Source organism: Mucilaginibacter daejeonensis, from assembly GCF_020783335.1.
GTDB lineage: Bacteria > Bacteroidota > Bacteroidia > Sphingobacteriales > Sphingobacteriaceae > Mucilaginibacter > Mucilaginibacter daejeonensis.
On sequence record NZ_CP086068.1, the window covers coordinates 115,343 to 346,028 of the forward strand.

The 230,686-nt window shown below is 49.2% G+C and carries 190 protein-coding genes, 4 tRNA genes, 3 rRNA genes and 1 riboswitch (2 of these 198 cut by a window edge); of the genes, 116 read left to right on the top strand and 81 right to left on the bottom strand.

Features of this window, described 5'->3' with window-relative positions:
- On the bottom strand, positions 1 to 2,007 hold the 5' portion of the coding sequence (locus LLH06_RS00555) for a prolyl oligopeptidase family serine peptidase (protein ID WP_228171288.1). 114 nt of this gene lie to the left of the window's left edge; the window shows 2,007 of its 2,121 coding nt (coding positions 1-2,007); it begins with the start codon at positions 2,005 to 2,007; its stop codon lies beyond the left edge, outside the window.
- A gap of 197 nt (positions 2,008 to 2,204) precedes the next feature.
- On the opposite strand from LLH06_RS00555, the gene LLH06_RS00560 reads away from it, so the two are divergent.
- Entirely contained in the window at positions 2,205 to 3,455 is a 1,251-nt protein-coding gene (locus LLH06_RS00560) for a sensor histidine kinase (RefSeq protein ID WP_228171289.1), read from the top strand.
- Positions 3,433 to 3,957: a DinB family protein gene (locus tag LLH06_RS00565; protein ID WP_228171290.1), complete on the top strand. Its 525-nt coding sequence runs from the start codon at positions 3,433 to 3,435 to the stop codon at positions 3,955 to 3,957. The genes LLH06_RS00560 and LLH06_RS00565 overlap by 23 nt, the downstream gene beginning before the upstream one ends.
- 58 nt (positions 3,958 to 4,015) lie before the next feature.
- On the opposite strand, the gene LLH06_RS00570 is transcribed toward LLH06_RS00565, so the two are convergent.
- Positions 4,016 to 4,402 carry a DUF6249 domain-containing protein gene (locus tag LLH06_RS00570; RefSeq protein ID WP_228171291.1) on the bottom strand — a complete coding sequence of 129 codons (387 nt, stop codon included), beginning with the start codon at positions 4,400 to 4,402 and terminating at the stop codon, positions 4,016 to 4,018.
- A 276-nt stretch (positions 4,403 to 4,678) separates the two neighbouring features.
- On the opposite strand from LLH06_RS00570, the gene LLH06_RS00575 reads away from it, so the two are divergent.
- The 4 genes from LLH06_RS00575 (at position 4,679) to LLH06_RS00590 (ending at position 6,926) form a co-directional block, all read left to right on the top strand.
- Positions 4,679 to 5,257 (top strand): hypothetical protein, encoded by a 579-nt coding sequence (locus tag LLH06_RS00575; protein ID WP_228171292.1) that lies wholly within the window; start codon positions 4,679 to 4,681, stop codon positions 5,255 to 5,257.
- A gap of 108 nt (positions 5,258 to 5,365) precedes the next feature.
- Complete coding sequence (locus LLH06_RS00580; RefSeq protein ID WP_228171293.1) at positions 5,366 to 5,752, top strand: VOC family protein; 387 nt, start codon at positions 5,366 to 5,368, stop codon at positions 5,750 to 5,752.
- Positions 5,753 to 5,847: 95 nt separating this feature from the next.
- Positions 5,848 to 6,429: an RNA polymerase sigma factor gene (locus tag LLH06_RS00585; RefSeq protein WP_228171294.1), complete on the top strand. Its 582-nt coding sequence runs from the start codon at positions 5,848 to 5,850 to the stop codon at positions 6,427 to 6,429.
- Positions 6,426 to 6,926 carry a hypothetical protein gene (locus LLH06_RS00590; RefSeq protein WP_228171295.1) on the top strand — a complete coding sequence of 167 codons (501 nt, stop codon included), beginning with the start codon at positions 6,426 to 6,428 and terminating at the stop codon, positions 6,924 to 6,926. Before LLH06_RS00585 ends, LLH06_RS00590 begins: the two co-directional genes overlap by 4 nt.
- An 848-nt stretch (positions 6,927 to 7,774) precedes the next feature.
- Here LLH06_RS00590 and LLH06_RS00595 read toward each other — a convergent pair.
- Positions 7,775 to 9,967, bottom strand: coding sequence for a transglycosylase domain-containing protein (locus tag LLH06_RS00595; protein ID WP_228171296.1), 2,193 nt, complete (start codon positions 9,965 to 9,967; stop codon positions 7,775 to 7,777).
- Between the two features lie 118 nt (positions 9,968 to 10,085).
- Between LLH06_RS00595 and LLH06_RS00600 the strand changes: the two genes are divergently transcribed.
- The 3 genes from LLH06_RS00600 to LLH06_RS00610 all read left to right on the top strand — a co-directional run bounded on the left by LLH06_RS00600 (position 10,086) and on the right by LLH06_RS00610 (position 12,261).
- A complete protein-coding gene (locus LLH06_RS00600) occupies positions 10,086 to 11,174 on the top strand; it encodes an Mrp/NBP35 family ATP-binding protein (RefSeq protein WP_228171297.1) in 1,089 nt (362 codons plus the stop codon).
- 36 nt (positions 11,175 to 11,210) lie between these two features.
- Positions 11,211 to 11,489 (top strand): NifU family protein, encoded by a 279-nt coding sequence (locus LLH06_RS00605; RefSeq protein WP_228171298.1) that lies wholly within the window; start codon positions 11,211 to 11,213, stop codon positions 11,487 to 11,489.
- A gap of 118 nt (positions 11,490 to 11,607) precedes the next feature.
- Entirely contained in the window at positions 11,608 to 12,261 is a 654-nt protein-coding gene (locus LLH06_RS00610; protein WP_228171299.1) for a hypothetical protein, read from the top strand.
- A gap of 70 nt (positions 12,262 to 12,331) precedes the next feature.
- Here LLH06_RS00610 and LLH06_RS00615 read toward each other — a convergent pair whose 3' ends face one another.
- Entirely contained in the window at positions 12,332 to 13,009 is a 678-nt protein-coding gene (locus LLH06_RS00615) for a metal-dependent hydrolase (RefSeq protein ID WP_228171300.1), read from the bottom strand.
- A 347-nt stretch (positions 13,010 to 13,356) separates the two neighbouring features.
- Between LLH06_RS00615 and LLH06_RS00620 the strand changes: the two genes are divergently transcribed.
- A complete protein-coding gene (locus LLH06_RS00620; RefSeq protein WP_228171301.1) occupies positions 13,357 to 14,571 on the top strand; it encodes a glycoside hydrolase in 1,215 nt (404 codons plus the stop codon).
- A gap of 79 nt (positions 14,572 to 14,650) precedes the next feature.
- On the opposite strand, the gene LLH06_RS00625 is transcribed toward LLH06_RS00620, so the two are convergent.
- On the bottom strand, positions 14,651 to 14,956 hold the full coding sequence (locus LLH06_RS00625; RefSeq protein WP_228171302.1) for a YbaB/EbfC family nucleoid-associated protein: 306 nt from the start codon (positions 14,954 to 14,956) through the stop codon (positions 14,651 to 14,653).
- Positions 14,957 to 15,049: 93 nt separating this feature from the next.
- Entirely contained in the window at positions 15,050 to 16,087 is a 1,038-nt protein-coding gene (locus LLH06_RS00630) for a serine hydrolase domain-containing protein (protein WP_394800303.1), read from the bottom strand.
- Positions 16,088 to 16,419: 332 nt separating this feature from the next.
- Between LLH06_RS00630 and LLH06_RS00635 the strand changes: the two genes are divergently transcribed.
- The 7 genes from LLH06_RS00635 (at position 16,420) to LLH06_RS00665 (ending at position 26,922) form a co-directional block, all read left to right on the top strand.
- On the top strand, positions 16,420 to 17,052 hold the full coding sequence (locus tag LLH06_RS00635; RefSeq protein WP_228171303.1) for a DUF1919 domain-containing protein: 633 nt from the start codon (positions 16,420 to 16,422) through the stop codon (positions 17,050 to 17,052).
- Positions 17,053 to 17,183: 131 nt separating this feature from the next.
- Positions 17,184 to 17,750: an RNA polymerase sigma factor gene (locus LLH06_RS00640; RefSeq protein WP_228171304.1), complete on the top strand. Its 567-nt coding sequence runs from the start codon at positions 17,184 to 17,186 to the stop codon at positions 17,748 to 17,750.
- Between the two features lie 80 nt (positions 17,751 to 17,830).
- On the top strand, positions 17,831 to 18,838 hold the full coding sequence (locus LLH06_RS00645) for a FecR family protein (RefSeq protein WP_228171305.1): 1,008 nt from the start codon (positions 17,831 to 17,833) through the stop codon (positions 18,836 to 18,838).
- Between the two features lie 116 nt (positions 18,839 to 18,954).
- The gene (locus tag LLH06_RS00650) at positions 18,955 to 22,401 is read left to right on the top strand and encodes a SusC/RagA family TonB-linked outer membrane protein (protein WP_228171306.1); all 3,447 of its coding nucleotides are present in this window, start codon (positions 18,955 to 18,957) and stop codon (positions 22,399 to 22,401) included.
- A gap of 17 nt (positions 22,402 to 22,418) precedes the next feature.
- Complete coding sequence (locus tag LLH06_RS00655; RefSeq protein ID WP_228171307.1) at positions 22,419 to 23,909, top strand: SusD/RagB family nutrient-binding outer membrane lipoprotein; 1,491 nt, start codon at positions 22,419 to 22,421, stop codon at positions 23,907 to 23,909.
- A gap of 39 nt (positions 23,910 to 23,948) precedes the next feature.
- Positions 23,949 to 25,448 (top strand): DUF5689 domain-containing protein, encoded by a 1,500-nt coding sequence (locus tag LLH06_RS00660; protein ID WP_228171308.1) that lies wholly within the window; start codon positions 23,949 to 23,951, stop codon positions 25,446 to 25,448.
- Positions 25,449 to 25,515: 67 nt separating this feature from the next.
- Positions 25,516 to 26,922: a calcineurin-like phosphoesterase C-terminal domain-containing protein gene (locus LLH06_RS00665; protein WP_228171309.1), complete on the top strand. Its 1,407-nt coding sequence runs from the start codon at positions 25,516 to 25,518 to the stop codon at positions 26,920 to 26,922.
- Positions 26,923 to 27,011: 89 nt separating this feature from the next.
- Here LLH06_RS00665 and LLH06_RS00670 read toward each other — a convergent pair whose 3' ends face one another.
- Complete coding sequence (locus LLH06_RS00670) at positions 27,012 to 28,388, bottom strand: NHL repeat-containing protein (protein WP_228171310.1); 1,377 nt, start codon at positions 28,386 to 28,388, stop codon at positions 27,012 to 27,014.
- Between the two features lie 327 nt (positions 28,389 to 28,715).
- Here LLH06_RS00670 and LLH06_RS00675 point away from each other — a divergent pair, with 327 nt between their 5' ends.
- A complete protein-coding gene (locus LLH06_RS00675; RefSeq protein ID WP_228171311.1) occupies positions 28,716 to 29,147 on the top strand; it encodes a DUF4920 domain-containing protein in 432 nt (143 codons plus the stop codon).
- 80 nt (positions 29,148 to 29,227) lie between these two features.
- On the opposite strand, the gene LLH06_RS00680 is transcribed toward LLH06_RS00675, so the two are convergent.
- Entirely contained in the window at positions 29,228 to 29,959 is a 732-nt protein-coding gene (locus LLH06_RS00680; protein ID WP_228171312.1) for a TonB family protein, read from the bottom strand.
- A 297-nt stretch (positions 29,960 to 30,256) separates the two neighbouring features.
- Here LLH06_RS00680 and LLH06_RS00685 point away from each other — a divergent pair, with 297 nt between their 5' ends.
- Complete coding sequence (locus LLH06_RS00685; protein ID WP_228171313.1) at positions 30,257 to 30,697, top strand: Hsp20/alpha crystallin family protein; 441 nt, start codon at positions 30,257 to 30,259, stop codon at positions 30,695 to 30,697.
- Positions 30,698 to 30,820: 123 nt separating this feature from the next.
- Here LLH06_RS00685 and LLH06_RS00690 read toward each other — a convergent pair whose 3' ends face one another.
- From LLH06_RS00690 to LLH06_RS00700, 3 genes are read right to left on the bottom strand one after another with little or no spacing between them, the layout of a single operon-like run.
- Positions 30,821 to 32,035: a hypothetical protein gene (locus LLH06_RS00690; protein WP_228171314.1), complete on the bottom strand. Its 1,215-nt coding sequence runs from the start codon at positions 32,033 to 32,035 to the stop codon at positions 30,821 to 30,823.
- A gap of 1 nt (position 32,036) precedes the next feature.
- Entirely contained in the window at positions 32,037 to 32,492 is a 456-nt protein-coding gene (locus tag LLH06_RS00695; RefSeq protein ID WP_228171315.1) for a tetratricopeptide repeat protein, read from the bottom strand.
- Positions 32,492 to 33,478 (bottom strand): SPFH domain-containing protein, encoded by a 987-nt coding sequence (locus LLH06_RS00700; RefSeq protein ID WP_228171316.1) that lies wholly within the window; start codon positions 33,476 to 33,478, stop codon positions 32,492 to 32,494. The genes LLH06_RS00695 and LLH06_RS00700 overlap by 1 nt, the downstream gene beginning before the upstream one ends.
- 300 nt (positions 33,479 to 33,778) lie before the next feature.
- Between LLH06_RS00700 and LLH06_RS00705 the strand changes: the two genes are divergently transcribed.
- Positions 33,779 to 34,606 carry a hypothetical protein gene (locus LLH06_RS00705; RefSeq protein ID WP_228171317.1) on the top strand — a complete coding sequence of 276 codons (828 nt, stop codon included), beginning with the start codon at positions 33,779 to 33,781 and terminating at the stop codon, positions 34,604 to 34,606.
- Positions 34,607 to 34,777: 171 nt separating this feature from the next.
- On the opposite strand, the gene ffh is transcribed toward LLH06_RS00705, so the two are convergent.
- On the bottom strand, positions 34,778 to 36,106 hold the full coding sequence (ffh, locus tag LLH06_RS00710) for a signal recognition particle protein (protein WP_228171318.1): 1,329 nt from the start codon (positions 36,104 to 36,106) through the stop codon (positions 34,778 to 34,780).
- 1,053 nt (positions 36,107 to 37,159) lie between these two features.
- A complete protein-coding gene (locus tag LLH06_RS00715; RefSeq protein ID WP_228171319.1) occupies positions 37,160 to 38,152 on the bottom strand; it encodes a polysaccharide deacetylase family protein in 993 nt (330 codons plus the stop codon).
- A 74-nt stretch (positions 38,153 to 38,226) separates the two neighbouring features.
- Here LLH06_RS00715 and LLH06_RS00720 point away from each other — a divergent pair, with 74 nt between their 5' ends.
- The 4 genes from LLH06_RS00720 to LLH06_RS00735 all read left to right on the top strand — a co-directional run bounded on the left by LLH06_RS00720 (position 38,227) and on the right by LLH06_RS00735 (position 46,627).
- Positions 38,227 to 38,955, top strand: coding sequence for a pyridoxine 5'-phosphate synthase (locus LLH06_RS00720; RefSeq protein ID WP_228171320.1), 729 nt, complete (start codon positions 38,227 to 38,229; stop codon positions 38,953 to 38,955).
- An 88-nt stretch (positions 38,956 to 39,043) separates the two neighbouring features.
- Positions 39,044 to 40,285 carry a peptidase T gene (gene pepT / locus LLH06_RS00725; protein ID WP_228171321.1) on the top strand — a complete coding sequence of 414 codons (1,242 nt, stop codon included), beginning with the start codon at positions 39,044 to 39,046 and terminating at the stop codon, positions 40,283 to 40,285.
- 429 nt (positions 40,286 to 40,714) lie between these two features.
- The gene (locus LLH06_RS00730) at positions 40,715 to 43,054 is read left to right on the top strand and encodes a tetratricopeptide repeat protein (protein WP_228171322.1); all 2,340 of its coding nucleotides are present in this window, start codon (positions 40,715 to 40,717) and stop codon (positions 43,052 to 43,054) included.
- Between the two features lie 288 nt (positions 43,055 to 43,342).
- Positions 43,343 to 46,627: a PAS domain S-box protein gene (locus LLH06_RS00735; RefSeq protein WP_228171323.1), complete on the top strand. Its 3,285-nt coding sequence runs from the start codon at positions 43,343 to 43,345 to the stop codon at positions 46,625 to 46,627.
- A gap of 7 nt (positions 46,628 to 46,634) precedes the next feature.
- On the opposite strand, the gene LLH06_RS00740 is transcribed toward LLH06_RS00735, so the two are convergent.
- Together LLH06_RS00740 and mqnB are read right to left on the bottom strand one after the other, a co-directional pair.
- A complete protein-coding gene (locus LLH06_RS00740; protein ID WP_228171324.1) occupies positions 46,635 to 47,498 on the bottom strand; it encodes a menaquinone biosynthesis family protein in 864 nt (287 codons plus the stop codon).
- Positions 47,499 to 47,537: 39 nt separating this feature from the next.
- The gene (gene mqnB, locus LLH06_RS00745; protein ID WP_228171325.1) at positions 47,538 to 48,206 is read right to left on the bottom strand and encodes a futalosine hydrolase; all 669 of its coding nucleotides are present in this window, start codon (positions 48,204 to 48,206) and stop codon (positions 47,538 to 47,540) included.
- Positions 48,207 to 48,269: 63 nt separating this feature from the next.
- Between mqnB and LLH06_RS00750 the strand changes: the two genes are divergently transcribed.
- The 4 genes from LLH06_RS00750 (at position 48,270) to LLH06_RS00765 (ending at position 54,127) form a co-directional block, all read left to right on the top strand.
- A complete protein-coding gene (locus LLH06_RS00750; RefSeq protein ID WP_228173251.1) occupies positions 48,270 to 48,686 on the top strand; it encodes a 6-pyruvoyl trahydropterin synthase family protein in 417 nt (138 codons plus the stop codon).
- A gap of 8 nt (positions 48,687 to 48,694) precedes the next feature.
- On the top strand, positions 48,695 to 49,339 hold the full coding sequence (folE, locus tag LLH06_RS00755; protein ID WP_228171326.1) for a GTP cyclohydrolase I FolE: 645 nt from the start codon (positions 48,695 to 48,697) through the stop codon (positions 49,337 to 49,339).
- A 63-nt stretch (positions 49,340 to 49,402) separates the two neighbouring features.
- Positions 49,403 to 50,287, top strand: coding sequence for an ACP S-malonyltransferase (gene fabD, locus LLH06_RS00760; protein ID WP_228171327.1), 885 nt, complete (start codon positions 49,403 to 49,405; stop codon positions 50,285 to 50,287).
- Between the two features lie 78 nt (positions 50,288 to 50,365).
- Complete coding sequence (locus LLH06_RS00765; RefSeq protein WP_228171328.1) at positions 50,366 to 54,127, top strand: ATP-binding protein; 3,762 nt, start codon at positions 50,366 to 50,368, stop codon at positions 54,125 to 54,127.
- Here the strand turns inward: LLH06_RS00765 and LLH06_RS00770 are convergent.
- The 5 genes from LLH06_RS00770 to LLH06_RS00790 form a co-directional block, all read right to left on the bottom strand.
- A complete protein-coding gene (locus LLH06_RS00770) occupies positions 54,124 to 55,455 on the bottom strand; it encodes a carbohydrate porin (protein ID WP_228171329.1) in 1,332 nt (443 codons plus the stop codon). The genes LLH06_RS00765 and LLH06_RS00770 overlap by 4 nt on opposite strands.
- Before the next feature lie 85 nt (positions 55,456 to 55,540).
- Positions 55,541 to 56,194, bottom strand: coding sequence for an HD domain-containing protein (locus LLH06_RS00775; RefSeq protein ID WP_228171330.1), 654 nt, complete (start codon positions 56,192 to 56,194; stop codon positions 55,541 to 55,543).
- 46 nt (positions 56,195 to 56,240) lie between these two features.
- On the bottom strand, positions 56,241 to 56,519 hold the full coding sequence (locus LLH06_RS00780; RefSeq protein ID WP_228171331.1) for a helix-turn-helix domain-containing protein: 279 nt from the start codon (positions 56,517 to 56,519) through the stop codon (positions 56,241 to 56,243).
- A 124-nt stretch (positions 56,520 to 56,643) separates the two neighbouring features.
- Positions 56,644 to 57,129: a hypothetical protein gene (locus LLH06_RS00785; RefSeq protein ID WP_228171332.1), complete on the bottom strand. Its 486-nt coding sequence runs from the start codon at positions 57,127 to 57,129 to the stop codon at positions 56,644 to 56,646.
- Positions 57,130 to 58,308, bottom strand: coding sequence for a THUMP domain-containing class I SAM-dependent RNA methyltransferase (locus LLH06_RS00790; protein ID WP_228171333.1), 1,179 nt, complete (start codon positions 58,306 to 58,308; stop codon positions 57,130 to 57,132).
- Positions 58,309 to 58,387: 79 nt separating this feature from the next.
- On the opposite strand from LLH06_RS00790, the gene LLH06_RS00795 reads away from it, so the two are divergent.
- Positions 58,388 to 58,750 (top strand): DUF3127 domain-containing protein, encoded by a 363-nt coding sequence (locus LLH06_RS00795; RefSeq protein WP_228171334.1) that lies wholly within the window; start codon positions 58,388 to 58,390, stop codon positions 58,748 to 58,750.
- Between the two features lie 139 nt (positions 58,751 to 58,889).
- Here LLH06_RS00795 and gmk read toward each other — a convergent pair whose 3' ends face one another.
- Positions 58,890 to 59,453, bottom strand: coding sequence for a guanylate kinase (gene gmk / locus LLH06_RS00800; protein WP_228171335.1), 564 nt, complete (start codon positions 59,451 to 59,453; stop codon positions 58,890 to 58,892).
- Between the two features lie 106 nt (positions 59,454 to 59,559).
- Positions 59,560 to 60,435 carry a YicC/YloC family endoribonuclease gene (locus tag LLH06_RS00805; RefSeq protein ID WP_228171336.1) on the bottom strand — a complete coding sequence of 292 codons (876 nt, stop codon included), beginning with the start codon at positions 60,433 to 60,435 and terminating at the stop codon, positions 59,560 to 59,562.
- A gap of 101 nt (positions 60,436 to 60,536) precedes the next feature.
- Here LLH06_RS00805 and LLH06_RS00810 point away from each other — a divergent pair, with 101 nt between their 5' ends.
- Complete coding sequence (locus tag LLH06_RS00810; protein ID WP_228171337.1) at positions 60,537 to 61,313, top strand: hypothetical protein; 777 nt, start codon at positions 60,537 to 60,539, stop codon at positions 61,311 to 61,313.
- Here the strand turns inward: LLH06_RS00810 and LLH06_RS00815 are convergent.
- Positions 61,310 to 61,894 (bottom strand): hypothetical protein, encoded by a 585-nt coding sequence (locus LLH06_RS00815; protein ID WP_228171338.1) that lies wholly within the window; start codon positions 61,892 to 61,894, stop codon positions 61,310 to 61,312. The genes LLH06_RS00810 and LLH06_RS00815 overlap by 4 nt on opposite strands.
- 73 nt (positions 61,895 to 61,967) lie before the next feature.
- On the opposite strand from LLH06_RS00815, the gene LLH06_RS00820 reads away from it, so the two are divergent.
- A complete protein-coding gene (locus LLH06_RS00820) occupies positions 61,968 to 64,517 on the top strand; it encodes a ligase-associated DNA damage response DEXH box helicase (RefSeq protein ID WP_228171339.1) in 2,550 nt (849 codons plus the stop codon).
- 256 nt (positions 64,518 to 64,773) lie between these two features.
- On the opposite strand, the gene LLH06_RS00825 is transcribed toward LLH06_RS00820, so the two are convergent.
- Genes LLH06_RS00825 through LLH06_RS00835 form a run of 3 tightly spaced genes read right to left on the bottom strand, consistent with a single transcriptional unit; the run spans position 64,774 to position 66,756 of the window.
- Entirely contained in the window at positions 64,774 to 65,136 is a 363-nt protein-coding gene (locus LLH06_RS00825; protein ID WP_228171340.1) for an MmcQ/YjbR family DNA-binding protein, read from the bottom strand.
- Between the two features lie 13 nt (positions 65,137 to 65,149).
- Positions 65,150 to 65,623, bottom strand: a complete 474-nt coding sequence (locus tag LLH06_RS00830) for a DUF2059 domain-containing protein (protein ID WP_228171341.1) — start codon at positions 65,621 to 65,623, stop codon at positions 65,150 to 65,152.
- Positions 65,620 to 66,756, bottom strand: coding sequence for an acyltransferase family protein (locus LLH06_RS00835; protein ID WP_228171342.1), 1,137 nt, complete (start codon positions 66,754 to 66,756; stop codon positions 65,620 to 65,622). Before LLH06_RS00835 ends, LLH06_RS00830 begins: the two co-directional genes overlap by 4 nt.
- A gap of 60 nt (positions 66,757 to 66,816) precedes the next feature.
- Between LLH06_RS00835 and LLH06_RS00840 the strand changes: the two genes are divergently transcribed.
- Positions 66,817 to 67,998, top strand: coding sequence for an anhydro-N-acetylmuramic acid kinase (locus tag LLH06_RS00840; RefSeq protein ID WP_228171343.1), 1,182 nt, complete (start codon positions 66,817 to 66,819; stop codon positions 67,996 to 67,998).
- Positions 67,999 to 68,267: 269 nt separating this feature from the next.
- On the opposite strand, the gene LLH06_RS00845 is transcribed toward LLH06_RS00840, so the two are convergent.
- On the bottom strand, positions 68,268 to 68,837 hold the full coding sequence (locus LLH06_RS00845) for a thiamine diphosphokinase (protein WP_228171344.1): 570 nt from the start codon (positions 68,835 to 68,837) through the stop codon (positions 68,268 to 68,270).
- A gap of 76 nt (positions 68,838 to 68,913) precedes the next feature.
- Here LLH06_RS00845 and LLH06_RS00850 point away from each other — a divergent pair, with 76 nt between their 5' ends.
- On the top strand, positions 68,914 to 69,765 hold the full coding sequence (locus tag LLH06_RS00850; RefSeq protein ID WP_228171345.1) for a hypothetical protein: 852 nt from the start codon (positions 68,914 to 68,916) through the stop codon (positions 69,763 to 69,765).
- A 661-nt stretch (positions 69,766 to 70,426) separates the two neighbouring features.
- On the opposite strand, the gene LLH06_RS00855 is transcribed toward LLH06_RS00850, so the two are convergent.
- Positions 70,427 to 72,373, bottom strand: coding sequence for a vWA domain-containing protein (locus tag LLH06_RS00855; RefSeq protein WP_228171346.1), 1,947 nt, complete (start codon positions 72,371 to 72,373; stop codon positions 70,427 to 70,429).
- Positions 72,374 to 72,461: 88 nt separating this feature from the next.
- Here LLH06_RS00855 and LLH06_RS00860 point away from each other — a divergent pair, with 88 nt between their 5' ends.
- Together LLH06_RS00860 and LLH06_RS00865 are read left to right on the top strand one after the other, a co-directional pair.
- Positions 72,462 to 73,040 carry an RNA polymerase sigma factor gene (locus LLH06_RS00860; protein WP_228171347.1) on the top strand — a complete coding sequence of 193 codons (579 nt, stop codon included), beginning with the start codon at positions 72,462 to 72,464 and terminating at the stop codon, positions 73,038 to 73,040.
- Positions 73,030 to 74,391 carry a carboxypeptidase-like regulatory domain-containing protein gene (locus LLH06_RS00865; protein WP_228171348.1) on the top strand — a complete coding sequence of 454 codons (1,362 nt, stop codon included), beginning with the start codon at positions 73,030 to 73,032 and terminating at the stop codon, positions 74,389 to 74,391. The genes LLH06_RS00860 and LLH06_RS00865 overlap by 11 nt, the downstream gene beginning before the upstream one ends.
- Before the next feature lie 3 nt (positions 74,392 to 74,394).
- Here the strand turns inward: LLH06_RS00865 and LLH06_RS00870 are convergent, their stop codons facing one another.
- The 5 genes from LLH06_RS00870 to recJ all read right to left on the bottom strand — a co-directional run bounded on the left by LLH06_RS00870 (position 74,395) and on the right by recJ (position 79,044).
- On the bottom strand, positions 74,395 to 75,927 hold the full coding sequence (locus LLH06_RS00870) for a GH3 auxin-responsive promoter family protein (protein ID WP_228171349.1): 1,533 nt from the start codon (positions 75,925 to 75,927) through the stop codon (positions 74,395 to 74,397).
- A complete protein-coding gene (locus LLH06_RS00875) occupies positions 75,924 to 76,256 on the bottom strand; it encodes a type II toxin-antitoxin system RelE family toxin (RefSeq protein ID WP_228171350.1) in 333 nt (110 codons plus the stop codon). Before LLH06_RS00875 ends, LLH06_RS00870 begins: the two co-directional genes overlap by 4 nt.
- Positions 76,246 to 76,473, bottom strand: coding sequence for a hypothetical protein (locus tag LLH06_RS00880; RefSeq protein ID WP_228171351.1), 228 nt, complete (start codon positions 76,471 to 76,473; stop codon positions 76,246 to 76,248). Before LLH06_RS00880 ends, LLH06_RS00875 begins: the two co-directional genes overlap by 11 nt.
- Positions 76,474 to 76,545: 72 nt before the next feature.
- Positions 76,546 to 77,283 carry an LPS export ABC transporter ATP-binding protein gene (gene lptB / locus LLH06_RS00885; protein WP_228171352.1) on the bottom strand — a complete coding sequence of 246 codons (738 nt, stop codon included), beginning with the start codon at positions 77,281 to 77,283 and terminating at the stop codon, positions 76,546 to 76,548.
- A 63-nt stretch (positions 77,284 to 77,346) separates the two neighbouring features.
- The gene (gene recJ, locus LLH06_RS00890) at positions 77,347 to 79,044 is read right to left on the bottom strand and encodes a single-stranded-DNA-specific exonuclease RecJ (protein ID WP_228171353.1); all 1,698 of its coding nucleotides are present in this window, start codon (positions 79,042 to 79,044) and stop codon (positions 77,347 to 77,349) included.
- A gap of 76 nt (positions 79,045 to 79,120) precedes the next feature.
- On the opposite strand from recJ, the gene LLH06_RS00895 reads away from it, so the two are divergent.
- Complete coding sequence (locus LLH06_RS00895) at positions 79,121 to 79,894, top strand: MBL fold metallo-hydrolase (protein WP_228171354.1); 774 nt, start codon at positions 79,121 to 79,123, stop codon at positions 79,892 to 79,894.
- Here the strand turns inward: LLH06_RS00895 and LLH06_RS00900 are convergent.
- Together LLH06_RS00900 and LLH06_RS00905 are read right to left on the bottom strand one after the other, a co-directional pair.
- Positions 79,891 to 80,307, bottom strand: coding sequence for a response regulator (locus tag LLH06_RS00900; RefSeq protein ID WP_228171355.1), 417 nt, complete (start codon positions 80,305 to 80,307; stop codon positions 79,891 to 79,893). The two genes, LLH06_RS00895 and LLH06_RS00900, sit on opposite strands and share 4 nt — an antisense overlap.
- A gap of 112 nt (positions 80,308 to 80,419) precedes the next feature.
- The gene (locus LLH06_RS00905; protein WP_228171356.1) at positions 80,420 to 81,013 is read right to left on the bottom strand and encodes a YceI family protein; all 594 of its coding nucleotides are present in this window, start codon (positions 81,011 to 81,013) and stop codon (positions 80,420 to 80,422) included.
- Positions 81,014 to 81,120: 107 nt separating this feature from the next.
- Between LLH06_RS00905 and treA the strand changes: the two genes are divergently transcribed.
- Positions 81,121 to 82,692 (top strand): alpha,alpha-trehalase TreA, encoded by a 1,572-nt coding sequence (treA, locus tag LLH06_RS00910; RefSeq protein WP_228171357.1) that lies wholly within the window; start codon positions 81,121 to 81,123, stop codon positions 82,690 to 82,692.
- Between the two features lie 399 nt (positions 82,693 to 83,091).
- Here the strand turns inward: treA and gcvP are convergent, their stop codons facing one another.
- On the bottom strand, positions 83,092 to 86,001 hold the full coding sequence (gene gcvP / locus LLH06_RS00915; RefSeq protein WP_228171358.1) for an aminomethyl-transferring glycine dehydrogenase: 2,910 nt from the start codon (positions 85,999 to 86,001) through the stop codon (positions 83,092 to 83,094).
- A gap of 175 nt (positions 86,002 to 86,176) precedes the next feature.
- On the opposite strand from gcvP, the gene LLH06_RS00920 reads away from it, so the two are divergent.
- The gene (locus LLH06_RS00920; RefSeq protein WP_228171359.1) at positions 86,177 to 87,790 is read left to right on the top strand and encodes a DUF5672 family protein; all 1,614 of its coding nucleotides are present in this window, start codon (positions 86,177 to 86,179) and stop codon (positions 87,788 to 87,790) included.
- Between the two features lie 87 nt (positions 87,791 to 87,877).
- Complete coding sequence (locus tag LLH06_RS00925; protein ID WP_228171360.1) at positions 87,878 to 89,710, top strand: ABC transporter ATP-binding protein; 1,833 nt, start codon at positions 87,878 to 87,880, stop codon at positions 89,708 to 89,710.
- 9 nt (positions 89,711 to 89,719) lie between these two features.
- Here the strand turns inward: LLH06_RS00925 and LLH06_RS00930 are convergent, their stop codons facing one another.
- Positions 89,720 to 90,808, bottom strand: coding sequence for an acyltransferase family protein (locus LLH06_RS00930; RefSeq protein ID WP_228171361.1), 1,089 nt, complete (start codon positions 90,806 to 90,808; stop codon positions 89,720 to 89,722).
- Positions 90,809 to 90,964: 156 nt separating this feature from the next.
- On the opposite strand from LLH06_RS00930, the gene rlmD reads away from it, so the two are divergent.
- The 4 genes from rlmD to LLH06_RS00950 all read left to right on the top strand — a co-directional run bounded on the left by rlmD (position 90,965) and on the right by LLH06_RS00950 (position 94,302).
- Positions 90,965 to 92,377, top strand: a complete 1,413-nt coding sequence (gene rlmD, locus LLH06_RS00935) for a 23S rRNA (uracil(1939)-C(5))-methyltransferase RlmD (RefSeq protein ID WP_228171362.1) — start codon at positions 90,965 to 90,967, stop codon at positions 92,375 to 92,377.
- A 182-nt stretch (positions 92,378 to 92,559) separates the two neighbouring features.
- Positions 92,560 to 92,949, top strand: coding sequence for a hypothetical protein (locus tag LLH06_RS00940; RefSeq protein ID WP_228171363.1), 390 nt, complete (start codon positions 92,560 to 92,562; stop codon positions 92,947 to 92,949).
- Positions 92,950 to 93,032: 83 nt separating this feature from the next.
- The gene (locus LLH06_RS00945) at positions 93,033 to 93,539 is read left to right on the top strand and encodes a phosphoribosyltransferase family protein (protein ID WP_228171364.1); all 507 of its coding nucleotides are present in this window, start codon (positions 93,033 to 93,035) and stop codon (positions 93,537 to 93,539) included.
- A 121-nt stretch (positions 93,540 to 93,660) separates the two neighbouring features.
- The gene (locus tag LLH06_RS00950; protein ID WP_228171365.1) at positions 93,661 to 94,302 is read left to right on the top strand and encodes a porin family protein; all 642 of its coding nucleotides are present in this window, start codon (positions 93,661 to 93,663) and stop codon (positions 94,300 to 94,302) included.
- Positions 94,303 to 94,358: 56 nt separating this feature from the next.
- On the opposite strand, the gene LLH06_RS00955 is transcribed toward LLH06_RS00950, so the two are convergent.
- The 3 genes from LLH06_RS00955 to LLH06_RS00965 all read right to left on the bottom strand — a co-directional run bounded on the left by LLH06_RS00955 (position 94,359) and on the right by LLH06_RS00965 (position 97,558).
- A complete protein-coding gene (locus LLH06_RS00955) occupies positions 94,359 to 95,639 on the bottom strand; it encodes a replication-associated recombination protein A (RefSeq protein ID WP_228171367.1) in 1,281 nt (426 codons plus the stop codon).
- Positions 95,640 to 95,723: 84 nt separating this feature from the next.
- On the bottom strand, positions 95,724 to 96,476 hold the full coding sequence (locus tag LLH06_RS00960) for a LytR/AlgR family response regulator transcription factor (RefSeq protein ID WP_228171368.1): 753 nt from the start codon (positions 96,474 to 96,476) through the stop codon (positions 95,724 to 95,726).
- Between the two features lie 20 nt (positions 96,477 to 96,496).
- On the bottom strand, positions 96,497 to 97,558 hold the full coding sequence (locus LLH06_RS00965) for a sensor histidine kinase (RefSeq protein ID WP_228171369.1): 1,062 nt from the start codon (positions 97,556 to 97,558) through the stop codon (positions 96,497 to 96,499).
- A 353-nt stretch (positions 97,559 to 97,911) separates the two neighbouring features.
- Here LLH06_RS00965 and LLH06_RS00970 point away from each other — a divergent pair, with 353 nt between their 5' ends.
- From LLH06_RS00970 to LLH06_RS00985, 4 genes are all read left to right on the top strand, one after another.
- On the top strand, positions 97,912 to 100,842 hold the full coding sequence (locus LLH06_RS00970; RefSeq protein WP_228171370.1) for a SusC/RagA family TonB-linked outer membrane protein: 2,931 nt from the start codon (positions 97,912 to 97,914) through the stop codon (positions 100,840 to 100,842).
- 24 nt (positions 100,843 to 100,866) lie between these two features.
- Complete coding sequence (locus LLH06_RS00975) at positions 100,867 to 102,369, top strand: RagB/SusD family nutrient uptake outer membrane protein (protein ID WP_228171371.1); 1,503 nt, start codon at positions 100,867 to 100,869, stop codon at positions 102,367 to 102,369.
- 362 nt (positions 102,370 to 102,731) lie between these two features.
- A complete protein-coding gene (locus LLH06_RS00980; protein ID WP_228171372.1) occupies positions 102,732 to 105,875 on the top strand; it encodes a SusC/RagA family TonB-linked outer membrane protein in 3,144 nt (1,047 codons plus the stop codon).
- A 13-nt stretch (positions 105,876 to 105,888) separates the two neighbouring features.
- The gene (locus LLH06_RS00985) at positions 105,889 to 107,415 is read left to right on the top strand and encodes a RagB/SusD family nutrient uptake outer membrane protein (protein ID WP_228171373.1); all 1,527 of its coding nucleotides are present in this window, start codon (positions 105,889 to 105,891) and stop codon (positions 107,413 to 107,415) included.
- A 54-nt stretch (positions 107,416 to 107,469) separates the two neighbouring features.
- On the opposite strand, the gene LLH06_RS00990 is transcribed toward LLH06_RS00985, so the two are convergent.
- The gene (locus LLH06_RS00990) at positions 107,470 to 108,372 is read right to left on the bottom strand and encodes a S66 peptidase family protein (protein WP_228171374.1); all 903 of its coding nucleotides are present in this window, start codon (positions 108,370 to 108,372) and stop codon (positions 107,470 to 107,472) included.
- A gap of 39 nt (positions 108,373 to 108,411) precedes the next feature.
- On the opposite strand from LLH06_RS00990, the gene metG reads away from it, so the two are divergent.
- Positions 108,412 to 110,475, top strand: coding sequence for a methionine--tRNA ligase (gene metG, locus LLH06_RS00995; protein ID WP_228171375.1), 2,064 nt, complete (start codon positions 108,412 to 108,414; stop codon positions 110,473 to 110,475).
- A 62-nt stretch (positions 110,476 to 110,537) separates the two neighbouring features.
- Here metG and LLH06_RS01000 read toward each other — a convergent pair whose 3' ends face one another.
- Together LLH06_RS01000 and LLH06_RS01005 are read right to left on the bottom strand one after the other, a co-directional pair.
- Positions 110,538 to 112,808: a response regulator gene (locus LLH06_RS01000; protein ID WP_228171376.1), complete on the bottom strand. Its 2,271-nt coding sequence runs from the start codon at positions 112,806 to 112,808 to the stop codon at positions 110,538 to 110,540.
- Positions 112,809 to 112,834: 26 nt separating this feature from the next.
- On the bottom strand, positions 112,835 to 113,428 hold the full coding sequence (locus LLH06_RS01005; protein ID WP_228171377.1) for a DUF6436 domain-containing protein: 594 nt from the start codon (positions 113,426 to 113,428) through the stop codon (positions 112,835 to 112,837).
- A gap of 347 nt (positions 113,429 to 113,775) precedes the next feature.
- Between LLH06_RS01005 and LLH06_RS01010 the strand changes: the two genes are divergently transcribed.
- Both LLH06_RS01010 and LLH06_RS01015 read left to right on the top strand, forming a co-directional pair.
- Positions 113,776 to 113,847 (top strand) — tRNA-Arg (locus LLH06_RS01010).
- 126 nt (positions 113,848 to 113,973) lie between these two features.
- A complete protein-coding gene (locus tag LLH06_RS01015) occupies positions 113,974 to 115,002 on the top strand; it encodes a serine hydrolase domain-containing protein (protein WP_228171378.1) in 1,029 nt (342 codons plus the stop codon).
- Here LLH06_RS01015 and LLH06_RS01020 read toward each other — a convergent pair whose 3' ends face one another.
- The gene (locus tag LLH06_RS01020) at positions 115,003 to 115,350 is read right to left on the bottom strand and encodes a nuclear transport factor 2 family protein (protein WP_228171379.1); all 348 of its coding nucleotides are present in this window, start codon (positions 115,348 to 115,350) and stop codon (positions 115,003 to 115,005) included.
- 126 nt (positions 115,351 to 115,476) lie between these two features.
- Between LLH06_RS01020 and LLH06_RS01025 the strand changes: the two genes are divergently transcribed.
- The 4 genes from LLH06_RS01025 to map all read left to right on the top strand — a co-directional run bounded on the left by LLH06_RS01025 (position 115,477) and on the right by map (position 120,183).
- Complete coding sequence (locus LLH06_RS01025; RefSeq protein WP_228171380.1) at positions 115,477 to 116,715, top strand: ABC-three component system protein; 1,239 nt, start codon at positions 115,477 to 115,479, stop codon at positions 116,713 to 116,715.
- A gap of 2 nt (positions 116,716 to 116,717) precedes the next feature.
- Positions 116,718 to 117,221, top strand: coding sequence for an ABC-three component system middle component 4 (locus LLH06_RS01030; RefSeq protein ID WP_228171381.1), 504 nt, complete (start codon positions 116,718 to 116,720; stop codon positions 117,219 to 117,221).
- A complete protein-coding gene (locus tag LLH06_RS01035) occupies positions 117,211 to 119,205 on the top strand; it encodes an AAA family ATPase (RefSeq protein ID WP_228171382.1) in 1,995 nt (664 codons plus the stop codon). Before LLH06_RS01030 ends, LLH06_RS01035 begins: the two co-directional genes overlap by 11 nt.
- Positions 119,206 to 119,418: 213 nt before the next feature.
- Complete coding sequence (gene map / locus LLH06_RS01040) at positions 119,419 to 120,183, top strand: type I methionyl aminopeptidase (protein WP_228171383.1); 765 nt, start codon at positions 119,419 to 119,421, stop codon at positions 120,181 to 120,183.
- A gap of 112 nt (positions 120,184 to 120,295) precedes the next feature.
- Here map and LLH06_RS01045 read toward each other — a convergent pair whose 3' ends face one another.
- Complete coding sequence (locus tag LLH06_RS01045; RefSeq protein WP_228171384.1) at positions 120,296 to 121,726, bottom strand: DNA/RNA non-specific endonuclease; 1,431 nt, start codon at positions 121,724 to 121,726, stop codon at positions 120,296 to 120,298.
- Between the two features lie 249 nt (positions 121,727 to 121,975).
- Between LLH06_RS01045 and thiL the strand changes: the two genes are divergently transcribed.
- Positions 121,976 to 123,016: a thiamine-phosphate kinase gene (thiL, locus tag LLH06_RS01050; protein WP_228171385.1), complete on the top strand. Its 1,041-nt coding sequence runs from the start codon at positions 121,976 to 121,978 to the stop codon at positions 123,014 to 123,016.
- 8 nt (positions 123,017 to 123,024) lie between these two features.
- On the opposite strand, the gene LLH06_RS01055 is transcribed toward thiL, so the two are convergent.
- Together LLH06_RS01055 and LLH06_RS01060 are read right to left on the bottom strand one after the other, a co-directional pair.
- Positions 123,025 to 124,230: a S41 family peptidase gene (locus tag LLH06_RS01055; RefSeq protein ID WP_228171386.1), complete on the bottom strand. Its 1,206-nt coding sequence runs from the start codon at positions 124,228 to 124,230 to the stop codon at positions 123,025 to 123,027.
- A 72-nt stretch (positions 124,231 to 124,302) separates the two neighbouring features.
- A complete protein-coding gene (locus LLH06_RS01060) occupies positions 124,303 to 125,817 on the bottom strand; it encodes a serine hydrolase (RefSeq protein ID WP_228171387.1) in 1,515 nt (504 codons plus the stop codon).
- 100 nt (positions 125,818 to 125,917) lie between these two features.
- Between LLH06_RS01060 and LLH06_RS01065 the strand changes: the two genes are divergently transcribed.
- On the top strand, positions 125,918 to 128,092 hold the full coding sequence (locus tag LLH06_RS01065; RefSeq protein WP_228171388.1) for a S9 family peptidase: 2,175 nt from the start codon (positions 125,918 to 125,920) through the stop codon (positions 128,090 to 128,092).
- 231 nt (positions 128,093 to 128,323) lie between these two features.
- Here the strand turns inward: LLH06_RS01065 and LLH06_RS01070 are convergent, their stop codons facing one another.
- Together LLH06_RS01070 and mutY are read right to left on the bottom strand one after the other, a co-directional pair.
- On the bottom strand, positions 128,324 to 128,746 hold the full coding sequence (locus LLH06_RS01070) for a single-stranded DNA-binding protein (protein WP_228171389.1): 423 nt from the start codon (positions 128,744 to 128,746) through the stop codon (positions 128,324 to 128,326).
- Entirely contained in the window at positions 128,734 to 129,822 is a 1,089-nt protein-coding gene (mutY, locus tag LLH06_RS01075) for an A/G-specific adenine glycosylase (protein ID WP_228171390.1), read from the bottom strand. Before mutY ends, LLH06_RS01070 begins: the two co-directional genes overlap by 13 nt.
- Before the next feature lie 177 nt (positions 129,823 to 129,999).
- Here mutY and LLH06_RS01080 point away from each other — a divergent pair, with 177 nt between their 5' ends.
- The 3 genes from LLH06_RS01080 (at position 130,000) to LLH06_RS01095 (ending at position 132,987) form a co-directional block, all read left to right on the top strand.
- The gene (locus tag LLH06_RS01080) at positions 130,000 to 130,302 is read left to right on the top strand and encodes an HU family DNA-binding protein (RefSeq protein ID WP_228171391.1); all 303 of its coding nucleotides are present in this window, start codon (positions 130,000 to 130,002) and stop codon (positions 130,300 to 130,302) included.
- A 6-nt stretch (positions 130,303 to 130,308) separates the two neighbouring features.
- The gene (locus LLH06_RS01085) at positions 130,309 to 131,199 is read left to right on the top strand and encodes a tetratricopeptide repeat protein (RefSeq protein ID WP_228171392.1); all 891 of its coding nucleotides are present in this window, start codon (positions 130,309 to 130,311) and stop codon (positions 131,197 to 131,199) included.
- Positions 131,200 to 131,436: 237 nt separating this feature from the next.
- Positions 131,437 to 132,987, top strand: a complete 1,551-nt coding sequence (locus LLH06_RS01095; protein WP_228171393.1) for an Rne/Rng family ribonuclease — start codon at positions 131,437 to 131,439, stop codon at positions 132,985 to 132,987.
- Between the two features lie 358 nt (positions 132,988 to 133,345).
- Here the strand turns inward: LLH06_RS01095 and LLH06_RS01100 are convergent, their stop codons facing one another.
- Positions 133,346 to 133,645: a GIY-YIG nuclease family protein gene (locus LLH06_RS01100; RefSeq protein WP_228171394.1), complete on the bottom strand. Its 300-nt coding sequence runs from the start codon at positions 133,643 to 133,645 to the stop codon at positions 133,346 to 133,348.
- Between the two features lie 286 nt (positions 133,646 to 133,931).
- Positions 133,932 to 135,758, bottom strand: coding sequence for an FAD-dependent oxidoreductase (locus LLH06_RS01105; RefSeq protein ID WP_228171395.1), 1,827 nt, complete (start codon positions 135,756 to 135,758; stop codon positions 133,932 to 133,934).
- 60 nt (positions 135,759 to 135,818) lie between these two features.
- Between LLH06_RS01105 and LLH06_RS01110 the strand changes: the two genes are divergently transcribed.
- Together LLH06_RS01110 and LLH06_RS01115 are read left to right on the top strand one after the other, a co-directional pair.
- Complete coding sequence (locus LLH06_RS01110; protein ID WP_228171396.1) at positions 135,819 to 137,489, top strand: amidase; 1,671 nt, start codon at positions 135,819 to 135,821, stop codon at positions 137,487 to 137,489.
- 333 nt (positions 137,490 to 137,822) lie between these two features.
- Positions 137,823 to 138,371 carry a YfiT family bacillithiol transferase gene (locus LLH06_RS01115; RefSeq protein ID WP_228171397.1) on the top strand — a complete coding sequence of 183 codons (549 nt, stop codon included), beginning with the start codon at positions 137,823 to 137,825 and terminating at the stop codon, positions 138,369 to 138,371.
- Here the strand turns inward: LLH06_RS01115 and crtD are convergent.
- From crtD to LLH06_RS01135, 4 genes are all read right to left on the bottom strand, one after another.
- A complete protein-coding gene (crtD, locus tag LLH06_RS01120) occupies positions 138,368 to 139,840 on the bottom strand; it encodes a 1-hydroxycarotenoid 3,4-desaturase CrtD (protein WP_228171398.1) in 1,473 nt (490 codons plus the stop codon). The genes LLH06_RS01115 and crtD overlap by 4 nt on opposite strands.
- A gap of 90 nt (positions 139,841 to 139,930) precedes the next feature.
- Complete coding sequence (locus tag LLH06_RS01125) at positions 139,931 to 140,485, bottom strand: type 1 glutamine amidotransferase domain-containing protein (RefSeq protein ID WP_228171399.1); 555 nt, start codon at positions 140,483 to 140,485, stop codon at positions 139,931 to 139,933.
- Positions 140,486 to 140,561: 76 nt separating this feature from the next.
- A complete protein-coding gene (locus LLH06_RS01130) occupies positions 140,562 to 141,461 on the bottom strand; it encodes a LysR family transcriptional regulator (RefSeq protein WP_228171400.1) in 900 nt (299 codons plus the stop codon).
- A gap of 51 nt (positions 141,462 to 141,512) precedes the next feature.
- Positions 141,513 to 142,898 carry a methyltransferase RsmF C-terminal domain-like protein gene (locus tag LLH06_RS01135; RefSeq protein WP_228171401.1) on the bottom strand — a complete coding sequence of 462 codons (1,386 nt, stop codon included), beginning with the start codon at positions 142,896 to 142,898 and terminating at the stop codon, positions 141,513 to 141,515.
- A gap of 756 nt (positions 142,899 to 143,654) precedes the next feature.
- Between LLH06_RS01135 and LLH06_RS01140 the strand changes: the two genes are divergently transcribed.
- The 18 genes from LLH06_RS01140 (at position 143,655) to LLH06_RS01225 (ending at position 159,326) form a co-directional block, all read left to right on the top strand.
- A 16S ribosomal RNA gene (locus LLH06_RS01140) occupies positions 143,655 to 145,176 on the top strand.
- A gap of 159 nt (positions 145,177 to 145,335) precedes the next feature.
- Positions 145,336 to 145,410: transfer RNA gene (locus LLH06_RS01145), tRNA-Ile, on the top strand.
- Between the two features lie 27 nt (positions 145,411 to 145,437).
- A tRNA-Ala gene (locus LLH06_RS01150) sits at positions 145,438 to 145,511 on the top strand.
- Between the two features lie 241 nt (positions 145,512 to 145,752).
- Positions 145,753 to 148,636 (top strand): 23S ribosomal RNA (locus tag LLH06_RS01155).
- A gap of 210 nt (positions 148,637 to 148,846) precedes the next feature.
- Positions 148,847 to 148,958: ribosomal RNA gene (gene rrf / locus LLH06_RS01160) — 5S ribosomal RNA — on the top strand.
- Together the 16S, 23S and 5S rRNA genes with 2 tRNA genes alongside form the textbook arrangement of a ribosomal RNA operon.
- 139 nt (positions 148,959 to 149,097) lie before the next feature.
- Positions 149,098 to 149,604, top strand: coding sequence for a cyclic pyranopterin monophosphate synthase MoaC (moaC, locus tag LLH06_RS01165; protein ID WP_228171402.1), 507 nt, complete (start codon positions 149,098 to 149,100; stop codon positions 149,602 to 149,604).
- The gene (locus LLH06_RS01170) at positions 149,570 to 150,724 is read left to right on the top strand and encodes an NTP transferase domain-containing protein (protein ID WP_228171403.1); all 1,155 of its coding nucleotides are present in this window, start codon (positions 149,570 to 149,572) and stop codon (positions 150,722 to 150,724) included. The genes moaC and LLH06_RS01170 overlap by 35 nt, the downstream gene beginning before the upstream one ends.
- A gap of 42 nt (positions 150,725 to 150,766) precedes the next feature.
- Positions 150,767 to 151,252, top strand: coding sequence for a molybdopterin-dependent oxidoreductase (locus tag LLH06_RS01175; protein WP_228171404.1), 486 nt, complete (start codon positions 150,767 to 150,769; stop codon positions 151,250 to 151,252).
- Positions 151,249 to 151,986, top strand: coding sequence for a molybdate ABC transporter substrate-binding protein (gene modA / locus LLH06_RS01180; protein ID WP_228171405.1), 738 nt, complete (start codon positions 151,249 to 151,251; stop codon positions 151,984 to 151,986). Before LLH06_RS01175 ends, modA begins: the two co-directional genes overlap by 4 nt.
- A 30-nt stretch (positions 151,987 to 152,016) precedes the next feature.
- Entirely contained in the window at positions 152,017 to 152,697 is a 681-nt protein-coding gene (modB, locus tag LLH06_RS01185; protein ID WP_228171406.1) for a molybdate ABC transporter permease subunit, read from the top strand.
- Entirely contained in the window at positions 152,694 to 153,536 is an 843-nt protein-coding gene (locus LLH06_RS01190) for an ATP-binding cassette domain-containing protein (RefSeq protein ID WP_228171407.1), read from the top strand. The genes modB and LLH06_RS01190 overlap by 4 nt, the downstream gene beginning before the upstream one ends.
- Positions 153,537 to 153,582: 46 nt before the next feature.
- On the top strand, positions 153,583 to 153,822 hold the full coding sequence (locus LLH06_RS01195) for a MoaD/ThiS family protein (protein ID WP_228171409.1): 240 nt from the start codon (positions 153,583 to 153,585) through the stop codon (positions 153,820 to 153,822).
- Between the two features lie 4 nt (positions 153,823 to 153,826).
- A complete protein-coding gene (locus tag LLH06_RS01200) occupies positions 153,827 to 154,237 on the top strand; it encodes a molybdenum cofactor biosynthesis protein MoaE (RefSeq protein ID WP_228171410.1) in 411 nt (136 codons plus the stop codon).
- A gap of 7 nt (positions 154,238 to 154,244) precedes the next feature.
- Positions 154,245 to 155,240 (top strand): GTP 3',8-cyclase MoaA, encoded by a 996-nt coding sequence (gene moaA / locus LLH06_RS01205; RefSeq protein ID WP_228171411.1) that lies wholly within the window; start codon positions 154,245 to 154,247, stop codon positions 155,238 to 155,240.
- A gap of 21 nt (positions 155,241 to 155,261) precedes the next feature.
- Complete coding sequence (locus LLH06_RS01210) at positions 155,262 to 156,419, top strand: HesA/MoeB/ThiF family protein (RefSeq protein WP_228171412.1); 1,158 nt, start codon at positions 155,262 to 155,264, stop codon at positions 156,417 to 156,419.
- Positions 156,416 to 157,603 (top strand): molybdopterin molybdotransferase MoeA, encoded by a 1,188-nt coding sequence (locus LLH06_RS01215; protein WP_228171413.1) that lies wholly within the window; start codon positions 156,416 to 156,418, stop codon positions 157,601 to 157,603. Before LLH06_RS01210 ends, LLH06_RS01215 begins: the two co-directional genes overlap by 4 nt.
- Before the next feature lie 3 nt (positions 157,604 to 157,606).
- Positions 157,607 to 158,752 (top strand): XdhC family protein, encoded by a 1,146-nt coding sequence (locus tag LLH06_RS01220; protein ID WP_228171414.1) that lies wholly within the window; start codon positions 157,607 to 157,609, stop codon positions 158,750 to 158,752.
- Complete coding sequence (locus LLH06_RS01225; RefSeq protein ID WP_228171415.1) at positions 158,745 to 159,326, top strand: nucleotidyltransferase family protein; 582 nt, start codon at positions 158,745 to 158,747, stop codon at positions 159,324 to 159,326. Before LLH06_RS01220 ends, LLH06_RS01225 begins: the two co-directional genes overlap by 8 nt.
- A 5-nt stretch (positions 159,327 to 159,331) precedes the next feature.
- On the opposite strand, the gene LLH06_RS01230 is transcribed toward LLH06_RS01225, so the two are convergent.
- On the bottom strand, positions 159,332 to 160,312 hold the full coding sequence (locus LLH06_RS01230) for a 2-hydroxyacid dehydrogenase (protein WP_228171416.1): 981 nt from the start codon (positions 160,310 to 160,312) through the stop codon (positions 159,332 to 159,334).
- 213 nt (positions 160,313 to 160,525) lie between these two features.
- Here LLH06_RS01230 and LLH06_RS01235 point away from each other — a divergent pair, with 213 nt between their 5' ends.
- The 3 genes from LLH06_RS01235 to LLH06_RS01245 all read left to right on the top strand — a co-directional run bounded on the left by LLH06_RS01235 (position 160,526) and on the right by LLH06_RS01245 (position 163,543).
- The gene (locus tag LLH06_RS01235) at positions 160,526 to 162,262 is read left to right on the top strand and encodes a phospho-sugar mutase (RefSeq protein ID WP_228171417.1); all 1,737 of its coding nucleotides are present in this window, start codon (positions 160,526 to 160,528) and stop codon (positions 162,260 to 162,262) included.
- A 67-nt stretch (positions 162,263 to 162,329) separates the two neighbouring features.
- A complete protein-coding gene (locus tag LLH06_RS01240) occupies positions 162,330 to 162,806 on the top strand; it encodes an OsmC family protein (protein WP_228171418.1) in 477 nt (158 codons plus the stop codon).
- A 68-nt stretch (positions 162,807 to 162,874) separates the two neighbouring features.
- On the top strand, positions 162,875 to 163,543 hold the full coding sequence (locus LLH06_RS01245; protein WP_228171419.1) for a hypothetical protein: 669 nt from the start codon (positions 162,875 to 162,877) through the stop codon (positions 163,541 to 163,543).
- Here the strand turns inward: LLH06_RS01245 and LLH06_RS01250 are convergent.
- A complete protein-coding gene (locus LLH06_RS01250; RefSeq protein ID WP_228171420.1) occupies positions 163,540 to 164,103 on the bottom strand; it encodes a DinB family protein in 564 nt (187 codons plus the stop codon). The genes LLH06_RS01245 and LLH06_RS01250 overlap by 4 nt on opposite strands.
- A 191-nt stretch (positions 164,104 to 164,294) precedes the next feature.
- On the opposite strand from LLH06_RS01250, the gene recA reads away from it, so the two are divergent.
- The gene (gene recA / locus LLH06_RS01255) at positions 164,295 to 165,311 is read left to right on the top strand and encodes a recombinase RecA (RefSeq protein ID WP_228171421.1); all 1,017 of its coding nucleotides are present in this window, start codon (positions 164,295 to 164,297) and stop codon (positions 165,309 to 165,311) included.
- 130 nt (positions 165,312 to 165,441) lie between these two features.
- Here the strand turns inward: recA and LLH06_RS01260 are convergent, their stop codons facing one another.
- From LLH06_RS01260 to LLH06_RS01270, 3 genes are read right to left on the bottom strand one after another with little or no spacing between them, the layout of a single operon-like run.
- Positions 165,442 to 166,212, bottom strand: a complete 771-nt coding sequence (locus LLH06_RS01260) for an SDR family NAD(P)-dependent oxidoreductase (RefSeq protein ID WP_228171422.1) — start codon at positions 166,210 to 166,212, stop codon at positions 165,442 to 165,444.
- Positions 166,213 to 166,265: 53 nt separating this feature from the next.
- Positions 166,266 to 167,039: an MIP/aquaporin family protein gene (locus LLH06_RS01265; protein WP_228171423.1), complete on the bottom strand. Its 774-nt coding sequence runs from the start codon at positions 167,037 to 167,039 to the stop codon at positions 166,266 to 166,268.
- An 8-nt stretch (positions 167,040 to 167,047) separates the two neighbouring features.
- Positions 167,048 to 169,654: an MGH1-like glycoside hydrolase domain-containing protein gene (locus LLH06_RS01270; RefSeq protein WP_228171424.1), complete on the bottom strand. Its 2,607-nt coding sequence runs from the start codon at positions 169,652 to 169,654 to the stop codon at positions 167,048 to 167,050.
- Between the two features lie 135 nt (positions 169,655 to 169,789).
- Between LLH06_RS01270 and LLH06_RS01275 the strand changes: the two genes are divergently transcribed.
- Positions 169,790 to 170,335, top strand: a complete 546-nt coding sequence (locus LLH06_RS01275) for an RNA polymerase sigma factor (protein WP_228171425.1) — start codon at positions 169,790 to 169,792, stop codon at positions 170,333 to 170,335.
- Positions 170,316 to 170,585 carry a hypothetical protein gene (locus tag LLH06_RS01280; RefSeq protein ID WP_228171426.1) on the top strand — a complete coding sequence of 90 codons (270 nt, stop codon included), beginning with the start codon at positions 170,316 to 170,318 and terminating at the stop codon, positions 170,583 to 170,585. The genes LLH06_RS01275 and LLH06_RS01280 overlap by 20 nt, the downstream gene beginning before the upstream one ends.
- Positions 170,586 to 170,627: 42 nt before the next feature.
- Here LLH06_RS01280 and LLH06_RS01285 read toward each other — a convergent pair whose 3' ends face one another.
- Both LLH06_RS01285 and LLH06_RS01290 read right to left on the bottom strand, forming a co-directional pair.
- Positions 170,628 to 171,404, bottom strand: a complete 777-nt coding sequence (locus tag LLH06_RS01285) for a GLPGLI family protein (RefSeq protein WP_228171427.1) — start codon at positions 171,402 to 171,404, stop codon at positions 170,628 to 170,630.
- A gap of 4 nt (positions 171,405 to 171,408) precedes the next feature.
- Positions 171,409 to 174,264 carry an outer membrane beta-barrel family protein gene (locus tag LLH06_RS01290; protein ID WP_228171428.1) on the bottom strand — a complete coding sequence of 952 codons (2,856 nt, stop codon included), beginning with the start codon at positions 174,262 to 174,264 and terminating at the stop codon, positions 171,409 to 171,411.
- 228 nt (positions 174,265 to 174,492) lie between these two features.
- Here LLH06_RS01290 and LLH06_RS01295 point away from each other — a divergent pair, with 228 nt between their 5' ends.
- The 8 genes from LLH06_RS01295 to LLH06_RS01330 all read left to right on the top strand — a co-directional run bounded on the left by LLH06_RS01295 (position 174,493) and on the right by LLH06_RS01330 (position 184,453).
- Positions 174,493 to 175,437 (top strand): helix-turn-helix transcriptional regulator, encoded by a 945-nt coding sequence (locus LLH06_RS01295; RefSeq protein ID WP_228171429.1) that lies wholly within the window; start codon positions 174,493 to 174,495, stop codon positions 175,435 to 175,437.
- 68 nt (positions 175,438 to 175,505) lie between these two features.
- Positions 175,506 to 176,024 (top strand): DinB family protein, encoded by a 519-nt coding sequence (locus LLH06_RS01300; RefSeq protein ID WP_228171430.1) that lies wholly within the window; start codon positions 175,506 to 175,508, stop codon positions 176,022 to 176,024.
- A gap of 105 nt (positions 176,025 to 176,129) precedes the next feature.
- Positions 176,130 to 177,065, top strand: a complete 936-nt coding sequence (locus tag LLH06_RS01305) for a hydrogen peroxide-inducible genes activator (protein WP_228171431.1) — start codon at positions 176,130 to 176,132, stop codon at positions 177,063 to 177,065.
- 61 nt (positions 177,066 to 177,126) lie between these two features.
- On the top strand, positions 177,127 to 177,762 hold the full coding sequence (locus LLH06_RS01310) for an MBL fold metallo-hydrolase (protein ID WP_228171432.1): 636 nt from the start codon (positions 177,127 to 177,129) through the stop codon (positions 177,760 to 177,762).
- Between the two features lie 109 nt (positions 177,763 to 177,871).
- A riboswitch (SAM riboswitch) is annotated at positions 177,872 to 177,986 on the top strand.
- A 150-nt stretch (positions 177,987 to 178,136) separates the two neighbouring features.
- Positions 178,137 to 181,808 (top strand): methionine synthase, encoded by a 3,672-nt coding sequence (gene metH, locus LLH06_RS01315; protein WP_228171433.1) that lies wholly within the window; start codon positions 178,137 to 178,139, stop codon positions 181,806 to 181,808.
- Between the two features lie 35 nt (positions 181,809 to 181,843).
- On the top strand, positions 181,844 to 182,197 hold the full coding sequence (locus tag LLH06_RS01320; protein WP_228171435.1) for a four helix bundle protein: 354 nt from the start codon (positions 181,844 to 181,846) through the stop codon (positions 182,195 to 182,197).
- Positions 182,198 to 182,218: 21 nt separating this feature from the next.
- Positions 182,219 to 183,175: a methylenetetrahydrofolate reductase [NAD(P)H] gene (gene metF / locus LLH06_RS01325; protein ID WP_228171436.1), complete on the top strand. Its 957-nt coding sequence runs from the start codon at positions 182,219 to 182,221 to the stop codon at positions 183,173 to 183,175.
- Between the two features lie 48 nt (positions 183,176 to 183,223).
- Positions 183,224 to 184,453, top strand: a complete 1,230-nt coding sequence (locus LLH06_RS01330) for a hypothetical protein (protein WP_228171437.1) — start codon at positions 183,224 to 183,226, stop codon at positions 184,451 to 184,453.
- A gap of 2 nt (positions 184,454 to 184,455) precedes the next feature.
- On the opposite strand, the gene LLH06_RS01335 is transcribed toward LLH06_RS01330, so the two are convergent.
- The 6 genes from LLH06_RS01335 to LLH06_RS01360 form a co-directional block, all read right to left on the bottom strand.
- Positions 184,456 to 185,127: an energy transducer TonB family protein gene (locus tag LLH06_RS01335; protein WP_228171438.1), complete on the bottom strand. Its 672-nt coding sequence runs from the start codon at positions 185,125 to 185,127 to the stop codon at positions 184,456 to 184,458.
- Between the two features lie 38 nt (positions 185,128 to 185,165).
- The gene (locus LLH06_RS01340; RefSeq protein ID WP_228171439.1) at positions 185,166 to 185,873 is read right to left on the bottom strand and encodes a peptidoglycan DD-metalloendopeptidase family protein; all 708 of its coding nucleotides are present in this window, start codon (positions 185,871 to 185,873) and stop codon (positions 185,166 to 185,168) included.
- Between the two features lie 18 nt (positions 185,874 to 185,891).
- On the bottom strand, positions 185,892 to 186,263 hold the full coding sequence (rbfA, locus tag LLH06_RS01345; RefSeq protein WP_228171440.1) for a 30S ribosome-binding factor RbfA: 372 nt from the start codon (positions 186,261 to 186,263) through the stop codon (positions 185,892 to 185,894).
- Between the two features lie 131 nt (positions 186,264 to 186,394).
- Positions 186,395 to 186,754, bottom strand: a complete 360-nt coding sequence (locus LLH06_RS01350; protein WP_228171441.1) for a hypothetical protein — start codon at positions 186,752 to 186,754, stop codon at positions 186,395 to 186,397.
- 9 nt (positions 186,755 to 186,763) lie between these two features.
- Entirely contained in the window at positions 186,764 to 187,990 is a 1,227-nt protein-coding gene (locus LLH06_RS01355; RefSeq protein ID WP_228171442.1) for an ABC transporter permease, read from the bottom strand.
- An 88-nt stretch (positions 187,991 to 188,078) separates the two neighbouring features.
- On the bottom strand, positions 188,079 to 188,810 hold the full coding sequence (locus tag LLH06_RS01360) for a Bax inhibitor-1/YccA family protein (protein WP_228171443.1): 732 nt from the start codon (positions 188,808 to 188,810) through the stop codon (positions 188,079 to 188,081).
- 442 nt (positions 188,811 to 189,252) lie between these two features.
- On the opposite strand from LLH06_RS01360, the gene LLH06_RS01365 reads away from it, so the two are divergent.
- Complete coding sequence (locus LLH06_RS01365; protein ID WP_228171445.1) at positions 189,253 to 189,552, top strand: hypothetical protein; 300 nt, start codon at positions 189,253 to 189,255, stop codon at positions 189,550 to 189,552.
- Positions 189,553 to 189,728: 176 nt separating this feature from the next.
- Here the strand turns inward: LLH06_RS01365 and LLH06_RS01370 are convergent, their stop codons facing one another.
- The 4 genes from LLH06_RS01370 to LLH06_RS01385 all read right to left on the bottom strand — a co-directional run bounded on the left by LLH06_RS01370 (position 189,729) and on the right by LLH06_RS01385 (position 195,734).
- The gene (locus LLH06_RS01370; RefSeq protein WP_228171446.1) at positions 189,729 to 192,866 is read right to left on the bottom strand and encodes an efflux RND transporter permease subunit; all 3,138 of its coding nucleotides are present in this window, start codon (positions 192,864 to 192,866) and stop codon (positions 189,729 to 189,731) included.
- An 84-nt stretch (positions 192,867 to 192,950) separates the two neighbouring features.
- Positions 192,951 to 194,048 (bottom strand): efflux RND transporter periplasmic adaptor subunit, encoded by a 1,098-nt coding sequence (locus tag LLH06_RS01375; RefSeq protein WP_228171447.1) that lies wholly within the window; start codon positions 194,046 to 194,048, stop codon positions 192,951 to 192,953.
- Between the two features lie 43 nt (positions 194,049 to 194,091).
- On the bottom strand, positions 194,092 to 195,369 hold the full coding sequence (locus tag LLH06_RS01380) for a TolC family protein (RefSeq protein ID WP_228171448.1): 1,278 nt from the start codon (positions 195,367 to 195,369) through the stop codon (positions 194,092 to 194,094).
- 256 nt (positions 195,370 to 195,625) lie between these two features.
- Positions 195,626 to 195,734 (bottom strand) — tRNA-Asp (locus LLH06_RS01385).
- A 152-nt stretch (positions 195,735 to 195,886) separates the two neighbouring features.
- Between LLH06_RS01385 and LLH06_RS01390 the strand changes: the two genes are divergently transcribed.
- The gene (locus LLH06_RS01390) at positions 195,887 to 196,363 is read left to right on the top strand and encodes an Lrp/AsnC ligand binding domain-containing protein (protein ID WP_228171450.1); all 477 of its coding nucleotides are present in this window, start codon (positions 195,887 to 195,889) and stop codon (positions 196,361 to 196,363) included.
- Between the two features lie 95 nt (positions 196,364 to 196,458).
- On the opposite strand, the gene LLH06_RS01395 is transcribed toward LLH06_RS01390, so the two are convergent.
- Both LLH06_RS01395 and LLH06_RS01400 read right to left on the bottom strand, forming a co-directional pair.
- Positions 196,459 to 196,653: a DUF6358 family protein gene (locus tag LLH06_RS01395; protein WP_228171451.1), complete on the bottom strand. Its 195-nt coding sequence runs from the start codon at positions 196,651 to 196,653 to the stop codon at positions 196,459 to 196,461.
- A 4-nt stretch (positions 196,654 to 196,657) separates the two neighbouring features.
- Complete coding sequence (locus tag LLH06_RS01400; protein WP_228171452.1) at positions 196,658 to 196,972, bottom strand: rhodanese-like domain-containing protein; 315 nt, start codon at positions 196,970 to 196,972, stop codon at positions 196,658 to 196,660.
- A 137-nt stretch (positions 196,973 to 197,109) separates the two neighbouring features.
- Between LLH06_RS01400 and LLH06_RS01405 the strand changes: the two genes are divergently transcribed.
- The 4 genes from LLH06_RS01405 (at position 197,110) to LLH06_RS01420 (ending at position 199,569) form a co-directional block, all read left to right on the top strand.
- Complete coding sequence (locus LLH06_RS01405) at positions 197,110 to 198,228, top strand: DUF4407 domain-containing protein (protein WP_228171453.1); 1,119 nt, start codon at positions 197,110 to 197,112, stop codon at positions 198,226 to 198,228.
- A 61-nt stretch (positions 198,229 to 198,289) separates the two neighbouring features.
- Entirely contained in the window at positions 198,290 to 198,856 is a 567-nt protein-coding gene (locus tag LLH06_RS01410; RefSeq protein WP_228171455.1) for a hypothetical protein, read from the top strand.
- A 91-nt stretch (positions 198,857 to 198,947) separates the two neighbouring features.
- Positions 198,948 to 199,427: a DUF4385 domain-containing protein gene (locus LLH06_RS01415; RefSeq protein WP_228171457.1), complete on the top strand. Its 480-nt coding sequence runs from the start codon at positions 198,948 to 198,950 to the stop codon at positions 199,425 to 199,427.
- Positions 199,414 to 199,569 carry a DUF2256 domain-containing protein gene (locus tag LLH06_RS01420; protein ID WP_228171459.1) on the top strand — a complete coding sequence of 52 codons (156 nt, stop codon included), beginning with the start codon at positions 199,414 to 199,416 and terminating at the stop codon, positions 199,567 to 199,569. The genes LLH06_RS01415 and LLH06_RS01420 overlap by 14 nt, the downstream gene beginning before the upstream one ends.
- 453 nt (positions 199,570 to 200,022) lie before the next feature.
- Here LLH06_RS01420 and ku read toward each other — a convergent pair whose 3' ends face one another.
- On the bottom strand, positions 200,023 to 200,793 hold the full coding sequence (gene ku, locus LLH06_RS01425; RefSeq protein ID WP_228171460.1) for a non-homologous end joining protein Ku: 771 nt from the start codon (positions 200,791 to 200,793) through the stop codon (positions 200,023 to 200,025).
- Positions 200,794 to 200,935: 142 nt separating this feature from the next.
- Between ku and LLH06_RS01430 the strand changes: the two genes are divergently transcribed.
- On the top strand, positions 200,936 to 201,340 hold the full coding sequence (locus LLH06_RS01430; protein WP_228171461.1) for a hypothetical protein: 405 nt from the start codon (positions 200,936 to 200,938) through the stop codon (positions 201,338 to 201,340).
- Positions 201,341 to 201,372: 32 nt separating this feature from the next.
- Here LLH06_RS01430 and LLH06_RS01435 read toward each other — a convergent pair whose 3' ends face one another.
- The 3 genes from LLH06_RS01435 to LLH06_RS01445 form a co-directional block, all read right to left on the bottom strand.
- On the bottom strand, positions 201,373 to 203,511 hold the full coding sequence (locus LLH06_RS01435; RefSeq protein ID WP_228171462.1) for a hypothetical protein: 2,139 nt from the start codon (positions 203,509 to 203,511) through the stop codon (positions 201,373 to 201,375).
- 3 nt (positions 203,512 to 203,514) lie between these two features.
- Positions 203,515 to 207,219, bottom strand: a complete 3,705-nt coding sequence (locus LLH06_RS01440; protein ID WP_228171463.1) for a DUF4450 domain-containing protein — start codon at positions 207,217 to 207,219, stop codon at positions 203,515 to 203,517.
- 237 nt (positions 207,220 to 207,456) lie between these two features.
- Positions 207,457 to 208,203 carry a hypothetical protein gene (locus tag LLH06_RS01445; protein WP_228171464.1) on the bottom strand — a complete coding sequence of 249 codons (747 nt, stop codon included), beginning with the start codon at positions 208,201 to 208,203 and terminating at the stop codon, positions 207,457 to 207,459.
- Between the two features lie 222 nt (positions 208,204 to 208,425).
- On the opposite strand from LLH06_RS01445, the gene rplM reads away from it, so the two are divergent.
- From rplM to hemH, 11 genes are all read left to right on the top strand, one after another.
- The gene (gene rplM, locus LLH06_RS01450) at positions 208,426 to 208,869 is read left to right on the top strand and encodes a 50S ribosomal protein L13 (protein ID WP_228171465.1); all 444 of its coding nucleotides are present in this window, start codon (positions 208,426 to 208,428) and stop codon (positions 208,867 to 208,869) included.
- A 19-nt stretch (positions 208,870 to 208,888) separates the two neighbouring features.
- Positions 208,889 to 209,275, top strand: coding sequence for a 30S ribosomal protein S9 (rpsI, locus tag LLH06_RS01455; protein WP_228171466.1), 387 nt, complete (start codon positions 208,889 to 208,891; stop codon positions 209,273 to 209,275).
- 21 nt (positions 209,276 to 209,296) lie between these two features.
- On the top strand, positions 209,297 to 210,145 hold the full coding sequence (rpsB, locus tag LLH06_RS01460) for a 30S ribosomal protein S2 (RefSeq protein ID WP_228171468.1): 849 nt from the start codon (positions 209,297 to 209,299) through the stop codon (positions 210,143 to 210,145).
- 143 nt (positions 210,146 to 210,288) lie between these two features.
- On the top strand, positions 210,289 to 211,140 hold the full coding sequence (gene tsf, locus LLH06_RS01465) for a translation elongation factor Ts (RefSeq protein WP_228171469.1): 852 nt from the start codon (positions 210,289 to 210,291) through the stop codon (positions 211,138 to 211,140).
- Between the two features lie 63 nt (positions 211,141 to 211,203).
- On the top strand, positions 211,204 to 212,331 hold the full coding sequence (nagA, locus tag LLH06_RS01470) for an N-acetylglucosamine-6-phosphate deacetylase (RefSeq protein ID WP_228171470.1): 1,128 nt from the start codon (positions 211,204 to 211,206) through the stop codon (positions 212,329 to 212,331).
- A gap of 24 nt (positions 212,332 to 212,355) precedes the next feature.
- Positions 212,356 to 213,060 carry a UMP kinase gene (gene pyrH, locus LLH06_RS01475; protein WP_228171471.1) on the top strand — a complete coding sequence of 235 codons (705 nt, stop codon included), beginning with the start codon at positions 212,356 to 212,358 and terminating at the stop codon, positions 213,058 to 213,060.
- Between the two features lie 80 nt (positions 213,061 to 213,140).
- On the top strand, positions 213,141 to 213,704 hold the full coding sequence (gene frr / locus LLH06_RS01480; protein WP_228171473.1) for a ribosome recycling factor: 564 nt from the start codon (positions 213,141 to 213,143) through the stop codon (positions 213,702 to 213,704).
- Positions 213,705 to 213,875: 171 nt separating this feature from the next.
- Positions 213,876 to 215,642: an ABC transporter ATP-binding protein gene (locus LLH06_RS01485; RefSeq protein WP_228171474.1), complete on the top strand. Its 1,767-nt coding sequence runs from the start codon at positions 213,876 to 213,878 to the stop codon at positions 215,640 to 215,642.
- A gap of 214 nt (positions 215,643 to 215,856) precedes the next feature.
- A complete protein-coding gene (locus LLH06_RS01490; RefSeq protein ID WP_228171475.1) occupies positions 215,857 to 217,644 on the top strand; it encodes an ABC transporter ATP-binding protein in 1,788 nt (595 codons plus the stop codon).
- A gap of 99 nt (positions 217,645 to 217,743) precedes the next feature.
- Positions 217,744 to 218,418 carry a fatty acid desaturase gene (locus tag LLH06_RS01495; RefSeq protein ID WP_228171476.1) on the top strand — a complete coding sequence of 225 codons (675 nt, stop codon included), beginning with the start codon at positions 217,744 to 217,746 and terminating at the stop codon, positions 218,416 to 218,418.
- Between the two features lie 120 nt (positions 218,419 to 218,538).
- Positions 218,539 to 219,558 (top strand): ferrochelatase, encoded by a 1,020-nt coding sequence (gene hemH, locus LLH06_RS01500; protein ID WP_228171477.1) that lies wholly within the window; start codon positions 218,539 to 218,541, stop codon positions 219,556 to 219,558.
- A gap of 84 nt (positions 219,559 to 219,642) precedes the next feature.
- On the opposite strand, the gene LLH06_RS01505 is transcribed toward hemH, so the two are convergent.
- Positions 219,643 to 220,869 (bottom strand): 3-deoxy-D-manno-octulosonic acid transferase, encoded by a 1,227-nt coding sequence (locus tag LLH06_RS01505; protein ID WP_228171478.1) that lies wholly within the window; start codon positions 220,867 to 220,869, stop codon positions 219,643 to 219,645.
- A gap of 174 nt (positions 220,870 to 221,043) precedes the next feature.
- On the opposite strand from LLH06_RS01505, the gene galE reads away from it, so the two are divergent.
- Together galE and rfbB are read left to right on the top strand one after the other, a co-directional pair.
- Positions 221,044 to 222,069 (top strand): UDP-glucose 4-epimerase GalE, encoded by a 1,026-nt coding sequence (gene galE, locus LLH06_RS01510; protein WP_228171479.1) that lies wholly within the window; start codon positions 221,044 to 221,046, stop codon positions 222,067 to 222,069.
- A 25-nt stretch (positions 222,070 to 222,094) separates the two neighbouring features.
- Complete coding sequence (gene rfbB, locus LLH06_RS01515) at positions 222,095 to 223,147, top strand: dTDP-glucose 4,6-dehydratase (protein WP_228171480.1); 1,053 nt, start codon at positions 222,095 to 222,097, stop codon at positions 223,145 to 223,147.
- A 248-nt stretch (positions 223,148 to 223,395) separates the two neighbouring features.
- Here the strand turns inward: rfbB and LLH06_RS01520 are convergent, their stop codons facing one another.
- Together LLH06_RS01520 and LLH06_RS01525 are read right to left on the bottom strand one after the other, a co-directional pair.
- Positions 223,396 to 224,712: an amidohydrolase family protein gene (locus LLH06_RS01520; RefSeq protein WP_228171481.1), complete on the bottom strand. Its 1,317-nt coding sequence runs from the start codon at positions 224,710 to 224,712 to the stop codon at positions 223,396 to 223,398.
- A 16-nt stretch (positions 224,713 to 224,728) separates the two neighbouring features.
- The gene (locus tag LLH06_RS01525; protein WP_228171482.1) at positions 224,729 to 227,818 is read right to left on the bottom strand and encodes an amidohydrolase family protein; all 3,090 of its coding nucleotides are present in this window, start codon (positions 227,816 to 227,818) and stop codon (positions 224,729 to 224,731) included.
- Positions 227,819 to 228,097: 279 nt separating this feature from the next.
- Between LLH06_RS01525 and LLH06_RS01530 the strand changes: the two genes are divergently transcribed.
- The 3 genes from LLH06_RS01530 to LLH06_RS01540 form a co-directional block, all read left to right on the top strand.
- Positions 228,098 to 228,547: a cytochrome B gene (locus LLH06_RS01530; RefSeq protein ID WP_228171483.1), complete on the top strand. Its 450-nt coding sequence runs from the start codon at positions 228,098 to 228,100 to the stop codon at positions 228,545 to 228,547.
- Between the two features lie 277 nt (positions 228,548 to 228,824).
- Positions 228,825 to 230,234 carry an anthranilate synthase component I family protein gene (locus LLH06_RS01535; protein ID WP_228171484.1) on the top strand — a complete coding sequence of 470 codons (1,410 nt, stop codon included), beginning with the start codon at positions 228,825 to 228,827 and terminating at the stop codon, positions 230,232 to 230,234.
- A gap of 53 nt (positions 230,235 to 230,287) precedes the next feature.
- On the top strand, positions 230,288 to 230,686 hold the 5' portion of the coding sequence (locus LLH06_RS01540) for an anthranilate synthase component II (protein ID WP_228171485.1). 252 nt of this gene lie beyond the right edge of the window; only the first 399 of its 651 coding nucleotides appear in the window; its start codon is at positions 230,288 to 230,290; its stop codon lies beyond the right edge, outside the window.

Genomic DNA, 230,686 nt, shown 5'->3' on the forward strand with positions numbered 1-230,686 from the left:
GATCAGTGTAGGAGCAGGGCCTTTTTGGCACTCCTGCAAACGGGCAGCAAATTTAAAGGAGTGCGCCGGTACCACGCGATCATCATGATCGGCCGTGGTCACCATAGTGGCCGGGTAGCTGGCCGGTTTGAGCGCGTGGTAAGGCGAATAGCGGTATAGGTATTTGAACATGCCTTCGCTATCTTCGGCGGTACCATAGTCATAGGCCCAGCCCGCACCTGCGGTGAATTTGTTGTAACGCAGCATATCCATTACGCCTACTGCCGGGAACGCTACCTGGCAAAGATCAGGGCGCTGAGTGATCGTTGCGCCTACCAATAAGCCACCGTTAGAGCCGCCTGCAATAGCCAGGAATTCTTTAGAGGTATATTTGCTTTTGATCAGGTATTCGGCAGCCGCTATAAAATCGTCAAATACGTTCTGCTTGCGTAGCTTGGTACCTGCTTTATGCCAGGTCTCGCCGTACTCGCCGCCGCCACGCAGGTTGGCTACGGCATAAATGCCGCCCTGTTCTAACAAAATAATGTTCGAGGTGCTGAAGGCGGGGGTAAGGCTCACGCCAAAACCGCCATAAGCATATAACAAAGTAGGGTTGTGCTCATTCAGCACCGTGCCTTTTTTGTAGGTGATGATCATTGGAACCCGTGTGCCATCTTTCGACTTGTAAAATACCTGCTTCGATTCATATAATGACGGGTCGAACTTTACGCCCGAGCGCTTATAGACCTCCGAGCGGCCTGTTGCTATATCATATTTGAAGATGGTAGATGGGTAAGTATAAGAAGTGAAGGTGTAGTAAATGTCCTTATCTTCCTGCTTGGCGCTGAAACCGCTTGCCGTACCTACCGAGGGCAGGGCCACGGCATGTTCCAGCTTACCGTTCATATCGTACTGTTGTACAAAGGTGGTGGCATCCTTCAGGTAGTGTGCAAAGAGCTTGCCTCCGGCGGTAGATACCTCAAGTACGTTCTCGGTCTTGGCGATCAGGTTCTTCCAGTTGCGTGGTTGGGGGTCGGCCGCATCGGTAACCACTAACCGGTAGGTAGGCGCATACAAATTGGTATGGATGTACAGTTTACTGCCTACATTGGCAATAATGGTGTGCACATTGTCCATGTTGTCAACAATGTTGGTGATCTTGCTATCCGGCTTGCTCAGGTCCTGAAAGTAAAGTTCGTTACCAGTGGTAGAGTTGGCGGCAGTGATCACCAGGTAGCGTTCATCTTCGGTCAGGTAAGCGCCTATGTAACGGCGAGGCGTCTGCTCGCCGCCAAAGATCAGCTTATCCTCACTTTGCGGTGTGCCCAGTTTGTGGTAAAAAAGCTTATGGTATTGCGTCATGCCCGAAAGCAGACTGCCTTCTTTAGGTTTTTCGTATGTGCTGTAATAGAATCCTTCGTTGCCTTTCCATGCTAGCCCCGAGAATTTAATGTCCTTCAGCGTATCGCCAATAATTGATCTGTCGGTAGCTCTCATCACGACCGCATTGCTCCAGTCAGATCCGCCGGCCGATGTTTGGTAAGCCGCCAGGCTACCATCCTTGCTGAACGATATACCCGAAAGGGAGGTCGTTCCGTCTTTTGAGAACTTGTTGGGGTCTAAAAATATCTCTGGCTGTCCGCCCTCGGCCTGACGATACAGCACCGACTGGCTTTGCAAACCATCGTTCTTATAAAAGTATGTATAACTGCCTTCCTTAAAAGGTGCACTGTAACGCTCATAGTTCCATAGCTTTTCGAGCCGTTGGCGTATGGTGTTACGATAAGGGATCTGGCTCAGGTAGGCTTGGGTCACCTTGTTCTGTTCGGTCACCCAGGCTTTGGTGTCCTCGGAGCGGTCGTCCTCCAGCCAGCGGTAAGGGTCGGGCACGCTGGTATCGAAGTAAGTATCGGTCACTTCGCCTTTTTTGGTTTGAGGATAAGCAGTGGTCTTGATGTTCATACGCTGTGCATAGCTGTTGCCGCAAATTAACACGGCAAATAACATTAAGGGCTTAAAAATTTTCATATCAATAGTTATGTAGCTGATATTGAGTGCTTAAATATAAGGATAGCAGTCAATTATCAAAGCATGGCTTAAAATGCGGTAGCAATCCAACATTCATACAATGGTTACGTTATGGTAACGATGATGAACCAACACAAAGGCATTTCCATGCCGGTGCCTGCCTTAACACGGGTCAACTTATTATATTTGGGCAAGTTATGAGTAACCCGTATCAAAGCAAAAAAAGGTGGAAGTACCTGTTGCTGTTCTTTGCCGTGATCATTGCAGGCAGTTCGCTGCTATATACCAATTACCTGGTCAAGAACATTGCCCGCAGCGAACGCACCCGCGCACAGGTATGGGCACGTACCATGAAGCAGGTACTGAGCACCATAGATGAAGATCACCTGAACTTTGTTTTTTTGGTGCGCGATAGCTTGAGCGTGCCGGCCATCGTTACCGACGAGAGCGGCGAGATCAAGACCACCCGCGGGCTCGACTCTACCAAGACCTTTATTGATATACCACCCGAGCCTGAAAAGAACCCTGATCCCAAGAAAAAGAAACCACCTGTTTACGACCCGCAATATTTTGAGAACGAGCTGGCTACCATGAAGGCCCAGCACCAGCCTATCCGCATCAGCATACCGGGCTTTGGCGGCAGCTACTGGCTGGTGTATTATAAAGATTCGCAGCTGCTTACGCAACTGAAGGTGTTCCCTTATGTGCAGCTATCGATCATTGCGGTGTTCCTGATGGTGGCTTACTCGGCGTTCAGTTCTACCCGTAAATCGGAGCAGAACCAGGTTTGGGTAGGCTTGGCCAAAGAGACAGCCCACCAGTTGGGTACGCCGATCTCATCATTACTGGCTTGGATCGAGTTGTTAAAAGATAAGTTCAATGCCGAAGAGGACCCGCTCATTGCCGAGATGTCGAACGATGTGAAGCGTTTGGAAGTGGTGGCCGATCGCTTTTCCAAGATCGGTTCGCAGCCCGTGCTGGAGCAGCACTCGGTATATGATGTAGTAAAGGATTTTGTGGACTACTTTAGGGTGCGTGTTACCGATAAGATCACCTTTGAGGTGAACGGCGACCATTACCTTACGGCAGGGATCAATGTGCCGCTATTTGATTGGGTGATCGAGAACTTGCTTAAAAATGCCGTGAACGCCATAGAGGGTAAGGGCAGTATCAAGGTAGACATTGCCGCCAATAAGACCCGTAACCTGGTATATATCGATGTGACCGATACGGGCAAAGGTATCCCACGGTCCAAATTTGCTACCGTTTTCAGGCCAGGCTATACCACCCGAAAGCGTGGCTGGGGGCTTGGCCTATCGCTCACCAAACGTATGGTAGAAAATTACCACCGCGGACAGATCTTTGTGAAAGACTCGGAAGTTGGCAAAGGCACAACTTTCAGGATCATCCTTAAAAATACCAGCCATGACCAGGATACAACCGCCTAAAGCATATGAATACGCGCCCTTTTATGCTAACTACGTAAAGCTGGCCGCCGATAAGGGTGATGTTATGAGCACATTAACCGCCTTAAAGGATAGCACCTATAAACTGTTCATGTCCATCCCGGCCGAACGAGGCGACCATGCCTATGCGCCTGGTAAGTGGACCATAAAGCAGGTGCTGGCCCACCTAATCGATGTGGAGCGGGTGTTCGCTTACCGCTTGTTATGCTTTATGCGGAAGGATGCTACACCACTTCCTGGCTTTGATGAGAATGAATATGCTGATCATCACGATGTAGCAAAGCGGTCGTTGACCGATCTGGCGCAGGAGTTTAAAGATCTGCGCTCGGCGAACTTATACCTGTACCGTTCAGTAACGGCCGAAGCCTCGCTAATTCAGGGCAATGCCAATGGAAACGTGATGTCGGTAAGGGCACAGTTGCATGTGATCGCCGGGCATGAGCTGCATCACCTCAACATTTTGTACGAACGTTATTTATTATGACGAAAAAAGGCCACCCCTACGGATGGCCTTTGCTGTCGATAAGGCTTTTACTGGCCGGTTATACCAGGTCCTTTTCTTCGATGTGAGCTACTGGTCTTTCATGCTCTACCACTTCTTTCTTTTCGATGCGGTATGACAGGAATAGGCCGATGCCGCCAAATATAGCGATGAGACTGAAGTAGATCGCTTCGTTATCGCTCATGGTGTCGGCAAATACGGTGCGGTCAAGTATCGATGCCAGGAACAGGCCCAAGCCGGCGCCGATCAGCAGTAAACCCCATTTCAGATTTTGGTAAGGGGCCGATTGCGGCTTGTAACGGCGAGGGTCCATGCCACGCTCGATCATGGCCATCTTTTCACGTTTGTGCAGGTAAACTATTCCGAATATCATGGCAAATAAGCCAAGTGGAACCAGGATCGCGATGAGTTCTTTAGGGAATTCCATAGTATTAAAGTGTTAAAGTTATTGTATCTGTTTCAATTAGTTATCACCCTCGTGGTGCGTTTCTGTGTACTATGACCACACACTTTTTGATCAGGTTACACAGGTATCACAAAAATTTTTAAAAAAGATCGTTAACTGTAAAAAGTGCCTTGACGCGCTCAAATTCGAGGTTAAGAAAGTCTTAAATTTCAAATTTTCACAAACCATATGAATTTTCAGATGTAAGAGAGGGTAGCATTTCAGAATGTAACTGATCTGCTACAAATAACATATCTTATGAAAAAATTCAACTTATTAACACTCGTAGCGGCATTATTGCTAAGTGTATCGGCAAGTGCCCAGATCCAAAAAGGCAATGTATTAGTAGGCGGCGACCTGGCTAATTTGAACCTTGGTTTGGACAACTCAAAACGTGTAAGCTTTGACATTATGCCTAAAGCTGCCTGGTTCGTTCAGGATAACCTGGCTTTGGGTGGTTACGTACGTTTTGGTATCGACGGTGCTAAAAACTCTGCAACAACTACCCGTTACGGTATCGGTGCATTAGGCCGTTACTATGCTGGTCCCGAAATGGAAGTGGTTAAACACGGTCGTTTCTTTGGTGAGGTGAACGTAGGTGTAGGTGGCGTTAACGTAAGCGATGGTGGCGGCAAGACCAATGGTCTTGATCTTGGCTTCGGTCCTGGTTTCGCATACTTCATTACTCCTAACGTAGGTTTAGAGACCTTGTTGAAATACCAAGGTGTGATCGGCTTCGGCAGCGCTACTACTCAAAACGCGTTGAACCTGTCGTTCGGCTTCCAAATCTACCTGCCAGGTCAGGCAACAGCTAACCGTATCAAAAGCGGTCGCTAATAATTAACGTAGTACAGTTCGATCAAAGGCCATCGGTATCACACCGGTGGCTTTTTTATTTATGCACAGCTTTACTTATATTTATAAGCGACCAATCTTCTCGGCACTATGGAAGTTAAACCTGTATTTGCACCGGTGCTGGCCATACCTAACGGCACCACCGATATAACCTTTTATGTTAAGGCCTTTGATGCTATCGAAGTGATGCGCTACAGCAATGATGATGGTAGCATTCACGTATCGGAGCTATCTATAAATCGCGCTATATTTCACCTGCACGAGGCAATGCCTAATTCGGGCCGCAGCACACCTTTGCAAGTGCCTTCTACGGTATACATCGGTCTTTTTGTGAATGATGTACAGGCTGTGTTCGATCAGGCCATCGCTGCCGGCGCCAAAGTGCTTACGCCCGTCACCGATCATGATTACGGATATCGCCAGGGCGAATTCGAAGACCCGTTCGGGCACAGATGGGTCATTCAAAAAGTGATATGACCAGCGAGATAGCGCAGGTCGTAAATAATTAGGCCGATCTTTTTGAAAAAAAGCTGTAACCTCTTACTCACCCGTGTGGTCATAGCTGTTGTAAGATGCAAAGCAAGCTTTCGGATATTGAACTGATAGAACAGACCCTGGCGGGTGACCAATCGGCCTATGCCGACCTGGTGAAACGCCATCAGCGGTTCGTGTTCACGCTGGCTATGCGCTTTACCAAAACGCGCGAAGATGCGGAAGAGGTAGCGCAAGATAGCTTTATCAAGGCTTACCGCTCTTTACAAAATTTTGAAGGTCATAGCAAGTTCAGCACCTGGTTTTACAGTATCGTGTATACCACCGCCATGACCTTTTTGCGCAAAAAACGTTTAGATACCTCGTCATTAGATGATGAGAACAACTTTATACAAGTAGATAACCAGGGCGGCGGTATGGATAATGACCTGGCCGAGAACCGCTCCCGGTCATACTACCTGAACCAGGCCATTGGGCAGTTATTGCCCGATGATGCCCTGATAATCACCCTGTTCTATATGGGTGAACAGAGTTTAGAAGAAATAGCCGTAACTTTAGGCATTGAGCCTAACAACGTGAAGGTGAAACTATTCAGGGCGCGCCAGCGTTTGAAAGAAAAGCTGGAGCGTACGTTAAAACACGAAGTAAAGGAATTGATATGAGCAACATTGAAGAAAGGTTGTGGAATTATGTGGATGGTTCCTGTTCAAATGAGGAAAAAATTGCCATCGCACACCTGATCGCTACCGACGAGGCTTACCAGCAAGCGTATCAGGAGATCTTAGCTTTTGATCAGGAACTGCAAACCAGCATTGAGATAGAAATGCCGCCAATGGCCTTTACTTACAAGGTAATGGAGTCCATACGTGCCGAAGAGGCAGCTAAGCCCTTGAAAGCCAACATAGATACACGGATCATTAAAGTGATCGCTGGCTTTTTTATCGTGACCATTGCGGCATTGCTGATCTTTGCCCTGGCCAGCACCGATTGGTCGGCCGGCACTACTGCTAAGGTGAACATACCGGTCAAAGTGAGCCTGCCAGAAGTGAAGAATTACTTCAATGGTTCTATGCTGAAAGGCTTTTTATTCTTTGATGTGGTGTTCGGGTTGTTCCTGTTCGATGCCTATTTACGCAGGCGTAAACACCAGGAAGCGTAATTTTCCCGACACTAGTGTATAGAATTTTGAACAGTGATTTAGCGTCGTAAAACATCTTTTTTGGTTATAAGATAGATGAAGCGAGCAAAAGCATCAATCATAGCACAACATTAAAAAATTTAAAATTAGTTTCAAGGCTTGTGAGTTTGGTACGCTAATTGTTATAACATACACGAATTGGTAAACTTACCAATTTAATTGTGATAAGGTTTAGGTTGAAAGTCCCCCGGTGCAAGACTGGGGGGCTTTTTATTTTGTACCTACCTGTCAAGTGTTACATGCGTTTCATGCGCCGCACTCATCCTCAGCGATCCTGCTAAGTATTGTTATTTCTGGATATTTCTTGAAAAAGTCGGGTTTTTACAGATTTTGCAGTAACTGAACGCGGGGAAAGTTGGGGAATTTCGTTACAGGCGTGAAACAGCCCCACCCAGACCCTCCCCGGGAGGGAGGGCTTTAAATTTAAAGCGAACTACACCGTCATGGTGAGGTACGAAGCCGTCTCTGCAAAGGAAATGTATCCAGCCGACCAACCAACCCGTCGTAGCGAGGCACGAAGCCATCTTTGCCGAGGAAATGTATCCAGCCGACCAACTAACCACCCCGTCATGGCGAGGTACGAAGCCATCTCAGCGGAGGACGAGTTACCCAACCTATCATGTCAAGGTGGCTTGCTATCGCAGCGCTGCTTAATTGATATATGGTTCGTATGTTCAACCTTTCGCTTACAGAAACACACCCCTGCCCCTCTCAAGAGGGAAATTGAAGACGCCTCTTTGTTGCTGGCGCACGCGTGCCGCGTGTGCTGCATCGCAAACGCTATTAACCTAACTCACATGACCAAACGCCTACAATAGCCCCCGTTCCCGCAATTCTTTACGGCGTTCTTTGTCTAAACGTTTCTGTTCACGCTTGGCATCCCTTTCGCGTTTTTTGGCGGCATCGGCCGAGTCGGCAAGGGCTTCTTTCTTCCTGTCGGTGCTGTCCTTTTTACCGCCACCGAACAGACGTTTGAAAAAGCCGGGACGGTCTTCCTCTTTGGTTTGTTGTGCTTCGCCAGGTAGCATCATGCCACCGGCACCTTCGTCATCAGGATTGTTCTGTAACAGGCTGTCAACTGCTGCAGTATCGGTGATCGGCATCTTTGGCCTTAGTGACTCTTTTAACCTTACGCTATAAAAGCCATAAGCGCTGCTATCAGGTTGCGTCCAGCCTCGTTTGGCCATCAGGTTACCAATGAGTCTGAAATAGCCATGCAAGCGGTAACGTAATGATCCATCAGGCTCAAAGGCATACAGGCCATTCTTAGGGTTAGGAACGATGCTGGCTAAATAGATACTCTCACCCAGGGTTAGCTCAGCAGGCGATTTGGCAAAATAATAGCGCGACGCCTCACCGATACCGTAAATATTGCGGCCCCATTCAATGATATTGAAGTAAACCTCCAGCATGCGGTCCTTGGTCATGATGCGGCCATTTTGGATCAGCCACACGATGAGTATCTCCTCAAATTTGCGGGTGAGCGTTTTTTGGCGCACCAAAAAGGCGTTCTTCACCAACTGCATAGATATGGTACTACCACCACGTTTAAAGCGCTTTTCTTTAAAGTCCTCGGCAATGGATTTACGTAACGACTCCTGCACGAACCCATTATTGGTCAGGAACGATGGATCTTCGGCGGTCATGACCGCATAACGCAGGTTGGGCGATATTTCGGTGATCGGCGTGTAATTAGGGTTCGATGGACCGATAGTGCGCGGCGGCATAGGCTTACCCTTCTCGTAAGGGGTGTAAACGAACTCGCGGTTCAAACGACCCAGGTCCACCTTGCCAAATTTTAGTATCCTGAAGTCCTGCTTGGCCAGGCCCGATTCAAATTGAACATCATCAGGGTTAGAGGTGTCCAGGAACAAGTGGGCATTGTAACGCAGCTTACCGGCTACCTGTATACCCTCTAAAGATTCGAACAAGCCTTGTGGGAACGAATCAAAAAAGTCTTGCGCATCCTGCCAGTCGGTATGTACCTTAAGCGTGTACATTTTCACCGGCCTGATCTTGTATTTAAGGTAAGGGTGAATGTTCAGTTTCTTCAGGTGGATCACTGAGGAGCTGTCGAGCGCCACATACTTATCACCTACAAAAACGTTCGCATCTATGGAGCCATCGGGCACCACCACATCACGGGCCGATAGGGCAGGGTGGTTCACCAGCAGGTTCTTGACCGAACAGTAGGTGTACACCTGCGTTTCATTGCTGCCGTGCTCTACCTTGTTAAGGCGGGTGGTCAGCGTATCAAAGTTAAATTTAAGCTTGAATTTTTTCTCGATGAGGGGCAGCTCTACCTTTTTGCCATCGGCATAAAGCTTCACGTCGATCTCTTTATCGCTCGGGTGCATCTTGCCGGCAAAGTGCCAAACCGATTCGCGGTCATTCACCTCAATGGTCGAGGTCAGGTCACCATCGTAAATGCGGGCCTTGCGTGCCATCAGCTTTACCTGGTTGCTATCATCGGCAAAGGTGATCCTGAAGTTGCGGAGGTCAAGGTTGTCGGGGATCTTGTACAGTACCTCGTTAATGAGGTTGTCGGCAAATTCATTAAGTCCTGAAGTGCTTTTGGTGCTGGTGCTGTCCTTCTTTTTACGGAAAAGGAAATCGAAGTTGCGTACGCCGTTCTTGCTGATCAGGCTCAGGAAGCCATCTTTCAGGATCACGTCAGACAGTTTGACCTCGCCCAGTACAAGGGGCATCAGCTTCACACTTACCGAAAGGTCATTGATATGGAAGAGGGTATCGCGCTGAAAGGGCACCACCGTGATGTCATGAAAGGCCACGGTGCTGAGGCCGGTAAATTGGGCCGAGCCTATTTTGACATCTAAATTATGATCACGCTTAGCTTTAGCCGTAGCTTTGTAAATGGCTTTTTGCAGCAGTGCGCTCCGTTTGGTGTATGCCACGTAACCAGCTATAACGCCGATAAGAACGAGCACACCGAGTACGATCCCGGCAATGCGAAGGTATTTTTTGGAGGTGAGGCGATGCATCAGAAAAATTTATCAAAGCTATATCCTTATCGGCTATAAAACGATCTCGAATTGCAAATATTTCTTTAACAAAAGCATTGAGCCCCTGTTTTAGTATTTTTGCGGTAACCCTTTAATCATGCAATTGACCAAAGAACAAGTTTTACAGGCACTTAGTAATGTTGAAGAACCCGATCTGAAAAAGGATCTGGTAACGCTCAACATGATCCAGGATATTCAGATAGACGGTAACAAACTGGCCTTTTCGGTAGTGCTCACCACACCGGCATGCCCCCTCAAAGGGCTGATCGAGAATGCCTGCCGTAATGCCATCAGCCACTTCATCAGCCCCGAGGTGGACGTGACCGTTAACATGACCTCGCAGGTGACCACGCAAAAGAACACCGGTGTGCCGGGCGTTAAAAATATCATTGCCGTGGCCTCAGGTAAAGGCGGGGTAGGTAAGTCTACCGTGGCAGCTAACCTGGCGTTGGCCCTGGCCTCGACCGGTGCGCAGGTAGGTTTGATAGATGCCGACATATACGGTCCATCGGTGCCGATCATGTTCGGGCTTGAGGGCGCACGCCCCAAAGCCACTCAGCAGAATGGCAAGACCCGTATAGAACCGATCGAGAAATATGGCATCAAACTGTTGTCTATCGGCTTCTTTACTGATCCTAACCAGCCAGTGCCATGGCGCGGGCCAATGGTATCCACAGCGGTGAAACAACTGTTCAACGATGCCGAGTGGGGCGATCTGGATTACCTGGTAGTGGATCTGCCGCCGGGCACAGGCGATATTCATATCACCGTTACCCAAAGCTTTCCGATCACCGGTGCCGTGATCGTGACCACACCGCAGAACGTGGCCCTGGCCGATGCAAAAAAGGGTGTAGGTATGCTTATGATGGACAGCATTAACGTGCCTATACTGGGCGTGATCGAGAACATGAGCTACTTTACCCCGGCCGAACTGCCTGACAATAAGTATCACATATTTGGACAAGGCGGAGGCCTGGCCCTGGCCGAACTGGTAGGCGCACCATTTTTAGGTGAATTGCCATTAGTGCGCAGCGTGAGCGAAAGCGGCGATGCAGGCAAGCCGGTGGTACTTACCGATGAAGGTGTGATGCACAAGGCCTTTGTACATATTGCTGAGCGTGTTGCTCAGCAGATCGCGATCAACAACGCACGCGCCACCAATTACGCCGACGTGACGGATCGCTAAAAAATAGTATCTTTACATTTAATAAATCACATGACCATGGATCTGGTAGAAGAGGTAGAAAAAGCATTGAACACCATACGCCCATACCTGGAGGCCGATGGCGGCAATGTTTCGGTAGAAGAGATCACCCCTGAAAAGGTGGTGAGGTTAAAGTTACTGGGTTCATGCGGATCATGCCCGATGAGCATCACCACCTTTAAAGCCGGCATTGAGCAGGCCATTATGAAGGCCGTGCCCGAAATAACCGGTGTTGAAGCCATTAACCTTACTGATATAGACGACCCTAACGCGGTGTTGCCTTTCAACATGCGTTAATTGTTAAGTTATGTTAAATGCGCACTGTGGTATGATACCGGTGCGTATTTTTGTTTTACAACAAAACCAATTAGCCCTGCCTGCCGTAATAAAATAGGATAGCTGGTGTTGATATAGGATGAAACTACGTTCGCTTATTTTAATGGTGTGCCTGTTAGCAGGTATAGGTGCTTTTGCTCAAACCAATAAGGGCAATAGCAACAGGCCATTGGTGCAGTTTACCGGCATCATTTACAATGCCGATAGCGCCAAGGTGATCGTACCGTATGTGACCATCACTAACCTAAGCAACAGCAACTCGGTATACGTGGGTAACTATAAAGGCTATTTTTCCTTTGTGGTGCATGAGAACGATACGTTAAGATTTACGGCCGTCGGTTTTGCCCCGCTGGATATGGTGATCCCTACTGATCTGGATAGCCGTAGTTACACGGTGCGTTTGGCCATGAAGCCGCAGGTGATCAGCCTGCCGGCGTTCCACATGTTCCCGTGGGCCACTACCGATGAGTTCAGGAAAGATTTTTTGACCATGAAGCTGGCCGATGACGACCTGGAACTTGCCCGCAAGAACCTGAGCAAGGGTCTCACTACAGTACCCTCATACGCCTCTATGCCGAGGGATGCCAACGAGATACAATCAGACATTGGCCGTGATATGCACAACAGGGTGATGAACTCGCACTCGTTGATGCCAAATCCGTTGCTTAACCCACTGGCCTGGGGCAGCCTGATCAAGCTGATTACCGATGGTGGCAGCAAGTCGAAGAACTAAGTTCCCATAAGATATTTATAAACAAGAAATGCCGATCTGATCGGCATTTTTTGTCATTAGATATATTGGCTTAGAGCTCCACACTATCACCAATGGCAGGCAGTTTCAGGTTCAATCCTGCTTTCAGGAATTTCTCCTTAGCCTCATTGGTATCGATCTTGATCACCGGGAAGGTATCGTAATGTACACCGATAATATCCTTGCAGTTGATCATGTCGGCCGCTTTGATGGCGTCATCTATACCCATAGTATAGTTATCACCGATCGGTAGGATGGCCCAGTCAAGGTCCTCACCGGCTAATAATTGCATATCCATGGTCAGTGCGGTATCGCCGGCAAAGTAGATCTTTTTGCCTTCGGCATAGATCACAAAACCTGCGGGCACACCACCGTAACTACCGTCAGGCATGCTGCTCGAGTGCAGGGCGTACACCATTTTCACTTTAAAGCCACCAAAATCGAAGCTTCCGCCAATGTTCATGCCGTGCGCACCCTCAACGCCATGGTTGCCTAACCAGCCGGCGATCTCGGCTATACAGATCACTTTGGCTCCGCTTTGCTTTTGAATAGGTAAAAGGTCGGCCACGTGATCGCCATGACCATGTGATACCAGGATATGGTCAGGCTTTAAGGCGCTTACATCGATATGTTTGGCCAGTTCGTTAGGCGTAATGAACGGATCGAACAGTAAGGTGTTGCTACCCGTTTTGATCTCGACCGTTGAATGCCCGTAATACGTGAGTTTCATAAGTTAAATCGTTTATTGTTAAAGACAAAGTTATATATCCTTGTTTGAACATTGATGTAAAAAAAGTGTCGCGCTGCATGGCACGATCGTGCGATCGGCGTCGCCATCCTGTTCGATCTGATCAGGCCATGATGTGCTGGCTTGATCCGTTGCCATTTTAAAAAGATGGCGAAATAGGCTTTAATGTTATAGCAAAAGTTAAGACCGGCTTTCGTAAGAGTAAAACATTTTTGCTACAAAATGCGAACAAGCCCACCATTGCTATCGCCTCATTGCTAATACCTTAGCCCTTGTCCGTAAGCCAGAACGGACGCCAATTGAACCTTTTAAAAACGAACATGATGAACATGAGAAGAAAACTATCTTACCTGATGATGTTGGCCGTGTGCCTTGGTAGCTGTAAAAAAAGCGAGGTAGCCCAAGATGGCAACACCACGCCAGCCAACGGCGGCAAAAAGGAGGTGCTTGCCACCTCGACCGTTGATGCCAGCGTGGTACAACAGACCGTACAAGGCTTTGGCGGAGCCAGCATACCGATCTGGATCGGCGACCTGACCTCGGCGCAGCGTGAAAAAGCGTTCTCGACCACTAATGGCATCGGCCTGAGTATATTAAGGGTGATGGTGCCGACCAGCAGCAGCCAGTTCGCGGCCGAAAAGCCTACCATCGACGCCGCTAAAAGCTATGGTGCCAAGGTGATCGCCACGGCCTGGAACGCGCCATCATCCATGATGGATGGCCTTAAGCTCAAGACCAGCTCTTATGGTGACTATGCTGCTCACCTGAGCTCCTATAACAGTGCCGTGGGTGGCGTTTATGCGATCAGTCCGTGGAACGAACCTAATTACTCGGCCTCGGGCTGGATGGGCGGTACGGCCACCGAGATCGCCAACTTTGTGGCGGCACAAGGCAGCAACTGCGGCGCGCCGATCATGGCACCCGAACCGTTGGACATGAGCCAATCATTCATCAACACTTACCTGAGCAACGCTACCGCCAAATCGAAAACGGCTTTCGTTTGCGGGCATATCTACGGCGCTAACCCGTACAACCTGGGCAACATCGGCAAATCAGTATGGATGACCGAGCATTACACCAACTCGCAGATCAGCGGTAACGACTGGGGCAACGCCATGAACGCCGCCAAAGAGATACATGATTGCATGACGGCCGGCTGGGCAGCCTATGTGTGGTGGTACATCCGCAGGAGCTATGGGCCTATAGATGAGAACGGCAACATTACCAAGTTGGGTTACGTGATGACGCATTTTGCCAAATATGTGCGCCCGGGATCAAGCAAGATATCATGCAGTGCCAACCCTACAACAGGCGTGTACATGACCGCCTACAAGAACGGCTCCAAGATCGTGATCGAGATCGTGAACCAGAACACCGCTACCACCTACCAAACCTTCAGTATAGGCGGCGCTACCGTTACCGGTTTTGATCGTTACGTGACCACCAGCAGTGCTAACCTGGCGGCCAGCACCGTTACCGTTTCAAACAATAGCTTTGGGATAAACCTGGCACCATCAAGCGTTACCACGTTGGTGTCGCAATAAAGATAATTAACGCAAAAAGCCTCCCATCCGGTCTGGCCCGGTAGGGAGGCTTTTTTGTGCCATTAAGTTCAAATGAGCTCTATTTGCCGAACATGCCACCCAGGTCGCCGAACATGTTCTTGGTCATGGCAGCCATCTCGGCCTGGTTCACGTTCTCGGCCTGTTCAAGGGCTTTGTTCACAGCCAGTACCATCAGTTCTTCCAGCTCTTCCTTATCGGCCTCCTTTAAAAATTCAGGATCGATGTTGATGCTTTGCAATACCTTGTTGCCATTGGCCACCACGGTTATCTTTCCGCCCTCTACCGAGCCACTTACCTGAATGCCGTCCAGGCGTTGTTTTACTTCGCCAGCCTTTTGCTGAGCCTCAAATAATTTATCGAACATAATGTTTTAGTTAAGTAGTTGATATGTTAAGTGTTGAGAGGTCGCTTAGCTGATGGTTATTCACCGATCAACTTATTCAACCACTCACTGATCTCAATCTTCTGCTGTTTCACCGGTACCTTTATAGGCATCCTTGCGCACTACAGGCATGCCGGTCATCTTGTAAAGCTCATCCAGGTGCAGCAAGCTGCCATTCACCAGGTTGCCCAATAGCACGATGGTGACGTCGTTCTTCAGGTCGCGCAAAAAGATGTGCCTGAAACCGTGCCACCAGCCGGTATGGTAAACCACTTTCTGGTCTTTATCTACAAATATACGCCAGCCGTAACCATAACTAAAATGCCCGCGAATAAGCGGCAACACATGGGCCGTATAAGCCGAATCCTGTGTGGCACGCTTGATCAGCCGGCCCGCTTTCAGTGCCTGATCGAACAGGTACAGGTCGGTAATGGTACTATAAATGCCCTTGTCACCTACGGGACCATCCAAAAAGTTCTGTGCAACCGAATAGCGCCAGCTGTTACGGTCGTGGCCCACCACATCTACCGGTATCTTATCGTAAGTGGCTTTGGAGTAAACGGCCGTGTGGGTCATGCCTGCCGGTTTAAAGATATGCTCCATCATATACTGAGCATAAGGCATGCCGGTCACCTTCTCAATGATGGCGCCCAGCACCATATAATTAGAGTTATTATATAAAAAGCGCGCATTAGGCTTGTTGAACGGCGCAGGTTTGTATTGCGCGATCAGGTCCATCACCTGTTTGTTGGTGATCCCCTTGCGCTGATCGAGGTGCTGCGAGCGGTACAGGCCATCAACGAAGTACACATAGTTCATCATGCCCGACCTGTGCGTAAGCAGCAGCCTGATCGTGATGCCTGCATACGGAAAATTAGGGTAGAACTCACGTACATCCTGGTCCAGCTTGATCTTACCTTCTTCCCACAACTGCATAATGGCCGTACCTGTCATGGTCTTAGATACAGACGCCAGCTCAAAACGTGAACCCAGGGTCAGGCTATCGCGCGTTAAGTGGTTGGCCCACCCGAACGAGCCTTCATAAATGATCTTACCTTTTTTGGCTACCAGCACATTGCCATTGAAGTGACTTTTGCGGTGCAGTTCCTGCATAAAAGCATCGATTTTCTTATCTTTGTTCTTAAGATCGAATTTAAGGAGCTTGTGCGGTTCATAAGGTTCTCCCGAGTTATTGACACCATTTTTTTTATCAGAATGGGAACAGGAAGATAACAACGCCGCGGCTACTACCGCGGTCAAAAAAAATTTATTCAGGAACATCATAAGAGCTACAATCCGAAAACTTAACGAATGCGAAATTTAGAAATTATAACACATTTATAGACTATTATTTTGATCATTTCGTTATCTTACTCAACAAAGATCTGAAAGATCTCCTATTTAACTTGAACTATAAGTTATTAAATACGTAGAATCAGGAAAATATGAAAAAAGACTTTTGCATCATATCCAACAACTGCTGGGGAGGAGAATTGTATCAAAAGCATCACCTTCCTTTTAATTCTCCATTCATCGGTCTATATGTACCGCCCGAAGGTTTCTTGAAAATTTGCAATGACCTGCATGGCTACCTGGCAAAGCCACTCAAGTTCATCGAGGAGTCAAAGTACATTCCCAAAGAATCGCTGAACTATCCTCTTGCCCTTTTGGGTGACGTAGAGATACACTTTATGCATTATAAAAGTGAGAAAGAAGCAACTGAAAAATGGTCGCGCCGAGTTAAGAGGGTGCCTAAAGACCCGAAAAAGATCTTTGTAAAGGCTTGCGACTCCGGAGTAGAAGATCGGGACAAGTTCAGTGAGCAATGGAATACTATACCTTACACTAAGATCTATTTTTCGGCCAAACCGAATGATAACATTGATGATCTTACCTGGATATTCAAGTACGAGGACAAACATTTTCCGGATGGAAAGGAATTGTACAAGGTTTCCAAGCAGTACGTCAGCATTCGGAAATGGCTTTCACGCAAGCCTTATAAAATGAGCCGGTCGCTGACCAAGGTGCTGCATATGCTTTATCTGGCTACTCCACATCGCTTTAGGCATCTGGCTTAACGCGTCTGTGTGCAGGCGCAATGGTAACGCGATCGTTACTGTGCAGGTTGTGCTGAAAGTCGGCAACAACACGCAATGTTAATATTGGGCTAACATTGTGCCTGTACTTTTGCCGTAACTCGACCAACGGCATGTACACTCAACGCACAGACGAAGAATTAGTAGAGCTTTTGAAGCTTGACGATGACCCGGCGCTCAAGGCTTTGTTCCATCGGTACTACAAGTTGCTATGCAATGTGAGTACCGTGTATACCCGCGACCATGCTGCTGCCGAAGAGATCGTGGCCAACCTTTTCATGCGCCTTTGGGACAACCGGCACTCGTCGGCCATTCAGCATGTGAAGAGCTATCTGCTGGTGTCGGTCAAAAACCTGTCGCTTAACTATCTGCAAAAAAAGAAGGAGCCTGTCAGCTTTGTTAAGGACATAGCGGCCGACCATCTGACGGTAGCCGACAGGGCCACGCCTTTCCATATCATTTCGGGACGTGAGACGTATGACCGCATCCTGGCGGCCATTGATACGCTACCCTCTTCGCAACGCCAGGTACTGCTTATGAGCCGTGTAGATCATTTGAGCAAACATGAGATATCCGAAACCCTCGGCATATCGGTACGCACGGTAGAGACCACACTTTACCAGTCCATCCAAAAGCTGCGTATGCTTTTAAAAGGTCGTTACGACCTTTCTGGCAATTAACAATTATTTAATTAACGCATAACAGACCCTGCTACGTATCGGTGCGGTCTTACCCTGTCTACAGGAGTAAGCACACGATAATGGAAGAACAGGGGCACCGGCTCATCATTGAATATTACGAAAAGACCATCAGCGATGAGGGGCTGACCCAACTGCAGGAGTGGATAGAGCAGGGGCCCGAGAATCTTGCGCAGTTCAGCGAGACCATACAGATACTGGAAGCTGCTAAGTTAGCCCATCAACATACCGACCATTCGAAGCAAAGCTGGAAAAAGGTGCAACAGCACATTGCCGATAGCACCGTGCCTGTAAGGCCGATACGCAGCTTCGACTTGAAATGGATAGCCGCCGCGGCCGTCATACTGATGGTGTGCCTGATCGGCCTGTTCTGGATCAAGCAAAGACCCGAGTATGTTGAGGTGGCCAATGTGAACGGCCAACGTTCTAAGATCACCTTGCCCGATGGTTCCATAGTTCACCTGGCGGGTGGTAGCAAAATCAAATTCATCAAAGGTTTCAAAGACACAGAAAGGGGAATCACACTTAGTGGCGAAGCTTTTTTTGATGTGGTACACATGGATGCCAAGCCTTTCAAAGTAAAGAGTGGACGCATCACCACCGTGGTTTTGGGTACATCGTTCAATGTGAAAGCTTACGAGGCCGATCATGCCGTGGCCGTTACGGTGCACACAGGCAAGGTAGGCGTGCTGGCAACTATAAATGGGGTTACCCGCCTGGTGAAACATCTTACCCCCGGCGACCAAATCCATATCGATACCCATACCGGCCTTTACAATACCCGCTCGGTCAAAGCTGATCGCATTGCCGGGTGGATGAATAATGACCTCGATTTTTATGATACGCCGTTGCGCACCATTGCCGCTACGATGGAGCGCCAGTACGGTGTGCAGGTCCAATTCACCGACCCCGAATTAGGCGACATCAAACTGACCGTAAAATTCAGTAACAGCTCGCTGCCCGAGGTGCTTGAAACGCTTAGCGCCTTGTCAGGCCTGGCGTATGACCGTACGGGCACGCACATATATTTCTCTAACAATGATCAAAAAGGAGGAAGCATTATGAGATAACTTTTCCGCGACACGTCTTCTCAATTCTGATAAAAAAAGAAACCGGGAGCGCTGGTAACGGTCCCGGTGGTCTTCAAATTCAACTCACTTCCGATAAGTATAAATTAAGTAAATATATGAAAAAGATATGGTTGGTGACCATTCTGGTTTTAATGGTGCTGCCGCTATGCGTGATCAACGCAGTAGCGCAAACGGTGCTCAATAAGCGCATCACTTTTGGTGCCGAAGGCATAACGCTCAAAGAGGCTTTCGGTCAACTGGAAAGATCGGGTGATGTAAGCATCAACTACAACAACAATATTTTGAACGATAAACGCATCGTTCGGGTGGCGCGTGCTCAGCGCACCGTTCAGGAGGCACTCAACTTGCTGCTGACCGGTACACAACTGACCTATCGCCAGGCAGGCGAAAAAAGCATCCTGATCACGGCCACCGATGGTAAAAGGATCACCATTCAAGGTACCGTGGTAGATAACGATGACTCGCAACCTCTGATCGGCGTAGCCTTAATGGATGATCAGCGCCATGCGTTAGGTATGACCAATAACAATGGCGACTTCAACATCAGCGTGCCGGCCAACTCATCTGTTACCCTGAACTACATTGGTTACTCGCCGTTGAAAATCAGCTATGGCAGCAGCCAAAGTAAACTGACCGTGCGCCTGATGCGCGAGACCGGCCAGTTGGACGAGGTGGTAGTTACCGCTCTGGGTATCAAACGTGAGGAGAAATCACTTGGTTACGCAGCATCGGTAGTCAAGAACGAGCAACTTACCCAGGCGCTGTCCAACAATTGGACCGACGCGCTTTCGGGAAAAGTGGCAGGTTTGAATCTGATCCGCTCTAACAGTGGCCCAGCGGGATCCAACAAGATCATTTTACGTGGCGAGAACAACCTGACCAGCGGCGAGGATAATGAGGCGCTGATCGTGGTTGATGGTATCGTGATCAGTAAAAGTAGCGGACGCCGTTCGGCCGTTGCCGGCGAGGGCGTTTACGGTACCAGCAGCGATAACATGCCTGCCGACTACGGTAGCAGCGTGAATGACCTCAACCCCGAGGATATCGAATCGGTAACGGTATTGAAAGGTGCCGCAGCCGCTGCATTGTACGGTCAGCGCGGTGCTAATGGTGCGCTGATCATCACCACCAAATCGGGCACGGCCAAAAAGAAAGGCTTGGGGATCACCATCAACTCGAACACGGCTTTGGAGAGCGTGAACCGTTGGCCAGATCTGCAATATGAATATGGCCAGGGCACAGGAGGTGCTAACTACTACTCGTATGGTGCCGGTGTTGATGGCGCAAGTACCAGTGGTACCAGCTCGGCCTATGGCCCTAAGTTCGATGGGCAAATGTTCTTTCAGCTTGACCCGGTGACCCAAACCCGGTCTACCGTGCGTACCCCTTGGGTGCCTTATAAGAATCAGATCCGCGAGTTCTTCCAAACCGGTAGTACTTACACCAACTCGATCAGTATCGATGGTGGTGGCGATCGTACCACGGCCCGTTTCTCGGCCACTAACGTGACCAACAAATGGATCACGCCTAACACCGGTTACAACCGTAACTCACTGGCCTTATCGGTCAATTCCAAGATCAATGATAAGCTGACCATCGGCTCTAAGGTGAACTATAATAACCGCTGGAGCGATAATCTGCCGGGTGCGGGTTATGGTAACCAGTCGCTTATGTACTGGTTCATATTCTGGCAACCCAACGCCGACCTGAACTGGCTGAAGAACTACTGGCGCAATGGACAGCAGGACAGGCAGATCTTTTACCCCTACAGTACCTTCCCCGAGAACCCTTACGCGGTATCATACGAGTTCCTGAATAAGAGCAACCGTAATGCTCTTACCGGCAACATGCAGGCCACCTATGCGATCACTAAAGCGCTGAGCTTGCAGGTACGCGCCACGCTGGATATGAGCTATGAGCAACGCTCGCAGCAACGCCCTTATGATGCAGGCACCAAATACCCTAAAGGTTCATACCGCACGCAGAACATCTACACCCAGGAGGCCGGTGCCGATTTCCTTTTACGTTACAACAAAAAGCTGAACAAGGACTTTACCCTGACCGCCACCGCCGGTGGTAGTATGCTGCGCAATAAATATGTAAAGGACGAGGTACGTGCCGACTCACTGGTATACCCAGGCCTGTTCACCATTGCCAACAATGCCGGTCCGCTGGTTACGTTGCCTAACCAGGCCCGTTACGCGCTCAATAGTTTCTACGGCGTTTTCTCAACCAGTTTCAAGGATTATCTGTACCTGGATATCACCGGCCGTAACGACTGGAACAGTACGCTGGCCACGCCTACCCGTAACGGTAACTCGTCGTTCTTCTACCCATCGGCAAGTTTAGCGTTCCTGGTTTCAGAAGCGTTCAAGATGCCGCAGTCTATCGATTACTTTAAACTACGTGGATCGGTGGCCGATGTGGGCAGTGGTGGTAATACGCCATACGTTACCTCGCTTAACTACGCACCGGCAGGCAGTACCTTCTCAGGCGGTTTGGTGAACCCAACACGTTTAGCCAACCCATCACTGAACTTTTTGAAGACCACCACCATTGAGGTAGGTGCAGAGATGCGTTTGTTCAAGAACCGCGCTGGATTTGACATTGCCCTATATACCGGCAATACCCGCAACCAGATCCTGAACCGTGTGATCGATGCCGCCTCGGGCTACCGTGAGGCCATTATCAACGCCGGTAAGGTGAATAACAGAGGTATCGAGATCGCCTTGAACGGCACCCCGATCCGTACCAAAACGTTCGACTGGTCATTGTACAGCACCTTTACCTCCAACCGTAATACCATCAAACAACTGGCCGATAGCTCATTCGTGATCCGTACCGGTCCTACCGGTGGCGGCCAGATCGTGGCTAAAGTTGGCGGCAGCATGGGCGACCTTTACGGCCGCGGCTACCAGCGCTCACCCGACGGGCAGATCGTTTATGATCCATCAACCGGTTTTGCTAAACTGGCCGATAACGTGGTTTATCTGGGCAACACCATGCCTAAGTGGCGCACCAGCTTGGGTAGTAATTTCCGTTACAAGCAATTCAACCTCAACGTATTGTTCGATGCGCAGTTCGGTGCGGTGGCTTACTCACTGTCGAATTATAAACTGGCCGAGCAAGGTAAGACCTCGATCACCCTGCCGGGCCGTTACAACGGTATCATTGGTAAAGGTGTGGTACGTAATGCTGATGGCAGCTACAGCCCTAACACCACTATCGCCAGTGATATTGACGGTTACTACCGCTCGCACTATGGTATCGATAACGCCGAGGGTAATACCTTCTCTACCGATTTTATCAAGTTCCGCGAAGCTAACTTGAGCTACACGTTCAAACCTACGTTCACCAAAAAGCTGGGCATACAGCGCGCCACCATAGGCGTGTATGGCCGTAACCTATTCCTGTGGACCAACTGGCCGGTATTTGATCCGGAATTTGGTACCCTGGCCGGCACCGACATCGTGCAGGGCTTTGAGGTGGCACAGTTCCCATCTACCCGCAGCTATGGCTTTAACCTCACTATTGGCATATAACACAACGTCCCAAAGCAATGAGAAAGAATTTAAATAAGATCCTGACCCTGATCGTGGCCGCCGCGCTGGTGTTGCCATCGTGCCAAAAGGATTTTCAGCAGATCAATACCGATCCTAACGGTACCTCCAATGCCCAGCCGCAGCAGTTGCTGGCACCGGCACTGGTGAACACACTGACCATTAACATGCTGCGCAGCCGAAACTTTAACAATGAGCTGATGCAGGTGACCGTTGACCCGGGTGATTCAGAAGGCAAGGTGTTTCGTTACGATGTTAAACGTACCTGGGCCGATTATACCTGGAACGGCTGGTACACCCAACTGATGAACTTTAAGGACATCTATGATATAGCTGCCCGCCCCGAGATCAATAACAAGGCTTTTATGGGCATCGGGCAGATCTGCCAGGTATGGCTGTTCTCGCTTCTGACCGATACTTATGGCGATATCCCGTACTCACAGGCCCTGAAGGCCCGCGACGGTAACTTTAGCCCGGCCTTTGATAAGCAACAGGACATTTACCCCGACCTGTTCAAACGTTTGGAAGAGGCCAATACCCTGCTGACCGGTGCGGCCAACGTGCCATCTAACAGCGACCCGGTATTTGCGGGAAATGCTTCCAAATGGCGCAAGTTCGGTAACTCGTTGTACCTGCGCTTGTTGTTGCGTGTATCGGGCAAGGCCGAAGCATCAGCAGCGGTCATAACCAAGATCAAACAGATCGTGGATACCAATGCGTCCGATTACCCGATCATGGTAGACAACAGCGACGCCGCGGTATTACGCTGGACAGGTGTTGGCGCCCTTACCTCGCCATTTGTAGGTGGTGTACGTGAGCAGGACTGGCGCGCATTGAACATTGCCGAGTTCTTTATCAATAACCTGAACACCTGGCAAGATCCGCGCCTGGTACAATTCCGTTGGCCTATCGCCACTTACATGGGTAGCTATGTAGGGGTGCCGAGCGGTTATACGCCGGGTCAGGGTGTGGTGAGCAAGTCCTACTTTTTATCGACCACCTCGGCCACCACGTTAATGACCGACCCATTGATGGGTAACATCATGAATTTTTCTGAATTGCAGTTCATACTGGCCGAGGCTGCTACCAAAGGCTGGATCTCAGGTTCGGCGGCAAACTACTACAAGAACGGTGTGCTTACCGGTATCACTTTCTGGATACCTACCTACACCACGCCGATCGATACGTACATGACCGCTGCCGACATCAACTGGAACGAGAGCCTAAGCCTGGATGGTAAGATGGAAAAGATCCACCTGCAAAAGTATTACTCGATGTTCTGGACCGATTTTGAGCAATGGTTCGAGTACCGCCGTACCGGCCACCCGATACTGCCAAAAGGCGCAGGCCTCCGCAATAACGGGGTGATGCCGGCCCGTTTGACCTACCCGGTATACGTACAATCGGCCAACGCGGCCAACTATTCCGCTGCCGTGGCCGCACAAGGACCAGACGAGATCAATACACAGGTTTGGTGGCAACGCCCGTAAGCATACCGATCATTTTAACTTAAGATCAGCATCAATAAAATGAAAAAGACAGGTTTATTCCTTTTCATCCTTGTGGCCATAGCTTTTGCCGCCTGTAAAAAGGCCAACTATGCCGAAGGTACCGTAAGCCCCATAGTGGCCCTGCTTGATGTAAGGCAGGTATATAAAGGCCAGGACGTGGTCCTGGATGAGAACAATTTGAACGGCGCCCGCCAGATCGTGGGTGTGGTGATATCTGACGCCGCATCGGGCAATACCCCAAGCGGTATACTGGTTATCCAGAACCTGCGCCGTAATGCCTTGCGGGGAATCTCGCTATCCATAGGAGCTGCTGCGGCCAACTATGCACCCGGCGACTCGCTGGTGATCGACGTGGCCGGCGCTACCCTTACCCGTGTGAATGGCGCCATGCGCATCACTGGTGTACAAACATCGGCCATTAACAAGGTCGCTACCGGTAAGGCCATCAAGGTACAGGCGATCAACACTGCTACCTTACAGGCATCGCCTGATACTTACGAGAGTACTTTGGTGACGGTGAGTAATGCCGTGTTAGAGCCTGAGCCCGTTACCGGCGACACCTTTGTAGGCGATAAGGTGATCAACGATGGTTTTGGTAAGATGACCGTGCATACCGAGGCTACCGCCAGCTACAGCAAAATACAGTTGCCGGGCAGCGCCAACATCACCGGTATCGCACTGGGCACTACCGCCAATGGTACTACGCAGTTGCAGTTGTGGCCTCGCAAGCAGGACGATATCTTCCAACTGGCGCTCATTAAACCATCGCCGATCATTATCACCGGTTACCTGACCGATCCTTCCGGTGCCGATAATAACCAGGAGTACATCCAGTTTATGGCCACCCGAGATATAGACTTCTCGGTCACCAACTTCTCTATCGTCACCTGTAACAACGCGGGCACCAACCCTGCACCGGCCAACGGCTGGGCCAACGGTGGTTCGCGTACCTACAAGATCAACCTCACCTCGGGTAAGGTGTCAAAAGGTAAATACTTTTATGTAGGAGGTAACAAGAACATTTGGGGTGCCGGCACTACCGATATCAGTGCCGCCAACTGGATCAGCAGTACACTGTACTCCAGCGGTGATGGTGCCGATTTCGGTACGGCCACTACCAACCTGCTGGCCAACAGTGGTAACGTTGCAGGTATGGCGGTGTTCAGCGGTACCAAGGTAGACCTGAATTCGGTACCTTTAGATGTGGTGATGTACGGCGGTAACGGAACGGTTTACTCGGCCGGCCCACCTGAGATAGGCTACCGCATCACCAATACCGATTATTACAGCACCATTAACCCGGTGAGTCGTGCCACGCAGAACTTCTATGGCGGCGGTACCAATACCGGCAAACTGGTACTACCGGCCACGGGCGCGTTCAGCATGCTGGGCGGCGTTTATGATGCCACCACCGGCCGCTGGGTAAGCGGGCGCAGCGTGACCAGCATCGTGCTCACCAAGACCTCGCAACTGACCGAGATCGAACAAGGAGCAAGCTTTACCAAGCTGCAGAACTAATACACGAACTGACCTAAGCAGGGGCATTAAGCTCCTGCTTTTTTAACGTTATCAATATCCATACAGCATGATCAACAGAAGATCCTTTATACAGCGCTCCTTGTTGCTTACCGGTGCCCTGGCGCTCCGTTTTAAAACTTCATTAGGCCTGGGCAGCATGCAGGCCGTTACCGGTAAGGTGACCGGTGCCGGCAAGCCATTGGCCAACGTATTGGTGAGCGATGGTTTCAACATCGTACCCACCGGTGCCGATGGCCGTTACAGCCTGACGCCCGATGCCAAGGCAGAGTTCATATTCATCAGCCTGCCATCGGGCTATGAGATACCGCATGATAACCAGGTGGCCCGCATTTACCACCGTTTGGCTCAAGGCGGCAGCTTTGACTTTGACCTGGTGCCGCTAAAGAAGAACGACAGCAAACACACCTTTATCGTTTGGGCCGACCCTCAGGTGAAGAACAAAAAGGACGTAGCGCAAATGATGGCGCAAAGCGTACCCGACACCCGCGACACGGTAAAAAGTCTTGGCGACGAACTGATCCACGGTTTGGGTGTGGGCGACCTGGTTTGGGACAATCATGAGCTGTTCCCGGCCTATAACGAGGCCATCGCAAATATCGGGATACCGTTCTTCCAGGGATTGGGTAACCATGACATGGATTACCGCCAGGGTGGCGACGAGACCTCTGACCATACCTTTAAAAAGTATTATGGACCTACGTATTACTCGTTCAACCGCGGCCGCGCGCACTATGTGATGCTGGACGATGTGCGCTACCTGGGCACCGAGCGCGAGTACGATGGCTACATTACCCAGCAACAGCTGGACTGGCTGGCCAAGGACCTTAAATACGTAAAAAAGGACGACCTGCTGTTCATCAGCCTGCACATACCGGTGTATAGCTCGGTAAAGAACAATAAAGATCTGTACAAGCTCCTGAAGCCATTCAAGAACGTGCACATCCTTTCGGGGCACACCCATTACAACGCTAATAATATTAACGAGAACGTATATGAGCACAATCATGGTACCGTATGTGGTGCCTGGTGGACAGGCCCTATCTGTGAGGACGGTACCCCACGCGGTTATGCCGTTTACCAGGTCGAGGGCAACCAGGTGAAATGGTACTACAAAGGCATGGGACTTGACAAGAGCGATCAGTTGGCACTTTTTGTAGAGGAACTGACCGGCCAACGCCGTATACTGGCCAACGTATACAACTGGGACCCGCAATGGAAGGTAGAATACTACGTGGATGGACAGTTGAAAGGCAAAATGGAGAACCAGATGGGTATGGACCCGCTGGCCGTTAAGCTGTACAAAGGCCCAGAATTACCGGCCGGCCGTACCTTCCCCGAACCGCGTGACACCGATCACCTGTTCATGGCGCATGTTGGTACCGATGTTAAGAACGTAAAGGTGGTAGTGACCGACCGCTTCGGCGATAAATACCATAAAGAATGGAACGGGTGATCCGCTGATCATTCATGACCGTCTAATAATGAAAAAGCCCCGAAAGATCTTTCGGGGCTTTTTCATTATGGGTAAATAAAGGTTCGTTATTACTTGATCACGATCTTACGGATGCGGTTGTTACCCAGATCGGCCACGTAGATGTTCTTAGCAGCATCAACGGTGATACCGGTCGGGCTCGAGAAGCGGGAAACCGTCTTGGCACCATCGGCAAAGCCTGAAGTGTTCACGGCGCCGGCAATAGTGTATAAGGCGTTGTTATCAGCAACGATGCGCATTATGCGGCCGCTTTGATCGGTCAGGTAAATATTGTTCTGTGCATCAATGGCAATGGCCGATGGCGAATTCAATGCATCGGTGATGTTCGGGTTACCAAAGTAGGCCGATACCACACCAGCAGTAGTGATCTTACGGATCTGGCTGTTGCCCAGGTCGGTCACAAATAAATTGCCGCTGCCGTCGATAGCGATACCTGTAGGGCGGCTAAAGGTGGCCAGGGTAGTAGCATCACCATTCATATAGCCTACCGCGCCGGTACCGGCGTAATTGGTCACCACACCGGCTGGCGTGATCTTGCGTATGCGGTTGTTGTTACGATCGGCCACGTAAACGTTGCCGGTGGCATCAACAGCTAAACCTTGTGGCGAGTTAAAGCGGGCCGCGCTCCCGGTACCATTGGATGAACCCGAGGTGCCATCACCGGCCAATATGGTCACCACACCGGCAGGTGTGATCTTGTATATCGAGTTAACGCCCTGGTCGGCCACGTACAGGTTGCCTAAGGCATCAAGCGCCAAACCTTGCGGGCTGTAGAACTTAGCGGTAGTAGCAGTACCTGCTTGAAAGCCCAGTTCGCCGGTGCCGGCATAAGTGGTCACCACACCCGCGGCAGTGATCTTGCGGATCAGGTGATTGAACGAGTCGGACACGTACAGGTTACCGGCCGCATCAGCCACCACGCCCTGCGGCGCATTAAAGGTAGCGTTGATGCCGGTGCCGTTAGCAAAACCTGCCGAGCTGTTACCCGCCAGGGTGCTGGTGGTCACGGTAGTATCGGCGGTGCCGCTGCTGGTGGTGAAGGTCACCAGTTTGCCGTAACCCACTCCGGCGCTGTTCTGGATGTAAGCGCGCAGGTAGTATTTAGTATTTGGAGTAAGGCCGGTCAACGCGCTCTTGAAATATAAGGCAGTGCCATCGCTGGTCTTGCTATCGCTGATAGTAGGCGCCTGGTTAGTTGCGCTCCAGCATACACCGCTGGCATCAATGGTATAAGCGGTACCATAATCGGTGATGTTGCCACCGCTGATGGCCGTGGTGCCGGTAACGCCATACACTACCGGCATCGTCTCTGAAGCGGGCGCTACGGTAGGTGTATCGGTCTTTTTATTGCAACCCGCAGCAGCCAAAGCGATCATTGCTCCGGCAAGCAGGTAATTCCTGATCTGTACAGATGTTTTAGGGATCATAAAAGTTCTATCATCAAGTTCACTTCACTAACACCACTGGTGGTCAAATATCCTTTACGCGGCCAGGGCCGTTATCGTAACAGGGTATTCGCTTTAAAATGGCGGTTCAAGGGGCTAAATTACTTATAATAAGTACAGCCTGAAATGCCGGGCTGTAATAATCCTGCTAATTACGCAACTCTTGAGCGCTGTACAGCAGGGGCAAGTGTTAAATTTTGTTAATGATGCACGATATCCGCCAAAACCACCTCGCGGTTGTGTTGTTGTAGAACGGAGGTTTTTACTATGCTACGCCCGATTATATATATACTTGCTTTATCTTTTTGGATGTTGACAGCTAACGCTCAGCAGCACAAGCAGGCCTTGCCGCATGGCATGGTATATGGCGGCAAGCCCTCCACCGTTGCGCTCATGCGTGCCGATAGCGTGGAAGAGGCCATGGGCAAAAAGGCCCGTACCTCAGCATCGGTGGTGGGCACCATATTGGAGGTGACCAAAGAGCAGGGCGGCTGGTTCACGATGGATGCCGGGCAAGGCCGCGTGATCAGGGCACATTTCAAGAACTATAAAGTAAAACTTCCCAAAGCTTTGAAAGGCCGGGAGGTGATCATGCAGGGCGTAGCCACCAAACAGTTCATTGCCGATGATGCCCAACCCCTTGCCGGCGACACCGTGACCGGCAAAAAGCAGCACCAGGTGAAGACCGACCCTAAAAAGCGTATCCTTTTTGAGGTTGCTGGGTTAATGATCAATAAGTAAGATGGAGTAGGTTAATGTCCTGATCATTTTCTTACATCTATAAAAACACAAAGAGCCGCTATCAAAGTGGCTTTTTGTGTTTATTTAGGCTGGTTGAAGGTCACGACCTGCATTACCATGACGGGTACCGGTTTGCCCTTGTAAATGCCGGGTAGCCACATGCCTTCGATCAGTTTTACGCAGCGTATGGCCTCGGCATTTAAGCTCGCCTCGGCCGGGCGGAGCACCTGGTGGTCTTTCACCTGCCCGTTCTCATCCACTATGTAGCCTATCCACACTTTGCCGCCGATCCCGTTGGCCACTGCGGTGCTTGGATAGCGCAGCGCATACACGATAGGGCGAAACTTGATCTGCTCACCGGGCACGAATATGGGCGGGCGGTCGAGGTGTACCCACTCTTGCTCACCATTCACCATCATTCCCCATAAGGCGGTATCGGCACGGGTAACGTGGTGATATTTCAACTGGCCGGTAGTGTGATCGTAGGTGTTCTCGGGTTGGCCGGTGTGGTCATAATACGTCCAGATGCCGGTAGGCTTGCCCTGAACGTACATGCCGGTGCCAACCACCTTGCCCAACATATCGTACTCCTGCCAAAGGCTGTCCTTCAGGTCGTTCTTGTAAAAGCCCTGGGTCATGAGCCGGCCGCTTTGGCTATGCGAGGAGTATAGGCCATGCTTGATCTTCTTATCGGCCTTCAACACCGTGAACTCTTCGTTATACCAGCCGTGATCTATAGTGATGCGTTTGGCCTTCTGGCAAAAGGCCGTGGTAACGGCGGCGGTCAGTAATAAGGTGATGAGTATCCTCATGGTATAGGTGTGCTTTGAAAGTACAAGATAGTGAATGTGCGCCAATAGCGGTTGCCGAATGATGCCCTTATCCACCTTATAACCGAAAATTTGACAGCCGAACCGAAATTTTGACAAACTGCGCAAAGCTGATGAACGGTGTGAACTGAAAATTTTTCAGTATCTCGTTAGTGCTCATACCGGCTGCGCCATTTGGCACACAGGTTGTTCATCATAAGGCAGATACGTTCTTTTTAAGTTTAATTATAACCATTGTTCAATTCATTTTTAAACGACCTTTAGAAAGGAAAACAAGCTATGACCTTAGTTAAATTTGATCGTGAGAAAAAGAACAACGCATTATGGCCAGGCTTTAATGACGTGTTCGAACCGTTCCTGAACGATTCATTTTTTACCGACCGTATGGTGAGCCGGGTGCCCGCCGCCAACATCAGCGAAACGCCCGACAATTTCCACATCGAGCTGGCCGCACCGGGCCTCAAAAAGGAGGACTTTAAGCTCAACCTCGACCGCAATGTGCTCAGCATAACCGTTGAGCAGCGCACCGAGAACAACGACCAGCACAAGAACTACAGCAAGCGCGAGTACGCATACAACTCGTTCGTGAGGTCGTTCACACTGCCCGAAAGTGCCGATGACAGCGCCATTGACGCCCAGTACACCGATGGCATACTGCTGATCAACATTCCTAAAAAAGAAAATGCCCGCTCGGTAAGCAGGCAGATAGAAATTAAATAAGTGTCCTCCAAACTCATGGATGTACATCCGGAAAGGGCTGCCGTAAGGCGGCCCTTTTTTGTTTTGCTGATCGGTGCCGATCCGCAGTGAAGGAATTAGTGATCTAACTCGGGCAATACCAGATCAGCGGCGATCGTCGTTAAATGAGGTTAGCTTTAATATGCCTAATTGATGGTCTTGAAACTCACGCTCTCTTTTGGCCCGCTTCCGGCGCGATCTGTTCTTTAACAGTAGCGTGGGTACCTGGAGGGTAGCGATCAGCGGCAACACCACCCACAAAATGATCACACGTAACCACCACCAGGTGCCACCTATTGGGCTTAATATCGGGTTGTTGTGCTCGCTCAGGTTAGTGTGCCCGTCAGGAAGGAAGAACCTATAAAAGTAAAGCGCTACACTGATCAGGAAACCGACCCCCACGAACTTGGGGAACAGGTTCATTTGCTTTATCGAAAAGACCTGGGCATCTTGTACCGTTTCTCCAAAAATATCTCCCGTGGCACCATCCATGCAAATGTTGTACTCTGTTGAACCCACACCATCTTCATAATGATAAACGGCCTTAGTGGTATAAAAGGGTAGGTAGGCTTTGGATACCGGGTCGAGGTCATAAGTGATGTCCATAGTGTAAAGCAGACCCGGGTGCTGGTCGGTCAGGCTTTTGTGTATAGCCGCCCGCACCATTTGCTGGCCATGTTTTTCCCAGGCCTTGCCTACACTCAGGCCCATATCCGTTCTCATGCCCTCTTCCACGATCTCTTTGATAGCGGGCTGCATTTTACGGGCACGAATATCAAAATTGGCTAAAGCTCTCCAGATAGGGTGCAGCGGAGCTTCTTCGGCCTCATCGATAGTGTTCTGGATGATGGCCCATAGTTTATTGTTGTAGGTGTTGTACCTCTCGTTACCCAAGGCAACAACCTGAAAAGTGTTTTGAAGCGTGCCGCTTTTGACCGCCTCGCGTTTGGGGGCAAGCTTCAATAGCTTCCTCAAAGCGTTATCGTTCTCTTTAAAAGCGGTCCACTCGCACGAGTATTTGCCTTTAAAGATGTATACAGGTACAAAGGTGTCCTCGATACCGTAAAACTCTGACCGTGATAGTATATCCCCCGGGTTATCCCGCTGGTCAACTATCCACTTTAAGACATTTTTTTTGAACTGATCTTTGCTTATCGTAAAAGGGGTGAAAGCGGCATCATCCAGTATCGACACTCCTCCCTTATCATTGCTGGCCTTGGTTTTAAAGCTGCTACCGCAGTATGCGCATTCATTGGCCAGCACATTCGCATTGTAAGTAAGGGCCCCTCCGCAGTTGGGGCACGTTGCATTATCAGGCATTTCAGATATCGAATTGTTTAACGCTATCGAGCGCATTAAGGCCCAACTGCAAATAAGTGATCTTTTGGCCAAGCGCTGTTAGCTCGTACGAGTCCTCATAGGCGGCCAGCTTTTCGATCTGCGCTTTGGCCTGCTCGGGGTTGGCCAGGCCCAGGTAGCAATTCAGTATGGCATAGTAGCACTTAGCTGCCGTTTTGCCGAACGAGTGCCCGCCCTCATAGCTCCAGATATCGGCATCGGGATAATTTTTGATGGCCAGTTCGAAAAGAGCTATCGCACGCTCGAACAGATCCAGGTTAAAGTAGCACATACCGGCGTTGAACAACGCATCATCGGCCAGATCACTGCTGGGGCTGTGTTCATAAATGTGCAAGAACTTGCTTGCGGCTTCTACATAGAAGTTACCGTTAGCCAATACCAACGCTTCTATGAACAACTCTTGTATGTTGATATCCATTATATAAGTTCGAGCAACTTTATCTTTTTCTGTTCAAATTCTGTTTGGGTAAGTATGCCCAGGTCAAGCAAACTCTTTAACTCTTTAAGTTTTTCAATTGGCGATGCAGTTTGCTGCCCGGTTACCGCAGCCGGGTTTGGGGTAACGGCGGCTGCCATGGTCTGCTGTACTATTTGAGGCATCATAAAACCCATGCCCAGGCCCATACCTGCTCCCATGGTTTGCCCTCCCGTTCCCTCGTTAAGCGCAACGTTCTCGATGGACATGGCCATTTTATATTTCATGAACTCGTCCATATTGCCGATGGCGGACATGCGTGAACGCTCATCGACCATTTTTTGCACCTCCTCGGGTACCGATACGGAGTTCACATAAAAGTCGTGAAGGGTGAGGCCGATGTTCAACAGGTCGTTCCGGATGGCCTCGCCAACGGCGGCAGATATCTGATCCAATGAGGATGGCATATCCAGCACCGTTTTAAAAGTGTTGCCCAGTACCGTGCTTAGTTTGGATACGATGATGTTGCGAAGGTAACCGGCAATGTCCTCATCGCGGTAGAGGCCGATCGTACCCACGATCTGGTTCACAAAAGTGCGGGCATCAGCGATCTGGATCGAAAATATCCCGAAAGAGCGCACCCTCACCATCTTCAGATCGGTGTCTCTAAACAGGATAGGCTCCTGCGTGCCCCACTTTAAATTGGTGAACAGTTTTTTGCTGACGAAGTATACCTCGGCCCTAAAAGGGGAATCAGGACCGTAACCAAAGCTGGTGACCCATTTACCGATCAGCGGTATGTTCATGGTCTCCAGCATGTACCGGCCAGCCTTAAAGATCTCGACAATGTGGCCGTCCTTAAAAAAAACAGCCTCCTGCGATTCGCGTACGGTAAGCTGGGCGCCCCATTTGATCTCGGCCGGGCCGGCATCTGGTACTCGTTTTACCATTACACTTCCCGAGTTATCCAAAAACTCGAGTACTTCCATGATCGCCGGCATATTGTGATATTTATGGAAGCTAATAAACAAAAAATTAGCTTAATAATAGAAATGGCCATGAAATAGAAATGCCCGCTGGGTAAGCGGGCAGATGGCGATCAAATATGTGTGATTCAATTTATGGATGAACTTAAGTGTTATTAGAACTCCCGCAATACAATAGAAGATGAAAGAAAAGAAATGCAATTTGTTCAACTGATATACAATTAGTTGTAGACTTGAGATGATTGGGAAAAATTGCGTTTCAATATAATTCTTGCAGTTAATTCGCTAGTTTCACATTACTCTATGAACATACTTAATTCTCCTAGGTTACGCGAACGTCGTCAAGGACTTGATTTATTTAACGAAATTATAAAAGATAAAAGTAAAAGCCTTCTCATTCATTATTCATGTGAATCTTTTATCACAAGTCACGGTAATACACCAAGAGTGACATCGATTTGTATCAAGAGCTTAAGTACTGGCCAAACAATCTCTTTTTCAATCCATTTACAAGCACAATTTGAAGGATTGGATTTCAAGAACTTAAGCGACAGTGAATATGATAGAGTTGAATTGTCAATGTTATCCGAGTTTTCCAAATACGTTAAAACACATACAAATTATAAATGGATTCATTGGAACATGAGGGACTCAAATTATGGATTTGAAGCTATTAATAACAGAATTAGAATCCTTCACGGTGAAATTTTTGATATAGGAGACGATAGGAAATATGACTTTCCTAGAATACTAGGATTACTATATACTTACGATTATGAAAAAAACCGCCCCAAAGGGCGTCTCTTAAATTTAGCGGAAAGAAACTCCTTTGGAACCATAAATGCGCTGACAGGCGCCGAAGAAGCAACTGCGTTTGATAATAAGGAGTATCTTAAATTACATATGTCTACATTAAAGAAGGTAGATGTGATTGAAAGTATCGTTCATGCAACGGAAATGGGCCATTTGAAGGTCAATTCATCGAAGAAATTTATATATGGTCTTACGTTCGCCGGCTTCTTCGCTTTAGTTAAAGAGACCCCTTGGCTACTTGTGATTTTTACAATAATCGGTTACCTACTGAATATTATTGTAGAGCCCATCGTAAAGGCAGCTTTTCATATAGATTAGTCGGGAGGCCTAACTTACTTTAAATAGAAAAACCGCCCTGTTCCCAAGGCGGCTTTTCTATTTGTATCTCGTTCACTTTGCAGGTGGGATGTTGAAACCAGTTCAACATGACCATGTAAGTGAATAAGTATCGGTGGTCCTCTGTTCTCAGCCCTCGGGCCTCGAAACAGATCACATCTTCGGCATCCGGCGCATCATGTTGGCCATGGCGGCGGGGTTGCTTACTTGTTTCATGATCTTGCGCATGTCCTCGAATTGCTTGATCAGGCGGTTCACCTCGGCCAGTTCGGTACCCGAGCCTTTGGCTATACGGTTGCGGCGGCTTGGGTTAATGCTGTCAGGGTTCGATTTTTCGTACGGGGTCATGGAGTTAATGATGGCCTCGATGTTCTTAAAGGCGTCGTCGCCGATCTCCACATCCTTCATCATTTTGCCCACGCCGGGTATCATGCCCATCAGATCTTTCATGTTACCCATTTTTTTGATCTGCTGTATCTGGCTGTAAAAGTCGTTAAAGTCGAACTTGTTCTTGCGGATCTTCTTTTGCAGTTCGGCAGCTTGCTTCTCGTCAAATTGCTGCTGGGCACGTTCCACGAGTGATACCACGTCGCCCATGCCCAATATACGCGAGGCCATTCGATCCGGGTGGAAAACGTCCAGCGCTTCCATCTTTTCGCCTGTACCAATGAACTTGATCGGCTTGTTCACCACCGAGCGGATCGATAGCGCCGCACCACCGCGGGTGTCACCGTCCAACTTGGTGAGCACCGCACCGGTAAAGTTCAAACGCTCGTTAAATGTCTTGGCCGTGTTCACCGCGTCCTGACCGGTCATGGCATCCACCACAAATAGGATCTCGTGCGGGTTAACGGCAGCCTTTACGCGCTCGATCTCCTGCATCATGGCCTCGTCAATAGCTAAACGGCCGGCGGTATCAATGATCACCACGTTGTTGCCGTTCTGCTTGGCCTGGGCTATACCTTCCAGGGCAATGGCCACCGGGTCTTTGCTCTCTAAGTTGGCATATACCGGTATGCCCACCTGCTCGCCCAGTACCTGTAACTGGGTAATGGCCGCAGGGCGGTAAATATCATCGGCCACTAAAAGGGGCTTCTTGTTCTTTTGTGTTTTAAGGAAGTTGGCCAGTTTACCGCTAAAAGTGGTTTTACCGGCACCGTTCAAACCGGCGATCAGGATCACGGTAGGCGTGGCCGGAAAGTTGAGTTCGGCCGTGCTGCCACCCATCAGGGCGGTCAGCTCATCGTTCATGATCTTAGTGAGCAACTGCCCAGGCGATATAGAGGTGAGCACGTTCTCGCCCAGTGCCTTTTGACGTACCTCGTCGGTAAAAGCTTTGGCGGTCTTATAGTTCACGTCGGCATCCAGCAGGGCCTTGCGGATCTCTTTCATGGTCTCGGCCACGTTGATCTCGGTAATGGTACCCTGTCCTTTTAATACTTTGAACGCTCTGTCTAACTTATCGGATAGATTTTCGAACATGCTGATATACTGCTTTATTTTGAGGTAACAAAGGTATTATTTTTTGGTGAAAGTGGGTTAAGGAGTTAGTAGGGGAGTTTTGTGTTCGATGCCTGTAGATCGGCTACCGCTTCTGGGCCGCGGGGGCCCTTTTACTTTTTGTCTTGAAACAAAAAGTAACAAAAAATTCAAGTCAGTTCCCTATGCTTTTTTGCCGCACAGGCCGTTGCCCTGCAGATCCCGGCAGCACCACGGGCTGTTCAGCTCTCGCGCCGCTGCGCCCGCGCTTTGCCCTGCGCTTCTGCAAAAGCTGAAAGGCCCTTTTCCAACCGCACATAGTCACCTTATGCTGCCCGGCTCTCGCCCAAAGCTGGGAACCGACGGGTTGGGGAAGTGACAGTAGCAGTGGTTAGCAGCAGTAGCAGTGCGAAGCACACGCGGCACGCGTGCGCCAGCGCAAAGAGGTGCATATTCAAATCCCCTCTTGAGAGGGGCAGGGGTGTGTCTCTCGAAGCGATAAGTTGATCATACGAACCGTATAACGTTAAAAAGGAGCGTGAGGCTAACCTGGCGTTATTAGTTCTCTCGTGGCTACAAAGAATAGCGAATGAGCGCCACCAAGCGATCAGTGAAACGCCTTTGCTTGTTCGACGTGCTACTTTTCTGATGGGATGTCGAGCTGCCTTGGCATGACGGGTTGGTCGGTTGGGTGGTTATTGTCCTCCGCAGAGATGGCTTCGTGCCTCGCCATGACGGAGTAGTGAGGGCTGGAACTACTCCTTAATGCTTGTGGACAAAGCCTACTTCGTGTATCGAAATGCTGTTACAGCCTGTAACAAAATTCCCCAACTTTCCCCACTTTTCATCATTGCGAAAGTCGTAAAAACCCAACTTTTTCCAGAAAAAGCATATAAAAAGCCAAAATGTAACACCCAATGTAACACTGAAACACACAAATGTAACACCGCGCTGGTGTATCAATGTGTCGCAAAGCGCCCATTCAGCCAACAAAACGACGGCTAATTATGAAATTGCTGATCAGCGTTCGGCAGCGTGTACAGGGTATCATTACCCTCACTTATCCTCAGCAAACTCTTCGCCTACGCTTTGGCGCAGGTCGTAAAGGAGCCATTGTTTTTTGGCGATGTCTTGCGTGTGCTGTTGTAGCAGTTTAATGAAGTCGTTCACGCCTACCGGCTCATTGCCATTACCATGGATGAGCACGATACTGCCTGCCTGGGGCTGTTGTCCTTTGGCCAGCCAGGCATCGGTACCCACGGGGATGAGTCCAAAATCGGTCACCTTTTTCACTACCTGCTGGTCAGACACCAACCCCGGGAAGCGGAAGAACACGGAGGGCGTCAACCCGTTGCGCAGCATGGCCTTTTCGTTCTCCAACACCTCTACGTTCATATCGGTGCCGGGCTCCAGCAAAAAGTTCTCCTTGAGTGGCAGGGTACTGCTTACCCGATGGTTATAAGAGTGGTTGATCCAGGTCACATCGATCTGGTGGTTTGCTTGTAGTTCCTTGAGCCAGCCCAGGTCGTCCTGATGTCGGCGCATCCAGCCCCCGGTAATGGAGAGCGCTATAGGTACGGGCCGTTCTACCTTGGCGAACGCGTTGATCATATCGGTGAACAGGCGCTTATCCAGCGGGCGGTGCGAGGGGCACAGGTCGGCCGTTAAACTGATGCCTGTCTCTTTAGGCATGCCGCGTTCTATCCCGGCATCCTGTATCACTACCGACTCTTTCTCCGCCTTGCTCAGGGCCTTTTCATAAGGCGTACGTGCAAAAAAGCTGCGTACCTGGTCAAGGCTCATGGGCTTAACGGTATATGAGGAGGCCTCGTTCACCTGCGTGTCGAGCGTTTGAGGGTCTACCAGTAAAAAGTATGTTTTGCCGTGATCACTGAATTGCCTTAAAATGATACGGTCTTGCGGGTAATGGCGTGCCCAACCATAGTATGGGCGGTAATTCCCGATGTGTGAATAATTGGCCTGGGCCGATACTTTTCCGGCCAGGCATACCATGATGGATAGGGAGCACCACAACACACGTTTGAACATAAAATCGAAAACCAGATGTTTTATAAATATGTTTGCACTAAGATAATTCATTCAGAACAGTAATTTTTGTGCCGATGGTCCGTCTTTCAGTCAACATCAATAAAATAGCTACACTACGTAACTCCCGGGGCGGCAACAACCCCGACCTACTGCAGGTAGCCAAAGATTGTGAACGCTTTGGTGCGCAGGGTATCACCGTACACCCGCGGCCCGATGAGCGCCACATCCGGTATGATGATGTATATGCGTTGAAAGACATCGTGACCACCGAATTCAATATAGAAGGTAATTGCGAGGAACAAAAATTCGTTGACCTGGTACTGGCCGTTAAGCCGCACCAGGTGACCTTGGTGCCTGACGCCACCGGGCAGCTTACCTCTAACCATGGCTGGGATACCATTACCCATAAGCGTTACCTGCAGGATATGGTGGAATGTTTTAAGGACGAAGGTATCCGGGTATCGTTATTCGTGGATCCGCTTAACGATATGGTAGAGGCCGCCGCCGAGACCGGTACCGACCGGGTGGAACTGTACACCGAAGCTTATGCCAGCCACTACAACTTCGGCATCGAACTGGCCGCTGCGCCTTATGTACAAGCTGCCGAGGTGGCTCAAAAGGTAGGTTTAGGCCTCAACGCCGGTCATGACCTCGACCTGCGCAACCTTAAATATTTTGCCCAGCATGTACCCGGTTTGCAGGAAGTGAGCATAGGCCATGCCCTGATCTGCGATGCCTTATACTATGGCCTTGAGAATACCATCCAGATGTATCTGCAACGATTGGTGTCCGAACAAAAATAAACCCATACTACATCAATATGGCATTTTGGATACCTTTAATAGGCGGCCTAAATGCCATATTTGTATCATACCATCATTTACTCGTTTGATGAACGAATTGAACTTTACGGTAACAGAGCGCTTTTTACGCTACGTTACTATCGATACCCAGTCTGACCCTGGGTCGCCCACCTGCCCATCCACCGAAAAGCAAAAAGACCTTGGCCGCATACTGATTCAGGAGCTACTGGACATGGGTATCCATGATGCCCACTTAGACGAACATGGCTATGTGTATGCTACCATCCCGTCCAATACCGATAAGGATGTGCCGGTGATCTGTTTTTGCTCACACATGGATACCTCGCCCGATTGCAGCGGGGCTGGTGTAAAGCCCATCATCCATCGCAATTATCAGGGTCAGGATATCGTATTACCTGATGATGCCAGCCAGGTACTTACCCCGGCCGATCATCCGCAATTGCGCAACCAACTGGGTAATGACATCATTACCGCCAGCGGCACCACCTTATTAGGGGCCGACAACAAAGCCGGTGTGGCCGAGATCATGGATGCCTGTAACCAGCTGCTACACCACCCGGAGATCAAACACGGAACGATCAAGATCCTGTTTACACCTGACGAAGAGATCGGTAGAGGGGTAGATAAGGCGGACCTCCAAAAGTTAGGAGCCTTTGCTGCCTATACCATGGATGGCGAAACGGCCGGCAACATGGAGAACGAGACCTTCTCGGCCGATGGCGCTAAGCTGACCATTAATGGGGTGAGCGCCCATCCGGGTTTCGCCAAAGGACAAATGCAAAGTGCCATCAAGATCGCCGGGCAGATCATCGCGGCCCTGCCGTTCGACCTGTCGCCTGAGGGTACCGAGGGAAAGGAAGGCTTTGTGCACCCGGTAGGTGTGAGTGGCCATGTGGAGCAAGCTACCATCGAGTTCATCATTCGTGATTTTAGTGATGCCAAATTGCCGGAGCATGCAAAGGTGATCGAGACCATTGTTCAGGAGGTGTTGGCCGATTTCCCGGGAGCCACTTACTCATTGCAGGTAAAAGAGCAATATCGCAACATGAAAAGTGTGCTTGACCAATATCCGCAGATCGTTGAGTATGGCATGGAGGCCATCAAGCGTACCGGCCTGGAGGCTCGTTTGTGCAGCATCCGTGGAGGTACAGATGGTTCGCGGTTGTCATTCATGGGCCTGCCCACACCTAACATATTCGCTGGCGAGCATGCCTTTCATGGTCGTCAGGAATGGGTATCGGTACAGGACATGCAAAAAGCGGTAGAGACCATTTTGCACCTTTGCGCTATTTGGGAAGAAAGGAGTTAGCGGGGCTTACAGGAGCGTTCGGCCGATAACTGGCACGCCTTTGCCCAAAGTGAGGCGATCTTTGCATGATAGTTGCAACCAAATGTCAGGTAGCAATGGATAAGCCTTATCGCATCGATATCGCCGGTTAAATTTTGAACCAATAGTTACGGTTCAAGACGATACACCAAAGTGCGCCATGATCACCATCAAGGTGGTCTATCAAGTCAAAGATCTGCATGATCGGCAAACAACTTGACCTGTAATTAACATGCTGAACGGTTTAACGCCTGATAAATAGAACTTTATTAGACCTGTAATTTAAACCTTAAGCAAAATGTGTATTTTAGTTGAGGTTTAAAGTATCGGTGATGCTACAATATAACTGGATGCAGTTGATGGAGTTCCGGCCTGCGACCGATCATCAACTTCGACCGATTTTATCATAACATGGGGAAATTTTTACTTACTATTGCGCTTTTTTTACCCATCTGGGTATTTGCCCAAAATGCTGATACCTACATTCAGGCGGGTAACAAAAAAGATAAGTTAAAAAATTACAACGGAGCCATTCAGGATTATACCCGTGCCATCGCGTTGGATAGCACCAATGCCAACGCCTACTTTTTCAGGGCCAATGCCCGTACCAATGTGAACGATCCTAACGGTGCGATCCAAGATTATACCCGCGCCATTCGTTACAAACCAGATCTGGGTGAGGCCTACCTCTATCGTGCCAATGCACTAAGTAAGTTAGAGAATTACCAGGCCGCCGTTCAGGATTATACTACGGCGTTAAGATACCGCCCGAACAACGCCGATGTTTATCATTACCGGGCCAATGCCAAAGCTAACCTGAAAGACAACATCGGTGCGATCGATGATTTTACCAAGGCCATTAAGCTACAGCCCAATAACCCTGACCTTTTTACCTACCGAGGTGTGGCCTACAGCAACCAGGGTGAGAACGAAGAAGCCATATCCGATTACGACCGCGCCATTAAGCTGCAACCGCGTAATGCATCTTTATATTACTACCGTGCTAATGCCAAAGCAGCTATCAAGAACTACAACGGTGCTATACTTGATTTCAACCAAGCCCTTGCCCTGAACCCGAGCAATGCAGAGGCATATTATTACCGTGGTAACGCCCGTGCCAATATGGGCAACAACCAGGGAGCGATCGTTGATTACAACCAGGCCATCAGGCTTAACCCTAAGCTGACCGAGCTTTACCATTACCTGGCCAACGCTAAGGTAAATGTTGATGACAACCGTGGTGCCATAGCCGGTTACACCAAGGCCATAGCCGAGAACCCGAACAATGCGGAGCTATACTTACGCCGTGGGGTGGCTTATGTGAATATCAACAACAAGGCTAAAGCTTTACCTGACCTGAACAAAGCTATCGAACTGGATCCCGATGGATTCCCTGAAGCTTACCGTACCAGGGCAGGTATCCGTTATGACAATAAAGATTACGAAGGCGCAGTAGATGATGCGGACGCCGTGATCAAGAACGACCCTAAGGATGCCAACGCCTTTGCGATCAGGGGGGCTGCCAAGACATACTTAAAAGATACCGTTGCTGCCTTAGGCGACCTGAACACTGCCTTGCAACTGAACCCTCGCGATAGCTATGCCTATTATTTGCGCGGGACGGTGAAACGCGATATGAAAGATTATCGCGGAGCCATTGAGGACCTGACCAAGGCCATTGAGCTAAGGCCGAATTATACTGATGCTTACCTGGAGCGTGGCAATGCCCGCGCACGTACACGCAACTTTGCTGGCGCTGCTCAGGATTATCAGCGCGTGCTGGATTCATCGCCGCGCAGTGCGGAGGCCTATCTTAAACTGGGTAACGCCCGGGCCTTGTTTCGCGATTATCAGGGTGCAATAGATACGTATAACCTCGGCCTGCGCATCGAGCCTAAGAATACTGCTTTTTACATCAAACGCGGTGTGGCCAAAAGCAAGCTGGGTGATACCCAAGGCGCGGCGCGTGATTTTAACCAGGTTTTGCGTATCGATACCGGCTCCTCAGAAGCCTATCAGAACCGTGGCAACCTCAAAGCCGGTTACGGCGATTACGAAGGTGCCCTGGCCGATATCAACACGGCTATCTCCAAAAAACCTAACGAGGAGGCATACTTGTTCCTGGGCAATGCGCAGGCAGGCTTGAACGACTACTTAGGCGCGATAGATAGCTACAATAAGGCGATCGATATGAATACCAACAGTGCTAAGGCCTACTACTACCGTGGTTTGGCCAAAAGCAGCCTGCCCGACTCATTAGGCGCCATGGATGATTTCCGTAAAGCCTATGAGTATGATCCGCAGGATGAGGACGTCTTTGTATACCGCGGTCTGGCTAAATTCAACATGGCCGATACCATCAATGCCATACAGGAGTACAACACGGCGATCGATATGAATCCCAACAACTCTGATGCTTACCTGTACCGCGGCATGGCCAAGCTGAAGTTGATGGATAAGATCGGTGCCATGATGGACTACAATATGGCCATTCAAATGAACCCGGCCAGTAAAATAGCTTTCTATAGAAGGGGTGTCTTAAAGTCGATACAAAGGGATAACAAAGGAGCCATAGATGACCTGACCACCGCCATTAGTTTGGACGGGCGGTTACGGGATGCCTTTTATGAACGGGGCCTGATCCGTATCCAATTCTCGGCCGAGAAGATCAATGGTTGTATTGACCTGAGCAAAGCGGGCGAGTTAGGCTTAAAAAAGGCATACGATGCTATTAAGCAATATTGCAATTGATATATATTATATCTCGATCAAAAAAGCGGCTCAAAAGGCCGCTTTTTTCTTTTGCTACCAACGGCTATGAACAATTGTTACGTCGAATCAAATATCATTCTTCACTTTTAAGATAAGATATTTCATAAGAATTAGGAATAATAAAAAATGAGTATTAATTTCAGGTCCGTGCTTCCCCAGGCACCATACCTATAACCAATTATCACTTTATCTGACCCGAGGACCATGACCGGTGATACGATGGCTATAGTATGACGTACGGGATGCCGATACCCATATCATGACCTTATGAGCGATCTGTCAAAACTCGATCTGTCAAAACTCATTCAACAAAGCTATTCGGGCATCACTCTGCTTGATCGTAAGCTTGAAGTACTTTACCGTACGCCATCCGCTTCTAACATAACCGGTTGGGCCAATGCTGACCTTAAAGGTATCAGCATGATGGACATGGTACATGCAAATGATAAAGTGCCGTTAAGGGATCTACTGGACAGCATACTGGGTTGCCCGGGTTCATTACAGACCATCACCTTCAGATTGAAGCATCATGAGGGGCACTATATATGGCTGGAGTGTACATTCATCAATAGGATAGAGGAGCCCGACCTGAACGCCATAGTGTGCAACTTCATTGACGTTACCGAAAAAAAGCTGAACGAGGATCTGCTACAGCAGACCCTCGAAGAACTATCGGCATATAAAAAAGCATTGGACGAGGCTGCTATAGTGGCCATCACCGACCAAAAAGGATCCATAAAGCACGTCAATCAAAACTTCTCTAGAATATCAGGCTACACCACCGAAGAACTGATCGGCAATGATCACCGCATCATCAACTCAGGGCACCACGATAAGGAATTTATGAGGGAGTTGTGGCGCACTATTGCCCAAGGTCGCATTTGGAAAGGAGAATTGCGTAACCGGGCCAAAAATGGAGACATATATTGGGTAGACACCAGCATCGTTCCATTCTTGGATGCCAGTGGTAAGCCGTATCAATATGTGGCTATACGGTCAGACATAACCGAACGTAAGCTTCGGGAAATAGAGCTTAAAAAGACAACACAAAGCCTGATAAACCTTTTGGAGACCATATCTGACGGATATATCAGCCTTGACCGCGAATTATGCTGTACTTATGCGAACAGGCAGGTGGGCGAGATATTAGGTATAGATGCAAATAAACTGATCGGCCGTAACATATGGGAGATACTTCCGGGAGCCATTGGTTCGGAAACTTATCATGCCATCCTTACTGCCATTAATGAGGACAGGTACGTGAGAAACGAAGAACATTTTGAGCGCCTGGGGCTTTGGCAGGAGAACCGTATCTATCCTACGGCCGACGGCTTATCGATCTTCATCCGTGATATTACCCAAAGTAAGATCGAAGAGCAACACCTGCGTTTGCTCGAATCGGCGATCGCTAATACTACCGATGCTGTACTGATCACCGAGAACGACCCAATCAATGAGCCGGGCCCGCGTATAGTTTATGTGAACCATGCCTTTACTGAAATGACGGGCTATATGGCCAGGGAGGTGCTGGACCGGTCGCCACGTTTTCTACAGGGCGAAAGGACCGACCGTTCAGAGCTGGACCGCATGCGGCAACTTCTTGAGAAAGGAGAGAACTTTGAATCGACCCTGATCAATTATAATAAAGACAATGAGGAGTACTGGGTCAATATCTCCATCGCTCCGGTACACGATCAGTACGGCAAGGTGAGCCATTACGTATCGACCCAACGTGACGTGACCACAAAGGTGACCGAAGAGCAACAGCGTGCGCTGATCACAGCGGTAAGTATGATCTTCAATACCAACAATGGACTTACTGAGACATTGACCAGGATCCTGGAGCGCTTGGTTCAATTTGGAGATCTGCTCACGGCCGAAGCATGGCTGATCAGCAGCGACCAGCAGCGTATCGACCTTAAAGCGCGGTACTTACGCGACGAAGAAGCAGAGGCTTTTTATAATGTTGGATCTAAGATAGAGAGCTTTAAGATAGGCGAGGGATTGCCGGGCTCGGTTTGGCGATCAGGCGAACTAGCTCACTGGCGGCATATTGCCACGCATCCGGGCTTTGTAAGGCGTGATGGAGCTATGGCCAGCGGCCTTAGCACCGCCTATGGCATACCATTAAAAGTAGGTAAGAGAGTGATCGGGGTACTGGTACTGGCTACCGATAAGGACGAAAAATTAAAGAACCGGTACCAAAGCTTTTTTAACAAGTTCGGTACCCACTTAAGTTCTGAACTTAAACGTAAACAGTTGGAGGATGAGTTGGGGCAAATATTCAATTTTGTGCCTGATGTGATCTGCGTGGTGGATGCCGATCGCAAGTTCAGGAACGCTAACCCAGCCATGTGCGAACTACTGGGCTATACGCAAGATGAGTTGGCCAAGCTTAAGGTGGACGACATCATACACCCTGAAGATCTGCATAGCAGCCAAGAACGCATGGCTGCCTTCACACAAGATCAGGATGCGTCGCTTTATTTTGAAGACCGGTACCTTACCCGAAGTGGCAAGGTGAAATGGCTGGCCTGGACGGCCACGGCCGGACGTGAGCCGGGTGTGCTGTTTTGCGTGGCAAAGGACATCACAGAGAAAAAAGAATTGGAGAACCTGCTGAACAAAGCCACAGCCCTGGCATGTATAGGTGGATGGGAGGTGGATATGATCACGGATACGGTGTATTGGTCGCCCATTACACGCGAGATACACGGGGTAGATGATGAATTTGTACCTCGGCTGGACATTGGCTTGCGATTTTATAAGGAAGGGGCCGATCGCGATCACATAACCGAACTGTTCACGGCCGTGGTAGAACGCGGTATACAGATGGATACAGAAGCCCAGATCATTACGGCAAAAAATGAGACCAAATGGGTAAGGGTGATCGGTGAAGCCGAATATGTGAACAAAAAGTGCGTAAGAGTATATGGAAGTTTTCAGGATATAGATACCCGCAAGCGTGCACAGTTGGCCGCGCAATATGCGCTCGAAGAAAAGGATACAATATTAGACAGTATAGGTGACGGGTTTTTTGCCGTTGATAGGAATTGGATCGTTACCTATTGGAACAACAGCGCTGCAGAGTTGATGAGCTTACCTAAAGAGAACGTGATCGGCAACAACCTATGGCAATTGTTCCCGGCAGCTGTGCAGGCCGCATCTTACCAAATGTATCATGAGGCCGTGGAAAAAAAGTTGCCGGTGCATTTTAACGACTATTACGAACCGCTTCATACTTGGTATGATGTAAGTGCCTATCCGGCTGCAGATGGTCTATCTATCTATTTCAAGGATGTGACCGAACGGATGAATTATATCAAAGCCATAGAGGAGCAGAACCGCAAGTTCAACGAGATATCATGGATGCAATCGCACGTGGTGCGTGCGCCGTTAAGCCGTATACTTGGTTTAGTAGACCTGCTTAAAAACATTTCAATGAATGAAAGTGATCATGACGTTGTGCTTGGATACATCGTTGAGTCGGCTCAGGAGCTTGATGGCGTGATCAAGAACATTACCGACCTATCTGCCACTGGTGATCGATAGGACAGTGTTACAGGCTCCCGGTCGGTGTTAGGAATAACTCTTCGCTGATCGGTGGGATGATCTCTTTCTCCTTAGCGGTATCGAACATCAGTTGAATAGCTTTCTTGCCCTCGGCCCCCAGATCTACCGAGTATTTGTTCACATACAGGTCGATGTGTTTGTACATCACCTCCTCGCTCATTTCCTGTGCGTGGGAGCAAATAAATTCCAGGCCCGACTTAGGATTAGCGAACGCGAACTCTACCGAACGGCGCAATACACGGTTCACTTTTTGCTGGACCTCTAAAGGTAGCTTACGATTAGCCACGATACCTCCCAGCGGAATGGCGCATCCCGTTTTTTGTTCCCAATAGTCGCCTAGGTCCATGATCTTTTTCAGGCCTTTTTCCTGGTAGGTAAAGCGGTTCTCGTGTATGATGAGGCCCACCTCTATGCGGTCGTCCAGTAATGCCTGCTCAATATCAGAGAAAACGATCTCTTGTTTATCCTTCGCGTTAGGGAAGGCCAAACTCAGTAAGAAATTGGCGGTGGTATATTTGCCTGGTATACCGATGCGCACAGCGCGCTTGTCGGTGGTCAGGTCTTCCAACACCTGCTTTTCATCGCCTTTGCAGATCAGCATTGGGCCAACGCCAAAACCCAGGGCGCTGCCGGCATCCAACAGCACATACTGGTTGGCCACATAGGCAAAAGCATGATAGCTGAGCTTAGTGATATCCAGCTCACCACGCATGGCTTTTAGGTTCAGCGTCTCCACGTCATCATAATACACTTCGAACTCCAGTCCTTCAGTATCGATCTTATGATGGATCAGCGCATCGAAAATGAACGTATCATTGGGGCATGGCGAAAAGCCGAGTGTTAGTTTCATGGTAGCAGGGTTTAGTATCAAAGTATCAGCAGTGATCGGTCAGCTGCCAATGGTCTCTAATAGTTCTACAGCAAAGGTATTAAGTTCTTTAACGGCAAGCCCTATCTTCCAGGCATTGCGGTCACGCTTTTCTACGTAATTTGACACGGCTCTGATCTGCAGGGCGGGAACCTGAGCTTGCTCACAGGCGTATAAGAAGGCGGCACCCTCCATGCTCTCGATCTGTGCCGGGATAAGCTGCTGCACACGTGCGATCGACCGCTCGTTACCGTGTACAGTATTAACAGTGATCCCCGTGGCCTGCTTAATGCTTATACCTTGCAGGTAATTGCCAAGCCGGGCAGTGGTGCCATACTGCGTGTAGCCAAATCCTAAGTCATCAAGGGTTATAAAGCGCTCGTCGTCCTCGGCACCCAGTTCAATAAAGGTATCATTGGTCACTTCCACTACTTCGCCCAGTGCAATGGAGCGGTCCAGACTTCCGGCTATGCCCAGATTAATGGCCAGATCATAAGCGGTATGGGCTAACCGCCTACCCATCGCAAAGGCCGTGGCCACCATACCCACACCGGTGATCAGCACATCTACCTTTGCATTTGGTAACTGAAATGCAAGGTCAGTAACAGCTACGTTTTGGGTCGTGTGCGCTAAATAAGAGATCAGCGGGCTTACCTCTTCGCGTGTTGCGGCTACCACTAATATGTTCATGCCGGCTAAGTTAAAACAACTTGCCTGTTTTTGTTTTGTATATTTGCACCAACAATTGTTATGATGATATACGTAACGCGCAAGGAGCATTTCAATGCCGCACATCGCATGTACCGCGAGGAGTGGAGCGCAGAAAAGAACCAGGAAGTGTTCGGCAAATGTGCCAATCCCAACTGGCACGGCCATAATTACTATCTATATGTAACGGTAAAAGGCGAGATCACCCATGCCACCGGTTACCTCATCGATCTTAAAGATCTTAAAGTGATCATTAACGAGCATGTGATCCAAAAACTCGATCACATGAACCTGAATAAGGACGTTGATTTTATGCAAGGCAAAATGGCCTCTACCGAGATCCTTTGCATCGAGATATTTAACCAGCTTAAAGGCCCCATTGAAGCACACGAAGGTGTGTTCCTGCATTCGGTGCGTTTGGCTGAGACCGAGAATAATAGTGCCGAGTACTTTGGCGAATAATTGATACTATGATAGAGGATGACGACGATGACCTGCCTCAACGTGATGCCGGCATTGACAAATACCGTAAGATAGACCGCTACAACCCGCAGCTGATCACCGACCTATCGGCCAATTACCAGCAGGTATTGCAGCATATTGGTGAGGACCCCACACGCGAAGGCCTGTTAAAGACCCCCGAGCGTATGGCCAAAGCGATGCTTTTCCTGACTCAGGGGTATGACCTGAGCGCTCAGGAGATATTGAATTCGGCCATGTTCAAAGAAGAATATAGCCAGATGGTGGTAGTAAAGGACATTGAAGTATACTCAATGTGCGAGCACCATATGCTACCTTTCTTTGGTAAAGCGCATGTGGCCTACATCCCTAACGGGCATGTGGTGGGTTTAAGTAAGATTCCACGCGTGGTAGATGTTTTTGCCCGCCGCTTACAAGTACAAGAGCGCCTGACCAACGAGATACGCGATTGTATACAAGAAACGCTGCAACCATTAGGCGTAGGCGTGGTGATCGAGTGCCGCCACCTGTGCATGAGTATGCGTGGTGTGCAAAAGCAGAACTCCGTGACCACAACCTCGGCGTTCAGCGGCGAGTTCTTTAAGGAAAAGACCCGTACTGAATTTTTGAATTTGATAACCAGTAAATTATCGTGATCAGAATTTTTTGATCCAGATAATTAAGCCAATAACTACTAACCTGTTAATCCAATAACTAATTTGAAAGCATATATTTTTCCAGGACAAGGTGCCCAATTTGTGGGTATGGGCAAAGATCTTTATGATCAGCATGAAAGTGCTCGCGAGCTTTTTGAGCAGGCCAATACCATCTTAGGTTTCCGCATCACCGATATCATGTTCAGCGGTACCGATGAGGACCTTAAGCAGACCAAAGTAACTCAACCGGCCATCTTTTTACACTCGGTGATCCTGGCCAAAGTAGCAGGTAATGATTTTGCTCCGGAGATGGTAGCCGGTCATTCACTGGGTGAGTTCTCGGCTCTGGTAGCCGCTGGTGCCCTGTCTTTTGAGGACGGGTTGAAACTTGTTGCCGCACGTGCCAATGCTATGCAAAAGGCTTGCGAACTACAACCATCTACCATGGCCGCGGTGTTAGGCCTTGATGATTTTACTGTTGAGGACGTTTGCCAACGTGTAAGCGATGTAGTGGTTCCAGCCAATTATAACTGCCCGGGGCAACTGGTGATATCAGGTACCATAGCCGGTATCGACAAAGCCTGTGAATTGTTGAAAGAGGCTGGTGCTAAACGTGCATTGGTGTTGAACGTAGGAGGTGCTTTTCACTCACCGTTAATGGAATCGGCCCGTGTTGAATTGGAGCACGCCATTGTGAACACGGACATCAAAGCCCCGGTATGCCCGATCTATCAGAACATCGATGCCAAACCATATACTGATCCTGAACAGATCAAGCACAACCTGATCGCTCAGCTTACCGGTGCGGTACGCTGGACCCAGACGGTGATGCACATGCTCGAAGATGGTGCGACATCCTTCACCGAAGTAGGCCCTGGTAACGTACTGCAGGGACTGGTCAAAAAAGTGGACCGCGCAGCACAAACAGCAAGTTTAAGCATCCAATAACAACTATTTGCAAAAGCCACAAACCAAAGTGGCTTTTGTTTTTTATGATATATTAGCTTTTAACATACTGCCGCTGCTTTGACCAACTTTGCCAAGATCCGTATCCTTTTAGCATTACTATGCGTCAGCCTGTTATTGCTGGCGGTTATGCTGCACGCGGGTCATACCCAACAGGAAGGCTTTTTTGACAGCGCCCGCAAACTGGAGCGCAACCTTCATCACAAAGAGAAGTATGCTGAAGAGCTGCTGTCGGGCCGCAACTTCAAAATGCTGAAGACCCTGCCTGGCAACAGCAAGCTGGCCGCCAAACTGGTTGACGAAGTGACCGTGACCAACCGTATATGGCTGGTCACTTATCATAACAATAAGCTGACCTACTGGAGTGGTATCAAGGTGGTGCATGAGGATCCGCGCAAGGTCAAGGAAGGTATATCATTCAGGCGCGAGAGCAATGGTTATTATGAGGCTATCCGCAAAACAGAGGGTAACTTTACTGCTATAGCTTATATATTTATCAAGAACCAGTTCGGGCTGCAGAATCAGTATCTGCAAAATACCTTCGAAAAAGACCTGGTCAATGATGAGAATCTACAGGTGGCCGATCTGGCTGATAAGAATGTTTTTCCTATCCATAACCGGCATGATCAGTACCTGTTCTCCGTCAAAAGTTCAGACAGGCAAAATACTTATGGTCTGTTCAATTGGGAAATGGGTGCCTGGGCCGTGTTATTGCTCTCATTATGTTTGTTGATCAGTAGTATAGGTAACTACTTCATTCATAAAAAGCAGATATGGGCATCGTTCGGCTTTATGGCCGTTAGCCTGCTGGCTATCCGTTTCGTTAACCTTTATTTCCACTTCCCTGACCTGAGCAAGCATTTGCGCCTGTTCGACCCGCAACTGTACAGCCTTAACGCCTTAGTACCCTCCCTTGGTGATCTTTGCCTTAATATCCTGTTCTTGTTCTGGCTGGTGGTTTATATTTATTACAACCGCCACAAGATCATCAATTACAGGCTGGGGCGTATCAGTTCGTATGCGGTACTGGGTGGCAGCATCGCTACGCTTTTGCTGGCATCAACAGGCTTGCTTTACCTGTTCCGTAAGCTGGTGATCAGCTCTAACATCAACTTTGATGTTAATAACGTGCTTACCCTGTCGGTATACAGCATGATCGGCGTTACCATGGCGTGCTTTGCGTTCCTGATCTTTTTCTTGTTGGTAGAGATATTGCTGGTGATCGATCAGCACATCCGGGTCGACGTTAAGATCAAATTGATCGCATTGCTTGGGTCTATCGCGCTGTTCACCATTTGGTCGGCTTTTGATCACCGGTTCACGTTATTCTACATTCTTTGGGGAGTGATAGTGCTCATCAGGGCTTATGACTACCGTAATCGTCATGGTCAGCTCAATGCGCTGTCATACATCAGTATCATCGTCATCTGTTCGTTCGTGGCTTCTATTAAACTCAATTACTTTGAGCGCATTAAAGAGCACAATACCCGTGTGGAGTTGGTGAAGCAATTAAGCAACGGTGATGATGCTAAGATACGCAAGGTGTTTAAAGCCGTTGAGCACCGGATCGTGAAGGACCCGTTACTGATCCGGTATCTGCATAACCGTAAACATAGCGACGGTTTTTTGAAGGACCATTTGGAGCGGTCATATTTTGATGGCTACCTGTCTGACTATGATTGTAAGGTACATGAATTCGATCAAAAAGGTGAGCCGTTAGCAGAGACCAGCAAATACCAGCTGAACGACTTTAAGGACATGGTGATCCTGAGTTCCTTTAAACTTTCAGATTACTTTTACCGGGAGGACGATAGCTTCGGCTTTCAGAGCTACTTTGCCATACTGCCCGTTTACGAAGGAGAGAGCAACCTGGGCACCGTGATCGTTGAGTTGCGCTCGAAACCCATTCACTCTAATAGTAACTTCCCTGATCTGCTGATCGAAAGTGATCTGCGTCCTGACGGTCGCTTTAAGGATTACTCATACGCTTTTTACAGCGATGGTAACTTGCTTAGCCAGAGTGGTAAGTACGACTATGATGTGGTGAACACCCAACTCAAAGGTCAGTTGAAGCATTATGTGTTCAAGACCACTGATAACAACGAGGCCACGGAACCATCATGGTTCAAAAGATTTAGCAGGGTGAGCCACCTGATCTATCAGCCCAGCTTGCGTAAGGTGATCGTGGTGTCGCGCGAACGGAACATCTTCTTCAATGGCCTTACCTCGCTCACCTTCTTTTTTGTGATGCTGTTATTATTCAGCGCACTGGTGATACTGGTGGCCTGGCTATGGCGCAGGGTAAGTGTGGTGAAGATCACCGAACATAGCGTGCATTGGCACCTGCGGTGGAATTTTGAGAACCTGCTGTACAAAACGCGTATCCAGTTCTCCATGATATTTGCCGTAGTGGCAACGTTGACCCTGGTAGGTATCATTACCTACATCTCCATCAGGGCGCAATACCAGGAGCAACAGGATGAGCTGATCAGCAACAAAGTTACCGCGATCGCTGCTAAGTTCGAGAACACTTTTCCTGACGACCTGACCGCCATCAATGAGCAGACCCAGGTCAAGTTCGCCAACTTTGCCGATAACTTTTCGGCCGATCTGATCCTGTTCGATACCAGCGGAGTGCCCGTATTGTCTACCCAACCTAAGATATATGATTATGGCCTGTTAGGCAGGCGTATGCATGCCAAAGCGTTCGTGATGCTGAAGCAGATGCACCGCTCCTTATTGGTAAATACTGAGAGGATAGCCGGGTTGACCTATAAAACGGCCTATGTACCTATCCGCAGTGGCACCAAACGTGCGACCGTAGCTTACCTGCAAGTACCTTACTTTGCCAATGAGGCCGATTATTTGGAGCGTATAGGCTCGTTCTTGAACGCTATGATCAACATCTATGCGCTCATATTTATAGCCATAGGTGTATTTGCGGTACTGATCGCCAGGCAGATCACCAATCCATTGAGCTTTATTCAACATAGCCTGAGCAAGACCATTTATGGTAAAAAGAACGAGCCGATCAAGTGGGACCGCGACGATGAGATCGGGGCTTTGGTAAAAGAGTATAATAAGATGATCGCCGCGCTGGAGAACAGCGCCAACAGACTGGCCCAATCTGAAAGGGAAAGCGCCTGGCGGGAAATGGCCAAGCAGGTGGCTCACGAGATCAAGAACCCGCTTACCCCGCTCAAGCTGGGCTTACAACTGCTTGAGAAATCGTGGAAGGACAAAGATGCCAAGTTCGATATCAAGTTCGAGCGTTTCAGCAAATCATTTGTGGAGCAGATCGAAAGCTTGTCTAACATCGCTTCTGAGTTCTCGGCTTTTGCCAAGATGCCCGATACCAAAATGCAGCCGCTGGATGTGTTCGAGATATTAGGACAGGCCGTGATCATATTCAAGCACATGGATAATGTACGGATCGGTTATGAGGCACCTATTGGTTCATTCATGATCATGGCCGATCGTGACCAGCTGCTCCGCTGCTTTAATAACCTGCTCAAAAATGCCATTGAGGCTATGCCGCCTGAGCACCAGGGCGTGGTTGATATCACCTATACGCTGGGCAAGGACTTCGTGCTGCTTAAGATCATGGATAACGGTAACGGCATACCGGAGAACCTGCGCGAAAGGATATTCGAACCTAACTTCACTACCAAAAGCTCAGGTACAGGATTGGGCCTCGCCTTTGTGAAGAACTCGATCGAGAATGCCGGTGGCAGGGTATGGTTCGAGACCGCCATTGGCGAAGGCACCACGTTCTACCTTAACTTCCCGGCCGCACCGGCCAACGCCACAGCCAAAGCTTAAAACTCGATATGTGCCCTTAACGAGAATACATGAACGGGTCCACGATCGCGGTTGTAGGCCGGGTTGGCAATGAATTGATAATCGGGCGTAAGCCAAAAGAAACCTTTATACACATCGGCCTTATAATAAAGTTCGGCTACTAGCTCGTGAGCGTAGTTCAGTTTGCCATCGCCAATGATGAACCCGTAGCCTCCGGCGGCCAGGTAATCTCGGTGCGGGCCTGATATGCCGTTACCAACAAAAGCAAGACCTACCTCATCGTTCTTACGCTTCCACGAGGTGCCCTTAAGTACACTACCCAGACTTATGGAACGGTCTATCTCGGTAAAGAACCAGGTTTGCGTATGCCCGTCGTTAAAGCTGGCACGAGCGAACACGCCCAGGTCAGGGTTCAGGTTCTGTTCGGCGTTGATGCCGAAGCCCAATTTATGATGTCCATAACGGTCGACGGCATCAACATCAGGGGCGGCCGGATTAATACTGACCGCCTCGCGGTAGTTGCCCATTTTTCCGCGATTGTAAAAACCAAGTAATCTTAACGTACCGTTCTGCCCACCTAATTGATAGCGGCGCTCGTATTCGAGGTTCTGTGTGTAACCTTTGGTTATGCGTTCATCCAATATAGAGCCGTTAGCAGCAGTAGGCACCATGGTATAAGCATAGCGCAGCGTCCAGTTGGGTTGGCCCAGCTCAGCATAAAGGCCAATGATGTAGCCGCGGGTATTGGCCGGATAATCCCATGCGCCGTTGCTCATTAACGACCAGTTCATGAACTGTGAGCGTGGGTCATGGCTAAAGGTATTACCATCAAAAAAATCGGATATACCGAACTTACCGGCCGTTACCTGGAAGTAACGCTTGCTTTTACGGCCGGCTAGTTGGTTCTGGTCGTCGGTAACGTTCTCGTATTCGCTGCCCCACTCAAAGCGTTGGGTCAGGTAAAGGCGGGCTATATAAATGCGCGGATCAGCGCTACCGATCCTGAACGCCTCTCCGTTAGGGAAACCGGCTATACCCAGGGCCTGGCTAAAGCCTTCGCCACCCGATATCTCGGGGTTAAAGTAAGCCTCAGCGCCTTTCCATAAACGGGCACCCATGAACAAGGTACTGGTGAGTGAACTGGCGGTCTCGCTGCTTGGAGATAAACTGTTATTGCCTGAATATGCGGCATTGAAGCGAGGCTTGGTTTGGGTGATCACCGTTTGCTGGAAGTGCAGATTCACTCTTTCCTGCTTTACGGTGTCCTGCTTCACGTTATCCTGGGCAAAGCTTTTAGTAACAGCACCAGCAACAACGCCGATCATCAGCAGTACAGTTCTTTTCATCATTAGGGAATTTTATGCAAATATATACCCGTTGATGATGTGTACCTGTCTGAGGCAGTGGTTTCTAATCTGTTTTTAATCTTTAGCCTTAGCTTTTACCTTCCCACTCGGCATAAAATTGCGTGAGGTAGCCCTCCATATACTCGTGGCGTCGCTCGGCCATTTGTTTAGCTGTAGCGGTATTCATCTTATCCTTAAGTAGCAAGAGCTTCTCGTAAAAGTGATTGATGGTAGGAGCGGTAGCATGCTTGTACTCCTCCTTGCTCATGTTCAGGTTGGGGGCGATATTGGGGTTATAGAGTTCGCGTCCCTTGAAACCACCGTACGTGAACGCCCGGGCGATACCGATGGCGCCAATAGCATCCAAACGGTCGGCGTCCTGAACTACGGCCAACTCGGGCGAATAGAATTTTTGTCCATCGAAAGTCGACTTGAACGACATGTGTCTGATGATCAGCTCCACCTGTTCGATGATGACCTCATCGGCACCCTGGCCACGTAAGAACTCTATGGCCGTACGCGGACCGATCTCCTCATCACCACCGTTGAATTTGCTATCGGCAATGTCATGCAATAACGCGGCCAGCTCTACCACCAGCATATCGGCCTGTTCGGTAGCACCTATATGTTTGGCGTTGTTCCAAACGCGCAGGATGTGCCACCAGTCATGGCCGGCCTCGGCATGTTGTAAGGTGCGCTGTACAAAGGCAGCGGTATCGTCAATAAGTTGTTGAGGGGTCATAAGCTGTTATATTTACGTACGAGCCGCAAATATAACAGCTATTGGTTTACCGGGCGTTGCTCACTCGTTGATCGCTGATCAGGTGCAGTACCTCGGTACTATCATTCTTGATCAGTTCGACCAGGTCAACCTCCAGGATCTGAGCGATCTGGTACAAACGCTCGAGGGTTATCTTCGTGTAACCTAATTCGATCTTGCTGTAGGCATTTTGTGATATATCCAGCTTCATGGCCAAATACTCCTGCGTATAATTACGATGTTCTCTGATCTTGCGGATATTCACAGCTACAGCTTTGATCTTGTTGCCAATCGCTTCCTTCACCATTCTCTTTCCTATGATTTATATTATCGGGATCTACGATAAAAAAGAGCGGGCGGTTTTAAGGTCGAAAGATTTTTAAGGTCAAAAATGTAACAAGGTCTATATGTTAGTTATGCCATATCGCCCATTAGTAGGTGGTAATGATGGCTGGTAGCAGGGTGGCCATATCCAACGGTATCGGGTTGCTGGCAAATATAGGCCGGTGAGCCCGGTTAGCATCGGCAGTTGATCTTGCCGTAGCTGCGGCCTTTGCCGTTGCGGGCGATCGGTCGAGCGTGAACGAGATCACAAAGTCATAGGTCTTCACCTCATCAGGTATCACCCACTTACGGTCCGACCTTTTCAACGCATCGATGAACGGTAAGGCGATCGAATAGTCATCAGCATAATAGACCACCACCTTTTGGATTGCGCCCTTATCATCGGCCGTGAACTTCAGTATGGCAGTGCCTGCGGCATTCTGCTTTTTCAACGCATCGGGGATCACCACGTTATTTTTAAAGAAGGTCATCATCACCTCTTTGCCGCCTTGAAATGGGAAAGCCATTTGCCGTTGTGCATGGCTTACTAAGGCACACAATACCAACACGGCGATGGATAAAAAACGTTTCATTTATTCTGTTACTGTTTTGGGTTCGCGTTTGCTGCCTTCGTAAACGGTGTATTCCAGCAGGCGGCAATCTAACTTGCCGTTATAAAATTCGATGCGGCGGCTGGCTTGCAGGCCTATTTTTTTGGCCAGGTCAGGGTTGCCGGTAAATACATAGCCGTAATATCCTTTGCATTGCTGCTTTAAAAAGTCGCCAATGCGGGCATAAGTGGCTTCCAGTTTGGTGTGCGTGCCTAAACGCTCACCATACTCGGGGTTGAACATCACTACACCTTTTTGCTCAGGTACTTCGGTATCTGCAAAATCACAAACAGCAAAGTCGATCAAATGTTCAACACCTGCCGTGCGGGCGTTCTTACGGGCCACGTCGACCGCATCGTCAGATATATCGGTGGCAATGATCTTAAAGTTGGTCTCTTTCTTGGCCTTATCCTTCAGCTTACGGCGCTCAACAAAGAAAACCTGCTCATCGTAACCCATCAGGTGCATAAAAGCATAGTTCATTCGGAACAGACCTGGATGTTTATCAGTAGCCAGCAGGGCAGCCTCGATGGCCAGCGTTCCTGAACCGCACATGGGGTTAATGAAGGTGCTTTTACGATTCCAGGTGGTGGCCATAATGGTAGATGCCGCCAGTGCCTCCAGCATTGGGGCTTTGCCCGGTATCTTACGGTAGCTGTGTTTGGCCAGGGTCTCGCCCGAGGTATCGATAAAGATCTCGGCACGGTCGTCTTGCCAGTACAGGTGCAGTACCGCTTTATTGAGTTCAGGACCTGAATTCGGCCTGATGCCTTTTTTTGATTTGATACGATCTACCACGGCATCTTTAACCTTGACGTTAGCGAACAGTGGCGTGCGAATGTGCTCATTGTTCACATTGGAGGTGATAGAGAAATAGCCTGAAAAGTCGATCAGTTCTTCCCACTCGATCTGCACCAGTGCATCGTACAGTTGCTGCGGATCTTGCGCCTCAAAGCTTTTGAGCGAATACAGGATCTGGCTGGCGCAGCGCAAATTCAGGTTAAGGGGTATACAGTCATTGACCGAGCCCTGTAGCTCAACGCCGGTCTGGAATGCCCGGGTAATGGTGTAGCCCAGTCCGGTGACCTCCTGTTGAAGATAAGGCGATAAGCGCTTATTACAGGTGATAATGATCTTACTTTCAGTTTGAAATACTTGCATGTTGAGGGCAAATTTAACAATTAAAAAAATGCCTGATTTACGATCGTAACTATTAACTTTACGTTTTATAAGCAAAGTTATGGATATTAAAGGCAAAGTACACGAAGTATCTCCGACACAGCAAGTTACTGAGTCGTTAAAAAAGAGAGAGTTGATCGTAGAATATATAGAGAACCCTCAATACCCTGAATACATCAAATTTGAAGCTATTCAGGATCGTTGTAACCTGCTGGATAATGTACGTGTTGGCGACGATGTGGAAGTGTTCTTTAACCTGCGCGGCCGTCCATGGACCGACAAGACCGGCAAGAAAAGCTACTTCAACTCATTACAATTATGGAAACTGAACGTATTGAGCGGTGGCGCAGCAGCTGCAACTCCTCAATATGCTCCTCCGGTTGATATTAATTCAGCACCTGATGATGACGATCTTCCGTTCTAAAGATCAGGATAGATATTAAAACAAGAAAAGCCGTTCAATCTGAACGGCTTTTCTTGTTTTAATATGATCTTGCTTTGGTCTTCTGCTGTCCTTCATGCTGATATACATCAGCATGACACCGGGGTGGGCCTATGAAGGGTTACGACCTCAAAAAGTCGCCTACCAATTGCTCGGCTTCGGCACAGGCGGTAGCCAGCTCGTAATTCTTTAGGATCACGTCGAAGCGGGGGGCGTAGTTCAGCTCTTTTTCGGCTTTCTCAAAACGCTCGGCCAGTTTTTCCTGGCTATCGGTACCACGGCCGGTGAGGCGTTCTTTCAGCACTTCTAACGATGGTGGCTGAACAAAGATGGCCAGGGCCTGCTCTTCGTACTTACGTTTCAGATGAAGTCCGCCTTCCACGTCGATATCAAAGATCACCGTTTTGCCTTTGGCCCAAATGCGCTCGATCTCCTGGCGCAGGGTGCCGTAAAAGGTACCGCTGTACACTTCCTCGAACTCTACGAACTGTTTCTTAGCGATCCTGTGCAGGAACTCTTCCTTGCTAATGAAGTAGTAATCTTTACCATCCTCTTCATCGCCACGAGCCAAACGGGTGGTGGCCGATATAGAGAATTCCAGCTCAGGGAACTTGCCCAGCAGATGGTGTACGATGGTGGTCTTGCCTGCGCCCGACGGAGCAGAGAATATAAGCAGTTTGCCCATTTGTGTTGGTGAGTAGTTGAATAGTGAGTAGTGAATGGTGAGTATTTGAACTGGAGAACTATTTATTCAACCAATTGACCACTCACTATTCACTGATCACTACTCCCTATAAAACATTCAATAATTGTTCTTTGATCTTTTCCAGTTCCTCTTTCATGCCTACCACCAGTTTTTGCATGGCGGCATCATTGGCTTTTGAGCCAAGGGTATTGATCTCGCGACCGATCTCTTGCGAGATGAAGCCCAGCTTTTTGCCATTGGCGTCGGCGCCTTGCAGGGTCTCTAAAAAGTAGTTGCAATGTGTTCTTAAACGTACCTTTTCTTCGGTAACATCCAGTTTATCTATATAATAGATCAGTTCCTGCTCAAAGCGGTTCTGATCAATGGTGTCGGCACCCACGGCATCGGCCAGGTACTGGTTCAGGCGTTCGCGGATCACCGGGATGCGCTTAGGCTCCTCGATCTCTACTTGGTCAAGATTTTTTAAGATGATATTGATGCGGTTAGATACTTCCTGCTGTAAAACAGCGCCTTCATCGCCTCTAAACTGCTGAAAGTTGGCCAACGCTTGTTGAAAGGTCTTCTCCACCAGTTTCCATTCCTCTTCAGATATGGTATCCTCAGTGTATTTGACCACCTCGGGAAGGCCAAGAGCTAATTGCATCAGGTTGCCGGTAGTTTCGTCCAGTTCGGTGCTAACGGCTTTAAGTTGCTCGTAGTAGTGCTTTAGTAGGGTGGCATCGATACTGGCCGCTTTTACCGCCGAGCCGCTTTGCTCTACGTTGATGCTGAGGTTCACCTTACCACGCTCGATCTGCTTGTTGCACTCGGTACGCAGTTGAAACTCTTTTTCGGAGAAAGCTTTGGGGATACGCAATGAAAGCTCGAGGAACTTGCTGTTCAGCGATTTTATCTCAACGGTGTACTTGGTGTTGCCTGAATCGTGAACGGCGATACCATAACCGGTCATGGATCTTATCATGCGCAAAGATAGCCTTTTTTTGCCGAACCCCGAACCTTGCCCGCTTACATAGTTGAATAACAGCTACCTGCGCAGGCACTAACCTTAACTTTTTTTAACAGATGGCCGGCACTATTATGAGTAACTTTACCGTTCCAATAAATACTGTGTTCAGATCAACAATAACATACTTAGGCGGCTTGCTGCTTTGCCTCATCGCCATTACTACATCGGGCCAAACGCAATTGCAGGTAACGGGTATCACGTATAATAACAAAACGTCGGGCCGGGTGGCACAGGTGAACATCACTAACCTGCAACGGCAAAGTATGGCCATCAGTAATGATCAGGGTACTTTTTCTATTGGCGCGGCTGTGAACGATACGCTTTTATTTAGTAAGGTGGGCTTTACCGAGCAACGCCTTGTTGTGAAGGATGCACAGATGCTGGTGTTCATGGTACCTGCCCAACAGTTACAAGATGTGATCGTGCGGGCAAAGACCAAACAACAGGAGCAGCATGAAACCATGGACGCTTACCGCAGCAAAGGTATTTACTATGATGGCAAACCCCCGGTACTATCGTTCCTGGCATCGCCGTTGACCGGTTTGTACGAGCTATTTGGTAAGGAGCCGGGCCGCGCTCGCCATTTTGCACAGGTGATGAAGCGCGAGAACCAGCAGACCGAGATCAACAAGCGCTACTCGCGCGAGTTAGTGAAACGCGTGACCAAGCTGCCCGATAATGAGGTAAGCATCTTTATGCTGGCCTACACTCCGCCATATCCCGAAATGCTCAAGTGGAACGATTACGAAATGATCCAATTCATTAACCGATCGATGCGTGGCTATATGGCCAAGCGGCCCGAAACTTCATTGACCGGAACTTCCAAAGATTAGTTCTTGCCTTCGGGCAACATCACTATGATGGCCGAGCATTTATCTTGCCCATCAAATTCAAAAGCTATACCGGCTGCTTTATCGGCATACACCTCATCCTTCGCAATGGGCGATTCAGCCTTTTCCAGGTGAGGATAAATCTTTTCGATGGCGGCTTTATCTGCACCGGTCATGATCCCATCGGCGGTCTTGAACCATGGTGAGGTAACGCGGATCTGTTTAACACGTGCTCTTTCGTCGGCCGTGCCCATTTGCCTCGATGCAAAAATGGTGGTGCTGGCTTTGGCGGTATCATGACCTGTATACCAAACCGAGGTCGACTTACCCATAGCGGCATCGCCTCCGTCGGGTTTGCCCAGCCGGGCGATCACCTGGTCCATATCTTCATCTAAGCGAGTTTGGCCTATGCTTTTACCCGGGACGATCAGATGGTCGGCCGCCACTTCTGCTTTTGTAGGCTCGACTGTGGTGGCCTCTGTTTTAACTATCGTGGTATCCTTGTCACGGTCCGATCGGTCGGACGGTTCGCCGCAGGCCGACAATAGGGCCAGCGCCGGTATCATCAATATCCTGTAACGCATGGATTAACTACAAACCAGCGTGGCAAGTGTTCGGTATGCAACCAAAATACACTTGCTTTGTATTACTACAGCAATGAGTACCAAAGGGCAGCAGATCATAGGCGAGTGGTTCGGCCGTAAAGGCTGGTATCAGTTCCCGTTCCAGCAGGAAATGCAGGATGCGTACCTGGGCGGTTACTCAGGTTTGCTCAACGCGCCTACGGGTAGCGGTAAAACCTTCGCGTTGTTCCTGCCTTTCTTAGTGGGATACATCGATCAGTACCCTGACACTTACCAAACCCGTTCCAACAACGGCTTGCTCATGTTGTGGATCACCCCATTACGGGCGCTCACCAATGATATACGTAAAGCCATGCAAGAGGTATGCGATGAGCTGGGCATTCCCTGGCGCATAGGTACCCGCACGGGCGATACCTCTGCAGCCGAAAAACAAATGCTCCGCAAAAAGCTACCCGAGGTACTGCTCACCACCCCCGAAAGCCTGCACCTGATGCTGGCCCAAAAGGATTATCCCAAGTTGTTCACCAACCTGCAGGTGGTAGTGATCGACGAGTGGCACGAACTGCTGGGTACCAAACGTGGTGTACAAGTGGAACTCGGCCTTTCGAAACTGCGAGGTCTCTCTTCCGGCTCCGCAACTCACACCCCGGCCCTCGCTGCTCTCAAGACCTGGGGCATCAGTGCCACCATTGGCAACCTCGAACAGGCTGCCGATGTGCTTTTGGGGAACAACTTTCCGCGCGATAGGATGCGGATGGTGAGGGCCAACATCAGTAAGAAGCTCGACATCCGCTCGGTTATCCCTAAAGATGTGGAGAACTACTCGTGGACAGGGCACATCGGCCTCCGGCTTTTACCCGAGGTAATGGAGATCGTGGCCGCCAGCAAGACCACGCTCATCTTTACCAATACACGGGCGCAGTCAGAGATGTGGTACCACGCCATCCTCAACAATTACCCCGAATATGCAGGGATCATGGCCATGCACCATGGCTCGTTAGATAACGACCTGCGCAATTGGGTAGAACAGGCGCTGCATCAGGCTATCTTAAAGGTGGTGGTCTGCACCTCGAGTTTAGATCTTGGGGTCGATTTCAGGCCTGTAGATACGGTGGTGCAGGTAGGCAGCCCGAAAGGGGTATCACGCTTTATGCAGCGTGCTGGTCGTAGTGGTCACCACCCCGGTGCGGTATCAAAAGCTTATTTCATCCCCACGCACTCACTCGAATTGCTTGAGGGGGCTGCCCTAAAACAGGCCATCGGCAATAGCCAGTTCGAGAGCCGCGACCCCATGTTGCTCTCGATCGATGTGCTGATCCAATACATGGTCACGCTGGCCGTGTCTGACGGTTTCCGTGCCGATGAATTGTTCGACCAGGTGAAAAGCACCTTCGCCTTTGCTGACCTCCGGCGCAGCGAATTTGATGAGTTGCTGAACTTCATTACCACTGGTGGGGCCACGCTATCGCAATATGATGAGTTCTTGAAAGTGGAATTTGAGGACGGCTTATATAAAGTAAAAAGCCGGAAAGTGGCCATGCGTCATCGTCTTAGCATCGGCACGATCACCAGCAACGTAAGCCTGAGGGTGAAGATGCTCCATGGCAGTAACTTGGGTTCTATAGAGGAAGGCTTTATCTCGAGATTAAAACCAGGTGATGTTTTCTGGTTCGCAGGACGAAGCCTCGAATTCGTTCAGCTAAAAGAGATGACGGCCTTTGTTCGTAAATCGAACAAGACCAAAGGCATGATACCGAGCTGGGCTGGAGGGCGCATGCCGCTATCGTCGCAACTATCGGCTGTGTTGCGCGATAAGTTGGACGAAGTGGCTCATCACCTGGAAAAAGATGAGGAAGTGGTGGCCTTGCGCTCACTGTTCAACCTGCAGGAGCAGCTTTCGCACCTGCCCCGGCGCACCGACCTTTTGATCGAGACCTTCACCTCGCGCGATGGTCATCACCTGTTCATGTACCCTTTTGAAGGTCGATTGGTGCACGAAGGGATGGCTTCGCTGATCGCTTACCGTTTCAGCAAGATCAAAAAGGGCACGTACAGCATTGCGATGAACGATTACGGCTTCGAGCTGCTGACCGATGAGCCCATGCCACTGATGGAAGCGTTGGAAGAGGACCTGTTCACCATACATGACCTGATCGATGATATTCAGCAGAGCCTGAACGCTAACGAAATGGCCCGCCGCAGGTTCAGGGATATAGCTAACATAGGCGGACTGGTCTTTACCGGGTACCCTGGCCAGCCGGTAAAGGGCAGGCACCTGCAAGCCAGCACCGGGTTGCTATTTGACGTGTTCAGGGAGTATGAGCCCGATAACCTGTTGGTAAGGCAGGCCTATAACGAAGCACTGGCTTTCCAGTTGGAGGAGTTCAGGTTGAGAGAGGCGTTGTTGCGCATACAAAAGCAGGAGATCGTGATCAAAGAGATCGAGCGGCCCACACCGTTCGCCTTCCCGATCATGGTAGACAGGTTGCGCGAGAAGTTAACGATGGAGACCCTGGAGGAACGTGTGGCCAAAATGGCGCGCCGTTACGATGCATTTGAGGACGACGATGAAACTGAGCCTGCTCCGGAACCAGCCAAGCCTAAGCTCAAGCGAAAAAGATAATTGGGAAATTTTGCCACGATCGCTGTAAGTCCCTTTTACGGTTTGGGGAAATGATCACACAGCATTTCACATTCCATGACCACAAAGATGTGTTTTCAGCGTCAGACAGGCCATTTTTAACTGTGGAATAAGGTTTGTATTAACCTACGCATATTGATTAGACCCCAAACCTCATGATGACCTCTTTAATATTGACCCTGATCGTTGTAAATGCCGGAGTGATCGTGAACAACAAAGTTCGCATCGTTAAATAAAGCTACTGCTTCTTACCTGTCACAAGCGCTGATCTGACCTTTTGCGGAAGAGAACTGAACACCAGTTCATAAGAGTGGTCGATCATTTCGCATAGCTGTTTGTGGGTCAGGCTGCCATCCATGTAGATGGTGTTCCAGTGCTTCTTGTTCATGTGATAACCAGGTTGCACCTCGGCATACTGTTCGCGCAATTCGATCGCCTTTTCAGGGTCGCACTTTGCGTTGAAGCGGTTGGCCTGGTCAAGGCTGGTAAGCAGGTAGATCTTACCGCCCACTTTAAACACAAGCGTTTCCTCGCCAAAAGGCATACTCTCCTCGGTGTGTGGCTTTTGTAAACAATAGTCGCGTAGTTCTTCAGTATTCACAGCTTTTCTGCAATTAATTACCTAGTTCTTTTTGCATTTCCTGTTGCAGCTCGGCCGAGTGGTCTTGCAGCTTTTGCTGGGCAATGGTCATGCCTTTTTGCTGTAGCAGGGCCAGCTTACTGTTCATCTTTTTCCCGGCAGGGGTGAGGTAGAACTTCGTGATATCCTTCAATTCTTCCTCCGTGAATTCTTCAGCATATACCTTAGCAAAATCGTCCTTTAATGACGTATAGCTCATGTATTTGCTCAAGAAGCTCAGCATCACGGTCCTGAACTTGTCCTTCTTTTCGGGAGGAACGTTGGCGCTGAGCGCCGATACGATGTTGGCATATATGCCGCCTGTTTGGGTTTCCAGCCCGCTGGCATCCAGCAAGGCGTTGGCGGCAGCAACTCGGCCGGCCGATATGGCAGGCGTAGCAGTTTTTACCTGAGCATCGGCCATCAGGCATACGAATAGCAGGGGTAATAATGAACAGAGGTATCTCATATCTTCACAAAGATCTTACGGTTATACATGATCCAAAGGATGATCATCCAAACCAGTACATAACAAATGGCCCAGGCCAGTGAGGCGTTCAGGGGTTCAAAATAAGGCTCGAAGAACTGCTGATATAGCTTACTGCTCAAGCTGGTCTCCTTACCTTGATAGTTCACCTTGATCTTGTTCATGGCCCTGGCCGATAGCCCCGAACCTACGAACACCGTAATGGCATTTACGCCATATACCAGGAACGGTTTAGTGAACCGGCGGTAGCCCTTCACATCAATAAGCCAGTAACACAGTGCGAGTGCCCAAATGGCCAAACCTCCGGCGTATAGCACGTACGAGCTGGTCCACAATGATTTATTGATGGGGAACCAGATGTTCCATAGCTGCCCCAGTACGATGCCCGCCAAACCGGCGATCAGCAGGTAGGTAAGTTTCTGGTTATCGGTGCGGTCCTTGCGTTTGAGCAGGGTGCCGGTGAGGATGCCCATTAAACAAGTGCCTATGGCCGGCATGCTGCTTAACAGACCTTCAGGGTCCCAGGTCACGCTGGCCTTCCACAAGTGCGCAGTGGTAAATACGGTGCGATCGAGCCAGGCGCCGAGATTGGTCTCAGGCTGCAGGTTTGGTGCGCCGTGGCCGGGTACCGGTACCATGGTCATCAGTACGAAGTATAGTATCAGCACCAACGGCAAAATGATCGCCTGGGCACGGGTGCCACTTTTAATGTAGATCAGACTGCTGATCAGGTAAACGAAGGCGATCCGTTGCAGCACGCCCGGTATACGGATAGTGCTCAGGTCCCAGATCCAAAAGGTGGACATGAACAGCCCCAGCCCGAAAATGATAAGCGCCCGTTTGAGTGCCTTAAGCATCAGCCCGGTGTGGTTGGCCGGGTCGGCCTTTTTGGTCTCCATGGCGTAAACAATGGATACGCCCACAATGAACAAAAAGAAGGGGAACACAAGGTCGGTAGGGGTGCAGCCGTTCCATTCGGCGTGTTCGAGTGGGGCGTAAATGTGGCCCCAACTGCCCGGATTGTTCACCAGGATCATGGCCATCACCGTGATCCCCCTGAAAACATCCAGCGATAACAGGCGTGGTTTGGCGGCAAGTGTGTGTTGTTCGGTCATATAAAGGTGCTTAAATATAGGCATGTTGTTTATAGCAAACAATTCGATACCTTTAAACTTATGCCGAACGCTAACCTGACCAAGTTGCTCGATCTTGCACAAAAGCCGCAACGCCTCATCATAGGACTCATGTCGGGCACCTCGCTCGATGGGCTCGATATCGCCCTTTGCCGTTTTGAGGGCAGCGGATACGATACCCGTTTCCATTTGCTCGAGTTTACCACAGTGCCATACACGGATGACTTGAAGATCGACATCCGGGAGGTGTTCGCCAAAGAACAGGTAAGCCTCGAGAAGTTGTGCTTGCTCAATGCTTCCATAGGCAGCCTGCATGCCTCCATGATCCTGAAGGCGCTTGAGCAATGGGGGTATACCCCTCAAGAAATAGACCTGATCGCCAGTCACGGCCAAACCATCTATCATGCGCCTAAACGCTTGCATCAGCAGGAGGGCTATCCCAATGCCACGCTACAGATCGGCGACGGCGACCATATAGCCGTAAGTACAGGCATCACCACCATCAGCGATATGCGCCAAAAGCATGTGGCCGCCGGTGGCGAAGGTGCCCCGCTGGCTCTTTACGGGGATGTGCTGCTGGGCAGCCACCCTACCGAGAACCGCATCTTACTTAACATGGGCGGCATATCCAACCTTACCTGGTTACCGGCCAGCAAGCAGGGTATTATTTGTACCGATATAGGCCCGGGCAATACGCTGATCGATGGCGCTTGCATGCAGTACTTCGACCGCCCGTATGATGAGGATGGCCGTATCGCGCTGAGTGGTAAGATCAATGAGGCACTACTTGCCGCTTTGTTGGACCATCTCTTTTTTGCAGAGCCAGCTCCCAAGACCACCGGCCCGGAGCTATTCGGGCGTAAGTATGTGACCAATGCGCAGGAACGGGCCAATGCCCTGGATGTTGCGCCGGAGGACCTGGTGACCACACTGAGTGCATTTACCGCAGAGGCGATCGTCAGGTTCGTGAAGGGAAATATCCGTGAGCCTGTTCATCTGCTATTTACCAGTGGAGGGGGCGCGCGTAACCCTTATGTGGTGGCCTACCTGCATAGGTCGCTGCCTGGCGTCAAGGTGGCCGATACCGGCACGATCGGCATCAATGCCGATGCCAAGGAGGCGATCCTATTTGCGCTGCTGGCCAATGAGGCGGTAGTGGGCGAGCCCCTACAGATCGGCGACGGACCGGCCGTGCTGATGGGTAAATTCAGCTTCCCGTTATAGGAATGTGTCCATTATTAAATTTGTAATAGACGGTCGCATTGTGGCATAGGCGGGTGCGATAGCGACAGGTTGATACACCAATGCCGTGTTACATCTGCGTGTAAAAGTGTTACATCAGGTGTTACATTTCAGGTTTTTGTATGCTTTTTCTGGAAAAAGTTGGGTTTTTACAAATTTCGCAACGCCAAAAAGTGGGGAAATTTGGGGAATTCTGTTACAGCGTGTAACACCTTTTTAGTACACGAAGGGTCGCCTTTCAAGACATCGTATTAGTGCTCTTCTGCAATGAACACGTAGGGCTCATCGAACCGCAGGGTAAAGAAACCATCGGCCTCAGTGCGGTAGTATCCATCCTTTACATGGGTAAGTCCTTCGGTGATCAGTCCCGTTGCTTGGCTTAAGATGCGTACGGGTTCACCGGCAGGTTTCCACTTGCTAAAGCCCGGCGATACCGCATAGATCTTTTGCCCGTTATGCAGGATCACCATGTTGATCTGGCTGGCATAGCGTTCAAAATTGTTCACCTCGAACTCCTCGGTCACGATATTTACCGCCGGGTAGCCATGGCTTACCAAATGATCGATACCTGCTTCCAGCCAGCTCGCCCCGTTGGGTGCGATAAGCTTGATGTTGTCTTGCGGAAGCTCGTGAGTATCGTCAGTGATCAGCGCATCGATCTTGATCCCGTAGGCGGCCAACTGCTCGGCCACGGGCGGGGTGGCGATCAGCGTGGGGCTCCATTCCAGCAACTGGCCAAATTCATCGTCACTTAAATGCCCCAGGCCTAATACCAGTAAGGCCGGTTCCTGTTTTTCGCGTACGATGTGGTGTGATGACATGATGCTGATCCTCCCTTGTGCCGTAATTGACCATAAAGCCCTAAATTAGCTGCGGTCAACGGTGCCCAAATATAGAATGAATAATACGCAAACCCAACCTGCTGATGTGGCGCTGCTGGTGCATACCTGCGATCGCTACCGCTTTTTGTACCAGGGGTTCGCTTACTTTTTTCGAAAGTATTGGGACCCGGCCGTTAACTGCCGCTGTTACTTTGCCACCGAGGAAGCAGAGGTATCTATCCCCGGATTTACTACCATCTACTCAGGAAAGGGCGAGTGGGCCGACCGGTTACGCTTTTTGTTAGAGCAGCAGATCACCGAAAGATATGTGATCTATATGCAGGAAGATATGTGGCTCAACTCCCCGGTAAGCAGCAGCTTTTTTAACCAGCTATTCGATCTGATCAGCCTTAACAGCTGGAAACAGGTGAAGCTGGGTAGCTCGTCTGTTTATCATACCCGGCCTACCGACCAATATATCGATGGATTCAACATCGCCTTGCTGGATAATCAGGCGTCGGGCTACCTGATGTCGCACCAGATCACGGTTTGGAATCGCGAATTCCTGATCAGACAGTTGTATAAGGGTGAGCATCCCTGGCGCAATGAACGCCGTGGCACCAAGCGGCTCAAAAAGCTCGACCCTCAAATTTACCACGCCGACTATTTTGCCGAGAACGGCGAACCTCCGATCAACCAGAATTACCCGGGCATCATCCGTAGTGGTTACCGCACGGTATCGGCCAACAGCATGCTGCAAGACAATGTGCTTCCCTACGTGACCGACCTGCAACAGGCCGGTCCATCCGAACAAGCCTACGCTGCCGAACTGCTCCACCACCACCAGGCCCAACTTACCCACGACGGCCTACCGAAGCCCCGCAAGGAGGATATTTTTAAGAAGATCAAGAAGTTCTTCAAGGGCTGAGGGGCAGCAGACCTGCTTATCAAGAACCCGTCATGCTGAACTTGTTTCAGCATCTCACATGCTAAGTAACGAAGCGGTTCTTTGCCCGATGTTCACCTGTCCTGAGAGATGCCGATATGCATCGGCATGACGGGGTTGGGAGTTAGCGTGTTGATCAGTTACAAATTGTCATGCTGAGCATAGCGAAGCATCCTATCGAGCAACGTGGTTGATCACGTGTATAAGATGTTTCGACTACGCTCAACATGACAGGGTGGTGTGTGTGTTATGCTGAATATTTGTGTCATGCTGAACTTGTTTCAGCATCTGACATGCACGGTTAGCTCGTCGTTCACTTGTCCTGAGAGATGCCGATATGCATCGGCATGACGGTTGGGAAGGGGTGGTCCTAATAACAAAATTGTCATGCTGAGCGTAGCCGAAGCATCCTATCGAATTTACAGGTTAACCGCATGTATAAGATGTTTCGACTACGCTCAACATGACAGGGGTGGAGTGTGTGTTATGCTGAATATTTATGTCATGCTGAACTCGTTTCAGCATCCCTCATGCTAAGTAATGAAGTGGCTTGTCGTCCACTTGTCCTGAGAGATGCCGATATGCATCGGCATGATGGGTGGGTGGGGAACGCGTGGCTCAACATGATATAGCTGGAGTGTCCTTACTCCTCAACGGCAGCCAAAGCGCTTTTGCTCAGGAGCTTGGCGCTTTCGGCCAGTTTGATGAATTCGGCGCGATAGCCTTCGTGGTCGGTGCCTTTGCCTGAGCGGGCCAGTTTGATGGCGTCATCGTAGCGGGCTCCTTGCTTGAATTCCGAATCGCGCAGCAGCATACCGATCTCGGCCACGGCGGTCGCAAATCTCATATCTGTAGAAGCTGATGAAAGTTCGACCGGTTTGTCCATCACCGTTACCTGGCTCATTTTGCTGGTATTACCGTCAGGTTCTTTGTAACGGAACTTGATGGTCAGCATTTCGGCAGATGAGTTACCAGCGGCGGTAGCAGGTTTGTTCTTTTGATACTTAAGCGGGTCAACGCTGTTGGTAAAGCGGTCCTTTACCCCGGCAGGGATCACCTCGTACAGGGCGGTCACGTTGTGGCCTGCACCCATATCGCCGGCGTCTTTCAGGTCGTTGTTAAAATCTTCTTTGTTGAGCATGCGGTTCTCATAACCGATCAGGCGGTACGAGGCCACTTTGGCCGGATTGAACTCCAACTGCAATTTAACATCCTTGGCCACGGTGAACAAGGTGCCACCAAATTCGGTCACCAGGGTCTTACGGGCCTCGGTAATGTTGTCGATGTAGGCATAATTGCCGTTGCCCTTATCGGCCAGTACTTCCATTTTGCTGTCCTTATAGTTGCCCATGCCGTAACCCAGTACCGACAGGAATACGCCGCTTTTGCGTTCCTGCTCGATCAGGTGCTCCATATCGTCATCGCTTGATGCACCTACGTTGAAATCGCCGTCGGTGGCCAGGATCACACGGTTGTTTCCTTTTTTAATGAAGTTCTGCATGGCGGTGCGATAGGCGAGTTTAATACCCTCACCTCCGGCGGTAGAACCTCCGGCCTGTAGTTTGTCGATCGCATCTTTAATGGTGGTCTTTTGATCGCCCGGGGTCGATGGCAGCACCAGTCCGGCAGCACCGGCATATACCACAATGGCCACCTTATCAACAGGGCGCAGCTGATCTACCAGCATCTTGAGCGACGCCTGCACCAACGGAAGCTTGTTAGCGCTCATCATCGATCCCGAAACATCGATCAGGAACACGAGGTTAGAGGCAGGTAAATTCTTGGTCTCCACCGTGCGGGCTTTAAGTCCTATGCGCAGCAGGCGGTGCTGTGGGTTCCATGGCGCGGCCGATAGTTCAGTATGGATGGCCACTGGGGCGCTGCCGGTAGGCGCAGGCAGATCATAATTAAAGTAGTTGATCATCTCCTCGATGCGGATAGCATCCTTAGGCGGCAACTGCCCGCCGTTGATAAAGCGGCGGATGTTGGTGTAAGAGGCAGCATCCACATCTATCGAGAAGGTTGAAAGTGGGTCTTCTGTAGGGTTCTTAAAGCCGTTCTCAGTGATGCCTTTATAGCTTTCAGTGTTTTGTTGTGGGGACAGGTAGCCGTAAAGGTTGCTAGTGGTACTGGATATCCCCCTGATCCTAACGGTCGGCGAGGCACCTACGGCTACGCCTGCCGCGCGGCCCTGCAAAACTTGCGGAGCAGCCATTCTCACCGTCTCAACAGAAGCGGTGGTGCTTATCTTTTTTTGTGGCGAGTATCCTACCACTACCACGTCGTTCAAATGGGTAAGGTCGGGTGCCAATCGTACGTCGATCGTGCCAGCCTTACCAGCCACGATCTTTTGTGTGCTATACCCAATGAAGCTGAATATCAAAGTTGATTTCCCTTCGGGCGCGGTGATGCGGTAGGCTCCGTTGGCATCTGTTTGGGTGGCATTGTGATTGCTTTCTACCGTTACCATCACACCCGGCAGCGGTTGTTTATTACCGGCATCATAAACATGGCCGGTAATGATGCGGTCGGCTGCTTGTACCGAGGTAACGCCGGCAATGATCAAAAGTAATAGGATGATCTTTTTCATGACTGTTGTTATTTAGATATATCCTAATGATGCAGTAGGTTGGGCGTTTCCATAAACCATTTTAAAAAATTATTTTACCGGCTTAAACATGAGTTGGTTCAGTAGTCAAAAAAAGCCCGATCATACGGCTGATGACGCCCTGCTGCAAAGCTACCGGCGAACGGGAGAACTGGCGGTACTGGGCCAACTGTATGAAAAGTATATGCCGCTGGTATACGGCGTGTGCCTCAAATACCTGCATGATGAAGAGCAAAGCAAGGATGCCGTGATGCAGATATTTGAGGAGCTGATCGTGAAGGTGACCAGGCACGAGGTAAAGCAGTTCAAGAGCTGGCTGTATGTGCTGAGCCGTAATTTTTGCCTGATGCAATTGCGTGCTAACAAGGGGCACACCACGTTAAATATCGATGACGTTATGGAATTTCCGTTCGTGATGCATCATGAAGATGACGGAACGGAACGCGAGGCCGACCTGACGCAACTGGAGCGGTGTATGCAGAAGCTATCGCCCGAGCAGCGGCAAAGTGTCGATTTGTTCTACATTAAAGAAAAGTGTTACAAGGAGGTGGCCGAGCTGACCGGACACACCCTTAACGAAGTAAAAAGTTATATACAGAATGGTAAACGTAATTTAAAGGTCTGTTTGGAAAATAACCGTGAGCGCTGAAAGACCCGACATATCACTGATCAGGAAGTACCTTAACGGGGAGCTTGACGCCCGCGCCATGCACGAACTGGAGCGGCAGGCACTTGACGACCCTTTCCTGGCCGACGCATTGGAAGGGTATGGCCAGGCTGGAAAAGACCAGCAGCCTGCGCTGAATGACCTGCAAAGCCGGTTACAGCAGCGCATCAAACCTGAAAAGAAACGTGTGGTACTTTGGCCGCGGCTTGCGGTGGCGGCATCAGTGCTGGTGTTCGTTAGTGTGGGTGCCTGGTGGTTGCTCAATTATCGCCCGGTGGCCAACAAGCCCGGCCTACCCGCGCAAGACAGTACCGGGGTGAACGCGCTTGCCACGCCGCCACAATTACCGGCACCTAAACCGGTGGTGCCCGATACCTTATCGGCCAAGGATCAGCTCCCAAAGGTAGCCGTAACGCGAACACCATTCACCACTGAACGTGGCAATAGCACACTTCGTACCGATGCGCCGGTCATGGCAGAAAGCAATGCAAGCCCGGTAGTAGAAAGTGATGAAAAGGCGATCACTGCAGACAGTACTTTACTGGCAAGTGTGCCTCAACGGTCCAACACATTGGTGCGGATGCGTGGAGTAAGCACATTAGGCCATAATAAAACAACTGCCGATGGTCTGAAAGACAGCAGCATGCTATCGCGCGCGGGCTATAACAGCCTTGTGGCCGAAAAACGCACAGGTGCTTTGCCAAGCCAGCTTCATGAAGCATTGACCGGCAGGGTGGCCGGTATGCAGGTGAATACCACCGGCCGTAAACCTACTGATAGCGTGAAGATGATCATGGGGCAGGTAGTGGCGCTGAACGATGGTAAGCCGGTACCCGGCGCACGCATCACCGCGCAAGGTAATGTCAGCAGTGCTGCCTATAGTGATATGAACGGCTATTTCAAGATACCCGCCAAAATGAACGACGAGATACAGGTGAACTATCTGGGTTATGAATCGCAAACGTTAAAGGTACATGATGCCGATCCAGTGAAGATCGCCTTAAAGGATGACCATCGTTCGTTAAGCGATGTGGTAGTGGTAGGTTACGGAGGGGCCAAAAAGATAAAACAACCTAAAGAGGCCCACCCTTTTAACGGTTGGGACGCTTTTCGCAATTATCTGAAAAAGGGAGCCACAGGTTTTACCGGAACGGTAAAGCTGAGCTTTGTGGTGAACACCAACGGAACGTTAAGCGATATCAAGGTGATCAAAGGCGTAGACGCTGAGACCGATCAAAAAGCTATAGCCCTGATCCAGAACGGGCCGCGCTGGATAGCCAACGTGAACGGCAAGCCCGAGACCGTAAAGGTGAGCATCAAAACAGGTAAGTGATCTTTAGGCCGACATGCGAGGGGCTACGCCGATCATATTCAGGATGCTTTCTACATACTCGCGGTCGTTGGCCAGGCGGGGTACCTTGTGCTGACCGCCCAGTTTGCCACGCTGCTTCATCCAGCTTACGAACGTACCATCAGGTACAGCATGCACTTTAGGGCGGCACAGGGCCATATCCTTAAAACGCTTGGCATCATAATCGGAGTTCACCTGGCGCAGGGTCTCATCCAACAGGTCAATGAACCGCTCGAACTCGGCCGGCCGTTTTTCGAACTCGATGATCCACTCATGTCCACCGCTTTTATTATCAGTAAAGTAGATCGGCGCTGCCGTGTAATCGCGGATGATGGCCTCCGTTTGACGGCAGGCCTCGTCCAGCGCACGTTCGGCATTGTCTATGATCACTTCCTCGCCGAAAGCATTAATAAAATGGCGTGTACGCCCGGTGATGCGTATGCGGAAGGGATCGAGCGAGGTGAATTCGACCGTATCGCCGATCATGTATCGCCAAAGCCCGGCATTGGTGCTGATGATGAGCGCGTAATTCTTACCCAGTTCCACTTCATCCAGCGTTAAGGTGCGCGGATCCTCGTCGTGCAAATTCTCCAGCGGCAGGAACTCGTACCAGATGCCGTAATCGAGCATCAGGAGCATGTCGCCGGGTTCTTCAAGGTCCTGGATACCGAAAAAGCCTTCACTGGCGTTATAGGTCTCCAGGTAATACATGTCATCCTTAGGGATCAGCTTTTTGAACTGCTCACGGTAAGGCGTAAAGTTCACCGCACCATGGAAGTACAGCTCCAGGTTTGGCCATATCTCAAGCAGGTTGTTCTTGCCGGTCATTTCCAGCATGCGCTTGAACAGCAGGATGTTCCAGGTAGGCACACCGCTGATCGTGGTCACGTTCTCTTTCATGGTGGCCTGTGCCATCTTCTCGATCTTCTCTTCAAAATTCTCGAGCAGGGCGATGGTCAGGTCGGGCGTGCGGTAGAACTCGGCCCACATAGGCAGGTTCTTCATGATCACGGCCGAGAGGTCGCCAAAAAAGATATCGGAATTTAGCTGACCTACCTGGTGGCTGCCGCCCAAAGTGAGGCCTTTACCGGTGAACAGCAAAGCATCGGGGCGGTTGTTACAGTAAATGGTGAGCATGTCCTTACCACCTTTAAAGTGGCATTCTTCCAATGCTTCCTCACTTACGGGTATGAACTTGCTGCGATCATTAGTGGTGCCTGATGATTTAGCGAACCAGCGTATCTCCGAAGGCCACAACACGTTCTGCTCGCCTTTGAGCATGCGCTCGATGTAAGGCTTCAGCGTGTCGTAGTTTTGTATGGGTACCCGCTGTTTGAACTGTTCAACGGTGTAAATGCTTTTGTAATGGTGCTTGCGGCCCCACTCGGTATCACGGGCGGTGCCCACCAGCTGATCGAACCACTCTTGCTGTACCTCATTGGGGTACTTCATAAAAAGCTCGATCTGGTGGATCCGCTTTTTCATCAGCCAGGTAACAACAGAGTTTATAAAGGTCATAAAAGTCCAGCCAAATTAAGCAAACGTTTTAATTCTGCATCATTTATCGTTTCCTTCTCCGATTTGTCAAATATAGAAACGAGGAACACTTCTTCACCTTGTATATGCACATAAGTGATCACTCTTGCTCCACTGCTTTTACCCTTGCCTTTGCTTTTAATGGCCAGGCGTATCTTGTAACAGTTCTTGAAGATCTCGTCGCCTTGTATCGGCTGTGACCCCAGATCGTCGATTAGTGTCGACAGGTCATCCTTGATGGACCGGTACTTTTTCGCTAACGCTTTTAGCTCTTTAGCAAAGTTAGATGTGTAGAGTACCTTATAGCTCATTCAGCAGGTCTTTGGCTGATCGGAGTTCTGTCTTTCCGTCCAGGTGCTGCTTTACCTCGTTCATGCCTGATCCAATGCTATCGGCCACTTTGGAGGTGATATCTTTAGGTTGCGATGTTGCTTCTTTGAACACGGAGCGAACAGCCTTTAACAGGCTTTTATCATCCGTATCGAGGATCAATTTTACCAGCTGTATCTTCTCGGCTTGCAGGTCCATATCTCAAATTTAACGATACTTAGTAATTAGACCTTAATTAACAGGTAAAAGTTTTACGATGATCAATGAACATCACGCAAAATTCTTCCGCTTTAGCACAAAGTTGGCGCCGAGGTACACTTTGCGTACCATCTCGTTGGCGGCCAGTACCTCGGGTTCACCCGATTCGAGGATCTTACCTTCGAACAGGAGGTAGGCACGATCGGTGATGGATAGCGTTTCCTGTACGTTGTGGTCGGTAATGAGGATGCCGATATTGCGGTGCTTGAGTTTGTACACCATACTTTGGATCTCTTCTACCGCGATAGGATCTACACCAGCAAAGGGCTCATCCAGTAAAATGAAATTAGGTTCGGCGGCCAGGGCGCGGGCGATCTCGGTACGGCGGCGCTCGCCACCTGATAGCAGGTCGCCACGGTTCTTGCGTACGCGGTGTAAGCTGAACTCATCGATCAGTTCTTCCAGCTTGTCCTTTTGGCGGGCCTTGGGCATGGTGCCCATCTCCAGCACGGCTTTGATGTTGTCCTCGACCGATAGCTTGCGGAACACCGAAGCCTCTTGCGCTAGGTAACCGATACCCTTTTGCGCACGACGATACATAGCATCATTGGTGATCTCCTCATCATCTAAAAAGATGTGACCTTCGTTAGGTTTGATCAGGCCCACGATCATGTAAAAGGAGGTGGTCTTGCCGGCACCATTAGGTCCTAACAGACCCACGATCTCGCCCTGCGAAACATTGAACGATACATCGTTCACAACGGTACGCTGCTTGTATTTTTTTACCAGGTTGTCGGCACGTAGATTCATGTGTTGGTGGAGTGTGAGTGGTTGAATGGTGAGTGGTTGAATAGTTCAACTTCAAGCCACCTTTCAACAACGTATCCCTTTTATGTTTAATTGTATAGAACGCTTGTCGCGCCAAATGTTTTCTTCAATGGTGTAGCAGATGTCGAACGGTTTGCCTTTCCTGATCTCTTCAATGCATTCGCCCTGGTTAAAGGCGATACAGTCGAACAGCGGAGAGCCATCCTGATACACCGTCATTTTGATGTGGTTGCTGCCCACCAGGCTTACCTGCCCCAAAGCCTTCACTTGCCTTGTGATGAACACCGGGCACATATTCTCGGGCCCGAACGGACCGAATTGGGTAAGCACCCGGAAGAACTTAGGGGTAATGTGCTCCAGCGCCAATTCAGCGTCGATCTGGATCTCCTGCACCAGTTGCTGCTCGGTGATAGAAGCGCTTACCACTTCCTCAAAACGCTCGGCAAAGGCCTCTACCTGCTCGGGGTGCATGGTGAGGCCTGCAGCGTATTTGTGGCCACCGAACTGGATGAGCAGGTCGCTGCAGCCGCAAAGTGCCTCGTAAAGGTCAAAACCCACTACCGATCTTGCCGATCCGGCCACATGACCGTTGGATCGCGTAAGTACGATGGTGGGGCGGTAATATTTTTCGGTAAGGCGTGAGGCCACGATGCCGATCACGCCCTTGTGCCATTTTTCGCTGAAGACCACGGTAGATCGCCGGCCAGCCGATCGCTCGTCGGCAGCGATCATGCTTAGGGCCTCGTCAGTAATGGCCAGGTCGTGTTCTTTGCGTTCAACGTTCTTTTCACTGATCAGCAAGCCTTTTTCCTGCGCCATGTCCGGGTCATTGGCCAGCAATAATTCTACAGCGTGTTTAGCATCATCTATACGGCCGGCGGCGTTAATGCGCGGACCGATCATGAAAACGATATCGGCAATGCTGTAATTGGTGGTCTTGCCTGATAGGCCCATCAATACCTTGAGGCCGGTACCCGGGTCGGTATTGATCTTTTGTAGGCCGTGACTGGCCAGTATGCGGTTCTCGCCGGTAATGTGAACAATGTCGCAGGCTATGCTGGTGGCCACCAGGTCAAGGTAACGGGTCACGCTTTCAAAAGGCATATCATGCACTTGGGCATAGGCCTGTATGAGCTTAAAGCCTATACCGCAGCCCGATAGTTCCTTGTAAGGGTAAGGGCAATCGGCCCTTTTGGGGTCCAATATGGCCACGGCATCAGGTAGCTCGTCGCCGGGGTTATGGTGATCGCAAATAATGAGATCGATGTTGAGGCTGTTGGCATAGGCCACCTTGTCTACGGCCTTGATCCCGCAATCGAGTGCGATGATGAGTTCAAAACCGTTGGCGGCCGCGTGGTCGATGCCTTGGGTGGATATACCATAACCTTCCAGGTAACGGTCAGGGATGTAATACTCCAGCCTATCATACAGCTGCTCAAAAAAGCTGTAAACCACGGTGACGGCAGTGGTGCCGTCCACATCATAGTCGCCGTAGATCAGGATCTTTTGCCCTTTGGCTATGGCCTCATCAATGCGGTGAATGGCCTGCTCCATGTCCGCCATTAAAAATGGATCGTGCAGGTGGCGCAGGTCGGGCCTGAAATAATGGCGCGCCTCATCAAAGCTCAGGATATTGCGTTGCAGCAATAAAGTGGCCAGCACTTCGTCTATCCCTAAACGCGTGGCCAGCTCCCTTACGGCATTAATGTCCTGCTCATGCTTTACTGCCCACCGTTTTTGCATACCTTTGCTAACGTCAAACTTTAAATGTAAGTGTTGGATCGTATATCCTGCAAATCTACACTTCTTCTTGTACACTATGGAAATTTTTGCGCTGGGCGAAGGCTCCTACTCGGTAGATTCCACTAAACAGTTCATCCCTTTTAACCCGCTCACTGATAATTTCAGAGACCGTCCGGGTTCGTTGTTCATTCATGTGAACCCGTTCCTGGTGAAGACCGACCAAGACCTGATCGTGTTCGATAGCGGCCTGGGCCTAAAAGATGCCAACGGCGAACTGATCATCCACCAGCGTATACGTGAGGCGGGTTTTGCGCCTGGCGAAGTAAGCTTGGTGCTGCAATCGCACCTGCACTATGATCATACCGGTGGTTTGGTGGTCGAGCGTAACGGCCAACTGGAACCCAGCTTTCCGCAGGCGCTTCACGTGGTACAAAAAGGAGAGTGGGAAAAGGCCTTGTCGGGCACCTCTACTTCATACCGGGCACCAATTTTCGAAGCCTTGCGTGACAAAGGTGTAAAGATCGAGTATGTGGAAGGTAGCGGCGAGATCAGGCCCGGAATTCACTACGAGCTATCAGGCGGGCATACGCAATATCACCAGGTATTCCTGATAGAGGAGGACGACCAGAAATGCTTTTTTGGAGGGGACGAGCTGCCCGAGCCGGAGCAACTGTTGCGTAAATTTGCGGCCAAGTATGACTATGACGGCCGTAGAGCGATGGAACTGCGTGAAGAGTATGGAGAAAAGGCGGCGGCCGAGCATTGGGTATGCTTATTCTATCATGCCAAGACCACCGCGATAGGTACCGTTGAGCACAATAACGATACCTATGTGATCAAGCCGTATTAAACGGCTTTTTCTACCGAAAATAATTCTTTGATCTTCTCAACATTGAGTGGTTTGGATATGAAATCCTGAACCAGATCGTATGACTTGGCCTTACTAATGTCATTACTGAACACCGACGATGAGATGATATAGATCTTTGAGCGGCCGTTAGGATCGATGCCTAAACGTTTGTACTCGTCCAAGAACTCCCAGCCATTCATGATCGGCATGTTGATATCGAGCAGGATATAGTCTGGTAACAGGTCGGGGTCTTTAGCTTGGATCTCCAGTAACTGGTCTATCGCATAGCTTCCGTCAAGGCAGGCATTTATCTCGGTGTATACTAACGCTTTCTTGATCAGCTTTATCGAAATAAAGTTATTGATCTCATCGTCATCAACCAGCAGGATACTTATAGGTTTCGAAGTGCTCATCGTCATACTTGTTATTACGGGATCTGTTCGTTAAATGTTTCAGCCCGTAATGGTTAAAAAAAAGGCCCTGATATACATCAGAGCCTTAGTATACGATCGTAAATATGAAAAGTTACCGGGTAGCTACCAAATTTATGTTCAAGAAAAAGTCATCGTCGATGGCTTTGTCGCCAATGCTGGCAAAAAAGCTTTTCGATCCGTATTTAATGTCATATACGGTACGGTTAACTTTTACTTCAGGAGCGTTAACAGTAACGGTGTTGCCGCTCACGGTGTAAGTTGCAGGGAAAGTGATCGCGCTGCTTTTGCCTTTGATCACCAGGTTACCGGTAACGTTAGCTTTACCAGCACCAGTAGGGGTGATCTTGGTAGCAGTAAAAGTAGCGGTCGGGTATTTCTCGGTACCAAAAAAGTCATCAGCTTTCAGGTGACCTTCTAATTTACCTTTGCCATCGCCGGTCAGGTCGGTCGATTCTAAAGTTTTCATGTCAACCACGATAGTACCACCAGCTAAGGTCTTGCCGTTCACCAGAACGTCGCCCGAAGCTAATTTGATCGTACCGTTGTGTTGGCCGGTCACTTTTTTACCGATCCATTTGATCTCGCTTTTTTGAGTGTCAACTTTGTAAGTTACTGGTGCAACTGGCTTAAAAGCAACCAAAGCTACCGCAGTGATCGCTACAAATAATGTCATTAATTTTTTCATGTGTGTATTATGGTTGAGCAAATGTATACGAAATATTTATATGTTTAAACATCTATCATTTTATTTGCTTTTTGATGACAATTTAAGCAAGTCGTCGTTAAATAAGCATGCCTAACATAAAGATCTATTTTTTGACGGTATGTAGCCTGCTGCTTGGCGGCACGATCACGGCGCAACCTAAAAGCCCTGCGCAACTTTATCCCGGTCTGTTCGAGGCCGTGCAAATGAATCAGGTATATGCCGATGGTAAGACCTTTGTTGATGCCACGCCGCGCCGCCCCGCTGCTGCGATCAACAAGCAATACCAGGAACAAAGGTCTCAGCCCGGCTTCGACCTACGCAAATTCGTGAAGGCCAACTTCGCGGCCCCTGAGGTAGATAGTGGTGTTTTTAAAAGTAATATATCTGCAGGTATCCGCAAGCATATCGATACCCTGTGGACCGTGCTGAAACATGTGGCCGATACCGCAAAAGGTACCTCGCTCATTCCGCTGCCTTATGATTACGTGGTACCCGGCGGACGTTTCCGCGAGGTGTACTACTGGGATTCGTACTTTACTATGCTGGGGCTTGAAGAAAGCAAGCGCTACGACCTGATCGAAAGCATGGTGAAGAACTTTGCTTACCTGATCGATCACTATGGGCATATCCCCAACGGTAACCGCACCTACTATCTGAGCCGCTCGCAGCCTCCGTTCTTTTCGTTGATGGTGGAGTTGCTGGCCAAAAGCAAAGGCAAAAAGGTGCTGGCCACTTATCGACCGCAGCTGATCAAAGAATATAACTATTGGATGAAAGGAGGCGATGCGCTCAAAGCAGGTACCGCCACCGCTCATGTAGTGCGCATGGCCGACGGCAGCCTGCTTAACCGCTATTGGGATGCCAGCGATAAGCCGCGCGAAGAATCATACCGGGAGGATGTGCTGGCCGCTAAACAAAGCAAGCAGCAGACGGCGCAGTTCTATCGCAATATCCGGGCAGCGGCCGAGTCGGGCTGGGATTTTAGCAGCCGCTGGTTCAGCGATGGCAAATCGCTGCCCACCATACAGACCACCGACCTGGTGGCGGTAGACCTAAACAGCTTGTTGTATCACCTGGAGCAGGTGATCGCCCGGTCGTACGAGCAAAGCGGAGACGCCAAGACGGCCGCCCTTTATTGTACCAAGGCCGCCAAACGCAAAGCGGCCCTGATCAAATATTGCTGGGACGGCAAGCAAGGTCTTTTTTATGACCATAATTGGCGTACCGGCAAGCTATCCACCCAAATGACCATTGCTACGGCTTTCCCGTTGTTCTTCAACATTGCCTCGGCACAGCAGGCCAAAAGTGTGGCCGCAGTGATCAAAAGCAAATTTGTGCAACCCGGCGGTGTGGCCACCACGCTAATCGGTACCGGCCAGCAATGGGACCAGCCCAACGGTTGGGCGCCGCTGCAATACATCACCGTAGCAGGACTGCGTAACTACCAGCAAAACGACCTGGCTAAAAGCCTTGCCCTGCGCTGGATGGCGCTCAACATCACCACCTTTAAAAAGACCGGTAAGCTATCCGAAAAGTACGACGTACAGCACACAGCCTCCAAAGCCGGCGGCGGCGAATACCCCCTGCAAGACGGTTTTGGATGGACCAATGGAGTATTGTTGAAGTTGATGAATATGTACGCTGAACCGGAATTTTAAGAATTTCTCGAATTATCAGAATTGACTTACGCTCTCCAGCCACGTCATGGCGAGGAACGAAGCCATCTCTGCGGAGGACATTCAAACCTGATCAACCTTGTCATGCTGATGCATATCAGCATCTCTCTTGCTCAGTTGACCACTAATCTGTTCGCGGAAGGGGTGGCTGTAGCTGGTACTTGTTCCTGTGCCCTGTTAGGCTCGGTAAACTGAGTTAACTCCCGCCTGTGGATGTTACTCAGTGCTGTGGTCGCCGCAACATTACTGATGCCGTGGGAGAACGTTGGCGTTAGGCCTGTATTTTGATCGCCACTATCACCAACAAAAAAAGCGCTTGGTTGTCCAAGCGCTTAAAATTCTGTCAATTATATAAATTCTTAAAATTCCGGTTCAGATATTTCAAGTGCCGTATTCAGGCGTTGTCACTTCGCTTTCCTCAAATTCATATTCGGTCAGTGGAGGGCATGAGCAGATCAGCGTACGGTCGCCATAGGTATCGTTCACACGACCTACTGATGGCCAGAACTTGTTGTTGGCCACGTATGGCAGTGGGAAGGCTGCTTTTTGGCGGGTGTACGGATGGCTCCAATCGTTACCTGTGATCACGGCCGCGGTATGCGGGGCGTTCTTCAACGGGTTGTCGGCTTTGTCTGACAGGCCTTTCTCCACATCATCTATCTCATGACGGATGGCTATCATGGCATCACAAAAACGGTCAAGCTCGTGCTTAGGCTCCGATTCGGTAGGCTCCACCATTACGGTACCCGCTACTGGGAATGACACGGTAGGTGCGTGGAAACCATAATCCATCAAACGTTTAGCGATATCGGTCACCTCGATGCCGAAGTTCTTGAAGGCACGGCAATCCAGGATCATCTCATGTGCACAACGGCCTTGTGAACCTGAGTACAATACCGGGTAGTGATGCTCTAAACGGGTCTTGATATAGTTGGCGTTCAGGATCGCGTATTTAGTGGCATTGGTCAATCCTTCGCCGCCCATCATGGCGATGTAAGCGTGTGAGATGATCAAAATAGAGGCTGAACCCCATGGCGCTGCCGAAACAGCCGGGATCGATTTGCCTTGGTCGATATCTACCACCGCATGGCCTGGCAGGTAAGGCACCAGGTGTTTAGCTACACCGATAGGGCCCATGCCGGGGCCACCGCCACCGTGAGGGATACAGAAGGTCTTGTGCAGGTTAAGGTGACAAACGTCGGCACCGATGGTGGCCGGGCTGGTCAAACCTACCTGGGCGTTCATGTTGGCGCCGTCCATATATACCTGGCCGCCGTTAGCATGGATCACCTCACATATCTCAATGATCGATTCCTCGAACACGCCGTGGGTTGAGGGGTAGGTCACCATCAGGCATGATAGTTCATTTTTATATTGCTCGGCCTTGGCTTTCAGGTCGGCTACGTCAATGTTGCCGTTATCGTCACATTTCACCACCACGATCTTCATACCGGCCATAGCCGCCGATGCAGGGTTGGTGCCGTGTGCTGATGACGGGATAAGCGCGATGTTACGGTGAGCATCGCCGCGATCCAAATGATAAGCGCGGATCACCATCAGGCCGGCATATTCACCTTGAGCACCTGCGTTAGGCTGCAAGCTCATGGCGGCAAAGCCGGTGATCTCGCTTAGCCATTTGTTCAGTTCGTCAAAGATCTGCATGTAACCGCCGGTTTGATCTACCGGGGCAAATGGGTGCATCTTGCCCAGTTCAGGCCAGGTCACCGGGATCATTTCGGTGGTAGCGTTCAGTTTCATGGTACATGAACCCAGCGCGATCATGGAGTGGCAAAGCGAAAGGTCTTTAGCCTCCAATGATTTGATATAACGCAGCATCTCATGCTCTGAATGGTGCGAGTTGAACACCTGGTGGGTCAGGTATGTCGAGGTACGTTGTAGTTCGGCTGGTATGGTGGTCTCCAGGTTAGCTTTCAGGTCATCAAAAGCAACATCGTTCAAGGTCTTGCCTTTTACCTTGGCAAAGAAGCGGATCAATGTTTTGATGTCCTCTGGTGTGGTGGTCTCATCCAAAGCGATGCTTACTACCGAACCATTGTAATGTAGGTTCATCTCGTTGTTCAAAGCCTCACCGTGGATCGGGCCAACCAGATTGCCTACATCGAACTTAACGGTATCGAAGTAGCTGCTGTTCAGTTGCTCGTAACCTAATTGTCCCAAAGCATTCGACAGCAATACGGCCATGCCGTGTATACGCTGCGCGATCAGCTTTAACCCCTGCGGACCGTGGTACACGCCATACATACCAGCCATGATGGCCAATAGGGCCTGAGCGGTACAAATGTTAGAGGTAGCCTTATCGCGGCGGATGTGTTGCTCACGGGTTTGCAAGGCCATGCGCAGGGCATAGTTACCGGCGCTATCGATGGTCACACCAATGATGCGGCCCGGCATCGAGCGTTTATATTCTTCTTTAGTAGCAAAAAATGCAGCATGCGGACCGCCAAAGCCCATAGGCACACCAAAACGCTGGCTGGTACCTACCACAATGTCGGCACCCCACTCGCCCGGAGGCGTTAACAGTACCAGGCTCATCAGGTCGGCCACTACGGTCAGCTTGATGTTCTTGGCGTGTGCGGCAGCGGCAAATTCGGCATAGTTATATACCTGGCCATCTTTAGCCGGGTATTGAACGATCGCACCGAACATATCATCGGTCAGTTCCACGGTGCGGTGGTCGCCGATCACCAGGTCAATGCCGTAAGGCATCGAGCGGGTCTTCAAGATATCGATGGTTTGCGGGAACACCTCTTCAGAAACGAAGAAAGTATTGGCTTTTTGGTTTTTACGCAGGCTGTACTGCATGAACATGGCCTCGGCAGCGGCAGTACCCTCGTCAAGCAGCGATGCGTTGGCGATCTCCATACCGGTAAGGTCAAGCACCATGGTCTGGAAGTTCAGGAGCGCCTGTAAGCGGCCCTGAGCGATCTCGGCCTGGTAAGGGGTGTATTGGGTGTACCATCCCGGGTTCTCCAAAATGTTACGCTGAATAACACCCGGCACGATCACATCATAATAACCCTGACCGATGTACGACTTGAACACCTTGTTCTTAGATGCCGTTAGCTTCAGCGTGTTCAAATAATCGAACTCGCTTTTGGCAGCCGGTAAGTTCAACGGCGTTTTAAGCCTGATCTTTTCGGGTACGGTCTGGCCAATTAATTCGTCGATGGATGCAACACCAACGGTCTTTAGCATTTTGGCGGTGTCGGCATCGTTAGGAGCGATGTGCCTGGCCTCAAATTTTTCCTGATAATCAATGTTCAGTTTCATGCAGCGGAATGCCCTTTTAGTTTGCCGCAAAGGTACAGCTTTAAGGCTTCATTAACAATTAGTAAACTGATCGTGACACTGTTTTAGCTTTGCCCCGATCATGCGGTGCGGCGTAAATTTATTTACTTTGCATGCCGTCCGTGTTGCAAGCATAGGATGGCTTAAATACTTCATCATGTCAAGCGTTCCAAAAAAAGTGGTGGTGATCGTCCCGTTCTATAAGCCCGGGTTGACCGGGTATGAGCAGATCGCGCTGGATCAGTGCAGCAAGATACTGGGCAGCCATACCATTGTGGCCATTAAACCGCATTGGTTAACGCTACCACCCGAGGCCGCCAAACTAAAGCTGGCCGCCACCGAAAGCTTTGACGACAGCTACTTCACCAGCATTGCCGGCTACAACCGATTGATGCTGGCCGAAGAGTTCTACGCACGCTTCCTGGAGTATGAATACATGCTGATCTACCAGTTGGATGCATTTGTATTCAAGGACGAACTGCTACACTGGTGTGATCAGGGTTACGATTACATTGGCGCGCCATGGTTACGCTACATTGGCCATGTAGATGTGGTAAAGGCCATTAAATCCAACTTTAAATATTACTATCACACCAAGTACGATGTCAAGATAGATGGCGTGCCCAGCAATATGCAGTTCGAGAACAAGGTGGGCAACGGGGGCCTTTCTTTACGCCGCGTGCAAAAGTTCCACCACGTTACGCGAACCAGGCAGGATGATATCCAACGCTACCTGTCCGAGGAGAACAAGCATCAGTATAACGAGGACGCTTTTTGGAGCGTAGAAGTTAATCGCAAAAAGAAGTACCTGAACATTCCGGATCACCGGGTGGCTGTAGGCTTTGCCTTTGAACAGGCACCCACCCGTGCGTTGGAGCTCAATAACGGCCAGTTGCCATTCGGCTGCCACGCGTGGGACAAGTACCTCGAGTTCTGGCGGCCGTACCTGGTGCAGCAGGGTTACCCGCAAATGGACTATCAAGCCATCGTGAATTTTAAGGCTGAGCTGCCGGTCAAAATTCATTTTATGTACCGCATCTCTGATGCGGGCAACCCTAAGGCTAAGCTAAGTGTGGCCAGTAAAATGTATTGCTTAGACAACTTTTTACGGCACTTTGAGCACAATATATGTGTATATGCAGATAACTGCACACCGGAGACACTGGCGGCCATTCGCGAGCGCGGCATCGAGCCGGTGGAGCTCTCCTTAGGTAACTCAAACTCGTGGCGGTACATCGTCAAGGCGGCAATCCGCCATTTCGACCCCAATAGTTTTGTTTACCTTATCGAGGATGATTACCTGCATTTGCCCGGTTCACTTAACGCCCTCATAGAAGCGCTGAAGATCGCCGATTATGTGACCTTGTACGATCACCCCGATAAGTATAGCGATGAGCAAGGACAAAGCGCCAACCCTCATGTCACCCACGGGGGAGAGATCAGCCGCGTATTACGCACCAAAAGTACCCACTGGAAAACCACCAATTCCACCACCATGACCTTTGCCGCCCGTGTAGGCACGCTTGAGCAGGACCAAGAAGTGTGGTGGCGCTATACCCGCGATCGCCTGCCCGACGACTTCAACGCATTCCAAACCCTGCTTGACCCTAACTTTAACCGGGTGAACGGCAAGCCTAAAAAAGGCGAGGTGATGGCCCCTCAACTACGAACGCTCATCAGCCCTATACCTGCACTATCCACCCATGCCGAGCTGGCGCACCTGGCCCCGTTAACGCAGTGGCATGGCTTTGATGATTGGGAAAAGGCTTGATAACAAGGTTTAGGAAAGCAACAAGACAGTTGGCGGCAAAGAGGACGTTCTTTAAAATTATTTACCTTTGCCGATCAAACATATTGGATGAAGACATATTTCAGGCTGTTATCGTTCGCTAAGCCGATCGAGAAGTTCGCCATACCATATATTATAACCACACTGCTGGCCGTGGTTTTCAATACCCTTAACCTGGCTTTGCTGATCCCGCTGCTGCAAACTTTGTTTTTTAAGAACGACCCGGCCACTACGGCGGCTTACATCAATGCTGCTCCGCCATCGATATTTAACCTGAGCGCTTTCTTTAACTATTACGTGAACTTAATGGTGAGCCAGTACGGCGATTGGGGCGCACTCAAGTATGCCTGCGGTATCGTTGTAGGTTCAGTGTTCTTAGGTAACGTTTTCAGGTACCTGTCTCAACGTACCATGGAGAACCTGCGTGCTCATACATTGCTCAACCTGCGCCGCTCGGTGTTCAATAACGTGATGGACCTGCACATGGGTTACTTTAACAATGAGCGTAAGGGGGATATCATTTCCAAGATCGCCTCTGACGTGCAGGTGGTACAATACTCGGTGACCGGTACCCTGCAGGTAGTTTTCAAAGAGCCGATGCAGATCATCTTTTACGTGTGTGCGTTGCTGGCCATCTCGGTCAAACTGACCATTTACTCGCTATTGGTCATCCCGATCTCGGGCCTGATCATCTCACGTATCGTAAAACGCCTTAAGCAGCAGGCCGTGGCGTTGCAAAGTACTTATGGGGTTATGATCAGTTACTTGGACGAAGCCCTATCAGGTATCAAGATCGTTAAGGCGTTCAATGCCGGTAATTTTACTAAAGACCGCTTTGATGCCGAGAATTTGAAATATACTCGTATCATCAAAGCTATGGCCCGCAGACAGCAAATGGCCTCTCCCGTGTCAGAAACGTTGGGGGCGGTCACGATCGCGGCGTTGATCCTGTATGGCGGTTATTTGATCTTTAATCACGATACCGAACTGAGCCCGGCTGCTTTTATCGGTTACATCGCCTTGTTCTCGCAAGTGACCCGGCCGGTCAAGTCCATATCTGATTCATTCAGTAGCATCCACTCAGGCATTGCCGCGGGCGAACGTGTGCTGGAGCTGATCGATGAGCGTTCGGCCGTTACTGATGACCCGCAAGCTATCGAGTTGCCTGGCTTTGAGCAGCAGATCACTTTCGAGAAAGTGTCCTTTGCCTATGGCGACAACGAGGTATTACACGAGGTCGATCTGACCATACCTAAAGGCAAGACCGTTGCATTGGTCGGTCCTTCGGGTGGTGGTAAATCCACCATGATGGACCTGATCCCGCGCTTTGCCGACCCAAGCAATGGCTTGATCCGCATAGATGGCCATGACATTAAAAAGGTGACCATGGGCTCGTTGCGTAACCTGATGGGGGTAGTGAACCAGGAATCGATCTTGTTCAACGATACCATTTTCAACAACATCGCCTTTGCTAAGCCCTGGGCCACGCAACAAGAAGTGGAAGCTGCGGCCCGAATAGCCAATGCGCATAACTTTATCTCGGAGACCGAGAATGGCTATCAGACCAACATAGGCGACCGTGGTTCTAAACTTTCGGGCGGACAAAAACAGCGTATCTGTATCGCACGTGCGGTGTTGAGCAATCCGCCGATCATGTTGCTGGATGAGGCTACCTCGGCGTTAGATACCGAATCGGAAAAACTGGTGCAGGATGCGTTGAACAACCTAATGAGGAACCGTACCTCGCTGATCATCGCTCACCGATTGAGCACCATTCAAAATGCCGACATTATCGTTGTTTTGGAGAAGGGCCGCGTGGTCGAGCAAGGCACCCATACCGAACTGATGCAGCACAACGGTGTTTACCGTAAGCTGATCACCATGCAAACCTTTCAATCGTAAGTAAGGGGTTCAATTGCCGATGACGCCTTTGGCTTTGGTTGCACCGATAACCCGGACAATGAGCAGGGTGATGGCATAGGTGATCACAAAGAATACCGTTTTATAAGCCACAAAGTATGGAATGGCCATTTGGGCCTGATCGACGTGCAAGGGTCTTAAGATCTCGGGCGTCACAAATCCCAGTACGATCGCATGCACCAGGTACATCCCAAAAGTGGTATCACGCGGTTTCAGGTAATAAAGTGCCTTAAAGGTCTTGGCCTTGAGCAACAACGCGAACATCGATAGCGAGTAAAGCACGTTAGTGGCCTTAAGCGTGTTGAAGTTATGAACACTGTGTTGATGCTCGAGGTAGATGGCCTCCTGCACTGCGGCGTAACCGGTGGCGATCACTAACAGGATCAGCACCCAGTAAGGTACTTTGGCCAGCCATTGATCAACCAGTTCAAAATTCTTACGCAGTTGCGCACCCAGCCATAAAAAGAACACAAAGCCTAATATGGCCGTGGTGTGTGCGGCCGATATCCACTCATAATGTACGTTGATACTGTAAAATATGGTGAATAGCAGCAGTATACCCCCGAACCATTTGTTGTACAGGTACTTTTTAAAGATGAGCAACAGCGTGATGCTCACCATAAAGTTGATGATGAACCAGTAGTTGGTATACAGGTATATCTCCTTTACCTCGGCCAGTATGGCGCTCATATTAAAGCGCCCATCATGATACATGTTCTCCTTCACCCGCAGGTTAATGGTAAATACAGCCAGGAACACCAGCGACCAGAATAGCCACGGCCCGAACGTATTATTAAAGCGGCGTTTCAGGTACTCGCCGGGTGTATAAAGCGTGAACTTGTCACTGATCAGGAAGCCGGCCAGCAAAAAGAAGGCAATAGTACCGAACTTGGTGAGCTGCACCATATACAGGTAGAACCCATATTTGGATGATGCCGCCGTTAAAGGCACCCCGGCACCCAGGCTATGCTCGCCCACAATGGCAATGATGGCCAGCGCACGTATATGATCAACAAAATCATAGTTGGTCTTTTTAGGGGCGGCACTTACGGCAGGGTTATCCATCGGGGTAGGGGTCATTGAGCTACAAAAGTATCAAAAAAGCCACTCGAAGCACTTGATGAGCGAACGCCGCGGTCAACTTTATGGTATTGAACGCAAGCCACGCGGTTTTAGTTCATGGCCGGTGGCGAGCCTCAAGCACTACCCATTCCTTTTTATTACCTTTGCAGCCTCATGAGAAAAGGTAAGAGAACGCCTAACCTGCGGTTCGACGATGTAGCGGTGATCGACATTGCCGAAGAAGGAAAAGGTGTAGGCAAGGCCGAGGATCTGGTACTGTTCATTGAAAAAGCGGTACCCGGCGATGTGGTGGATATAGAGGTCTACCGTAAAAAGAAGAATTTTGGGGAGGCCAAGATCACAACCCTAAAGCAGCCATCTGAGCACCGCACAGATGCATTTTGCCAGCACTTTGGCACCTGCGGCGGTTGTAAATGGCAACACATGACCTATGAGGCCCAATTGCAGTTCAAGCAAAAGGCCGTTACCGATGCGCTTACCCGCCTGGCCAAACTGGATGTGAGCCATTGCCTGCCGATAGTAGGTTCGCCTGCCGATCGTTATTACCGCAATAAACTGGAATATACCTTTAGCAACAAACGCTGGCTCAACGATGGGGAGAACCGTACCTACGAAGCCGTTGACATGGACGCGCTGGGTTTCCACATCCCAGGCCGTTTTGATAAGATCCTGGACATTGAGTATTGCTACCTGCAGGCCGACCCATCCAACGATCTGCGTTTACAGATCCGTGATCATGCCAAAAAGCACGGCATGAGCTTTTATGATGTTCGTGAGCATACCGGCGCGTTACGTAACCTGATCATCCGCACTTCATCTACCGGTGAGCTGATGGTGATCGTGGTGTTCGCTTATGCTACCGAGGAGCAGATCCGTGAGTTGATGGGCTATGTGGAGCGCGAGTTCCCGCAGGTAACGTCGTTGTTATATATCATCAACCAAAAAAAGAACGATACCATATTTGACCAGGACGTGATCGCCTGGAAAGGTCCGGAATATATTCACGAGCACATGGATGACATCCGGTTCCGCATTGGCCCTAAATCGTTCTACCAAACCAATGCCGTGCAAGCCAAGCGCTTGTATGAGATAGCGCGCGACATGGCGCAATTCAAAGGCGACGAACTGGTCTATGACCTGTACACCGGTGCCGGTACGATCGCCAATTTTGTGGCCGGTCATGTACGTGAGGTGATCGGGGTGGAGTATGTGCCATCGGCCATTGAGGATGCCAAGGTGAACTCGGGCATCAACAACATCCACAACACCAAATTTTACGCCGGGGACATGAAGGATGTACTGGATGCCAGCTTTGTGGCCCAGCATGGCAAGCCCGACGTGATCATTACCGATCCGCCGCGCGCAGGCATGCACGCCGACGTGGTGGACCGCCTAATGGAGATCGAGGCGCCGCGCATCGTTTACGTAAGTTGCAATGCTGCCACACAAGCCCGCGATCTTATTGTATTAAAAGAAAAGTACGACGTGGTGCAGGTGCAGCCTGTGGACATGTTCCCGCATACACAACACGTAGAGAACGTGGTACTGCTGGAGTTGAAGAAATAATGGCCCCACCTATATCCTCCCCGGGAGGAGGACTTAGAACTCTTTCCTTTGATGGGTTGTGGGTGATGGACTTAATAACGCACCGTCATTGCGAGGAACGAAGCAACCTCTGCGTAGGCATATCGGCCTCATATTGCAGAGATCGCTTCGTGCCTCGCGATGACGGATATAATAAATGACCTATGGATCCTGAAGAACTGCTTAACGAAAATAACAACCAGAAAAAAGAAAGCCCGCTGAAAAGCCTGGAGGTAGATCTGCGTTTATACAGCGAATCGATCCGCGAGATATCGGTCGAGATCATGGTGGAAGGGCTTTCGTCATATCCGATCTTTGTGGCTCACCAGCATGAGGTATCCCTTGGCGAACTCATACTGGATAAAGAGGATCTGAACACCGATTGGACCATACACGCCTCAACACTGGAAGAATTTGTGGAGAAGAAGATCATTAAACAGGAACTTAAACAGCGCTTCATCGACAATTACAAGAACCCGCACGACTTTATGTGCGTGTTCGTGATCGTGCCCGAAGGCGCCAATTTTGTATTTTTTCCGTACGGAAAAGAATAGTTCTATATTTGAACTGTATAGCGATAGCCAAGCTGAATGGCAAGCCGTTAAAAGCACGTTCAGCTCAATAACCGTTCACTACCATGCCCGATAAGATCTTAATACTGAACCACCAGCAGATACAGCAAAAGCTTGATCGTATAGCGTACCAGATCCTTGAAGATAATTTTGAGGAAGAGGAAGTGGTGATCGCGGGCATCCTGTCGCAAGGCAGCGTGATCGCCGGCAGGTTGAAGGCCGTGCTGGAAAAGATCGCACCGTTCAAGATCAGCATGATCAATATCCAGATCGAGAAGAACAGCAGCCATTTGCAATTCAGTGTTGATACCGATATCAAGATCTGTGAGAACAAGGCCGTGATCCTGGTAGATGACGTGCTGAACAGCGGCAAGACCCTGGCCTATGGCTTCGGCGTTTTCCTTGACGTGCCACTAAAAAAACTGCGTACCGTGGTACTGGTGGATCGTAACCACAAAAGCTTCCCTGTAAGTACCGATTATGCAGGTATAGCCCTTTCAACCGTACTTAAACAACACGTTTACGTGTCGCTAAATGAGAGCGGCGAGGACGACGCAGTGTATCTGGGTTAGTCTATTTCTATCAAAACTCACCCTGCTTACCTCATTCAGGTGTGATCTTTTTTTGGAGGACGCAATAAACCTATGGCGCCAAGTCATATCTATACCTGTAAATTCAGAAAACTCACGCCTTATGAAACGACTATTATTTGCCATAGCGATCCTGTTGTTCATTTCGGTAACGGCCGATGCTCAGCGTCGGGGTTATCGTAAACAACGCTCAAGCGACGATTTTTATCAGCCACGTGTCGGTTTGACCGGCGGGTTGAACCTTGCCAACACCATCAGTTCGCGCAACTCTGATATCAGCACCAACACCCGTGCAGGTTTCAATGCCGGTCTGTTCGTGGATATACCGATCATTTACCCATTATCCATCCAGCCAGAGGTGCTATACTCGCAAAAAGGTTATCGTGCTAACACTGCTTACGGTGATTTTGCCCAGCGCGCCAACTTTATAGATGTGCCGATCATGGCTAAGCTTAAAGTGGTACCGGCCTTGAACGTGTTAGTAGGTCCGCAGATCTCGTTCTTGATGAACACGCGCAATACCTATTACAACGGTTTTACCACCTTGCAGGAAAGAAGATATGATTACAACGGCGACAAGACCTTTTTAGGCGGCGTGATCGGTGTGACCGTAGACCTGAACAGAAATGTTGACCTGCGTGGCCGCTACAACATCGACTTCCGCGAGAACGATCCTGACGGAAGCTCGGGTACACCCAGCTACCGCAACCAGGTATGGCAATTTGGGTTAGGCTTTAAATTTTAAACGCCACTGCGTTATCAAAAGGCCATGTGGAGTAATTCACATAGCCTTTTTCATTATCAGTATTTGTAACGTTGTGTCCAGTACTTCTTCATCTTTTCGCGGGCCTCGTTCTCGCGGGCGTTGTTGCCGGGGTCGTAAATGATGGTTCCGCGGATGGCTTCTGGTAAGAAGTCCTGGTCAATAAAGTTGCCCTCGTAACTGTGGGCATATTTGTATTCCTTGCCGTAGCCAATATTCTTCATCAGTTTAGTAGGAGCGTTACGCAGGTGTAAGGGTACGGGCAGGTCGCCGGTCTGTTTCACCAAAGCGATAGCGGCACCTATAGCCGTAGTGGCCGAGTTGCTTTTAGGCGAAGTGGCCAAATATATCGCCGTTTGCGACAAGATCAGTTGCGACTCGGGTATGCCGATCACCTTCACTGCGTCAAAGCAGCTTTGCGCCAATAATAAAGCATTAGGGTTGGCATTGCCAATATCCTCTGAGGCCAGTATAAGCATACGGCGGGCAATGAAGGTTGGGTCCTCGCCGCCTACCAGCATACGGGCCAGCCAGTACACCGCACCATTAGGGTCGCTTCCCCGCATCGATTTGATGAACGCCGAGATGATATCGTAATGCTGCTCCCCGGCCTTATCATACAGGGCCATGTTCTGCTGTACGTTCTCCAGCACGGCATCGTTGGTCACCACGATCTCGGGTGCGTCAATGGCGTTCAGTAATAATTCAAATATGTTGAGCAGTTTACGTGCATCGCCGCCCGAAAGGCGAAGCAGGGCCTCGTGCTCCTTTAAAGTGATGTTCTTATGCTTGAGCACCTCATCCTCGGTCATGGCCTTGTTGAGCAGGGCCAGCAGGTCGCTCTCCTCCAAATGCTGTAATATATATACCTGGCACCGCGACAGTAACGCCGAGATGACCTCGAACGAAGGGTTCTCGGTAGTGGCGCCGATCAGGGTAACGATACCACGTTCTACCGCACCCAGCAACGAGTCTTGCTGCGATTTCGAGAAACGGTGTATCTCATCGATAAATAGAACTGGCAAGGTTTGTCCGCCTTGCTTAAGTAAAGAGGCCTTCTCGATCACCTCGCGCACATCCTTTACACCCGAATTGATGGCGCTCAACGAAAAGAACGGGCGTGATAAGCCTTGCGAAATGATATAGGCTAGCGTGGTCTTACCCACCCCGGGTGGCCCCCAAAAGATCATGGATGGCAGGTTCCCACTCTCTATCGCTTTGCGAAGCACCGCGCCAGGCCCCACCAGGTGTTTCTGTCCCACATAATCATCCAGCGTTCTTGGCCGCATACGCTCGGCCAACGGCGGCAAATTATTCATGTTGGTAAAATTGCCTAAAGTTGCCCTCAAATCCTAATCAAATGGATGCCGACATATGGGTCTCCGGATATATTTGTATATATACTATATGTCGAACCGCTCGCGAAGCATCTCACTGTTGGATCGGCTTGAGGTGAGCTTACTGCCTTCGGCATTGTTCATTACAAATACCAGTGCGCCATTAAACCCGCGGCGTATCTCTTTGATCTGTTCGGTATTGATGATGCTGCTGCGATGGATGCGCAAAAAACGTTCGGGCAGCTTTTCTTCCAACGACGATATGGTAAGGTCGGTGAGGTGCTTCTTGCCATCGGCCGTGTGGAGGAAAACGTATTTGTCCTCAGCCTCTATATAAATGATATCGTCCAGCTTGATGAGCAAGATCTTGTCCCCGATCTTGACCGTAAGCGTCTTGATGTCCTTCTTGATCGTAAAGTGCTTCATCAACATATCAATGGGCAGGTTAGCCTGCGGCTGCTGCATGGTATGATGAAGTTTTTTAACGGTCTTTTCCAACCGTTCGGCCTCAATGGGTTTGAGCAGGTAATCTACCGAATCCTCTTCAAAAGCCTTGATGGCGTACTGATCATAGGCTGTGGTGAAGATCACTTTGGGCTGATGCTGCAATTTGGATAACATCTCAAAGCCGTTCAAAACTGGCATCTCTATGTCTAAAAAGATCAGTTGGGGTTTAAGGGCCTCTATCTTCTCCAGTCCGTCGGCACCGTTTATGGCCTCGGCTACAATGTCGAACTCGTCAAAAGGCTTTAGTAAACGTTTAAGGCGCTGACGGGCCAGTTGCTCGTCATCAATGATCATGGTGGTCCAGGTATTCATGTATATATAAGTTTATAAGGTCAGGATAAAGGCAAGCTGATCAGGATGTGCTTGTGTGGTTCATTAGTAAGCTGCATTTCCTGGTCATCGCCATAAAGTAACTGCAATTTATCATAGGTGCTTTGCAGGCCGTAACCCATGTCCAGCTCGGCGGGGAAGGGGCGTCCGTTGTCGGCCACCTCAATCATAAGGCGCTGGCCTTTGCGGTAAAGGCTTATACTGAGTTTACCATCCTGCGCGGTGTTATTCAGGCCGTGCTTCAGTGCGTTCTCCACCAAGGGCTGTATCAGGAAACGGGGCATCATGGCATGTGATAACGCCGGGTCAATGTTAGAGCTGAACTCGATACGGTCGCCAAAGCGAACCTTCTCGATATCCAGGTACGTGTTCACGATCTCCATCTCATCTTTCACGGTGGCCAGATTCTCCTGCTGGCTGTTGATACTGTACCGAAAAAGCTTTGACAGTTTGAGTGTCATGTCCTCAGCCTTATCGGCATCCTCATGGATCAGGCTGGCTATCGAATTAAGCGAGTTATATAAAAAATGCGGATTGATCTTGGATTGCAAGGTCTGTAGTTCGGCCTGGGTCTTTAGGTTCTTGATGCGAGCCAGGTCAAGTTCCTTTTCCTGCAGGCGCGCACGCATTTGTGAGCGCTGTGCATTTAATAAATATAATATGGTGCCCACGATCAGTACGATGACGAAAGTGAATCGATAATCGGCAAAATGCTGGAGCGGTACGTAAGGTGTACGGAAGATCAAGGATACAAGCATGTACGACACCTCGACCCCGATGAGCATGCCTAATAAGTTACTAGCATAGTATGCTACGATGAATACCCAGAGGCTTACCCTTTGCGGGCGCAGGAACCTTTCGTATAAATAAAGGCTGCTGGTGATGCTCATGGTGATGACCACGCTAAACATAACGGTGAGCAGCATATCGCGCGGAGGCATCATTTTTTTAACGAACACCGAGCGAACGACGCAAATAAGTACCCCAACCAGTATGCTGACAGGCAGATTTTTCAGATTTGCCCGTAAAATGGAGGTGTTAATGATCTTATGGTCTACTTTCATCGCCTCAAAAATGGTTAAAATGCGAATAACGGATATAATAAACCGATGAATTGCATTATAAACAGGACAAATTGTTCAAAACGTCTAGAATCAGTGGTGGCAAAAGGGCATTAGCCGGATATTAACCGATGTTATGATTTATTATAATTTCCTTAGATCTTCTAATTTCTTTCCTTTTGCGATAGTAAAATTAGCTTCTGGGTTAAAAACAGTCGACTAAGGCAATTGTGTAGCTTATTTTAGACATAAAAAATAAAAAAAAGACTAAAAAGTGTACAGTTGGATGTTGTTTAATTGCTCCGATCTGTTAAATTTGGGATCACTTAATTAACTCATTTAACTAAAATTGACTAATGAAGAAAGTTTTACTTAATTTTTTCTTAGTTCTGTTAGTGCTGCTGGGAAGCCAGGCGTATGCACAGAACAGAGTTTCCGGTAAGGTTACCGGAAAAGACGACGGTCAGCCTCTGGTAGGGGTGAGCGTTAAAATCAAGGGTAGTACGTTGGGTACTCAAACCGGGGCGGATGGACGATTTGTCTTGAACGCTCCTGCCAATGCTACTATTATATTCTCCTACATCGGGTTCGTTACACAAGAGGTGGCGGCATCTACGGACATGAATGTAAGCCTAATTGGCGCTTCAGGTCAATTGGCCGATGTGGTAGTAGTAGCTTACGGTGCGCAGAAGAAAGAAGCCATCACCGGTTCAGTAGCATCGCTTAGTAGCAAAGACCTTGACAAGCGTACCGTTACCAACATTGCGGCATCATTGCAGGGTTTAGCACCAGGTATTCAAGTTGCTGCTTCTAATGGCCAGCCGGGTGCAACTCCTACTATTCGTATTCGCGGGTTTGGTTCATTTAGTGCTTCTCAAGCTCCTTTATACGTGTTAGACGGTTCGGTGTACGATGGAAGTATCGGTGACATTAACCAGAACGATGTAGAAAGTATCTCTGTGCTTAAAGACGCATCTGCTTCGGCGTTATATGGTTCACGCGGTGCGAACGGCGTAGTGATCATTACCACTAAAAGAGGTAAAGGTGCCAACCCCACCATCAGCGCTAATTTAACTCAGGGTTTTTCTGAAAGAGGCATTCCAGAGTATGATAGGGTAAACGCTTATCAATACTATCCACTGGTATGGCAAGGTATCAAGAACAACTTGATGTATACAGCATCTCCGACCCTGACAGAAGCTAATGCTGCGGCCAGAGCGAGTGCAACAGTTGGAACTAACCTTGTTTATAACCCATTTAATGTGCCAGCTAATCAGGTTGTTGGCTTGGACGGTGCTATCAATCCGAATGCATCATTACTGTATGATGATTTTGATTGGTTCAAAGCAATGCAACGCACAGGTAAAAGAACTGATGCTAACCTAAGTGTTTCTGGAAGGACAGATAAGACCGATTACTTCATTTCGACCGGTTACCTGAAAGATAATAGCCTTACACAGTCTCAATGGTTCGATTATGGAACTTATCCTGGTGCTGTGAACCGTCCGCAAGGTGCATCTCCAGGTCGTCACGTTCTTTATGAGACCATGTTGAACGAGTATATGACAAGAAGGAACCAGATGAGCGCGAGGACTTACGTTGAAGTGAAGTTCTTGAAAGATTTCACCTTCACTCCTACCTTTAGTGTAGATCTTCGTAATAATAATGGTTCTACCTTCCAAAATAAGCTGGTAGGTGACGGTGTTACCCAAGGTGGTTATAAATCACAAAGCAATAACACTATCCGCTCATACACTTTCAACCAGATCCTACGTTACGACAAAACTATCGCAGGTGATCATAACATCACAGCTTTGGTAGGTCATGAGAACTATGATTATGATTATCGTACATTCTCAGCGGCCCGTACTACCCAGATCTTAGCCGGAAATACCGAGTTCGCAAATTTCGCTACTGCTAACAGTTCAAGTGGTCAGGCTGATAAAGATCGTATCGAATCAATATTTTCTCAGGCAACTTACAATTACAAAGAAAAGTATTTTATAGATGGATCATTGCGTCGTGACGGTTCATCGAGGTTCGCCCCTAAAGTTCGTTGGGGTACCTTCTTCTCAGTAGGTGGTGGCTGGTCGATCAGTAAAGAAGATTTCTTAAGAAAAGCTACTTGGATCGATGACCTGAGGCTAAAAGCATCTTACGGCCAAGTGGGTAATAATAAGTTACTTGATGGTGATAATGCTAACTATTATGCCGACAGGTCTTTCTATGAGCTTGGATGGAATAACGGTCTTGAGCCAGGAGCGCTGTTAAATTCAGTGGCCAATCCTGATCTGAGATGGGAAAAACAAAATACCTTCAATGCAGGTGTAAGCTTCTCGTTATTCAACAGAAGGTTGACAGGTGAGGTAGAGTATTTCAAGAAGACAGTTAATGACCTGCTGTTCAATGTTCCGTTAGCTATATCTGACCCGGTAACTACTATTCCTCGCAACATCGGTTCGATGTACAACAAAGGTATAGAGATCCAACTGGGAGGAGATATCGTGCGCAGCAAAAGCTTTAACTGGAACTTGTTGACCAACTGGACCTTCCTGAAAAACAAAGTTACAAGCTTACCAAGTGGTCTTCCTATCATTAGCGGCACCAAAAGGAGAGAAGAAGGTTACGACTATTACCAATTCTGGTTAAGGCAGTATGCCGGCGTCGATCCAGCTGATGGTTCAGCACTATACGTACCTGACTACTCAACCACTATACTTGCTGCTAACAAGCGTACAGTTAACGGTGTAGAATATGTGACCTCGCAATCGAACGCTCTTTTTGCGCGTTCAGGTTCAGCGATCCCTGATCTTAGCGGCTCTTTCACCAATACATTTAGTTATAAGAACCTGTCATTGACCGTTTTGGCCACATACCAAATAGGTGGTAAATATTATGATGGTCAATATCAAGGTTTGATGAGTGTTGGTAGCTATGGTTCGTCAATGCACATTGACCAGTTGAAGGCTTGGACCCAAACCAATACTACTGCTAGCATCCCTAGGATCGATTACGGTAAAACAGCTGATATCAACGCAACATCTTCAAGATGGTTGGTAGATGCTTCATTCTTGGCTATACGTAACGTTAACTTGGCGTACAACCTGCCAAGGAACTGGCTTCGTAAAGTTGACATCACAGGCGCAAGATTGTTCGTTACCGGTGAAAATCTTCATTTGTTCTCAAAGCGTAAAGGTTTAAATCCAACAGAAAGCTTTGATGGTACCAACTCTACTACTTATCCTCAAGCAAGGATGTTAAGTGTTGGATTAAACGTTACTTTATAATATAGACCATAATATCCGAGAGATATGAAAAAGATATTACTTTCAGGTGTACTTGCCGCGGCTGTTTTAGCAGGCCCTGGTTGCAAGAAAGAATACCTGCAGACCAACCCTACTGATCGTGTTGACAACGTCGCGATCTTTGCAACGGCAGACAATGCCAATGTTGCGCTTAATGGTATTTACCGATATATGTTCGAGAGAACGACAGCCACTACCTCCAACGTTCAGGGAAAACCGGGTGTTGCAGGTATATTGTTGGGTATCGACTTTATGGGTGAGGATCTTCATCAGGCCAACGCGACCTGGTTCACGTCTACAGGTGAAGGCAACTACGTTGCGTCACGTAATGATAACGCAGGCAGCAATCTTTATTACTATCGTACCTTTTTTAGAATGATCGGTAATGCTAATGCTATCATTGACAATATTGATGCGGCCGAGGGAACTGCTGATGCTAAAGCGAGGATAAAAGCTGAGGCATTGACCATTAGAGCGTATTCATACTCTTACCTGGTTCAATTTTATGGTAACAGGTATGACCCTAATAACAAGCCCAATAATCAATTGGCCGTGCCAATGCCTTTAACAGCAACGGATTCAAAAATGCCGCGTGTATCGGTTGAAACTATATACACGCAGATCATAAAAGATCTTGATGCGGCCATCGCTTTGAACGCAGTACCTGCCAATAAAACTCATGCGAGCGTTTGGGTAGCCAGAGGTTTAAGAGCTCGTGTTGCTTTGACCATGGGCGATTATGCTACCGCTATCACTTTTGCTAAGCAGGTGGTTGATGGTAATCAATTCCCATTAATGAGCATTGCCGATTACCAAACAGGTTTTAATAACCTCAACCTTAGTGAGTACATGTGGGGTTGCAACCCTACTACTGAGCAAGGTGATACTTTTGGTTCTGTTTTCGCACAGATCGCTTATAATGCGAACACCACTTATCAGCGTGGTACGCCAAAAATGATTAACTCGGCGTTATACGACAGAATATCATCTACTGACGTTAGAAAGAAGATGTGGGAGCCTACCCCAACAGCCACTAATTTTCCACTTCCAACAACAGCTTTTACCAGAAGGCCGTACATGAGTCGTAAATTTTCGGTAAAAACTGTTGGTGATCCATCGCTGGGCGATTACCCATGGATGCGGAGCGCCGAAATGCATTTGATCTTGGCCGAAGCTTATGCAAGAAGTGGTCAAACAGCATTAGCGCAAGCGGCATTATTCGCGCTTGTATCTAAACGAGACCTTAGCGCAACCATCAGTACTAAAATAGGTACTGCGTTGATTGACGAGATCATGGATAATCGTAGAGTTGAGCTCTGGGGCGAAGGATTCCGTTATTTGGATCTTAAGCGTTTAAATCTTCCGCTTAATCGTACTGCAGTGCCAAACTATGTATCTGCATCTGTAAATGACGTAATGCAAATTCCTGCCGGAGATCCAAGATTTTTATTCCTGATCCCACGTGATGAGATCAACGCGAACCCTAATCTAGGTCCGCAAAACCCATAATAGGTTTAAAACTCAGTGTAATTAAAAAAGCCACCTCAAAAAGGTGGCTTTTTTTAGTTTGTTTGTGTTTAAGCCAAGTCATATTGTAACGAGCCAAATAAAATTTGGCAATTTCACTCAAAATGTTGGCGTATTAAGCATGTTGCGCTTTAAAAAAGTAGCAAAAAGTAGTTACAAAGCTTATAAAAAGCTCAAAAAATAGCGCTAATTATGGTAATCGCTCCACAAATATGTAATAGTAGACTGATTTTTATTTGATTTATAATTAAAATAGCGAATAACTGAAAAAAATACAGTTGATAGTTTGCAGAATTAAAAACTTTTAAAGTAAATTGTAACCGGATTAACTAAACTATTAACAAATGAAAAAAATTCTACAAAGTTTTTTGTGGGTTTTGCTGTTCATAGGTACGCAAGCCTATGCGCAAACCCGTACGGTTACAGGTACGGTGGTAGGGAAGGGTGACGGTATCCCTTTACCCGGAGTAAGTGTAACGGTACAAGGTACACGCACCGGTACCCAAACCGGCCCCGACGGTACCTTCTCACTTAAAATGGAGGCCGGTCAATCACTGGTATTTACTTACATCGGCTTTACCTCTCAAACAGTAAAGCCTACTGGTGACAGGATCACCGTTCAGTTAGATGGCTCTAACAGTTCCCTTAACGAAGTAGTGGTAGTAGGTTATGGTACACAATTGCGCCGTGAAGCACCAGGTAATATTGCATCTATAAAAGGTGGTGATATCGCACAGCAACCGGTACAGAACTTCCAACAAGCATTGGGCGGTCGTACTGCCGGTTTACAGGTAACGGTACCTTCAGGCTTGTTGAACTCTACCCCGGTGATCCGTCTACGTGGTGTGAACTCGATCGCATTGAGCTCTCAACCTTTATTCGTTATCGATGGTGTGCCTTCATTTGAGAATAACCAGAACGGTGGTACTGCCGCAGCGGCGAGCCCGCTGGGTAACATCAACCCTGAAGATATCGAAAGCATCGACGTGGCAAAAGACGCTGCTGCAGGTGCGATCTACGGTAGCCGCGCGGCCAACGGTGTGATCTTCGTGACCACCAAAAAAGGTAAAAAAGGCAAACCGGTAGTTACTTTAGATAACTATATTGGTTTCACTAAAGCTTATAACCTGCCAACGCTGTTGAACGCAAGCGAATTCACCGCTATCAAAAATGAAGCTTTGGTGAACGCCAACCTGTACAATGCATCTACTACTTACTTTGCTACACAGATCGGCCCTGATGGCCAGCCAGTGAACACTAACTGGTATGATCGGATCTACCGCACCGGTAAAACCTATAACAGCACATTAAGTGTATCAGGTGGTAATGATAACACGAACTACTATACCTCGGCCAACTTTACCAAGCAAGATGGTATCCTGATCAAGAACTCGTTCGAGAGAAAGAACATTTTGGCTAACGTTGACCACAAGATCAATCGCTACATCAGTATAGGTTCCAAATTACAATACACCAATCAGATCAATAAAGCGGCTACGGGCTCTGGCTCTCAGGACGACGCTTTCAGCATCACCGGTCTGGGTCGTATAGGTATCGTATTGTCACCTAACGTTTCGCCTTACAACAACGATGGTAGCTACAACCTGAGTGGTAACACACTGGGTATTCAGGCTAACCGTGGTGTTTCGTTCTCTTATTATAATATCCAACCGATCATTGATCTTAACCGCTCTAACAACGAGCTTAACCAGATCAGCAGCACCAACTACTTCCAGGTAAAACCTGTATCATGGTTAACTTTGAAGACCAACTTAGGTGTCGACGTTTTGTTAAGAAATACCGACAGTTTCCAAAACCCTATACAGGGCGACGGTGTGGCCAACAATGGCGTTGCTTCAGCTACCAACTCTACCCAAAAACGTTTCGTTTGGACCAACACTGCCCAGGCTTACAAGACATTTGGCAAGCATAGCCTTGATCTGTTGTTAGGTAACGAGCAAGATCGCCGTACCACCAGGGGTTACGGTATACAGCGTACCGGCATCTCTGATGCGGGCTTTAACGTGATCCAAGCAGGATACGCTAACAACGCGCCAAGTGGTAACGCTTACTCAGATTTTTACCTCGTATCTTTCTTCGGTCGTTTTAATTACGATTTTGATAAGAAATACGCGATCAGTGCCACTGTGCGTCGTGATGATTACTCTGTATTTGGTGCTAACAACAAAGCTGGTTATTTCCCTGGCTTCTCAGCAAGCTATGATATCTCTCGTGAAGATTTCTGGAAAGGCATCGGCGCCACCAGTGTGTTCAGCAGCTTCAAATTACGTGGTAGCTATGGTAAAGTAGGTAACGCCTCTAACTTTGGCGCGTACGATTCATATGGCTTGTTCGCTAATGGTCTGTATAACGGTGCAGCCACATTACAGTTCAACCAGACCGGTAACGCTGACCTAAGATGGGAGAAGATCTACAAAACCGATATCGGTGCCACCTTTGGTTTCCTTGATGATAAGATCACCGCTGAGGTCAACTATTACAAAAGTGACATCAAAGACCTGATCTTTAACGTGCCTACAATACCATCGGCCGGTTTGCCAAGTAGCCCTGCTGTGAACATTGGCTCGATGTACAATCGTGGTCTTGAAGTGACCTTGAGCGCAAGAGGTATCCAAACTAAAGATTTCAGCTGGACCCCATCATTCAATATCACCTTCAACCAAAACAAGCTGACCTATATCGTTCCAAGCGTGACCAAGTTGACCAACTCTACCTCGGGAACTGAGGTTACTAATATCAACGAAGTGGGTCATTCAGTTGGTAGCTTATACATTGTGCGTACAGCGGGTATCGATCCGGCCACAGGTCGTCGTATATTTGTGAACGGCGCTGGTCGTCAGGTTTATTATTACCCAAGCCCAGTACCTTCAGGCCGTTTCCAATGGGAGTATGCCGATGGTACCCAAGCACCGGCCATGTCGCAGGCAGCCGATGCTGTTAACTACCGTTCTACCATGCCTAAAGGTTACGGTGGTTTCTCCAACACCTTTACTTACAAAGGCTTTGACCTGAATGTGTTGGTGACCTTCCAGTACGGTTCATCGATCTACTACGGTACCCGTGCAGGTTTGCATGATCAGCGTTTTTGGAACAATGAGAACGACATCCTGACCGGCCGTTGGACAACTCCAGGCCAAACAGGGGCACAATTCGCTAAAGTGGTTTACAACGATAACGTATCTAACGGTTCATCATTACCATTGGACATCAACGTGTTCAGCGGCGACTTTATCAAGATCAAAAGCGCTAACCTGGGTTATAACTTCCCTAAAAGCGTAAGCTCTAAATTAGGTTTATCTAACCTGCGTTTGTATGTTAACGCCTATAACCTGGTGACATTCACCAAATACCCAGGTCCTGATCCGGAGATATCATCTAACGGTACTGCTAACAGCACGCAAGGTATAGACCGTAACCAGCCAGGTTTGCAAAGAACGCTAACTGCCGGTTTCAATGTTAAATTCTAATTAGCTATTTAAGATGAAAAAGAAATTACTGACCATCATAATGGGTGTTGCGGTTACCCTGAACTACTCGTGCCGCAAAAACCTCCTGACCCCTGTGAACCAAACACAGGTGGCTGACCAGAACGGACAGCCGTTCTCTACCGCTGCGCGTATCCAAAGCCAGGTATTAGCCTTATACGCCAATGCTCGTAACGGACAATACCTTGGCGGCCGTTTTCAGGTATACAATGACGTAAAAGCTGATAACTATATCAATACCTCGGGTAACCAGATCACTGCATCAAACACCTGGGCTGCTAACGTGAACACTACGAGTACGGAGGTGCAAAATCTTTGGGCACAGGCTTACTTTGATATCAATCTTTGTAACGTGTTCATCGATGGTATGGCCACCTACAATGGTGCTACTACCGTGGGTGCAGCAACTGCCGCTAACTACATTGCTGAAGCTAAATTTTTACGTGCGGTGGCATATTACAGCTTACTGCAGCTTTATGCCCGCCCTTATGTTGATGGTAATGGTAGCAAACCAGGCGTTCCGTTGCGTTTAAAAGGATTGACCACTTATTCGGATCAGTCACTCGCTAAAAGTACTGTTGCCGAAGTTTACGCACAGATCTTAAAAGACCTGAACGAGGCTGAGGCTGGCTTACCGCTTAACTACAGCAGCGTGGCTACCACCAACGTGGTTAATAATGTGATCAGAGCGCATCGCAATACCGCGATTGCCTACAAGACCAGGGTGTATTTGACCATGGGCCAGTATGCCAACGTGATCACCGAGGCCAACAAGATCGTAGGTGCTACTAATTTCAGCGCAGCAGGTGGTTCACTTGCGGCAAGCGGATCAGCAGGTGTGAACTTTGCGTTACAGCCAAGTGTGTTAAGCGTGTTCAGAACGCCTTACCTGACCTTCGAATCGGTGTTCTCGGTGCCTTTCGTAGTATCTACCGAGCAGCCAGGTACACAAACCGCTTTAGCATCTTTTTGGTATGCTAGCGCCAGCACCCCAGGCAACGCTGACTTTTATTTGAATCCTAACGGCGTATTAGCCGATGCTAACTGGAAAACGACCGATGACCGTCGTGTGAACTTTGTGTTCACTCCAACCACCGGTACATTTGCGGGTAAGCCATTCCTGAGCAAGTTCAATGCCGTAGGTACCTTCCTGGATTATGCACCAGTAATGCGTTATGCTGAGGTGTTACTGAATCTGGCCGAGGCCCGCGCCCGTTTGAACGGTTTAGATCCACAGGCTATCGATCTGTTGAACGCGATCCGTCAACGTTCAGACAAGACCACTTTGTTCACAGCGGCAACCTTGGGTAGCGGCGCTAACCTGGTGAGCACTATCCTGCAAGAGCGTAATATCGAGTTCCTGGGTGAAGGTTTGCGCAATATCGATTTCATGCGTACACTGGGCACCATTCCGGGCAAACAGAACATCGCGGCCGTGCCACCAAGCAGCCCGCAATACATCTGGCCAATATCTAACGACGAATTATTATACAACACGCTGATCGGTGGATCTAATAATTGATAATTAGTTAATGTTAATAAGTGAGGTCGGTAGCTTTAGGGCTACCGGCCTTTTTTATTGTTGTGGGCGGAGGGTAGTGCCAACTTGAGACACCTCAAAGGTGTATGGCTGGCCGATGAGCAAAGCGCAGTTGTTGGTCACGTGCCCGGCAGGAAAGTCGAAGCACACCGGGTATGGGTATTTGTCAACGATCGCCTTGATGATCTCGTAAGCTGTCTGCCCGAATGGAATGTCATTATCTTTCAGATCGGTGAAGCCACCAACGATCAGTCCGGCAAGATTCTTCAGTTTGCCCGCTCTATCGAGCGTGTACATTAGGCGGTCGATGTTGTAGAGATATTCGCCAACATCCTCAATAAATAGGATCTTATCATCATAGTCAACATCCGACACTGAGCCTAACATGGATACCAGAATGGCCAGGTTGCCACCGGTGAGTACTCCGGCTGTATTGCCGGTGCGATCAAGTGGGTGGGCGGGTATCTCATAGTGTGATTCCTCACCGAATAGGGCTTTTCTTAAGGTTTCGACAGAAGTGCCAGTAGCGTCGGGTATATTGATCGGCATTTGCCCGTGCAGAGTCACCACGTCAAAGTTATGCTGGATGTGGGAGTGAAGCACCGTGATATCGCTGAAGCCAATGATCCATTTGGGGTTGCTGCGCAAACGATCAAAGTTCACCTTATCGATCATGCGCACCGTGCCATAGCCCCCACGTGCGGCAAATATGGCCTTGATGCTGTCGTCATCAATAAAGCGTTGCATATCCTGGGCTCGCTGCTCATCGGTGCCCGCAAATTGGTGATGTGATGCCGTTACCGTATCGCCCAATACTACTTCCAACCCCCACGAGCCAAGCAAGGCCACGGCATCGTCCATTGGTTGCGGCAGCTTTTTAGCCGGACAAACGATCGCCACGCGGTCGCCTTTTTTAAGATAGGGAGGAGTAATGCTCATAATGTTATCTTTGCAAAATAAAGAAACCGGATCAACATTTTGGAAGCTCAAAAATATAAACGTTATACCATTACTGCGGCCCTGCCTTACGCGAACGGGCCTAAACACATCGGTCACCTGGCCGGTGCCTATATACCTGCCGATCTGTATGCCCGTTACCTGCGCCTGAAACGCCGCGAGGTAGTGTTCGCCTGCGGATCTGACGAGCATGGTACCGCCATTGCTAATCAGGCCATGAAGGAGGGCACCACGCCACGCGCCATTATTGATAAATACCATGAGCTGATCAAATATTGCTTCGATAAGCTTAACATCTCATTCGATATTTATCACCGCACCAGCGAACCCATACACCACCAAACCGCTCAGGACTTTTTTACTGTATTGAACGATAAGGGCGACTTTGAGGTGAAGGAATCAGAGCAATACTATGATGAGCAGGCCGGTGCCTTTTTGGCCGACCGTTACATCGTAGGCACCTGCCCGGTATGCGGTAATGATAACGCTTACGGCGATCAGTGTGAGAAATGTGGCAGCTCATTAAGCCCTGACGAGCTGATCGATCCCCGGTCGACACTGAGCGGTAACAAACCCGTGAAGCGCCCTACTAAACACTGGTACCTGCCTTTGGATAAATATGAAGGATGGCTGCGCGAATGGATATTGGAAGGGCACACCGAATGGAAGACCAACGTATACGGCCAGTGCAAAAGTTGGATCGATGGCGGTTTGCACCCACGTGCCGTTACCCGCGATCTGGACTGGGGTATTAAAGTGCCTGTTGAAGGTGCCGACGGTAAAGTATTGTATGTTTGGTTCGATGCGCCGATCGGCTATATATCGGCCACCAAACAATGGGCTTTGGACAATGGCAAAGACTGGAAGACCTATTGGCAAGACCCGGAGACCAAACTGGTGCACTTCATCGGTAAGGACAATATCGTATTCCACTGCATCGTGTTCCCGGCCATGCTGAAGGCTCATGGCGAGTTCATTTTGCCTGATAATGTACCAGCCAACGAGTTCATGAACCTGGAAGGTGATAAGATGTCGACCAGTCGTGGTTGGAGCATCGAGATGCATGAATATCTGGAGGATCTGCCCAACAAGATCGACGAGCTGCGTTATTATTTGACCGCTATTGCCCCGGAAACCGCCGATAGCGAGTTTACCTGGAAAGATTATCAGGCCCGTGTGAACAACGAGCTGGTAGCCATTTTAGGCAACCTGGTGAACCGGGTAATGATCCTGATGCATAAGTTCTTTGATGGTAAAGTGGAAAGCACTACCGGAGCGATCACACTTGAGAACGAAGCGCTGAATACCGAGCTGGGTAAGCTATACAATGACCTGGAGCAAAGCTTTGAGTCGTATAAGTTTCGCCAGGCGCAGCAGATCATGATGGATATGGCCCGTTTAGGTAACCGTTACCTGACCGAACAGGAGCCATGGAAAACCATCAAGACCGACCCGGAAGCGGCACGCACTGCGTTGCACAATTGCCTGGTGCTGATTGGCCATATCGCTACCTGCGCTCAACCGTTCATGCCGGGTACGGCCCAAAAGATATTCAACATGCTGAACTGGCCGGCCGATGCTGTTCATTTTGATGAACCGATCAGTTTCGCCAACGGCCATCAACTCAATGCCGCTTCGTTGTTGTTCGAGAAGTTAGAGGACGAAGTGATCGAGAAACAGGTGCAAAAGCTGATTGCTAAAAAAGCGTCGATCGAGAAGCCTGCCGAAGTGAGTGCACCGGCATTGGTGCCTGCCAAAGAGAACATCGTTTACGATCAGTTCGCGGCGATGGATATCCGTACCGGAACCATCCTGACCGCCGAAAAGGTGGCCAAGACCAAAAAGCTGTTAAAGCTGACCATCGATACCGGTTTAGACCAGCGCACTGTGGTATCGGGCATTGCGGAGTACTTTGAGCCGGAGGCCATCATTGGCAAACAGGTAAGCATACTGGTCAATCTGGAACCCCGCGAGATCAAAGGCATCCTATCACAAGGTATGATCCTGATGGCCGAGAACGCCGAAGGCGTACTAAGCTTTGTATCGCCGGGCGAGGGCATGCACAATGGGTCGGTGGTACGCTGATCTGTTACTAAGACAACCATAACAACAAAGCCTTACTGTATGTCAGTAAGGCTTTGTTGTTTCTATAGCTCGGCGGCAGGTAAGCTCAAGGCATCCTGCTGCGACGCATAACGGGCCTTATACCATTTGATGAACGTGCTCACCAACATCTCTGGTTTTACCGGTTTCGATACAAAATCATTCATGCCGGCATCCATACAGGCTTTGATGTCGTTCTCCATCACGTTGGCCGTCAGGGCGATGATGATCGGCTGGCTGATATCCATTTGCCTGATCAGGCGTGTGGCCTCCAGGCCGTCCATAACCGGCATTTGTACATCCATCAAGACAAGGTCAAATGGCGTATGGGCCGTTATATCCACCGCCTGCTGGCCATCGGGTACAATGGTAGGGGTGTAGCCCATTTTGCTCAGTATTTGCCTGATCACTAATTGGTTCACATTGTTGTCCTCTGCTACCAACATTTGGAACGGGTACTGAATGGCCAGTTCTTTAGAGATGACATTCTCGGTCAGCTTTTCGGGTGCAGCCTGTATATGTACCCTTAAGGCGTTCACTACCTGTTTAAATAATACTTGCTGTTTGATCGGCTTGGTCATCACCGAGGTGAATAGTGCCCGGTTATGAGAGCCGATCTCTTCGGCCAGTGAGCTAAGCAGGATGATCGGCAGTGTAGGATATAACAAGGTGATGGCCTTGGATAGTTCTACGCCGTTCATCTCAGGCATGTCCATATCGGTGATCACCAGATCGATATCATAGATGGTGCGCAGCGCCTGTATGGCATCATGTCCTGAGGTGGCCACCAAAGGCGTAAGCTCCCAGTTGATGAACTGCCTTTCGAGGATGTTAAGGTTGGTCACGTTATCATCTACCAGCAACACCTTTTTGCCCTTGATCAAATTCAGGTCCACTTTTGCCGTACTTACCTGTGGCGTTTGGCCAGGCTCAAGCTTGACCGAGAACACGAAACGCGATCCCCGGCCCAACTCGCTGCTCACGCTAATGTCGCCGTTCATGAGCTGCACCAAACGCTGGCAAATGGCCAGACCCAAGCCTGTGCCGCCATACTTGCGTGAGGTAGATGCATCGGCTTGTGAGAAGGAGCGGAACAGTTTCTTGATATTCTGCTCGGAGATGCCGATGCCGGTATCCCATATCTCGAACTGGATATTCGCTCCGCCGCTTTGTTGGCTTGCGGTCACCTTGACACCGATCTCGCCATGTTCGGTAAATTTGATCGCATTGCTGATCAGGTTGATCAGTACTTGTTTAAGGCGAAGCTGATCGCCGATCACATGCTCGGGCACTTTCTCATCGATATCGTATATAAGCTCGAGGCCATGTTGCGCGGCCTTGATGCCGAACATGTCCAACACGGTCTCGATCAGTTCGCGCAGGTTAAGGTCGGCATGTTCCAGTTCCAGATTGCCCGATTCGATCTTCGAGAAGTCGAGGATGTTGTTGATCACATGGATCAGGGTATCGCCACAGCTCGATATCGTTTCTGCGAACATCCGTTGCTCGTCAGAAAGTTCGGTTTGCGATAACAGCGACGCCATACCGATCACCCCATTCATCGGGGTGCGTATCTCGTGGCTCATGGTGGCCAAAAAGATGCTCTTTTCCTGGTTGGCCCTGTCGGCGGTGGAACGGGCGCGTTCCAGTTCAACGTTCTTTTCCTGTAACTCCTGGTTGGCCTTTTCCAGCTTTTCGGCATTGCGGCGACGCTCCTCGGCCAGTTCGGCCTGGCGTTGCAGGTCGGTCATCTTAACGGTCTGCTCTACCAGTTCTTCGTTATACTTGTTAAGCTGAAATGCCCAAAGACCACAAATGAACATGATCACACCCGTTAAGGCCGCGTGGATCAGGAAGGTTTGCAGATCAAAGTAGTTGAGCTGTGTAAAGAACACGTTGGCAACGCCTATATTTTGCATGTAGCTAAAGGTAGCATGGTGCACCACCACCACGATGAGCAGCGGCAGTTGCAGCTTCCATTTTTGATAGGTGATGAGCAGCGCGCTGGAAATGAACGCAAAGAAGTGCATCTCGAACAAGCCATGCATCTGGTAAATGAACTGCGCCATATAAACGCCCAGTATGGCACTCAGTACGTACTGATATAAGCTTGACGTGGGCAGCAACCACTTGACCGAGTAATAAGCCACCAGGCAAATACCACCAACGGCAAAGGCCACCAGCCAGGTATCATAAAAAAAGGCCAGGGCTATGCCGATCAAAAAGTGAGCAGGCAAAAAATAATTCATCAACCGGTCCGACCGTTCTTTAACGGCTGCCCGTTGGGCGATGTAAGGATCTGCAGATAATGTCATGGGGGTATAGCTAATAATTACCGGTATCAATTTTTACAATCGGGAAGGCTGCACCCGTACGAGGTGAGCGCATAACGATCGAACTTTATATTTTTTTGTTGCAATGCCCCGTCAACGGCAAGGCGTGCATAATTGGTGCGTTCGTCAGTACAATAGCGGCTTCGGTTATAATTGCCGCGGTAAAATAAACGTTGGTGCGTGTCAAGCACCACGGCCTGCGGGGTAGAGTAGACCCCACATTTAATGGCCACCTGCTGATCAAATATGACAGGTATGCCAATATCGAACTTTTGTTGTATCTCCTGCTCGGTAAAAGGCTTTTTGCTCATCACCACGATCTTAAAATTTATGCGCCCCTCATACTGCTTTACCAGGGTCTTGAACATATTGATGTTGAACCTCGAGCATGGGCAGTCGGGGTTAAAAAAATGCAGGAACAATGGCCTGTCGCCCTGACCCTGTGCGGTAGCAGGCAGCCTGATCAGGGTACCCTTAGCTACCTGATGGTAATCAACAGGAACAGGGGTAGGCAACTGGTACTTCAGCTCGTTGTACCAAAACAGGGCAGCCACGGCCGATGCCAACAGAACAAGCCAAACAGCGGCTAATATCTTTTTCAAACGCAATTAAGATTTATAGATACGAGTAACTCAGATCAGGGTGCATGGGCCATGCTCGTTACTTCATCACAAAGTGAAGAGGTCCGGGCTGGGTGCCTGATCTAACGATCGGGCATATAGAACGGGCACATGCACAATGATGGCGTAATTGGTTGGTGTACACTTTCAGACCGTGTAAATTTCTGAAAAATAAGTGTTTGCTGAAATTTTATCATACAACTAACAGTGGTTTTTCCAAAATGTTCTTTGTGTCAGGCAATTGCTTTTTACTTTGATCGTGCGAGTTAAAATTTCATTATCTTTGGAGCGCTTCAAGCTACCTAAAGGTTAATAAAGCGATACCATCCGGCCCTGTAGTTCAACGGATAGAATAGAAGTTTCCTAAACTTTAGATATGGGTTCGATTCCCGTCGGGGCTACTAAAAGGAGATACCAGTGTGGTGTCTCCTTTTTTGTTAACAGGCTGACGGGTCTACGCCCGCATCTTTTTTTCGGGAACGCAGTAACACATCGATGCTTTGAGCGTCAACCTATAAACCCACCATATGAAACCTTTATACTTTCGCTTACCGTCTCTGATCGTTTGTACGTTCATGGCCTGTGCCGCCTTTGCACAAGGGCTTGAGCAAAAGATCGATGCTTATTTACAGCAGCAGCACCAGGCTGGCAAGTTCAACGGCAATGTGCTGGTGGTGGATCATGGTAAAAAGCTGCTCACCAAAAGCTATGGCTATGCCGACGCTGCCCACTCGAGGGCGTTGACCACTCGTGACCGCTTCCATATCGGTTCCATTGCCAAAGAATTTGATGCCGTAGGTATCATGATGCTGGTAGATGAGGGTAAGCTGAAGGTGACCGATCACGTGTCAAAATATTTTCCGGAGTTGCATGCCTGGGCGGCATCGGTAACGGTGCTTAATTTGTTGCAGTATACCAGCGGCTTGCCCGATGTGAACTGGAAGACCGTGAAGACCGACGGTGACAATTGGCGCGATCTGTTGGCCGTTACCCAGCTCAAATTTGAGCCCGGCACCCAGTACGACTACAATAATAACAATACCTTTATGCGCCGCCGCCTCATCGAAAAGATCAGCGGGATGAGTTTTGACCGTTTCGTGCGCGAGCGTTTGCTCAAGCCTGCCGGGATCAGGAACGCTGTTATTGACCCTGATGAAAATACCCCGACGCTGGCCAAGCCTTTTGATAACGACTTGAAAGCCTATCCGCTGATCGCACCCATAACAGGGTGGACCTGCCTCGACCTTGAAGACTTTTTACGTTGGAGCAACGCACTGAACACTTTTAAGCTGATTAGCCCCGCAGCTACCCTGCAGCTTAGCCAGCCTTTTAAAGAGGGCTCGCAAACCGGCCTGGGCCGAAACGTGATGAACGACGGCAAGATCACCGAACATACGCACGACGGGGTGGCCATTCGCTACCAGGCCCTGCTGCATTACCAGGCCAGCGCATCACGCACCATCATTTTAATGACCAACCAACGGCAGGGCAATGTTTACGATCTTGCCGCAGGTATTGAACAGCTATTGGACAATGACCCTTCGAAGACTAAGTGATCACACCGCCCCGATCACCATTTGCTTGATCAGGCCATTGCTTATGGTGTACAGGTGAAGTACCGTACCATCAAAGATCAGGTTTCCGTCCAAGTCCCTGACCACTTGATGCACCGTGACGGTAAGCGTACCGTCGGCCTGCTGCCCGATGTGGATAGGCGTGACCACCGGGTTGATCTCCTGCCACTGGCGGGTCCAGTAACTGCGCACCTCCTCATGACCAATGGCATGGTCCCCCTCCCAGGCCCTGGGCCATTTTACCTGCGGATGCATGAGTTTCAACGCCGCATCGATATCCCGGTTATTGAAAGCCTGATAAGCTTGTTCAATCAGTTGGTAGTCGTCCATAGCCTTATTGTTATGTATTTAGCAATGTAAATGTGATTTGCTCTATTGAATACGTTTTCATTACTAGTAAATATTCGATAAGTTTAACAATCATTTCGATGTACTAAACACTTATCACTTAACTTCATGATTGAATTTTCTTTAACGGGAAAAAATAGGAAGAACCTAATAATCTTTATCCATGGTTTGACAGGCGATAAAATGACCTGGGTAAATCAAAGTGGACAAAGCTTCAGTGATTTACTTGGAGGCAATAGGGAAATCAAAAAAAAATTTGACATCGCTGACTTTATTTATTATTCTAAACTTCTCACATCTACCAGTTTAAAAGTTGTGAATAGTATAGTGTCTAAAATATTTTCAGGCTCATCAAAGAAAGTGAAATTGAATCTGGATGTTGACGACATCAGTGATCTTCTTTTAACTGAAATAAAAGTTAAATGCGCCGGTTATAAAAGTATTGTTTTTATCGGACACAGTCTGGGTGGATTGATTGCAAAAGCTACAATTCTAAAAGCTGTAGGAGATAAAAATATTCCTCCGATAAAAATATTTTTGTCACTGGCTGTGCCTCATGACGGAGCTAATCTTGCATCTGTTGCATATGCCCTTAATAAAAGTGCACAATTAGAAAATTTAAAGCCTTTAAGCGAAAATGTTAAGGCTTTAAATAATAAATGGATTCAAACACCGGTTGAACAGCTTCCTAAGACTATATATTTCCAAGGAAAATACGATATGGTCGTTCCCAATACAAGCTCTATTGGCTATGAGCTATCAGCGCAAGATGTTATGCATTTGGACGATGATCATACCTCAATCTCTAAACCTACTTCTGTCAAGGCAACCCTATATTTAGCAGTAGTAAAAATTTTAAAGGATTTTTTGGATAATAACGAAATAACTGACGTTTTGAAAATTCAAAGACTTGACGACGAGAATAAGTATAATGACGAAATCTTTGTGTTAAAACTGTTGATTGCAGATGTTCACAATAGGAATATTTCTAGTGCAAAAAATAGTTTTTACAACGCAGAATTTATCAGGAAGGTAATTGTGGCTAGGAATATTATAACACTGGATGAATTCCAACAGCTTTATGGTTTAATTGAGGGTCTTTATAATAACGCATTCGGTTTATTGACGTCGGGCAAGTTGCTAAACGGCAATGATTTGATTACCCATATTCACGAAAAAATTCAAAGTGAAGATCAAACGATTTTGAAGTCAATCTCGGCACTTAGTTTTATTCACAAAACAGGAATGTTGCATCAGCTGGCTAATGATATTGGTAACAGTATATGGTGGGAAGATGGACATGATATGGATACGATTGAAAATTTTAAACAATCAAAAAATCAATAGTTATGGCTTTGTCTTTCATTGTACCAGACTTTGAATTAAATACAAAGTTAGCGAGGGCTCTAGTGATTTTACGAAATCTTTCACTTAACAAAGCCGGCAATAAGATTTTAACTATTGAAAAGCTAGCTGTTTATGACTTCCTACTTCGGCATCCACATATCTTACACGGTATATTGAAGAGTCAAGGTAGGAAGATGTTAATTCTACGCCCTGAAGAACTAACATCGATTAACAAAGAGTATCCTAATACAAACGGTCTTTATACTCATCGAGACCTTAGCATTACGCTTCAAATTTTAATACTACAGGGTTATGCCAGTGCTAATTTGACTAAAGACAATGAGGCCGTTTATACAATCACCGCCGAGGGGGCAAATTTCGCGGATGGGCTTGAAACGGAATATGTTATGCGTCTACACGAAATTTCGAATCCAATTAATCAGTTACTTAGCCTAAACTATCGCCAATTAATGGCGGCAATTAAACCTTATATCAATGGAAAATAACTCATCTCGTTCGCCTATACTGATTGTGAACAAGCTCACTCTTGTTGGCAGCCGAAAAAATTATGTAATTCCTTTCAGTTCTGGCCTTAACATTATACATGGAGACTCAGATACTGGAAAGTCTAGTATACTAAATCTTATTGATTACTGCTTAGGATCGGCGGACATCGACCTTTATAACGAGATAGAGAATAGCGGAAAATATTGTCTGCTTGAAGTTGATCTCAATGGAAAGGTTTACACTATAAAGCGAAATATATTTGAGCCTAGCGGGTATATAGAAGTTTTTCATTCAGATACAGAAGGTATCGATGATGTTTTTCCCTTACAATATGGGCCAAACTATGCTAAGGAAGGTCATGATGGCTTTATCTCGGACTTTTTTTTAGACGCGCTTAGCATTCCTAAGATAGAAACCAAGCAATCTCCATCAAAAGCTGATTCAAAAATGATTAAGCTTAGTTTTAGAGATATTTTGAAGTACAATTACCTTACTCAGGATGATGTCGGAAGTAAGGATTTGCTTGACAGGAAAAATTTTTCGGTAGCTGTTAAAAATCAAGAAACTTTCAAATTCTTGCATAACCTTCTAGATATAAATATCACTGAACTGCAGCGACTAATCTCACAAAGAACGAGTTTAAAAAAAGAGTTAGATCAAAAATATACTACGATAGCTTCTTTCTTTCGTGAAACTCAATTACGCACAGAAGAAGCCCTGTTGAACGAGAAAACTGAAATACAGCAAAAACTAGTTGCAATCGATTCGGAGATTGAGGTCATTAACAAGAGCATGCTTGCGAGCACCCAAAATGACAACGAACTAAGAGAGATGATCGCTGATTTGCAGCAGTCAGTAGGCGCTAAAATTCAGCGTATCGAAAATCTAAAACGGCAAATAAGTCAAAACATTCTCCTAAAAAACGATTACGCTCAAGATATTCAGAAGTTAAAAACGTCTATCCATCTTTCCGAAACTCTCCCACCAGCACAAAAAACAATGGATTGCCCAGTTTGCAGTAATGTGTTAGTGTATGAAAATTTGGCTAAACAGGTCTCAGATACAAATCCTCAATTGTTAGAGAATGAGCTAAGAAGTATCAATCGTCGTTCTAAAGACATTTCCGATATCATTGAAGAAAATCGCAATGAAGTATTTTTACTAGAAGTAGAAGTTGGCCAAATCAGGGAGCAAATCACTCAAGCGAAAAACCTTTTAGATAACCAAACAAAAGAATTAATATCCCCATTTTTAGCGCAGCGTGACGGGTTATTAACTGCTAAAGCCAAATTTTTAGAAGCCCTGAATCATACTGAATATACACTTAAAATTAGAAATCAATTATCAGAGGTTACAAAACGGTCAGCTAAGATTGCCTTGGAGTTAGAAAAACTCAATTTATCGCTAGAAGAGTTAAAGGCCAATACGCCTACAATCGGATTTGTTACTAACAATATTGCAGATTATTTGAAAGAATTTTTGACTGCTGTCAAAATGAACCATGTTTATAACGTTGCTGTGGATTCAAAAAGCTTTCTTCCTAAAGTACGTGACAAAGAATACTGGCAATTAACATCCGGTGGTGTTAGAACTCTTGTATCAGTCGGATATTTCATAGCTCTGCTACAGAATAGTGCTTCACATCCTACCAATCACCCTACATTCTTAATGATTGATACTATTGCCAAATATTTAGGAAAAACTAAGCCAGAATATTTAGCTGAAACTGATAGTGCTGAAGATATCAAGGAAGGTATTGTGGCAGACGATCCAACGAAATACATTAACATGTATAATTATCTTCTAAAACTATGTGAAGGGCGGGCCGATTTACAAATTATCATTGTAGATAACGATATTCCCCAAAAATTAGAAACGAACTTAAGAGGAGCGGTTGTAAAGCAGTTTAGTGTTGACGGCTATGATAATTTACCGCGAGGTTTTATAGATGATGCTTATGACGACTTGTTAAATAAGCTATAATCTACATTACATCGTAAGCGATGTGTGGTACACGGCTAAAATATAGAAAATTTGATGAGCTGCATAAGGTTAAGTTCAATATTGATGATGATCAGCAACGGGTAGTTATCGATATTAACATCACCTCAACGTAGGTCCGGCGCATTGTATGGTGCAAAACATCCCTTGAAAGCAGATGTATCCTTATATTTGCGGCTTCTAAAAAATTCGACTATGTCAATAACCACCGATAACGAGAGAGATGGGATGCAGCGGGCCAGTGATGCGGTCGCGATCACCTTACGTAAGATGCGCGAATATGCCCGTCCGGGTATGTCGACCCTTGAGCTTGACGATTACGGCGGTAAACTGTTGGAAGAACTGGGCGCAGCGTCGGCCCCAAAGCTGACGTACAATTTCCCGGGTTATACCTGCATCAGTATCAACAACGTGGTGGCGCATGGCATTCCGTCGGCCGATATGATATTGCAGGAGGGCGACCTGGTGAACATCGACGTATCCGCCGAACTGAACGGTTACTGGGCCGATAATGGCGGTTCCTTCATTTTAGGGGAGGACATTCACGGACATGGCAAGCTGGTAGAGGCTTCGAAAGATATACTAAAGAAAGCGATCGCGGCCATTAAAGGCGGCATCAAGATCAACGAGATCGGCCGGCTGATCGAAACGGAGGCTAAGAAGCAAGGGTACACCGTGATCAAAAACCTGACCGGTCATGGCGTAGGCCGCAGCCTGCACGAGGACCCGCACGATATCTCTAATTACTACGACCGTTTCAACATTGGTCGTTTCAAAAAGAACACGGTGGTGGCCATCGAAACGTTCATCTCCACCAAGTCGACCATTGCGGATCAGCAGGCCGATGGCTGGACGCTGATCGGTAACAAAGGTGGCTTTGTGGCCCAGCACGAACATACCATCATGGTGACCGGCGATGAGCCCGTGATCTTCACCGAACAGAACGGCATCTGGGACTAAAGGGCAATAGGTATAAAAAAGAAAGCGGCTGATCTGGTAAAGATCAGCCGCTTTCTTTTAGGAACAATTTTATTAAAGCCCTCCTCCCGGGGAGGGTTTGGGTGGGGCTGGATTATATGCCTGCGTCTTTCTTGGTCTCTACCGCATCTTGTACCGATTGTGGTAAAGCCGATAACAGGTTGAAGCCATTACCTACCGCTTTCTCGATATCACGTACCGTCACGATGTACTTGGTCCAATCGCTATCGATGCTGTTCACGTTAGGGGTGTTCACCGCGATCACACGGGTGGCAGTTGCCGAACGGATCAGGTCGTTGTTACCGGCCGGGATGATCACCGCTACTTTCCAGACGTTGCTTGGTACGGTCACATTGCCGCTGGCGATAGTGTTCACTACCGATGAGCTGGCACTGCCTACACCACCGATACCGTAGCTGCCCATGATCACGTAAACCTCGTTACCGGCGGTCACTTGCGTGCGCAGGTAGCCTTCCAGGTTGTTCCAGGTCTTTTGATTGTTGTTAGGAGCCTGAGGGATCATGTTGGTCATCAGGAATGTGGCCGAGTTGGCATCTGCCGAGCTGGTACGATCTGCCGATGGGCAGTTGTGGCCACGGTCAAAACCAGAGCCTGAGTAGCTGTTGCTTTGCACCTGGAAGTATCCGGCTGGCAAGCCGCTAAAGCCAGCAAAGTTATCTAAACGACCGGTAGCATTAGTGGTATTGGTCGCGTCTAAGTGCCAGCTTACCCAGTTAGGAGTACCACGGGTCTTGCTGTACGATTCTACGTAATAGCCCATATCCAGTAAAAAGTTCTCGGCCGATACCGAGCCGGCTACTGACGGGTTACCGAACAGCAGGTTGCTGTTGTCACCACTTGCTGGTGGAGCGTCAGCACCAACGGTCACGCCTCTTGGGGTAGTGGCCGTTCCGGTACCGCCGGCGTTATCGCCGCCGGCAGGAGTATCTGAACCACCTACGGTAATGCTAGATTCGCCGGTGCCTTTAAAGGTGATGTCGTCGATATTGATACGGGCGGTACCCGCCTTTTTGATCTGGAACCTTACTTTGGTAACCGTAGAGGCGATCTTGAACGAGTCGGTCACCAGGGTGGTGTTGGTCTCGCTAATGTCGTTACCTACCTGGGTATAGGTGTTACCGCCATCGGTAGACATTAATAACTGCCAGGTAGAGTTAGCATCGCTGCCATATTTGCCATGCTTGATGTACAGGGTCTTCAGGCCCGTAACGTCAAAGTTCATGGCAATGCTGCCGGTGCGCAAACGTACCGATTTGCTGCCGTTCTTCAGATCGGCGGCCAGGTTGCCTAACAAGGCATCGTTAAAGTTCCATGAACCGGTGCTCAGGGTGGCATCGGCAGCGGCGTAAGCCGTTTTGGATCCACTCTCGAAATCCTCGGTGATAGCATATGGCTTAGGTGCCACCACTACCGGGGTGTCGTCCACTATGGTGTCATCATCTTTTTTACAGCTGGCAAAAAGCAGGGGTAGTGATACCGCAATTAGTAAATGTTTGATCTTCATATATTATTCAGTGTTTGAGTAAGAGCTTACAAATGTCGGGCATCAGTGTTAAATAAATGTTAACAAGATGCGGCAGTGTTAAATATTACCCCAATATATTATAAAAATGTTTCTAACCGGTTACAAATAGGGGTGTTACACGAAAAAGATCTGAGTTTTGGGCTCGATACCTGCAACTACGATAGCGTTTCCTGATCAGCTCAAGCTTTTGTATTTTTGCAGTTCGATAAAAGAGGCTTACCTATGGATATGTTCGACAACGCAGACCGCACCAACCTTGATCAATTAGGCGAATTTGGCCTGATCGATCACCTGACCAAAAATATCAAGCTGCAACATGCCGCTACGCTGAAGGGTGTGGGCGATGATGCCGCCGTGCTGGATCCTGCCGGTAAAAAGGTGCTCATCTCTACCGATCTGCTGTTAGAAGGTATCCACTTCGACCTGGCTTACACGCCGCTGAAGCACCTCGGCTACAAGGCCATTCAGGTGAACCTGAGCGATATTTGCGCCATGAACGCCATCCCTGCGCAGGTAACGGTGTCACTGGGCATGTCGAGCAAGTACACGTTAGAAGCTATCGAGGAATTGTACGAAGGCATTTACCTGGCCTGCGATAAATATAAGATCGACATCGTGGGTGGCGATACCACTTCATCTAAACAAGGGCTGGTGATCAGCGTGACCGTGCTGGGCTACGCCAATGAAGAAGATGTAGTGTACCGTAACACGGCCGAAGAAGGCGACCTGCTATGCGTATCGGGCGATCTGGGTGGTGCTTACACCGGCCTGCAATTGCTGGAACGCGAAAAGTTGATCTACCTCGAGAACCCCAAGATCCAACCCGATCTGGAAGGTAAGGACTACATCATCGAGCGTCAGCTGAAACCTGAGGCCCGCCAGGATATCGTTCAGTTACTTAAAGACCTTAAGGTAAAGCCTACGGCCATGATCGACGTATCTGACGGTCTGGCCTCCGAGATATTGCACATTTGCAAACAAAGCAACAAAGGCTGCCAGTTATACGAGGAAAAGATCCCGATCGACCCCATGACCTACGAGACCGCCCGCGAGTTCAACCTTGACCCTACGGTATGTGCGCTGAGTGGTGGTGAGGATTACGAGCTGCTGTTCACCATCAAGCAGGCCGACTACGACAAGATCAAACATGACGTGGATGTGAGCATCATTGGCTACATCACCGAGGCGGCCGCCGGCTGTAACCTGATCTCGAAAAGCGGACAGGTGCACGAACTGAAAGCACAGGGCTGGAACGCGTTCAAAAAATAAATTAGGCGTTAAGCACCGTTCACTTTGAGCAGGGCCTCGTCTATACCCTTCCTGAAGTTGCTGATCGAGTAGGTCACGTTAACATCTGGTTTAAGCGGGCCATCATATCCGGGCCAGGTCTCCCAGTAGCGGGTCGAATAGCCGATGATCATCTTGGTGTGCGGCAACCTGAAGCCTCGTACTTCTCCGTAATGGTTCACTGATCCGCTGGTGGGCTGACCGATCAGCGTGGCTTGCGTAGTGCGTTTCAGCTTAACGGCATTCATTAGGGCCGATGAAAACGTTTGCTTGCCGATCAATACATAGAATTTGTCTTTACGGTTCAGGTAACTGGCGCTTACCGAATCAATGAACGGTTGCAATATGGCCGAATTACCGCCGCCATTATAACGTAGGTCAAGTACTATGCGTGCCGGTTTTTCCTTACTGATAACTTCAAAAAGTTCCTTATTGAACGCTTCGAATGGTTTGCCTTCTTGTTCGGCACAGCGGTTATAGTTCACGTAGAGGGTATGTTTGGCAGCGTCATACGCGTACCAGTAGTTGCCGTTCTTTTTGAGCGACAGCATGCCTGTCTCCGGGCCGTTAAGGGCCAGTTCGGCGCTGCTTTTGGCATCGGCCGAGGTAACGATCTGCTCTATCACCTTTCCATTAGGTGCCGCCAGCTCAAATTTAGCTTCTTGTATGGTGTTGATGATGCCTAAACCCTTCAGCACGGCCGGGTTGTTCAAGCAGCTGGTCAACCCCACTTCAAATAATGATGGATTAGTATTTTGCACAATGGTGCGGCAGCGCTTGATGATATCGTCGGTAGGGTGGCCGTTAATGCCTTTTAACTGGTATAGCAGTATGCTGCTGTTGGCTTGGTCGGTAGCGGTCACAAATATCCCTTCGGCAAAGGTGCTGAACTTTAACGGCAGCACTTTGGTGAACACCGGCTCAATGTGGGTATGCTCATCACCGATGGCCACCATGAGGGCGTATAACGAGGTGGTAAAGCTTTCGGGGTCCGGTTGCTGAAGGTTCGCCTTCAGGTCATCTATCTTTTGATCAAAAGCCTGCTTGCTGATCTTGGCGAACAGGTTGATGTGCCTTTTAGGCAACGTATCTTTCAAATATTGTAGGTCTGCCAGGTAGTCGGCCTTGGTGAGCGCCTGGGCAAAGCCAGCGCGATTCATCAACAACAGCGCAAAAAGTAAAGTGATAAACCTCATGTTCGGGTATGAATATACCCAAAAGACACCGTCCAATTAAGAACGTGACAGGGAAAGCCTCGATTTCCGCTACTATTTTTTACGGAACTCGTACGGGGTGTACTCCACAAAGTCAGCCACCTTGAATTGCAGGGCCGTTACCTTGCCGTTCTCCACTGTAAAAGGCAACACCTCGCGGCCAAATATCGGGTCAGAGAAGGTGGTATAAAAACGGTTGCCACCCAGCGGCTGCAAACGCGCGAACATTTTAGGATGATGCTCGAAACGGATCTCCAGGTCATTGGCCTCGCCTTTAGTGATGGTGATGTTGCCATACAGCTCATTGTTGTACCTGCCGGTATAGTCGTTCAGGCTCAGGGCGGGGCGCAGGTTCAAAGCGGTACTGTCGCGCCAGGCCTTTTCCTTTTGCAGTTGTTTTTGTTGGCTGGCCTTGAATTGTGCCAGTGAGGCATCACTGCGGTTACGGAACGGCATTTTGAGGTAGCTGTCAATAATGTCCATGTTAATGGTCTCGATCAGGTCATTCTGATCACTGTTGGTTAAGATCACGATGCCCAAATTCTGATCAGGTACCAGTGTTACCGATGATACGAAGCCGTTCACACCGCCAGTATGGGTGATCAGGCGGTGCCCTTCGTACCCGCGCAGGAACCAGCCTAAGCCGTATGCGTTAAATCCGCCATCGTCTTCGGTACCTACCAGGATCTGTGGCTGGCGCGTGGCTCTGATCGCTGAGGCCGGGATCACCTGTTTAGGGCCTACCTTGCCGTTATCTAATAAAGCCAATACCCACTTGCCCATATCAGCGGCCGATGAGCTCATGCTGCCTGCGGGCGCCAGGTTATCGATCTGCGGGTAGGGTATAGCCGCCAGCCGCCCATCGATGTAGGTATGCGCGGCCGACCGGTTAAATGAGGTCGACAGTTCTTTGGACAGGGTAAGCGTACTGCTCATGCCCAGCGGTGCCAGTAGGGTCTCTTTGATGTATTGCTCCCAGGGCTTTTTGGTCACATCCTGGATCACCTCGCCGGCGGTCAAAAATGCGGCATTGGTATAACCCCAGCGGCTGCGGAAGGGGTACAGGGCCTTCACGCGAGCCATCTTTTCAATGATCTGTTTACGGGTAAGGTCGCTGGTCCAGTAAGTAAAATCACCCTGAAAGGTGCCAAAGCCTATGCGGTGGCACAGCAGATCGCGCACGGTCACCATATCGGTCACCTGTTTATTGTCCAGCTTAAAGTCGGGCAGGTACTTGGTCACCTTATCATCTAACGATAGTTTGCCTTGGGACTGTAAGGTGGCCACTGCGGTAGCGGTGAAGGCCTTGGTGTTGCTGCCGATCATGAATAGGGTATTCTCATCTACCTTGTTGGCCAGGCCCAGCTCTTTAATGCCGTAGCCCCGGCGTAAAATGATGCGGCCATCTTTGATCACGCAAACCGCCGCACCCGGTACCCGCCAGTTGGTAAGAGCGCGGTTAATGTAATTGTCAAGACTATCGGTAATGAATTTACTGCGGTTGACCTTTTGTGCATGAGCGAATGACAGGGCCGAACAGCCGATGATCAGCAGAAGTATCTTTTTCATTTTACCGCAGTAAGGGTGTGAGATGTAATTATTATTTTAACGCAGTTTTTGCGGCCTCATTATGCCATGTGGCCACTACAATTTTAAACAGTTTTTTTATATGAACATCAAATTTTATCGCCCGGTTTTAAGTGCGTTATTGTTAGGCGTTATGGCACTGAGCAACAGTACCGTACGTGCACAAGGGGGCGGTTTACAGTGGGCAAAGGACGGTTACCACTACTATGCCCTGCAAAATGGCGCCATTACGGAGCTCGACATCCGCGATAAAGAAAAGAAGAACGTGATCGCCGATCGTGCGGCCTTAACGCCGCCGGGCAAGGCCGCGTTACAGGTAAGTTCGTTCTCATTTTCAGATGATCGCCAAAAGGTGCTCATCTTTACCAACACCAAGCGTGTTTGGCGTTACAACACCCGCGGCGATTACTGGGTGTATGATATGGCCGGCAAAACACTGAAGCAGATCGGTAAGGGTAAGCCCGAGTCATCGCTCATGTTCGCCAAAATATCGCCCGATGGTACCAAGGCCGCTTACGTGAGTGAGCATAACCTGTACATGGAGGACCTGGCATCAGGCACGATCAAACCCCTTACTACCGATGGTACCAGCCGCATCATTAACGGCACGTTCGATTGGGCTTATGAAGAGGAATTTGATTGCCGTGACGGTTTCCGCTGGTCGCCCGATAGCCGTAACATCGCTTACTGGCAGATCGATGCCAGGAAGATCCGCAATTACCTGATGCTGAACACTACCGATTCGGCTTACTCGTTCACCGTACCGGTAGAGTACCCGGTAGCCGGCACCGACCCGTCATCATGCAGGATCAAGGTCGTGAATGTGGATAATGGTAAGATCACCAACATTAACGTACCGGGTGATGCTGTGCAGCACTACATACCCCGCATGGAGTGGGCGGGTAACAGCAACGAGCTGATGCTTCAACAGCTCAACCGTGCGCAGAACGAAAGCAAACTGTTCATCTGCAATATATCGAGCAATGCCTCGCGGGTACTGTACCAGGAAAATGATAAGGCCTGGATCGATGTAGGTGAGTGGGAGTGGATCGAAAAAGGCAAGCGTTTTGTGTGGCTGAGCGAAAAGGACGGCTGGCGCCATGCTTACGCCATTGACCGCTTTGGTAAAGAAAAACTGCTGACCAAAGGCAACTACGATGTGGTGAGCCTGAACCTGATCGATGAGACCAATGGCTTCATCTATTTCATGGCATCGCCTACCAATGCCGCGCAGCGCTATCTGTACCGCGTTAATATCGGTGGTGGCACTGCTGAGCGGGTTTCGCCTGCTGATCAGCCCGGCACTCACCGTTATGATATTTCGCCTAACGGACTGGTGGCCATCCACTCGTTCAATAACAGCTATACCATGCCTGCGCGCGAGACCATTGGCCTGCCGGCGCACAAACCGCTTGACGGTAAGCCTACCGCCATTAAGGTAGACCCGGCCAGTGTGAAGAACAAACCTGAATTTTTCACCGTGACCACTGCTGACGGTGTGAAGATGGACGGCTGGATGATGAAGCCCGACAACTTTGACCCAAGCAAGAAATACCCGATCGTATTTTACGTGTATGGCGAACCGGCCTCGCAAACCGCAGCTGACGTTTACGGCGCAGGCCGCAACCGCGAGTATGCCGGCAGCATGGCGGCCGATGGCTACATTTACGTATCGATGGATAACCGAGGCGCACCGGTGCCTAAGGGCCGTGAGTGGCGCAAGGCCATTTACCGCAACATCGGTATCCTGAACGTACGTGACCAGGCCATGGCGGCTAAGCAACTGTTTAGCCAGCACAGCTTTATCGATACGTCGCGCGTGGCCGTTTGGGGCTGGAGCGGTGGTGGTTCATCGACCCTTAACCTGATGTTTCAGTATCCTGATATTTACAAGACCGGTATAGCCGTTGCCGCAGTAGGCTGGCAACTATCGTACGATAACATTTACCAGGAGCGCTATATGGGCGTACCAACCACCGAGGAAGGCCGTTCATACTTCATCAAAGGTTCGCCGGTTACCCATGCCAAGAACCTGCGCGGTAATCTGCTATACGTACACGGTACCGGCGATGATAACGTACACTACAGCAACGCCGAAAAGCTGATCAACGAGTTAGTGAAATACAACAAGCAGTTCCAGCTGATGAGCTACCCTATGCGCTCACACGGCATTTATGAAGGCGAAGGCACCAGTGAACACTTACGTACGCTATATACCAAATTTTTGAAAGAGAATTGCCCTCCGGGAGCGAGGTAAGTAGCTTTTGCCGGTCCTTCGAAAGAAGGGCCGGCAAAGTGTTCCGTCATGTTGAACTTGTTTCAACATCCCACACGCTAAGTGAAAAGGCGGACCTTATAGAGGCTACCTGTCCGTGAGATGCTGAGATACCTCAGCATGACAGTTCAAAGAATAAACGGCTAATAACGAACAAAGGCCTCCGGATATCGGAGGGCTTTTCGTTTTATTTAAGTTGGTAATTGGAAATGCTTAGAACGGGATATCGTCCGTTTCGGTATTGCGGTCGTAACCTGCATCGGCGTCATCGGCACGAACCTGCGCCTTTTGGTCGCCTTCAAAATCGCTTTTGCGGCCCAGTACGGTAAAGTTCTCGGCAACTACCTCGGTAGTGTACTTCTTAATACCGGTCTTGTCCTCAAAAGAGCGGGTGCGTAATTTACCTTCTATATATACCAGTTTGCCCTTTTGCAGGTATTTGGCTGCCACATCGGCCAGGCCGCGCCACATCACGATGTTGTGCCATTCGGTCTGCTCGATCTTGCGTCCATCTTTGTTAAATGATTCAGAAGTTGCCAGTGGAAAACTCACCACTGAAACATTGCCTTCCAGATATCTGATATCGGGGTCTTTACCTAAGTGTCCTACTAAAATTACTTTGTTTATTCCAGACATTTGTGATCGATAGAAAAGAGGGAATTGTTTTCAAATTTAAAAAAATTAGTTAGAAATAAAAAAATGATTTTCGGCAAAGCTAAATTCTCCAATTCCTGCTGTGTGGCGTAGAACCAGTCGGGTAACAGCTGAGCAGGAGCATTTTGCAGCCTGATAAAACGTATGCTGAGGCGCTGGTGCGTAAGGATGTGCTTTTGCTCGGCAAACACCTCATTCACCTGAGCATCAGCACCGAACAGCTGTATGGCCCCGTCCGATCGCATCAGCTCGGGCACCGGCATAAGGTGGTCGGTCTCGATGAGGGGTAGGTCATACAACCCGTTCCATATATCATTGCCCGTACGCTTGTTCATCAAGATACGGCCTTCCTGTATGATCAAAAAATAGTTAAAACACCTATTCTTCACTTTGACCGTCTTGAGTTTGACCGGTAATTGCGTGGTGGCGTTGGTCTTGAAGGCCTCACAACCTAACCTTACTGGGCATATTCCGCAGGCCGGGTTACGGGGTTTACACAGCATGGCGCCGAACTCCATCATGGCCTGGTTGTGCAGGCCCGGCTCTTGGTGGTCAAGTACCTCGTTGGCCAGTTGCTGGAACAGCTTTTTGCCCTTGGGGCTGTTGATCGGCTCGGCTATGCCAAAATAACGGGCCAGCACCCTGAACACATTACCATCCAGCACGGCCTTAGCCTCATTGGCCGAAAAGGAAGCGATGGCGGCGGCCGTATACTCGCCTATGCCTTTAAGTTCGATCAGGTCATCATACCGGGTAGGGAACACACCGTCATATTTCTCCTGCACCAGCTGCGCTGTTTTAAGCATGTTACGCCCGCGCGAATAATAGCCCAGGCCCTGCCAGAGCTTGAGTACCTCATCTTCGGTGGCATTGGCAAAGTGTGTTACGGTGGGGTACTGGGCCAAAAAACGGTTAAAGTACGGCAGGCCTTGTTCTACCCGGGTTTGCTGCAAGATCACCTCCGAAAGCCAGATCACGTAAGCATCATGGGTGTGGCGCCAGGGCAGGTCGCGTTTATGGGTGTGGTACCATTGTACCAGCTCGTGGGCAAAATTCATTTGCCGCAAAATTAAACAATTGGCATACTGTTAACTACAATGCATTTGCCATGTTCGTAACAGCTTACCGGCCTTTGTAAAAAAAAGCACAATTATTTCAAACTTTAAATTTAAACCTATACTTTTGCAACCCCAAAACAGTTAAGTATTTACAAAAATAATTAAGACAAAAAAGATATGACTAAGGCGGAAATTATTGCTGAAATATCGACTAAAACAGGCATTGAGAAAGTTGACGTTCAGGAGACTGTTGAGGCGTTCTTCAAGGTGGTAAAAACATCTATGGTTAGTGGCGAGAACGTATATGTAAGAGGCTTCGGCAGCTTCGTTGTTAAAAAGAGAGCTAAAAAAACTGCACGTAATATCTCAAAAAATACCGCTATCATTATACCTGAGCACTTTGTACCAAGCTTTAAGCCCGCAAAGACATTTGTTGAGAAAGTAAGGACCGGTAACAAGACCAAAACCGCAAAAGCTTAATCCATTATGAAACGTAAACAAATAGTTGTAGTAGTTGCTGTAGTAGCGCTTATGGGCTATTTGTTCTCGTTACCCGTTAAGGGACTGATCAAACCTAAAGAGGAGCGTACCGCTCCAGGGCAGCAGGCCCGCAACACCTCGGCCGCATCGGCCAGTGTGGATGTCAAAGCTGTTTCTGACCCGGCAAAATCGGCCGTAGGGCCTGACCTGTCGGGCAAGATCACTGAGCTGGAGCAGTCGCTTGCAAAAGCCGCAACCCCGGCCGATAAACAAAAGCTGCAGTTAGAACTGGCCCACGCGTGGGACGACGCTAACCAGCAGGCACCAGCTGCCTTTTACTACCGCGACCTGGCCACGGCCACTAACGGTATCGAGAACTGGATCGACGCAGGCAACCGTTTTAACGATGCCTTCAAGTTCTCGCAGGATACAACGATGCAGGCCGCCTTTGTGGCCAACGCCATTGCCTCCTTCAAAAAGGCTATGGCCGTACAGGCCGATAACTTAGAGGCCAAGACCGGTTTGGGTATAGCTTATGTTAACCAAACCAGTTTAGGTATCACCGACCCTGAAGGTGGCAGCCCTATGCAGGGCATCATGCTGCTGCGCGATGTGGTGGCCAAAGACCCGAACAACTGGAAAGCTAACCTTAACTTAGGTCAGTTCGCCATGCAATCGGGGCAGTACCCAAAAGCTGTTGAGCGTTTCAAGAATATGATCGCGCAAGACACCAAGCAAAGCAAGATAGAGCCATACTTCTATTTAGCCGAAAGCTACAAGCAGTTGGGTCAAAAACAGGAAGCCATTGCGGCTTACGAAAAATGTAAGGAACTGATGCCTGCCGATCCTGCGTTCGGCAAACGCATCGATGACTATATCAAAGAATTAAAAAATTAATTAACCCTTTAAAAAATTTAAGACCATGCCAAGCGGTAAAAAACGTAAAAGACATAAAATGGCCACCCACAAACGCAAAAAACGTTTGAGAAAGAACAGACATAAAAAGAAATAAGCCGTTAACCACGGTGCTTTGCCTGCAATACTTATCGGTAGTGGCAGGCAAATTTTTTTGTGTTTGTTTTTGTCCTAACGTACGCGGCGCTAAGCCGCTTTTTTGAAGAAATGGAGTAGCAGTTGATAAAAGAATTAATTATCGATTCGTCCCCTAACGGGGCAACTATTGCCCTGTTACAGGATAAACAACTCGTAGAACTTCATAAAGAGCAAATATCTAACAACTACACGGTTGGCGATATTTACATGGGCCGGGTAAAAAAGATCATGCCCGGGCTTAATGCGGCCTTTATTGATGTAGGCTACGAGAAGGATGCTTTTTTGCACTACCTGGACCTTGGTCCGCAAGTGCAAAGCCTGCTCAAATTGACCAAACAGGTACGTGGAGGAAGTTATCGGTCCAAATTGCTGGATGATCTGAAACTGGAAGCTGATATCAACAAATCAGGTAAGATATCTGAAGTGTTGACCAAAAATCAGCTCATACCGGTGCAAATAGCCAAAGAGCCTATCTCAACCAAAGGCCCGAGGCTGAGTTCAGATCTGTCCATCGCCGGCCGCTATGTAGTGTTAGTGCCCTTCTCTGAAACGATCTCTATCTCCAAAAAGATAAAGAGCAACACAGAGCGTACGCGCTTGCGCAAGATAGTGGAGAGCATTAAACCGGCCAATTTCGGGGTGATCATCCGTACCGTATCAGAGGGCAAAGGTGTTACCGAGATGCAGAAGGACCTGCTGGATCTGATATCCAAGTGGGAAGCCTTCATGACACGCATGCCGGCCACCGATCCGTCAAAAAAGATATTGGGCGAGATCGACAGAACGTCGACCTTGTTGCGCGATATCCTGAACGCCGATTTTCAGCACATTCACGTGAACGAGCCTTCTATTTTTGAAGAGATCCGTTCGTATGTGCATGACATATCGCCTGATCTGGAGAATATCGTGAGGCTGCATAAGCACCGCGACCCGATATTTGAGCATTACGGTATCGAAAAGCAGATCAAATCTGCCTTCGGCAAGACCGTTAACCTGGCCGGTGGAGCATACCTGGTAATAGAGCATACCGAAGCGTTACACGTGATAGACGTGAACAGCGGTAACCGCACAGCCAATAAAGAGAACCAGGAAGACAATGCCCTGCAAGTGAACAAAGAGGCCGCACGCGAGATCGCCAGGCAGCTGCGTTTACGCGATATGGGCGGCATCGTTGTGGTAGACTTTATTGACATGCACAAGCCTACCAACCGTAAAGAACTGTTCGACTTTTTGCGTGAGCAAATGGCGCACGACAGGGCCAAGCATACCATATTGCCGCCCAGCAAGTTCGGGTTGGTACAGATCACCCGCCAGCGGGTAAGGCCTGAAATGAATATCGTGACCAGCGAGGTTTGTCCAAGCTGCCATGGTACCGGGGTCATTCGCCCCAGCATCCTGCTTTTGGATGATATTGAAAATAACTTCAATTACATCCTTGTTGAGCAGAATGAGAAAAAGATCACCCTCTGTGTACATCCGTACATCGAGGCGTATATTAAAAAAGGGCTTATCAGCCGCCAGATCAAGTGGTACTTTAAGTATAACCAATGGATCAAGGTAAAAGCGAACCCGAGCTACCAATTAACGGAGTTCCGCTTTTTGAACGCTAAAGACGAAGAGATCAAACTCTGATCCTCCTTCATCCGAACCATATTCTCCTGAACGCCCCGCCTCACCCGAGAGCGGGGCGTTCGTTTTTTTTTTGCTATTACCTACCTCTCCAACCCGTCATGCCGAACTTGTTTCGGCATCCCACGGACAGGTGGACAGTGCGGTTAGTTGGTTACAATGTATGGTTCGTTACCTTGCATGAGAGATGCCGATATTCATCGGCATGACGTGGTGGGTTTTGTCCCTTTCGTCTCAGACCGTCATGCCGAACTTGTTTCGGCATCCCACGGATAGGTGGACGGCGAGCTCGGTCAGTCAGCGTTATTCGTCACTTGCATGAGAGATGCCGATATTCATCGGCATGACGGGGGCAATCATTTCAGGGTAAATCCAGGTCGCCCTTTAGATTCCTCATCTCCGGATTCATTTCCTGGATCAGCTTGATCTTCCAGTCGCGGTGCCAGTTCTTAAGTTGCTTCTCGCGGTCGATGGCATCGGTGATGCGTTCATGATATTCATAGTAAAGCAGATCATGCAGTTGGTATCGTTTCACAAAGGCCGAACCTTCACCATTAATATGCTGCCAAACCCTTGACCGCAGATCTGCTGTAACTCCGATATAAAATGTCGTTCGGTACTGGTTTGACATGATATAAACGTGGCCTTGCTTGAAGAGCATGATATTGATTTTAGGTTTATGTGATATGTTCCAGCCCAGCCCGTCATGCCGAACTTGTTTCGATAGGTTGACCGTTTGGCTGGTCACAAAGTGTTGATAGTTACCTTGCATGAGAGATGCCGATATGCATCGGCATGACCACTTTTTTATTCTACCTACCACCCCGTCATGCCGAACTTGTTTCGGCATCCCACGGATAGGTAGACGGTGAGGATGGTCACCAGGTCTGATCCATTACTTTGCAAGAGAGATGCCGATATGCATCGGCATGACAACTGATCTTCCCTCAATTCACCAACTTACCCGTCAGATCTACCGTGCGGGCAAATGGGTTTAGGAACTTGTTGGTCAGCACGGCAAATTCGCGTCGGGTAATGGGGCGGGTCAGGTCATAGGTGCCGGTGAACTTGTATACATCCTTCCATTGTTTTTGGATGTTGCCTTGCAGTACTTTGGGTTCGGTGAGGGTGATCTCGCTGATGAAGGAGAGCAGGTTGCCCAAGGTGAACTGAGCTCCGGGTTTGTTCTTATTGAACCAGATGAACGCGCGGGTGTATATCTCGCGGATTACGGGCTCCACTTCGGCGGTGCTCACCAGGCTATCGGGTCTGAACAGTACGGCGGCCGTTTTGCCGGTCACTTTTTGTACGCCCTGCAACATGCCGGTGGCGCTCACCTGCTGTATGGCGCGGAAGTTACGGTCAGATAGCGGCACATCACTGAAAGGCATCAGGTAGCCTTTAAAGTCGAGCAACTCGCCCTGTATGCTGCGCACGTTGAGGTGTTTGGTAGTGGTCTTGTAAAAGGCACAGTAGGCGGCCACGCATCCGGCGCCCTGGCCCAATACCATTTGTACTGAAGGGTAAAAGGCGCTGGCGCTCACAAGGTGCGAGGTCGATAAACTCTTTTCGGTCACCAATAAATTCTCCAGATCTTTTACCACTACGCTGCCCAGCGCAATGCTATACGCCGGGAAGGGCGGATAAGGTGTTTGCGGTCCGCGTTTGTCCACAAAATGTTGACCGGGTGAGGCATCGCCAACGGCAATAGAGGTGCGGTATAATTTAGAGTTGCGGGCGTAAGGGGTAAAGATGTCATCCAGCACCATGCGCACCTCGCCTTTGGCGCGGCGATACTCGCGCATGTAAGGGATGGGCGGCAACTGGTCGGGCGTACCGAATTCATCCGATAGACCAAAGTTCTTTAACCCGCCGGTGGTCTGTATAAAATAGACCAGCCCTAACACCTTGAGTCGGGTCTCCTTATAATACTGCTCGCGGTTCTTTGGGTCAAGCAACTCGGGCGACGACTTGAACGAGTTGCCCCACTCGCCCCACTTGATCATGTATTTATCGTTATAAAGCTTTCCGCCCAATACCATCTTCAGCAGGTCCTTGCCTTTAAGGCCGGCGTAAAGTTCCTCGTTGTAACCTTCGGGGCGGGCAATGGTCTTGTCGACAGCTTTGCCAAAGTCTTTCAGGATCGCGCACCAGGTAATGTCCTGCGTTACGGGGATGGCGTTCTCCGGGGCCAGTTGTTCGCCAGTGTCCTTACGGCTTTCAAAACCCGAGGTAAAAGTGGCGCCAGCCATAGCGGCCGCATCGCCGGTGGGGGTGGCATCGATCAGGATCTGTGCTTTAATGGTATTGATCTTACCGTTCTCTTTAATGGTGACCATCCAACCGGTGCCGTTCTTTTTAACACTGGTAAAGGGGGTGTTCAGCTTGAGGGTAAGGTTCTTCACGGTGTCGGTCATTTTTTTTAAAATGGCCGCACCGGTATAAGGCTCAAATTTAAGTACCGCGTTGGCGGTGGTGTCGAACCCTGGTGTTTTAGCATAAAACTCGCGCACTTTTTTGCGGAACTCGCCAAATATGCCTGCGGGCAGGTTGCGGTTGGCATCCATGATGCACATAGCACCCGATGTCATTTCGCCGCCCAGCCAGGCGCCGGGCTCAACCAAAATGGTCTTGACCTTACTGCGTGCGCACTGCAAGGCGGCCGAGGTACCGCTGGCAGTGCCGCCGATCACCAGTACATCGGTACGTATGGTATCGGCATGAGCATGAATAGTGCCCAGGCACAACAGGGCAACGAGTAAGTTCTTGAGCATTGGTTTTACTTTAAATGTTAGGTCAGGAATGCTAAATTAGGGCAAAGCTTTTACTTTACCATGAAAAGATCAGTAAGTAAGTACCTTGTTACGGCCGCTGTGGGCGGCGTGGGTTTTTTGGCAGGTGCATTTGTGATGAGGCATGCCGAACCCGAACCACTCACAGTAGGGGCGGTGCAGGAGGCTGGCAAGGTGATCGGTCAAAGTTTCAGCAATGCTGAGGCCGATTCTATGATCAACATGCTGCAGCAGTTCCGTACTTCGTACGATGCTTTGCATAAACTGAATATGCCTAACAGCGTGGTGCCGGCCATGCAATTTAACCCACTGCCGGTAGGTTTTGTACAGCCTGATAGCAAGAACGCCTTTAAACTCCCACAACAGGAAGCGGTAAAGCTGCCTGCTGATAAGGATGAACTGGCCTTTTACTCCATACGCCAACTGGCTTACCTGATCAAAACCAGGCAGATCAGCAGTGTACAACTGACCCGATTCTTTTTTGAACGAATCAAACGATACGACCCCAAATTGCTTTTTGCGGTCACCATCACCGATACTTATGCCTTAAAGAAAGCCGCCGAAGCTGATGCCGAGATCAAGGCCGGCCATTACCGGGGCTTATTACATGGTATCCCCTTTGGGGCAAAGGACCTGCTGGCGCAAAAAGATCACCGAACCACCTTCGGTTCCAAAGCCTTTAAAGATCAGCAACTGAACATCGACGCTACGGTGATCACCAGGCTGGAAGCCGCCGGGGCGATATTGTTGGCCAAGACCACCCTGGGCGAACTGGCCATGGGCGATGTGTGGTTCGGTGGCAAAACGCGCAACCCGTGGGATCCATCGCGTGGGTCGAGCGGATCATCGGCCGGGTCGTCATCGGCAGTGAGTGCAGGTTGTTTGCCTTATGCCATTGGGTCCGAAACCTTGGGTTCCATCGTATCGCCCGCCACTGAGTGCGGTGTCACCGGTTTGCGGCCCACTTATGGCCGCGTGAGCAAGTACGGCGCCATGACCTTGAGCTGGAGCATGGATAAGCTTGGGCCGATCACCCGCAATGCCGAAGATGCCGCGATCGTGTTCAATGCCATACAAGGTACTGATGATAAGGACCATAGCACCATAGCTGCCAATTTTGATTACGACGCCACCGGCCGGTCGCTCAAGGGATATAAGATCGGGTACCTGAAGCGCGACTTTGAACGCAATGGCAACCATGATACCGATTCGGCCACGCTGGCCAAACTGCGTGAGTTGGGTGCCGAACTGGTGCCGCTGGAGTATCCTCCATTCAAGACCAGTTGGATGACCTTTATACTGGATGCCGAAGCAGCGGCCGCTTTTCAGGACCTGGTGCTTACTCACCGTACCGATCTGCTGGTGCAGCAAAACAAAAATGCCTGGCCTAATATCTTCAGGGCATCGCAATTTATTACCGCGGTGGAGTATCTGCAAGCTAACCGCGCACGCACGCTGCTCATCGAGGATTGGTACAAAAGGTTGAAAGGGCTCGACCTGTATGTCACTCCCACTTATAGCATCAACCTGGCCATGACCAACCTGACCGGTAACCCTTGCGTGGTGTTGCCTAACGGCTTCAACAAAGCCGGCCGGCCGTACAGCATCACCTTTATGGGGCAACTGTTTGGCGAGGCCAAGTTATTACAGGCCGCACGCCTTTACCAAAATGCTACAAGCTTTCACAAGCAGCACCCTAAGATGAACTTTTAAAAATGTGGACCGAGGGAGGAAGAGTGAGGGCCGAAGCTGGCTGTTACATTCCGAAAAAAGTGTTTCACGGCTGTAACAGAATTCCCCAGCTTTCCCCACTTTTTGGTGTTGCGAAATTCGTAAAAACCCAACTTTTTCAAGATTTTTCAACAAAAAGCAAGAATGTAACACCAAATGTAACACGGAAACAACGAAATGTAACACCTGAACTGATCCATTAAGGGGAGAAGATAAGACGCTCAAATGCCTAAAGTTTCCTTTTTTGCGAATTTGGCAAAGGGATCTTTGTACATAAAGGCTGGTAAGGGTAAGAAAAATTTCGATATTAGCCCCATGAGCCAAGCTACCCTTACTGATGAAGCCCTGCGCTACCCGATAGGCAAAGTACAAGTGCCGGATACCTACACACCTGAACTGTTAGCACAGTATATAGCCGACATCAAGACCCTGCCTGCACGCCTCAGGGCGGCAGTCATTCAGTTGAACGAGGGACAATTACGTACCACCTATCGCCCGGGAGGCTGGACGCTCAAACAAGTGGTACACCATTTAGGAGATAGCCATTTGAATAGCCTGGTGCGCATCAAGCTGGCCTTAACTGAAGATAACCCGACCATTTTGCCTTACGATGAACCGGCCTGGGCCGAACAAGCCGACCATCAATTACCTATTGAGGCATCTTTAAAAATGCTGGAAGGTATCCACCTGCGCCTGGTGGCCTTATATGAAAGCCTTAGTGATGAACAATGGGACCGCACCTTTTACCATCCGGGTGCCCAAAAGAATTATAGCTTGAAGTTCACGGCCGCTTTGTATGCATGGCATAGCAACCACCATCTGGCGCACATCACCACTACCATGAAACAGTGGGGTTTGGCTTAATTGACCCAGTCGCTCACGATCTTGGCTGATAGCAGTGCCAGCGGTATACCTCCGCCAGGGTGTACACTGCCCCCGCAAAAATAAAGGTTAGGCACTTTTGAGGAGCGGTTGGCATGACGCAAAAACGCTGCGAACTTATCATTCGAGCTGGTGCCATACAACGACCCCTGGTATGACGAGGTGCGACTCTCGATAGTGCGTGGGTCTAAAATACTTTCGCAGACGATCAGCGGGCCTATATCGGTACCCAACCTTAAAGATATTTTATTGATGATGTTTTTCCTGGCTTGGGCGATCAGCGCATCCCAGTCCTGACCTTTGTTGGCCGGCACATTGATCATCACGAACCAGTTCTCGCAACCTTCCGGTGCATCTGCCGGGCAATATTTGGAACTGATGTTCACATATACCGTTGGGTCGTTCCCGATGGTGCCCTGATCCCATATTGCCCTGAACTCGGCCTCGTAATCAGCATTAAAAAAGATGTTATGCAGGTCCAACTTGCTGAACTGCTTTTGAATACCCCAGTAGAATATCAGCGCCGAACTGCTTCGTTCCTGCTTCAATATCTTCTCAGGGAACAATTGAGGATGCTTGCTCAGCAGCTTACGATAGGTGAACCAAACGTCCATGTTCGATACCACCAGGTCGGCTGGTATCATCTTTCCATCTAACATTACCCCACCGATCCGCTTGCCATGCAACACGATCTCATTCACCGGGGCGTTAAAATGGAAGGTCACGCCCAGATCTTTGGCCAGATCAACCAGGCTGCGGGTAATGGCATACATACCGCCTTCGGGAAAGTAGGCGCCAAAGTGCTGTTCCAGATGCGGGATCACATTAAGCGTGGCGGGGGCTCGGTACGGGTCTGATCCGTTATAAGTGGCATATCTGTCGAAGAACTGCACTAGGCGCTTGTCTTTAAAAAAGCTTTGGTTGGCCTTGTGCATGGTGCGCATGGCGTCGATCTTAAAAACGCTCAATATGGACCGCAAGGCAGGCCAGTTCAAATAAGTACGTAACCTGTGCAACGAACTTTCGAGGAACACATGGTTGGTGATCCGATATATCTGCTTGCTTTTGGCCCGGTGTTTTTTGATCGCGGTGGCCGGTTCACCCATGATGTCGCTTATTTCCTTTGCGAATTTGTCCTCATCGGCATAAGCCTTTAACGAAGTGCCATCGGGATAAAAGTAGTTACAGGTGACCTCCAGCTTTTGATAGTTGAAGTGGTCTGTTGGTCGTCGCCCGGCTAAAGCAAAAAGTTCGTCCACATACTGTGGCATGGTGAACAAGCTGGGCCCGGCATCAAAACGAAAACCGTCCTGCTCAAATTCCGAGAGCTTGCCACCTGCGTAGCTGTTAGCCTCAAAAACTTCCACCGAATGGCCTTTTACCGCTAAACGAATGGCTGTAGCGATCCCGGCTATACCGGCTCCTATGATAATGGCTTTTTGTTGAGGCATGCTGAGCAAATATACAGGCAATAAAAAAGCAGAACCGTTTATGTTCTGCTTTTTGTGATCTTGTTATCTGATATGATCAGGATAGTGAGTTTAGTTCACGTCGTGCACGCCCTCGCCGATCTCCTCGATGGTCTTTTTGTTAAAGGCTTCAAGGTCCTCTGGGGTGCGGCTGGTCACTAAACCGTTATCGGTCACTACTTCCTCGTCCACCCATTCCGCGCCTGCATTCTTCAGGTCGGTCTGTAGTGATGGGTACGAGGTCACTTTACGGCCACTGATCAAACCGGTCTCGATCAATAACTGTGGGCCGTGGCATATGGCGGCCAGTGGTTTGCCTTCATCCAAAAATGCCGATGCGAAAGCTACGGCATCCTTGTTCTGGCGTAGCTTGTCTGGGTTCAATACGCCGCCGGGCAATACCAAGGCGTCATAATCATCCGGACTTACATCTTGCAACAATTTGTCCACTTCTACCTCAATGCCCCAGTGGTCTTTATCCCAGGCCTTGATCTTGCCAGTCTTGGTAGAGATGATGTGGACGGTGGCACCAGCTTGCTCCAGCGCCTCTTTAGGGCTGGTCAATTCTACTTGCTCAAATCCTTCTTCTGTTAGTATCGCTACTTTGCGGTTGCTTAAGTTTGCCATGTTATGTATGTTTTTATAGCGGCTAAAATGGTCGCTATGATACTACAAAGGCAAAATTTTAAAGTTTTAAGAAATGTTAATATGTTCTATGCTCCAAGGCATAGTTCATAAAGTTGCTGGTAAGTCCGTAGTCCTCCGTGCCTTTTCGTCGGATGAAGTAAAAATTACGGGTGATCTTCAAACCTTCTACAGGCACTTCTACCAGATCACCTTCACGCAATTCGCGCAAAATGGACGGGCGAGGCATAAAGCCCAGGCACTGATCAGCCAGTAAAAAGTTCTTTAAAGCTTCGGTACCACCTAAACGGATCTTTAATGACAGATCTGCTGGTTTGATATGCAGGTCAGATAGTGCTTTGAGCAGCGCGTTCAGCGTACCCGAACCACGCTCGCGCAAGGCCAGTGGCGTTTTAAGTAGCTGCTTCAAGGTAAGCGACCGCCCCGCCAGCGGACTTTTGGCTGAACATACCGGTATCACCTCGTCGGTCATGAACGGTTGGTATGATACATTGGTAAGCTTATTATCTACTTCGATGATGCCGATATCTACCTCATGATCGAGCAAGGCGTTCAAGATATATTCGGAGTTACGATTGACCAGCTGCACACCAACATTAGCGAACTGGCGCTGAAACCCGGACAATATGGGTGGTAATATATATAGTGCGATAGTGGTACTGGCCCCCAAACGCAAATGCCCCGCCGCGTACGACTGATTACTAAGCAGCGCCAAGTCGTACTCTGCCTTGCGCTCGATCTCGGTGGCCTGTTGCAGATACTCATTCAACTTTTTACCGGCCTCGGTGAGCACTATGCTATTCCCTTTGCGCTCAAATAGCGGCAGTTTATACTGATCTTCCAGCGCCTTAATGTGTTTACTGATGGCCGGCTGAGTAATGAACAGCACCTGTGCCGCCTTCGAGAAACTCAGATTGGCAGCCACCTCGAGGAACACACGATGAGCAAAGGATATCATTAATATATATAGTAGCGTGTCAAAAGTAGCAGTTTTGCTTCGTCGGTACAATTATTTACCCGGCAGCTGCGATATGATCCTTAGCTCTTTTGGATAATAGTTATTGATACGGTTAGGCAATAATTTGGCCCATCCCAAAGAATGCCCCTGATAATTCATCAGGCTCCAGCCTTTAGCCGTGGATGCAAGATCATCTATATTATCCTTGCGCAGATAAGCGATGGCTTGCTCATAGGTAAGCTCCGTCTGCACAAAGAGATCTTTATTGATCAACAGGCTTTGGGCTAGTTCATGGTCAGGTATCAGCTCTTTTCCGGCAAGCTTACCCAGCCTCACGCCCGATTTTTTGATATAAAGATATTGCTGCAAGGTCTCCATACTTTCGCGCAGTGCCTTAGGAATAGCCAACTGATCATCGGCCTGTTTGAAAAAGTAAAGATCCTGTGCATCCTTCACATACGGTTTTAGCTGGTCTATTTTTTTATAATCAGGCTTAGGCTGATCCTTGTTCTTGCGGATGTGTAGTCGGCCGTTGTCATCGCGCTTGCGCAAACATGCTGCGAACAGCCCTTCGCCTTTTACCCGTCCCGGGTAGAACCGATAGCCCCATGCGCCCTGCTTATCTGAACGGCTTTCCAAGATCCCCCAACTCTCATCTACCGGGATCAGAACGCTCTCCAGGTCGAACTCTTCACACAGCCAATCCAGCACCGCCTCATCTTCCTGTACCGAATAGGAGCAGGTAGAATATATCAGGTAGCCATCCTGTTTTAGCGCCGGATAAACATCGGCCAGTATGCGCTCCTGCCGTTGCTGGCAAAGGTCAACATTGGCTTCCGACCATTCGTTCATGGCTTGCGGATCCTTCCTGAACATGCCCGAACCAGAGCAGGGGGCATCAACAACAATAACGTCAAAGAAACCTTTCACCCTCGCAAAGGCTTTAGGGTCATTATTGGTCACGATCACATTGGCATTTCCCCAGCGGTTCAAATTATCGGTCAGAATAGGTACCCGTGTTTTGATGATCTCGTTCGATACCAATAAACCCTCACTACCAATGGCCGAACTTAGCAGCGTGCTCTTGCCGCCGGGCGCTGCACAAAGGTCAAGCACATTAACGGGGCCGTCGGTTATATTATATATGTGCCTAAACATATGGTCGATGAACATGGATGATGCCTCCTGTACATAATAACAACCTGCATGAAATAAGGGGTCGAACGTGAACGACGGACGCTGAGCAAGATAAAAACCATTATTGCACCATGGCACCGGCGATGTATCAGGCAAGGTAACAGCTTTGGCCGGATTGATGCGTACCGAGGTCGGTGCATCCTGCTGTTGATGCGTTTCGATAAAGTTTTGCTCGTTAAAACCCGGTGCCTGCTGTAAAGAGGCAATAAAGCCCTCGGGAAATGATGCCGTGTTATTCATGCATTTCAAAGGTACACATTATATACAGGAAGCTCATGATTCGCCGGGATCAACAGATCGGCAACAAAGACGTGTAAATGCGCCTCTTTTTTGCGTAGATGACAAAATGTGAAAATAATTTGTGTGACCGAAACAAATCTCCTTATCTTTGATGCCCTGCAAGCGAGTAGGGTAGTTATTTGAGGAATAAGGGCGGAAAAAAAAGTTGCAAAAAGGGCTTGACACGAATAGTAAAAAGTTCGCATCTTTGCAGCCGCTCTCGCAACGAGATCGGAAAACTGAAAAGCAGCGAATAGGGTAAAACAAGATGATTTTTCATCTGAAAGCCCCGCAAAATAAATAAAAAATAAATTTTGCAAATAACAAAAAGCTTTCTACCTTTGCACTCCCAAACGGAACGAACGAAAGTTCAGAAAGAAAGGGAACAAGAAGTAAGAGGCACGATGTCTCTGAAAGCTCCGGAAGGAGCGAAACAAAACAAATGAAGATCGGCCACCGCAATGGTGAGAAGATATAAAAGCTGAACCGAGACGGGGAAGCGACAAAGTTCTTTTAAGAAGTAACATGTAGCGTAGCGGGAGAGACATCGAGAGATGTCGGTAACTCCAAGTCAAGTTAAAGAAGACCTTTCAGGTCAACAAATAAACCAACTTTTCGGATACTGTATAAAGATACAAAGATGAGCTTTAGGGCTTATCATTATTAATACAGATTTCTATTTGAGAGAATAGGGTCATGTATCGAACAAAACATTTTACAATGGAGAGTTTGATCCTGGCTCAGGATGAACGCTAGCGGCAGGCCTAATACATGCAAGTCGGACGGGATCAGGGAGCTTGCTCCCTGTGAGAGTGGCGCACGGGTGCGTAACACGTATGTAACCTACCTTTATCAGGGGGATAGCCTCTCGAAAGAGAGATTAACACCGCATAACATCACGATGAAGCATTTCAATGTGATCAAATATTTATAGGATAAAGATGGGCATGCGGGACATTAGCTAGTTGGCGGGGTAACGGCCCACCAAGGCGACGATGTCTAGGGGATCTGAGAGGATGACCCCCCACACTGGTACTGAGACACGGACCAGACTCCTACGGGAGGCAGCAGTAAGGAATATTGGTCAATGGACGCAAGTCTGAACCAGCCATGCCGCGTGCAGGAAGACGGCCCTACGGGTTGTAAACTGCTTTTGTACCGGAATAAACCTTTTCACGTGTGAGAAGCTGAATGTACGGTAAGAATAAGGATCGGCTAACTCCGTGCCAGCAGCCGCGGTAATACGGAGGATCCAAGCGTTATCCGGATTTATTGGGTTTAAAGGGTGCGTAGGTGGCCTGGTAAGTCAGGGGTGAAAGACGGCAGCTTAACTGTCGCAGTGCCTTTGATACTGCCGGGCTTGAATACAGTTGAAGTGGGCGGAATGTGACAAGTAGCGGTGAAATGCATAGATATGTCACAGAACACCGATCGCGAAGGCAGCTCACTAAAGTGTGATTGACACTGAGGCACGAAAGCGTGGGGATCAAACAGGATTAGATACCCTGGTAGTCCACGCCCTAAACGATGAATACTCGATGTTGGCGATATACGGTCAGCGTCTAAGCGAAAGCGTTAAGTATTCCACCTGGGGAGTACGCCCGCAAGGGTGAAACTCAAAGGAATTGACGGGGGCCCGCACAAGCGGAGGAGCATGTGGTTTAATTCGATGATACGCGAGGAACCTTACCCGGGCTTGAAAGTTAGTGAATGATCCAGAGACGGATCAGTCCTTCGGGACACGAAACTAGGTGCTGCATGGCTGTCGTCAGCTCGTGCCGTGAGGTGTTGGGTTAAGTCCCGCAACGAGCGCAACCCCTATGTTTAGTTGCCAGCATGTAAAGGTGGGGACTCTAAACAGACTGCCTACGCAAGTAGAGAGGAAGGAGGGGACGACGTCAAGTCATCATGGCCCTTACGTCCGGGGCTACACACGTGCTACAATGGGCAGTACAGAGGGCAGCTACCTGGCAACAGGATGCCAATCTCAAAAAGCTGTTCACAGTTCGGATCGGGGTCTGCAACTCGACCCCGTGAAGTTGGATTCGCTAGTAATCGCGTATCAGCAATGACGCGGTGAATACGTTCCCGGGCCTTGTACACACCGCCCGTCAAGCCATGGAAGCTGGGGGTACCTGAAGTATGTTACCGCAAGGAGCGTCCTAGGGTAAAACCGGTAACTGGGGCTAAGTCGTAACAAGGTAGCCGTACCGGAAGGTGCGGCTGGAATACCTCCTTTCTGGAGCAGTATCCAAGTGAAAAGAGAGAGGTCGAAGTAACCTTGATAAAGAGTGAAACTGCTACGCACATGTATTTCTTAAGAAGTTAAAAAAGAAGAGGAAAGAGAAACCCTTAAAAAAGAAGAGGCCATATCAGTAAAGTGGCTACATCAAACCATAGTCTCGTAGCTCAGTTTGGTTAGAGCACTACACTGATAATGTAGGGGTCAGCAGTTCAAATCTGCTCGAGACTACTACAGGGTAACGACATCTTTTTGAAAGGGGAATTAGCTCAGCTGGCTAGAGCACCTGCCTTGCACGCAGGGGGTCAACGGTTCGAATCCGTTATTCTCCACATTGTACACTACAGTCATCTCACAAGGGGATGACGTTACAGATGCGTACGAAAGTTCTTTGACATATTGGAAGAAGTAATTGTAAAAACTGAATCAAACAACAGTGAAGGACGTTGAGATCAGTAGCAGGTACGAAGTAGCAAGTAGCAGGACCTCGGTCTTGATACGAGATACTAACTACTTGATACCAGAGCAACATCTAAATAAAACATACCGCCCCGAGCAAAAGCGGGGTGCGTAGAAGAAAGTAAAGAAGGGTACACGGGGGATGCCTTGGCTCTCAGAGGCGATGAAGGACGTGATAAGCTGCGAAAAGCTCCGGGGATCAGCAAATATGAATTGATCCGGAGATGTCCGAATGGGGAAACCTGATCATCTGAAGGATGATCGCAAAAGCGCGAACCTGTTGAACTGAAACATCTAAGTAAACAGAGGAAGAGAAAACAATAGTGATTTCCTGAGTAGTGGCGAGCGAAAGGGAAACAGCCCAAACCCAATATGTTACGGCATACTGGGGGTTGTAGGACCACGACATGGTTACATCAAATAGAAGCGGAAGGGCATGGGAAGGCCCGCCATAGAGCATGAGAGCTGCGTACGCGTAATAAATGATGACCTAGTGAGTTCCTGAGTACTGCGGGGTCGGAGACGCCCTGTAGGAATCTGCCGGCACCATCCGGTAAGGCTAAATACTACTGAGAGACCGATAGTGGACCAGTACCGTGAGGGAAAGGTGAAAAGAACCCCGAACAGGGGAGTGAAATAGAACCTGAAACCGTGTACTTACAAGCGGTCGGAGCAGACCTGTTCTGTGACGGCGTGCCTTTTGCATAATGAGCCTACGAGTTACTCTTCTCTGGCAAGGTTAAGTGTTTAAGACACGAAGCCGAAGCGAAAGCGAGTCTGAATAGGGCGTGCAGTCAGAGGAGGTAGACGCGAAACCTTGTGATCTACCCATGGGCAGGTTGAAGGTGCCGTAACAGGTACTGGAGGACCGAACCGATAAACGTTGAAAAGTTTCCGGATGACCTGTGGGTAGGGGTGAAAGGCTAATCAAACTGGGAAATAGCTCGTACTCCCCGAAATGTTTTTAGGAACAGCGTGGCGGTAAAGTTATACAGAGGTAGAGCTACTGATTGGGTGCGGGGGAGTCATATCCTACCAAATCCAGACAAACTCCGAATGCTGAATAATATACGCTGCAGTGAGGCTCTGGGTGCTAAGGTCCAGGGCCGAGAGGGAAAGAACCCAGACCATCAGCTAAGGTCCCCAAATTACTATTAAGTTGAACTAACGAGGTCCGGCTGCACAGACAGCTAGGATGTTGGCTTGGAAGCAGCCATTCATTTAAAGAGTGCGTAACAGCTCACTAGTCGAGCGGCCGGGCATGGATAATAAACGGGCATTAAATAGTATACCGAAGCTATGGATTACACTTTTAAGTGTACTGGTAGGGGAGCATTCTGCCGCCGGCGAAGCATGACACGACAAGTGCATGTGGAGGTTGCAGAAAAGCAAATGTAGGCATAAGTAACGATAAGGCGGGAGAGAAACCCGCCCACCGAAAGACCAAGGTTTCCTGATCAACGCTAATCGGATCAGGGTTAGTCGGGGCCTAAGGGTAATCCGAGTGGAGATCCCGATGGACAACTGGTTAATATTCCAGTACTTTTTATGACTGCGATGCAGTGACGGAGTAGTGACACATCCGCGTTCTGACGGAATAGAACGTTAAAGGCCGTAGGTATAGGCGGGGTAGTAAAGTACGCCCTGTTTGCTGAAAGCTGATAGTACCGCAGACCTTCGGGCGAGTGGATAGTGATGGTAATCAGACTTCCAAGAAAACCTGCTAAGCTTCAGGTCATAAAGACCCGTACCGCAAACCGACACAGGTGGTCGAGGAGAGGATCCTCAGGTGCTCGAGTGATTCATGGCTAAGGAACTCGGCAAAATGGCCCTGTAACTTCGGGAGAAGGGGCGCTTGCAGCAATGCAAGCCGCAGTGAAAAGGCCCAGGCGACTGTTTAACAAAAACACATGGCTTTGCAAAATCGAAAGATGACGTATAAGGCCTGACACCTGCCCGGTGCCGGAAGGTTAAGAGGGGATGTTAGTCGCAAGGCGAAGCATTGAATCGAAGCCCCGGTAAACGGCGGCCGTAACTATAACGGTCCTAAGGTAGCGAAATTCCTTGTCGGGTAAGTTCCGACCTGCACGAATGGTGTAACGATCTGGGCGCTGTCTCAGCCATGAGCTCGGTGAAATTGTGGTATCGGTGAAGACGCCGGTTACCCGCAACGGGACGGAAAGACCCCATGCACCTTCACTACAACTTAACATTGATATCGGGTACAGGATGTGTAGGATAGGTGGGAGACTGTGATCCGGCTTCGCTAGGAGTCGGTTAGTCAACGTTGAAATACCACCCTTTCTGTATCTGGTGTCTAACTCCGCAAAGCGGAGGACATTGTTTGGCGGGTAGTTTGACTGGGGTGGTCGCCTCCAAAAAGGTAACGGAGGCTTTCAAAGGTAAGCTCAGTACGCTTGGTAACCGTACGCGGAGTGCAATAGCATAAGCTTGCTTGACAGTGAGACAGACAAGTCGAGCTGGGTCGAAAGACGGATATAGTGATCCGGTGGTTCTGCATGGAAGGGCCATCGCTCAAAGGATAAAAGGTACGCTGGGGATAACAGGCTGATCTCCCCCAAGAGCTCATATCGACGGGGAGGTTTGGCACCTCGATGTCGGCTCGTCACATCCTGGGGCTGGAGAAGGTCCCAAGGGTTCGGCTGTTCGCCGATTAAAGTGGCACGCGAGCTGGGTTCAGAACGTCGCGAGACAGTTCGGTCCCTATCTGTTGTGGGCGTTGGAAGTTTGAGTGGGGCTGACCTTAGTACGAGAGGACCGGGTTGGACGAACCTCTAGTGAATCTGTTATGGCGCCAGCTGTACTGCAGAGTAGCTACGTTCGGAATAGATAAGCGCTGAAAGCATCTAAGTGCGAAACTAGCCACAAGATGAGACTTCCCTTGAGGGTCGTGGAAGACTACCACGTTGATAGGTCATAGGTGTAAAGGTGGTGACATCATAGCCGAGTGATACTAATTGCCCGACGCTTTCTTCAATAACAGATAAGGTGGTGAGATCTTTCCGGTCTCACCACCGAACTCAAAAACACAAATAGTACTGTAATCTGATCTCAGTATAATAAGATCACTTCTTCCAATAATATGTCATTGTTCCGTGGAGTAACAAGTACATAGTAGCAAGTAACAAGATAAAATGTCTTGATACTTGATACCAGATACTCACTATCCTAACGAACATTAAGATATTCAGGTGCCTATATCGGCGGTGTCCACCTCTTCCCATTCCGAACAGAGAAGTTAAGCCCGCCTGAGCCGATGGTACTGCGGTAAAACGTGGGAGAGTAGGTCGGTGCCAACCTTTACTACAAATAGCCCCAAGGTCAACAAGACCTCGGGGCTTTTGTCGTTTATGGACTTGGGAAGGCTACGTACTATCGTATCTTTGCCCTGACTTGCTAATGCCGCATAACATAGTAGCTTTGTACCATATACATAGCATGGCATCTCCCGAATCAACGTTTACTCACATCGACCCGACCAATAACTTCCCTTCAATGGTGGATGTTGGCGATAAGCAGATCAACAAACGAATGGCCAAAGCGCAAAGCGTTGTGGTGTTACCATCAGAAGTGATCGCTTTACTTTCCAATAACGATATAGGTACCAAGAAGGGGCCCGTATTTCAAACGGCTATCATTGCCGGCACCATGGCCGTTAAACGTACGGCCGAACTCATACCTCTTTGCCACCCGCTGCCGATCGATAATTGTAAGATCAAGATCAACCTTAACGAGAAGAACGAGGTGGTCATTGAATGCATCGTATCGATGACCGGCAAAACAGGCGTCGAGATGGAGGCCTTGACCGGCGCCAGCATAGCGGCGTTAACTATCTATGATATGTGCAAATCATTTTCGCATAACATTGTTATCAAGGAAACCAAATTATTGGAAAAGACCGGAGGCAAAAGTGACCACAACATCGCATCACCACAAACACCCTGAACTTGTCCGTCCCGAACAGGGAAATTTCCATCGCAATGAACTGGGTATATTAGGTACTAACTGCGGCCAGATCAATTCGTTGGTCACTGCGCTAATGGCCGAGTTGTCTCCATTATACAAAGTAGGCTACGTAGATGCCGATCACCGATCTTCCGCTGCAGATGATGACCAGTTGCTGATCAATGGCTGTTCGGGTTATCTAATGGACCATATTTCACATCGTTCGTTCGATACCAGGCAAGTGATCGAGCCTTTTAGCAGCCGGGCTATGTTAGTGCACCAGGACCTGGTGTTGGTAAATGGTAATCACTTTGCGGCGAACGCACAGATCGTAGTAATAGACCCCGCCAAATCTCTTGAAGCAAAACTGGACAAGCTCACCAATGTAAGGTTGATATTGTTGACGGAAAGGGCCGAAGGCATACCCCAGTATCTAAGCGATCATCTTCCGGTAGGGCATTCTGTATCGGTACCTAAGATCAGTGACGTACTGTCGATAGCGTCGTTCATTCAAAAATATCTGGAAGAGCGTCTTACGCCAATTAAGGGATTGGTTTTAGCGGGTGGCAAAAGCACGCGCATGAAAGAAGATAAGGGCAGCATTGAATACTTTGGCAAAAGTCAGCGTGTGCATGTATATGAAATGCTGAACAAGCATTGTGCAGGTACCTATGTGTCGTACGATGATATAGCCTCCATCGATGACAACGAATCAATACCCGTGATCACTGATAGCTTTTTGGGGCTGGGGCCGTTAGGTGGTATCTTATCGGCCATGCGTACCGACCCAAACAGCGCGTGGCTTACTGTGGCCTGCGATCTGCCTTTCCTTTCTGCTGAAACCCTGGAGTACTTAGTAGCCCATCGTGATACGTCGAAGGTGGCTACGTGTTTTATGGACAGTAATGGCAAATTCCCAGAGCCTTTGATCACTATTTGGGAGCCTCGCGCTTATGCTGTTCTTTTGCAATTCCTGGCTCAGGGATATGCTTGTCCGCGCAAAGCGTTGATCAATACCGACGTGGCCATTCTGCAAGCACCGGATGTAAGTGAGTTCGCTAACATCAATAACCCCGAAGAACGCCAAATGGCTATGCAACGGTTACATCCTGATAGCTGAAAAACGGCTATATTGCAAGCCTAAACAAACCTAACATCATTGATGAACAAATTTCTTCTCGCGTTCGCCCTGCTGACCTGTATCGGCATGCAGCTGCAAGCGCAAACTATCACCATTAGTGGCGATGGGATAGCGGTACCCGTACTGATCACAAAAAGCATGCTGGCCGAACCAAGGCAAGCTGTAGTGATGGCCAAGGCGCACGACGAAAAGGTGCACCGTTACAGCGGGGTCCCCGTCGCTAACTTGCTAGCCAAGGCCGGGTTGCTTTTAGGCGATACCGCTAAGCGGGCTACGATCAAAACATACGTGGTCATTACTGCTGCCGATAATTACAAAGTAATATTCGCCTTGCCCGAGATCGACCCGCTTTTTGCCAACCGTACCATCATACTGGCCGATCGCGCCGATAAGAAAGCACTTCCAGCCGAAGACGGACCTTTCCAGATCATTGTTCCGGGCGAGAAAAAACATGCGCGTTGGATACGCCAGGTGACCAGTATACAAGTAGTAAAACTGAATATATGAAAAAGATATACTACCGGCTCCTGATAGCTGTACTGATCATGCCACTTTGTGCCACAGCGCAAAAAGTAAGGGTAGCAGTAGCAGCCAATGCCCAATTCGTGAGTGAGGCGCTAGCCACCGAGTTCAAGAGAACGACCGGGATCACTGCCGAGATGATCGTGGGTTCCTCAGGCAAATTGACGGCACAGATCGAGCAAGGGGCACCTTTTGATGTGTTCCTGTCTGCCGATACAAAATATCCGCAGGCCTTATATGATAAGGGTCTGACCACACAAAAACCCAAGACTTATGCCTTGGGCGTGCTGGTGCTTTGGACGATCAAGGATATCCGTCCATCGCTGCCTATCCTGGCGCGGTCGCAGGTAAAAAAGATCGCGATCGCCAACCCCGAACTGGCTCCTTACGGCCAGGCGGCTATGGAATGCTTGAAGGTGAACCGGATCAGCGGACTATTAAAGGATAAGCTGGTGATCGGGGAAAGCATAGCCCAAGTGAACCAATATTTGCTGACCGGCGCTGTAGAGGCAGCTTTTACCGCACGTTCGGTAGTGATGGATCCCGAGCTAAAAGATAAAGGTAACTGGACCGTTATCGACCCTCGTACCTACCATCCGATGAGGCAGGGCGTGGTCATACTGAAGACAGCTGCTAATGCTGAATCAGCTCAAAAATTCTACGACTTCCTGTTCAGCGATGCCGCCAAAAAGATATTCGAACAATACGGCTACAGATAAAAGATAGGCTTACATCCTGACACGATACACATGGCCGACCTTCAACCGCTTTGGCTTACCCTGAAACTGGCATCGGTCACTACCGTTTGCCTGTTGCTTATTGGAGTACCCATCGCGGCCGCCCTGGCTACAACGCGCTACCGCATCAAGCCGTTCGTGGAAGCGGTCGTGAGCTTACCCTTAGTACTGCCACCATCGGTGTTGGGTTTTTATCTGCTCCTGGCGTTTAGCCCTGCACAAGGGTTAGGAAAGTTCCTGAGTGATCACTTCAATATTCATCTGCTTTTTTCCTTCCCAGGGTTGGTGGTCGGGTCCGTCATCTACAGTTTGCCTTTTATGGTCCATCCCATTCAGTCGGGGTTAGAGGCTTTACCATCCAGTTTGCGCGAAGCTTCTGCCACTCTGGGGAAGACGAACATGCAAACCCTGTTCCATGTGCTGTTGCCTAATGTCAAACCGGCACTGCTCACAGGCATTGTACTCACCTTTGCTCACACATTGGGCGAGTTCGGTTTGGTGTTGATGATCGGTGGTAACCTGCCCAGTGTAACGCGTGTGGCCAGTATCGCTATCTATAACGAGGTAGAGGCGTTAAATTTCCATAACGCTCACGTTTATGCGGCTATTCTACTCATTGTGTCGTTCATTATCCTGCTCACGGTCTATAGCCTTAATAAGCGCACCACTAAACACCTCCGCTCGCCATTATGATCAGGCTACGCATCCAGAAGGAGCTGAACATGGTCAACGGGAAAAAGCTATTGACCATCGATACTCATATCGCTCAGGGGGACTTCACTGCCTTGTATGGTCCTTCAGGAGCGGGTAAGACCACCATCTTACGCATACTGGCCGGCCTATTAAAACCGGATGAAGGTCATATAGAGGTGGACGGTGAGGTATGGCTGGATACGACAAAAAACATCAGCTTACCGCCCCAACAACGCGGCATCGGGTTCGTTTTTCAGGACCATGCGCTGTTCCCTAACATGACGGTGCGTCAAAATCTGCTTTATGCCTTACCTGCTGGGGCACCGAAAAGCCAAGCCGATGAACTGCTCGAATTGACCGGACTGACAGCATTGGGCGCACAAATGCCTCAAACCCTCTCAGGCGGACAAAAGCAGCGCGTAGCACTGGCCCGTGCATTAGTGAGACGACCTAAGCTCCTGTTGCTTGATGAGCCCTTTTCATCCTTAGATGATGCCATGAGCGAGGCTCTAAGGATAGAACTGAAGAAGATCCATCAACTTTATGGCATTACCACTTTAATGGTGAGCCATAACATGGCCGAGATATGCCAGCTTGCGCAACACGTGATCAGTACCGATCAGGGGCAGGTCATCAACACTGGCACCCCTGCAAAGGTGTTCGGCTTGCAAAGGGCCGAAGGCGAATTGATGGGGCAGGTGATTGCGGTGGATGCTGAAAAGGCGACGGTCATGATCGGGAATAACGTGATCGATATACCCTTACCTGACCCAACGATCGCCGTGGGTGATCGCGTAACACTACATACCGCCGACCTTTCTTTCAAAAAGCTTTTGTAACTTTATACTTGTGGGCAAACAGAATAGCGTTGTTCGCATTCTATCAATGAAGATCTTATTATTTGGCATCACGCGCGACATCATTGGGCAAACCCAACTGACCGTTCCCGAAGGAGCATCATTACATACCGTAAAGCAATTAAAGGACTGGCTGGGACAACAATATCCGGCTATCAATACGCTTAGTTCGCTGGCGGTGTCGGTAGATAGTGAGTACGCCGCCGATGATGATGAGCTGACCGCCGGACAAGAGATCGCTTTGATACCGCCTGTAAGCGGCGGTTAATAATATGCTGATCAAATTAGTTGAACATATCGACCTAAACGAGGTATATGCCCATTTGCATGATACGGGTGCAGGTGCCGTTAACCTTTTTGTAGGTACGGTCCGTGATCACTCCAAAGGCAAAAAAGTGATCAGGCTAGATTTTGAGGCGTATGATGCCATGGCGCTGAAGCAAATGCATCACCTGGCCGATCAGGCCATGCAGCAATGGCCGTTGGTCAAGCTGGCTATCGTACATGCCGTTGGAGCTAAGGATCCCGGCGTACCCGTGGTAGTGATCGGCGTGTCATCGGCACACCGGGAGGCGTCTTTTGAGGCCTGCCGTTTCCTGATCGATGAATTAAAAAAGACGGTGCCGATCTGGAAGAAGGAATTTTACGAGGATAACAGCGTTTGGGTAAATGCCCATCCGTAACGTACAAATGAACGACAACAAACTGGTAGACAGATACGGCAGGCAGCTTAATTACCTGCGGCTTTCGGTGACCGATCGCTGCAACTTCAGGTGTTACTACTGCATGCCCGAAGAAGGGATCGACTTTGCATCGCGTAAAGAGCTAATGAGCTTTGACGAGATGCTGCGCCTGTCGTCCGTGTTTTGCCAGTTGGGGATATCCAAGATCCGCATCACTGGCGGAGAGCCCTTTGTGCGTAACGGCATTATGCCTTTTTTGGATGAATTGCGCCAGTTGGATGGACTGAACGAGATCACGGTGACCAGTAACGGTACGCTCTCGAGTCGCTACCGCAAGCAGTTGCTGGGTATGGGCATCAAAAAGATCAACATCAGTCTTGATTCGTTAGACCGCGAGCGTTTTCACCGCATCACCCGTCGTGACAGTTTTGAGGAAGTTTATCAAAGCATCTTTGATCTGCTGAACGATGGTTTCGAGGTAAAGCTCAACTGCGTGGTTGCCAGCAACAAGAATATACAGGACATCATTCCGTTCATCGAGCTTACCCGTGATCAGGCATTATCGGTCCGTTTTTTGGAGGAGATGCCGTTTAACGGCACCGATGGTAAGCAGCCCCTGTTCGAGTGGGATCATAAGCGCATCGCTGATCACATCCATCAATATTACCCTGACACGGTACGCCTGATCAGCGAGGCCAACTCAACATCGGTCAATTACCAAGTGCCCGGCCACCGCGGTAGTTTCGGGATCATACCCTCGTTCAGTCGTACCTTTTGCGGAACTTGCAACAGGGTAAGGCTATCAGCCACCGGCGAGTTGCGTACCTGTTTGTATGGCCCTCCGGTAGCTAATCTGCGTGATCTGTTGCGCAGTGGTGCTTCATCTGCCAATGTAGCTAACGAAATACTGGTAGCCGTGGCCAACCGCGAACGCGACGGCCATGCGGCCGAGCTGGCCAGCCAAGGCAATATCCATACTTCCATGTCGGTGCTGGGTGGTTAAAAGCCGCTCATACTACTATCAATGAACGACCCTATGATCACCGACGATACTCTCTATAATACCAACTCCCCCACCAAAAGAGGTGGGGAGAGATATTCCCGTCAAACCGCTTTAAACAACTTAGGCGAAGCTGGTCAGCAAAAGCTCAGGAACGCTAAAGTGCTGGTGGTGGGTGCCGGAGGTTTGGGCGTGCCGGTATTACAATACCTGGCGGGTATGGGTATAGGCACTATCGGTATCGTTGATGCTGATACCGTTTCGTTAAGTAACCTGCACCGCCAAATATTATATAGCGAGCAAGACATCAACAAAAAGAAAGTGGCCGCTTCGGCTGAAAGATTAAGGGCGCTCAACAGTGAGATAAAGATCGATACTCACGATACATTCCTGGATGCTGGTAACGCCATGACCTTGCTGAGTGGATATGATGTGGTCGTTGATGCCACCGATAATTTTAGCGCCCGCTATTTGCTGAATGATGCCTGTGTCATGCTGAATAAGCCCTGCGTATATGGTGCCGTGCAGCAATATGAGGGGCATGTGAGCGTATTCAACTTCAATAACGGGCCCACTTACCGCGATCTTTATCCTGAACCACCCCAAGCCAATGAGATACCCGACTGCAACACAGCAGGCGTATTAGGCGTGGCACCAGGTATAATCGGTTGTCAGCAAGCTTTGCAGGTGGTCAAGATCATTACCGGTATCGGCACTACCTTGTCGGGCTACTTGCAGATCTTTGACCTGCTGACCGACGAACAATATAAGATCAAATTAAAGGTAAGACCCGATAACAAGATGATCGATCGCTTACAGCAGAGTTATGAAACACCTGTTTGCAATTCGGTGCAGCAATTGACCGTAGAAGAACTATACGACCGCTACGAGAAGCAGGAACACTTCGACCTGATCGATGTGCGGGAGATACATGAATTTGAGGAAGAACACCTGCTCCATGCACGTTGCATGCCAGCTTTACAATTTGACCCAAAGTCGATCACTGTTGATGCCGGCGTGCCGGTGATCCTATTTTGCCAGAAAGGAGCACGAAGCAACAAAGCGGCACAGACCCTTCAAAGGCGATATCCTTCGGCGCAGATCTTCAGTGTGCTGGGCGGTATGGAATACTGGCAGGATGAATTTGACGACGCATACTTAGTGAAAGGCCCAACGATATGATCAGTGTCGAACAAGCATTACAATTGGTAGCCACCGAAGCCAACGTTTTTACGACCGAGGATGTCGCGCTGCTCCATTCCAATGGACGCATAATTGCCCAGGATGTAGTGGCCGACCGGGATATGCCACCGTTCGACCGGGCCACCATGGATGGAATCGCGATCGACAGCAGTGTGTTCCAGGGCAATGGTCAGCGGTTCTTGATAGAAGATATACAGCCCGCCGGTCACCCGCAAAAGCAACTCCAGGACCCGCTCAACGCCTTAGAGGTGATGACCGGGGCAATGCTCCCCCAAGGCACCGATGCGGTGATCCGGTATGAGGATATAGCGATCAGTGATGATACAGCCACCGTACATCTGGAGGAGGTGAAGCCTAAACAGAACGTACATTTACAGGGAGCCGATGAAAAGGCAGGAGAGGTACTGGTCTGCAGCGGCAGCAGGATAACGCCGGCTATCGTAGCGACCATGGCTTCGGTGGGAATGGCCAGCGTAGAGGTGTATCGTTTGCCCCGGATAGCGGTATGCTCCACGGGCGACGAATTGGTGGATGTAGAGCAAGTGCCTGAAGCGCATCAGATCCGCCGCTCTAACAGTTACATGTTGCTGGCCGCCTTACAACAGGAAGGTATCACGGCTAACGCCTATCACCTGCCTGATGAGCCAGAGGCCATGACCCAACAGATCAGTGCCATGTTGGCCTATCACGAGGTGTTGCTGTTCTCCGGGGCGGTATCGAAGGGGAAGTTCGACCACTTACCTGGGGTACTGGCAAGCCGCGGAATGCAGACCATTTTTCATAATATCGCCCAAAAGCCGGGTAAACCTTTGCTGTTCGGTAAGATGCCGCAGGGAACTATCGTTTTCGGGTTTCCTGGTAACCCGGTGTCTACCTGGGTATGTTACCAGCTCTATTTCAGGCACTGGCTTGATCGTTCGCAAGGGTTAGATACCGCTAAAGTGCAAGCAACTTTGTCACGACCGCTTACCTTTAAACCGGCGCTTACCCATCATGTATTGGTAAAATTGAATAAAGAGCAAGGTTTCCTGAAAGCGGTGCCGGTCAGCACTTCCACCTCGGGCGATATGGTAAATCTCATGCAGGGCGAAGGGCTGATCAGCCTGCCAGCCAACGAAGAATATTTTGAAGCGGGCCGTGTTTTTGACGTGCTGACCTTTTGATCAATGAAAGAACTGGAAGATATCATTAAAGCATTCGATGCTGCTCAGCAACAGGGCAAGCTCACCGCATTGGCTACCGTGGTGCGGGTGGAAGGCTCATCCTACCGCAGGGCAGGTGCCCGTATGCTGGTGACCGAGGACGGCGAACTGACCGGTGCCATCAGCGGCGGGTGCCTGGAAGGTGATGCCCTACGCAAGGCCCGCCTGGTAATGGCCCAGCAACGCCCAATGCTGGTCACCTATGATACCACCGACGATGATGATGCTAAACTGGGTGTAGGCTTGGGTTGCAACGGCATTATCCATATCCTGATCGAACCGATCGACGCCAATAGCAACGACCATGTGATCACCTTCTTTAAAGGTTTCCTGGCCAAAAGGCAAAATGTGGTGGTGGTGACGCTATTCTCACTGGCCGACCGCCGGGCCGCACAGCCCGGTAGCTGCATGCTTTTAGGGGCCGATCAGTACGTGGCCAGATTGCTTCACCCGGCTATGGAGCCCGAGGTAAAAGCTGATGCTCTGGATGTATGGAACAGTGGTCGCTCCGTGATCAAAGAATATGATCAGGGGCTCACGGCCTTTATCGAATTGCTGCGACCGCCCATGTCGCTCATCATATTTGGCGCGGGTAATGACGCCATACCGTTGGTACAAACGGCAGCGGTATTAGGGTGGCATACCACCGTGGTTGATGGCCGGGCCAACTATGCCGTGCCGGCACGTTTCCCGTTAGCCAAAAGGATATTGATCGCACGGCCCGAAGAAGCCCTGCCTCAGCTCGACCTGGATAGCCGCACCGCCGTGGTACTCATGACCCATAATTACAATTATGATCTGGCCATGCTGCGTCTACTCCTTCCGTTGCAACTGACCTATGTAGGCAGCTTAGGACCGAAAAAGAAACTGCAACGCATGTTGGACGAACTGCAGGAAGAAGGCATACAGCCTTCGCCCCAACAGTTGCAAAGCATTTATGGCCCTACCGGTCTCGACATCGGTGCGGAAACTTCTGAAGAGATAGCCCTATCCATCATTGCCGAGATACAGGCCGTGATACAAGGCCGTAACGGACAGAACTTGCGGTTGCGCGAAGGTGCCATTTATGACCATAGCCGCATCTTATCCATTGGTCAAGGTCATGGCTGATTATACCACTGGCATTATTATATTGGCCGCAGGCAGCTCATCACGATTAGGGCAGCCTAAGCAATTGGTGAAATATCAGGGTAAGACCTTATTAACGCGAGCCACTGAGGCGGCAAAGGAAGTTGCTGACGGTGCAGTGATAGTTGTGACAGGCGCTCATGAGCAATTGATCAAGGCAGAGGTAGCAGAAATAGACGTGCACATTGTACATAACCCTCTTTGGCAGCAGGGCATGGCTTCTTCCATCAATGCAGGCATCAGTGCGCTACCATCAGGCACGCAGCAGGCGATCATCATGTTATGTGATCAACCCTTTGCCGATGCCGCTCTTCTAAAAGAAATGATTGATCAGCAACGGCTTCACGATAGCAAATTGGTGGCTTGTACCTATGGCGGTTCAACAGGCGTACCGGCTTTGTTCGATCAAACCCTCTTTGCCGAACTGCTCGAACTCAAAGGACAAGAGGGCGCCAAAAAGATCATTCAAAAATATCGGGAGCAGGCCACTATCATACCATTCGAGAAGGGAAGCATTGATATCGACACGCCCCCCGATCTTGAACACCTCCGATAGTCAGCCTAAACGCGGTTCACCAGCTCACGCTGGCCTGCGTAGGCATCAATGTTATTGAACGTCGTGGTGGCGATCTGCTCCATGGCTTCTTTCGTGAAAAAGCCCTGATGAGAGGTGATCAGTACGTTAGGGAACGAGATGAGCCGCATAATGAGGTCGTCCTGAATGATATCTTCCGACAGGTCATGAAAGAACAATTTCCCTTCCTGCTCATAAACATCCAACCCTAAGTAACCCAGTCTACCATGCTTAAGGGCATCGATCACCGCTATAGTATCGATCAATCCGCCGCGGCTGGTGTTGATCAGCATCGCTCCGGGCTTGAACAATTCAAGCGTATGCTTATTGATCAGGTGTTTGGTGCTCTCCATAAGCGGGCAGTGTAACGATACCACATCCGCATCGGCCAGTGTCTCTTCCAGTGACCCATAAGTAACACCATTAGCCTGTAGCTCAACGTCTGGATAGATGTCGTAAGCATGGATACGACAGCCAAAGCCCTTTAGGATGTGGCAAAGCGCCTTACCGATATTGCCTGTACCGATCACGGCGACCTTACGGCCATGCAGGTTAAAGCCCATCAGTCGTTCCAACGAAAAATTACCCTCGCGGATGCGGTTGTAAGCTTTGTGCGTTTTGCGGTTGAGGGTAAGGATCAGGGCCATAGCATGCTCGGCCACCGCCTCGGGCGAGTAAGCCGGAACCCTCAGCACAGGGATATCCAGTTTTTTGGCCGCCTCAAGGTCAACGTTGTTGAAGCCCGCACAACGAAGCACGATGAGCCTCACCCCATTTTGCTGCAAGGTATTCAACACGATTGCGTTCACCTGGTCATTCACAAAGATGCATACGGCATCAAAACCCGCGGTAAGCTGAGCGGTCTGCTCGTTCAGGGGCAGCACGAAAAATTCCAGCTCATGGCCGGTATTATGGCGGGTCAGAAAGTCACGGTCGTATTGATAGGTACTAAATACAGCGATCCTCATGATAAATAGCGTTAAAATGGATAAGATATGATAAGCCAAGTTATGAACAAAAGCGCACATCAAATGTTATGAATATCCTATATTCAAGTGATGGCCGTCATATACGTCGCCAGCTTAAATATTTCATCTTAAGTTGATCTTAGAGATATTTTTTATTATCATATTTGAACTCAACTGATATCATATATATCCGCTAATCACACAATTTTGAACATGCAGGAATTAGATCCCACCATTTTACAAAAAGCTAACGCATGGCTTGAAGGAAACTACGACGCTGACGTTAAACAGCAGATACAAAAATTACTGGACGATAAATCATACGCCGAACTGACCGACGCATTTTACAAGGACCTGGAATTCGGTACCGGCGGTTTGCGTGGCACCATGGGCCCCGGATCTAACCGTATCAATAAATATACTATCGGCGCTGCCACTCAAGGTTTGGCCAATTACTTGAAAAAGACCTATCCGGGCGAGCAGATCAAGGTCGCTATCGCACATGATAGCCGCAACAATTCTGACCTGCTGGCCGGCATCACGGCCGACGTATTCTCGGCCAACGGCATTTACGTTTACTTCTTTAAAGCGCTTCGCCCAACACCCGAGCTGTCTTTCGCGGTTCGTCACTTTGGCTGTAAAAGCGGTGTGATGCTTACCGCATCACATAACCCTAAAGAGTACAACGGTTACAAAGCTTACGGTCATGATGGTGGCCAGTACGTATCGCCTGCCGATAAGGACGTGATGAAGGAAGTTGCCGCGATCACCAGCATCGACGAGATCAAATTTGAGCGTAACCAAGCCAACATCGAGCTGATCGGCGAAGAGGTTGATCAGTTGTACCTGGATAAGATCAAGGCCTTATCAGTATCTCCGGATGCCATCCAACGTCAAAAAGATCTGAAGATCGTTTACTCACCGCTGCATGGTACCGGTATCACGATGGTGCCTAAGGCACTGGCCGAGTTCGGTTTCGAGAACGTGACCGTGGTTGAAGAGCAGGCCACACCTGATGGTAACTTCCCTACCGTGGTGTACCCTAACCCGGAAGAGAAAGAAGCGTTGACCCTGGCCATGAAAAAGGCCGCTGAGATAGATGCCGACCTGGTGATGGCAACCGACCCTGACGCCGATCGCGTTGGTATAGCGGCCAAGAACCCCGACGGCGAGATTGTATTGATGAACGGTAACCAGGCGGCCAGCTTGCTGATTAACTACCTGCTTACTGCATGGCAGGAGAAAGGCAAACTGACCGGTAACGAATACATCGTGAAAACGATCGTGACCTCATACCTGCTGGATAAGATCGCTGCCGATAAAGGCGTGGAGTGCTACAACACCCTTACCGGCTTCAAATACATCGGTGAGCTGATGACCAAGTTCGAAGGTAAAAAGACCTTTATTGGTGGTGGCGAAGAAAGCTATGGCTACCTGATCGGCGATATCGTTCGTGATAAGGATGCTGTAGTATCGGCAGCGTTCATCGCCGAGATGACCGCTTTCTACAAAGACAAGGGTAGCAGCTTGTTCGAGGCACTGATCGAGACCTACCTGCAATATGGTTTCTACAAAGAGACTCTGATCTCGATCACCAAGAAAGGTCAGTCGGGTGCCGAAGAGATCAAGGCCATGATCGAGAAGTTCCGTACCAATCCGCCGGCCACTTTGGGCGGCTCAAAGGTGGTTGCTTTGAAAGATTACGAGAAACAGGTGGAGACCGACTTGAACACAGGTGCCACCAAACCGCTTGACCTGCCGGTGTCTGACGTATTGCAGTTCTTTACCGAGGATGGCAGCATCATTTCGGCACGCCCTTCAGGTACTGAGCCTAAGATCAAGTTCTATTGCAGCGTGAACACCAAGCTGGCCAGCAAAGAAGCTTTCAAAGCTACCGAGGCTGAGCTGGATGCCAAGCTTCAAAATATCATGAAGGATCTGGGTGTGTAACACCTCATTCCAAATACTGCTAAGATCCCGGGACCTGTTCCGGGATCTTTGTGTTTTAAGCTGAACCATGAACAAGCAACATCATTACACTACTAACCTGACCTGGACGGGCAACACGGGTACGGGCACGGCCAATTACCGCGCATACGAACGGGCGTTCGAGGTGCATATAGACGGCAAGCCGGTGCTCAAGGGTTCTTCAGACCCGGCCTTTAGAGGTGACGCTACGCGATATAACCCTGAGGAGCTTTTGCTGGCCTCATTATCGAGCTGCCATATGTTATGGTTCCTGCATTTTTGCGCGGAGGCCGGAGTGATGGTGACCGCCTACACCGATGCAGCGACGGCCATTATGCAGGAAGACGCCGACGGTAACGGTCGTTTTACCGAGGCTACTTTACATCCCAATGTGACCGTGACCGATGAGGCCATGGTCGCCCGGCTGGATGAACTTCATAAAAAGGCTAATAAGTTTTGCTTTATAGCCAATTCGGTCAATTTTCCGATCAAGCATGAGGCTGTTGGTCTGGTAGGTGCCAGCTAAATATAACGACCTGTTAAACCCTGTTGCTGCAAAAGCATCATACTTTTACAACAACTAACCCTTATCACATGCTGCACAGGTTCACATTATCACTGCTTTTTTTATTATTCTTTCTATTTACTACCGCTCAAGCCCAAAGGCTGTCGCGCATTGTGGTAGATCCTATGCTGGTCAATACCGTAGCCTCCCCGGTCAGGTTCATTGAGTTCAGGGAGAAGGACGTGATCATCAGGGTGAATGCTAATGGATCGGTAAAAGTATTTCCGGTGCGAGGGGTACGGGTAAGCTATTATTCAACCTTTGACGGTGATCACCGGAACGGCAAACTGAAAAGAGCAGGCGAAACGCTGATCGATTATGACGATGGCTTTAATGATGCCGCCAACCTGGGCAAACCTAAGCTCGTGGGCAACCTTAAGCTGATCTATAATGATAAGTTCAGCATGGATAATATCGGTAAACTGAGCATGTTCGGGAACATGATGATCAAATACGTAGATAGGTTCGATGGCTTTGACACGCCTAAAGGACTTATTAAAGCCATAGGTAACATGCCGGTGGTCTATTATACCAAGTTCGACGGGTTCGATAATATTGGCAAGATCAGGAAGGTGGGCGATGCAGAATTCATTTACTTCGACCGTTTTTCTGTAGGCGAGCGTATCGGCGATATCAAGTCCATTAGTGCCGATAAAAATCCCTTCCTCGAACTGGCCGACGACGAACGCTACTACTAAGCCGCCAGCGACAAATAGATCTTCTGTAACTGGTGAATGTGCCGTTGCGTGTGATAGGTCACGGCGTACATCCACTCCAAACGCGTGAGCAAGCCCAGTCCCGGGAACTCGATCTCCAGACACTCTTCGGCAGGGTCGCAAGCCTGCGCCGCTTTGATGATACTTCGTGTGATGTCATCCAGCTCGATCATGATACTACCTTGCGCCATCGGCCTGTTTGACGGCCGCGTGGCCTCCGGTGTGGTATATTTGAGCTCATGATTCAAATAAACGCTGGCCAATTGCTTCTGCAGGGCATCGGCCGGCCTTTGAATAGGCCGTGCCTCGCCTGCCAACAGCTCAGGGATACCTTGCTGAAACAATACGATGTGATCCGCTATTTGGCCAGGTGTCCAACTGCCCTCATAAGGTATCTGATTAAACCGATCTTCCGGAAAACTCTGTAATATACCGGTGAGCTTTTTCATCGTCATCCGGTGATCATTAATGGCTTGTTGCATCATACGATGACGAGCTGTGCAAGAACCCGGCCACTGATCATGGCCCGATAAAGTGATCATGAAAAAGCGTAGCTTTAACCGGCTTTGAACTTAACCCTATTTACGGGATCTCGTTGATCTGTGTGTTCTATCCAACATCTTTTAGAACGACCATAGCTGGGCCAACCACAAGGAAAAAGAATAAAAATATTTTTACTAATTTTTTTAGTATTCATACAATTATATTTATATTTGTTATATAAACAAAGACAATGAGCAACGTTAATGCAGATAAATTAAAAGCACTTCAGCTTACCCTTGATAAGTTGGAGAAATCATACGGTAAGGGTACCATCATGAAATTGGGTGATACCACTATCGAGAAGATGGAAGTGATCCCTACCGGATCGCTTACGCTTGATCTGGCCCTTGGGGTAGGTGGTTTGCCTAAAGGCCGTATCGTTGAGATATATGGTCCTGAATCATCAGGTAAGACCACACTGGCTATCCATGCCATCGCCGAGGCGCAAAAGAACGGTGGTATAGCTGCCTTCATTGATGCGGAGCACGCCTTTGACCGTTTTTATGCACAAAAACTGGGTGTTGATGTGGAGAACCTACTGATCTCGCAACCGGACAATGGTGAGCAAGCTTTGGAGATCGCTGATAACCTGATCCGTTCGGGGGCTATCGATATCCTGGTGATCGACTCGGTGGCCGCGTTGGTACCAAAAGGCGAGATCGAGGGTGAGATGGGTGACTCGAAGATGGGTTTGCAGGCACGTTTGATGTCGCAGGCCTTGCGTAAGCTTACCGGTACCATCAGCAAGACCGGATGCTGCTGTATATTCATCAACCAATTACGTGAAAAGATCGGTGTGATGTTCGGTAACCCGGAGACCACTACCGGTGGTAACGCTTTGAAATTCTACGCTTCGGTACGTTTAGATGTACGTCGTATATCGCAGATCAAAGATACTGATGAGGTATCAGGTAACCGCGTGAAGGTGAAGATCGTGAAGAACAAAGTTGCGCCACCCTTCCGTTTGGCCGAGTTCGATATCATGTTCGGTGAGGGTATCTCTAAAGCCGGCGAGATCATTGACCTGGGTGTGGAGCACAACATCATTAAAAAATCAGGTTCATGGTTCAGCTACGGCGACAGCCGCTTAGGACAGGGCCGTGATGCCGTTAAACAACTGATCATGGACAACCCGGAACTTGCCGAAGAACTGGAGAACAAGATCAAGGAAGTAGTGTCAGGCGAGAGCATGACCGAACAAGCATAGTTTTAAGTTAAGCAATACAATGAAGGCGTTACTTTGAAGAGTAACGCCTTTTTTATTTGTTGGTCGTGTGTTTACTAAAAGAATGCCGTTAATACGTGTCAAGCGACAACGACCATTCTTTTCAGCAGGCCTATTGCTCTTCGTAATGATAGGTCAGGCCGCCATCCACAAAGTAAGTAGAGCCGGTCACGTACTTGGCATCATTAGAGGCCAGGAAGGCTACCAGCGCGGCCACATCTTCCGGCTCGCCCAGCTTGCGCATCGGGATATTCTCCAATACGTTGTTCAGCAATTCAGGCGTCTCCATTAGCTTTTTGTTTATTGGCGTGGCAATAGCACCCGGAGCTACGTTATTCACGCGAATATTGAGCGGAGCCAACTCTGTGGCCAGGTTACGGGTAAGCATCTTCAACCCTCCTTTACTGGCGCAATAAGCAGCAAAATGCGGGAAAATGATCTCCTCGTGCACCGAGCTCATGTTGATCACCACACCACCGCGTTTTTGCGCCATGCAATATTTAACAAAGGCCTGTATACCAAAAAATATCCCTTTTAGGTTAGTATCCATCACCAGGTCGTATTCTTCTTCGGTAACGTTCCAAAAATCGTTGTTCTTTTCTACACCGGCGTTGTTCACCAGTATATCCAGCTGACCCCAAACGGCAATGGCATCGTTCACCATTTTTACCACGTTGCTGGTTTGGCTTACGTCGGCCACCAGGAAATGCGCCTTGCGGCCCATGTCGTTGATCTCTTTGATCAGGTCCTCGCCACGCTCGTCAAGCGTGCGGCCATTCAGGATCACGTCGGCGCCATCGGCGGCCAGGCGTAGGGCACAGGCGGCACCGATGCCCTGGCTGCTGCCGGTAACTAAAGCTACTTTGTTCTCAAATCGGGTCATAGTATTTGATATTGATCGAAGTTATAAGATAAAAGAATAGACGTTGGTTTGGCTCATGATGAAGTTTTTATGGCTTCAGGTGCCGGGTGGTCGTGGTAGCTCAACCTGGCCGCACCAATGTGCCAATGCCATTTGATGCTGAACAGGCGGATCACGCCCAATACCAGCAACACACCACAAACAGGCGCCACAAAGTATAGCCACAAAGCATCGTAAACCCCGCTGATCACCGCCGGGCCCAGGCTGCGCGCCGGGTTGGTACTGCAGCCTGATAGTGGACCTTCGGCCCACACCATGAAACTGTACAGAAAAGGGATGGTAAAAGGCGTGTAAGTACGAAGCAATTTATGGCCAACAAAGAAATACAGCAATGAGATAAGTGCCGCCGTGGTGACCACCTCACCTGCAAAGGCCGGCCAAATGCCGCCGCTGCCGGGTACGGTATTGCCATAGCCCACGCTGGCGCCCTGTTGGCCCCAAAGCAATAAGGGGAGGCAACCGACCATCGCCCCGAGGAACTGGCTGATCAGGTAACCTGCCAGCGCATGATCTTTCATTTTACCGCATAGCCAAAAGCCAAAGCTCACCGCCGGATTGATATGCGCACCGCTTATCTTGCCCACCGGTGATAAGGTGATCAGGCAACCAGTGGTTCCGAACAGGAAACCAGTGACCGCCCGGCGGACACCTGCGTCGGGTATCCATTGGTCCATCACGGTGCCTTTGCCCCAGTCAAAGATCACGAAGCTTAGCCCTACGGCAAGCAATAGCGCCGTGCCGATGAACTCGGACACGTAAAGCTTAAAGTTGGATGTAGTTGCCGACATACGATGACTCAAATGATCAGCGCGATCAAACCCGTCCAACCGGTTTGGTGCGATGCACCCAGGCCCTTGCCGGTATCGCCATTAAAGTACTCGTGGAACAGGATATGGTCTCTAAAATGCTCGTCATGGTCAAGCTTCGGGTGACCGCCAAATACCGGTCGTTGGCCTTTTTCGTTACGTAGAAAGATGCTTTTGAGCCGCTGACCCAACGCATCGCCGATCTGTGCCAACGAAAAATATTCGCCCGAGCCGGTCGGGTATTCTACCTTAAAATCGTCGGTATAATAGTCATGGAACCAGTATAACGACATCATGAGCAAATAGTTGATCGGCATCCAGATAGGGCCTCTCCAGTTACTGTTACCACCGAACATGTTGCTGTCACTCTCGGCAGGCAGGTATCGTACTGACAGGTCCTCGCCACCCAGCCAGTACCTGAACGGCTGTTGCTCGTAAACTTTGGATACCGAACGTATACCATGGTCAGACAAAAACTCGTTAGGGTCAAGCATCCGCCGAAGCAGTAATTTCATGCGATGGCCGCGTAGCAGGGAGAATAAGTGTTGCTGGTCGCCCTTGGTGTCTTTCCAGCGGCTTACCAAATTCACCAGGTCAGGCCGTTGTTTCATGAACCAGTCGAGCCGTTGCGACAGGAGGGGCAGGTTCTTCCACTTGGCCTCGTCAAATATGGTGACCGCGAACATAGGGATCAAGCCCACCAGCGTTCGCAATCTCAATCGGTCCCAACTGCAATCGGGGTGGCGTAGCAGGTCGTAGTAAAAACCGTCCTCATCGTCCCAAAGGCCTAACGAATCCTCGCCCATATGAGCCAGCGAGCCGGCAATGTACAGGAAGTGTTCGGCAAATTTAACGGCCATACTCTCGTAAACCGGGTTGTGCAGGGCCAGCTCCATGGAGATGCGCATCATGTTGAGGGCATACATAGCCATCCAACTGGTACCATCGGCCTGCTCCAAAAAACCGCCTCCGGGCACCGGTGCACTACGGTTGAAGATGCCAATATTGTCGAGACCTAAAAAGCCGCCTTCAAATATGTTGTTGCCCTCGCTGTCCTTACGGTTCACCCACCAGGTAAAGTTCATGGTGAGCTTTTGGAAGATGCTTTCGAGAAACTGGATATCATCCTTGCCTGTGGCCTTACGGTCTATCTCATATACCTTCCAGGTGGCCAATGCATGCACCGGAGGATTCACGTCGCTTAGGTCCCACTCATAAGCCGGTAACTGCCCATTAGGATGGATAAAGTTGGCACCCACCAGCAGTTGCAATTGTTTTTTAGCAAAGCCTGCATCTACAGGAGCCAGTGCGATGCAATGGAAGGCCAGATCCCACGCCGCGAACCACGGATACTCCCATTTATCGGGCATCGAAATAATATCCTCGGCCACAAAATGGCGCCAATGGTTGTTACGGCCCTGGCGTCGGTTTTGTGGTGGCTGGGGTTCGCCAGCATCACCGTCAAGCCATTCCATCACGTTATAATGGTAATACTGCTTGCTCCATAACATACCGGCCCAGGCCTGCCGTTGTATCAGGCGCTCATCGTCCGTAGCTTCCTTGCGGTGAAGCGAGGCATAGAACTCATCGGCCTCGGCTATGCGAGTATCAAATAGCTGATCAAAGCCGTCGAATGGTTTAGCCTGCTGGCCCATACACAGCCGGAGCTTAACGGTCACGCTTCCCTTGGCCGGCACGTTCAGTTGATACCAAAAGGCAGCCTTAGTGCCCTCGTTCTTAGGGTTCACGGCTTCTGTGTTACCGTGTACCACCCGCTCATTGAACGCATCTTTTACATAAGGTGTACGGTTAGCCGAGCCGTAAAGGCGCTGGTTATTGGTGTCGTTCTCGGTGAACAGTACGTGCGGTGTACCATCGGCGTAACAGTAGTTATCATGGCCCAACTGAGCCGACCGAACCAATATGGTGTTGTTGCCTTGAAACAGCAGTTGGGAGGCTGGTTGATCATTCAACCATGTATTGCGAAACCATAGTTGGGGCAGCAGGTGTATGCTCGCATCATGCAGGCCACGGTTGTGTACGGTGTACCGGATCAGGACATCGTCAGGGCCTTGCTTGGCGTGCTCAACAAACACATCAAAATACTCATCATGGTCAAAAAGGCCAGTATCGATCAGCTCGAACTCGGGCTCATGCTTACCGCGCCTGGCATTCTCTTCGATCAGTTGTTGGTAAGGGAACGCCTGCTGCGGATACTTGTACAGCATTTTGAGGTAACTGTGTGTAGGGGTACTATCCAGGTAATAGTAAAGTTCTTTCACATCTTCACCATGGTTACCTTCATGGTTGGTGAGGCCGAACATGCGCTCCTTCAATATCGGGTCTTTCCCATTCCACAAAGCCAGACCGACTGATAGCTCCTGACAGTGATCGCTGATGCCGGCTATGCCTTCCTCGCCCCAGCGGTATGCCTTGCTGCGGGCCATATCGTGGGTGATATAGTTCCAGGCGTCGCCATTGGCGCTGTAATCCTCGCGTACGGTTCCCCATTGCCGTTCAGACAAATATGGGCCCCACTTTAACCAGTCGGCCTCGCCGTTATAATGTTGTTGTGATCTTATCTTTTCTGCATCCATAGGTAATGGGTAAACATCAGGATCAAGATATGCTTTTTGGTTGTGCCTTTTTGACCCAGAACCGATATTTTACCGAAAATTAATTTGAACTTTTAGGGTGATGTTCTTCATGATCCATACACTTACCTGATAACTATGATGATCGAGGCAATGGCAACAGCAACATCTACCCGCGAGCAGCAACTGACCGAACTTTATCTGAAGGCCTTCCCGGCAGTGGCTGCCATGGTGAGTAAACAGGGCGGTACGCTTGATGAGGCAAAAGATATTTTTCAGGATGCGCTGGTGATCCTGTACGAACGCGACCTGCGTAACGACAGAGGCACCATTCAGGATAAAAAGGCCTACCTTAAAGGGATAGCCCGGCATTTATGGTATCACTACCGGCAAGGGCAGCAAAGGCTGGTAAGCATGGATCAGTTGACTCACGACCTGGCCGCCGATGTGCCCGAGCCCGTACCATCGGCCAATAGGTTGTTACGCTATCTGGAAGCAGCAGGTAAGCGTTGCCTTGATATGTTGCAAGCCTTTTATTACGACAAGGCCAGCATGCGTGAGATAGCCGAGCGGTTCCAACTCTCGGGCGAGCGATCGGCCACGGTGCAAAAGCATAAGTGTTTGGAAAAGGTACGCGAACAGGTAAAAGAAAGATCATTGATGTATGAGGACCTCTGTAACTGACACCCGGCAAATAGACCATTACCTGCTCGGCCAGATGCCAGCAGAAGACCGCCTGATATTTGAGGCGCACACCATTATACGCCCTGAACTGAACGAGGCATTGCAGTGGCAGGCCACGGTTCATGAACTGATCAGGCTAAGGGGACAGCGTGCTTTGCGAAACGAGATACGGTCGGTAGAACAAAAGCTTTTTGAACAGCCGCAGCATCAGAGCTTCAGGCAGCGGATCATGCGCATGTTCGGTAAATGATCATACCAAAAAAGGACCAGCTCATAAGCTGGTCCTTTTCGTTTATAACGTAAAGCCTTTTAACTCTTCCTGGGCATACTCGCCCCAATCCTTCATGGCCTCTTTCAAGGTGGCGTTCAGTTGTTTGTTGTTCACCGGCTTGCCTTTGGCCGGCGGGGCCAGCTCTTTTGGGGTAACGGCCTTATCGGTCACCTTGGTAGCGAACCAGGTCACATGTTCATGCGGCAGCGCCACCCCCAGGATCATACCCGGTAAACCGGTGAATGACTCTGGGCCACCGGTCACGGCTATCTGATCGGTATAAAAAGCTACCACGTATATCGAATCCATGATCACCGCATTGGCGCGTCTGCAGTTGTAGCCAGCAATCTCGCGGGTCTCATCAGTGATCTTCCAGTTGATCTTGCGTAAAGTATCCTTTACTAAAAAGTTCTCCTCGTAAACCAATTTGGCAGTGCTCGATGCCCCGGTGCTGAGGTCGGCACTTACGGTATTGGTTTGCTGAACGATGGGGGTGTTGAACCAGCCGTTCATGGGGCCGTCCTCCGGTAAGGGTTTGTAGAGCGTGCGGTCGCCGTCAAAATATAGCTCACTCTTCAATTTCTTGAATTGTGGCTGGCTCTTGCGAAACGATTCATAAGCGGGCTGCATGTAACTTTCGTTACGTTTATTGATCCGCTTTTGAAGCAAGGCATACATGTTCACGCTCTTTTCAAATTCGATGGTGCCGCTGGTGGTAAAGTGTGCGTTCTGGGCAAAGCTGTTGGTACTGATCAATGCCAGCAGGCAAATAGTGATGATGCGTAAGGTGGTTGTCATGATCTTATTTTTTTGCTGCGCCGCCACCCATCTTACTAAAGTCGTAAATGAGCGAGAACAACGCGTATCGTTTGATAGTGGTGTTAGTGGTTTGGGTGATGTAAGCGCCGTAGGCGTTACGCGAAAAGCCCTGGTTCTGGTTGAACACATCGTTCACGGTGACCTTTAATTTCAGGCTCTCATCTTTTAGGAATGATTTGGTCAGGTAAACGTTAGCGATAAAGCGCTTGAAATCTTCGTTGAACGATCTTGTAGGAGCACGGTACTCGTAATAACCATCGGTGCCTAACACCAATTTGGCTGGCAGGTAAAAGTTGATGTAATGGTTAGTAGTAAAGCCAAAGCCGTTGTTATTAAGGTCAGGGTTAAGCGATGATCTACCGGTGTTATAGGTAGGACCGAACGACGCCCAGATATCGAATTTCTTTTCTACAAAGCGCTGTATGCTTAAACCGCCGCCCAGATTGTTGGAAACGGTGCGGTTAAGGGCCTCGCTAACGGTATTGTTGTTCACTGTACGCACCATGTTAAAAGAGGTACTACCGTTCACACTGGTGTAAATACCGATATTCATACTCCACAAGAACTTGACCTTGCTATCGGTGCTGGCGTAAACCGAATAATTGGTAGGCGTTTGTCCGCTCAAATTCACCGACTGGCTAACGGTATAGCCATTGGCGGCGTTGGTGGTTATATTGCTTACGATCGGGTTACTGGTGAACGAATAGGAGCCGTTGATCCAAAGCGAGCGGTTGCTCAACACTTTGTAGGTGTTGTAAGTGACCTGGAAACGGTTGGTGAACGATGGACGCAGATCAGGGTTACCCAAGATCAGGTTGGTAGGGTCGATGTTGATGATGATCGGCTGTATTTGATCAATAGTAGGTTGACGGGTGTTACCGTTATAATTGAACCTGAATGACTTTTGCTGCGAGAACCGGTATTGGTAGCTGAGCTGAGGGTTCCAGTTCACAAAGTGGCGATCGAACTCGCGGTCGTTCACTTTGTTCAGTTGCTGAAAGTCGACCACCGCCAGCTTGGTGCCAAAGTTAAAGGTGGTCTTATCCTTTTTATAGTTAAAGATAGCACCGCCCTGCTGGGTGAACTGATCTAAACGGTAATTGTTACTCAACGAGTCGACAAGTGCATCATACCTGCCCGTGCCCGACTTGTTGAACGAACGGCGGTCGGCAGTGCTGTTACTGACGCCAATACCGTAATTCAATAATATAGATGTTGATTTAGAGAAGGGCTCGCTGTAAGCGATGTTACTGTTAAAGATGTTGGTGTTGATATCATTCACCTTGAACTGATCCACCTTTTGCGATGATGCCAGGCCGCCCGCGGTATTGTACACCTCGGTATTTGATAACAGGAAACCGGTATTGTCATTACGGTCGATCGTTTGTGAAACGGTAGCCGATATGGTACGTCCTACTTTCTTGAACTTTTTGGTGTACAATGCGCTAAAGTTGAACGTTTTCTGGTCACCATCGGTGCTCAGGTCACGGCTGTTGTTATTCAGTAACTTCTCTTCAAGCGTTTCGGTGTTTTTACGGTTGCTGGTGGCACGGTACGAGCTTTCGGTATCGCTGCTTTTTAAGGTGCCATCAAAAGCGATCTTCAGGTTCGATAAGCTATCGAGCTTGAAATTAAAGGCACCATCGGCCTTTTGCCTGAATACGTAGTTCTTGAAATTTTGGTCGGAGTTAGTGATGATCGAGCTGGCAGGGATAGCCGCAGTGCCAGCGATGTTATTTTGCGATAACACGTTGCGGTCGCCTGTCACGGTCAATGAACCGATCTTGTAGTTGCCGTTCACGGTCACTTTGTCGCCATTCCATTTATTGTCATAGTGTGCGCCACCGGCCCTGGCCACCGGTAAGCCATCACCACTGTAACGGCCGCTCCATCCCTCTATATCGTCATTACCGTTGCCCGAAATGTTGATGCCCCCATCCACAAATTCAACGTTGTTGCCGCCGGTACCGTATTTATTGGCATCCTCCCAGCCCAGGCCTGTTTTGCCCGTATTGGCCAAAGTTCCATAAGCCGATATCTTTTCCTTGCCCCTGAATTTGTTAAAGGCCGCTTGTTCCTGGTAAAATTTCTTTGTCCCTATACCGGCCTCTACCTTACCGAAGTAGCCGTTCTTCTTGTCCTCCTTCAATTTGATATTGATGGTCTTGGATTTATTGCCATCATCGATACCCGTAAAAGCAGCCTGATCGCTCGATTTATCATAGAGTTGTACTTTATCTACCATGTCTGCGCGAAGGTTCTTGGTCACCAGGGTAGGGTCATCACCAAAAAACTCTTCGCCGTCTACCAATACCTTGTTCACGGTTTGGCCCTGGGCGGTGATCTTGCCATCCTTATCTACGGTGATGCCGGGTAGCTGTTTAAGGAGGTCTTCCACCTTGGCGTTAGGTTGTACGGTAAAGCTGGAGGCATTGAATTCGGTGGTGTCGCCCTTGATCTTGATGGCAGCGCGGGTACCCTTTACCATTACGCTGGCTAACAGCATCGACCGCAACATGAGGTTGAGCTGCCCGGCGTTGTAAGTGGTATGCGCCGAATCAAGTGTGAAATCTTCTACGTAATCGGCGTACTTAGGGTAGGTCACCAACAAGATGAACTTACCTGTATTGAGCGGACCGATGTTAAAAACGCCATTAGCGCCGGCACGGGCAAATTTACGCAAGGTAGAATCCTTGGCGTTCAGCACCATCACGGTGGCATTGGTGAGTTTGGCATTGGAAGCAGTGTCGACCACGCTTCCTTTTACAGCGTAATTGTTTTGTGCGAATAAAAAAGTACTGAATAGACAGAGGAATAGTGTTGTGAATAGATATCTCATGGTCAGGTTTGAGGCAACAAGGTATAACTAAAGTGTTAGTATTCAAAAAGAACACCCGTATTATTCTGCCTTTTTAACATTTATTAACGTTATCGTAATAAGTGCATAGCTGTAGCAACACCTAAAGGCAGGACGTTACACCCATAAGAGTACTTTTATATCAAATGGTTACACTACGGTGCATTTATTCTGATATTTGCTGTCATAAACAGTTAAGTGAGTCCTGACATGAATCGCATCGATCGAATATCGGCCATTTTGATACACCTGCAATCACGCAGGCTGGTGAAGGCACAGGCCATTGCCGACCGCTTCGGGATCAGCTTGCGTACCGTGTACCGCGATATACGCACCTTGGAAGAAGCCGGCGTACCGATCATTGGCGAGGCTGGTGTGGGGTATTCCCTGGCTGATGGATACCGCTTGCCGCCGGTGGCCTTTACGCTGGAAGAGGCTATGGCCTTTATCACGGCCGAGAAGCTGGTAGAGAAACTGACCGATGATACCAACAGCAGCAGTTACCGCTCGGCCATGTATAAAGTAAGAGCCGTATTGCGTAACGCTGAGAAGGATCACCTGGCCGGTATCGACAACAGTATAGAGGTGATGAAAGGGAACAGGCCCGCGCACCTTAATCAGGGTTTAGATCCTTTGCAGACCTTGTTGAACGCCATAGCCTTAAAGAAGGTAGTATCGCTCACCTATTTTTCTTATTACCGGCAGCAGCATAGCCAGCGTGATGTGGAACCCATAGGCGTATTTTACCTGGACCGTTACTGGCACCTGATCGCTTATTGCCGCGCCAAGCAAGATCACCGTGATTTCAGATTCGATCGCATGATGGACCTCAAGGTGACCGATGAATGTTATACCAAAGAGCATCCGCCGTTAAAAGATCACTTGCAACGGGTGTACGACCGGCATGAACTGATACCGGTGGTGATCCGCATCGATAAGGCATCTGCGCTGTACCTGGGCGAGCAGCGCTACTACATGGGTTATGTTAGCGAAGTGGATAGGGGCGACGAACTGGAGATGACCTTCATGACCATGTCGTTAGAGGGTTTTGCGCGATGGTATATGATGTTCGCCGATAGGGCTGAGATACTGGAACCGCCTGCCCTGCTCGATAAGGTGAAAGGTATCGCCCAAAAAATATTTTCAAAAGCCTAAAAGCTGCTGACATAGGGTTGTCACTACCCCATGGTTTCTTTGTATCAACATCAAAAAACAAAGAAACCATGAACATTATCGAAGCACTTTTGAAAGAGTTGACCAACGAAGGCAATAACACCCGTAAAATGCTGGAGCGCATCCCTAACGAAGATCACGACTGGCAACCTCACCCTAAAAGCATGACCGTGCGCCGTTTGGCCGCCCATATAGCTGATCTGGGTAACTGGATCGGTATGACGGTGAACAGCCCCGGCCTTGACTTTGCCACCGGCGAGTGGAAAGAGGAAGAATTTGAGAACACCGCCGGCCTGCTCGATTACTTTGAACGCTCACTGGCCGATGGCATTGCCCAACTGGGAAAGACCACTGAAGAAGTGCTGACCGAGACCTGGACCCTGCAAAACGGCGAGCACATCATCATGGTGTGCACCAAGTACGAGATGATACGTATCGTGCTCGCACAAATGATCCATCATCGTGCGCAAATGGGTGTTTACCTGCGTCTGCTTAACATACCTATCCCTGGCAGCTATGGCCCAAGTGCCGATGAGTTGGAAGAGATGCAAAAATATCAGACAGCCTAAACCTCTTAAGCCCCTCAACAAGGGGCTTTTTTGTGGCCAGAAAATGCTTTATAATCGTTATCGATCAATTGTTATATTTGCCATAGAGATATACTATAGGCCAAAATGACCATTACCCAACTGGAATACATCGTTGCTGTTGATACTTATAAAAGCTTTGTATTAGCTGCCGAAAAGTGTTTTGTGACGCAGCCCACCCTGAGCATGCAGGTTCAAAAGCTGGAAGACATGCTGGGCGTAAAGATATTTGACCGCACGCGTCAGCCCATCGTTCCTACCGAGGTGGGTACCGAGATCATTGCCCAGGCCCGGGTCATGCTGGCCGAAAGCTATAAGATCAAAGAGATCGTGACCGACCGGCAAACCGAACTTTCGGGGGAGTTACGTATCGGGATCATCCCTACCATAGCGCCATACCTGTTACCGCGCATCATCAGCCGTTTTGTAGAGCAGTACCCGCAGGTCAAATTGGTGGTGTGGGAACAAACCACCGAGAACATCATTCAGCAGCTCAAATTAAGCACGATCGATTGCGGCATCTTATCGACACCATTGCACGAAAGCGGCCTGACCGAGATACCGGTATTCTACGAAAATTTTGTGGCTTATGTATCCAAAAGCAGTAAGCTGCACAAGCAAAAGAACATCAGTCCTGAGGATATAGATGTAGAAGAATTATGGGTACTTGACGAAGGTCATTGCATGCGCGAGCAGGTGTTGAACATTTGCCAACGCCGTAAAAGCACTAAGGGCTTTCAGCACTTTGAATACAACACCGGTAGTGTGGATACCCTAAAGCGCATGGTAGACCAAAATAATGGTGCCACCATTTTACCTGAGTTGGCCCTTGACGACCTGAGCGATAAACAGCTCGACCGTATCCGTTACTTCCGCTCGCCCGAGCCGGCACGTGAGGTAAGCATCGTGATCCAGCGTAATTTTTTAAAACGCCGCATGATAGAGGCCCTCAAGACCGAGATCCTGCATTTTATCCCCAAAAGGTTAAAGAGCAAGAAAAAGAAAGAATTGATGGACATTTAACCAGCAAAAGCCGGAAATATCCGGTTTTATAAAGCGATCATAAAAGCTTTACCTTTGGGCCATGGCTACCATCAAAGCATTTTTAAACAATCCGTACCAGGAAAATACTTATCTGTTATATGACGAGACCGGCGAATGTGCCATCATCGATCCGGGTATGTATACCGCTGCCGAGCAGGATGCGGTGGTCAACTTCATTAAGGCCGAAGGCTTAAAGCCGGTACTGCTGCTCAATACTCACTGCCACATCGACCATGTGCTGGGCAATAAGTTCGTATTTGATCAGTATGGGTTAAAGCCGCAGTTCCACAAAGGCGAACTGGTGGTTCTAGAGGCCATGCCGGTATGGTCGCAGCAGTCGGGCCTGAGGTATGAGTTATCGCCCTTGCCTGATACCTATTTGCCCGAGAGCGGTAGCATAAGCTTTGGCAATACCACCTTGGAGCTGATCTTTGCTCCGGGTCATTCACCTGCACACTTGTGCTTTTATGATGTGCAAAATGGTATCGTGATCGGTGGTGATGTGCTTTTCAGAGGCAGCATTGGCCGCACCGACCTCCCGGGCGGCAACCATCAGCAATTACTTACTAACATCCAGCAAAAGCTGTTCATATTGCCCGATGAGCTGGTGGTTTACCCAGGCCACGGTCCCGAGACCACCATTGGCCGCGAGAAAGAGACGAATCCTTTCTTCTAAGATCATATCGCCGATCAGCAACCCAAACACCGTTCGCATCAACGCACAAGGAGGTAAATAAGGCTGCCTGCTCATTTGCAAATCATCGGCGTATTTTGCAAATTTGTACCGCTTATAGAGAAAGACGGAGGGATTGGACCCTGCGAAGTCTTAGCAACCTGTGCTTACAAGGTGCTACATTCTACTTGAGACCGCCAACTGACAGGTTTCAAGACGGATAAGCGAGAGTCAATGAGAACTCCAAACCTCCATGGCCTTTCGATATAAGCTGTTTTAGTATCTGGTATCAAGTATCTCGTATCAAGAGCATGCGATACTTGAAAGCAACAGTAGTACACTGTCTTGATACTTTATACTAACTACTTGTTACTTCAATGGACATTAGAGAACAATTACAGAAACGCATACTGGTGATCGATGGCGCCATGGGTACCATGATACAGCGCTATCAGCTCACCGAAGAGGATTTTAGAGGGGAGCGTTTTAAGGATCACCCGAGCGATCTGAAAGGGAATAACGACCTGCTCAATATCACTCGCCCGGATGTCATCAAGGCCATCCATGCCGAGTATCTGGATGCCGGTGCTGATATCATCGAGACGAATACCTTTAGTACCCAGCGCATATCACTGGCCGACTACCATATGGAGGAGCTGGGCTACGAGCTGAGCTTTGAAGGTGCGCGCCTGGCCCGCGAAGTGGCCGACATCTATACCAAAAAGAACCCGGAAAAACCGCGCTTTGTGGCCGGTGCGGTAGGCCCTACTAACCGTACGTCGTCGCTATCGCCCGATGTGAACGATCCGGGTTACCGTGCCGTTACTTTTGATGACCTGGCCGAAGCTTATTATGAGCAGATCCGCGGCCTGGTGGATGGCGGCTCACACCTGTTGCTCATCGAGACCATTTTTGATACCCTGAACGCCAAAGCAGCATTATTTGCTGCACAACGATATGCCGAAGAAAGCGGCAAGAATCTGCCGATCATGATATCGGGTACCATTACCGATGCGTCGGGTCGTACCCTTTCAGGCCAAACGGTAGAGGCATTCTGGAACTCGATACGTCATGCCAACCTTTTATCGGTGGGGTTGAACTGCGCCTTAGGCGCCCGTGAGATGCGTCCTTATTTGGAGGAACTATCCAACAAAGCTGATGTATATATCTCCGCTTATCCCAACGCAGGATTACCTAACGAATTTGGCGCTTATGATGAGACCCCGCATGAAACTGCCCACCAGGTAGATGATTTTATCAAGGCTGGCATCGTGAACATCGTTGGCGGTTGCTGCGGTACCACGCCCGATCACATCAAGTGCATTGCCGATAAAGCGGCTAAATACCCACCCCGCCAGTTGCCGGAGGTTGAAAGCTACATGCGCCTGAGTGGCTTGGAGGCGATCAATATTACGCCGCTTACCAACTTTGTGAACGTGGGCGAGCGTACCAACATAACCGGGTCGCCCAAATTCTCGAAACTGATACTGGCCGAAAATTATGAGGAAGCACTTACCGTTGCCCGCCAGCAGGTAGAGGGCGGTGCGCAGGTGATCGATATCAATATGGACGAAGGTATGATCGATTCGGAGGCGGTGATGGTCAAGTTCCTGAACCTGGTGGCCTCTGAACCTGATATCGCCAAATTGCCCATCATGGTCGATTCATCTAAATGGACGGTGATCGAGGCCGGGTTAAAATGCTTGCAGGGTAAGGGTATCGTTAACTCTATTTCGCTTAAAGAGGGCGAAGAAAAATTTAAGGAACATGCCCGCAAGATCTTAAGCTACGGTGCTGCCACCGTGGTGATGGCTTTTGACGAACAAGGCCAGGCCGACAATTACGAACGCCGGATCGAGATCTGCAAGCGCTCTTACGATATACTGGTGAACGAGATCGGTTTCCCTCCGCAGGATATCATTTTTGACCCTAACATCCTGACCGTGGCTACCGGTCTGGAAGAACATAACAATTATGCGGTAGACTTTATTGAGGCTACGCGCTGGATCAAACAGAACCTTCCGCATGCCAAGGTGAGCGGTGGGGTAAGTAATATCTCTTTTTCGTTCCGCGGTAATAACGTGGTACGCGAGGCCATGCACTCGGCCTTTTTATACCATGCCATCCAAGCCGGTATGGATATGGGCATCGTGAATGCCGGTATGCTGGAGGTTTATGAGGAGATACCAAAAGACCTACTCGAAAGGGTAGAGGACGTGCTGCTGAACCGCCGTCCCGATGCTACCGAGCGTTTGGTAGAGTTCGCCGAAACGGTGAAAGCCAAGGGTAAAGAGATCGTGAAGGATGAGGCCTGGCGTAACGAGCCGGTGCAAAAGCGCCTGTCGCACGCGTTGGTAAAAGGCATCGTTGAATATATCGATTCTGACGTAGAAGAGGCCCGCCAGCAATATGCGCGCCCGCTCGAGGTGATCGAGGGTCCGCTGATGGACGGCATGAACATCGTGGGCGACCTGTTCGGCGCCGGTAAGATGTTCCTGCCCCAAGTGGTAAAATCGGCCAGGGTAATGAAAAAGGCGGTAGCTTATTTGCTGCCTTACATTGAGGCCGAAAAAGCAAAGAACGCCACACCTGGCGAACGCAGCAATGCCGGTAAAGTGTTGTTGGCCACCGTTAAGGGAGATGTGCACGATATTGGTAAGAACATTGTAGGCGTGGTACTGGCCTGTAACAACTTCGAGATCATTGACCTTGGCGTGATGGTGCCTGCACAACGCATCATTGAAGAAGCGAAGAAACAAAACGTCGATATCATTGGCCTAAGTGGGCTCATCACTCCATCATTAGATGAGATGGTGCATTTTGCCAAGGAGATGGAGCGGGAAGGTTTCACCATGCCGCTGATCGTGGGTGGGGCCACTACCTCGCGCATTCACGCTGCGGTGAAGATCGCCCCTAATTATTCTGGCGCCGCCATACACGTACTGGATGCCTCGCGCAGTGTGACCGTGTGCAGTGCGCTCATGAACAAAGCCACGCGCGACGAATACATCAACGGTATCAAGTCCGAATACGAAAAGGCCCGCGAAGCGCATTTGAACAAGCGGTCTGACAAACGTTTCCTGAGCCTCGAAGAAGCACGCGCGCTACGCTATCAGATCGACCTCAGCACGGTCGCGCCAAAGCCGACCGTCACCGGAACAAAAGTTTTTGAAGCCTTTCCGTTAAAGGAATTGGTGCCTTATATCGACTGGACCCCATTCTTTCATACCTGGGAGCTGCGTGGCAGTTACCCCAAGATATTTGATGACAAGAACGTAGGCGTTGAGGCACGTAAGCTGTTCGATGATGCACAGGAGATGCTGAACAAAGTGATCAGCGAGAACCTGCTGCAGGCCAATGGGGTGATCGGCTTTTGGCCGGCCAACAGCGTGGGCGACGATATTGAACTTTATACCGACGAAAGCCGCACTCAACTGCTTACCCGCATCCACACCTTGCGCCAGCAAGCCGAAAAGGCCAAAGGCGAACCGCACTATGCTTTGGCCGACTTTATAGCGCCTAAAGAAAGTGGTATTGCCGATCATTTCGGCGGCTTTGCCGTGACCACCGGTTTGGGCTGCGATGAATTGGTAGCCCAGTACGAGGCCGACCACGACGATTACAATAGCATCATGGTGAAGGCTATTGCCGACCGTTTGGCCGAGGCCTTTGCCGAAAAGATGCACGAACTGGTACGTCGCCAATACTGGGGTTACGCCCACGATGAGCAACTGAGCAACGAGGAGCTGATCAAAGAGCAATACCAAGGCATTCGCCCGGCACCGGGCTATCCGGCTTGTCCGGAACATACCGAAAAGGTGACGCTATTTGATTTGTTGAAGGCCGAAGATAACGCACATATGCACCTGACCGAAAGCATGGCCATGTTGCCAACGGCATCCGTAAGCGGCTTCTATTTCGCTCACCCGCAGTCGCGCTACTTTGGTTTAGGCAAGATCGGCAAAGATCAGATCGAGGACTACGCCCACCGCAAGAACATGTCGGTAGAGACCGTAGAACGCTGGTTAGGACCGAATTTGAATTATTAGGAAAGTAGCAAGTAGTTAGTATCAGGTATCAAGACATGCATAATTTCAAGGAACTTAAAGTTTGGAAGGCTGGAATAGAGGTAAGTAAGATCGTATTCGAGCTAACCCGGAACTTTCCGACCGACGAACGCTTTGGCTTGATATCGCAAATGACACGGGCCGCGGTCTCGATACCATCCAATATCGCCGAAGGTTGTGGAAGACGTTCAGCTAAAGAGTTCTCTCAATTTCTGTCAGTTTCGTTAGGTTCTGCGTTCGAATTGGAGACTCACATCATCCTTGCTAAAGAATTTAATTACATCTCCGATGGGCAGCTTTTAAGCCTTACAAGTAAGATCACAGAAGTCCAAAAAATGTTAAGTGGCTTGCAGAAGAATCTTGCTACTTGATACTAAATACTTGATACTAACATGAAGATCACTCAACATATAGCCAACGCTAACGGCAAGACCTTATTTTCTTTTGAATTGCTTCCGCCGATGAAGGGGCAGAGCATGGATGGCATCTACAAAGCGATCGATCCGCTGATGGAGTTCAAGCCGCCGTTCATTGATGTGACCTCCTCACGCGAGGACCTTTTTTACAAAGAATTACCCAACGGCAATATTCAGAAAGCCACGTACCGCAAACGCCCGGGAACCGTGGCGGTATGCGCGGCCATCAAGCATAAGTACAATGTAGATACCGTGCCGCACCTGATCTGCGGTGGTTTTACCAAGGAAGAAACGGAGTATGCGCTTATCGACCTGCAATTTTTAGGCATCGATAACGTGCTGGTGTTGCGCGGCGATGCCCGTAAGACCGACCCCGGTTTCATCCCTACCCCAGGTGGTCACTGCTATGCTACCGAACTGTTGGAGCAGGTGGTGAACATGAATAACGGCATCTACCTGCACGAATATCAGGATTCTTCCTACAAGACCGATTTTTGCGTGGGCGTGGCCGCGTATCCCGAAAAGCACTTTGAAGCCCCCAACCTGAAAAGCGACTTCAAGTACCTCAAACAAAAGATCGATGGCGGCGCCGATTTTATCGTGACCCAAATGTTCTTCGACGTGAGTAAGTACAAGCAATTCGTTAACCTTTGCCGCGAGAACGATATTAACGTACCCATCATACCCGGACTCAAACCGATCACCACGGCCAAGCAGCTGATCAACCTGCCCAAGATCTTCCACATCGATATACCCGAGGATCTTTGCGATGCGGTGAATGCCTGCAAAGACGACAAACAAGTAAAAGAAGTAGGCATCGAGTGGATGGTCAACCAGTGCAAAGAGCTGGTGGACTTTGGCGTACCCGTACTACACTTTTATACCATGGGCAACCCTGAACCTACCAAAAGAATAGCACAAGCCATATTTTAACATTTGATAAGGAGTAGTTATCTTCGGGACGCTATTCCTTATCAACAAATGAAAATATTCAAGCTTTGGCTATGTACTCTTTTTTTAGCCCTTACCGTACACGCACAATCCAACTATAAGCCAGGGTATATCATCAAGGCTAACGGTGATAGCATAAGAGGATTCATCAATTACCGTGAATGGAACAGGTCGCCGCTAGTCATCGAGTTCAAAAGCTCGGCTGTAGACGCTACCCCGACCACCTATGGAGCAGCCGCACTACAGGCTTTTGAGGTGACCGGAATGGATAGTTATGTTACTTATCGCGGTCCATTGAGCATGGACAAGACCCATTTCCCAGATCTGCCATCAGGCCTGGATACTACCACCAGAATGGATACTGTGTTCTTACAGGTGGTTTACAAGGGGGTGCCATTAAGCCTCCTCAAGCACAGAGATTTTAAGACAAGGCTTTTCATAAAGAACAAAAATGAGTTACCCACCGAGCTAAAATACTACGAATACTATGGAATGGACGGAAGGAGTGTGGAAAAAGTAGGGCTTTACACCAATACCTTACGGTCATATTGTGCACAATATCAGGTAGCAGACGATAAGGTAATGACCAATATAGAGCGGTCGCAGTATGATGAAGATGAGATCCGGAAGATCCTTAAACACATTAACCATGATGACCGTGCTGTCACCGCATCAACTTTCGGAAAGCGATTTTTTGTAGGCGTAATGGCTAACCGTATAACCACTGAGTTCAATGACCAAAATGACTTTGTCGGCATACCAGGTCATACCTATCTGCCTCGTATATCAGGCGGCATGGATTTCTTCTTGAATAAGTTCGTGCAGCGGACTTATTTCAGAACCGAACTTGCAGTGGCTATGGCCAGACCAACTATTGTAAAAACGGTCGGATCTTTCAATTATAGCTACAAACTGGGGCAATCCATCATTAGTCTCTCGCCGCAGATGTTTCTCAACCTGTATAATGCAGAGAAGTTCAAGGTGCACATAGGCGGAGGCTTTGGACTTAACTATCTGATCAACAGTAAAAATGACCTGGTGGTCGAGAACGCTTCTTCTAAGGCTGTGTCAACTATCAATAACGTTTATGATTATGAGAAATTTGTTATTAACTTCTTGTTCCGTGCAGGTGTTACATTGAATAAGCGGGTTGAGATCTCTGCTTTGTATTCTCCTAAGGCATCAATGACCAGGTATGTGAACTACTCCATAAGCAACAGGTCATTGGGTGTTGGTATCAATTACCTTTTTGGTAAATAACATCACTTACAATACTTTGCAATAAAGCTATCGGCCATATCGCTGCCGGTGTTCTTGATGAAGTTCCAGTCTTTACAGGCGCCCTCGGTGTCGCCTTGTTTGTACTTTTGGTCGGCCCGGTCCAGGAGTTCTTTGTAGAGTTCTTCGTCAAAGCCTAACTGTGTCTTGAGGGCCAGTATGGTGCCTTCCTTCTGCGAATCGGCGGTGCCCTTGTATTTATTGATGTAGTAGTTGGTCACGGCGTTCTCCAGTTCCTGGCGTTTTTGGTAGGCGGCAATGGCCTCTTGCATGCTCATCATCGGTCCCTGGCGGTTCTGGCAGCGGGCCTGATCAGGCCTGAAGCGGATGGGCAGTACCAAACGTACCGGGTGGTCATACCCGGAAGGCATGGTCCATTTACCCGAGGTAAGTTTGATCACCCTCACGGCTTCCTCGTCCAAGTCGATGCCCGGGCCTTGGGTCACTTTGGCCTCGGTCACTTTGCCGGCCTTGTTCACCACAAAACTGACTTTGATATCGGCCGCTATGCAGTTGGCGCTGGCAAAATCGGGGTAAATGATCTTGCTGGCAATGAACTGATCCAATGCTGCTGCTCCCCCTTTAAATACAGGCTGTGCCTGCGCCGTCATGATCCAGCAGCACATGGCCGCAAGCATATATCCAAACCTGTTCATACTCATCCTAAGCTAACGTTAGGAGTTTAACAGATAACTTAGCGTATAGTTGCAGTGTTCAACCGAAGGATGATCTCGGGGTCAGGGACGTTATGTTGATAAAGGTCCTTTTCGGCATATCGGCAAACGCCGGGATAGTCGCCCGCGCAGCCCTGCATATCGAACATCAGTTGGAAATGAAGATGCGGTGGCCAGCTACCGTTCTCGTCCATATGGCCAAAGGTGGCGATCTGCTGGCCTCGTCGAATGGCTTGACCTACCACCAAGTCGGCCAGACTTTGAGCGCTCAAGTGGCCGTACAAACTGTACAAGACAAGTCCATCCAGGTCATGCTCGAGGATGATGGTGGGGCCGTAGTCGCCAAAGTGGTCATTATTTTGAAAGCTGTGTATGCGGCCGCTGAGCGGGGCGTATACCGGTGTGAGGGCAGGCCCCCATATATCGGTGCCTAAGTGGAGCCGGCGCGGTTCCTGGCCCGGAGTATCGAACAGTGCGCTACGGGCATATAAGGTGCGGTGCTCCATATAACCGCCAATACCGTAACGACACTGACGGTTTTGTAATTCATTCTCTACCCAGCGGGCAAAGGCTGGCGTGTCGGCAACGGTATCCGCATCGAGCGAGGTATTGGTGGCCGTAAAGTTGAAAAGCAGCAGGCGGTCGTTTTGGCGATCGATATCTATCACATCACTTACCGCCTGTGGGTTACCGGCTATGTAAGCCGCCAGTTGCTGGTGCTTATCCATTCGGGGCACTTGAATGGCTTATTCTTCGTCGGGCTGGCGTGGCTCTTTGCTGATCTTATCGAACAGTTTGTCCATGCGCTCCACGTACTCGTTGGTATCATCCACAAAGAACTCCAGTTGCGGGATCACCCTTACCTGATCTTTAATGCGAGCACCTAATTTATAGCGGATCTCGGCCGCGTGTGAGCGTACTGTCTGCAGACTTTTTTGCGTATCGGTATTGTTAAAAAAGCTCAGGTAAATGCGGGCTATGGCCAGATCAGGCGTTACCCGTACCTTGGTAATGGTCACCAGGGTGTTGGGCAGGTAATTCATACCCTCACGCTGAAATATAGCGGCCAGGTCCTGTTGCAGTACACCGGCAAATTTTTGTTGACGTTTCGATTCCATGATTCTCAGATCAAATGGGGTTAGTTCAGGTGAAAAGGTCAATGGTAAAAGGATCAGGGATGGGTTTGGTTTCACCTGCGGGTGCTGTTTTATTTACGCCCTCTCCGCCTTTTACCGGTAGTGCTTTTACCTTAGTTGCAGAGGTCCTGCGGTATCTCCTTGGTTATTTTCAGTACTTTCTTCACTACCAGTGTGCTATCGTACTCCGATCCCATACCGTCAGTGCCTGAGCGTACCTTGTGGCCTTCCACCTCAATGTACACGGGCTCGTAGGGCTTTTCGAAGTTGAGTTGCGAGTACTGTAGTTCGAGTTGGGCCGAGCTGTCGGCTACCCAGTATTCGTGCGTATCGTCGCAGTTCTTGAACGATCTTACCTCGGGGCCAAAGCTGTACAGGCCTTTATACACCACCGGTTCATCTTTCTTCTTGTCCCAGCAAGAAGAGATGACCGCGATCAAGACCGCCCCTAATATCATTAGCCTATACCGCATCTTGCAAATTTACAGATCCTGTTTAATTTCGTCCAATCCTTTTACACTTAACCTTGCGCTGATGCCCGATGCGATCACCGATATGCCCGTAACGGTCAAAAATACCAGGATCAGGTCGGTAAATTTCATGTTAACCGGATAAGCATCGATCACCATTAGCTGGCCACCCATTTTGATAAGGCCGAACTGCTGCTGCAACAAACAAAAGATCACCCCTACGATGATACCTGCCACGCAGCCCGTAATGGCGATCATCATCCCCTCAAAAAAGAAGATGCCTTGTATAAGCGGCCTTCCGGCGCCCAGGCTGGTCAGTACAGCAATGTCCTTACGCTTATCCATCACCAGCATGGTGAGCGAGCCAATAATGTTGAATATAGCGATGATGAGTACGAACGTGAGGATCAAAAAAGTGAACCAGCGTTCATAATTCAACGTTTTGTATAGCTCGGTATTTTGTTGATAACGGTCTTTCACCAGGAACTTTTCGCCCAGCTTATCCTCGATCTGTTTTTGAATATTGGCTACACGTGTGCCCGGTTTAAAATTGATCTCGATAGAGGAGACCTCCTCGGGTTCATCAAGCAGTAAACGGGCAAAGGATAGCGGGGTGACAATGATGTCGTCAAAATCCTGCTGTATCGAAAAGATGCCCGATACGTTGATCGGCTGATGTACAAAATTATCTGCCGGGTTAACGGTGCTTACCTCTTTCTTTTTGGGCGAATAGATCTGCAACGATGATAGCTGATCATTGATGTTAACGCCCAAGCTGTTCTGCACGGTGGCACCGATCACGGCGTAAGGCATATCATTCACCTTAAGCGTGAACGAGCCGTTCTGGATGGTGCTGTCAAGCTGCTTGTTCTTCAAAAAATCATCGCTCACGCCGCGCACCGTACCAATGAACTGGCGGTCACCGTAGCGGATAAGGGCCTTTTCCTGCAACGCCTGCGTATACGAGAAAATGCTCGGGTCGTTACGGAGCTGTTTAAAGTAGGGTGTGTTAGGGTCGAACGTTTTGCTTTGCGCCGGCTCGATCTTCAACTCCGGCGTGAATTTGTTATACAAGGCCAGGATCACCTTCTCGAACCCGTTGAACACCGACAAGATGACGATGAGCGCAGCGCTGCCCACAAATACCCCCAGCATAGATATGCCCGAGATGATGTTGATGGCATGCATCTTTTTCCTGGAGAACAGGTAGCGCTTGGCGATGTAGATAGATGTGTTCAAGTAGGTAGCAGATCAAAGCAGCCAATGATCAGGCAACAGTTGCCCGGCCATTGGCTGCTTGTAAGTTTTCAAGTAAGTGCCCTGATAATTACCTGCGGCGGCCAAATATGCGCAGCAGCGACAGGAACAGGTTGATAAAGGTGATGTAGAGTGACATCGCGCCCATCAGCGCCAGCTTTTTGCCTTCAGCCTGGCCCATCTCTACACCGGTGCCAATGCGTTTCAGCATTTGTACCTTGTAAGCGGTAAGGCCCACAAACACGGCCACGCCTACGTAGCTGATGATCTTGCTCAACTCATCACTCACCAGGAACATGTTCACGACCGATGCGATAACGAGGCCTATCAGGCCCATCACCATTAATGAACCAAATTTGGTAAGATCGGTGTTAGTGGTGTAACCAGCTATTGCCATTAGCGCGAATACGGCAGCAGCCGTAACAAATACACCAAATACCGATCCCGAAGTGTACGCCAGCAGGATAAAGCTCAGGCTGATGCCCATTAACGAAGCATAGGCCAGGAACAATACCACTAATACCGGGTATGATATGCGGTTCAAACCAAAGTTCATGACCAGTACAAAGGCCAGTGGAGCGAAGATGGTAACGGTACCAAAGCCGGTCAACTTACCGGTGGTCAGGTTCACGATCATACCCAGCAGCTCCGCATTGGTAGCGAACAGGTATGCGAATACGCCCGATATGCCCAGAGCCACGAACATCCACATAAATACATTGGAAATGAATGTACGTGATGAGCCGGCCTCTTCTAACTGAATGATGTTACTGTATTGGTGATCAAATTTATTGTCTTCCATTTTCAGAGATAATTATATGAGTAAAGGTATGATATTTTTAAAATAAACAAGTGTAATTGCAAAGGCCACGCCTATAGTTGGAACGTGATCTGAAGGCAGATCATTATACTTTTTTGCGGGTCAGAGAGCGTTAAGTAAGGTTATTGATCACCACGTCATGGCGAGGCACGAAGCTATCTCTGCACAGGATATTCACAGCCCCAAACACCAAGTCATGCTGATGGCTATCACCATCTCTCAAGCAAGGCGATCGGTCCACCCATATCCCTGCCGTCATGGCGAGGCACGAAGCCATGACGTGGTGGAGGATATGCCCACTCCAAGATCAAGTCATGCTGATGACTATCAGCATCTATCATGGAAATTCACAAAGTTGTGCTGTGCTGGTACTTCTTCTTGTGCCCTGTTAGGACAGGTAAAGTGAGTTTAACACTACTTGTGGATGTACTTTTTCTTTTATACAAAAGAAAAAGGTACCAAAAAGAAAACTTGCGGCTACGTCCTGTTGCTACTCATTGCTGTGCTTGTAGTTGGGTTTGTGCTACCCGCAACATTCCTGATGCCGCGAGAGGACGTTGGCGTTAGGTCTGTGCTTCTCCTCGCTGCCGTCAGCCCCCTCTTTACCGCAAACATCCATAAACCTACCGTCATGGCGAGGCACGAAGCCATCTCTGCACAGGATATCCACAGCCTCAAAAACCAGGTCATGCTGATGGCTATCAGCATCTCTCATGCAAGGTGATTGATCCGCCCATCTTCACCTTCATGGTGAGGTACGAAGCCATCTCTGCTTAGGGCTTCAAATCAAGTCTGTTAAGCGAACTGTCCTTCAAATTCATTACAACAAAAAACGGGGCACCGCTCGCCGGTCCCCCGTTATCAACAAAAACACACTCAACCAAAACCATATTACTATGGTTAAGAACTTATTGCACCGATCTTTCTAAGCAGTTTACGATTGGCCCTTCTGTGGGTCAGCTTATAGATCATGGTGTATATGATAGGTAATATCAGTAAGGTCAATATGGTGGCGGTCACCAGTCCGCCGATCACTACTATGGCCAATGGCTTTTGAGTTTCAGAACCGATACCTGTAGATATCGCTGCCGGCATCAAACCAATGGCGGCCATCAGAGCGGTCATCACCACCGGGCGTACCCTCGAGATCACGCCTTGCAATATGGCATCTTCCAGGTGCATGCCGTCTTCCAGGTTCTTTTTGAACACTGATACCAGGATCACCCCGTTTTGTATACACACTCCGAACAAGGCAATGAAACCTATACCGGCCGATATACTGAAGTTGGTGCCGGTGATGTGCAGGGCCAGTATACCGCCAATGAGGGCAAATGGTACGTTCATGATCACCAGTATGGCATCCTTGGCGTTGCCAAAGGTCACGAACAGGATCAGGAAGATCACCACCAAACAGATCGGCACTACGTGAGCCAAAGTGTTGGATGCACGGATCTGGTTCTCAAATTCACCGTTCCAGGTAAAGGTGTAGCCCTGGTCAAGCTTAACGGCCTTGCCCACTTTTTGCTGAGCCTCAGCAATGGTGCTGCCCAGGTCGCGGCCACGTACCGAAAATTTGACGGCGATGTAGCGGCTGTTGTTATCACGGAAGATAAAGGCCGGGCCTGTGATCTTCTTGATGTTGGATATCTCTTTTATCGATATCTTGGAACCGGTCAGCGTAGGTACCATCAGGTTCTCGATCTTGTCCTGGGTATCGCGGTATTCTTTACCGTAACGGATACGGATGTCGAACTTGCGCTCACCCTCGTACAGTTGTGAGGCTGCTTTACCGCCTATAGCCATCTCGATCACGGCGTTGGCATCGGCAGTAGCCACGCCATAGCGGGCCATTTTCTTTTGGTCGAGCTCGATCCTGAATTCAGGCTGGCCCAGGTTGCGCAGTACGCCAAGGTCTTCCACACCGTTGATGTTCTTGAGTACAGCCATCACGGCGTTGGCCTTTTGATCAAGCACATTAAAGTCGGGGCCAAATATCTTAACGGCCATAGATGCAGGTACACCGGCAACGGCCTCGGCCACGTTATCAATGATCGGTTGCGAGTAGTTGTAGATGATGCCCGGGAACTGGCTCAGTTTTTTATCCATCTGGGCGATCAGCTGCTCCTGGGTAATGTGGCGTTTCCACTGTTTCTTAGGCAACAGGTCCACCTGGATCTGCACATTAAAGAAACCTTTAGGGTCGGTACCGTCGTTGGTACGGCCCACTTGCGATAGCGTTTGTTTCACTTCAGGGAAGCTCATCAGGATGTCGCGCATCTTGTTGGTCACATCTACCGAACTTTCGAGCGAGGTGCTCATTGGCAACTGAGCGGTCACCCATAAGGCGCCTTCGTTCAGTTGCGGCAGGAACTCCGTACCCAGGAACTTGGCCGAGATAAAGGTGAGGGTCATGAACGCGATCGACACGATCAGACTCAGCTTTTGGTTACGGTAAGTGAAATTGAACATGCGGCGGATACCGTTCTCGAAAAAGATCACCACCGGGTTGTGTTTCTCTTTCACATTCTTACGCAGCAGGATGCTCGATAGGGCAGGCACCAGTGTCAAAGTGAACAATAGCGCACCAAGCAAGGCAAAACCCAGAGTGTAAGCCAGCGGCGAGAACATTTTACCTTCCACCTTTTGGAAAGCGAAGATCGGCACCAGGCAGGTCAGGATGATCAGCTTGGAGAAGAAGATGGCCTTGCCCATTTCGGCGCCCACATTCTTGAACAGGCCCAACTTGGCCAGTTTGTTGAATTTCTCCATGCCTACCTCGTGCGCCTTATGGTCAAGCGCCACAAAGATCCCTTCAACCATCACCACCGCTCCATCTATGATGATACCGAAATCGACAGCACCCATAGAGAGCAGGTTGGCACTCATGCCTTTCAACTTAAGGCAGATAAAGGCGAACAACAGTGCCAGCGGAATGATGATGGCCACGGTAACAGTGGTGCGCCAGTCGGCCATGAAGAGGAACACGATCACGGTCACCAGTATGATACCTTCAAAAAGGTTATGCAGTACGGTCTCGGTACAAAAATCGATCAGGTTAGTACGGTCGTAAAAGGTCGATATTTTGACATCCTTAGGCAACACATTATTGTTCAGGTCATCGACCTTGGCGCGGATGCGTTGCAGCACGTCGGCCGGGTTCTCACCTTTACGCATCACCACTATACCCTCGATCACGTCGTTCTTTTTGTCGCGGCCTACCTGTCCTAAGCGTGGCAGCCCGCTCTCTTTGATCTGGGCAACGTTCTTGGTCAGGATCGGTACGTTGTTCACGTTCTTGATGATCACGTTCTCCAGCTCGCTGATGTTGTTGATCAGGCCTATACCACGTACCACAAAGGCCTGGTCGTTCTTCTCGATCACATCGCCACCTACGTTGATGTTGCTGCGGTTAACGGCATTGTACACATCAAGCGAGGTAAGGCCATATTTTTGAAGTAATGACGGGTTAACACTTACCTCGTAGGTCTTTTCTTCGCCACCAAAGCTGTTCACGTCGGCAACGCCGGGGATAGATTTGAACTGGCGATCAAGCACCCAATCCTGAATGGCGGTAAGCTCGTGCAATGATTTGGTGCGGCTCTTTAGCGTGTAGCGGAAGATCTCGCCGGTGGGTCCATATGGAGGCTCTATCTCCGGCTTAACTCCATCAGGAAGTTCGGCGTTGATGATGCGGCTCATTACCTGTTGGCGGGCAAAGGAGTCGTCAACATCATCATCAAAAATGATACGCACGTACGACAGGCCAAAGGATGAGGTGGTACGCAGGTTCGATTTCTTTTGTACCGAGTTGAGCACGGTCTCCATTGGGATGGTCACCAGTTTCTCCATTTCCTCGGCGCTGTGGCCGGGCCATTGCGCAATGATGATGATCTGGGTATTGGTCACATCAGGAAAGGTCTCGATGGGGGTATTCAGGTAGCTCCATACTCCTAAGATGGCCAGTACTCCTGTCATGAAGAATACCATTGCCCGGTGGCGGAGTGAGAAGTATATTATATTTTTAATGAGCTTATTCATTATCGTAAAGCTTGGCAGGCGCGGGCCTGCTGGTCAGGTAACATCGTTCGTTGTAATTAGGGAAAAGTATTACGATCAGCTTGATCAATCGCCAACAAGGGCGTTGTATAACAGCAGCTGATTTTTCGAGATCACCCTTTCGCCCGGCTTAATGCCAGCCGCTACATAAGTGGTATCCTCCACCGATTTGATCACATTCACTTCGCGCACGCTCAGGTTGCACTTGTCGCGGTAGATCACCACATAGTTCTTACCACTATCAAAAACCACTGCGCCTGCCGGAATGGCCACGGCTTGTGCGGCCTCGTTGTTGCTCACCATCACGTTGGTGAACATCTCTGGTTTTAGCAGCATATCAGGGTTAGGAAGTGATATACGTACGGTCAGTACCTTGCTGTCTGAGTCCAGTACCGAACCCACATTATCGACCTTACCGGTGAACACTTTGCCAGGGTAAGCCAGTGTGGTGATGTGGGCAGTGTAGCCTACGCGCACCTTGGCAATGTCAGACTCAAATACGTTGGCCTTGATCCAAACATCCTTCATGTCAGATATGGTGAACATGCTGCTACCATTATCAGGACGGATGTAGTTACCCGAGGTGATGTTCTTTTCAACGATGTAGCCACTACGAGGGGCTTTTACCACCAGCGTCCCGGCTGCATTGGTGTTACCGCCCCCGTTTATGGCGATCTGTTCGCGCAGCTTGTTATCAGCAGCTACGGCTTTATTATAGTTCTCTTTAGCTTCGGTGTAATCACGCTCGCTCGATATACCATTTTTGTACAGGTATTCGGCTTGTTGCAACTGGCGTTTGCTGATGGCCAGATCGGCTTTGGCCGATGTCAGGTCGGAGTAGTTGCCGGCCACATCGGCGCTGCGTATAACGGCCAGTACCTGGCCTGCGGTAACCTTATCACCTAATGATACGTTCACCTTCATGACTTGGCCGCTGGCAAAAGGGAATACTTTTACCACATTGTTCTCATCGAAAGATACCTCACCGGTAAGGTTCAGCTCATTCTTCATAGCCGATTCGCGGGCGGTATCCACCTCGATCATTTTAGCCAGCGAGTCGCTCACGCAAACCTGCTTGCTTTCCATGGTGCCGGTCTTTTTCTCTTCGCACGAGGCAAGCGCCACCACGGCGGCCATTACCAGGTATATTGCTTTAATTCTCATTTTGAAATGCTTTATTGGGGTGTGTTCTTGGTTAGCTGTTGATTTATTTCTCCGCCACTACGTTAGTGCCTACGGCGTAGTTAAGATCGGCAATGGCTTTTTGCAGATTAAGCTGCTGTTGTATGATCTTGATCTTGGTCTCTTTATAGGAGTCAAAAAAGTCGATGAACTCGGGCAGGCTGATCTGGCGTTGCTGGAAGCTCTTCATCATGGCATTAAAGATCTGATCGTAACGCTCGTAAAAATCGATCTCGTTCTTGTTCAGTAACTGCTGGCTCAGTTTGTATTGGGCAACGGCCTCATATACATCATTACGTACCTGCAGCTCGTTGTTCTTCACCACTAATTCCTGGCCTTGCGCCTGTAACCTGGCCGACTTGATGTTGCCCTGGTTGCGGTTAAAGAACGGCAGCGGAGCACTGATCTGTAAGCCCACGTAGTTGTTGGCATAACTGCTGCGTTGGTCAAAAGCGGCACCCACGGTAATGTCGGGCACGGCCAGCGCTTTTTGCAGGTCCAGGTTATGGTTGTTTTGATCTAATGTATAGCGGTTGCCTAAGTAATCGGCGCGGTTGGTAAGCGCCTGATCAGCTAACGATCTCGGGTCAAGCGGCACTTCACCCGGAGGGATCACCGCGATCTGCGGAACGATGTACTGCGATTCCTTAACGGCCAGTATGGTCTTTAGCTCAGTTTGCAGCTGGTTTAACTGGCGCTCATTGTCAACCATCTCATTTTGCAGGCCAAATAACAAGGCCTTTAAACGTACCAGGTCCTTTAAGGAGGTGTTACCTGACTGGTAAGCCTTGTCTGACGCGCTGACCAAATTTTTGGCCGAAGCGATCTCTACCGCGTATACTTGGCGCTGGGCGATCAGGTTGGCCACCTGGGCCATATCCAGTTGCAGGTTGTAACGCAGGTTACGCAGCAGGTCATCAAAGGCGGCCTGTTGTATGCGGGTGCCGTCCTCGGCGATCTTCACCTGTTTACCACGTTTGCCGGCGGTTTGGATCAGCTGGCTCAACTGAACAAAGATCTGCCCGGTGTTGCTGTTATGTTGAAAGTATTTGCCGCTTACGTCGGTGATGTTCTGATCGGTGGCCAGCACGGGGTTGTCCCACAGTTTGGCTTGTTTTACTAATGCCTGTGCAGCATCAACATTGTATTTTTGGGCAAGCAGGCTGAAGTTGTTCTGAATGAACATTTTTTCCGCATCCTTAAAGGTGATGCGAAGGCTGTCGGTTTGCCCGAAAGCGCTTGCCGAACTTGCAAGTATGATGAATAACAATAGGGCTCTCACCCCCTTAACTAACGCTCTCATGTGTGTCTTGAAATATTGATAATTCAAAACTATCACAGCCGAATTGGATCAGCATTAAACCTGCATTAGAATGACATTAAAAAAAATGCACAGGCCAAAAAGCAAGAAAATAAGAAGAAGTAATGGTTTTAAGTATTTGATATTCAGTTATTTGTGGTTATTGAAACATCGGGATAAAAACCCCGTAAAACAGCAAAGCCCCCTGATGGGCAGGGGACTTTTACTAACCAATTATAAACCTAAATTATGAGAAGAGCTGTTGGGGAAGGATTCGAACCTTCAAAGAGTGGTTAGCCCGAGGGTTTCCCATTATCTCCGCCACCGGGACAAGGAGGTGTGTCTGCCAAAAATTTCACCACCCAACATTTTGTTTTTTAGAACGAACGATCGGCATTTTTCCGACCGCTTGATACAAAGTTAAGTCGATCATCATTTTCTTGCAAATATTTCAATAAAATATTTGCATTTTTATTCAAATTTTAATTATCCTTGTGTATAAATATATTAATAAGAATTTATGCCGCACAGAAAAGCTCAAAATTTAGAAATTGATAATTTGGATATACAGATCCTGTCTATCCTGATGAAAAACGCAACAACTCCCTACACCGAGATCGCTAAAGACCTTATCGTATCAGGCGGTACCATACACGTACGTATGAAAAAGTTAGAGGAAATGGGAGTGATCAAAGGCGCCAGCTTAGAGGTGAACCCGCAAAAGCTTGGTTTTGACGTGACCGCATTTTTAGGCATCTACCTTGAAAAAGGCTCACAATACCACGAGGCCGTTAAAAAGCTGAAAGAGATCAACGAGATCGTTGAGCTGCATTACACCACCGGCGAGTGGAGTATATTTGCCAAGATCGTATGTCATGATACCAACCACCTGCGCGAGGTGTTGAACGAGAACATCCAGAGCGTACCCGGCATACAACGCACCGAGACCTTTATATCATTAGAGGAATCGATCAAAAGGCAGATCACTTTAGAGTAACAGCTGGTAGCGGCATAGCTATCAAGCATATATTGATATAAAAAAAGCACCGGGCGTTAAGCGTCCGGTGCTTTTGTGCTATCATGCGGAACAGTCTATTTTTTGACCGGCCGCTGCGTGTTTTTTACTTCTTTCAGCAATTGTACCTTGAGGTATATAAAGATACCGGCTATGATCACCGCCCCGGTCAAAAAGTCGTAACGGTGGTTGGTAAAGCCCCAGTATACCGTATACAGGCATATGAATATGCCAATGTTATACAATACACTTAGTAACATTTTTTTGCCCATACGATCAGTACACGCTAATGGTAGGGTCTACCTGATCGGCCCAGGCCAGTATGCCGCCCTGCAGGTTGTACAGGTTGGTAAAGCCCTGCTGTTCTAACTGCATGATCGCCATGGCGCTGCGTTTGCCGCTGCGGCACATCACTACCACGGGTTTATCTTTACTGATCTTATCGGTCTCGATCAAAATGCCACCCAAGGGTATGTTCTCACCGTCAAGGTTCGACATCTGGTACTCAAAGTCCTCGCGTACATCTATCAGCTGAAAGTCCTCGCCTTTTTCTTTCATGCTTTTCAGCTCTTCTACAGTGATCTCTTTCATGGAGTTATGCTTTTATATTAGGCCAAAGGTAGGTTTTTTAACACATAAATTAATTCGGTACAAATATTGTAACATTAAGTACACTAAGGCGTTCTAAGTTACAACAGGTACCATCAACATAGTATCTTCACTGATAGATGAATAAGATCACCCGCTTTTTTTGGTTCTGCTCGGGAGCGCATATCGAAACGCTCAAAAAATATCCTATCGAGCATAACCGGTATTTCGGTATCGGGGCCACTATATTCTTTACCGCATTGTTCGCAGCCTTATCGGGGGGCTACGCCATGTACTTCGTGTTCAGTGGCAGTGCGGCCGCGCCGTTCTTCGCGGTGCTGTTCGGCATCATGTGGGGGTTGGCCATCTTTAATATGGACCGCTACATCGTATCCAGCATCAACAAACAAGGTACCACCAACCAGCAGATCCTGCAGGCCACGCCACGTATACTGCTGGCGATCATGATCGGTATGGTGATATCGCGCCCGCTGGAACTCAAGATATTTGATAAGGAGATACGCGGAAAACTTAAAGAGGCTTACCTGAAAGGCCAGAACCGCAAGATCGATACCCTGGAAAAGACCTACGCACAAAAATACGCCATGGAGATGGCCAAATTTCAAGACCTGAAAAAGGAAAAGGACTCGTTAGAGCGCGACATCAACCGCTCACGGGTACAACTTAACCAGGAAGTATTTGGCGATAAGAACGATCAAACATCGGGCATAACCGGTTACGGCACCTATGCCAAGCAAAAAGAAGCGGTGTTGCTGGAGAAGCAGAACCGCCTGCGTACCGTGACCGAAGATCAGGGCCGCATGGAGCAGTATCTGAGCCAGCGTAAAGATTTTGAAGGGTTGAACAGCACGCGCTTGTTCACCAACGCCCAACTGGATAGCCTGGCCAACATTGCCGGTTTTGCCGATCGTAACTGGGCACTGGGGCAACTCTCCTTCAGGTCTGACGGTACAAAAGACCTTGACACTTACCTGGCGCAATCGTTCATCGGGTACCTGTTCATCCTTTTTGAGTGCTTACCGGTGTTTGTGAAACTCATGAGCGCCCGTGGCCCGTACGATGTGGCCATAGCCAAACTGGCCGAGGCTAACATACACTTTGCCGAACGCGATAAGGACCGTGAAGTGGTGGTGACCGACAACACCTTTGACCACATGGTGGATGCCGATATACAAAAGCGAAAGAAGATCATTACCACCCAGGCCGATCATGATTATGAGCGGCACAGTTATGATTAGAGATAACTCCCAACCTCGTATATTTGCATAAAGGCCTGCCATTTTAAGGCCTGTATAAATTATGCATGAGATAGAGCCATACTACAAGTGGAGGGATGATTACGTTGCGGCAGAAGATGAGTATTCGCCATTTTATGCTACCGTATATAACGAGTTCGAATTTGATAAGCAGGTGTACAATTACCTGCTTCACCCGCAGTGGGACTCGTTCGGTTCCAACACCTTATATTTAAAAGTACTATATGCCGACTACGAGCGCGGCTACACCATCATTGAATTTATTGGTGAGTGGAACGATGCTATCAACAATGACATCATGATGCTCAAGCGTGAGATCATGGAACTGATGATCGATAATGGCATCAATAAATTCATTTTGATCGGCGAGAACATCCTGAACTTTCATTCATCCGACGATTCATATTATGAAGAATGGTTCGAGGATGTGGAGGATGGCTGGATAGCGGGTGTGAACTTCCGTGATCACGTGATCCGCGAGTTCAAGCAAAGCAACATCGACTACTACATTAACTTTGGGGGCGACCTTGACGAACTGGCCTGGCGCACCTTAAAACCCTTACAGGTATATAAACGGGTAGAGGAGCAACTCACCAAACGTTTGAACTGATATGAAGGGCCCCGGATCACACCGGGGCCTTTTGTTTGCCGGGCAAACCTTTACCGGCCTGCCGCTATTATGATAGCATTAGCTATTAACGATGCGCAAGCCCAGTTACCTCGATTTTGATCACACCACCTATGCCTGGCGGCCCGATGTGGACTACCGCCAATACCCCGAGCTTTACCGCGTGGGCAAGGGCGAGCAAGGTGTACTGATCTGCGAGCCTTACAAAAGCGAGATCGGCCAGTACTGGCGCTTCAAAACTCCCAAGATAGCCACCGAAAGCAGCAACAAGATCATGGCCCTGTTCCGCGGGTACCTGCAACAGAACGACCTGGTAGGTGCCGACATGGCCCGCAAATACCTGCAAATGGGCTACACCCGCGCCCGCCGTTATGCCAACTACAAAGGCGGCAAAAAGTACGACGAGACCGATAATTACCAGGAACTGGAACGCGGCACAGGCGACGAGGAAAAGGGCCGCTCAGCAGCGGTGTTCTACGAAAAATGGAAAGAGGCCGAAGCCGACCCGTATTACGCTCAACTTAAAAAAGCCTGGAAACATGAAAGGGGTTAAAAAGCAGCACTTGCCCACCAAGGTATGCGCTACCTGCGGCCGCCCCTTTAGCTGGCGCAAAAAATGGGAAAAAGTATGGGACGAGGTCAAATACTGCTCCGACCGCTGCCGTACTCAGAGGGGGAAGAGTGGCAGTGTTTGAGTGGCAGTGCAGTAGGATATTAGGAGTAGTAGTAGTGGTCAGTAGCAGTGGCAGGTTTTACAAGGTGTGGACATGACATGGGACCCTTGGACCTTTAGCGCTAATTGGCAAGTGATCACTTACCTGATGAGATGCCGGGATGCCTTGGCATGACAGGTGGGGAGGTGCTTGATCGCTCTTATTCTAAAAGCCCTTCCTCCGGGGGAGGGTTTGGGTGGGGCCGGATCTGTTTCACCGCTGTAACAACATTCCCCAACTTTCCCCACTTTTCGGCGTTGTGAAATTCGTAAAAACCCAACTTTTTCCAGAATTTTCAATAAAAACGCAGAATGTAACACCAAATGTAACACGGAAACATCCAAATGTAACACGCGATCATTGTAATGATCTGTCGCAATTTTACTCTTAATGGGTAACTTGCGACAGGCCATTGCCAAATTGATAATGATGGGATCAGGCGCCTTTTTTGCTCAAGCTGGCCATCAGCTGATCGTACAGGTCGTCGCTTTTGGTCTTGTTCACCTTCATCTTTTTAATGGTCGGGCGCTTCCCTTTGGCCTTGGCCTTTATGATCTTCAGCAATTCGGCCGTATACTCGTCCTTGAATTTGGATACGTCGAAATCCTCTGTGTATTGTTTGATGAGCGCCAGGCCCATGTCCAGCTCCTTTTTACTCACTTTGCTGGCATCGGGCAGGGTAAGGTCCTCAGTGGTGCGCAGCTCCTGGGCAAAACGTATGCGGCTGACCACTAAGGCCTTTTCTACCGGGTGTATCACGCACAACGTCTCGGTGCTGCGCAACACGAACCGCCCCAAACCGGCCTTTCCGGTCTTTTTGAGCGCTTCTAACAATAATGCGTAGGCCTTGCCATTACGGGCATCAGGTTCTGCAAAGTATGAGGTCTCGTAATACATGGGGTTGATCTCGTCCAATTCTACAAAGCTCTCGATCTCGATCAGTTTGCTTTTTTCGGGCGAGGCATCCTCAAAGTCGCGCTCCTCCAGCACCACGTACTCGTCGTTGTCCATCTTAAAGGCCCGCACGATCTTGTCGTAAGGTACCTCCTTGTGGGTATTCTCATTTACCCGTTGGAAGCGGATCCTGGCATGGTCTCGTCCATCCAGCATATCGAGGTCCAGGTGGCTTTCCTGCACCGCCGAATACAATTTTACGGGTATGTTCACTAACCCGAACCCGATCGCCCCATTCCAAATAGACCTCATATACTACGTTCGCTATGTAAGGATATAACCGCTAATAGGCCGTTGGGTTTGCATACAATGAGTGCCTATATTTAAGAACTAAGCGTTAACTTAGCTGTTAGATAATAAGTTACCTCCGCTCACCGATCAAAAGTATATGCCCATGACCGCGTTATTGCTTCAACTGCATTCCATACTCAAACGCACGGTACTCACCTATACCGAGGCCCAGCAGATCGATACTGAAGATGTAAATGACAAAGCGGTGCACACCGCCGATATGCAGCTACGCATCATTGCCAACAAACATTTACCTTTTGCAGTGCACGAGCTGATGCAGCACATACAGGTGCTTGATGCCATCGAGTTCGGCGTGTCGGAGATATCAGTGCAGTACCTGGTGCAGGTAGTGGCCAGCATGGCTAACTACCCGCAGATATGGGAGCAATGCCTAAATCACTATGGGCGCAAGCATAGTGTAAATGGCCTTACAGCACAGATCGACCAGCTATGCGAGGAAGCGCATGATCACTATATGGTGCTGTCAGGTTTCATGAACCCTGCCTGAAGGTCAACCTAAAAAGGCCGTTGAATAGTCGTTTACGGCGCTTTTTGTAAACCTTCCCATTTTACTTTCCAGCTGCCATCTTTAGGGAAGCCTGGGTTGTCGCCTTTGCTGCCATCCCAACCGGCACACATCATGGCTACGGCCGCTAACAATCCGCCGTTACCGGGTAGATAGATCCGCAAACGGTCGTCCTGGTAATTATGGCCATTCACCAAATAAGTGTTGGTCTTGATGTTCATGAACAAAGCCTCCACCGCTCGTTTAGGGTCGTTCAATCGGGCAGCGGTCATGGCCACCATCGGGAAGTCCCAGCCCCAGGTATCTTTCCAGTCCCAGGTATCCCAGATCAGGTCGAAGGTCTTTTTCATCACCACGGTGTCCAACCTTTGGTTGTATGGCACCATGCCCAGGGCACCCATCACCGAGGGATGGTCGGTCTTGAGTTTAGGGTCGGTGTATGAGTCGGGAGCGCTTTCGGTAGCCAGATACACGCCATTGGCCTGTGGTAAGGCCGATAGCTTTTTCATCACCTCGGCATAGCGTTGATCGGCCGGCATACCCAACCGTTGACGCCACTGTTGTGCGGTGTGCAGTGCCCAGTACCAGTATTGCAGTTCGTAGGTTGGGTTAAAGGTCTTTTCAGGGTCGAAACGTTCCTGCGCAGGTATCACGCCTTTGCCGAGTATATAGCGGTCCTTCTCTTTTTCATAATACGGGAAGGTGGCCATCATATCGGCCGTGCCCATAACCAGCTTTTGGTAGCGGGCCAGCGTTTGCGGAGTAGGGTGCGCCCGGTAAGCCAATTCAGCAAAATAAATAAAGTGCGGCTGCTGCCAGATCAGGAACGCCCCCACCGATGATGGACTTTCGTTACCATCAGGGTCGGTCATTTTTTGCCAGCGGGCACCTTCATAGCCTTGGCGTTTAGCAATGCCTTTGGCCTTATCATACACATGGTCATACCATTGCATGCTTTTTTCCATGATCTGCGGGCGGCCCCACAATGCAAAGTGGATACCGTGCCACCAGTGCATCTCCAAATGCGGTTTACCGTACCAGCTGTTGTAGGTCAGGCCGGTCTCCTGCGGTGGCTGCGAGCCTGCGCACTGCACTTTGGTCAAATACTGCGACAGGATGATGCGACGCTCCAATTCCTTGGCACGAGGATCAGTGCTGCCTGCAAGGTCCACCGCGCCACCACTTTGCCAAAACGCTTTCCAATAGTGCGTGCTGTTGGCTTGCACGGCAGCGAAAGCAGGTAAATCGTTCACTTTTTTTGGAGTGAACAGGCAACTGAATCTTAAGGTGCCCGTGCTTTTGTTAGGGGTCAATACAAATTCATGCGCGGCGGCATTCTTCACCTGCGCGGCACCCTCCCAAGCCATCTCGGTAAAATAAGCGTTTGTATCTAACTGATGCCTGATCACCGCCAGCTGAGGCCGTTGCATCATGATGGATGAGCTGTGCTTTTGAGGGTCCTTATAGTTATCTCCCGCATCGGCAAATTCATTGGTAGGTAATGGGAACTTGAGCTTAACCTTCAATCGGCCTTGTTTCACGAGGTCGCTTTGTATGCTAAAGGCCACCATATCCTGTTGCTGATGAGCCGTGGTGCTCACTTTTACGGGCGTACCCTCAAAAGTAAAAGAGCTGGTGATATTGCCCGACCACAGGTCGAGGTGCTGATCGATGTTCTTGATATCATCTGCCGTTGCTGTCTCGCCATTCTTTTTAGTGAGCAGCAAGCCCAGATTGCCCAGTTGTAAACGGTGAACGTTCTGCCTGAACCAATCGGCCGCTTTTTTATTACGCTCAGGTGTTTTGATCTGTACCGAATAGGTCACATCGCGGCCGTTCAGGCTGTATGTCTTTAGGGTCTCTTCAAATTTGTATCTGGCAGTGTCTTTAAAGCTATGCCAGCCCCATTCGCTTTGAGTACCCAGCGGTACGCCCTTATCGTACAGGGTCGGGAAGGTCTGCATGCCGGTACCATCCACCGTGAAAGCGAATTTGCCGTTACCAACCGTCAACGAGGCGAGCGGGTCCATGGCTTTAACGGTCACGTTGTGGCGTTTGACCAGCTTTTCACGGTCGATACGCTGGGCTATGGTGCCCGTGGCTATAACAGAAAGGCCTATGCAGGCAATAAGATATTTGCTGATGATCTTCATTACTTAATTAGCTTGGTGGTTGAGCAGGGTGATACCCATCAGACCGATCACCACATCGTTGGTGATGGCCCGCAATTCAAGGTCCTTTAGTTTTTTATCAGGGTCAAGGCACAGGTCCAATACCGAGGCGGCCCCGCCTTCGATACCTTTGTTGGAAAAGCCTTTGATCGGATGGTAAGTGATATCGCTATTCAGGACCTTGCCGGTCTTGAGGCTGATGCGTAAAGGCTTGGCTGCTCCCGGATCGAATGCCTGGCCATTGTCATCATAGTCCTGCTCGATCGGCCACCAATTTTGCGGGTTGCGGAGTGGTAGTACTGCCAAAGAGCCATCGGTATAGTGGACGATCACCTCACCGTTGATCATGCGACTTTGCATTGGGTTGGTCGACCCGGCCATTAACAGGTAAGCATGTGAGGCCGAACCGCTCAAAGGTATCTTGACGCTGCGCGGGTAATTGTCCCACTGCGACGTGAAGGCAATATTCTTTCCTGCGCCGCCGGGCGTACTGAAACTGATCTTTTGAGAAAGGTCAAAGATGTTCTTATCGCCTGCGGCCTTTCTTAACCCGCTATCGTCGATCTCGGCAGTCGTGAGCGGGTAGCACCAGTTACCAATGCCTTGAGTTGGCAGTTGCAGCGTTACGCTTTTAGGCCTTGGTGACAAGTATTGGTTGGTAAAAATGTGGCCCACTTCATCATTAAAGTAGTTGTTCATCTCTACCGGTTTGCCGGGGTTGGTGTTAGTAAGCCGCCAGTTAATGATGGTGGTGTCAGTCACCTTGCCATCGTAGGTGAGGCGGATGTGGTTGCTGCCCGGCACCAGGTATTTTGCGGCGACAATTAACTCCTCCGAGGCCTGTGTACCTTTTAACGGTTGTATTATGTTGTAGACCACATCCAACTCAGGGTTCACCTGTACTTTGGCCTGGGTAGGAGCACCATAGTTATATATGCTAAAGCGTAACTCACTTTCAGGCTGCTCTTTGTCGAATTGCACCGCTAAAGCATTGGCATGAATAGCGATGTTAAGCGGTTGCCACCACGTCAAGGCGCCTTGTTGTAGCTGTACAAAGGCGGTGTGTTTGCCCTCCATTGGCCTTACCGAATAGGTGAATTGTTTGCCTTTGATGCTCTCAATGGTCAGGATACCCTGTGGGTCTTTAATGTTCAGGATCTTGGCATTCTTGAAGCTGTGCGTGTAAGCATTTCCGGCTATGCAGGTTAGTTCAGCGGCGGTAGCTTCGGGAGTTACATCGGCCCAGGTCACGCTGATGGCGTAACGTTTTTGTTTGCCGGCATTGACCTGGATCACCGGCTCCCCAACGGCCGAGGCCAGCACCTGACATTTTACCGGCTTGCCATTGACCGTGACTGACCTGATCTGCGTGGTACGAGCGCGAAGCTGCAACAGCAGGTCCGTTGGTGTAGGTAAGCTGGTAGCGATGGTATAGTGATCGGCCGCACCGATCTTTTTAAAGTCAAATTGGATGTCAGGCACTTTTAACGATGCATACTTCCAATCGGTAGGGAAGCCGGGTTTGATGGTCAGTGTACCTTTGAACAGGTCGGGGGTAATGCCGAACAAGCCTTCTACCAGTGTACGTGCCGACATGCCGATCGGGTCGGCAAAGTCGCGGTACAACTCGCCGCGTACAGCATCATAGAACGACAATTGCTGAAAATTACCCGGACTTGCACCAAGGTACATGCTTTCGATCAGCGTGCTTTTCCACAGGTCGAAACCCTTGTCGGCCCGGTTACCCTGCCAATAAGCTAAGGCGGTATGCATATTCTCGGCCATGGCCACATTATTGAGCGACCAGGTGTAAGGCAGCCAGTTGGTAGTGCTTAATATCTCGTAGCTGCCGCTCAACCCACGGGCCTGCACAGGTATGTGCGGTATCTCGTTATCAATGTAGCGTAAGCTTTGGTAGGCCTGAAAAGCATCGGGCAAACCCTCATCTATCGCGTGATAAATGGTCCACACACCTGGTGTAGTGTGCAGCAACTCGTTACCCAGCAGGTCTTTGAACTCAGCATAAGTGCCTTTTCCAGGCATCCACAGTTGAGTGCGTACCGCGCGGGTGATCTTAGTAGCCTCCTGTTCGTACGGTTTGGGGTCGTCGCCTACCAGTTTGGCTAATTGGGCGGCCATCAGGTTAGCCCGGTAGTTGTAGGCTGATGAATGCGTAACGCCGCCACCGCTATACTGCAAGGCATCACTTGCCCAAATACAGCAATAGGCATCATAAAGGCCATCGCCGTCATGGTCGTAATTGCGTTTTTCCCAGTACAAGTGGCGTTTGATGGTGGGCCACAGCTTCCTTACCTCAGTAACATCGCCGGTCCATTTAAAGTGGGTCAACATCTGGTCAATGAACACGAGATTCATATCATAATGATGTGGGCGGATATCGCCGTTAGGATTACGGCTGATATACCCGCTGCTGAACATGGAGTTACCCAGCTTTTCCTGCTGGCGGGCCAGGTGCAAAGTTGTATCCGCCACGATCGGTCCGCTTTCGGGAGTAGTGATCTGCGATAGGGCGTAGCTGCTGAAATGTTTAGAAGCGCGGTCATGCCAGCCCAACGGGTCGGCCACGTAAGCGCCCCGCCAGGCGGGTAAACGCATGCGCCAGGCCACAGCGCCATGTAAATAGGAGGGGTCTTCCCAAATGGCATCTGCCGCAACGGCCAGCGCGCCACCTAAAGTGTTGAGGTGAGCATCGGGCGTGTGCAGTTGTACGCGTGCCGTCAATTTTTGACGTGCCGCCTCTGCATCAGCCATCAGTTTCGGTACTTCGGCATATTGATAATTACGCTGTCCCGGACCGATCAGCCAGTACAACGGTGATGCTGTAGGTTCGACCACGCCGCAGATCACTGGCTGGTCGCTCTTTTTTGAATCATATAGAGCAGAAGGAGTGCTTTGCTGAACGGCATCGACCAGCTTAACATCTGAACCAGAGGGAACGATACCCGTGATCAGCTTTTTGCTTTCTGTTGTCTCGTTTTTTTTGTTAGGATTCTGATCATTCTCATATCGCGATGCCTCCGTGGCTGCTTTAGCGCTAAAGTTCAGGCCGAACGCGTTACCATTGATCTGGTAAGTGTTGTTGGCGCAGTACTCGGGCTTTAGATCGAACGAAGACTCAGGATCGGCACCGATGTCTCCATCGCGCGAGAACTTTTTGCCGGTAGCACCACCATAGGCCCAAAGTATCCTTACATCAGGGTCGGCACCCTTTACCACCGCTTTCAACAATAAGATCTCATCCTTTGCGCCGGCAAGCACCTGTAACTCGATCACACCTTTACCTAATAGTTGATCATGTATGGTGTACAGCATGGATCCGGGGCGGTAGCGCGCCTCTATATGGTCGGCCTCGGTGAGCCATTTGCTTTGGCCGCCTTTAATGATCCCTAATTTCAGGTTGCCGCCCATGCCGGGCAGGTACATGGCAAATTCGGGTAGGTCGCCGGCCTCGACCCTGAAAGCGGTATTGGTACCATAAATGGCTCGGTTGAAACGGCGGTTGCCGTTGTTGATCACAAAGTCGGTGCCGTCGGGCTTGTAACGTACCATGCGGTCTATCGCCTGCCATGGTGCACGCTGGGCATGGCTGGCAGGTGAGATGAGCATCAAGGTGATGCCTGGTAACCATAGGGCAAAGCTCGTTAACGCTTTTGAATATCTATTGAGCATAAACAGATGGCGATGACCGGCAGGCAATGCACTGATCGGTCATCACATAATAGGTTTTAACTGTTGGCTAATAGATCTAAGGTGACAAAACGAGCCCTTATATCCAAATGGATCATCCCTGAACAGGATAGACAAGGATGCCATCGTCGTGAAAATATTCAGTCCATTGGCCGGAGAAGCCCATCCGAAGAAACTGTTTATTAACGAGATAAAGCAGTCTGAAATATCCGGAAAAGCTTATTTGATCGTGAAGGTGAGGATCTTTGAAGTTGTTTTATCAGACCCGTCATCGGTATCGATCTCAATGATGCCCACACCTTTGGCCGCGTAAAAATCTATAGTGGTATCGCCACCAAAGCCAAGCAAGGTAACATGTAGTACCACCTGCGTATGTATCACGTTTGTATAGCTTTTACCTGATACCGTTTTGGAGATGTTCTTTTCAATGATCTTACCCGCATAAGTGCCCGTAACTAATGGGTTGCTCGGGATCGCCGTGCCACTCCAGGTGTAACCCACGGCCTGTGTATCATTCAGGAATAGGATGTCGGAGGTCACATCGTCGGTGAACTCATTACTGTTGGCGTAGTAATTATTGTTATCTATCACATAATAGCTGGTATCCTTTGTAGTGGTACTGCGTTCGGCCAGCGCGGTATAGGTCTTGCCGCTGATAGTCTTGGTCTTGCCAGGCGCGCTGATGAAAGAGGTATCGATGATCTTACCGTTGGTGGTGTTCTGATAACTCCATGTTGAACCGGTGGTAAGCGGCTGGTAGTCGTTACCATTTGGCGTGCCACCGGTGCCCGTGCCTGATCCAGTTCCTGTTCCTGAACCGCTACCGGTGCCCGACCCTGAACCGGTGCCTGACCCCGGAAGGGTAGTGGCCGATACGTTAGGTTTAAAATCGGAGCCTTTTTCACAGCTGGCTATAGTGATGGCCAACGTGGCGATCAACAGGTATCGTAATAAGTTAGTGCTCATATAGTTGCAGGTATAAAGTTAATTCGTTTCTCTGGAAATTGCCATTGAATGTCTTTATTTTATTTTGAAACTTAATATATGACACATGCCAACGCTGTATTAGCCTCAATATCAACTTAAAAAATGTTAACCGGGTTCTTGTAAATTAAACATTTACCCGTATCTTTGCGGTCCCGAATTACGGGGTATAATGAACTGTTTAATTAAATTAATTTAAAGCAAGTGAATACGTTAAGTTACAAAACTGTCTCGGCCAACAAAAAGACCGTTAACAAACAATGGGTTGTTGTTGACGCGCAAGGCGAGATTTTGGGGCGCTTGACCTCTAAGATCGCTGCGATCATCAGAGGGAAACACAAACCAGGCTTCACTCCAAACGTAGACTGCGGTGATAACGTGATCGTTATCAATGCAGACAAAGTAAAACTGACCGGGAACAAATTTGCCGACAAGCAGTATGTTTCATACACTGGTTACCCAGGTGGTCAACGTTTTATCTCTCCGAAGGAGTTGATGGCTAAATTCCCTGAGCGCGTTATCGAGAAAGCCGTTCGTGGTATGTTACCTAAGAACCGTTTAGGCCGTGCTATCTATGGCAACCTGCACGTTTATGCTGGTGCCGAGCATCCACACGCCGCTCAAAACCCTACAACCATTAACTTTTAATTTTTAAAGGAGAAAAAAAATGCCAACAACTAACACTTCAGGCAGAAGAAAAACAGCTGTTGCCCGCGTTTATTTGAACGATGGTAACGGTGCCCTTACCGTTAACGGTAAAGATTACAAAGAATACTTCCCTACCTTGCCTTTACAGTACGTAGCCACTCAATCGTTACTGGTATCAGGCTCAGAGGGTAAATTTGATATCACTGTAAATGTTGCCGGTGGTGGTGTAAAAGGACAGGCTGAGGCCGTTCGTTTAGCCATTGCTAAAGCTATTGTTGAACTTGATGCTGAAAAGAAACCTGCATTGCGTGCTAAAGGCTTAATGACCCGTGACGATCGTATGGTCGAGCGTAAGAAACCAGGCCGCCGCAAAGCCCGCAGAAGATTCCAATTCAGTAAACGTTAATTTTTTAAGGAGGACACAACAATGGCAAGAACAACATATCAGGACCTACTTGATGCAGGTGTACACTTTGGTCACCTTACCCGTAAATGGGATCCGAAAATGGCTCAGTACATTTTCATGGAGCGTAATGGCATCCACATCATTGACCTGAACAAAACATTAACTAAAGTTGAAGAAGCTGCTTCAGCTATCAAACAGATCGTAAAATCAGGCCGTAAGGTATTATTTGTTGCTACCAAGAAGCAAGCAAAAGATATCGTTGCCGAGCAAGCTAAATCTGTTAACATGCCTTTCGTTACCGAGCGTTGGTTAGGTGGTATGTTAACTAACTTCGCTACCGTACGTAAGTCGATCAAAAAGATGTCTAACATCGACAAATTGACCAAAGACGGTACTTACAGCAACCTTTCTAAGAAAGAGCGTTTGATGATCCAGCGTGAGCGCGTTAAGTTAGAGTCACTTTTGGGTGGTATCTCTGACCTGAACCGTTTACCAGCTGCCTTGTTCCTGATCGACGTTAAGAAAGAGCACATCGCTGTTTCAGAAGCGTTGAAATTGAACATCCCTACCTTTGCAATGGTAGATACTAACTCTGATCCATCTAACATCGATTTCCCTATCCCGGCTAACGATGATGCTACCAAATCGATCTCATTGATCACTGGTGTTATCATCCAGGCTATTCAGGAAGGTTTAGATGAGCGCAAGCGCGAAAAAGAGGACGAAGCTGAAAAAGAAGCAGCGGCATCAAAAGCTAAGGCTGATGGTGGCGAAGCTACTGAAGGTCGTCGTCGTCGTGCTGGTGCAGTAACTGCTGAGGCCGAGACCGAAGCTCCTGCTGCTGAAGCTACCGAAAGCACCGAAGAGTAATATAATCTTGTTAAGAGTTGCGGGTAGTGTGTTTTAGGCGTTATGCTTACGATATACTGTTCGCAACTCTAACATTTTAATAACATTAACAATAGTTGCAAAAGCTAATTTTGCAGCAAGTTACAACCCATAAAAAAACCAAGATGTCTACAGTACAAATTTCTGCATCAGACGTAAATAAACTGCGCCAGCAAACCGGTGCAGGTATGATGGATTGCAAAAAAGCTTTGACCGAGACCAACGGCGACTTTGAAGCTGCTATTGACTATTTAAGAAAAAAAGGCGCTAAAGTTGCTGCCAGCCGTCAGGACAGAGAATCTAACGAAGGTGTAGTTATCGCACGTACTTCTGAAGATGGCAAACGCGGTGTTATCGTTGAATTGAACTGCGAGACCGACTTTGTGGCTAAAAATGCTGAGTTCATCGCTTTTGCTAATGCTATAGCTAACGAAGCTGTTCAAGCTTTACCAGCTACTGCCGAAGAAGTTAACGCTTTAGAGATCGATACCGAAGTTGGCCGTGTTACTATCGGTGAAGCCATCACTACCTTGACCGGTAAGATCGGCGAAAAGATCGGTGTATCTAAATACGCTGTGTTAGAAGGCGAAAAAGTTGTTGCTTACATCCACGGTAACTTCCGTTTAGGTGTATTGGTTGGCTTAAGCGCTAACCCAGCAGGTGCTGACGAGGCTGGTAAGGACGTTGCTATGCAGATCGCTGCTATGAACCCTGTAGCTTTAGATAAAGGTGATGTTGACGCTACCACTATCGAGCGTGAGTTAGCTATCGCTAAAGATCAGATCCGTGCCGAAGGTAAACCAGAAGAGATGGTAGAAAAGATCGCTCAAGGTAAATTGAACAAATTCTACAAAGACTCTACTTTATTGAACCAGGAGTTCGTGAAAGACCCATCGAAGACCATTGCTCAGTTCCTGAGCGGTGTGGATAAGGGTTTGACCGTTACCGCATTCAAGCGAGTTGCTTTAGGAGCTTAATTATAAGATCCCCGCCTTTTTAAAAGGCGGGGATTTTTTTTGCCTAAATATTTCCTCTACCTAATGTTAACAGCACTTTTTAATACGCAGATCATCAGCAATGGTGTGATCACCAAAGGCAAGGCCGTGCTGATCAATGGTACGCGGATCACTGAGGTGGTCGATGAAGATGCCATTCCTCAAGATGCTGAACGCCGCGACCTGCAAGGAGCTTACATAGCCTCCGGCTTGCTTGACCTGCAGATCTACGGCGCGGGTGGCAGCCTGTTCGGTGGTATACCTACTGCTGAGGCGCTGCACCAAATGGAAAAAACGTTGCTGCAGGAAGGCTGCACCGGTTTTTTTGCCACTGTAGCCACCAATAGCGACGAAGTAGTGCTGCGAGCCATTGAAGCGGCGAAGGCATATAGGCCAAAAGCGATCGGGACCTTTATGGGGCTACACCTCGAAGGCCCGTTCCTGAACCCGATACGTAAGGGTGCGCACCCTGCCGAATATATCAAGAAAGCCACCATTGCCCAGTTGCGCCATTGGATCGATCATGCACAAGGCGAAGTAAAGATGGTCACCATAGCGCCTGAATTGCAGGACGCCGAGGTGTTGAATTGGTTAGGCGAACAAGACATCGTGGTATCGGCCGGGCATAGTGATGCTACCTATGAGCAAGCGTTGTCATTTTTTGACAAGTCCATACACGCAGCCACGCATCTGTTCAATGCCATGCCGCCTATGCATCACCGCCAACCCGGACTTATACCAGCCATATTTGAGGCGCGGCCCTACACCAGCATCGTTGCCGATGGCATACATGTTAACTTTGCCATGATCGCCCTGGCCAAACGGCTACTGGGCAACAAGCTTTTCCTGATCACCGATGCCGTGACCGAAGCCAGTGAGGGTACCTACCAACACCAGCTTAAAGGTGATCGGTATGTGATGCCTGATGGTACGCTGTCGGGCTCGGCGCTTACCATGCTCAAAGCCGTGCAGAACTGCGTTGAGCATGTGGGTATAGAGCTGGTGGAGGCTATTAACATGGCTACCCTTTACCCGGCCCAACTGGCCGGCCTGGCTAACAAAGGAAAAGTTGAGCGCGGATATGACGCAGATCTGCTTATCTTTGACGCCGGGTTTAACACAAAGTTCACGATCTGTCAAGGTAAAACTTACGATCACTCTCAATTAGCTTAACACTTTCGAACAATTATCTCATATATGAAATACAACAGGATCCTACTAAAACTGAGCGGTGAATCATTAATGGGCGAGCGCCAGTACGGAATTGACAACAACCGCGTACTGCAATACGCTCATGATATCAAGACCGTGAGTGACGCCGGTATCGAAGTTGCCATTGTAGTAGGCGGAGGTAATATCTTCAGAGGGTTAAGCGCCGAAAAATCAGGCATGGAACGCGCGCAGGCCGATTACATGGGCATGCTGGCCACTGTGATCAACTGCATGGCCCTGCAAAGCGCACTGGAAGGCATAGGGGTGGATACCCGCTTACAATCGGCCATTAAAATGGAGCAGATCTGTGAGCCTTATATCCGTCGCCGCGCAATGGCCCACCTCGAGACCGGTAAGATCGTGATCTTTGGTGCAGGTACAGGTAACCCTTACTTCACCACTGATACAGCTGCTTCACTGCGTGCGATCGAGATAAAGGCCGATGTGGTATTGAAAGGCACCCGTGTAGATGGTATTTACACTGCCGACCCGGAGAAGGACCCATCAGCCACCCGTTATGATGAAGTGACCTTTCAGGAAGTGTTCAGCAAAGGCCTGAACGTGATGGACATGACCGCCTTTACCCTTTGCTATGAGAACAAATTGCCGATCATCGTTTTTGATATGAACAAGGAAGGCAACTTCATGAAGATCGCTCAGGGCGAGCCGGTAGGCACTATCGTGAAATAATAACATTGGATCATCAGCCTTGTTAGGTATTTGTGCTTTTGGGTAAATTCCTAACTTTGCAACTATAAACAACAACAAAAATGAGCGAACTCATTAAAAAACAACTGACCGATGCTAAGGCGTTAATGGAAAAGGCCATTACTCATGCCGATGGTGAGTTGTCGAAGATACGTGCCGGTAAGGCTTCTCCTGCCATGTTAGATGGTTTAAGTGTTGATTACTATGGTACCCCTACACCTTTAGCGCAGGTTGGTAGCGTGAACACACCTGATGCCCGTACCTTGGTGATACAGCCTTGGGAAAAATCGTTGTTAGGCCCTATCGAAAAAGCGATCATGGAGTCGAACTTAGGTTTGAACCCGCAGAACGATGGTACTATCATCCGCATCAATGTACCGCCACTTACCGAAGAGCGTCGTCGCGCTTTGGTGAAACAACTGAAAGGCGAAGCTGAGAATGCCAAGGTCGCGATCCGTAACATCCGTAAGGACATCAACGATAAGATCAAAAAGCTTAAAGGCGAAGGCGTATCTGACGATGAGATCAAGACCGGCGAAGGCGATGTGCAAAAACTGGTTGACGGCTACATCGTAAAGGTAGACCAACTTGCCGAGGCCAAGGAAAAAGATATTATGACGGTTTAAACCCCACCTAAACCCTCCCCGGTAGGGAGGGCTTTAAGAAGGCTTACGTTTCTAAAGGTCTCCCCTCCCGGAGGAGATTCAAATGGAGTTAAGGCTTGGGTGTTAGGCTAACGTCAAATTAAAGGGAATGAGCGGATCGCTTCATTCCCTTTTTTAATTTTGTGACCTCTCATGAAACTACTTGTATCTTACCTTTCCAAATACCGGTCGGTGGTAGCCTTTGCGCTATTCCTGGCCGCTATCAATATCGGTTTCTCATTGCTTGATCCGTATGTCACCGGTCGTATAGTCGATCGTTTCATCGAAAAGCGTACACAACTCACCCACGACCAATTCATGTGGGGCGTACTTACCTGGGTAGGCCTGGCAGTAGGCGCGGCCATGGTGTCACGTATAGCCAAGAACTTTCAGGACTACTTTACCAGCATCATCGTTCAAAAGGTGGGTGCCAATATGTATGCCGATGGTTTGAAACATTCGCTTGAATTACCTTATCAGGTATTTGAGGATCAGCGCAGCGGCGAGACCTTGGGCATCTTACAAAAGGTACGTTTGGATAGTGAGAAATTTATCACCTCGTTCATCAGCGTATTGTTCGTGAGTTTGGTGGGTATGGTGTTCGTGATCGTATACTCGATCAATGTGAGTTACAAGGTAACGCTGGTGTACTTTGCGGCCATACCGGTGATCGCTTTTGTAAGTACCGCGCTAAGCAAACGGATCAAGAACATACAGCGCAAGATCGTTTCGGAGACCACCGCTTTAGCCGGCTCCACCACCGAATCGCTCCGCAACATCGAGCTGGTAAAAAGCTTAGGCCTGGTAAGTCAGGAGATCGAGCGGTTGAACAAGACCACTTACAAGATCCTTGACCTTGAGCTAAAAAAGGTAAAGTATGTACGGAGCATGAGCTTTTTGCAGGGTACTACCGTGAACCTGGTACGGAGCATCATGGTCGTTATTTTGCTACTGCTTATCTTTCAGGATACCATTTCGCCGGGTAACTACTTTACGTTCCTTTTCTACTCGTTCTTTTTGTTCAATCCATTGCAGGAGCTGGGCAACGTGATTCTGGCCTGGCGCGAGGCGCAGGTATCATTGGCCAACTTTGAGGGTATATTGAACACCCCGGTAGACAAGAAACCCGAGAAACCCGTACTGCTGGAAAAGATCATCGATCTGGCTTTCCGCGATGTAAGCTTCAAACACCTGACCGCCAACCGCAATGCTCTAAATAACATCAGCTTTGATGTACGCACCGGTAAGACCATCGCCTTTGTAGGGCCATCAGGTTCGGGTAAGACCACACTGGTAAAGTTACTGGTAGGCTTATATCAACCCGTGCAGGGTGACGTTCTTTACAATGGCGTGCTGAGCAAGGAGATCGATCTTGACCGCCTGCGCGAACGTATCGGTTTTGTAACGCAGGACACACAATTGTTCTCAGGATCGATACGGGAGAATTTACAATTCGTGCGTCCGGGCGCTACTGATGAGGAATGTATGAACGTGCTGCACCGTGCAGCTTGCCAAAGTCTGTTGGCCCGTGCCGATAAAGGTTTGGATACCGTGATCGGCGAAGGTGGCGTGAAGGTTTCAGGCGGCGAAAAGCAGCGTCTGTCTATCGCCCGTGCTTTGCTGCGCAGGCCAGATATCTTGGTATTTGACGAGGCCACCTCGGCACTTGACTCGCTTACTGAAGAAGAGATCACGGAGACCATCAAAGATGTATCGGAAGATCAGGAGCACATCACCATATTGATCGCACACCGTTTAAGTACGATCATGCATGCCGACCGCATCTATGTGCTGGAGAAAGGCAACATCGTTGAGGCCGGTCCGCATCAAGAACTGCTTGCGCAAAAAGGTTTGTACTACGCCATGTGGAGGCAACAGATCGGCGAAAAGCATACCACGAGCGCTATTCAAAATGTGTAAGTAATTATATACATGGGATCGGTAGAGCTAAAGAGAATAACTTAACTATTTCTTTTAGCGAAACAATTTGTTGTTGAACGCGTATTTGGCCTTGCAGAAATTTAAATTAAAAGGTGTCATTTTTCACAAAGTGATAAAAATTGCCCTTTAGGCAAGTTAGTTCATCAATTAGGCGTTGTTATTGTTAAGTATTTTACAATAGTTGCCTACCTGTATGAATGTTCTGCTTAAATACCTGAAAAGACATAAAGGAGCTGTAGCTATGGCCCTGTTGATGACGGCCCTCAACCAGACCTTTGCGCTGGTGGAGCCGCTGATCACCGGACATATATTTGACGACTACATTAGCAAAAAAGACCTTTACTCCAGGCATGATTTCATTGCCGGGGTATTATGGCTCATCACCATCGCTGCTATAGCCGCACTCTTCTCACGCATTGCCAATAATTTTCAGGATTATTATACCGTTAGTATAGCCCAGCGCACCGGTGCCGAGGTTTATGCCGACGGGATGAAACACGCGTTGGCCATGCCATTCTACGAGCACCAGAACCAGCGCAGCGGCGAAAAGCTGGGTATGCTGCAAAGGATACGTAGCGATATTGAGAACCTGGTCAAAGCCAGTATCAACGTTAGCTTCATGACGTTCTTCGGCATCATCTTCATTGCCGTGTACTCGTTCACCATTAGTTACAAGGTCACCATCGTGTTCTTCATCGCGGTGCCCATCATTACCTGGCTAAGCTGGACACTATCCAAACGGATCAAGGTCATTCACCGGGCCATCGTACTCAAAACCTCCGTACTGGCCGGGCGCACTACCGAATCGTTACGTAACATCGAATTGGTGAAAAGTCATGGCCTTGCCAATGAAGAGATCGAGCGGTTGAACAATACCACTTACAAGATCCTTACCCTCGAGGTAGCCAAGACCAAGCTATTGCGGGTGCTGAGCTTTGTACAGGGTACTACGGTCAATGTGGTACGAAGCAGTATGGTTGTGGTGTTGCTGGTACTCATATTTGATAAAGAGATCACCGGTGGCCAGTACTTCAGCTTCTTGTTATATGCATACTTCTTGTTCGGTCCGCTACAAGAGTTCGGGCATATGTCGCTCACCTGGCGTGAGGCGCAAATATCGCTCACCAACTTTAAACGGATCATGAACACGCCGATAGAGGAGATACCGGAGAACCCTGCCGATCTGACCCAGATAGATCGCATCGCGTTCGAGGATATCAGTTTTAGATACAATGCCACCAAGCGCTACGCCTTGAAAGATATATCGTTCCATGCCAATAAAGGCGAAACAGTGGCTTTCGTTGGTCCATCGGGCTCTGGTAAATCGACGTTGATCAAGTTGCTGATCGGTCTTTACCAACCAGTAGGCGGCCGCATTTTATACAACGGCATCGAAAGTGATAAGTACCACCTGGATATGTTCAGACGCCGCATTGGTTTCGTAACGCAAGACACGCAGTTGTTCTCAGGAACCATCAAGGATAACCTGACGTTTGTAAAGCCTGATGCTACCGATGAAGAATGTTTGGCGGCACTCAACAAGGCGGCCTGCCAGGGTATGCTATCTCGCGCAGAGAACGGTATCCATACCCTCATTGGCGAAAGCGGCGTTAAGATCTCGGGCGGCGAGAAACAGCGCCTTTCTATTGCCCGTGCGTTATTAAGGCATCCCGATATCCTGCTATTTGACGAGGCCACATCGGCGTTGGACTCCATTACAGAGGAAGAGATCAGTCGTACTGTTCAACATATCTCCAATCTCAAGAACCGTATCACGCTGATCATTGCGCACCGGTTAAGCACGATCATGCACGCCGACCGCATATACGTGCTGGAGAACGGCAGCGTGATCGAGGTAGGTAACCATGAGCAATTGCTGGAAGAGAAAGGCCTTTACTATGCCATGTGGCGCCAGCAATCGGGTGAGCGCCGTTTGCAGGAAGAACTGGACGCCTTTACCGAAAGCGAGCTACAAGAGTAATGCTCCATTGTAGCTTTGACCTATCCGTTCGAGATATCTGTTACTGCGACTAACCAAATAACCCTATCTTGGTTAACTTAAAGCAGGCAAAGCTGATCAATGAGCAAACAGGCATCAAATATGGGCATCGTCATGGCCCTCATCGTGATAGGCAGCTGGGCCGTAAGCATCACACTGTTGATGCAACGACCGGTGCATTTCGATGATCCTTTGCTTTATGTGTTCATGCTGCTGCAAATGCACTTGTATACTGGGCTGTTCATCACGGCACATGATGCCATGCACGGTACGGTATCCTCCAATAGGTCGGTCAACAATGCGGTAGGTTTTGTATGCACCTTTTTGTACGCCGCGTTCTGGTATCCTAAACTGCTGACCAAGCATCATCAGCATCACCGGCATGTGCACACCGATCAGGACCCCGACCATCATCATGGCGGCTTTTGGGCGTGGTATCTGCGCTTTATTCGTAACTATCTTTCTATTTGGCAGGTCGTATTCATGGCAGCGCTTTTCAATGTGCTCAAGATATGGATACCGCAGGCCAACCTGATCCTATTTTGGGTGGTGCCATCGTTGCTGAGCACCTTACAGTTGTTTTACTTTGGTACTTATCTGCCGCATAAAGGCGAGCATGACAACGTGCACCACTCTACAAGCCAGCCCAAGGGTCATGTTTGGGCGTTCTTTTCATGTTACTTTTTTGGTTACCATTATGAACACCATGATTCGCCCGGCACTCCTTGGTGGCGCTTATGGCAGGTCAAAAAATAAGCGTCCGCGGCAAATAATAGTGATCATGATCACGCAGGGGCAGTATTGCACTCGATTGACAAAATATTTCAGATATTTGCGCACCTGTAAGCTCCCCTAAAGAGGAGCAGGGATGGCGTAATGAAAAAAGGAGTTTTGTTAGTTAACTTAGGTACACCTGATGATCCGCAAACACCAGCGGTAAGGCGTTACCTTGATCAGTTCTTGATGGATGAGCGGGTGATCGATATTAACGCCTTCAGCCGTTTCATGCTGATCAAAGGTATCATCGTTCCTTTCCGTGCACCTAAGTCGGCCAAGTCATACCGCGAGATCTGGACCGAAGAAGGCTCGCCTTTAATGATCTACACCGTAAAGGCCACCCAACTTTTAAAACAACGCCTGGGCGATGAATACCACGTGGAGATGGCCATGCGCTACCAAAGCCCCTCGATCGAGTCGGCGTTGGAGAAACTCCGTGCTGCACAGGTAACCTCCATACAGGTGATCCCGCTTTTCCCGCAATATGCATCAGCTTCTACCGGGTCCGTTAACCAAAAAGTGATGGAGATCGTGAGCAAGTGGCAAGCAATTCCGGCTATCAGCTTCGTTAACTCTTACTATGACAACGATAAAGTGATCGAGGCCTTTGCGCAGAATGGCGCCAAGCATGATCCATCTAAATACCATCACGTATTGTTCAGCTTTCACGGCTTGCCTCAAAGACAAATGATCAAGGCCGATGAGACCAAACAGCACTGCCTCAAAGTGGCTAATTGCTGCGATACCATTACCGGTGCTAACCGCTTTTGCTATAGTGCACAGTGCCATGCTACGGCCCGCCTGATCGCCGAAAAACTGAATATCCCTAAAGAAAAATACACGCTGACCTTTCAATCACGCCTGGGCCGCGACCCATGGATGCAGCCTTACACCAGTGAGGTGATCCAGCAGCTGGCTAAAAAAGGTGTTAAAAGACTATTGGTATTTTGCCCAGCCTTTGTGGCCGACTGCTTAGAGACCATTTTTGAGGTATCAGTAGAGTACGATGAAGAGTTCAAACATGCCGGCGGCGAATACGTGCAATTGGTAGAAAGCCTGAACGATTCGCCATTATGGATCGATGCTTTGGAAGGCCTGGTGCGTGAAGGCGTAAGGTAATTTACCATATGTCATGCTGAACTTGTTTCAGCATCTCACATGTTAAGTGGTCGCATCAATAGTTGCAGGTATACATTAAGGTGATCATTCCTTTCTGATCTCGATATTCTGCATGATTATTTGCGTAGCGCCCTTGCTGCGCTGCACCAGTTCTTTGGCGATAGCGCCGGCTTGTTCACGATGGGCATCGTTGTTTATAAGCTGATCAGCTATAGTCTTTAACTGCTGTGCATCGCTGATGCTGAAGCCGCCACCCAAGTCCACCAGGTCGCGGGCCTCCTTAAATTTTTGGTAATTAGGGCCAAAGATCACCGGGGAGCCAAAAGCCGCTGTCTCGAGTGTATTATGTATCCCCACCCCGAAACCACCACCTATATAAGCTACATCGCCATACTGGTATAATGACGACAACATCCCAATGTTATCTATCACCAATACTTGCTTGCTCGCCAGGTACTGGTCGTCAGCTTTGATGTGCGAGAACCGGACAGTTCGATCAGCAGGTAATTTGCCCATCAGGTCAATGATCTTAGCTTCCGGTATCTCATGTGGGGCAAAGATGAATTTCCAGTCCGGGTGTTCGGTGATCAATGGAGCTATCAATTCTTCATCAGCGGGCCATGTGCTGCCTGCAATGAATACACGGGCGTTGTTCTTGAACCGCTCGATCAGTGGCAGTTGCTTAGGTGCAAGCGCGTTTGCATATACCCTGTCAAAACGGGTATCACCACTTACCATCACATTGTTGATGCCAATGGTGGATAACCGCGTTTTGGAGTCTTCGTCCTGAACAAAGAAGCGCGTCACCTTACCCAATATCTGTCGGTGCAAACCTCCATAGCACTTAAAAAAAAGCTGCTTCGGACGAAAGATGGCCGATATTACATAAAGCGGGATATTGCGCTGGTGCGCCTCGTTGTAAAAATGATACCAATACTCGTACTTGGTGAACACGGCGATCACCGGGTCGATCGTATCAATGAATTGGCGGGCATTGTTGGCAGTGTCTAAAGGTAGATAGTACACGGCGTCGGCCAGCGGGGTATTCTTTCTTACCTCATACCCTGATGGAGAAAAGAAAGTGACCACGATAGGATGCCCGGGGTGCTGCACTTTAAACGCTTCCAGCACAGGTCGGCCCTGCTCGAACTCGCCCAGGGAAGCAAAGTGGAACCAGGCGCTTTTTTGTAGTGTACGGAATTGCTGGTCACGTCGCCCGGCTACCCATAACTTAGCTTTAGTATTGGTTGTGGATGCTATTTTTATAATAAAATAGTACGCATAGATAGCAATATTATAAAATAAAAGCATTTAATATGAAATTGTTATATTCGTGGGTTATAAAAGTACAAAAAAGTAATGAAGTGCTTGCCGGCCGGTAATGCCCGCTTACTTCAGCTTTTTATCGAAACGGCTGCCAGAACTTATGTACTGTGCATGCCTGTAATTCAATAATTAGTATTATCATTGCTTAAAAAAGCGTCTATGAAAAAAATATTGGTGACCGGCGGCTTAGGCTTCATTGGGTCGCACACCGTTGTAGAATTGGTACAGGCCGGTTACGAACCGGTGATCATCGATGACCTATCTAACTCGCACATCTCTATTCTGGATCAGTTGACCAAGATATTAGGTTTCAAACCGGTATTTCATCAATTGGATCTTTGTGATGAAGGCGCTGTAAAGAACCTGGCCACCTCTATTCCTGACGTTGAAGGTATCATCCACTTCGCTGCTTTCAAAGCCGTAGGTGAGTCGGTACAGTTTCCGCTTAAATACTACCGCAACAACTTCTATTCGCTTATCAACCTGCTTAATGCCTACTACGGTAAGCCGCTGAACTTCGTGTTCTCCTCAAGCTGTACCGTATATGGTCAGCCAGAGCAGTTGCCTGTTACCGAGAACGCTCCGGTACAACCGGCTCAATCACCATACGGTAACACCAAACAGATCGCCGAAGAGATCCTTCAGGATATGATGGCCTCGGGCAGCAATTATAAAGTGGTATCGTTACGTTACTTTAACCCGGTAGGTGCACATGAGTCGGCCCTGATCGGTGAGCAGCCTATCGGTGTTCCGCAGAACCTGGTGCCTTTCATCACCCAAACCGCTATCGGCAAACGTGAGAAACTGACCGTACACGGCGATGATTACAATACTACTGATGGTAGCTGCGTGCGCGACTACATCCACGTGGTGGATCTGGCCAAAGCACACGTTGCGGCATTGAAACTCATGGAAGAAGATAGCTTCACCGGGTACGATGTGTTCAACATCGGTACTGGTAAAGGTACGTCGGTATTGGAGATCATCAATTCTTTCGAACGCGCTACAGGCGTTAAACTGGCCTACAGCATTGGCCCACGCCGCCCGGGCGACGTAGAGCAGGTTTGGGGCGACGTGACCAAATCATCAGAAGTACTGAAATGGAAAGCCGAACTGGATGTAGATACCATGATGGCATCTGCCTGGGAGTGGGAAAAAGCTTTAGCTCAAAAGAACGAAAAATAAGACCGATCAATACATCAGCTCATATATGAAAAAGATCATTATCACCGGCGGAGCCGGCTTTATAGGCTCACACGTGGTGCGCAGGTTCGTTAAGTCGCACCCGGAGTATGATATCATCAACCTTGACAAGCTTACCTACGCAGGCAACCTGGCCAACCTGAAAGATATCGAGAACGAGCCGAACTACCGGTTCATTAAAGGTGATATCGTTGATGCGAATTTCATCGACTCTTTGTTCGGTCAGGAGCAACCTGATGCGGTGATCCACCTGGCTGCCGAATCGCATGTTGACCGCTCGATATCGAACCCGTTAGAGTTCGTGATGACCAACGTGGTAGGTACCGTTAACTTGCTTAATGCTGCCCGTTACCATTGGAAAGGTCGTTATGACCAAACCCGTTTTTACCACGTATCTACCGACGAGGTTTATGGTACATTAGGTGAGGATGGTATGTTCACCGAGGAGACCGCTTACGATCCGCATTCACCATATTCGGCATCAAAGGCAAGCTCTGATCACATGGTACGTGCTTACCAGGATACTTATGGTATGGATGCCGTGATCTCGAACTGCTCTAATAACTATGGTTCTTATCACTTCCCTGAAAAGCTGATACCGCTTTCGATACACAACATCAAGCAGAACAAGCCGATCCCGATCTACGGTAAAGGTGAGAACGTGCGCGATTGGCTTTGGGTAGAGGACCATGCCCGTGCGATCGATGTGATCTTCCATAACGCCAAGTCGGGCGAGACCTACAATATTGGCGGCCACAACGAATGGAAGAACATTGACCTGATCAAGCTTTTATGCCAGATCATGGACCGCAAACTGGGCCGCGACCTGGGCACATCTGAGCAACTGATCACCTACGTGACCGATCGTGCCGGTCATGACCTGCGTTACGCCATCGATGCCACCAAACTGAAAAATGAACTGGGCTGGACCCCGAGCATTACTTTTGAAGAAGGTTTGGAAAAGACCGTTGATTGGTATCTGGCCAATGACGAATGGCTGAACGACGTGACCTCAGGCCACTATCAGCAATACTACGAAGAGCAATACACCGACCGCTAAGCGCAAGGTGCGATATTGAATAAGAAAAGCGGTCTTGATGACCGCTTTTTTTGTTAGGTGGATGTTGCAAAGCATGACTTTGCTGAGCGGCCTCCGCAGAGATGGCTTCGTTCCTCGCCATGACGGAGGCGGAGAGACGAAAAAGTATTCTGTCAATTCTATAAATTCTTAAAATTCCGGTTCAGACGGATAAAAAAACGGCCGCTTCCTCAAATGAAGCGGCCGTTGATATGAAGAATACTGCGCTCTTACTTTTCGGCAGTGAAGCCGTACTTTTCGCTGTAGCGTTTGTATAGTTGCTTGTGCAGGTTGTCTAGGTCGATGGTCTTGCCTTTAATGTAGGCGTTCTCTACCTTTAGGGTGAGCATATCCAGCGCGTCGCCTGCCGAGATGAACAGGTTGGCATCTTTGCCGGTCTCTAAAGTGCCGGTAGTTTTGTCGATACCCAGGATCTTGGCGTTGTTCAGGGTGATCATGCTTACGGCTTGTTCCTTGGTGAGGCCATAGCCAACCGCCTGGCCTGCCTCGAATGGCAGGTTCCGCTGACGCCAGAAACCGATACCGGTAAGACCGTACAATACGCCTGCATCCTGCAACAGGTGTGGCAGTTTGTAAGGCAGGTAAACGTCCTCTTCCTCTTTACCCGGAAGGGTCTGCGTTTCTTTAATGATCACTGGCACGTTATTGTCTCTCAATACGTCGGTCACCAGGTATGATTCCTTGCCACCCACGATCACCAGTTGCACGCCCATTTGCTTTCCAAAGTTCACCGCCTGGATGATCTCTTTAGCGCCATCCGCGTTCACGAACAGTTTTTTGGTACCGTTGAACAGGCCTGCCATAGCGGCAAAGCGGGTGTTGGTAACAGCAGGTTTAGCCTCGGCGTAGCCTTTAGCCTCTTTAAAAAAGTTGGTGATCTCGTCGATCGCTTTTTGAGCGCGTTCGGCAGGCGATACATCGCCAGCGGCCGGGGTGCCAAAGCCACCGCGACGGCCACGGCCTGTGCGTACCACCGGCCAGGTCAGGTGTACGCCAATGTCGGTCTTGTAAGCGGCATCTTCCCAGTTCCAGCCGTCCATCATCATTACTGACGATTGGCCCTGAATGGTACCGCCCTGTGGCGTTGGCTGGCAAAGCAGCACCCCGTTGGAGCGCACGGTAGGGATGACCTTTGAGTCGGTGTTATAGGCGATCAGTGTGCGCACATGCGGGTTCATCTCACCGGTCTCGGTCTCGTCATCGGTAGCGCGTATCGATTCAAATTCCACTAGACCTAAAGAGGTGATCGGGCAAATAAAACCCGGATATACCTGTTTGCCGTTGGCGTTCACTACGGTGGGACCAGCAGTGGCAGGGGCGGCCCCTTCACCTACGGCAGTGATCTTTCCTTTATCAAAAGCGATATAGCCATTGTTGATCACCTTGCCGTTACCCACGTGTATGGTGGCACCGGTGATCACTATAGCGCCACTTTGAGGCTTGGCCGGCATAATGTTGGCCTGCCCAAATGCGAGGACCGCAGCAAGCATCGATCCTCCAAAACTTAATAAAAACTTCTTTTTCATGATGTAATGGTGGATCTTATTTGTTGTTCACTTCTTTGTCCAGGGTTCTCATGCCGTTGTACTCATCGGCTACCACGTAAGCGGCATCTTCAATGCTTTCGCACTCGTACAAACGTGGGCGTTGGAAGGCCGGGCGCTGCACCGCGTTGCCACGGCCTTTGGCCTCGATCATTTTTTGGATGATACGGCCGGCATCAGCTTTCATGTCCTTTTGCTTCTCGGCATCTTTGCTGTAGTCCCAGTAAGGTACACCATCAACATAGGTCTTTTCGGCTACGGCATAGATCGATAGCGGGTTGGCCGACCATACCACCAGGTCAGCATCCTTGCCTGGCTTCAAGCTGCCTACTTTACCATCGATGTGCAGCATTTTGGCCGGGTTAAGGGTCACCAGTTTAAGGGCATCCTCCTGGCTCATGTTGCCGTAGGTCACTGACTTGGCAGCTTCCTGGTTCAGGCGGCGGGCCATCTCGGCATCATCAGAGTTAAAGCCGGTGACCACACCTACCTCGTGCATTAGTTTGCCGTTGTAAGGGATGGCCTCGGCCACCTCGTACTTGTAGGCCCACCAATCGCTAAAGGTAGAGCCGTTGATCTTGCGGCTCTTCATCTTATCGGCCACTTTGTAGCCTTCCAAAATATGGGTAAAGGTGTTGATCTTGAAGCCCATCGAATCGGCTACGTGCATCAGCATGTTGATCTCTGACTGTACGTACGAGTGACAGGTGATAAAGCGCTTGCCATCCAGTATCTCTACCAAAGCGTCCAGCTCCAGGTCGCGGCGGGTGGTGCTGCCTTTTACGGCGCGGGCCGCTTTGTATTCTTTAGCACGGGTAAAGGCATCTACATACACCTGTTCAACGCCCATACGGGTCTGCGGGAAACGTACATAGGCATCCCCAAAGCTTTGCGGACGGTTACTTTGTTTCACGTTCTCGCCCAGTGCGAATTTGATGAAGCCATCACTGCCTTCAAACTTCATTTGCTCAGGCATAGCACCCCAGCGCAGTTTGATCAGCTGGGTCTGTCCGCCAATGGCGTTGGCCGAGCCGTGTAAAATGTGCGAAGTAGTAACGCCACCGGCCAATTGACGGTAGATCTCGATGTCGCTGCCATCGATCACGTCGGCTATACGCACTTCGGAGGTAACTGATTGCGTGCCTTCATTGATGCCATTGGTGGCTGCGATGTGCGAGTGCTCATCAACTATACCTGCCGATATGTGCTTGCCAGTGGCATCGATCACTTTGGCGCTGCCGGCGGCTAAGCCTTTACCCACCGCTTTGATCTTGCCATTCTCGATCAGTACATCAGCATTCTGTAAGATGCCTTCTTTCTCGTTGGTCCAAACAGTAGCGTTCTTAAATAAAGTGGTCTCTGTTTTAGGGATAGCCGTATTACCGAATGCCACGAACGGATAAACTACCGGACCTACGGTAGATGGTTTGGCAGCAGCCTGGTCGCCGCCACGGCCACCACGGCCGCCAAAGCCACCTGCTGGTGCAGCACCACTGTAAGTGGCCGTCCAGGCTACCGAGCCGCCATCAGGCAGTACGCCGGTACCACGGAGGGCCAAGGGCGATGTGCCGGTGATGTAACCGTTCAAGCGTATGCTGCCGGCTGGTTTGTTCTTCAGATCGAAGTAAATGCTCACCAGATCGCCGGTGCGCACAATAGTGCCTTGCGCACGGGTACTATCGGCACCGGTACGGTTAATGTTGGCTGTGTAAGCGCCAGGCGTACCACCGATCACCAATGAAGTGCCGGCCAGTCCGCTACCGCTCAGGGTGTACGTACCGCGCAGGTCAGTCACGTCCATTTTGCTCACCACATATTTTTGGCCCTGTACCCAGTTCTCATAAATGATATTGTCGGCCTTAAATAGGTTAGAGGAGGTGATGATGAAGTTGGCCAGTTTGCCCTTAGCCAATGTACCTACCTTATCACTCACACCTAATATAGATGCCGGTATCTCGGTAAGCGACATCAACGCCTGTTTCTCGCTCAGGCCATTGGTGATGGCCGTGCGCAGGTTAGCCCAAAGATCGCGGGCGTTGCTCAGGCCGTTGCTGGTGATGGCAAAACGAACACCGGCCTTTTCTAAAGCGGCCGGGTTGGTAGGAGCCAGTTCCCAGTTCTTGAGTTGCGAGTAAGTCACGTTGCGGGCATCCAGTGCATCCTCTACATCATAAGCGGCCGGGAAATTCACCGGGATGATGAAAGTGGCATTCAATGCTTTAATTGCATCTATACGCTGATACTCCTGTCCGTCGGTCTTATAAATGTATTGTTTACCGAACTCTTTGGCTATTTTATCGGCACGCAGGATGCTTTGTACATCGCCTACCTCAAATACTTGCGGCAAGGTTTGCGTGCGGTTGAACTCAGCCAGGGAGATGTTGTATTCCTTGTTTTGTCCTTTATACCATTGTGCATCATAGTAGGTTTGGCGCAGCAAAGCGATGCTGCCCATCAATGATGATGGATAGTTGGTTGCGGCAGTACCTTTGCTGAACGAGTAGTTAGCAGTAGCCTCATCCTTGATCATCACTTCGTTGTCGCGCTTGTCGGCCAGGGTCAACACGGCCGATGTACCGCGGGCGATACCATCCTGGATCAGGGAATTCACAGCGCCGAAACCATTACGCTTTAACTCTTCGGCACGGGCTGCGTTCACATGGAACAAGTTCTTGGCGTTCACATCCGGGCGGATCGCGTCGTTCCAGCCGTAAGGACCGTTCTTGGTAGATACCGGTACGGCGGTGCGGCCAAATCCACCAAATCCACCTGCACTACGCGGAGCCTCAGGAGTACCATAGCTGGTAAAGGCATCGATCAGGCCAGGGTAAATGAATTTGCCTTTCAGGTCCACGGTCACGTAGCCTTTGGGTACAGTACCTGCTGCACCTACCGATTGGATCACACCATCTTTAATAACAAGGGTGCCATTGTTAATGGTTTGCGCTGCACTGACCACAATTGTGGCGTTAGTGAAGGCATACTGCCCGGATCGCACGTCCCACGAGCCATTTACAGGGTAAGTTTCCTGCGCATAACTGGTCTCGACGGCTAAAAAGGCAAAACAAACGAGTAAAAGTTTCTTCATTTTGCTAATAGTTAGTTTAGTCGGTTTAAATATATCTATTTGTGCACCGAATATTGCTGGATCTGACCAAAATAGCCTGATCGTTACATATTAAAATACCCGATATGGTAAATAATAGTGCTTGTAGGTGGTAAAAGCGGTGCAGTTTAGTTACTGTAAATATAAAATGGCTGATCTTAAGGATGCATTGTGCTAAAGTTCAATAGGTCGATCAGCTTACAAGGGCTGCATCCATGCGCGGTCAAAATATCCTATATTTGGCAAAAAAGAATTTACACTATGTCATTGTACGAGATCTTCAGGTACCTGCACTCAGGTTTTCGTTTTATAGTTATGCTGCTGCTCATCGTGGCCGCACTACGTGCGCTGATCGGCTGGTTGGGCAACCAAACCTACAGCCAGGGCACCCGCAAACTAAATCTGTTCGCCATGATATCGGCCCATACGCAGTTGCTGATCGGTTTGGTGCTGTACTTTGTGAGCCCGTTCGTACAGTTCGGCAGCAACACCATGAAAGAGGCCACCACCCGTTACTGGACGGTAGAACACCTGGTGATGATGCTGTTCGCTATCGTGTTGATCACCATCGGTCACAGCCGTTCTAAAAAAGCCACCATGCCATCGGCCAAGCACCGTGCTATAGCCATATTTTACTTATTGGCCGTGATCGTGATCATAGGTGCTATAGTAGCCAGCAAAAGAGAGTTCTTTGGTATCACCGGAGCGTAAGCAGCCATATATTGTTCGGTCAGCAGGCGCGTTGCCCAAATTATTATTTGCTGTTCCTGAAAATATTTAATGCAAAAAGTTTGCAGGTTCATATTTCTTTATATATTTGCCTCTGTATATGATAAACAACAACAATAAAATGTTCTGGTGGCACCTTAGCGATAAGTTGGCCCGGTAGTTTATTAGTTTACAAGATATTAAGCAATTATAAACCCAATTTGAGACCCGGCGCCAACCACGCCGGGTTTTTTGTTGATATTATATTTTGATAACGCTGATGGAAACGTTCAAACTTACCACCAATTACCATAAACTACTGGCTGATACCACCACGCCGGTAAGCATCTATTTGCGCCTGCGCGATATATTTCCCAACTCGTTGCTGCTCGAAAGTTCCGACTATCACAGCCGTGATAACAGCATGAGCTACATTTGCTGCGAGCCTATAGCCGGTATGGTACTTAACAAAGGCGAGCTCACCAAAAGCTACCCCGATGGTACCCAGGAAGTGCTGACCACCGGCAGCTTTGACCTGGTGAGCCAGATCGATGCCTTTTTGAAACGCTTTAAAGCCGACGAGTTAGGGCTAAAGATCATTTGGAACGGGTTGTTCGGGTACTTTACCCACGAGGCCGTTGAGCATTATGAGACCATTGAGCTGAAGAAAAGCGACGATACCACACGCCAGATCCCCGAGATGCAGTATCACGTGTACAAGTACATCATTGCCGTGGATCACTTTAAGAACGAGCTGTATATTTTCCAGAACCAGTACGGCGAGGAAAAGGACGAGAAAGGACTGGAAAAGATGCAGTACCTGCTCAAGAACAAGGATTTCCCTGAGTATTATTTCGAGAGCAAGGGCGAAGAGCGCTCGAACCTGACCAATGAGGACTTCATGGCCATTGTGGAGAAGATGAAGCAGCACATTTATCGTGGCGATGTGTTCCAGATCGTGCCATCGAGGGCATTCTCACAGGCTTTTTCGGGCGATGAATTCAACGTTTACCGTGCCTTGCGTTCCATCAACCCGTCGCCATACCTGTTCTACTTTGATCATGGTGATTTCAGGATCCTGGGTTCATCGCCCGAGGCGCAGATCACGATCAAGAACCGTGTCGCCAGCATTTATCCCATCGCCGGTACCTTTAAACGTACAGGAGACGATGAAAAGGATGCAGAAGCGGCACGCGCCTTGCAGAACGATCCTAAAGAATCGGCCGAGCATGTGATGCTGGTGGATCTGGCCCGTAACGATCTGAGCCGCCATTGCGAGCAGGTCGAGGTAAAGGCCTTTAAGCAGGTACAATATTACTCGCACCTGATCCACCTGGTGTCGCACGTGAGCGGCAAACTGAGGCCCGATGTATCATCGTTCAAGATCGTGGCCGATACGTTCCCAGCCGGGACATTGAGCGGCGCGCCAAAGTTCAGGGCCATGGAGATCATTGATGAGAACGAGAACATTAAACGCAGCTTTTACAGCGGCGCCATCGGTTACCTCGGTTTCAACGGCGATTTTAACCACGCCATCATGATCCGCTCCTTATTGAGCAAGAACAATGTGCTGCATTACCAGGCCGGGGCCGGCATAGTGGCCGACTCGGTGCCCGAGAGCGAACTGAACGAAGTGAACAACAAAGTGGCCGCTTTACGCAAAGCCATTGAAATGGCCGCCACCATATAAAAGGCATAACCCCTGAGCTGATCGGGGCGTATAACGAACAGGAGACAAACGCAATGAACACTACAGATAATAACTTGCAGGGCTTTAACGGCCGGGTGCTGATCATCGATAACTATGACTCGTTCACTTATAACCTGGTGCACTTGGTGAATGAGCTGGGCCTTACCTGCGAGGTATGGCGTAATGATCAGTTCGAACTGGAGGATGTTGACCGTTTCGATAAGATCATCCTTTCGCCGGGGCCGGGCATCCCATCAGAGGCTGGTCTACTGCTTGATGTGATACGCACCTACGCACCCACCAAGAGTATATTTGGTGTGTGTTTGGGCCAGCAGGCCATTGCTGAGGCCTTTGGTGGCTCACTGCATAACCTGAGCCGGCCCATGCACGGCATATCCACACCGGTCAAGGTGACCGACGCCGCCGAGCAACTCTTTATAGGCTTGCCCAAG

What these genes read in the sequence shown, in the direction of transcription:
- LLH06_RS00560 (WP_228171289.1), top strand. Translation starts at nt 2,205, where the DNA reads ATGAGTAACCCGTATCAAAGCAAAAAAAGGTGGAAGTACCTGTTGCTG.
- LLH06_RS00565 (WP_228171290.1), top strand. Translation starts at nt 3,433, where the DNA reads ATGACCAGGATACAACCGCCTAAAGCATATGAATACGCGCCCTTTTAT.
- LLH06_RS00570 (WP_228171291.1), bottom strand. Translation starts at nt 4,402, where the DNA reads ATGGAATTCCCTAAAGAACTCATCGCGATCCTGGTTCCACTTGGCTTA.
- LLH06_RS00575 (WP_228171292.1), top strand. Translation starts at nt 4,679, where the DNA reads ATGAAAAAATTCAACTTATTAACACTCGTAGCGGCATTATTGCTAAGT.
- LLH06_RS00580 (WP_228171293.1), top strand. Translation starts at nt 5,366, where the DNA reads ATGGAAGTTAAACCTGTATTTGCACCGGTGCTGGCCATACCTAACGGC.
- LLH06_RS00585 (WP_228171294.1), top strand. Translation starts at nt 5,848, where the DNA reads ATGCAAAGCAAGCTTTCGGATATTGAACTGATAGAACAGACCCTGGCG.
- LLH06_RS00590 (WP_228171295.1), top strand. Translation starts at nt 6,426, where the DNA reads ATGAGCAACATTGAAGAAAGGTTGTGGAATTATGTGGATGGTTCCTGT.
- LLH06_RS00595 (WP_228171296.1), bottom strand. Translation starts at nt 9,967, where the DNA reads ATGCATCGCCTCACCTCCAAAAAATACCTTCGCATTGCCGGGATCGTA.
- LLH06_RS00600 (WP_228171297.1), top strand. Translation starts at nt 10,086, where the DNA reads ATGCAATTGACCAAAGAACAAGTTTTACAGGCACTTAGTAATGTTGAA.
- LLH06_RS00605 (WP_228171298.1), top strand. Translation starts at nt 11,211, where the DNA reads ATGGATCTGGTAGAAGAGGTAGAAAAAGCATTGAACACCATACGCCCA.
- LLH06_RS00610 (WP_228171299.1), top strand. Translation starts at nt 11,608, where the DNA reads ATGAAACTACGTTCGCTTATTTTAATGGTGTGCCTGTTAGCAGGTATA.
- LLH06_RS00615 (WP_228171300.1), bottom strand. Translation starts at nt 13,009, where the DNA reads ATGAAACTCACGTATTACGGGCATTCAACGGTCGAGATCAAAACGGGT.
- LLH06_RS00620 (WP_228171301.1), top strand. Translation starts at nt 13,357, where the DNA reads ATGAGAAGAAAACTATCTTACCTGATGATGTTGGCCGTGTGCCTTGGT.
- LLH06_RS00625 (WP_228171302.1), bottom strand. Translation starts at nt 14,956, where the DNA reads ATGTTCGATAAATTATTTGAGGCTCAGCAAAAGGCTGGCGAAGTAAAA.
- LLH06_RS00630 (WP_394800303.1), bottom strand. Translation starts at nt 16,087, where the DNA reads ATGCAGGAACTGCACCGCAAAAGTCACTTCAATGGCAATGTGCTGGTA.
- LLH06_RS00635 (WP_228171303.1), top strand. Translation starts at nt 16,420, where the DNA reads ATGAAAAAAGACTTTTGCATCATATCCAACAACTGCTGGGGAGGAGAA.
- LLH06_RS00640 (WP_228171304.1), top strand. Translation starts at nt 17,184, where the DNA reads ATGTACACTCAACGCACAGACGAAGAATTAGTAGAGCTTTTGAAGCTT.
- LLH06_RS00645 (WP_228171305.1), top strand. Translation starts at nt 17,831, where the DNA reads ATGGAAGAACAGGGGCACCGGCTCATCATTGAATATTACGAAAAGACC.
- LLH06_RS00650 (WP_228171306.1), top strand. Translation starts at nt 18,955, where the DNA reads ATGAAAAAGATATGGTTGGTGACCATTCTGGTTTTAATGGTGCTGCCG.
- LLH06_RS00655 (WP_228171307.1), top strand. Translation starts at nt 22,419, where the DNA reads ATGAGAAAGAATTTAAATAAGATCCTGACCCTGATCGTGGCCGCCGCG.
- LLH06_RS00660 (WP_228171308.1), top strand. Translation starts at nt 23,949, where the DNA reads ATGAAAAAGACAGGTTTATTCCTTTTCATCCTTGTGGCCATAGCTTTT.
- LLH06_RS00665 (WP_228171309.1), top strand. Translation starts at nt 25,516, where the DNA reads ATGATCAACAGAAGATCCTTTATACAGCGCTCCTTGTTGCTTACCGGT.
- LLH06_RS00670 (WP_228171310.1), bottom strand. Translation starts at nt 28,388, where the DNA reads ATGATCCCTAAAACATCTGTACAGATCAGGAATTACCTGCTTGCCGGA.
- LLH06_RS00675 (WP_228171311.1), top strand. Translation starts at nt 28,716, where the DNA reads ATGTTGACAGCTAACGCTCAGCAGCACAAGCAGGCCTTGCCGCATGGC.
- LLH06_RS00680 (WP_228171312.1), bottom strand. Translation starts at nt 29,959, where the DNA reads ATGAGGATACTCATCACCTTATTACTGACCGCCGCCGTTACCACGGCC.
- LLH06_RS00685 (WP_228171313.1), top strand. Translation starts at nt 30,257, where the DNA reads ATGACCTTAGTTAAATTTGATCGTGAGAAAAAGAACAACGCATTATGG.
- LLH06_RS00690 (WP_228171314.1), bottom strand. Translation starts at nt 32,035, where the DNA reads ATGCCTGATAATGCAACGTGCCCCAACTGCGGAGGGGCCCTTACTTAC.
- LLH06_RS00695 (WP_228171315.1), bottom strand. Translation starts at nt 32,492, where the DNA reads ATGGATATCAACATACAAGAGTTGTTCATAGAAGCGTTGGTATTGGCT.
- LLH06_RS00700 (WP_228171316.1), bottom strand. Translation starts at nt 33,478, where the DNA reads ATGGAAGTACTCGAGTTTTTGGATAACTCGGGAAGTGTAATGGTAAAA.
- LLH06_RS00705 (WP_228171317.1), top strand. Translation starts at nt 33,779, where the DNA reads ATGAACATACTTAATTCTCCTAGGTTACGCGAACGTCGTCAAGGACTT.
- ffh (WP_228171318.1), bottom strand. Translation starts at nt 36,106, where the DNA reads ATGTTCGAAAATCTATCCGATAAGTTAGACAGAGCGTTCAAAGTATTA.
- LLH06_RS00715 (WP_228171319.1), bottom strand. Translation starts at nt 38,152, where the DNA reads ATGTTCAAACGTGTGTTGTGGTGCTCCCTATCCATCATGGTATGCCTG.
- LLH06_RS00720 (WP_228171320.1), top strand. Translation starts at nt 38,227, where the DNA reads ATGGTCCGTCTTTCAGTCAACATCAATAAAATAGCTACACTACGTAAC.
- pepT (WP_228171321.1), top strand. Translation starts at nt 39,044, where the DNA reads ATGAACGAATTGAACTTTACGGTAACAGAGCGCTTTTTACGCTACGTT.
- LLH06_RS00730 (WP_228171322.1), top strand. Translation starts at nt 40,715, where the DNA reads ATGGGGAAATTTTTACTTACTATTGCGCTTTTTTTACCCATCTGGGTA.
- LLH06_RS00735 (WP_228171323.1), top strand. Translation starts at nt 43,343, where the DNA reads ATGAGCGATCTGTCAAAACTCGATCTGTCAAAACTCATTCAACAAAGC.
- LLH06_RS00740 (WP_228171324.1), bottom strand. Translation starts at nt 47,498, where the DNA reads ATGAAACTAACACTCGGCTTTTCGCCATGCCCCAATGATACGTTCATT.
- mqnB (WP_228171325.1), bottom strand. Translation starts at nt 48,206, where the DNA reads ATGAACATATTAGTGGTAGCCGCAACACGCGAAGAGGTAAGCCCGCTG.
- LLH06_RS00750 (WP_228173251.1), top strand. Translation starts at nt 48,270, where the DNA reads ATGATATACGTAACGCGCAAGGAGCATTTCAATGCCGCACATCGCATG.
- folE (WP_228171326.1), top strand. Translation starts at nt 48,695, where the DNA reads ATGATAGAGGATGACGACGATGACCTGCCTCAACGTGATGCCGGCATT.
- LLH06_RS00770 (WP_228171329.1), bottom strand. Translation starts at nt 55,455, where the DNA reads ATGATGAAAAGAACTGTACTGCTGATGATCGGCGTTGTTGCTGGTGCT.
- LLH06_RS00775 (WP_228171330.1), bottom strand. Translation starts at nt 56,194, where the DNA reads ATGACCCCTCAACAACTTATTGACGATACCGCTGCCTTTGTACAGCGC.
- LLH06_RS00780 (WP_228171331.1), bottom strand. Translation starts at nt 56,519, where the DNA reads ATGGTGAAGGAAGCGATTGGCAACAAGATCAAAGCTGTAGCTGTGAAT.
- LLH06_RS00785 (WP_228171332.1), bottom strand. Translation starts at nt 57,129, where the DNA reads ATGAAACGTTTTTTATCCATCGCCGTGTTGGTATTGTGTGCCTTAGTA.
- LLH06_RS00790 (WP_228171333.1), bottom strand. Translation starts at nt 58,308, where the DNA reads ATGCAAGTATTTCAAACTGAAAGTAAGATCATTATCACCTGTAATAAG.
- LLH06_RS00795 (WP_228171334.1), top strand. Translation starts at nt 58,388, where the DNA reads ATGGATATTAAAGGCAAAGTACACGAAGTATCTCCGACACAGCAAGTT.
- gmk (WP_228171335.1), bottom strand. Translation starts at nt 59,453, where the DNA reads ATGGGCAAACTGCTTATATTCTCTGCTCCGTCGGGCGCAGGCAAGACC.
- LLH06_RS00805 (WP_228171336.1), bottom strand. Translation starts at nt 60,435, where the DNA reads ATGATAAGATCCATGACCGGTTATGGTATCGCCGTTCACGATTCAGGC.
- LLH06_RS00810 (WP_228171337.1), top strand. Translation starts at nt 60,537, where the DNA reads ATGGCCGGCACTATTATGAGTAACTTTACCGTTCCAATAAATACTGTG.
- LLH06_RS00815 (WP_228171338.1), bottom strand. Translation starts at nt 61,894, where the DNA reads ATGCGTTACAGGATATTGATGATACCGGCGCTGGCCCTATTGTCGGCC.
- LLH06_RS00820 (WP_228171339.1), top strand. Translation starts at nt 61,968, where the DNA reads ATGAGTACCAAAGGGCAGCAGATCATAGGCGAGTGGTTCGGCCGTAAA.
- LLH06_RS00830 (WP_228171341.1), bottom strand. Translation starts at nt 65,623, where the DNA reads ATGAGATACCTCTGTTCATTATTACCCCTGCTATTCGTATGCCTGATG.
- LLH06_RS00835 (WP_228171342.1), bottom strand. Translation starts at nt 66,756, where the DNA reads ATGACCGAACAACACACACTTGCCGCCAAACCACGCCTGTTATCGCTG.
- LLH06_RS00840 (WP_228171343.1), top strand. Translation starts at nt 66,817, where the DNA reads ATGCCGAACGCTAACCTGACCAAGTTGCTCGATCTTGCACAAAAGCCG.
- LLH06_RS00845 (WP_228171344.1), bottom strand. Translation starts at nt 68,837, where the DNA reads ATGTCATCACACCACATCGTACGCGAAAAACAGGAACCGGCCTTACTG.
- LLH06_RS00850 (WP_228171345.1), top strand. Translation starts at nt 68,914, where the DNA reads ATGAATAATACGCAAACCCAACCTGCTGATGTGGCGCTGCTGGTGCAT.
- LLH06_RS00855 (WP_228171346.1), bottom strand. Translation starts at nt 72,373, where the DNA reads ATGAAAAAGATCATCCTATTACTTTTGATCATTGCCGGCGTTACCTCG.
- LLH06_RS00860 (WP_228171347.1), top strand. Translation starts at nt 72,462, where the DNA reads ATGAGTTGGTTCAGTAGTCAAAAAAAGCCCGATCATACGGCTGATGAC.
- LLH06_RS00870 (WP_228171349.1), bottom strand. Translation starts at nt 75,927, where the DNA reads ATGACCTTTATAAACTCTGTTGTTACCTGGCTGATGAAAAAGCGGATC.
- LLH06_RS00875 (WP_228171350.1), bottom strand. Translation starts at nt 76,256, where the DNA reads ATGAGCTATAAGGTACTCTACACATCTAACTTTGCTAAAGAGCTAAAA.
- LLH06_RS00880 (WP_228171351.1), bottom strand. Translation starts at nt 76,473, where the DNA reads ATGGACCTGCAAGCCGAGAAGATACAGCTGGTAAAATTGATCCTCGAT.
- lptB (WP_228171352.1), bottom strand. Translation starts at nt 77,283, where the DNA reads ATGAATCTACGTGCCGACAACCTGGTAAAAAAATACAAGCAGCGTACC.
- recJ (WP_228171353.1), bottom strand. Translation starts at nt 79,044, where the DNA reads ATGCAAAAACGGTGGGCAGTAAAGCATGAGCAGGACATTAATGCCGTA.
- LLH06_RS00895 (WP_228171354.1), top strand. Translation starts at nt 79,121, where the DNA reads ATGGAAATTTTTGCGCTGGGCGAAGGCTCCTACTCGGTAGATTCCACT.
- LLH06_RS00900 (WP_228171355.1), bottom strand. Translation starts at nt 80,307, where the DNA reads ATGAGCACTTCGAAACCTATAAGTATCCTGCTGGTTGATGACGATGAG.
- LLH06_RS00905 (WP_228171356.1), bottom strand. Translation starts at nt 81,013, where the DNA reads ATGAAAAAATTAATGACATTATTTGTAGCGATCACTGCGGTAGCTTTG.
- treA (WP_228171357.1), top strand. Translation starts at nt 81,121, where the DNA reads ATGCCTAACATAAAGATCTATTTTTTGACGGTATGTAGCCTGCTGCTT.
- gcvP (WP_228171358.1), bottom strand. Translation starts at nt 86,001, where the DNA reads ATGAAACTGAACATTGATTATCAGGAAAAATTTGAGGCCAGGCACATC.
- LLH06_RS00920 (WP_228171359.1), top strand. Translation starts at nt 86,177, where the DNA reads ATGTCAAGCGTTCCAAAAAAAGTGGTGGTGATCGTCCCGTTCTATAAG.
- LLH06_RS00925 (WP_228171360.1), top strand. Translation starts at nt 87,878, where the DNA reads ATGAAGACATATTTCAGGCTGTTATCGTTCGCTAAGCCGATCGAGAAG.
- LLH06_RS00930 (WP_228171361.1), bottom strand. Translation starts at nt 90,808, where the DNA reads ATGACCCCTACCCCGATGGATAACCCTGCCGTAAGTGCCGCCCCTAAA.
- rlmD (WP_228171362.1), top strand. Translation starts at nt 90,965, where the DNA reads ATGAGAAAAGGTAAGAGAACGCCTAACCTGCGGTTCGACGATGTAGCG.
- LLH06_RS00940 (WP_228171363.1), top strand. Translation starts at nt 92,560, where the DNA reads ATGGATCCTGAAGAACTGCTTAACGAAAATAACAACCAGAAAAAAGAA.
- LLH06_RS00945 (WP_228171364.1), top strand. Translation starts at nt 93,033, where the DNA reads ATGCCCGATAAGATCTTAATACTGAACCACCAGCAGATACAGCAAAAG.
- LLH06_RS00950 (WP_228171365.1), top strand. Translation starts at nt 93,661, where the DNA reads ATGAAACGACTATTATTTGCCATAGCGATCCTGTTGTTCATTTCGGTA.
- LLH06_RS00955 (WP_228171367.1), bottom strand. Translation starts at nt 95,639, where the DNA reads ATGAATAATTTGCCGCCGTTGGCCGAGCGTATGCGGCCAAGAACGCTG.
- LLH06_RS00960 (WP_228171368.1), bottom strand. Translation starts at nt 96,476, where the DNA reads ATGAATACCTGGACCACCATGATCATTGATGACGAGCAACTGGCCCGT.
- LLH06_RS00965 (WP_228171369.1), bottom strand. Translation starts at nt 97,558, where the DNA reads ATGAAAGTAGACCATAAGATCATTAACACCTCCATTTTACGGGCAAAT.
- LLH06_RS00970 (WP_228171370.1), top strand. Translation starts at nt 97,912, where the DNA reads ATGAAGAAAGTTTTACTTAATTTTTTCTTAGTTCTGTTAGTGCTGCTG.
- LLH06_RS00975 (WP_228171371.1), top strand. Translation starts at nt 100,867, where the DNA reads ATGAAAAAGATATTACTTTCAGGTGTACTTGCCGCGGCTGTTTTAGCA.
- LLH06_RS00980 (WP_228171372.1), top strand. Translation starts at nt 102,732, where the DNA reads ATGAAAAAAATTCTACAAAGTTTTTTGTGGGTTTTGCTGTTCATAGGT.
- LLH06_RS00985 (WP_228171373.1), top strand. Translation starts at nt 105,889, where the DNA reads ATGAAAAAGAAATTACTGACCATCATAATGGGTGTTGCGGTTACCCTG.
- LLH06_RS00990 (WP_228171374.1), bottom strand. Translation starts at nt 108,372, where the DNA reads ATGAGCATTACTCCTCCCTATCTTAAAAAAGGCGACCGCGTGGCGATC.
- LLH06_RS01000 (WP_228171376.1), bottom strand. Translation starts at nt 112,808, where the DNA reads ATGACATTATCTGCAGATCCTTACATCGCCCAACGGGCAGCCGTTAAA.
- LLH06_RS01015 (WP_228171378.1), top strand. Translation starts at nt 113,974, where the DNA reads ATGAAACCTTTATACTTTCGCTTACCGTCTCTGATCGTTTGTACGTTC.
- LLH06_RS01020 (WP_228171379.1), bottom strand. Translation starts at nt 115,350, where the DNA reads ATGGACGACTACCAACTGATTGAACAAGCTTATCAGGCTTTCAATAAC.
- LLH06_RS01025 (WP_228171380.1), top strand. Translation starts at nt 115,477, where the DNA reads ATGATTGAATTTTCTTTAACGGGAAAAAATAGGAAGAACCTAATAATC.
- LLH06_RS01030 (WP_228171381.1), top strand. Translation starts at nt 116,718, where the DNA reads ATGGCTTTGTCTTTCATTGTACCAGACTTTGAATTAAATACAAAGTTA.
- LLH06_RS01035 (WP_228171382.1), top strand. Translation starts at nt 117,211, where the DNA reads ATGGAAAATAACTCATCTCGTTCGCCTATACTGATTGTGAACAAGCTC.
- map (WP_228171383.1), top strand. Translation starts at nt 119,419, where the DNA reads ATGTCAATAACCACCGATAACGAGAGAGATGGGATGCAGCGGGCCAGT.
- LLH06_RS01045 (WP_228171384.1), bottom strand. Translation starts at nt 121,726, where the DNA reads ATGAAGATCAAACATTTACTAATTGCGGTATCACTACCCCTGCTTTTT.
- thiL (WP_228171385.1), top strand. Translation starts at nt 121,976, where the DNA reads ATGTTCGACAACGCAGACCGCACCAACCTTGATCAATTAGGCGAATTT.
- LLH06_RS01055 (WP_228171386.1), bottom strand. Translation starts at nt 124,230, where the DNA reads ATGAGGTTTATCACTTTACTTTTTGCGCTGTTGTTGATGAATCGCGCT.
- LLH06_RS01060 (WP_228171387.1), bottom strand. Translation starts at nt 125,817, where the DNA reads ATGAAAAAGATACTTCTGCTGATCATCGGCTGTTCGGCCCTGTCATTC.
- LLH06_RS01065 (WP_228171388.1), top strand. Translation starts at nt 125,918, where the DNA reads ATGAACATCAAATTTTATCGCCCGGTTTTAAGTGCGTTATTGTTAGGC.
- LLH06_RS01070 (WP_228171389.1), bottom strand. Translation starts at nt 128,746, where the DNA reads ATGTCTGGAATAAACAAAGTAATTTTAGTAGGACACTTAGGTAAAGAC.
- mutY (WP_228171390.1), bottom strand. Translation starts at nt 129,822, where the DNA reads ATGAATTTTGCCCACGAGCTGGTACAATGGTACCACACCCATAAACGC.
- LLH06_RS01080 (WP_228171391.1), top strand. Translation starts at nt 130,000, where the DNA reads ATGACTAAGGCGGAAATTATTGCTGAAATATCGACTAAAACAGGCATT.
- LLH06_RS01085 (WP_228171392.1), top strand. Translation starts at nt 130,309, where the DNA reads ATGAAACGTAAACAAATAGTTGTAGTAGTTGCTGTAGTAGCGCTTATG.
- LLH06_RS01100 (WP_228171394.1), bottom strand. Translation starts at nt 133,645, where the DNA reads ATGCTCTTCAAGCAAGGCCACGTTTATATCATGTCAAACCAGTACCGA.
- LLH06_RS01105 (WP_228171395.1), bottom strand. Translation starts at nt 135,758, where the DNA reads ATGCTCAAGAACTTACTCGTTGCCCTGTTGTGCCTGGGCACTATTCAT.
- LLH06_RS01110 (WP_228171396.1), top strand. Translation starts at nt 135,819, where the DNA reads ATGAAAAGATCAGTAAGTAAGTACCTTGTTACGGCCGCTGTGGGCGGC.
- LLH06_RS01115 (WP_228171397.1), top strand. Translation starts at nt 137,823, where the DNA reads ATGAGCCAAGCTACCCTTACTGATGAAGCCCTGCGCTACCCGATAGGC.
- crtD (WP_228171398.1), bottom strand. Translation starts at nt 139,840, where the DNA reads ATGCCTCAACAAAAAGCCATTATCATAGGAGCCGGTATAGCCGGGATC.
- LLH06_RS01125 (WP_228171399.1), bottom strand. Translation starts at nt 140,485, where the DNA reads ATGGCAAACTTAAGCAACCGCAAAGTAGCGATACTAACAGAAGAAGGA.
- LLH06_RS01130 (WP_228171400.1), bottom strand. Translation starts at nt 141,461, where the DNA reads ATGATATCCTTTGCTCATCGTGTGTTCCTCGAGGTGGCTGCCAATCTG.
- LLH06_RS01135 (WP_228171401.1), bottom strand. Translation starts at nt 142,898, where the DNA reads ATGAATAACACGGCATCATTTCCCGAGGGCTTTATTGCCTCTTTACAG.
- moaC (WP_228171402.1), top strand. Translation starts at nt 149,098, where the DNA reads ATGGCATCTCCCGAATCAACGTTTACTCACATCGACCCGACCAATAAC.
- LLH06_RS01175 (WP_228171404.1), top strand. Translation starts at nt 150,767, where the DNA reads ATGAACAAATTTCTTCTCGCGTTCGCCCTGCTGACCTGTATCGGCATG.
- modA (WP_228171405.1), top strand. Translation starts at nt 151,249, where the DNA reads ATGAAAAAGATATACTACCGGCTCCTGATAGCTGTACTGATCATGCCA.
- modB (WP_228171406.1), top strand. Translation starts at nt 152,017, where the DNA reads ATGGCCGACCTTCAACCGCTTTGGCTTACCCTGAAACTGGCATCGGTC.
- LLH06_RS01190 (WP_228171407.1), top strand. Translation starts at nt 152,694, where the DNA reads ATGATCAGGCTACGCATCCAGAAGGAGCTGAACATGGTCAACGGGAAA.
- LLH06_RS01195 (WP_228171409.1), top strand. Translation starts at nt 153,583, where the DNA reads ATGAAGATCTTATTATTTGGCATCACGCGCGACATCATTGGGCAAACC.
- LLH06_RS01200 (WP_228171410.1), top strand. Translation starts at nt 153,827, where the DNA reads ATGCTGATCAAATTAGTTGAACATATCGACCTAAACGAGGTATATGCC.
- moaA (WP_228171411.1), top strand. Translation starts at nt 154,245, where the DNA reads ATGAACGACAACAAACTGGTAGACAGATACGGCAGGCAGCTTAATTAC.
- LLH06_RS01210 (WP_228171412.1), top strand. Translation starts at nt 155,262, where the DNA reads ATGAACGACCCTATGATCACCGACGATACTCTCTATAATACCAACTCC.
- LLH06_RS01215 (WP_228171413.1), top strand. Translation starts at nt 156,416, where the DNA reads ATGATCAGTGTCGAACAAGCATTACAATTGGTAGCCACCGAAGCCAAC.
- LLH06_RS01220 (WP_228171414.1), top strand. Translation starts at nt 157,607, where the DNA reads ATGAAAGAACTGGAAGATATCATTAAAGCATTCGATGCTGCTCAGCAA.
- LLH06_RS01225 (WP_228171415.1), top strand. Translation starts at nt 158,745, where the DNA reads ATGGCTGATTATACCACTGGCATTATTATATTGGCCGCAGGCAGCTCA.
- LLH06_RS01230 (WP_228171416.1), bottom strand. Translation starts at nt 160,312, where the DNA reads ATGAGGATCGCTGTATTTAGTACCTATCAATACGACCGTGACTTTCTG.
- LLH06_RS01235 (WP_228171417.1), top strand. Translation starts at nt 160,526, where the DNA reads ATGCAGGAATTAGATCCCACCATTTTACAAAAAGCTAACGCATGGCTT.
- LLH06_RS01240 (WP_228171418.1), top strand. Translation starts at nt 162,330, where the DNA reads ATGAACAAGCAACATCATTACACTACTAACCTGACCTGGACGGGCAAC.
- LLH06_RS01245 (WP_228171419.1), top strand. Translation starts at nt 162,875, where the DNA reads ATGCTGCACAGGTTCACATTATCACTGCTTTTTTTATTATTCTTTCTA.
- LLH06_RS01250 (WP_228171420.1), bottom strand. Translation starts at nt 164,103, where the DNA reads ATGATCACTTTATCGGGCCATGATCAGTGGCCGGGTTCTTGCACAGCT.
- recA (WP_228171421.1), top strand. Translation starts at nt 164,295, where the DNA reads ATGAGCAACGTTAATGCAGATAAATTAAAAGCACTTCAGCTTACCCTT.
- LLH06_RS01260 (WP_228171422.1), bottom strand. Translation starts at nt 166,212, where the DNA reads ATGACCCGATTTGAGAACAAAGTAGCTTTAGTTACCGGCAGCAGCCAG.
- LLH06_RS01265 (WP_228171423.1), bottom strand. Translation starts at nt 167,039, where the DNA reads ATGTCGGCAACTACATCCAACTTTAAGCTTTACGTGTCCGAGTTCATC.
- LLH06_RS01270 (WP_228171424.1), bottom strand. Translation starts at nt 169,654, where the DNA reads ATGGATGCAGAAAAGATAAGATCACAACAACATTATAACGGCGAGGCC.
- LLH06_RS01275 (WP_228171425.1), top strand. Translation starts at nt 169,790, where the DNA reads ATGATGATCGAGGCAATGGCAACAGCAACATCTACCCGCGAGCAGCAA.
- LLH06_RS01280 (WP_228171426.1), top strand. Translation starts at nt 170,316, where the DNA reads ATGAGGACCTCTGTAACTGACACCCGGCAAATAGACCATTACCTGCTC.
- LLH06_RS01285 (WP_228171427.1), bottom strand. Translation starts at nt 171,404, where the DNA reads ATGACAACCACCTTACGCATCATCACTATTTGCCTGCTGGCATTGATC.
- LLH06_RS01290 (WP_228171428.1), bottom strand. Translation starts at nt 174,264, where the DNA reads ATGAGATATCTATTCACAACACTATTCCTCTGTCTATTCAGTACTTTT.
- LLH06_RS01295 (WP_228171429.1), top strand. Translation starts at nt 174,493, where the DNA reads ATGAATCGCATCGATCGAATATCGGCCATTTTGATACACCTGCAATCA.
- LLH06_RS01300 (WP_228171430.1), top strand. Translation starts at nt 175,506, where the DNA reads ATGAACATTATCGAAGCACTTTTGAAAGAGTTGACCAACGAAGGCAAT.
- LLH06_RS01305 (WP_228171431.1), top strand. Translation starts at nt 176,130, where the DNA reads ATGACCATTACCCAACTGGAATACATCGTTGCTGTTGATACTTATAAA.
- LLH06_RS01310 (WP_228171432.1), top strand. Translation starts at nt 177,127, where the DNA reads ATGGCTACCATCAAAGCATTTTTAAACAATCCGTACCAGGAAAATACT.
- metH (WP_228171433.1), top strand. Translation starts at nt 178,137, where the DNA reads ATGGACATTAGAGAACAATTACAGAAACGCATACTGGTGATCGATGGC.
- LLH06_RS01320 (WP_228171435.1), top strand. Translation starts at nt 181,844, where the DNA reads ATGCATAATTTCAAGGAACTTAAAGTTTGGAAGGCTGGAATAGAGGTA.
- metF (WP_228171436.1), top strand. Translation starts at nt 182,219, where the DNA reads ATGAAGATCACTCAACATATAGCCAACGCTAACGGCAAGACCTTATTT.
- LLH06_RS01330 (WP_228171437.1), top strand. Translation starts at nt 183,224, where the DNA reads ATGAAAATATTCAAGCTTTGGCTATGTACTCTTTTTTTAGCCCTTACC.
- LLH06_RS01335 (WP_228171438.1), bottom strand. Translation starts at nt 185,127, where the DNA reads ATGAACAGGTTTGGATATATGCTTGCGGCCATGTGCTGCTGGATCATG.
- LLH06_RS01340 (WP_228171439.1), bottom strand. Translation starts at nt 185,873, where the DNA reads ATGGATAAGCACCAGCAACTGGCGGCTTACATAGCCGGTAACCCACAG.
- rbfA (WP_228171440.1), bottom strand. Translation starts at nt 186,263, where the DNA reads ATGGAATCGAAACGTCAACAAAAATTTGCCGGTGTACTGCAACAGGAC.
- LLH06_RS01350 (WP_228171441.1), bottom strand. Translation starts at nt 186,754, where the DNA reads ATGCGGTATAGGCTAATGATATTAGGGGCGGTCTTGATCGCGGTCATC.
- LLH06_RS01360 (WP_228171443.1), bottom strand. Translation starts at nt 188,810, where the DNA reads ATGGAAGACAATAAATTTGATCACCAATACAGTAACATCATTCAGTTA.
- LLH06_RS01365 (WP_228171445.1), top strand. Translation starts at nt 189,253, where the DNA reads ATGTACTTTTTCTTTTATACAAAAGAAAAAGGTACCAAAAAGAAAACT.
- LLH06_RS01370 (WP_228171446.1), bottom strand. Translation starts at nt 192,866, where the DNA reads ATGAATAAGCTCATTAAAAATATAATATACTTCTCACTCCGCCACCGG.
- LLH06_RS01375 (WP_228171447.1), bottom strand. Translation starts at nt 194,048, where the DNA reads ATGAGAATTAAAGCAATATACCTGGTAATGGCCGCCGTGGTGGCGCTT.
- LLH06_RS01380 (WP_228171448.1), bottom strand. Translation starts at nt 195,369, where the DNA reads ATGAGAGCGTTAGTTAAGGGGGTGAGAGCCCTATTGTTATTCATCATA.
- LLH06_RS01390 (WP_228171450.1), top strand. Translation starts at nt 195,887, where the DNA reads ATGCCGCACAGAAAAGCTCAAAATTTAGAAATTGATAATTTGGATATA.
- LLH06_RS01395 (WP_228171451.1), bottom strand. Translation starts at nt 196,653, where the DNA reads ATGGGCAAAAAAATGTTACTAAGTGTATTGTATAACATTGGCATATTC.
- LLH06_RS01400 (WP_228171452.1), bottom strand. Translation starts at nt 196,972, where the DNA reads ATGAAAGAGATCACTGTAGAAGAGCTGAAAAGCATGAAAGAAAAAGGC.
- LLH06_RS01405 (WP_228171453.1), top strand. Translation starts at nt 197,110, where the DNA reads ATGAATAAGATCACCCGCTTTTTTTGGTTCTGCTCGGGAGCGCATATC.
- LLH06_RS01410 (WP_228171455.1), top strand. Translation starts at nt 198,290, where the DNA reads ATGCATGAGATAGAGCCATACTACAAGTGGAGGGATGATTACGTTGCG.
- LLH06_RS01415 (WP_228171457.1), top strand. Translation starts at nt 198,948, where the DNA reads ATGCGCAAGCCCAGTTACCTCGATTTTGATCACACCACCTATGCCTGG.
- LLH06_RS01420 (WP_228171459.1), top strand. Translation starts at nt 199,414, where the DNA reads ATGAAAGGGGTTAAAAAGCAGCACTTGCCCACCAAGGTATGCGCTACC.
- ku (WP_228171460.1), bottom strand. Translation starts at nt 200,793, where the DNA reads ATGAGGTCTATTTGGAATGGGGCGATCGGGTTCGGGTTAGTGAACATA.
- LLH06_RS01430 (WP_228171461.1), top strand. Translation starts at nt 200,936, where the DNA reads ATGACCGCGTTATTGCTTCAACTGCATTCCATACTCAAACGCACGGTA.
- LLH06_RS01435 (WP_228171462.1), bottom strand. Translation starts at nt 203,511, where the DNA reads ATGAAGATCATCAGCAAATATCTTATTGCCTGCATAGGCCTTTCTGTT.
- LLH06_RS01440 (WP_228171463.1), bottom strand. Translation starts at nt 207,219, where the DNA reads ATGCTCAATAGATATTCAAAAGCGTTAACGAGCTTTGCCCTATGGTTA.
- LLH06_RS01445 (WP_228171464.1), bottom strand. Translation starts at nt 208,203, where the DNA reads ATGAGCACTAACTTATTACGATACCTGTTGATCGCCACGTTGGCCATC.
- rpsI (WP_228171466.1), top strand. Translation starts at nt 208,889, where the DNA reads ATGCCAACAACTAACACTTCAGGCAGAAGAAAAACAGCTGTTGCCCGC.
- rpsB (WP_228171468.1), top strand. Translation starts at nt 209,297, where the DNA reads ATGGCAAGAACAACATATCAGGACCTACTTGATGCAGGTGTACACTTT.
- tsf (WP_228171469.1), top strand. Translation starts at nt 210,289, where the DNA reads ATGTCTACAGTACAAATTTCTGCATCAGACGTAAATAAACTGCGCCAG.
- nagA (WP_228171470.1), top strand. Translation starts at nt 211,204, where the DNA reads ATGTTAACAGCACTTTTTAATACGCAGATCATCAGCAATGGTGTGATC.
- pyrH (WP_228171471.1), top strand. Translation starts at nt 212,356, where the DNA reads ATGAAATACAACAGGATCCTACTAAAACTGAGCGGTGAATCATTAATG.
- frr (WP_228171473.1), top strand. Translation starts at nt 213,141, where the DNA reads ATGAGCGAACTCATTAAAAAACAACTGACCGATGCTAAGGCGTTAATG.
- LLH06_RS01485 (WP_228171474.1), top strand. Translation starts at nt 213,876, where the DNA reads ATGAAACTACTTGTATCTTACCTTTCCAAATACCGGTCGGTGGTAGCC.
- LLH06_RS01490 (WP_228171475.1), top strand. Translation starts at nt 215,857, where the DNA reads ATGAATGTTCTGCTTAAATACCTGAAAAGACATAAAGGAGCTGTAGCT.
- LLH06_RS01495 (WP_228171476.1), top strand. Translation starts at nt 217,744, where the DNA reads ATGAGCAAACAGGCATCAAATATGGGCATCGTCATGGCCCTCATCGTG.
- hemH (WP_228171477.1), top strand. Translation starts at nt 218,539, where the DNA reads ATGAAAAAAGGAGTTTTGTTAGTTAACTTAGGTACACCTGATGATCCG.
- LLH06_RS01505 (WP_228171478.1), bottom strand. Translation starts at nt 220,869, where the DNA reads ATGCTTTTATTTTATAATATTGCTATCTATGCGTACTATTTTATTATA.
- galE (WP_228171479.1), top strand. Translation starts at nt 221,044, where the DNA reads ATGAAAAAAATATTGGTGACCGGCGGCTTAGGCTTCATTGGGTCGCAC.
- rfbB (WP_228171480.1), top strand. Translation starts at nt 222,095, where the DNA reads ATGAAAAAGATCATTATCACCGGCGGAGCCGGCTTTATAGGCTCACAC.
- LLH06_RS01520 (WP_228171481.1), bottom strand. Translation starts at nt 224,712, where the DNA reads ATGAAAAAGAAGTTTTTATTAAGTTTTGGAGGATCGATGCTTGCTGCG.
- LLH06_RS01525 (WP_228171482.1), bottom strand. Translation starts at nt 227,818, where the DNA reads ATGAAGAAACTTTTACTCGTTTGTTTTGCCTTTTTAGCCGTCGAGACC.
- LLH06_RS01530 (WP_228171483.1), top strand. Translation starts at nt 228,098, where the DNA reads ATGTCATTGTACGAGATCTTCAGGTACCTGCACTCAGGTTTTCGTTTT.
- LLH06_RS01535 (WP_228171484.1), top strand. Translation starts at nt 228,825, where the DNA reads ATGGAAACGTTCAAACTTACCACCAATTACCATAAACTACTGGCTGAT.